Origin of the sequence: Acidovorax sp. 100 (genome assembly GCF_003688355.1) — a bacterium.
In the GTDB taxonomy this organism is placed as follows: domain Bacteria; phylum Pseudomonadota; class Gammaproteobacteria; order Burkholderiales; family Burkholderiaceae_C; genus Acidovorax; species Acidovorax delafieldii.
This window is the reverse complement of sequence record NZ_REFD01000001.1, coordinates 4,706,580-4,930,246: the sequence shown is the minus strand read 5'-3', so window position 1 is coordinate 4,930,246 and position 223,667 is coordinate 4,706,580. Positions and strand designations below refer to the sequence as shown.

General features: G+C 63.7%; 212 protein-coding genes, 7 tRNA genes and 3 pseudogenes (2 of these 222 cut by a window edge). 103 read left to right on the top strand and 119 right to left on the bottom strand.

The window, feature by feature from the left end; all coding sequences use genetic code 11:
* From C8C96_RS22595 to tatC, 5 genes are all read left to right on the top strand, one after another.
* A protein-coding gene (locus tag C8C96_RS22595; RefSeq protein WP_121943705.1) for a patatin-like phospholipase family protein crosses the window boundary here: on the top strand, positions 1–295 show its 3' end. The gene continues 743 nt to the left of window position 1, outside the view; the window shows 295 of its 1,038 coding nt (coding positions 744–1,038); its start codon lies off the left edge, out of view; its stop codon occupies positions 293–295.
* Positions 296–531: 236 nt separating this feature from the next.
* Complete coding sequence (locus C8C96_RS22590) at positions 532–888, top strand: histidine triad nucleotide-binding protein (protein ID WP_015012693.1); 357 nt, start codon at positions 532–534, stop codon at positions 886–888.
* A gap of 106 nt (positions 889–994) precedes the next feature.
* The gene (gene tatA, locus C8C96_RS22585; RefSeq protein ID WP_056060256.1) at positions 995–1,237 is read left to right on the top strand and encodes a Sec-independent protein translocase subunit TatA; all 243 of its coding nucleotides are present in this window, start codon (positions 995–997) and stop codon (positions 1,235–1,237) included.
* Between the two features lie 52 nt (positions 1,238–1,289).
* Entirely contained in the window at positions 1,290–1,754 is a 465-nt protein-coding gene (gene tatB / locus C8C96_RS22580; RefSeq protein ID WP_056060260.1) for a Sec-independent protein translocase protein TatB, read from the top strand.
* A 59-nt stretch (positions 1,755–1,813) separates the two neighbouring features.
* A complete protein-coding gene (gene tatC, locus C8C96_RS22575) occupies positions 1,814–2,608 on the top strand; it encodes a twin-arginine translocase subunit TatC (RefSeq protein ID WP_056060263.1) in 795 nt (264 codons plus the stop codon).
* A 355-nt stretch (positions 2,609–2,963) separates the two neighbouring features.
* Here the strand turns inward: tatC and C8C96_RS22570 are convergent, their stop codons facing one another.
* On the bottom strand, positions 2,964–4,112 hold the full coding sequence (locus tag C8C96_RS22570; protein ID WP_056060267.1) for a trypsin-like peptidase domain-containing protein: 1,149 nt from the start codon (positions 4,110–4,112) through the stop codon (positions 2,964–2,966).
* Positions 4,113–4,252: 140 nt separating this feature from the next.
* Here C8C96_RS22570 and C8C96_RS22565 point away from each other — a divergent pair, with 140 nt between their 5' ends.
* Positions 4,253–5,026 (top strand): Nif3-like dinuclear metal center hexameric protein, encoded by a 774-nt coding sequence (locus C8C96_RS22565; protein ID WP_121943704.1) that lies wholly within the window; start codon positions 4,253–4,255, stop codon positions 5,024–5,026.
* 124 nt (positions 5,027–5,150) lie between these two features.
* Entirely contained in the window at positions 5,151–6,179 is a 1,029-nt protein-coding gene (gene pdxA, locus C8C96_RS22560; RefSeq protein ID WP_121943703.1) for a 4-hydroxythreonine-4-phosphate dehydrogenase PdxA, read from the top strand.
* A gap of 183 nt (positions 6,180–6,362) precedes the next feature.
* Here pdxA and mscL read toward each other — a convergent pair whose 3' ends face one another.
* Positions 6,363–6,791: a large conductance mechanosensitive channel protein MscL gene (gene mscL, locus C8C96_RS22555; protein WP_121943702.1), complete on the bottom strand. Its 429-nt coding sequence runs from the start codon at positions 6,789–6,791 to the stop codon at positions 6,363–6,365.
* A gap of 145 nt (positions 6,792–6,936) precedes the next feature.
* Between mscL and petA the strand changes: the two genes are divergently transcribed.
* The 6 genes from petA to C8C96_RS22525 all read left to right on the top strand — a co-directional run bounded on the left by petA (position 6,937) and on the right by C8C96_RS22525 (position 11,172).
* Positions 6,937–7,536, top strand: coding sequence for a ubiquinol-cytochrome c reductase iron-sulfur subunit (gene petA / locus C8C96_RS22550; protein ID WP_056060279.1), 600 nt, complete (start codon positions 6,937–6,939; stop codon positions 7,534–7,536).
* A gap of 11 nt (positions 7,537–7,547) precedes the next feature.
* Positions 7,548–8,963, top strand: coding sequence for a cytochrome bc complex cytochrome b subunit (locus tag C8C96_RS22545; RefSeq protein ID WP_015012702.1), 1,416 nt, complete (start codon positions 7,548–7,550; stop codon positions 8,961–8,963).
* Positions 8,964–8,980: 17 nt separating this feature from the next.
* Positions 8,981–9,742, top strand: a complete 762-nt coding sequence (locus C8C96_RS22540; protein WP_099731102.1) for a cytochrome c1 — start codon at positions 8,981–8,983, stop codon at positions 9,740–9,742.
* Between the two features lie 101 nt (positions 9,743–9,843).
* Positions 9,844–10,455 (top strand): glutathione S-transferase N-terminal domain-containing protein, encoded by a 612-nt coding sequence (locus C8C96_RS22535; RefSeq protein ID WP_005794209.1) that lies wholly within the window; start codon positions 9,844–9,846, stop codon positions 10,453–10,455.
* A 52-nt stretch (positions 10,456–10,507) separates the two neighbouring features.
* A complete protein-coding gene (locus C8C96_RS22530) occupies positions 10,508–11,047 on the top strand; it encodes a ClpXP protease specificity-enhancing factor (protein WP_121943701.1) in 540 nt (179 codons plus the stop codon).
* A gap of 49 nt (positions 11,048–11,096) precedes the next feature.
* A tRNA-Thr gene (locus C8C96_RS22525) sits at positions 11,097–11,172 on the top strand.
* Between the two features lie 43 nt (positions 11,173–11,215).
* Here the strand turns inward: C8C96_RS22525 and C8C96_RS22520 are convergent.
* A complete protein-coding gene (locus C8C96_RS22520; protein WP_056060290.1) occupies positions 11,216–11,515 on the bottom strand; it encodes a hypothetical protein in 300 nt (99 codons plus the stop codon).
* Between the two features lie 32 nt (positions 11,516–11,547).
* Between C8C96_RS22520 and C8C96_RS22515 the strand changes: the two genes are divergently transcribed.
* The 5 genes from C8C96_RS22515 (at position 11,548) to C8C96_RS22495 (ending at position 18,134) form a co-directional block, all read left to right on the top strand.
* A complete protein-coding gene (locus C8C96_RS22515) occupies positions 11,548–12,531 on the top strand; it encodes a M23 family metallopeptidase (RefSeq protein WP_108498321.1) in 984 nt (327 codons plus the stop codon).
* 137 nt (positions 12,532–12,668) lie between these two features.
* On the top strand, positions 12,669–15,425 hold the full coding sequence (gene secA, locus C8C96_RS22510) for a preprotein translocase subunit SecA (RefSeq protein WP_121943700.1): 2,757 nt from the start codon (positions 12,669–12,671) through the stop codon (positions 15,423–15,425).
* Positions 15,426–15,521: 96 nt separating this feature from the next.
* Complete coding sequence (argJ, locus tag C8C96_RS22505) at positions 15,522–16,751, top strand: bifunctional glutamate N-acetyltransferase/amino-acid acetyltransferase ArgJ (RefSeq protein WP_121943699.1); 1,230 nt, start codon at positions 15,522–15,524, stop codon at positions 16,749–16,751.
* 62 nt (positions 16,752–16,813) lie between these two features.
* Positions 16,814–17,686, top strand: a complete 873-nt coding sequence (locus C8C96_RS22500; protein ID WP_121943698.1) for an ATP-binding protein — start codon at positions 16,814–16,816, stop codon at positions 17,684–17,686.
* On the top strand, positions 17,664–18,134 hold the full coding sequence (locus tag C8C96_RS22495; protein ID WP_199737563.1) for an NUDIX domain-containing protein: 471 nt from the start codon (positions 17,664–17,666) through the stop codon (positions 18,132–18,134). Before C8C96_RS22500 ends, C8C96_RS22495 begins: the two co-directional genes overlap by 23 nt.
* Positions 18,135–18,251: 117 nt before the next feature.
* On the opposite strand, the gene C8C96_RS22490 is transcribed toward C8C96_RS22495, so the two are convergent.
* The 8 genes from C8C96_RS22490 to C8C96_RS22455 form a co-directional block, all read right to left on the bottom strand.
* Entirely contained in the window at positions 18,252–18,470 is a 219-nt protein-coding gene (locus tag C8C96_RS22490) for a DNA gyrase inhibitor YacG (protein WP_121943697.1), read from the bottom strand.
* A gap of 89 nt (positions 18,471–18,559) precedes the next feature.
* Positions 18,560–19,315: a cell division protein ZapD gene (zapD, locus tag C8C96_RS22485; protein ID WP_056060302.1), complete on the bottom strand. Its 756-nt coding sequence runs from the start codon at positions 19,313–19,315 to the stop codon at positions 18,560–18,562.
* Between the two features lie 85 nt (positions 19,316–19,400).
* A complete protein-coding gene (coaE, locus tag C8C96_RS22480; protein WP_121943696.1) occupies positions 19,401–20,021 on the bottom strand; it encodes a dephospho-CoA kinase in 621 nt (206 codons plus the stop codon).
* 9 nt (positions 20,022–20,030) lie between these two features.
* Complete coding sequence (locus tag C8C96_RS22475) at positions 20,031–20,903, bottom strand: A24 family peptidase (protein WP_121943695.1); 873 nt, start codon at positions 20,901–20,903, stop codon at positions 20,031–20,033.
* Positions 20,903–22,123 carry a type II secretion system F family protein gene (locus tag C8C96_RS22470; protein WP_121943694.1) on the bottom strand — a complete coding sequence of 407 codons (1,221 nt, stop codon included), beginning with the start codon at positions 22,121–22,123 and terminating at the stop codon, positions 20,903–20,905. The genes C8C96_RS22475 and C8C96_RS22470 overlap by 1 nt, the downstream gene beginning before the upstream one ends.
* Before the next feature lie 20 nt (positions 22,124–22,143).
* Positions 22,144–23,883: a type IV-A pilus assembly ATPase PilB gene (gene pilB / locus C8C96_RS22465; RefSeq protein WP_121943693.1), complete on the bottom strand. Its 1,740-nt coding sequence runs from the start codon at positions 23,881–23,883 to the stop codon at positions 22,144–22,146.
* A gap of 135 nt (positions 23,884–24,018) precedes the next feature.
* A tRNA-Pro gene (locus C8C96_RS22460) sits at positions 24,019–24,095 on the bottom strand.
* A gap of 39 nt (positions 24,096–24,134) precedes the next feature.
* On the bottom strand, positions 24,135–25,064 hold the full coding sequence (locus C8C96_RS22455) for a polyprenyl synthetase family protein (protein WP_121943692.1): 930 nt from the start codon (positions 25,062–25,064) through the stop codon (positions 24,135–24,137).
* A gap of 235 nt (positions 25,065–25,299) precedes the next feature.
* On the opposite strand from C8C96_RS22455, the gene rplU reads away from it, so the two are divergent.
* The 4 genes from rplU to proB all read left to right on the top strand — a co-directional run bounded on the left by rplU (position 25,300) and on the right by proB (position 28,357).
* Positions 25,300–25,611, top strand: coding sequence for a 50S ribosomal protein L21 (gene rplU / locus C8C96_RS22450; protein WP_005794184.1), 312 nt, complete (start codon positions 25,300–25,302; stop codon positions 25,609–25,611).
* A 15-nt stretch (positions 25,612–25,626) separates the two neighbouring features.
* Entirely contained in the window at positions 25,627–25,884 is a 258-nt protein-coding gene (rpmA, locus tag C8C96_RS22445) for a 50S ribosomal protein L27 (protein WP_005794180.1), read from the top strand.
* A gap of 170 nt (positions 25,885–26,054) precedes the next feature.
* Positions 26,055–27,125: an Obg family GTPase CgtA gene (gene cgtA / locus C8C96_RS22440; RefSeq protein ID WP_121943691.1), complete on the top strand. Its 1,071-nt coding sequence runs from the start codon at positions 26,055–26,057 to the stop codon at positions 27,123–27,125.
* A gap of 89 nt (positions 27,126–27,214) precedes the next feature.
* A complete protein-coding gene (gene proB / locus C8C96_RS22435; protein WP_056060322.1) occupies positions 27,215–28,357 on the top strand; it encodes a glutamate 5-kinase in 1,143 nt (380 codons plus the stop codon).
* 106 nt (positions 28,358–28,463) lie between these two features.
* Here proB and C8C96_RS22430 read toward each other — a convergent pair whose 3' ends face one another.
* Positions 28,464–29,141, bottom strand: coding sequence for an RNA pyrophosphohydrolase (locus C8C96_RS22430; protein ID WP_056060325.1), 678 nt, complete (start codon positions 29,139–29,141; stop codon positions 28,464–28,466).
* A 93-nt stretch (positions 29,142–29,234) separates the two neighbouring features.
* On the opposite strand from C8C96_RS22430, the gene C8C96_RS22425 reads away from it, so the two are divergent.
* Together C8C96_RS22425 and C8C96_RS22420 are read left to right on the top strand one after the other, a co-directional pair.
* Positions 29,235–30,977 (top strand): proline--tRNA ligase, encoded by a 1,743-nt coding sequence (locus C8C96_RS22425; protein WP_121943690.1) that lies wholly within the window; start codon positions 29,235–29,237, stop codon positions 30,975–30,977.
* Positions 30,974–31,681: a lytic transglycosylase domain-containing protein gene (locus C8C96_RS22420; protein WP_121943689.1), complete on the top strand. Its 708-nt coding sequence runs from the start codon at positions 30,974–30,976 to the stop codon at positions 31,679–31,681. The genes C8C96_RS22425 and C8C96_RS22420 overlap by 4 nt, the downstream gene beginning before the upstream one ends.
* A gap of 37 nt (positions 31,682–31,718) precedes the next feature.
* On the opposite strand, the gene C8C96_RS22415 is transcribed toward C8C96_RS22420, so the two are convergent.
* The 6 genes from C8C96_RS22415 to hemA all read right to left on the bottom strand — a co-directional run bounded on the left by C8C96_RS22415 (position 31,719) and on the right by hemA (position 38,236).
* Positions 31,719–33,062 carry a hemolysin family protein gene (locus C8C96_RS22415; protein ID WP_056060334.1) on the bottom strand — a complete coding sequence of 448 codons (1,344 nt, stop codon included), beginning with the start codon at positions 33,060–33,062 and terminating at the stop codon, positions 31,719–31,721.
* Between the two features lie 174 nt (positions 33,063–33,236).
* Positions 33,237–34,244, bottom strand: coding sequence for an AAA family ATPase (locus tag C8C96_RS22410; RefSeq protein WP_099731088.1), 1,008 nt, complete (start codon positions 34,242–34,244; stop codon positions 33,237–33,239).
* A gap of 156 nt (positions 34,245–34,400) precedes the next feature.
* Positions 34,401–34,724: a Grx4 family monothiol glutaredoxin gene (grxD, locus tag C8C96_RS22405; RefSeq protein WP_056060339.1), complete on the bottom strand. Its 324-nt coding sequence runs from the start codon at positions 34,722–34,724 to the stop codon at positions 34,401–34,403.
* A gap of 60 nt (positions 34,725–34,784) precedes the next feature.
* Positions 34,785–35,630: a peptide chain release factor N(5)-glutamine methyltransferase gene (gene prmC / locus C8C96_RS22400; RefSeq protein WP_121943688.1), complete on the bottom strand. Its 846-nt coding sequence runs from the start codon at positions 35,628–35,630 to the stop codon at positions 34,785–34,787.
* Between the two features lie 72 nt (positions 35,631–35,702).
* Positions 35,703–36,791 (bottom strand): peptide chain release factor 1, encoded by a 1,089-nt coding sequence (gene prfA / locus C8C96_RS22395; protein ID WP_121943687.1) that lies wholly within the window; start codon positions 36,789–36,791, stop codon positions 35,703–35,705.
* A gap of 113 nt (positions 36,792–36,904) precedes the next feature.
* Entirely contained in the window at positions 36,905–38,236 is a 1,332-nt protein-coding gene (hemA, locus tag C8C96_RS22390) for a glutamyl-tRNA reductase (protein WP_108498337.1), read from the bottom strand.
* 72 nt (positions 38,237–38,308) lie between these two features.
* Between hemA and C8C96_RS22385 the strand changes: the two genes are divergently transcribed.
* Both C8C96_RS22385 and C8C96_RS22380 read left to right on the top strand, forming a co-directional pair.
* Positions 38,309–38,587: a hypothetical protein gene (locus tag C8C96_RS22385; RefSeq protein ID WP_121943686.1), complete on the top strand. Its 279-nt coding sequence runs from the start codon at positions 38,309–38,311 to the stop codon at positions 38,585–38,587.
* Between the two features lie 172 nt (positions 38,588–38,759).
* Complete coding sequence (locus tag C8C96_RS22380; RefSeq protein WP_121943685.1) at positions 38,760–39,728, top strand: tripartite tricarboxylate transporter substrate binding protein; 969 nt, start codon at positions 38,760–38,762, stop codon at positions 39,726–39,728.
* A 110-nt stretch (positions 39,729–39,838) separates the two neighbouring features.
* On the opposite strand, the gene ugpQ is transcribed toward C8C96_RS22380, so the two are convergent.
* The 6 genes from ugpQ to ugpB all read right to left on the bottom strand — a co-directional run bounded on the left by ugpQ (position 39,839) and on the right by ugpB (position 45,211).
* On the bottom strand, positions 39,839–40,600 hold the full coding sequence (gene ugpQ, locus C8C96_RS22375) for a glycerophosphodiester phosphodiesterase (protein ID WP_121943684.1): 762 nt from the start codon (positions 40,598–40,600) through the stop codon (positions 39,839–39,841).
* Entirely contained in the window at positions 40,597–41,001 is a 405-nt protein-coding gene (locus C8C96_RS22370) for a VOC family protein (protein ID WP_233584295.1), read from the bottom strand. Before C8C96_RS22370 ends, ugpQ begins: the two co-directional genes overlap by 4 nt.
* Complete coding sequence (locus C8C96_RS22365; RefSeq protein ID WP_056060362.1) at positions 40,970–41,980, bottom strand: sn-glycerol-3-phosphate import ATP-binding protein UgpC; 1,011 nt, start codon at positions 41,978–41,980, stop codon at positions 40,970–40,972. The genes C8C96_RS22370 and C8C96_RS22365 overlap by 32 nt, the downstream gene beginning before the upstream one ends.
* A 61-nt stretch (positions 41,981–42,041) precedes the next feature.
* Entirely contained in the window at positions 42,042–42,893 is an 852-nt protein-coding gene (gene ugpE / locus C8C96_RS22360; protein ID WP_056060366.1) for a sn-glycerol-3-phosphate ABC transporter permease UgpE, read from the bottom strand.
* 2 nt (positions 42,894–42,895) lie between these two features.
* Positions 42,896–43,777, bottom strand: coding sequence for a sn-glycerol-3-phosphate ABC transporter permease UgpA (gene ugpA / locus C8C96_RS22355; RefSeq protein WP_015012736.1), 882 nt, complete (start codon positions 43,775–43,777; stop codon positions 42,896–42,898).
* A 120-nt stretch (positions 43,778–43,897) separates the two neighbouring features.
* Entirely contained in the window at positions 43,898–45,211 is a 1,314-nt protein-coding gene (gene ugpB, locus C8C96_RS22350; RefSeq protein ID WP_056060369.1) for a sn-glycerol-3-phosphate ABC transporter substrate-binding protein UgpB, read from the bottom strand.
* Positions 45,212–45,511: 300 nt separating this feature from the next.
* On the opposite strand from ugpB, the gene serA reads away from it, so the two are divergent.
* The 15 genes from serA (at position 45,512) to nudB (ending at position 64,754) form a co-directional block, all read left to right on the top strand.
* The gene (gene serA / locus C8C96_RS22345) at positions 45,512–46,741 is read left to right on the top strand and encodes a phosphoglycerate dehydrogenase (RefSeq protein ID WP_121943683.1); all 1,230 of its coding nucleotides are present in this window, start codon (positions 45,512–45,514) and stop codon (positions 46,739–46,741) included.
* 99 nt (positions 46,742–46,840) lie between these two features.
* Positions 46,841–50,755 (top strand): FAD/FMN-binding oxidoreductase, encoded by a 3,915-nt coding sequence (locus tag C8C96_RS22340; protein WP_121943682.1) that lies wholly within the window; start codon positions 46,841–46,843, stop codon positions 50,753–50,755.
* Positions 50,755–51,186, top strand: coding sequence for an HIT family protein (locus tag C8C96_RS22335; RefSeq protein WP_121943681.1), 432 nt, complete (start codon positions 50,755–50,757; stop codon positions 51,184–51,186). Before C8C96_RS22340 ends, C8C96_RS22335 begins: the two co-directional genes overlap by 1 nt.
* A gap of 79 nt (positions 51,187–51,265) precedes the next feature.
* Complete coding sequence (locus tag C8C96_RS22330; RefSeq protein ID WP_099731079.1) at positions 51,266–51,688, top strand: gamma-butyrobetaine hydroxylase-like domain-containing protein; 423 nt, start codon at positions 51,266–51,268, stop codon at positions 51,686–51,688.
* A gap of 215 nt (positions 51,689–51,903) precedes the next feature.
* Entirely contained in the window at positions 51,904–52,635 is a 732-nt protein-coding gene (ubiE, locus tag C8C96_RS22325) for a bifunctional demethylmenaquinone methyltransferase/2-methoxy-6-polyprenyl-1,4-benzoquinol methylase UbiE (protein ID WP_056060384.1), read from the top strand.
* A gap of 36 nt (positions 52,636–52,671) precedes the next feature.
* On the top strand, positions 52,672–53,709 hold the full coding sequence (locus tag C8C96_RS22320) for a Tim44 domain-containing protein (protein ID WP_056060388.1): 1,038 nt from the start codon (positions 52,672–52,674) through the stop codon (positions 53,707–53,709).
* 61 nt (positions 53,710–53,770) lie between these two features.
* Complete coding sequence (locus tag C8C96_RS22315) at positions 53,771–54,400, top strand: hypothetical protein (RefSeq protein ID WP_121943680.1); 630 nt, start codon at positions 53,771–53,773, stop codon at positions 54,398–54,400.
* Positions 54,397–55,962 carry a ubiquinone biosynthesis regulatory protein kinase UbiB gene (ubiB, locus tag C8C96_RS22310; RefSeq protein ID WP_121943679.1) on the top strand — a complete coding sequence of 522 codons (1,566 nt, stop codon included), beginning with the start codon at positions 54,397–54,399 and terminating at the stop codon, positions 55,960–55,962. The genes C8C96_RS22315 and ubiB overlap by 4 nt, the downstream gene beginning before the upstream one ends.
* Positions 55,963–56,060: 98 nt before the next feature.
* The gene (locus C8C96_RS22305) at positions 56,061–57,506 is read left to right on the top strand and encodes a sodium:solute symporter family protein (RefSeq protein WP_056060397.1); all 1,446 of its coding nucleotides are present in this window, start codon (positions 56,061–56,063) and stop codon (positions 57,504–57,506) included.
* Between the two features lie 1,072 nt (positions 57,507–58,578).
* Entirely contained in the window at positions 58,579–60,309 is a 1,731-nt protein-coding gene (ltrA, locus tag C8C96_RS22300) for a group II intron reverse transcriptase/maturase (RefSeq protein WP_121944145.1), read from the top strand.
* Positions 60,310–60,450: 141 nt separating this feature from the next.
* Positions 60,451–60,801, top strand: a complete 351-nt coding sequence (locus tag C8C96_RS22295) for an FmdB family zinc ribbon protein (RefSeq protein ID WP_121943678.1) — start codon at positions 60,451–60,453, stop codon at positions 60,799–60,801.
* Between the two features lie 8 nt (positions 60,802–60,809).
* Positions 60,810–61,430 (top strand): DUF502 domain-containing protein, encoded by a 621-nt coding sequence (locus C8C96_RS22290; RefSeq protein WP_056641200.1) that lies wholly within the window; start codon positions 60,810–60,812, stop codon positions 61,428–61,430.
* A 53-nt stretch (positions 61,431–61,483) separates the two neighbouring features.
* Positions 61,484–63,301 (top strand): aspartate--tRNA ligase, encoded by a 1,818-nt coding sequence (gene aspS, locus C8C96_RS22285; protein WP_056060406.1) that lies wholly within the window; start codon positions 61,484–61,486, stop codon positions 63,299–63,301.
* A gap of 137 nt (positions 63,302–63,438) precedes the next feature.
* Positions 63,439–64,266 carry a CsgG/HfaB family protein gene (locus C8C96_RS22280; protein WP_056747298.1) on the top strand — a complete coding sequence of 276 codons (828 nt, stop codon included), beginning with the start codon at positions 63,439–63,441 and terminating at the stop codon, positions 64,264–64,266.
* An 11-nt stretch (positions 64,267–64,277) separates the two neighbouring features.
* Positions 64,278–64,754: a dihydroneopterin triphosphate diphosphatase gene (gene nudB / locus C8C96_RS22275; RefSeq protein WP_121943677.1), complete on the top strand. Its 477-nt coding sequence runs from the start codon at positions 64,278–64,280 to the stop codon at positions 64,752–64,754.
* 52 nt (positions 64,755–64,806) lie between these two features.
* Here nudB and C8C96_RS22270 read toward each other — a convergent pair whose 3' ends face one another.
* Positions 64,807–66,573, bottom strand: a complete 1,767-nt coding sequence (locus C8C96_RS22270; RefSeq protein WP_121943676.1) for a tetratricopeptide repeat protein — start codon at positions 66,571–66,573, stop codon at positions 64,807–64,809.
* Positions 66,574–66,929: 356 nt separating this feature from the next.
* Here C8C96_RS22270 and C8C96_RS22265 point away from each other — a divergent pair, with 356 nt between their 5' ends.
* The 8 genes from C8C96_RS22265 to C8C96_RS22230 all read left to right on the top strand — a co-directional run bounded on the left by C8C96_RS22265 (position 66,930) and on the right by C8C96_RS22230 (position 73,249).
* Positions 66,930–67,667, top strand: coding sequence for an endonuclease/exonuclease/phosphatase family protein (locus tag C8C96_RS22265; RefSeq protein WP_099731073.1), 738 nt, complete (start codon positions 66,930–66,932; stop codon positions 67,665–67,667).
* 37 nt (positions 67,668–67,704) lie between these two features.
* Positions 67,705–68,949 (top strand): cardiolipin synthase ClsB, encoded by a 1,245-nt coding sequence (gene clsB, locus C8C96_RS22260; RefSeq protein ID WP_121943675.1) that lies wholly within the window; start codon positions 67,705–67,707, stop codon positions 68,947–68,949.
* A gap of 117 nt (positions 68,950–69,066) precedes the next feature.
* Positions 69,067–69,792 carry a GTP cyclohydrolase I gene (gene folE, locus C8C96_RS22255; RefSeq protein ID WP_056060424.1) on the top strand — a complete coding sequence of 242 codons (726 nt, stop codon included), beginning with the start codon at positions 69,067–69,069 and terminating at the stop codon, positions 69,790–69,792.
* 2 nt (positions 69,793–69,794) lie between these two features.
* Complete coding sequence (locus tag C8C96_RS22250; RefSeq protein ID WP_056060427.1) at positions 69,795–70,217, top strand: BLUF domain-containing protein; 423 nt, start codon at positions 69,795–69,797, stop codon at positions 70,215–70,217.
* Positions 70,218–70,423: 206 nt separating this feature from the next.
* Positions 70,424–71,305: a DMT family transporter gene (locus tag C8C96_RS22245; protein ID WP_121943674.1), complete on the top strand. Its 882-nt coding sequence runs from the start codon at positions 70,424–70,426 to the stop codon at positions 71,303–71,305.
* Entirely contained in the window at positions 71,302–72,150 is an 849-nt protein-coding gene (locus C8C96_RS22240; protein ID WP_121943673.1) for a DUF429 domain-containing protein, read from the top strand. The genes C8C96_RS22245 and C8C96_RS22240 overlap by 4 nt, the downstream gene beginning before the upstream one ends.
* 84 nt (positions 72,151–72,234) lie before the next feature.
* On the top strand, positions 72,235–72,453 hold the full coding sequence (locus C8C96_RS22235) for a hypothetical protein (protein ID WP_121943672.1): 219 nt from the start codon (positions 72,235–72,237) through the stop codon (positions 72,451–72,453).
* Between the two features lie 124 nt (positions 72,454–72,577).
* Entirely contained in the window at positions 72,578–73,249 is a 672-nt protein-coding gene (locus C8C96_RS22230) for a histidine phosphatase family protein (RefSeq protein ID WP_121943671.1), read from the top strand.
* Positions 73,250–73,287: 38 nt separating this feature from the next.
* On the opposite strand, the gene C8C96_RS22225 is transcribed toward C8C96_RS22230, so the two are convergent.
* From C8C96_RS22225 to C8C96_RS22185, 9 genes are all read right to left on the bottom strand, one after another.
* Entirely contained in the window at positions 73,288–73,842 is a 555-nt protein-coding gene (locus C8C96_RS22225) for a hypothetical protein (protein WP_121943670.1), read from the bottom strand.
* Positions 73,843–73,873: 31 nt separating this feature from the next.
* Positions 73,874–75,220 carry a tetratricopeptide repeat protein gene (locus C8C96_RS22220; RefSeq protein ID WP_121943669.1) on the bottom strand — a complete coding sequence of 449 codons (1,347 nt, stop codon included), beginning with the start codon at positions 75,218–75,220 and terminating at the stop codon, positions 73,874–73,876.
* A 23-nt stretch (positions 75,221–75,243) separates the two neighbouring features.
* Positions 75,244–75,852, bottom strand: a complete 609-nt coding sequence (locus C8C96_RS22215; protein WP_015012762.1) for a hypothetical protein — start codon at positions 75,850–75,852, stop codon at positions 75,244–75,246.
* A gap of 104 nt (positions 75,853–75,956) precedes the next feature.
* Entirely contained in the window at positions 75,957–77,360 is a 1,404-nt protein-coding gene (locus C8C96_RS22210) for an amidase (RefSeq protein ID WP_121943668.1), read from the bottom strand.
* 130 nt (positions 77,361–77,490) lie between these two features.
* Positions 77,491–78,981 carry an ABC transporter substrate-binding protein gene (locus tag C8C96_RS22205; RefSeq protein ID WP_121943667.1) on the bottom strand — a complete coding sequence of 497 codons (1,491 nt, stop codon included), beginning with the start codon at positions 78,979–78,981 and terminating at the stop codon, positions 77,491–77,493.
* Positions 78,982–79,087: 106 nt separating this feature from the next.
* Positions 79,088–79,969, bottom strand: a complete 882-nt coding sequence (locus C8C96_RS22200; protein WP_121943666.1) for an ATP-binding cassette domain-containing protein — start codon at positions 79,967–79,969, stop codon at positions 79,088–79,090.
* Positions 79,966–81,003 (bottom strand): ABC transporter ATP-binding protein, encoded by a 1,038-nt coding sequence (locus tag C8C96_RS22195; RefSeq protein ID WP_108499513.1) that lies wholly within the window; start codon positions 81,001–81,003, stop codon positions 79,966–79,968. Before C8C96_RS22195 ends, C8C96_RS22200 begins: the two co-directional genes overlap by 4 nt.
* Positions 81,004–81,032: 29 nt before the next feature.
* Entirely contained in the window at positions 81,033–81,911 is an 879-nt protein-coding gene (locus tag C8C96_RS22190) for an ABC transporter permease (protein WP_121943665.1), read from the bottom strand.
* A 5-nt stretch (positions 81,912–81,916) separates the two neighbouring features.
* A complete protein-coding gene (locus C8C96_RS22185) occupies positions 81,917–82,879 on the bottom strand; it encodes an ABC transporter permease (RefSeq protein ID WP_121943664.1) in 963 nt (320 codons plus the stop codon).
* Between the two features lie 208 nt (positions 82,880–83,087).
* On the opposite strand from C8C96_RS22185, the gene C8C96_RS22180 reads away from it, so the two are divergent.
* Positions 83,088–83,345, top strand: coding sequence for a YfhL family 4Fe-4S dicluster ferredoxin (locus C8C96_RS22180; RefSeq protein ID WP_056060470.1), 258 nt, complete (start codon positions 83,088–83,090; stop codon positions 83,343–83,345).
* Positions 83,346–83,446: 101 nt separating this feature from the next.
* Here the strand turns inward: C8C96_RS22180 and pth are convergent, their stop codons facing one another.
* The 7 genes from pth to C8C96_RS22145 all read right to left on the bottom strand — a co-directional run bounded on the left by pth (position 83,447) and on the right by C8C96_RS22145 (position 89,415).
* Positions 83,447–84,055: an aminoacyl-tRNA hydrolase gene (gene pth / locus C8C96_RS22175; protein ID WP_121943663.1), complete on the bottom strand. Its 609-nt coding sequence runs from the start codon at positions 84,053–84,055 to the stop codon at positions 83,447–83,449.
* A gap of 202 nt (positions 84,056–84,257) precedes the next feature.
* A complete protein-coding gene (locus tag C8C96_RS22170; protein ID WP_056060476.1) occupies positions 84,258–84,893 on the bottom strand; it encodes a 50S ribosomal protein L25/general stress protein Ctc in 636 nt (211 codons plus the stop codon).
* A 160-nt stretch (positions 84,894–85,053) separates the two neighbouring features.
* Positions 85,054–86,028: a ribose-phosphate pyrophosphokinase gene (locus tag C8C96_RS22165; protein WP_056060480.1), complete on the bottom strand. Its 975-nt coding sequence runs from the start codon at positions 86,026–86,028 to the stop codon at positions 85,054–85,056.
* 46 nt (positions 86,029–86,074) lie between these two features.
* Positions 86,075–86,151, bottom strand: a tRNA-Gln gene (locus C8C96_RS22160).
* 30 nt (positions 86,152–86,181) lie between these two features.
* The gene (gene ispE / locus C8C96_RS22155) at positions 86,182–87,039 is read right to left on the bottom strand and encodes a 4-(cytidine 5'-diphospho)-2-C-methyl-D-erythritol kinase (RefSeq protein WP_121943662.1); all 858 of its coding nucleotides are present in this window, start codon (positions 87,037–87,039) and stop codon (positions 86,182–86,184) included.
* 70 nt (positions 87,040–87,109) lie between these two features.
* Positions 87,110–87,526 (bottom strand): lipoprotein insertase outer membrane protein LolB, encoded by a 417-nt coding sequence (locus tag C8C96_RS22150; RefSeq protein WP_233584294.1) that lies wholly within the window; start codon positions 87,524–87,526, stop codon positions 87,110–87,112.
* 110 nt (positions 87,527–87,636) lie between these two features.
* Positions 87,637–89,415 carry a tetratricopeptide repeat protein gene (locus C8C96_RS22145; RefSeq protein WP_121943660.1) on the bottom strand — a complete coding sequence of 593 codons (1,779 nt, stop codon included), beginning with the start codon at positions 89,413–89,415 and terminating at the stop codon, positions 87,637–87,639.
* A 29-nt stretch (positions 89,416–89,444) separates the two neighbouring features.
* Between C8C96_RS22145 and mutM the strand changes: the two genes are divergently transcribed.
* The 3 genes from mutM (at position 89,445) to mutY (ending at position 93,391) form a co-directional block, all read left to right on the top strand.
* A complete protein-coding gene (mutM, locus tag C8C96_RS22140) occupies positions 89,445–90,260 on the top strand; it encodes a bifunctional DNA-formamidopyrimidine glycosylase/DNA-(apurinic or apyrimidinic site) lyase (RefSeq protein WP_121943659.1) in 816 nt (271 codons plus the stop codon).
* A gap of 102 nt (positions 90,261–90,362) precedes the next feature.
* Positions 90,363–92,324: a dynamin family protein gene (locus tag C8C96_RS22135; protein ID WP_121943658.1), complete on the top strand. Its 1,962-nt coding sequence runs from the start codon at positions 90,363–90,365 to the stop codon at positions 92,322–92,324.
* The gene (gene mutY, locus C8C96_RS22130; protein WP_121943657.1) at positions 92,321–93,391 is read left to right on the top strand and encodes an A/G-specific adenine glycosylase; all 1,071 of its coding nucleotides are present in this window, start codon (positions 92,321–92,323) and stop codon (positions 93,389–93,391) included. Before C8C96_RS22135 ends, mutY begins: the two co-directional genes overlap by 4 nt.
* A 110-nt stretch (positions 93,392–93,501) precedes the next feature.
* On the opposite strand, the gene rapZ is transcribed toward mutY, so the two are convergent.
* From rapZ to C8C96_RS22100, 4 genes are all read right to left on the bottom strand, one after another.
* Positions 93,502–94,365: an RNase adapter RapZ gene (gene rapZ, locus C8C96_RS22125; RefSeq protein WP_056060499.1), complete on the bottom strand. Its 864-nt coding sequence runs from the start codon at positions 94,363–94,365 to the stop codon at positions 93,502–93,504.
* Positions 94,365–96,074, bottom strand: a complete 1,710-nt coding sequence (gene recN, locus C8C96_RS22120; protein WP_121944144.1) for a DNA repair protein RecN — start codon at positions 96,072–96,074, stop codon at positions 94,365–94,367. Before recN ends, rapZ begins: the two co-directional genes overlap by 1 nt.
* Positions 96,075–96,076: 2 nt before the next feature.
* A complete protein-coding gene (locus C8C96_RS22115) occupies positions 96,077–96,973 on the bottom strand; it encodes an NAD kinase (RefSeq protein WP_056060503.1) in 897 nt (298 codons plus the stop codon).
* Between the two features lie 1,187 nt (positions 96,974–98,160).
* The gene (locus tag C8C96_RS22100; RefSeq protein WP_121943656.1) at positions 98,161–98,793 is read right to left on the bottom strand and encodes a DUF2625 domain-containing protein; all 633 of its coding nucleotides are present in this window, start codon (positions 98,791–98,793) and stop codon (positions 98,161–98,163) included.
* A gap of 396 nt (positions 98,794–99,189) precedes the next feature.
* On the opposite strand from C8C96_RS22100, the gene C8C96_RS24900 reads away from it, so the two are divergent.
* The 3 genes from C8C96_RS24900 to C8C96_RS22085 all read left to right on the top strand — a co-directional run bounded on the left by C8C96_RS24900 (position 99,190) and on the right by C8C96_RS22085 (position 101,024).
* A complete protein-coding gene (locus tag C8C96_RS24900; RefSeq protein WP_158605783.1) occupies positions 99,190–99,729 on the top strand; it encodes a hypothetical protein in 540 nt (179 codons plus the stop codon).
* Between the two features lie 364 nt (positions 99,730–100,093).
* Positions 100,094–100,540 (top strand): hypothetical protein, encoded by a 447-nt coding sequence (locus tag C8C96_RS24705; RefSeq protein WP_147455704.1) that lies wholly within the window; start codon positions 100,094–100,096, stop codon positions 100,538–100,540.
* A gap of 148 nt (positions 100,541–100,688) precedes the next feature.
* The gene (locus tag C8C96_RS22085; RefSeq protein ID WP_199737509.1) at positions 100,689–101,024 is read left to right on the top strand and encodes a hypothetical protein; all 336 of its coding nucleotides are present in this window, start codon (positions 100,689–100,691) and stop codon (positions 101,022–101,024) included.
* A 123-nt stretch (positions 101,025–101,147) separates the two neighbouring features.
* On the opposite strand, the gene C8C96_RS24700 is transcribed toward C8C96_RS22085, so the two are convergent.
* Positions 101,148–101,492, bottom strand: a complete 345-nt coding sequence (locus tag C8C96_RS24700) for a hypothetical protein (RefSeq protein ID WP_147455703.1) — start codon at positions 101,490–101,492, stop codon at positions 101,148–101,150.
* A gap of 316 nt (positions 101,493–101,808) precedes the next feature.
* Here C8C96_RS24700 and hrcA point away from each other — a divergent pair, with 316 nt between their 5' ends.
* The 4 genes from hrcA (at position 101,809) to greB (ending at position 103,868) form a co-directional block, all read left to right on the top strand.
* A complete protein-coding gene (gene hrcA / locus C8C96_RS22080; RefSeq protein WP_056060538.1) occupies positions 101,809–102,813 on the top strand; it encodes a heat-inducible transcriptional repressor HrcA in 1,005 nt (334 codons plus the stop codon).
* A gap of 50 nt (positions 102,814–102,863) precedes the next feature.
* Positions 102,864–102,940 (top strand) — tRNA-Ile (locus C8C96_RS22075).
* A 205-nt stretch (positions 102,941–103,145) separates the two neighbouring features.
* Positions 103,146–103,222: transfer RNA gene (locus C8C96_RS22070), tRNA-Arg, on the top strand.
* A gap of 79 nt (positions 103,223–103,301) precedes the next feature.
* Positions 103,302–103,868: a transcription elongation factor GreB gene (gene greB / locus C8C96_RS22065; protein ID WP_121943654.1), complete on the top strand. Its 567-nt coding sequence runs from the start codon at positions 103,302–103,304 to the stop codon at positions 103,866–103,868.
* 71 nt (positions 103,869–103,939) lie between these two features.
* Here greB and C8C96_RS22060 read toward each other — a convergent pair whose 3' ends face one another.
* The 4 genes from C8C96_RS22060 to C8C96_RS22045 all read right to left on the bottom strand — a co-directional run bounded on the left by C8C96_RS22060 (position 103,940) and on the right by C8C96_RS22045 (position 108,096).
* Positions 103,940–106,219, bottom strand: coding sequence for a bifunctional (p)ppGpp synthetase/guanosine-3',5'-bis(diphosphate) 3'-pyrophosphohydrolase (locus tag C8C96_RS22060; RefSeq protein WP_056060542.1), 2,280 nt, complete (start codon positions 106,217–106,219; stop codon positions 103,940–103,942).
* A gap of 97 nt (positions 106,220–106,316) precedes the next feature.
* A complete protein-coding gene (gene rpoZ / locus C8C96_RS22055) occupies positions 106,317–106,520 on the bottom strand; it encodes a DNA-directed RNA polymerase subunit omega (RefSeq protein WP_005794722.1) in 204 nt (67 codons plus the stop codon).
* 16 nt (positions 106,521–106,536) lie between these two features.
* Complete coding sequence (gene gmk, locus C8C96_RS22050) at positions 106,537–107,157, bottom strand: guanylate kinase (RefSeq protein ID WP_121943653.1); 621 nt, start codon at positions 107,155–107,157, stop codon at positions 106,537–106,539.
* A 36-nt stretch (positions 107,158–107,193) separates the two neighbouring features.
* Positions 107,194–108,096: a YicC/YloC family endoribonuclease gene (locus C8C96_RS22045; RefSeq protein ID WP_056060548.1), complete on the bottom strand. Its 903-nt coding sequence runs from the start codon at positions 108,094–108,096 to the stop codon at positions 107,194–107,196.
* Between the two features lie 90 nt (positions 108,097–108,186).
* Here C8C96_RS22045 and C8C96_RS22040 point away from each other — a divergent pair, with 90 nt between their 5' ends.
* The 5 genes from C8C96_RS22040 to hemW all read left to right on the top strand — a co-directional run bounded on the left by C8C96_RS22040 (position 108,187) and on the right by hemW (position 112,958).
* On the top strand, positions 108,187–109,203 hold the full coding sequence (locus C8C96_RS22040; RefSeq protein ID WP_015012787.1) for a serine/threonine-protein kinase: 1,017 nt from the start codon (positions 108,187–108,189) through the stop codon (positions 109,201–109,203).
* An 82-nt stretch (positions 109,204–109,285) separates the two neighbouring features.
* Positions 109,286–110,188, top strand: coding sequence for a PP2C family serine/threonine-protein phosphatase (locus tag C8C96_RS22035; RefSeq protein WP_056747320.1), 903 nt, complete (start codon positions 109,286–109,288; stop codon positions 110,186–110,188).
* A 125-nt stretch (positions 110,189–110,313) separates the two neighbouring features.
* The gene (gene rph, locus C8C96_RS22030) at positions 110,314–111,048 is read left to right on the top strand and encodes a ribonuclease PH (protein ID WP_121944142.1); all 735 of its coding nucleotides are present in this window, start codon (positions 110,314–110,316) and stop codon (positions 111,046–111,048) included.
* 49 nt (positions 111,049–111,097) lie between these two features.
* Positions 111,098–111,697, top strand: a complete 600-nt coding sequence (rdgB, locus tag C8C96_RS22025; protein ID WP_056641312.1) for an RdgB/HAM1 family non-canonical purine NTP pyrophosphatase — start codon at positions 111,098–111,100, stop codon at positions 111,695–111,697.
* Between the two features lie 82 nt (positions 111,698–111,779).
* Entirely contained in the window at positions 111,780–112,958 is a 1,179-nt protein-coding gene (gene hemW / locus C8C96_RS22020; RefSeq protein WP_370107406.1) for a radical SAM family heme chaperone HemW, read from the top strand.
* 82 nt (positions 112,959–113,040) lie between these two features.
* Here the strand turns inward: hemW and C8C96_RS22015 are convergent, their stop codons facing one another.
* On the bottom strand, positions 113,041–113,373 hold the full coding sequence (locus C8C96_RS22015) for an I78 family peptidase inhibitor (RefSeq protein ID WP_370107373.1): 333 nt from the start codon (positions 113,371–113,373) through the stop codon (positions 113,041–113,043).
* A gap of 336 nt (positions 113,374–113,709) precedes the next feature.
* Between C8C96_RS22015 and C8C96_RS22010 the strand changes: the two genes are divergently transcribed.
* Complete coding sequence (locus tag C8C96_RS22010; RefSeq protein WP_121943650.1) at positions 113,710–115,461, top strand: GGDEF domain-containing protein; 1,752 nt, start codon at positions 113,710–113,712, stop codon at positions 115,459–115,461.
* A gap of 339 nt (positions 115,462–115,800) precedes the next feature.
* Positions 115,801–115,974, top strand: coding sequence for a hypothetical protein (locus C8C96_RS25060; protein WP_165836546.1), 174 nt, complete (start codon positions 115,801–115,803; stop codon positions 115,972–115,974).
* 52 nt (positions 115,975–116,026) lie between these two features.
* Here C8C96_RS25060 and C8C96_RS22005 read toward each other — a convergent pair whose 3' ends face one another.
* The 3 genes and pseudogenes from C8C96_RS22005 to C8C96_RS21995 all read right to left on the bottom strand — a co-directional run.
* Positions 116,027–116,461, bottom strand: a complete 435-nt coding sequence (locus C8C96_RS22005) for a hypothetical protein (RefSeq protein WP_056062046.1) — start codon at positions 116,459–116,461, stop codon at positions 116,027–116,029.
* A 218-nt stretch (positions 116,462–116,679) separates the two neighbouring features.
* A tRNA-Ser gene (locus tag C8C96_RS22000) sits at positions 116,680–116,767 on the bottom strand.
* Positions 116,768–116,786: 19 nt separating this feature from the next.
* Positions 116,787–116,981 (bottom strand): annotated as a pseudogene (locus C8C96_RS21995) (urease accessory protein UreG); the annotation flags it as partial.
* Between the two features lie 37 nt (positions 116,982–117,018).
* Between C8C96_RS21995 and C8C96_RS21990 the strand changes: the two are divergent.
* A complete protein-coding gene (locus C8C96_RS21990) occupies positions 117,019–117,984 on the top strand; it encodes a hypothetical protein (RefSeq protein ID WP_147455702.1) in 966 nt (321 codons plus the stop codon).
* A 965-nt stretch (positions 117,985–118,949) separates the two neighbouring features.
* Here C8C96_RS21990 and C8C96_RS21980 read toward each other — a convergent pair.
* The 5 genes and pseudogenes from C8C96_RS21980 to C8C96_RS21960 form a co-directional block, all read right to left on the bottom strand.
* Positions 118,950–119,120, bottom strand: a pseudogene (locus C8C96_RS21980) (urease accessory protein UreG); the annotation flags it as partial.
* Positions 119,121–119,299: 179 nt separating this feature from the next.
* Positions 119,300–120,922 (bottom strand): hypothetical protein, encoded by a 1,623-nt coding sequence (locus C8C96_RS21975; protein ID WP_147455701.1) that lies wholly within the window; start codon positions 120,920–120,922, stop codon positions 119,300–119,302.
* A gap of 371 nt (positions 120,923–121,293) precedes the next feature.
* On the bottom strand, positions 121,294–121,542 hold the full coding sequence (locus C8C96_RS21970; protein WP_121943646.1) for a DUF2188 domain-containing protein: 249 nt from the start codon (positions 121,540–121,542) through the stop codon (positions 121,294–121,296).
* Between the two features lie 32 nt (positions 121,543–121,574).
* Complete coding sequence (locus C8C96_RS21965) at positions 121,575–122,789, bottom strand: XRE family transcriptional regulator (protein ID WP_121943645.1); 1,215 nt, start codon at positions 122,787–122,789, stop codon at positions 121,575–121,577.
* Positions 122,770–123,441, bottom strand: coding sequence for a hypothetical protein (locus C8C96_RS21960; protein ID WP_147455700.1), 672 nt, complete (start codon positions 123,439–123,441; stop codon positions 122,770–122,772). The genes C8C96_RS21965 and C8C96_RS21960 overlap by 20 nt, the downstream gene beginning before the upstream one ends.
* 524 nt (positions 123,442–123,965) lie before the next feature.
* Between C8C96_RS21960 and C8C96_RS21955 the strand changes: the two genes are divergently transcribed.
* Both C8C96_RS21955 and C8C96_RS21950 read left to right on the top strand, forming a co-directional pair.
* A complete protein-coding gene (locus C8C96_RS21955) occupies positions 123,966–124,220 on the top strand; it encodes a hypothetical protein (protein WP_121943643.1) in 255 nt (84 codons plus the stop codon).
* A gap of 156 nt (positions 124,221–124,376) precedes the next feature.
* Positions 124,377–125,999 (top strand): AAA family ATPase, encoded by a 1,623-nt coding sequence (locus tag C8C96_RS21950; RefSeq protein ID WP_158605782.1) that lies wholly within the window; start codon positions 124,377–124,379, stop codon positions 125,997–125,999.
* Between the two features lie 294 nt (positions 126,000–126,293).
* On the opposite strand, the gene C8C96_RS21945 is transcribed toward C8C96_RS21950, so the two are convergent.
* A complete protein-coding gene (locus C8C96_RS21945) occupies positions 126,294–126,527 on the bottom strand; it encodes a helix-turn-helix domain-containing protein (RefSeq protein WP_121944141.1) in 234 nt (77 codons plus the stop codon).
* 119 nt (positions 126,528–126,646) lie between these two features.
* Here C8C96_RS21945 and C8C96_RS21940 point away from each other — a divergent pair, with 119 nt between their 5' ends.
* The 5 genes from C8C96_RS21940 (at position 126,647) to C8C96_RS21920 (ending at position 130,280) form a co-directional block, all read left to right on the top strand.
* The gene (locus C8C96_RS21940; protein WP_121943641.1) at positions 126,647–127,144 is read left to right on the top strand and encodes a DUF1643 domain-containing protein; all 498 of its coding nucleotides are present in this window, start codon (positions 126,647–126,649) and stop codon (positions 127,142–127,144) included.
* Between the two features lie 329 nt (positions 127,145–127,473).
* Positions 127,474–127,731, top strand: coding sequence for a hypothetical protein (locus C8C96_RS21935; protein ID WP_121943640.1), 258 nt, complete (start codon positions 127,474–127,476; stop codon positions 127,729–127,731).
* Positions 127,728–129,065 carry a site-specific integrase gene (locus tag C8C96_RS21930; protein ID WP_233584292.1) on the top strand — a complete coding sequence of 446 codons (1,338 nt, stop codon included), beginning with the start codon at positions 127,728–127,730 and terminating at the stop codon, positions 129,063–129,065. The genes C8C96_RS21935 and C8C96_RS21930 overlap by 4 nt, the downstream gene beginning before the upstream one ends.
* Entirely contained in the window at positions 129,062–129,982 is a 921-nt protein-coding gene (locus tag C8C96_RS21925) for a hypothetical protein (RefSeq protein WP_121943639.1), read from the top strand. The genes C8C96_RS21930 and C8C96_RS21925 overlap by 4 nt, the downstream gene beginning before the upstream one ends.
* A 7-nt stretch (positions 129,983–129,989) precedes the next feature.
* Positions 129,990–130,280, top strand: coding sequence for a hypothetical protein (locus tag C8C96_RS21920; RefSeq protein WP_121943638.1), 291 nt, complete (start codon positions 129,990–129,992; stop codon positions 130,278–130,280).
* Between the two features lie 12 nt (positions 130,281–130,292).
* On the opposite strand, the gene C8C96_RS21915 is transcribed toward C8C96_RS21920, so the two are convergent.
* From C8C96_RS21915 to C8C96_RS21865, 11 genes are all read right to left on the bottom strand, one after another.
* Positions 130,293–130,859 carry a nucleotidyltransferase family protein gene (locus C8C96_RS21915; protein ID WP_121944140.1) on the bottom strand — a complete coding sequence of 189 codons (567 nt, stop codon included), beginning with the start codon at positions 130,857–130,859 and terminating at the stop codon, positions 130,293–130,295.
* Positions 130,860–130,924: 65 nt separating this feature from the next.
* A complete protein-coding gene (locus C8C96_RS21910; protein ID WP_158605781.1) occupies positions 130,925–131,623 on the bottom strand; it encodes an Abi-alpha family protein in 699 nt (232 codons plus the stop codon).
* Between the two features lie 192 nt (positions 131,624–131,815).
* Positions 131,816–131,905 (bottom strand) — tRNA-Ser (locus C8C96_RS21905).
* 18 nt (positions 131,906–131,923) lie between these two features.
* Positions 131,924–132,604: an urease accessory protein UreG gene (gene ureG, locus C8C96_RS21900; RefSeq protein ID WP_056060569.1), complete on the bottom strand. Its 681-nt coding sequence runs from the start codon at positions 132,602–132,604 to the stop codon at positions 131,924–131,926.
* On the bottom strand, positions 132,601–133,311 hold the full coding sequence (locus C8C96_RS21895) for an urease accessory protein UreF (RefSeq protein ID WP_121943636.1): 711 nt from the start codon (positions 133,309–133,311) through the stop codon (positions 132,601–132,603). The genes ureG and C8C96_RS21895 overlap by 4 nt, the downstream gene beginning before the upstream one ends.
* A gap of 10 nt (positions 133,312–133,321) precedes the next feature.
* A complete protein-coding gene (gene ureE / locus C8C96_RS21890) occupies positions 133,322–134,011 on the bottom strand; it encodes an urease accessory protein UreE (protein ID WP_121943635.1) in 690 nt (229 codons plus the stop codon).
* Between the two features lie 75 nt (positions 134,012–134,086).
* Positions 134,087–134,566, bottom strand: a complete 480-nt coding sequence (locus C8C96_RS21885; protein ID WP_121943634.1) for a GNAT family N-acetyltransferase — start codon at positions 134,564–134,566, stop codon at positions 134,087–134,089.
* A gap of 11 nt (positions 134,567–134,577) precedes the next feature.
* Entirely contained in the window at positions 134,578–136,296 is a 1,719-nt protein-coding gene (gene ureC / locus C8C96_RS21880; protein ID WP_121943633.1) for an urease subunit alpha, read from the bottom strand.
* Positions 136,297–136,389: 93 nt separating this feature from the next.
* Entirely contained in the window at positions 136,390–136,695 is a 306-nt protein-coding gene (locus tag C8C96_RS21875) for an urease subunit beta (RefSeq protein WP_056747343.1), read from the bottom strand.
* 61 nt (positions 136,696–136,756) lie between these two features.
* Positions 136,757–137,371 (bottom strand): HupE/UreJ family protein, encoded by a 615-nt coding sequence (locus C8C96_RS21870; protein WP_121943632.1) that lies wholly within the window; start codon positions 137,369–137,371, stop codon positions 136,757–136,759.
* A 40-nt stretch (positions 137,372–137,411) separates the two neighbouring features.
* A complete protein-coding gene (locus C8C96_RS21865; RefSeq protein WP_015012806.1) occupies positions 137,412–137,714 on the bottom strand; it encodes an urease subunit gamma in 303 nt (100 codons plus the stop codon).
* Positions 137,715–137,983: 269 nt separating this feature from the next.
* Here C8C96_RS21865 and C8C96_RS21860 point away from each other — a divergent pair, with 269 nt between their 5' ends.
* From C8C96_RS21860 to mgtA, 4 genes are all read left to right on the top strand, one after another.
* Positions 137,984–141,622 (top strand): ATP-binding protein, encoded by a 3,639-nt coding sequence (locus tag C8C96_RS21860; protein WP_121943631.1) that lies wholly within the window; start codon positions 137,984–137,986, stop codon positions 141,620–141,622.
* Positions 141,622–142,692 (top strand): response regulator, encoded by a 1,071-nt coding sequence (locus C8C96_RS21855; RefSeq protein ID WP_056747346.1) that lies wholly within the window; start codon positions 141,622–141,624, stop codon positions 142,690–142,692. Before C8C96_RS21860 ends, C8C96_RS21855 begins: the two co-directional genes overlap by 1 nt.
* Positions 142,693–143,090: 398 nt before the next feature.
* Positions 143,091–143,336 (top strand): hypothetical protein, encoded by a 246-nt coding sequence (locus C8C96_RS21850; RefSeq protein WP_121943630.1) that lies wholly within the window; start codon positions 143,091–143,093, stop codon positions 143,334–143,336.
* A 284-nt stretch (positions 143,337–143,620) separates the two neighbouring features.
* On the top strand, positions 143,621–146,356 hold the full coding sequence (mgtA, locus tag C8C96_RS21845; protein WP_121943629.1) for a magnesium-translocating P-type ATPase: 2,736 nt from the start codon (positions 143,621–143,623) through the stop codon (positions 146,354–146,356).
* A 105-nt stretch (positions 146,357–146,461) separates the two neighbouring features.
* Here the strand turns inward: mgtA and C8C96_RS21840 are convergent, their stop codons facing one another.
* A complete protein-coding gene (locus tag C8C96_RS21840) occupies positions 146,462–147,148 on the bottom strand; it encodes a DUF3334 family protein (RefSeq protein ID WP_056062049.1) in 687 nt (228 codons plus the stop codon).
* 167 nt (positions 147,149–147,315) lie between these two features.
* Between C8C96_RS21840 and C8C96_RS21835 the strand changes: the two genes are divergently transcribed.
* Together C8C96_RS21835 and C8C96_RS21830 are read left to right on the top strand one after the other, a co-directional pair.
* Entirely contained in the window at positions 147,316–148,500 is a 1,185-nt protein-coding gene (locus C8C96_RS21835) for a DUF917 family protein (RefSeq protein WP_121943628.1), read from the top strand.
* Between the two features lie 57 nt (positions 148,501–148,557).
* A complete protein-coding gene (locus tag C8C96_RS21830; protein ID WP_225580894.1) occupies positions 148,558–149,613 on the top strand; it encodes a sensor domain-containing diguanylate cyclase in 1,056 nt (351 codons plus the stop codon).
* On the opposite strand, the gene C8C96_RS21825 is transcribed toward C8C96_RS21830, so the two are convergent.
* The 3 genes from C8C96_RS21825 to C8C96_RS21815 all read right to left on the bottom strand — a co-directional run bounded on the left by C8C96_RS21825 (position 149,604) and on the right by C8C96_RS21815 (position 153,076).
* The gene (locus C8C96_RS21825; protein ID WP_121943627.1) at positions 149,604–150,065 is read right to left on the bottom strand and encodes a (2Fe-2S)-binding protein; all 462 of its coding nucleotides are present in this window, start codon (positions 150,063–150,065) and stop codon (positions 149,604–149,606) included. The genes C8C96_RS21830 and C8C96_RS21825 overlap by 10 nt on opposite strands.
* A gap of 20 nt (positions 150,066–150,085) precedes the next feature.
* Entirely contained in the window at positions 150,086–152,356 is a 2,271-nt protein-coding gene (locus C8C96_RS21820; protein ID WP_121944139.1) for a xanthine dehydrogenase family protein molybdopterin-binding subunit, read from the bottom strand.
* Positions 152,357–152,476: 120 nt separating this feature from the next.
* A complete protein-coding gene (locus tag C8C96_RS21815) occupies positions 152,477–153,076 on the bottom strand; it encodes a Crp/Fnr family transcriptional regulator (protein WP_121943626.1) in 600 nt (199 codons plus the stop codon).
* A gap of 125 nt (positions 153,077–153,201) precedes the next feature.
* Between C8C96_RS21815 and C8C96_RS21810 the strand changes: the two genes are divergently transcribed.
* Positions 153,202–153,978, top strand: a complete 777-nt coding sequence (locus C8C96_RS21810; protein ID WP_158605780.1) for an SDR family NAD(P)-dependent oxidoreductase — start codon at positions 153,202–153,204, stop codon at positions 153,976–153,978.
* Positions 153,979–154,033: 55 nt separating this feature from the next.
* Positions 154,034–154,372, top strand: coding sequence for a darcynin family protein (locus tag C8C96_RS21805; protein ID WP_121943624.1), 339 nt, complete (start codon positions 154,034–154,036; stop codon positions 154,370–154,372).
* Here the strand turns inward: C8C96_RS21805 and C8C96_RS21800 are convergent.
* Positions 154,369–155,553, bottom strand: a complete 1,185-nt coding sequence (locus C8C96_RS21800; RefSeq protein ID WP_108497591.1) for an MFS transporter — start codon at positions 155,551–155,553, stop codon at positions 154,369–154,371. The two genes, C8C96_RS21805 and C8C96_RS21800, sit on opposite strands and share 4 nt — an antisense overlap.
* A gap of 415 nt (positions 155,554–155,968) precedes the next feature.
* Here C8C96_RS21800 and urtA point away from each other — a divergent pair, with 415 nt between their 5' ends.
* The 5 genes from urtA (at position 155,969) to urtE (ending at position 161,765) form a co-directional block, all read left to right on the top strand.
* Positions 155,969–157,231, top strand: a complete 1,263-nt coding sequence (gene urtA, locus C8C96_RS21795) for an urea ABC transporter substrate-binding protein (RefSeq protein WP_056641426.1) — start codon at positions 155,969–155,971, stop codon at positions 157,229–157,231.
* Between the two features lie 152 nt (positions 157,232–157,383).
* Positions 157,384–158,964 carry an urea ABC transporter permease subunit UrtB gene (urtB, locus tag C8C96_RS21790; protein WP_121943623.1) on the top strand — a complete coding sequence of 527 codons (1,581 nt, stop codon included), beginning with the start codon at positions 157,384–157,386 and terminating at the stop codon, positions 158,962–158,964.
* Between the two features lie 20 nt (positions 158,965–158,984).
* Complete coding sequence (gene urtC / locus C8C96_RS21785) at positions 158,985–160,124, top strand: urea ABC transporter permease subunit UrtC (RefSeq protein ID WP_056060630.1); 1,140 nt, start codon at positions 158,985–158,987, stop codon at positions 160,122–160,124.
* Positions 160,121–160,996 (top strand): urea ABC transporter ATP-binding protein UrtD, encoded by an 876-nt coding sequence (gene urtD / locus C8C96_RS21780; RefSeq protein WP_056060633.1) that lies wholly within the window; start codon positions 160,121–160,123, stop codon positions 160,994–160,996. Before urtC ends, urtD begins: the two co-directional genes overlap by 4 nt.
* Before the next feature lie 76 nt (positions 160,997–161,072).
* Positions 161,073–161,765, top strand: a complete 693-nt coding sequence (urtE, locus tag C8C96_RS21775; RefSeq protein ID WP_056060636.1) for an urea ABC transporter ATP-binding subunit UrtE — start codon at positions 161,073–161,075, stop codon at positions 161,763–161,765.
* A 120-nt stretch (positions 161,766–161,885) separates the two neighbouring features.
* Here the strand turns inward: urtE and C8C96_RS21770 are convergent, their stop codons facing one another.
* Positions 161,886–162,806: a LysR family transcriptional regulator gene (locus C8C96_RS21770; protein WP_099729411.1), complete on the bottom strand. Its 921-nt coding sequence runs from the start codon at positions 162,804–162,806 to the stop codon at positions 161,886–161,888.
* Between the two features lie 199 nt (positions 162,807–163,005).
* On the opposite strand from C8C96_RS21770, the gene C8C96_RS21765 reads away from it, so the two are divergent.
* The 3 genes from C8C96_RS21765 to C8C96_RS21755 are packed head-to-tail and all read left to right on the top strand — an operon-like array spanning position 163,006 to position 166,925.
* Positions 163,006–164,019 carry a porin gene (locus C8C96_RS21765; RefSeq protein WP_121943622.1) on the top strand — a complete coding sequence of 338 codons (1,014 nt, stop codon included), beginning with the start codon at positions 163,006–163,008 and terminating at the stop codon, positions 164,017–164,019.
* 25 nt (positions 164,020–164,044) lie between these two features.
* Complete coding sequence (locus tag C8C96_RS21760; protein WP_121944138.1) at positions 164,045–165,010, top strand: tripartite tricarboxylate transporter substrate binding protein; 966 nt, start codon at positions 164,045–164,047, stop codon at positions 165,008–165,010.
* Positions 165,011–165,023: 13 nt separating this feature from the next.
* Positions 165,024–166,925 (top strand): CocE/NonD family hydrolase, encoded by a 1,902-nt coding sequence (locus C8C96_RS21755; RefSeq protein ID WP_233584290.1) that lies wholly within the window; start codon positions 165,024–165,026, stop codon positions 166,923–166,925.
* Positions 166,926–166,947: 22 nt separating this feature from the next.
* On the opposite strand, the gene C8C96_RS21750 is transcribed toward C8C96_RS21755, so the two are convergent.
* Positions 166,948–167,799 carry a phosphatase PAP2 family protein gene (locus C8C96_RS21750; RefSeq protein ID WP_121943620.1) on the bottom strand — a complete coding sequence of 284 codons (852 nt, stop codon included), beginning with the start codon at positions 167,797–167,799 and terminating at the stop codon, positions 166,948–166,950.
* Between the two features lie 312 nt (positions 167,800–168,111).
* On the opposite strand from C8C96_RS21750, the pseudogene C8C96_RS25460 reads away from it, so the two are divergent.
* Positions 168,112–168,486: pseudogene (locus tag C8C96_RS25460) on the top strand (diacylglycerol kinase family protein); the annotation flags it as partial.
* Here the strand turns inward: C8C96_RS25460 and C8C96_RS25455 are convergent.
* Positions 168,432–169,049, bottom strand: coding sequence for a hypothetical protein (locus tag C8C96_RS25455; protein ID WP_370107404.1), 618 nt, complete (start codon positions 169,047–169,049; stop codon positions 168,432–168,434). The pseudogene C8C96_RS25460 and the gene C8C96_RS25455 sit on opposite strands and share 55 nt — an antisense overlap.
* 197 nt (positions 169,050–169,246) lie before the next feature.
* Between C8C96_RS25455 and C8C96_RS21740 the strand changes: the two genes are divergently transcribed.
* Both C8C96_RS21740 and C8C96_RS21735 read left to right on the top strand, forming a co-directional pair.
* Entirely contained in the window at positions 169,247–170,035 is a 789-nt protein-coding gene (locus C8C96_RS21740; RefSeq protein WP_233584289.1) for a metallophosphoesterase, read from the top strand.
* 314 nt (positions 170,036–170,349) lie between these two features.
* Positions 170,350–171,432: an adenylate/guanylate cyclase domain-containing protein gene (locus C8C96_RS21735; RefSeq protein ID WP_108498312.1), complete on the top strand. Its 1,083-nt coding sequence runs from the start codon at positions 170,350–170,352 to the stop codon at positions 171,430–171,432.
* A 28-nt stretch (positions 171,433–171,460) separates the two neighbouring features.
* Here the strand turns inward: C8C96_RS21735 and C8C96_RS21730 are convergent, their stop codons facing one another.
* Positions 171,461–172,207 (bottom strand): haloacid dehalogenase type II, encoded by a 747-nt coding sequence (locus tag C8C96_RS21730; RefSeq protein ID WP_121944137.1) that lies wholly within the window; start codon positions 172,205–172,207, stop codon positions 171,461–171,463.
* A 175-nt stretch (positions 172,208–172,382) separates the two neighbouring features.
* Here C8C96_RS21730 and alaC point away from each other — a divergent pair, with 175 nt between their 5' ends.
* Both alaC and C8C96_RS21720 read left to right on the top strand, forming a co-directional pair.
* A complete protein-coding gene (alaC, locus tag C8C96_RS21725) occupies positions 172,383–173,609 on the top strand; it encodes an alanine transaminase (RefSeq protein WP_121943617.1) in 1,227 nt (408 codons plus the stop codon).
* A gap of 83 nt (positions 173,610–173,692) precedes the next feature.
* Positions 173,693–174,034, top strand: coding sequence for a hypothetical protein (locus C8C96_RS21720; protein WP_233584288.1), 342 nt, complete (start codon positions 173,693–173,695; stop codon positions 174,032–174,034).
* A gap of 178 nt (positions 174,035–174,212) precedes the next feature.
* Here C8C96_RS21720 and C8C96_RS21715 read toward each other — a convergent pair whose 3' ends face one another.
* The 12 genes from C8C96_RS21715 to C8C96_RS21655 all read right to left on the bottom strand — a co-directional run bounded on the left by C8C96_RS21715 (position 174,213) and on the right by C8C96_RS21655 (position 184,707).
* Positions 174,213–175,049: an urease accessory protein UreD gene (locus tag C8C96_RS21715; protein WP_121943616.1), complete on the bottom strand. Its 837-nt coding sequence runs from the start codon at positions 175,047–175,049 to the stop codon at positions 174,213–174,215.
* Between the two features lie 92 nt (positions 175,050–175,141).
* On the bottom strand, positions 175,142–176,527 hold the full coding sequence (locus tag C8C96_RS21710; protein WP_121943615.1) for an FAD-binding oxidoreductase: 1,386 nt from the start codon (positions 176,525–176,527) through the stop codon (positions 175,142–175,144).
* Between the two features lie 101 nt (positions 176,528–176,628).
* Positions 176,629–177,549 (bottom strand): ABC transporter permease, encoded by a 921-nt coding sequence (locus C8C96_RS21705; RefSeq protein WP_370107371.1) that lies wholly within the window; start codon positions 177,547–177,549, stop codon positions 176,629–176,631.
* A complete protein-coding gene (locus tag C8C96_RS21700; protein WP_121943614.1) occupies positions 177,546–178,376 on the bottom strand; it encodes an ABC transporter ATP-binding protein in 831 nt (276 codons plus the stop codon). The genes C8C96_RS21705 and C8C96_RS21700 overlap by 4 nt, the downstream gene beginning before the upstream one ends.
* 197 nt (positions 178,377–178,573) lie before the next feature.
* Entirely contained in the window at positions 178,574–179,572 is a 999-nt protein-coding gene (locus C8C96_RS21690) for an ABC transporter substrate-binding protein (RefSeq protein WP_370107369.1), read from the bottom strand.
* Between the two features lie 86 nt (positions 179,573–179,658).
* A complete protein-coding gene (locus C8C96_RS21685) occupies positions 179,659–180,522 on the bottom strand; it encodes a creatininase family protein (RefSeq protein WP_121943612.1) in 864 nt (287 codons plus the stop codon).
* Positions 180,523–180,551: 29 nt separating this feature from the next.
* Entirely contained in the window at positions 180,552–181,016 is a 465-nt protein-coding gene (locus C8C96_RS21680) for a RidA family protein (RefSeq protein ID WP_121943611.1), read from the bottom strand.
* The gene (locus C8C96_RS21675; protein ID WP_121943610.1) at positions 181,013–182,332 is read right to left on the bottom strand and encodes an amidohydrolase family protein; all 1,320 of its coding nucleotides are present in this window, start codon (positions 182,330–182,332) and stop codon (positions 181,013–181,015) included. The genes C8C96_RS21680 and C8C96_RS21675 overlap by 4 nt, the downstream gene beginning before the upstream one ends.
* Before the next feature lie 23 nt (positions 182,333–182,355).
* Complete coding sequence (locus C8C96_RS21670) at positions 182,356–182,943, bottom strand: NAD(P)H-dependent oxidoreductase (RefSeq protein ID WP_044398955.1); 588 nt, start codon at positions 182,941–182,943, stop codon at positions 182,356–182,358.
* Between the two features lie 32 nt (positions 182,944–182,975).
* Entirely contained in the window at positions 182,976–183,278 is a 303-nt protein-coding gene (locus C8C96_RS21665; RefSeq protein WP_121943609.1) for a 2Fe-2S iron-sulfur cluster binding domain-containing protein, read from the bottom strand.
* A gap of 189 nt (positions 183,279–183,467) precedes the next feature.
* Positions 183,468–184,124 (bottom strand): TetR/AcrR family transcriptional regulator, encoded by a 657-nt coding sequence (locus tag C8C96_RS21660; RefSeq protein WP_056747723.1) that lies wholly within the window; start codon positions 184,122–184,124, stop codon positions 183,468–183,470.
* A gap of 67 nt (positions 184,125–184,191) precedes the next feature.
* Positions 184,192–184,707: a nucleoside deaminase gene (locus C8C96_RS21655; protein WP_369804331.1), complete on the bottom strand. Its 516-nt coding sequence runs from the start codon at positions 184,705–184,707 to the stop codon at positions 184,192–184,194.
* A gap of 449 nt (positions 184,708–185,156) precedes the next feature.
* Here C8C96_RS21655 and C8C96_RS21650 point away from each other — a divergent pair, with 449 nt between their 5' ends.
* Entirely contained in the window at positions 185,157–186,152 is a 996-nt protein-coding gene (locus C8C96_RS21650; protein ID WP_121943608.1) for an isopenicillin N synthase family oxygenase, read from the top strand.
* A 94-nt stretch (positions 186,153–186,246) separates the two neighbouring features.
* Here C8C96_RS21650 and C8C96_RS21645 read toward each other — a convergent pair whose 3' ends face one another.
* The 24 genes from C8C96_RS21645 to C8C96_RS21530 all read right to left on the bottom strand — a co-directional run bounded on the left by C8C96_RS21645 (position 186,247) and on the right by C8C96_RS21530 (position 214,320).
* A complete protein-coding gene (locus C8C96_RS21645; protein WP_121943607.1) occupies positions 186,247–186,663 on the bottom strand; it encodes a VOC family protein in 417 nt (138 codons plus the stop codon).
* Positions 186,660–187,658 (bottom strand): isopenicillin N synthase family oxygenase, encoded by a 999-nt coding sequence (locus C8C96_RS21640; RefSeq protein WP_121943606.1) that lies wholly within the window; start codon positions 187,656–187,658, stop codon positions 186,660–186,662. The genes C8C96_RS21645 and C8C96_RS21640 overlap by 4 nt, the downstream gene beginning before the upstream one ends.
* A 13-nt stretch (positions 187,659–187,671) precedes the next feature.
* On the bottom strand, positions 187,672–188,700 hold the full coding sequence (locus tag C8C96_RS21635) for an ABC transporter substrate-binding protein (RefSeq protein WP_121943605.1): 1,029 nt from the start codon (positions 188,698–188,700) through the stop codon (positions 187,672–187,674).
* A gap of 363 nt (positions 188,701–189,063) precedes the next feature.
* On the bottom strand, positions 189,064–189,861 hold the full coding sequence (gene otnI, locus C8C96_RS21630) for a 2-oxo-tetronate isomerase (protein WP_121943604.1): 798 nt from the start codon (positions 189,859–189,861) through the stop codon (positions 189,064–189,066).
* Between the two features lie 24 nt (positions 189,862–189,885).
* Positions 189,886–190,953, bottom strand: coding sequence for an alpha/beta fold hydrolase (locus C8C96_RS21625; protein ID WP_121943603.1), 1,068 nt, complete (start codon positions 190,951–190,953; stop codon positions 189,886–189,888).
* 63 nt (positions 190,954–191,016) lie between these two features.
* Positions 191,017–191,706, bottom strand: coding sequence for an aldolase (locus tag C8C96_RS21620; protein WP_121944134.1), 690 nt, complete (start codon positions 191,704–191,706; stop codon positions 191,017–191,019).
* A 17-nt stretch (positions 191,707–191,723) separates the two neighbouring features.
* A complete protein-coding gene (gene otnK / locus C8C96_RS21615; RefSeq protein WP_121943602.1) occupies positions 191,724–193,001 on the bottom strand; it encodes a 3-oxo-tetronate kinase in 1,278 nt (425 codons plus the stop codon).
* Positions 192,998–193,921, bottom strand: coding sequence for an L-threonate dehydrogenase (ltnD, locus tag C8C96_RS21610; RefSeq protein ID WP_121943601.1), 924 nt, complete (start codon positions 193,919–193,921; stop codon positions 192,998–193,000). The genes otnK and ltnD overlap by 4 nt, the downstream gene beginning before the upstream one ends.
* A 37-nt stretch (positions 193,922–193,958) precedes the next feature.
* On the bottom strand, positions 193,959–195,326 hold the full coding sequence (locus tag C8C96_RS21605; RefSeq protein ID WP_121943600.1) for a GntP family transporter: 1,368 nt from the start codon (positions 195,324–195,326) through the stop codon (positions 193,959–193,961).
* Between the two features lie 299 nt (positions 195,327–195,625).
* On the bottom strand, positions 195,626–196,405 hold the full coding sequence (locus tag C8C96_RS21600) for a FadR/GntR family transcriptional regulator (protein ID WP_121943599.1): 780 nt from the start codon (positions 196,403–196,405) through the stop codon (positions 195,626–195,628).
* A 109-nt stretch (positions 196,406–196,514) separates the two neighbouring features.
* Positions 196,515–197,558, bottom strand: a complete 1,044-nt coding sequence (locus C8C96_RS21595; RefSeq protein ID WP_121943598.1) for a patatin-like phospholipase family protein — start codon at positions 197,556–197,558, stop codon at positions 196,515–196,517.
* 130 nt (positions 197,559–197,688) lie between these two features.
* Complete coding sequence (locus tag C8C96_RS21590) at positions 197,689–198,177, bottom strand: nucleoside deaminase (protein ID WP_255424919.1); 489 nt, start codon at positions 198,175–198,177, stop codon at positions 197,689–197,691.
* Positions 198,170–198,937 carry an ABC transporter permease gene (locus C8C96_RS21585; RefSeq protein WP_056060732.1) on the bottom strand — a complete coding sequence of 256 codons (768 nt, stop codon included), beginning with the start codon at positions 198,935–198,937 and terminating at the stop codon, positions 198,170–198,172. Before C8C96_RS21585 ends, C8C96_RS21590 begins: the two co-directional genes overlap by 8 nt.
* 19 nt (positions 198,938–198,956) lie before the next feature.
* On the bottom strand, positions 198,957–199,781 hold the full coding sequence (locus C8C96_RS21580; protein WP_121943596.1) for an ABC transporter ATP-binding protein: 825 nt from the start codon (positions 199,779–199,781) through the stop codon (positions 198,957–198,959).
* 187 nt (positions 199,782–199,968) lie between these two features.
* Positions 199,969–201,000, bottom strand: a complete 1,032-nt coding sequence (locus C8C96_RS21575; protein ID WP_121943595.1) for an ABC transporter substrate-binding protein — start codon at positions 200,998–201,000, stop codon at positions 199,969–199,971.
* A 294-nt stretch (positions 201,001–201,294) separates the two neighbouring features.
* A complete protein-coding gene (locus C8C96_RS21570) occupies positions 201,295–203,601 on the bottom strand; it encodes an NADP-dependent malic enzyme (RefSeq protein WP_121944133.1) in 2,307 nt (768 codons plus the stop codon).
* A 178-nt stretch (positions 203,602–203,779) separates the two neighbouring features.
* Positions 203,780–205,267 (bottom strand): nucleobase:cation symporter-2 family protein, encoded by a 1,488-nt coding sequence (locus tag C8C96_RS21565; protein ID WP_121943594.1) that lies wholly within the window; start codon positions 205,265–205,267, stop codon positions 203,780–203,782.
* A gap of 197 nt (positions 205,268–205,464) precedes the next feature.
* Positions 205,465–206,169 carry a GntR family transcriptional regulator gene (locus tag C8C96_RS21560; protein WP_121943593.1) on the bottom strand — a complete coding sequence of 235 codons (705 nt, stop codon included), beginning with the start codon at positions 206,167–206,169 and terminating at the stop codon, positions 205,465–205,467.
* 41 nt (positions 206,170–206,210) lie between these two features.
* Positions 206,211–207,491: a C4-dicarboxylate transporter DctA gene (locus tag C8C96_RS21555; protein ID WP_121943592.1), complete on the bottom strand. Its 1,281-nt coding sequence runs from the start codon at positions 207,489–207,491 to the stop codon at positions 206,211–206,213.
* Positions 207,492–207,685: 194 nt separating this feature from the next.
* The gene (gene ggt / locus C8C96_RS21550; RefSeq protein WP_121943591.1) at positions 207,686–209,473 is read right to left on the bottom strand and encodes a gamma-glutamyltransferase; all 1,788 of its coding nucleotides are present in this window, start codon (positions 209,471–209,473) and stop codon (positions 207,686–207,688) included.
* A gap of 168 nt (positions 209,474–209,641) precedes the next feature.
* Positions 209,642–210,877 (bottom strand): ArgE/DapE family deacylase, encoded by a 1,236-nt coding sequence (locus C8C96_RS21545; RefSeq protein ID WP_121943590.1) that lies wholly within the window; start codon positions 210,875–210,877, stop codon positions 209,642–209,644.
* Entirely contained in the window at positions 210,874–212,652 is a 1,779-nt protein-coding gene (gene uraD / locus C8C96_RS21540; protein ID WP_121944132.1) for a 2-oxo-4-hydroxy-4-carboxy-5-ureidoimidazoline decarboxylase, read from the bottom strand. Before uraD ends, C8C96_RS21545 begins: the two co-directional genes overlap by 4 nt.
* 5 nt (positions 212,653–212,657) lie before the next feature.
* Positions 212,658–213,638 carry an allantoinase PuuE gene (gene puuE, locus C8C96_RS21535; protein WP_121943589.1) on the bottom strand — a complete coding sequence of 327 codons (981 nt, stop codon included), beginning with the start codon at positions 213,636–213,638 and terminating at the stop codon, positions 212,658–212,660.
* Positions 213,639–213,651: 13 nt separating this feature from the next.
* A complete protein-coding gene (locus C8C96_RS21530; protein WP_121943588.1) occupies positions 213,652–214,320 on the bottom strand; it encodes a GntR family transcriptional regulator in 669 nt (222 codons plus the stop codon).
* 108 nt (positions 214,321–214,428) lie between these two features.
* Here C8C96_RS21530 and uraH point away from each other — a divergent pair, with 108 nt between their 5' ends.
* The gene (gene uraH, locus C8C96_RS21525) at positions 214,429–214,779 is read left to right on the top strand and encodes a hydroxyisourate hydrolase (protein WP_015012870.1); all 351 of its coding nucleotides are present in this window, start codon (positions 214,429–214,431) and stop codon (positions 214,777–214,779) included.
* 49 nt (positions 214,780–214,828) lie between these two features.
* On the opposite strand, the gene C8C96_RS21520 is transcribed toward uraH, so the two are convergent.
* On the bottom strand, positions 214,829–215,314 hold the full coding sequence (locus tag C8C96_RS21520; RefSeq protein WP_121944131.1) for a hypothetical protein: 486 nt from the start codon (positions 215,312–215,314) through the stop codon (positions 214,829–214,831).
* A 221-nt stretch (positions 215,315–215,535) separates the two neighbouring features.
* Here C8C96_RS21520 and xdhC point away from each other — a divergent pair, with 221 nt between their 5' ends.
* The 3 genes from xdhC to C8C96_RS21505 all read left to right on the top strand — a co-directional run bounded on the left by xdhC (position 215,536) and on the right by C8C96_RS21505 (position 218,326).
* Positions 215,536–216,363, top strand: coding sequence for a xanthine dehydrogenase accessory protein XdhC (gene xdhC, locus C8C96_RS21515; RefSeq protein ID WP_121943587.1), 828 nt, complete (start codon positions 215,536–215,538; stop codon positions 216,361–216,363).
* 199 nt (positions 216,364–216,562) lie between these two features.
* Complete coding sequence (locus C8C96_RS21510; protein WP_121943586.1) at positions 216,563–217,807, top strand: urate hydroxylase PuuD; 1,245 nt, start codon at positions 216,563–216,565, stop codon at positions 217,805–217,807.
* A 186-nt stretch (positions 217,808–217,993) separates the two neighbouring features.
* The gene (locus C8C96_RS21505) at positions 217,994–218,326 is read left to right on the top strand and encodes a multidrug efflux SMR transporter (RefSeq protein ID WP_121943585.1); all 333 of its coding nucleotides are present in this window, start codon (positions 217,994–217,996) and stop codon (positions 218,324–218,326) included.
* 173 nt (positions 218,327–218,499) lie between these two features.
* Here C8C96_RS21505 and C8C96_RS21500 read toward each other — a convergent pair whose 3' ends face one another.
* Positions 218,500–220,377, bottom strand: a complete 1,878-nt coding sequence (locus C8C96_RS21500; RefSeq protein WP_233584287.1) for a phosphodiesterase — start codon at positions 220,375–220,377, stop codon at positions 218,500–218,502.
* Positions 220,378–220,478: 101 nt separating this feature from the next.
* Between C8C96_RS21500 and C8C96_RS21495 the strand changes: the two genes are divergently transcribed.
* On the top strand, positions 220,479–221,834 hold the full coding sequence (locus C8C96_RS21495; protein ID WP_121944130.1) for a glycerate kinase: 1,356 nt from the start codon (positions 220,479–220,481) through the stop codon (positions 221,832–221,834).
* A 73-nt stretch (positions 221,835–221,907) separates the two neighbouring features.
* Here C8C96_RS21495 and C8C96_RS21490 read toward each other — a convergent pair whose 3' ends face one another.
* Entirely contained in the window at positions 221,908–222,948 is a 1,041-nt protein-coding gene (locus tag C8C96_RS21490) for a porin (RefSeq protein ID WP_121943583.1), read from the bottom strand.
* A gap of 292 nt (positions 222,949–223,240) precedes the next feature.
* Here C8C96_RS21490 and C8C96_RS21485 point away from each other — a divergent pair, with 292 nt between their 5' ends.
* Positions 223,241–223,667: the 5' portion of a Crp/Fnr family transcriptional regulator gene (locus tag C8C96_RS21485; RefSeq protein ID WP_056060781.1), read on the top strand. 197 nt of this gene lie beyond the right edge of the window; only the first 427 of its 624 coding nucleotides appear in the window; its start codon is at positions 223,241–223,243; its stop codon lies beyond the right edge, outside the window.

Sequence of the window (223,667 nt, the reverse complement as noted above, 5' to 3'; positions counted from 1 at the left end):
GAACGAAGTCACCTTCAACGCCAGCCTGCTGGCCGAGCTGCGCGCCATCGAGTTTGTGCGCCGGCTGCTCGCCGAGGGCAAGCTCGACGCCCGCCGCTACAAGAGCGTGCGCATGCACCGCATCGATGGTGGCTCGGTGCTGGCGCCCTTCGGGGCCGACAGCAAGCTGCGTGCGGACCTGGCCTTTGTGCGCAAGCTGTTTGCGCTGGGCCGCACAGCGGGGCAGGAGTGGCTGCACGCGCACCGCAAGGACGTGGGCGTGCGCCCCAGCATCAAGATCGCTGACAATGCCTAGGGATGTCCTGCATAACTCCCTGCGGTCTGTGACGGCGCGGTCTCGGGCGGTCCGCTGCGTTGCTTTTTTGGCCAATAGCACAGCTGTTGGCTGCAAAAAGACGCCTTGTGGCCCATCCCGATCCGCACTACCACCGACTCGCGAGGGTTATGCAGGACATCCCTCGCTTGCGCGCGAGGCACCCTCAGGGTTGATCCGCGCCTGTACCCCTGATTCCCTTTGCTCCGATCCCTCCCATGCACGATCCGAACTGCCTTTTCTGCAAAATCATCGCGGGCCAGATCCCCTCCAAGAAGGTTTATGAGGACGAAGAAATCTTCGCTTTCCACGACATTCACCCGTGGGCGCCAGTGCATTTTTTGATGGTGCCCAAGCTGCATATCCCTTCCATGGCACAGGTCACCCCGGAGCATGCTGGGGTGTTGGGGCGCATGATGGCGCTAGCGCCAAAGCTGGCACTGGAGCAGGGCTGCAACCCGTACCCGGATGGTGGCTTTCGCGTCGTGGTAAACACGGGGCTTGAAGGTGGGCAGGAAATCCACCACCTGCATATCCATGTCATGGGCGGCCCCCGTCCGTGGCTCAAAGGCTGAACCAGGCTGACGATCGTGCCATGTTGAGAGGTGTCGGCTTGCCCCGGCACTGAACTCCTGTCACGCCCCCCGTCTAAAATGATTGCAATTCGTTAGGAGATATTTCATGGGCTCTTTTTCCATCTGGCACTGGCTGATCGTGCTGTTGATCGTTGTGATGGTGTTCGGTACCAAGAAGCTCAAGAACATGGGCTCGGACCTGGGCGGCGCCGTCAAGGGCTTCAAGGACGGCATGAAGGACGGCTCGTCTGATGCACCAGCTGCTGCCACGCCCCCCGCTGGCCAGGTGGCCAACAGCCAGGCCGCTGACAAGACCACCATCGATGTCGAAGCCAAGCAAAAGAGCTGAGCTGGTGCTGCTGACCCGCTGCCTTGGCCTGCATTGCGCTGGCGCCTGATCCATGATTGATATTGGCCTGTCCAAAATGGCGCTGATTGGCGCCGTGGCGTTGATCGTCATCGGCCCCGAGAAGCTGCCCCGTGTGGCCCGTACCGTTGGCACCTTGCTCGGCAAGGCGCAGCGTTACGTGTCCGATGTGAAAGCGGAGGTCAACCGGTCCATGGAGCTCGATGAGCTCAAGAAGATGAAGGACACGGTGGAGAACGCCGCGCGCGACGTGCACAACACCATCCAGACCAGCGCCAGCGAGTTCGAGAAAGACTGGACCGATGCCATCGATTCCAGCAACAACGCCGACCTGCGGGAGCAGGCGGCCGTGGTGCCTGCCTACAAGCACCCCGGCAAGAACTGGCGCCTCAAGCGTGGTGCGGTGCCCCAGTGGTACAAGGCCCGCAGTGGTGTGCGCACCAAGGCACAGTCTGGCGCAGCCCGCGTAGCACGTTACCGCCCCCAAAAATTCCACTGACGCAGCCTGCGGCGCCCCGTGCGCTGCATGGGCGGCCCTGACGCCCACGAAAACCCACCATGTCCGAAACCCCCACCAAAGAAGACGAACTGGCCGGCACTGAGCAGCCGTTCGTACAGCACCTCATGGAGCTGCGCGACCGGCTGGTCAAGGCCATGATCGCCATCGCCATTGCGGCAGCGATCCTGTTCTTCTTTCCGGGTCCCGGCGCGTTGTATGACTTTCTGGCCGCCCCTCTGGTAGCCCACCTGCCCAAGGGGGCCACGCTGATCGCCACTTCGGTGATTTCGCCGTTCATGGTGCCGCTCAAGATCTTGCTGATGTCGGCGTTCCTGCTCGCGCTGCCTTTTGTGCTGTGGCAGATCTGGGCTTTTGTGGCGCCCGGCCTGTATTCGCACGAGAAAAAGCTGGTGCTGCCGCTGGTGGTGTCCAGCACGCTGTTGTTCTTCATCGGGGTGGCGTTTTGCTACTACCTGGTGTTTGGCCAGGTGTTCGCGTTCATTCAGAGCTTTGCCCCCAAGAGCATCACGGCCGCGCCTGACATCGAGGCCTACCTGAGTTTTGTGCTGTCCATGTTCCTGGCGTTCGGCATGGCGTTTGAAGTGCCGATTGCCGTGGTGGTGCTGGCCCGCATGGGCATCGTGAGCGTGCAAAAGCTGCGCGAGTTTCGCGGCTATTTCATCGTGCTGGCCTTTGTGGTGGCCGCCGTCGTGACACCGCCCGATGTGGTGTCGCAGCTGTCGCTGGCCGTGCCCATGTGCCTGCTGTACGAGGTGGGCATCTGGGCCGCGCAGATCTTCATCAAGCACACCCAGGCGCCCGAAGAGCCCGGGGAATCCGCTTCCGCATCCTGACCTGCCAGCCCCGCAGGCTGGCGGGGTTGCCTGGGGGGTGATGCGCAGATCGCGTCCGTGAGACTCTGCCTGGGCGACGAGAGGGAAAAAACAATAAAAATAGCTGCAAGCGCTAGTGAGATATGCGCTGGCAGCTATGTTTTTTATAGTGCTGTGAGGGCTGCAGCCCTTCAGAGGAAGGGACACTCCTCACCCACATCTGGCCCCTTCCGGTTGGCCTGTTCTTCACCCCGGCTTGGCCCTGCAGAGGGGCCCCAAAGCCGACGACCTTCGCCTGCTTCGCCCCCAATCGGCAGTGGTGATGGCTTGTACCCGCCCGGCGATCACCGCGCAGAGCCGGGCTCGCTGAAGGGGCTCAGCGCCTCACATTGCGCTGTGGCCGGGGGCGCACGCCTGGGTTGATGCTCAGCTCCACACGCTTATCGGCCCGTTGCACGTCAAACGCCGCAGCCTGGCCCGGCTTGAGTGCCGCCACGGCGGTCAGCAGCTGCGACACATTGCCCACGCTCTTGCCGTCCACGCTCACGATCACATCCCCCGGGCGCATGCCAGCCTGGGCGGCGGGGCCGTCCTGCAGCACGCCGGTGATGATCACGCCCTCGGTGGCCTTTTTGACGCCAAAGGTTTCTGCCAGTTCGGGCGACAGCTCGTTGGGCTCCACGCCAATCCAGCCGCGTGTGACCTGGCCGTCCTTCACGATGCCATCGAGCACCATGCGGGCTGTGGACACCGGAATGGCAAACCCGATGCCCATGCTGCCGCCTGAGCGCGAGTAGATCGCGGTGTTGATGCCCATGAGGTTGCCGTTCACATCGACCAGCGCACCGCCCGAATTGCCGGGGTTGATGGCTGCGTCGGTCTGGATGAAGTTTTCAAACGTGTTGATGCCCAGCTGGCTGCGGCCCAGCGCGCTCACGATGCCGCTGGTCACGGTCTGCCCCACGCCGAAGGGGTTGCCGATGGCCAGCACCTGGTCGCCCACATCCAGGGCGTCGGAGTTGCCCAGCACGATCACGGGCAGCTTGTCCAGTTCGATCTTGAGGATGGCCAGGTCGGTGTCGGGGTCGGTGCCGATCACGCGCGCACGGGCGCGGCGGCTGTCGGTGAGGGTCACCTCGATCTCGTCAGCACCTTCCACCACATGGTTGTTGGTGAGGATGTAGCCCTCGGGGCTCACGATCACGCCGCTGCCCAGGCCGGCCTGCGCCTGGCTGCCTTGGTCACCAAAGAAAAACTGGAACCAGGGGTCGTTGCTGCGCGGGTGGCGCACTTCCTTGCTGGTGTTGATGCTGACCACGGCCGGCGCCGCCTTGCGCGCCGCACCGCTGAAGCTGCCCGCCGCGGGCTGCGAAGGCGGCGTTGCAGGGGCCTCCAGCAGCGCAATACCCGCCCCGGAGCGCGTGGTGCCCCGGCCCAGCCAGTCAGGCTGGAGCGTGGCGACAACAAAGTAGGCCGCAACGAGGACCGTCACGGACTGGGAAAACAACAGCCAGAGTCGCTTCATGAAAGGTGCTTGCCGGTGGTAGTACAGGGTGTGGGCGATGGAGGTGGACGCTGCAGGTTCGCCGTGGCGGCCTGGGCGCTCCCTCTCACACAGGATTGTCTCCGAATGTGGGGGCGCGAACGGCGCGCCACAATAGCGGCATGAGCATTCACCGCAGTCAACTTTTGCAGGCGTTTGACAGCCTGCTGCAACCCGAGCGCTTCAAGGACTACGGCCCCAACGGCCTGCAAGTCGAGGGCAAGGCCGAGATCCGGCGAGTGGTCAGTGGCGTCACTGCCAGCCGTGCACTGATCGAAGCCGCCATTGCGGCGCAGGCCGATGCTATTTTTGTGCACCACGGCCTGTTCTGGCGCGGGCAGGATGGCCGCATCACGGGCTGGATGAAGCAGCGGCTGCAGCTGCTGCTGGCGCACGACATCAACCTGTTTGCGTACCACCTGCCTCTCGATGCCCATGCCGAACTGGGCAACAACGCACAGCTGGGCCGGGTGCTGGGTTTTGCCGCCGATGCGCGGTTTGGCGAGCAGGACCTGGGCTTTGCGGCGCCAGCGGCGTTCGACAATGTCCAAGCCGTGGCCGACCATGTAGCCCAGGCGCTCGGCCGCCCCGTGACCCTGGTGTCGCCAGGTGGCGTGGGCGGTGGTGCCGCTGCACGGGGCCCCGTGCGCCGCGTGGCGTGGTGCACGGGCGGCGCGCAAGGGTATTTCGAGTCGGCCATCGCTGCAGGGGCGGATGTTTTCATCACTGGCGAAATCTCCGAGCCCCAGGCGCACCTGGCGCGCGAGACGGGGGTGGGCTTTATTGCCGCCGGGCACCATGCCACGGAGCGCTATGGTGCCCCCGCCGTGGCGGCGCATGTGGCAGACCAGTGCGGGCTGAGTCACCAGTTCATCGAGATCGACAACCCCGCCTAGCCCATGGCAAGACGCCGCACGGCAAGCAATCACATCGTGCGGATATCCGGTCCGTTTTGCTCATTTATTCATAGCTGATAGCGCATGAACAACTAGCGCTACAAGCACTTTTGGCTCCAAACCCATGCAACCCATCGCCATCACCCAGGGAGATCCCGCCGGCATCGGCCCCGAGATCGTGGCCAAGGCCTTTCGCGATGCGCCCGATGCGCTGCGCCACTGCTTTGTCGTCGGTGACCTGGCCACTGTGCGACGCGCTGCGGACGCCATCACGCGCCCCGGTGAGCCCGGTGTGCCCGTCGCGCAGATCGGGTCACCGGGCGAAGCAGCGGACGCTCCGCCCCGCTGCATCCCCGTGCTCCAACTGCCCGGGATCCCGGGGCCCCAGCCTTGGGGCGAGATCAGCGCCGCCGCCGGCCGTGCCGCGGCGGACAGCGTGGTCTGGGCGGCGCGTGCCGCATTGCGTGGGGAGGTGGCAGCGCTGGTGACAGCCCCTTTGCACAAGGAGGCCTTGTCGGCTGCAGGGGTGGACTTCCCGGGGCATACGGAGCTCTTGCAGGCAGAGGCTGCTGCGCACCAGGGGGTGCCGCTGGCGCGGATGCCCGTGCGCATGATGCTGGCCAATGACGAGCTGCGCACCGTGCTCGTCAGCATCCATGTGTCGCTGCGCGACGCGATTGCAGCGGTGACGCAGGACAACGTGCTGCAGACGCTGCAAATCACCCACGCCGCCTTGCAGCGCAGCCTGGGCCGTGTGCCCCGCGTGGGTGTGGCAGGGTTGAACCCCCATGCAGGCGAGGGCGGATTGTTTGGCCGCGAAGAGCTGGAGGTGATCGCCCCGACCATCGCGGCGGCGCGCGCGCAGGGGCTCGACGTGCACGGCCCGTTTGCGCCTGACACGGTGTTCATGCGCGCGCGCAGCACCCCGCAGCGCGCGGGCGAGTTCGATGTGGTCGTTGCCATGTACCACGACCAGGGCCTGATCCCGGTGAAATACCTGGGGGTGGAAAAGGGCGTGAACGTGACCCTGGGCCTGCCCCTGGTGCGAACCAGCCCCGACCATGGCACGGCGTTTGATATTGCGGGGCAGGGCGTTGCAGATGCCTCAAGCCTGATCGAGGCGGTGCGCATGGCGCGGTCGCTGTGTGGATGACGTCAGCCGCTGAAGCCTTGGGGCCCAGCGCTGATCGAGATCAAATGAACCACTGAAAATTGCGCCAGCCTGGACGCGGGTGTGCGGGCGGCGTGACCCCAAAAAGCCAACGCCACCGGCGGCTGGTGGAGGCAGCGCAGCGGTGGCGTTTTATGCAGCCACTAAGGCCGCTGGCCCAAGGGTTTACTTCTTCAGGCTGTCGCGAATTTCGCGCAGCAACACAATGTCTTCGGGAGGGGCCGCTGGCGCGGCGGGGGCGGCAGGGGCTTCGCGCTTGAGGCGGTTGATCTGCTTGATCATCATGAAGATGATGAAAGCCAGGATCACAAAGTTGACCGCCACGGTCAGGAAGTTGCCATAGGCAAACACTGGCACACCGGCTTTTTTGAGGGCGTCGAGCGTGGTGCCCGTGCCTGGAGGCACGTTGCCCAGCACGATGAACAGGTTGGAGAAATCGAGCTTGCCAAAGACCAGCCCCACCACCGGCATGATCAGGTCTGCTACCACCGAATCCACGATCTTGCCAAAGGCGCCGCCAATGATGACGCCCACCGCGAGGTCAATCACATTGCCCTTGACCGCGAACTCCCTGAACTCTTGCATCATCCCCATGTTGTTGCTCCTTGTAAAACGGTGATGGGGGAGTATTGCCCGGTTCGCACCCCTGTCAAGCCAGCAAACCACTTGGAAATAACCATTTTCACTCCGCTACAATTCGCGGTTGACCCCAATCTAGCGATGTTCATCGAGGATCCCCATGAGTGACACTCCAATCGACTCCAGCAAGCGGACGTGGATCATCACGTCAGCATGTGCTGGTGCGGTGGGCGGCGTGGCAACCGCCGTTCCTTTCGTGAGTACTTTCCAGCCCTCAGAGCGTGCCAAAGCCGCTGGTGCTGCTGTCGAGGTGGATATCTCCGCCCTCAAACCTGGAGAAAAGGTCACTGTGGAGTGGCGCGGCAAGCCCGTCTGGATCATCAAGCGCACCCCCGAGCAACTGGCAGAGCTGCCCAAGCTCGACGGCCAGCTCGCCGATCCCAAGTCGGAGCGCAAGCCCTCCGAACTCACGCCCGAGTACGCCCGCAACGAGGCGCGCTCCATCAAGCCGGAAATTTTTGTGGGTGTGGGCATTTGCTCGCACTTGGGTTGCTCGCCGTCGGACAAGTTCCAGACCGGTGCACAACCTTCGCTGCCCGATGACTGGAAGGGCGGCTTCCTGTGTCCTTGCCACGGCTCCACGTTCGACATGGCGGGCCGCGTCTTCAAGAACAAGCCAGCACCCGACAACCTTGAGGTGCCTCCGCACATGTACCTGTCCGATACGCGCCTGCTGATCGGTGAAGACAAGAAGGCTTGACGGAGAACGACATGGCCCACGAATTCAAAGAAATCTCGCCGAACGCCTCCGCAGGCGCCAAGGTCACCAACTGGTTCGAGAACCGGTTCCCGACGGCCTTTGACGCCTACAAGGTGCACATGTCGGAGTACTACGCTCCGAAGAACTTCAACTTCTGGTACATCTTCGGCTCGCTGGCGCTGGTCGTGCTGGTGATCCAGATCGTGACCGGCATCTTCCTGGTCATGCACTACAAGCCGGACGCCAACCTCGCGTTCGCGTCGGTCGAGTACATCATGCGCGATGTGCCCTGGGGCTGGCTGATCCGCTACATGCACTCCACGGGCGCTTCGGCGTTCTTTGTGGTGGTGTACCTGCATATGTTCCGTGGCCTCATCTACGGCAGCTACCGCAAGCCGCGCGAGCTGGTCTGGATCTTCGGTTGCGCGATCTTCCTGTGCCTGATGGCCGAAGCCTTCATGGGTTATCTGCTGCCCTGGGGACAGATGTCCTACTGGGGCGCCCAGGTGATCGTGAACCTGTTCGCAGCCATCCCCTTCATTGGTCCTGATCTGGCTCTGCTGATCCGTGGCGACTATGTGGTGGGCGATGCGACGCTGAATCGCTTCTTCAGCTTCCACGTGATTGCCGTGCCCCTGGTGCTGCTGGGCCTTGTGGTGGCGCACTTGCTGGCGCTGCACGACGTGGGCTCCAACAACCCCGACGGTGTGGAAATCAAGGGCCCCAAGGCTCCCAAGGATGCCAACGGCAAGCCGCTCGACGGCGTGCCCTTCCATCCCTACTACACGGTGCACGACATCTTCGCGCTGAGCATGTTCCTGATGGCATTCACGGCCGTGGTGTTCTTTGCTCCCGAGTTCGGTGGCTACTTCCTCGAATACAACAACTTCATCCCTGCCGATCCGCTCAAGACCCCTGCACACATTGCCCCGGTCTGGTACTTCACGCCGTTCTATTCGATGCTGCGTGCCATCACCACCGAGATGATGTATGTGCTCGTTCTGTGCGTGGTCGCTGGCGCCGGTTTTGGCGTGCTCAAGGCCAAGCTGCCCAGCTTTGTGAAGGCGGGTATCGCTGGTGCGGCCGTGGTGGTCATCGCCATGATGCTGTCCATCGATGCCAAGTTCTGGGGTGTGGTGGTCATGGGTGGTGCTGTGATCATCCTGTTCTTCCTGCCCTGGCTGGATCACAGCCCTGTCAAGTCGATCCGCTACCGTCCTGACTGGCACAAGTATTTGTACGGCGTGTTCGTGATCATCTTCCTGATCTTGGGCTACCTGGGTGTTCAGCCACCATCCCCGATCGGCGAGCGTGTGTCGCAAGTGGGAACGCTGTTTTATTTCGGCTTCTTCCTGCTGATGCCCTGGTGGAGCCGCATCGGTGAAACCAAGCCCGTGCCTGACCGCGTGACCTTTGTGGCGCACTGAGCCTGGAGATAACAACAATGAAGAAAATCATCCTCACGTTGATCGCCGCTGTGGGTCTGGTCGCTGGTGCTGCCCATGCGGCGGGTGGCGACACCATTGCCTGGGACAAGGCGCCCAACAAGACCAACGACCTGGCCTCGCTGCAAAACGGTGCCAAGGTGTTCGTGAACTACTGCCTGAGCTGCCACTCGGCAGCCTACATGCGGTTCAATCGCCTGCGCGACATCGGCCTGACCGAGCAGCAGATCAAGGACAACCTGCTGTTCACTACCGACAAGGTGGGTGAAACCATGAAGGCGTCGATCGACCCCAAGCAGGCCAAGGAATGGTTTGGTGCCAACCCGCCCGACCTCACCGTGATCGCACGTTCGCGTGCAGGCCACGGCGGCACGGGGGCTGACTATCTGTACACCTTCCTGCGCACCTTCTATCGCGACGACACCAAGGCCACTGGCTGGAACAACCTGGCTTTCCCCAGCGTCGGTATGCCCCATGTTCTGTGGCAGTTGCAGGGCGAACGTCGTCCCGTGTTTGAAGAACACGAGAGCCACGGCCACAAGACCCATGTGTTCAAGGGCTGGGAGCAGATCACGCCAGGCACGATGACGCCTTTGCAATTCGATCAGAATATTGGCGATCTGGTGAACTATCTGCAGTGGATGGGCGAGCCCGCGCAGAACACCCGTTGGCGCGTGGGCGTCTGGGTGCTGATGTTCCTGGGCGTGTTCACGATCATTGCTTGGCGCTTGAACGCTGCGTTCTGGAAGGACGTCAAGTAAACGCCAGATCCATCGCTAGCACCCTGCGGGGTGCCGTCGGATTTATTGCAGAGTGGGCGCTTTTGGCGTCCCACTCTTTTGATTTTTAGGAGCCTCCCACCATGATGGTGCTTTACTCGGGTACGACCTGTCCCTTCTCCCACCGCTGCCGTTTTGTTCTGTTTGAAAAAGGCATGGACTTTGAAATCCGCGATGTGGACCTGTACAACAAGCCCGAAGACATCAGCGTGATGAACCCGTACGGCCAGGTGCCGATCCTGGTCGAGCGCGACCTGATCCTGTACGAGTCGAACATCATCAATGAGTACATCGATGAGCGTTTTCCTCACCCGCAACTGATGCCTGGTGACCCGGTGGACCGCGCCCGCGTGCGCCTGTTCCTGCTCAACTTCGAGAAGGAATTGTTCGTGCATGTGAACACGCTCGAATCGCGTGCGACCAAGGGCAATGAGAAAGCGTTGGAAAAGGCGCGCGCCCACATCCGTGACCGCCTGACGCAGCTGGCCCCGGTGTTCCTCAAGAATAAGTACATGCTGGGCGACAACTTCTCGATGCTGGACGTGGCCATCGCGCCGCTGCTGTGGCGCCTCGATTACTACGGCATTGATCTGTCCAAGAATGCGGCCCCGCTGCTCAAGTACGCTGAGCGCATCTTCTCGCGCCCGGCTTACATTGAAGCGCTGACGCCGTCCGAAAAGGTCATGCGCAAGTAAGCCGCGGCCTGCAGACTTCCCTCTTTCCATCGCAGCTGTAGTACCGCCATCCATGACCGCACAGGAATCGACCTCCACGCGCCCCTATCTCATTCGCGCCCTGTACGAATGGTGTACCGACAACGGGCTCACGCCTTACGTGGCGGTGCGTGTGGACGACTCCGTGCAGGTGCCGCGCGAGTATGTGAAGGATGGCGAGATCGTTCTGAACATCAGTTTTGATGCGACCAGCGCGCTGCAACTGGGCAATGAATTCATTGAGTTCAAGGCGCGTTTTGGTGGCAAGCCTCGCGAAATTCTGGTGCCGGTCGGGCGTGTGATCGCTATCTATGCCCGTGAGAACGGTCAAGGTATGGCGTTCCCGCCACCGGTGGATCTGTTGACTTCTGCGGAGGGGGCTCCCTCTGCACTGTCTGCTGCTGCGTCCCCCGCGCCGGTGCAAACGGAAGAGGCGACGGCTGCCGTGCCTGCCGAAGACCGTGTCGTGCAGCTGGTGGGTGTGGAAGATGGCCACAAGGATGATGGGGGCGACACTCCTCGGCCGCCGCCTGCTCAAGGTGGAGCACGCCCCTCGCTGAAGCGCATCAAATAGCTGCAGTTTCAAATTTCGGGCGGTTTTTACAGGATAAAATACTGCCTTCGCCGGTTTAGCTCAGTTGGTAGAGCACCCGCCTTGTAAGCGGTAGGTCGTCAGTTCGATTCCGACAACCGGCACCATTTCTCTTGCTTTTTGCATTCCCTGGCACTGACGCCCTGGCCGTCAGGTTTGAACTTTCAGGCGAATCGCGTTAACCTCCCACCCCCGACTGCGCAGATGCGCCTGCAAAGCAGGCAGCAGTTGGCGTATTTTTGCCGCCGCAGCATTGCTCTTGACCAGCAGGCACCAGCTGTCCCCGTCAATGGGGCCTGCCTGAACCGCTGGGCGCAACGCGGCGGGAATCAGCAATTCAATGGCCTTGAGCCGATCACTGGAGTCGCGTGTCAGCGCTGTTAGCTTTGCCAGCGTGGGGGATTCCTCACTGGCTTGCTGCAGGGTGACGGCGTAGTGGCGGCGATTCATGGTGTGGCGTCTTCGGGCGTGGAGTATTGGCAGTGCATTTGATTATCACGGACGCCAGACTGGCGCGCAGCCGGGCCATTCATTTGTCTGGCACGCGCTTGGTCCTGGCGGGGCTTGCTGTGTCGCTGTGCCTGATGGTGGTGGCTGCAGGGCTCTACCACTGGGTTTTTCTGAAAGGGGCGCGTGAAGGGTGGCCTATCGTGGGCTCGCTGGTGCGCCTTGTGGTCAAGGATGAGTTTGCCGAGCGTGACCGATTCATGCGCGCCAATCTCGATGCCATGGCCCGGCGTGTGGGTGAAATGCAAGCGCGCATGGTGCAGCTGGAGTCCCTGGGGGACCGTGTGCTGGGCCTTGCGGGCATGGCACCTGCTGACATTCAGAAAGCGGATGCCCGCGGCGGCGCCCTCGTGAGCGCGCGCAACCTGTCCATGGAAGAGCTGCAAACCACCCTGGATGATCTGGAGCGCCTGACCAACCAGCGTGTGGATCTGATGACGGTGCTGGAGTCCCGTCTGTTTGACCAGCACATCCGCAAGAAGATGATTCCGACCCATGCGCCCGTCACGGGGCGTGTCGCAGGGTCGGGTTTTGGCTGGCGGGTCGATCCCATTACGGGGCAGTCGGCCTTGCACACCGGGCTGGATTTCCAGGCCGACACCGGCACACCCATCCTGGCAGCCGCCGGAGGCGTGGTTGTTACCCAGGAGTACCACCCCGCCTACGGCAACATGATCGAGGTAGACCATGGCAACCAGCTGGTGACGCGCTATGCCCATGCCTCGCGCGTCTTGATCAAGCAGGGCGACATCGTGCGCCGCGGGCAAAAGATTGCGGAGATCGGTACCACCGGCCGCTCGACGGGGCCGCATCTGCACTTTGAGGTGCTGGTGCAGGGGGTTTTCCAGGACCCACAGAAGTTCCTGAATGCGGGCGGTACGGCCACTGGCGCACAGGTAGCCGCCATTCAGCCCTCCACGTTGGCAGGGCAGCCGGCCGCGCCGGCACCGGGCAGGTAAAATCGCGGGTCCGGCGTTCTCTGCCCGCAGTTGCAATGCTTGCAATATCGGTCGCAGGACCCACCTGAACTCAATTCATCTTAGGGATTTCGGTCGCTTGGCGCGCTGATTGCAGCGGGGCAGGCGGTCCTGTTCGCATGGCCACCAACTTCCTCACCAAAATATTCGGCAGCCGCAATGACCGGCTCCTCAAGCAGTACCGCAAGACGGTGACCCGCATCAATGCGATGGAGCCCGATTACGAGAAGCTGTCGGACGAGCAGCTCCGGGCCAAGACGCAGGAGTTCAAGGACCGCGCGGCCAAGGGCGAGTCGCTGGACAGCATCCTCCCCGAAGCCTTTGCCGTGGTGCGCGAGGGCTCCAAGCGCATCATGAAGATGCGCCACTTTGATGTGCAGCTGCTCGGCGGCATGGCGCTGCATTTCGGCAAGATCGCCGAAATGCGCACTGGCGAGGGCAAGACCCTGACGGCCACGCTGCCGGTGTACCTCAATGCCCTTTCTGGCAAGGGCGTGCACGTGGTGACGGTGAACGACTACCTCGCCAACCGCGATGCGCAGTGGATGGGGCGCCTGTACAACTTCCTGGGCCTCACGGTGGGTATCAACCTGCCCAACATGCCCCGTGAAGAAAAGCAGGCTGCGTACCGTGCCGACATCACCTACGGCACCAACAACGAATACGGCTTTGACTACCTGCGCGACAACATGGTCTATGAAGCGCAGGACCGCGTGCAGCAGGGCCTGAACTTTGCCATCGTGGACGAGGTGGACTCGATCCTGATCGACGAAGCCCGCACGCCGCTCATCATCAGTGGCCAGGCCGAAGACCACACGGCGATGTACATCGCCATGAACAAGGTGGTGCCCTTGCTGGTGCGTCAGGAAGGCGAGGCGGACCCCCGCACAGGCGAGGGTGTGACCAAGCCCGGCGACTTCACGCTGGACGAAAAAACCCACCAGGTGTTTCTGACCGAGCAAGGCCACGAAACTGCCGAACGCATTCTGGCGTCCCACGGCCTGATCGCCGAAGGCGCCTCGGTGTACGACCCGGCCAACATCACGCTGATGCACCACCTGTATGCAGCGCTGCGGGCCAATCACTTGTACCACCGCGATCAGCACTACGTGGTGCAAAACGGCGAGATCGTGATCGTGGACGAGTTCACCGGCCGCCTGATGTCGGGCCGCCGCTGGAGTGAAGGTTTGCACCAGGCCGTGGAAGCCAAGGAAGGCGTGAACATCCAGGCCGAGAACCAGACACTGGCCTCCATCACGTTCCAGAACTATTTCCGCCTGTACAACAAGCTCGCCGGCATGACGGGTACGGCCGATACCGAAGCCTACGAGTTCCAGGAAATCTATGGCCTGGAAACCACGGTCATCCCACCCAACCGGCCCAGCAAGCGCGACGACCAGCTGGACCGCGTCTACAAGACCACGCGCGAGAAGTACGAAGCCGCTATCAAGGACATTCGCGAATGCCATGAGCGCGGCCAGCCCGTGTTGGTGGGCACGACGTCGATCGAGAACTCCGAAATCATCGACCAGCTGCTGAACAAGGAAGGCCTGCCCCACCAGGTGCTCAATGCCAAGCAGCACGCCCGCGAGGCCGACATCGTGGCCCAGGCCGGTCGCGAGGGCATGATCACCATCGCTACCAACATGGCCGGCCGTGGTACCGACATCGTGCTGGGCGGCAATATCGAGAAGGATGTGGCGGCCATCGAAGCCGACGAATCCCTGTCCGACTCCGACCGTGCCGCCAAGGTGGCCGCGCTGCGTGAGCAGTGGAAGGTGGACCACGAGAAGGTCAAGGCGCTGGGCGGCCTGCGCATCATCGCCACCGAGCGCCATGAGTCGCGCCGCATCGACAACCAGCTGCGTGGCCGCTCCGGCCGCCAGGGCGACCCAGGTTCGTCGCGGTTCTATCTGAGCCTGGACGATTCGCTCATGCGCATCTTCGCGGGCGACCGCGTGAAGGCGATCATGGACCGCCTGAAGATGCCCGATGGCGAAGCCATTGAAGCGGGCATCGTGACGCGCAGCATCGAATCGGCCCAGCGCAAGGTGGAGGCCCGCAACTTCGACATCCGCAAGCAGTTGCTGGAGTACGACGACGTGGCCAACGATCAGCGCAAGGTGATCTACCAGCAGCGCAACGACATCCTGGACGCGTCTGACCTGTCGGATGTGATTGCGGCCATGCGCGAAGACTGCATGACCGATCTGGTGCGCCAGTACGTGCCTGCCGAATCGGTGGAAGAGCAGTGGGATCTGGCCGCGCTGGAAAAGGCGCTCGCAGAAGAATGGCAGGTGCCAATCGCGCTGCAGCAGGAAGTGCAGGGCGCCAATGCGATCACCGACGACGAAATCCTGGACAAGGTCTTGCAGGCCGCGCACGCTGCCTTCAATGCCAAGGTCGAGCAGGTGGGCCGCGAAAACTTCACGCAGTTTGAGCGTGTGGTGCTGCTGCAGAACTTTGACTCCAACTGGCGCGATCACCTGAGTGCACTTGACTACCTGCGCCAGGGCATCCACCTGCGCGGCTATGCGCAAAAGCAGCCCAAGCAGGAGTACAAGCGCGAGGCTTTCGAACTGTTCCGCCAGCTCATCGACCAGGTCAAGAACGAGGTCACCAAGATCCTCATGACCGTGCAGGTGCAGTCGCAGGCGCAGCTCGATCAGGCCGCGCAAGACATGGAACAGCGCGCCGAGAGCATTGCCAACGTGACCTATACCGCACCCACCGAAACCGGCGAGGTGGAAACCACGGTGGATGCACAGACCGTGGCCCAGCAAGCGCTGCCCGAAGGTATGCGTGTGGGCCGCAACGACCCTTGCCCCTGTGGCAGCGGCAAGAAATACAAGCAGTGCCACGGCAAGCTGGCTTGATTTCCTGATCCAGACAACACGGGCTTCGGCCCGTGTTTTCATTGGCGCGCCACGGTTTTCCGGATAATCGGCCGCAGTTTTTTGAGAAAGACCTTCATGCCCGTCAATCTAGTCGCCCCCGTTGCTGCCGATCTGCACCCCATCGCCGGTGTGCGCATCGGTGTTGCCGAAGCTGGTGTCCGCAAGGCCCACCGCAAGGACCTCACCGTGTTCCTGCTGGACGAGGGCGCCAGCGTGGCTGGCGTGTTCACGCAGAACCGCTTTTGCGCAGCGCCGGTGCAGATCAGCCGCGAGCATTTGAGCAGCGGCCAGCCCGTTCGCGCCATGGTCATCAACACGGGCAACGCCAATGCGGGTACGGGGGCTGACGGCCTGGCGCGTGCGCGTGCCACCTGCATTGCCCTGGCGCGCCAGCTGAGCGTGGCGCCCGAGCAGATCCTGCCGTTCTCGACCGGCGTGATCATGGAGCCGCTGCCCAACGACCGCATCGAAGCGGGACTGCCCGCCGCCATCGCCGATGCGCAGCCCGGCCACTGGGCCCGTGCCGCCGAGGGCATCATGACCACCGACACACTGCCCAAGGCGTTCTCTGCGCAGGTGCAGATCGGTGGCGCCACGGTGTCCATCACGGGCATCAGCAAGGGCGCGGGCATGATCCGCCCCAACATGGCCACCATGCTGGGCTTCCTGGCCACGGACGCCTGCGTGGCGCCCGCCGTCATGCAGCAACTGGCGCGTGATCTGGCTGACGGCTCTTTCAATCGCGTCACCATTGACGGTGACACATCGACCAACGATTCCTTCGTGGTTGTTGCCACCAACAAGGCAGCGCATGCGCCCGTGACCTCGCTCGACAGCGCGGACGGCCAAGCCCTCAAGGCTGCGATGCTCTCGGTGTCACAAAAGCTGGCGCAGGCGATCGTGCGGGACGGCGAGGGGGCGACCAAGTTCATCACAGTGCGGGTCGAAGGCGGCAAGACTGGCGACGAGTGCCGCAAGGTGGCCTACGCCATTGCTCATTCGCCGTTGGTCAAGACGGCCTTTTTTGCCAGCGACCCCAACCTGGGCCGCATCCTGGCGGCCGTGGGCTACGCCGGCATTGACGACCTGGACCAGACCGGCATCGACCTGTACCTGGACGATGTGCATGTGGCGCTGCAAGGGGGGCGCAACCCCGCCTATCGCGAAGAAGACGGCCAGCGGGTGATGAAGCAGAGCGAGATCACCGTGAGGGTGCTACTCGGGCGCGGTACCGCAGCGGACACGGTGTGGACTTGCGACTTCAGCCACGAGTACGTGACCATCAACGCCGACTACCGCTCGTGAGTTGGGTGTTGCTATCTTTGTGATAGCTGTTGAGGCATATTCCACTAGCGCATTTCGCCATAATGAACGAAAAATTTGAACGCTTGGTCGAGCGTGCCGAGCAGCTCATCGCCCGCATCGAGTCGGTGCTGCCCCAGCCGCTGGGAGCACCCGACTGGTCCGCCTCCATTGCCTGGCGCTACCGCAAGCGCAGCAGTGGGCATGGCACGCTGGAACCCGTGCGCCACGTGGGGGCGATGCGGCTGGCAGACCTCAAGGAAATCGATCCGCAAAAAGAAAAGATTGAGCGCAATACGCAGCAGTTTGTGCAGGGCAAGCCCGCCAACAACGTGCTGCTGACGGGCGCGCGTGGTACCGGCAAGTCGTCGCTGATCAAGGCCTGCTTGAACGCTTACGCAGCCGAAGGCCTGCGCCTGATTGAAGTGGACAAGGCCGACCTGACCGACCTGCCGGACATCGTGGACGTAGTGTCTGACCGGCCCGAGAAATTCATCGTCTTCTGTGATGACCTGAGTTTTGAGGACGGCGAGCCAGGCTACAAGGCGCTCAAGTCGATCCTGGACGGCTCGGTGGCGGCCGCCACGCCGAACGTGCTGATCTATGCCACCAGCAACCGGCGCCACCTGCTGCCGGAATACATCGCCGACAACCTCACGTACACCCACACCGAAGACGGCGAGGTGCACCCGGGCGAGGTGGTGGAGGAGAAGATTTCGCTGTCGGAGCGTTTTGGCCTGTGGGTCAGCTTCTACCCGTTCAGCCAGCAGGAGTACCTGACCATCGTGGCGCAGTGGTTGTCATCGTTCGGTTTGCCCGCACAGGCCATTGAGGAGGCGCGGCCTGAGGCCCTGGTCTGGGCGCTGGAGCGTGGCTCGCGCAGTGGCCGTGTGGCGTACCAGTTTGCGCGTGACTATGCGGGGCGACATGGCGGCTGAACATCTCGCTCCAGACGGTGTCCCTGCCACTGCCGAACGCAAACACACCGAAGTGGCCGTGGGCATCCTGCTGCGCGCAGACGGCGCGATGCTGCTGTCCACCCGCCCGCCGGGCAAGCCCTATGCGGGGTACTGGGAGTTTCCGGGTGGCAAGCTGGAGGCGGGCGAGACCGTGGAGCAGGCACTGCGCCGCGAACTGATCGAGGAGCTGGGAGTGACCATCGGCCCGGCCAGCGTCTGGAAAGTGACCGAACACGATTACCCCCACGCACTGGTGCGGCTGCACTGGTGCAAGGTCTGGGAATGGACTGGCGAATTCGAGATGCGTGAAGGCCAGGCCATGGCCTGGCAGCAAATGCCGATCACGGTGTCCCCGGTGCTGCCCGGTGCCTATCCGGTGTTGCAATGGCTGGCTGAGGAGCGGGGTCTGCAGTCTGCGGTGGAGTGAGACTCCCGCCCGTGTGGGACTGATTTGCTATTGAATTAGTAGCTCCTCAGGCATGCAGCACTAGCGCTACCGCTGGTTTTTGGCGAAATCGCTCTTGGATGGCGCCTATGACCTTGGTCAATGCTGCTGGCGCGGGTCGCCATGGGGGGCGTCGTCTGGCGGCGCTTCGGTGGGCATGCGAAAGCTTTCGCTGGCCCATGCGCCAAGGTCCATCTGCTTGCAGCGCTCGCTGCAAAACGGACGGTACACATTCGCGGCGCTGTACACGCTATCTCCGCCACAGCTGGGGCAGGTGACGATGCGCGCCTGCGAGGAAGGGGCTGGTGAGTGGGGCATCCTGGGGTGATCCTCTTGCTCAAGTCGGCCCGCCCGATCTTTAGCGGGCTTTGGCGCGATTCAGTCTCTGGGCTAGGGCTGGCTAAGGCCTACGCGCACAGGGTCAGTTCAAACGCCGCATCTTCGTTGCAGGCGTGCAGGCGTCCATCGCCTTCCAGCCGCATGAGCCGCACCGAGACAATCAGACGGTTGCCACTGATTTCCGGGATCAGGTTCAGCGCTGGGTCGATGCGAAGCCGCAGCAGCTGGAAGGTGCGGCCCTGGGGCAGGTTCTGCTGAAACTGTCCGCGTTCTGCAGCGACCTTTTGGGGCACGCCTGAATCGCGCAGCAGCTTGAGCAGCACATAGATCGACTCAGCGAGGGGCGCCAGCGTGGAGGCCCATTCCTCCAGGGCCTGCTGACGCACCGCCGGGGGGTGGTGTTGCCACGCGTAATAGGCTGGCAGGTCAAAGCCACAGGTCCCACCCGGAATGCCGATGCGGCTACGAATGCTCATCAGCCAGTCGTTTTCCGTCAGTGCATGGCCCGACTTGCCGCTTTGGGTGTTGAGTGCCACGAAGCACCGGTCCAACTGGCTGATCACCGCGTCCAGTGCTGCTTCAGAAATGGAGGGGTTGCCTCGGTACGTGTCGAGCTGGTGCTTGTGCTTTTCGATGTCCTTGAGCACATCCGACTTCAGATCGGCCCGGGCGGCCACATCCATGATCTCGAAAATCGTCACCAAGGCGAAATGGTGGTCCAGCGCGTGAGGCCGGGGGATCAATTCCCCCAAGCGGCGGAACAGTTGCTCCAGCCGCAGATAGGTTCTGAGACGCTCGTTAAAGGGGTATTCGTAAAGGATCACGCTGGCGGGTTCCTGGAGGCTCAGGGAGTATTCTGACGCCGGTGGCGCACGGCATGGGGTGAAAGCACAAACGGTTTCGTACGCATCATAGCCCGAACAGTGTGGCCACTTGCCGCACCTCAGCCTGTAACTGCTCCAGTGAGCAACGTGCTTCGTTGGCAATCACCACATCGGCCACCGCCCTGCGCGCTGGGCGCGTAGCTTGTGAGGCAATGATGCCTTGCACGGCTTCGGCAGACAGACCGCTGCGCTGCATGACTCGCGCGATCTGGGTCTGCTCTGTGCAGTCCACCACGACCACGGCGTCGAGTTGGCGCGCCCACCGCCCGGACTCCGTCAGCAGCGGGATGTCGTGCACGATCCATCGGCAGCCAGACTGTATGGCCTGTTGAATCCGTTGCTGGCTTTGCAAGGCCACCAAGGGGTGCACGATGGCCTCCAGTTGGCTGCGCGCCTGCGGTTGGCTGAAGGCCAGTTGCCGCATGCGCGCACGATCCAGCGCGCCCGATGCATCAACATATGCTTCACCAAAGGTAGTTTGAATGGCAGGCATGGCCGCACCGCCCGGCCCAGTCACCTCCCTGGAGATCTGGTCGGCGTCGATGAGGCTTGCACCCAAGGACGCCATCATCTGTCCTACGGTGCTCTTGCCGCTACCGATGCCGCCGGTCAGACCCAGGCGCAAGGGCTGTCGGTGGGTTGCCATGAGAGTTCGTCAGAGCCCCAGAAGACCGAGCACTGTACTCAAAATGGCGTTGGGGCCGAACACCATCGCGGTGAGCCCTGCACCCACCAGGAAGGGGCCGAACGGAATGTAGCCACCCTCACGCAAGCTGCTGAAAATTTTCATTGCGATCCCGATGATGGCGCCAATCACTGAAGACATCAAAATGATCGGCACCAGCGCCTGCCAGCCAAACCATGCGCCCAATGCTGCAAACAGCTTGAAGTCGCCGTAGCCCATGCCTTCTTTGCCTGTCGCCAACTTGAAGCCCCAGTAGACCAGCCAGAGCGACAGATATCCTGCCGCAGCGCCCATGACGGAAGCAAACAACGGTACGTTCGTCCATTGCAGGGCCGATGCCAGCAACCCCGCCCAGAGCAAAGGCAAGGTGATGTCATCAGGCAAAAGCGTGGTGTCCCAGTCAATGAACGCCAGAGCAATCAGGGCCGCCGAAAAGCCGCACCATGCCAACCCCGCAGGCGTCGCGCCCCAGCGATGGATACAGAAAAAGAACAGCGCTCCCGTTGCCAGTTCGACCATCGGGTAGCGGGGGCTGATGCGTGTTTTGCAGGACGAGCACCGTCCGCGCAAAAACAGATAACTCAAGACAGGAATGTTTTCATGCCAGCGCACCACATGCCCGCAGGCTGGGCAGCGGGACCGAGGTGTCATGAGGTTAAAGGTGGGGCGAGTGTCCTCGGGCAGCTCTTTGCCTTGGTTGGATGCCTCGACTTGCGCGAGCTCTGCCGCCCATTGCCTCTCCATCATTTTGGGAAGGCGGTAAATAACTACATTCAGAAAACTGCCGAAAAGCAACCCGATCACGCCGCCGAAAACGGCGTCCCACCACGCGTCCAACACCATTACACGACCTGACCGAGCTTGAAGATGGGGAGATACATCGATACCACGATACCGCCGATGAGCGTGCCCAGAAAAACGATGATGATGGGCTCCATCAGGCTGGACAGGCCAGCCACCATGTCATCCACCTCGGCTTCATAGAAGTCGGCAGCCTTGCCAAGCATGTGGTCGATAGAGCCGGATTCTTCGCCAATCGCGCACATCTGCAGCACCATGGAGGGGAAAATATTGGCATTGCCCATGGCTGCCGTGAGGCTGGTGCCTGTAGAGACTTCCTGCTGGATCTTGTCCGTGGCTAAGGAATACACAGAGTTGCCAGCGGCTCCACCCACCGAATCAAGCGCCTCAACCAGTGGTACGCCGGCGGCGAACATGGTGGATAGCGTCCGAGTCCAGCGCGCGACGCAAGACTTATCGATCAATGGGCCAAACACCGGAATACGCAGCAGAAGCCGGTCCATGAACATCTGCATCTTTTCATTGCGGCGCCATGCCTGCATGAAAAAGAAAAAACCACCTCCCATAACGCCGAAAATTAGCCACCACCATTTGACGAATATTTCACTTATAGCCATCACAAACAGTGTGGGGGCGGGAAGGTCGGCGCCAAAAGAGGTGAAAACTTCCTTAAATGCAGGAATCACGAAAATCATGATAACTGTTACCACCACGAAGGCAACAATCACGACGGAAATTGGATACATAAGAGCTGATTTGATCTTCGACTTGATCGCCTCGGTTTTTTCCATGTAGGTGGCAAGCCGATCTAGGAGCGCTTCCAAAATACCCGCGGCCTCGCCTGCCTCTACTAGGTTACAATACAGACTGTCAAAGTACATCGGGTACTTTCTAAAAGCCCCATTGAGCGATGTTCCTGTTTCGATATCGGAGCGAATGTCGTTAAGTAGTTTGGTGACACTGGCATTGGTATTGCCGCGACCTACGATATCAAAAGCCTGCAACAGTGGTACGCCCGCTTTCATCATGGTCGCAAGTTGGCGGGTAAACAGTGCAATATCCTTGGGCTTAATCTTTTTGCCCGAGCGCATGCGACGTTTTTTAATTTTGGTAGGAAAAACCCCTTGGCGACGCAAGGTCGCTTGTACCTGATTTTCTCCGACCGCACGGATTTCTCCGCGAACAATCTTTCCGTTGCGGTCTTTGCCCTCCCACTCGAAGACAAAATCTTTAATATCTTTAGCTGATGCTGCGGTAACCATGGTGCCCTCGTCCTCGAATATTATTCGTTGGTCACAGCCAGCACTTCTTCTAGCGAAGTGAGGCCTAATTTGGCCTTGTAGAGCCCCGATTCGCGTAGCGACCGAACACCCTCGGCACGAGCCTGCTCGGCGATCTCCAATGCACTTCCGTCACGGAGGATGATTCGTTGGATATCTTCGGAAACAGGCATCACCTGATAGATACCGAGTCGGCCTTTGTAGCCGTTGTTGCAGGCCGAGCAACCTACAGGCCGGTATGTCACCCATGAGCCGTCGATCTCGTGTTCTTCGTACCCTGCGTCCACTAAAGCCTCATGTGGGATGTCTGCGGGAACCTTGCACACCGGACACAAACGACGGGCCAACCGTTGCGCAGTAATCAGAATCACGCTGGATGCGATATTGAATGGCGCTATACCCATATTACGCATGCGCGTAAGCGTGGTAGGGGCGTCATTTGTGTGCAGCGTAGAAAGCACTAGGTGGCCCGTCTGCGCTGCTTTGATGGAGATATCTGCAGTCTCTAGATCTCGAATTTCACCCACCATAATGATGTCAGGATCTTGGCGCAGAAATGACTTCAATGCCACTGCAAAGGTCAGTCCGGCCTTTTCGTTTACATTGACCTGATTAACACCAGGCAGGTTGATTTCAGAAGGGTCTTCGGCTGTGGCGATATTTACACCAGGCTTGTTTAGCAGGTTCAAACAGGTGTAAAGAGACACCGTTTTGCCTGAGCCTGTAGGACCCGTTACCAGAATCATTCCATAGGGGCGACCAATGGCTTGGAGCAATCGCTCTTTTTCTACGGGCTCATAGCCTAACGCGTCAATACCGAGTTTTGCACTGCTAGGATCCAAAATGCGGATCACGATTTTTTCCCCGAACAAGGTTGGCAAAGTGCTCACCCGAAAGTCAATCACTCTATCCGGCCCCACCTTGAGCTTCATGCGGCCATCTTGGGGAACGCGCTTCTCTGAAATATCCAGTCGCGAAATCACCTTGATACGGGACGCGAGCTTGTCCTTGATAGCGATCGGTGGGGATGCTATTTCGCGCAGCTCTCCGTCAATGCGGAAACGAACGCGGTATTGGTGTTCGTAAGGCTCAAAATGCAAATCGGAGGCGCGCATATTGAAGGCGTCGAGCAGCATTTTGTGCAGGAACTTGACGATCGGCGCATCTTCAACTTCCGTTGCTCCTGTATCCGCTTCTTCAGGCGCATCTTCAATAGCAACATCGTCAAAAGCGAAGTCTCCGCCTCCACTCACCAGCGTGTCCATGGATTCGCTGGTGGATTTGGTCGTAATTTCTACGAGCCGGCTGAGTTTGTCATATTCCGCAATAATCCAATCCACACCCATTTGGGTGGTGAATTTGATTTTCTCTGCAGCTTCTTGGTCAGTCGGATCGGCGGTTGCGACGATCAGCCGGTTGTTGCGCTTGCTCAGGACCACCACGCGATATGCTTGGCATATCTTGTTATCCAGGAGCTCCTTCGGCAGGCGCAAAGGATCAATGGCGTCCAGGTCGAGCAGGGGTGCACCGAAAACCGCAGATACCGTGTGCGCCAGATCCGCTGCAGAAACAGCTCCAGAGCCCGTCAGCTCGGCAATGAAACTAGTACGGCTTATTTGTGATTTTTTGTAAATGTCTTCTGCTGACTTTTGGGTCAGCTTGCCCGCAGACATCAGGGCGCGGCCGAGCCCGGGCAGGGCTACTGCAGAGGCTTCTTTGAGGGCAGTATCAACAGCGGCCATGTAACCGAGAATGTGTTAGGTGTGGAAAAGAAACCATCCTATCATCACCGATCAACCATGGGCTGTACAGCGGCGCATATTGGCAACGGCGCCACAAACGGGTGGGATTTTGGTAGGTGACCATACTGCGATATATGGTCGGGGTGAGAGGATTCGAACCTCCGGCCTCTACGTCCCGAACGTAGCGCTCTACCAGGCTAAGCTACACCCCGCAGCTTGTAAAAGCACTCGCGAGTGATCTAGTGCCTCTTTCAATTTCGCCGCCCCAGCAAATGGGCTGCCAATTCTAGCAAACCCTCCGAATAGGCATTTGCGGGTAATAGTCGGGCGGCAGCCATGGCGCGGTGCGCTTCAGCGAAGGCTGCGGCGCGGGTAACGTCCAGGGCGCCTGTCGAGCGGACGATGCTCACGATTTCTTCTAGTCGTTCGGTCGAACCTTGTTCGATGGCTTGGCGAACGATTTCCGCCTGGCTGGGGGTGCCTCGTTCCATGGCGGCGATCAGGGGGAGGGTGGATTTGCCCTCTCTCAAGTCGTCACCCAGATTTTTGCCCATCTCGGCAGTGTCGCCGTCGTAGTCCAGCACATCGTCAATGATCTGGAATGCTGTACCCAGTGCCTGTCCGTAAGTTGCGCATGCCTCTTCCACATCGGGGGGGCTGTTGGCCAGGATGGCGCCGAGGCGGGCGCTGGCTTCAAAAAGTTTGGCTGTTTTGGAGCGGATGACACGCAGATAGCCCGCTTCATCCAGTGAGGCGTCGTGCATGTTCATCAGCTGGAGCACTTCGCCTTCCGCAATCACGTTTGTGGCCTCGGAGAGGATTTCCATGATGCGCATGCTTCCAGCCTCGACCATCATCTGGAATGACCGGGTGTGCAGAAAGTCGCCCACGAGAACACTGGCAGGGTTGCCAAAGGTTTCGTTGGCTGTGGGGCGGCCACGGCGCAGGGTGGATGCATCCACCACATCGTCATGCAGCAGTGTTGCGGTGTGAATCAACTCGACCACTGCCGCCAGGCTGTGTCGATGTGTGCCACGGTAGCCCAAGGCTCCGCACACCATCAGCAGCAGAGCGGGGCGCAGACGCTTGCCGCCAGCTGCAATGATGTATTGCGAGATCTGCGCCACCAGGGGGACACTCGATGTCAGGCGCTGACCGATGACCTTGTCGACCTCGTGCATGTCTTGTGCAACGAGCGTGAGGGGGGAAGCTGCAGGGGCGGTATGGTCAGTCAAGATGGTGGTCACAGAAAGTGCCCGAATTATAGGAAGGCCCGCTACATGCCTGACGAGTGCGGTGGCGTGTTGGTCACGCCGAATTGACTGATGCGCGTGGGGCTGGCGAGGTGATGCCAGATGCGCTATACTCGCGGGCTCTGCGGAAATTCGTCTGCAGAACTCATATCAAGAGGTCAACATGTACGCGGTCATAAAAACCGGCGGCAAGCAGTATCGCGTTGCTTCCGGCGAAAAAATTAAAGTAGAACAGATTGCTGCGGACGTAGGCCAGGAAATTGTGATCGACCAGGTTCTGGCTGTCGGCAACGGCGCTGAACTGAAGGTTGGTACGCCCCTGGTGTCCGGCGCAACCGTGAAAGCCACCGTCGTGGCCCACGGCAAGCACGACAAAGTGCACATCTTCAAGATGCGCCGTCGCAAGCACTATCAAAAACGCCAAGGCCATCGCCAGCAGTTCACTGAGCTGCAAATTGGTGCGATTGCTGCTTAATCGAAGGAGCTAGTCATGGCACAGAAAAAAGGCGGCGGCTCTACGCGAAACGGGCGTGACTCCAAGCCAAAGATGCTGGGTGTCAAGGCCTTCGGTGGTGAACTGATCAGCGCTGGTTCGATCATCGTGCGCCAGCGTGGCACACGTTTCCACCCCGGCACCAACGTCGGCGTTGGCAAGGATCACACCTTGTTTGCCCTGGTGGACGGCCATGTGTCGTTCGGTACCAAGGGTGCATTGTCCAAGTCCACGGTCAATGTGACTCCCGCCTGAGGATTGCTCCTCCGGCAACCATCGAAGCCCCGCTTTGTCGGGGCTTTGTTGTTTGGTCTGCACGCGTCGCTGGTGCGCCTTTGGTCTGTGGCGCCTGGAATGGCCCCTGCTGTTCCGCCACAATTGGTCAGCAGCCGAGAGTACGGCCTCTTTTGTAAACTGGATACCCCATGAAGTTCGTCGACGAAGCCTTTATTGACATTGCCGCAGGTGATGGTGGCAATGGCTGCGTGTCGTTCCGGCACGAAAAATACAAGGAGTTCGGCGGTCCCAATGGTGGTGACGGTGGGCGCGGGGGGCATGTGTTTGCTGTGGCCGATCCCAACCTGAATACCCTGGTGGACTATCGCTACTCGCGCCGTCACGAGGCCAAACGGGGTGAGCATGGCATGGGCTCCGATATGTTCGGCGCAGCGGGTACGGACATCACACTCAAGATGCCGGTCGGGACCATCATCACCGACGCCGAGACGGGTGAAGTTCTGTATGAGCTGCTGACCCCGGGCGAGGTCATCACCATCGCCAAAGGCGGTGATGGCGGCTTTGGCAACATGCGTTTCAAGAGCGCGATCAACCGGGCCCCGCGTCAAAAAACCCCGGGCTGGCCGGGCGAGAAAAAGAATTTGAAGCTGGAGCTGAAGGTGCTGGCCGATGTGGGCCTGCTGGGCATGCCCAACGCCGGCAAGTCCACCTTCATCACGGCCGTGTCCAATGCGCGACCAAAGATTGCGGATTACCCGTTCACCACGCTGCACCCCAACCTGGGCGTCGTGCGGGTGGGGCCTGAGCAGAGCTTTGTTGTAGCCGACATCCCCGGTCTGATCGAGGGAGCTTCTGAGGGCGCTGGCTTGGGCCACCAGTTCCTGCGCCATCTGCAACGCACGCGTTTGCTGTTGCACATCGTGGACTTGGCGCCGTTTGACGAGGCTGTGGACCCGGTGGCGCAGGCCAAGGCCATCGTGAACGAGCTCAAGAAATACGACCAGCAGCTGTACAACAAGCCGCGTTGGCTGGTGCTGAACAAGCTGGACATGGTTCCCGCTGATGAGCGTGAGGCGCGCGTGAAGGATTTTGTGAAGCGTTTCAAATGGAAGGGGCCGGTGTTTGAGATCTCGGCCCTCACGCGTGAGGGCTGTGAGCCACTGATTCACGCCATCTTCCGCCATGTGCAGTCCGAGCAGCGCACGGAGAACGAGCCGGTGGAGGTGGATCCCCGTTTCGCCGGCGATGCTCCAGCCTGACGCGTCGGCGCTCAGAGGATAGGATTGCTGCATTTTTAATAGCTACTCAGGTATGAAGCAGTAGCGCTATCGGCATCAAAGACATCAAAATGGTTTCCAGCGTATTGAGAGATGCCCGCCGCATCGTGGTGAAGGTGGGCTCCAGCCTTGTGACCAACGAAGGGCGTGGACTGGATGAAACCGCCATCGGTGAGTGGAGTCGCCAACTGGCCGCGCTGGTGCGGGGCGTAGGGGGAGCCCCACGCGAGGTGGTGATGGTGTCCAGCGGTGCCATTGCCGAAGGCATGAAGCGCCTGGGCTGGACCACAAGACCCCAGGAGATCCATGAGTTGCAGGCTGCTGCAGCGGTGGGGCAGATGGGGCTGGCGCAGATGTACGAAACCAAGCTGCGCGAGCAGGGGATGGGCAGCGCGCAGGTACTGCTCACCCATGCCGATCTGGCGGACCGTGAGCGCTATCTCAATGCGCGCTCCACCTTGCTCACGCTGCTGCGTTTGGGTGTTGTGCCGGTGATCAACGAAAACGACACGGTGGTCAATGACGAGATCAAGTTTGGCGACAACGACACGCTGGGTGCGCTGGTGGCCAACCTCGTGGAAGCCGATGCCCTGATCATCCTCACAGACCAGAAGGGGCTCTACACCGCCGACCCACGCCGTGATCCGTCTGCGCAGTTTGTGCATGAGGCCAAAGCGGGTGATCTTGCTCTGGAAGCGATGGCGGGCGGCGCGGGCTCCAGCATTGGCAAGGGCGGCATGATCACCAAGATTCTGGCGGCCAAGCGCGCTGCAGGCTCCGGTGCATCGACCGTGATCGCCTGGGGGCGCGAATCCGACGTATTGGTCCGTTTGGTGAGTGGTGAGGCGTTGGGTACTTTGCTGGTTGCCCAGACACAGAAAAAGCAGGCCCGCAAGCAGTGGATGGCGGACCATTTGCAACTGCGTGGCTCTGTGGTGGTGGACGCTGGGGCTGCTGCCAAGGTGCGCGACGAAGGCAAAAGCCTGCTGCCAATCGGCATGACGGCAGTGGAGGGGGACTTTTCGCGCGGCGACGTGATTGCCGTGCGCGACGGGTCTGGGGCAGAGATTGCACGCGGCTTGGCCAACTATGCAGCGGCGGAAGCCCGCCTTCTGTGCCGCAAGCCGTCGACGGAGTTTGAGAAACTGCTGGGCTACATGGCTGAGCCGGAAATGGTGCACCGCGACAATCTCGTGTTGGCGCAAGGCGCATAGAGACTGGGTGCGCGCATCAATCCTTGTCGATTCAGGACTGAGCGGATTCGCCCATCAAAACAAAACGCCTGCAGATGCAGGCGTTTTTCATGGTGCGATGCCAGGGTCAGCGCGGTGTGTCTGATACCGATGGCATGCCGTCGAGTTCTCCCGGCATGCTGTTTTGAGGATCGGGATCAAAACTGGCGCCTGGGGGGAGTTCCATGCCGGGGTTGACCAGCATGGAGCCTGTGCGGAACATGTTGGCGACGCCCGCATGTTCACCCTCGCGGGTGCGTAAACCGCTGCGCAAATAGCGGTTGCGCTGCTCGTGTCGCGGCAGATAGCGGGCCAGTTCGGTCAGTGCCATCTCATAGACACCGCGCTTGAACTCGACCACCACATCCAGTGGAACCCAGTAGTCGTTCCACCGCCAAGCGTCAAACTCCGGGTGATTGGTCGCACGCAGGTTCAGATCCCAGTCGTGCCCCATCAATTGCAACAGGTACCAGATCTGCTTCTGGCCCTTGTAGTGGCCGCGCGCATCGCGGCGGATGTACCGGTCAGGCACCTCATAGCGCAACCAGTCCCGGGTGCGGGCCACCACGCGAACGTGGTTGGGCAATAATCCCACCTCCTCATGCAGCTCGCGGAACATGGCTTGCTCGGGGGTCTCACCCCGGTCAATGCCACCCTGCGGAAACTGCCAGCTGTGGGTGCGTATGCGCTTGCCCCAAAACACCTGGTTTTTCTGGTTGAGCAGGATGATGCCGACGTTCGGCCGAAAGCCGTCCCGGTCAAGCATAATCAAACCCCAAATTTTTAAACTGTGTCCATTATGCACGGCGCCTAGCGCGCAGCAAGTGGACGGCCCCGTTCTGCCTGCAATCGACTCCCGATGAAAGCCTCCCAATTCTTCATTTCCACCCTCAAGGAAGCTCCGGCGGACGCCGAAGTGGTCAGTCACAAACTCATGACGCGGGCCGGGCTGATCAAGAAGCTGGGCGCTGGCATCTATAACTACATGCCTCTGGGCCTGCGCGTGATCCGCAAGGTGGAGGCCATCGTGCGTGAAGAGATGAACCGCGCGGGTGCTGTCGAGCTGACCATGCCCGTGGTGCAGCCCGCTGAGCTCTGGCAGGAAACCGGCCGCTTTGAGAAAATGGGCCCCGAGCTGCTGCGCATCCAGGATCGCCATGGTCGCGACTTTGTGGTGCAGCCGACCAGCGAAGAAGTGATCACTGACATCGCCCGTCAAGAGCTCAAGAGTTACAAGCAGCTGCCGAAGAACTTCTACCAGATCCAGACCAAGTTCCGCGACGAGCGCCGCCCCCGTTTTGGCCTCATGCGCGGACGTGAGTTCATCATGAAGGATGCCTATAGCTTTGACCGCGACCAAGTGGCCGCCAAGGCCAGCTACCAGGTGATGGCCGCAGCCTACCGGCGGATTTTCGATCGCTTCGGCCTCACCTACCGTGCCGTGGCCGCTGACAGCGGTGCCATCGGGGGGGACCTGTCGGAAGAATTCCAGGTGATTGCCGCCACGGGCGAAGACGCCATCGTGTACTGCCCGCAGAGCGACTATGCCGCCAATATGGAAAAGGCGGAGGCGCTGGCCCCCGCCGGACCACGCGGTGCTGCCACACAGGCGCTGACCAAAACAGCCACCCCAGGCAAGAGCACCTGTGCCGATGTAGCAGAACTGCTGGGTGTTCCGCTGAACATCACGGTCAAGTCACTGGTGCTGGCCACGGACGAAACCAACGAAGCGGGTGAGATCGTCAAGACCCAGGTGTGGCTGCTGCTACTGCGCGGCGACCACGACATGAACGAGATCAAGGTTGGCAAGGTGCCCGGACTGGCGGGCTTCCGCTTTGCGACGCTGGGCGAAATTGAGGACCACTTTGGCTGCAAGCCGGGTTACCTGGGTCCCATCGGCCTGAAGAAGCCTTTGAAGATCGTGGCAGACCGCGAAGTCGCTGTGATGGCCGACTGGATCTGCGGCGCCAACGAAGTGGACTTTCACATCACCGGCGTCAACTGGAGCCGCGACCTGCCGGAGCCCGACATGGTGGCCGACCTGCGCAACGTGGTGGCGGGCGACCGCTCCCCCGACGGCAAGGGCGAGCTGGCGATCGAGCGCGGTATCGAAGTGGGCCATGTGTTCTACCTGGGCACCAAGTACAGCAAGGGCATGAACGCGACCTTCCTGGGCGACGACGGCAAGCCGGCATTCTTCGAGATGGGCTGCTACGGCATTGGCGTGACGCGCCTGCCCGCTGCCGCCATTGAACAAAACCACGACGAGCGCGGCATCATCTGGCCGGACGCGATTGCGCCGTTCACCGTGGTGGTCTGCCCCGTGGGCATGGACCGCAGCGAGGCCGTCAAAGCCACGGCCGAGCAACTGTATGCCGACCTGCTGGCCGCGGGCGTGGACGTGATCTTGGACGACCGTGGCGAGCGCCCCGGCGCGATGTTTGCCGACTGGGAATTGATCGGCGTGCCACACCGCGTGACCATTGGCGACAAGAGCCTGAAAGAGGGTGTTGTCGAGTACCAGCACCGCCGGGACGCCGCCGCCACCAAGGTGGCCGTGGCCGACATCCTGGCCCATGTGAAGGGTCGTATGGCTGTATGAGCAAGAGCGGCGTCACTCTGAGCGCTCCGTGGGCTGCGACTTCTGGCGGCCCCGTGGGGATGTCGCGCCGCGGCTGTCTGGTGTCGCTGGCTTCGCTGGCAGCGCCCGCTGCCTGGCTGGGTGCTCCGCAGGTGGCGCACGCAGGCGGGCAGCTGGAGGAGCCCCTGATGGACTCGGTGCGCACCGCACTCAGCTCTGCCATTGCCAACCAGGCGCCGCCCGAGCCGGAGTTTTTTACCACCGAAGCGCGCCTGCACTACCTGCGGTGGCTGGGTACGCAGAGTGATCGCCTGCGGCCGCGCAAACCGGACCTGGAAGTACGCCGCGACTTTTTGCAGACGGTCTGGTACGAATCCAAGCGCGCCGGGCTCGATGTGTCCTTGGTCTTGGGGCTGATCCAGGTAGAAAGTGGGTTCCGCAAATTTGCCGTGTCCAGCGTTGGAGCGCGGGGCTATATGCAGGTCATGCCCTTCTGGACGCGCGTGATTGGCGATGGCGACCCGGGCAAGCTGTTTCACATGCAGACCAATCTGCGTTTTGGCTGCGTCATTCTGCGCCACTACATTGACCGGGAGCAGGGCGATTTGTTCATGGCGCTTGGCCGCTACAACGGCAGCCGAGGCCGGTCGCCTTACCCCGATGCCGTCTTTGGAGCGCAGCGCAAGTGGCTGTTTGCCGATCGGCCGCAGTCGCCGGCCGCATAGAGCGATCAGCGCGGCGGTGACATGGACCGCGCCTTGGTCACTCCACAGCGGTTCCCGTCGGTGCTGACGGGCTCGGGGCCGATGCACCAGGGGCCCCGCCCAGCCTGGAGACCATGACCTGGTCGATGCGATAGCTGTCCACGTCCAGCACCTCAAACTTGTAGCCGCCCCAGCTCACGCTGTCAGTACGGCGTGGCACGCGGCGTAGCATCACCATCAGGAAGCCCGCCAGGGTTTCGTACTCGCCGGTGTGGGGCAGCTCGTCCAGCGACAGGGCGTGCAGCACATCCTCAATGGGGGTGACCCCATCGATGAGCCAGGAGTTCTCATCCCGTCGCACGATCTGCTCTTCGTCCGCCGGGCCCACCAGGTCACCCATCACGGTGCTCATGACATCGTTGAGCGTGACCACACCGACCACCAAGCTGTACTCGTTCACGATGACGGCAAAGTCCTCGTGGACTTGGCGGAACTGCTCCAGCACCTCCGACAGGGTCAGCCGGTCGGGCACGATCAGCACCTTGCGCACCAGGCTGTCGTCGGCCAGCGAAATCGGCTGGTTGTTCAGCACGCGCTGGAACAGATCCTTGGCATCCACATAGCCCACCACATGGTCGATGTCGCCTTCGCACACCGGGTAGGTCGAAAACGGCTCGGCAGCGATGCGCAGGCGGATGACCGAGTCGGGCTCGTCGCGCAGAAAAAATGCAATGCGGTCGCGCGGCGACATGGCGCTGGACACTGTGCGCGTGTCCAACTCAAACACGTTGGTGATGACCTGCTGCTCGCGCGCCGCCAGCACCCCGGCACGCGCGCCTGCCTCCATCATGGCCAGGATATCGTCTGACGTGATGCGGTCATCGCGCAGCGATGACAACCCCAACAGGCGGAACAGCGCGTCGGCCCCCCGACTGTAGAACCACACCAGCGGCCGCAACAGCGTCATGCACCAGGCCATGGGCTGTGCCAGCCGCACCACCAGCCGCTCGGGCTCTGCCATGCCCAGGCGTTTGGGGAACAGATCGGCAAACAGGATGAACAGCGAGGTAATGATGAGGAAAGACGCCAGGAACCCCGCCCGCTCTGCCGTGGGCCCCGACATCCACAGCGCAAACAGCTCACTGAAATGCGGGCTTAGCGCACCTTCGCCCACGATACCGCCCAGGATGGCCACGGCGTTCTGCCCTACCTGCACCACCGTGAAGTAGTCGCCCGGCTGCTCCTGCATGCGCAGCACCCGGTCCGCACGCGCGTCGCCTTCATCGGCCATCTGGCGCAGGCGCAGGCGGCGGGCGGCCGCGAGCGAAATCTCGGCCATGGAGAAAAAGGCGCTGGCTGCAATCAGCAGCCCGATCACGAAGAGGCTTTGGGACAGGGTCATGGGACGAAGGCGGAACCGGAGTACAGCGGTACACCGGGCCACCAAGTGTATCTGGGCACCTTGCACACGGGCCCGCTGGCGCGCCTTGTGAAGCATGCCACCTGCCGCCCCATGCCACTGCATGGTGTGGCAGGGGGCGGGTGGCGCTACAGTGCGGCCGACTGCATCGCGCTACTACTGCACAAAGCCAATCCGGCTGCGCCCCGTGGCGGCCTTCGGCAGGTCGGTGATCTCCACCGTGGACCGGCGGTCCAGCCGCGCATTGCCGAAACCCGTCATCAGCGCCCGCCGCATTTCGCGCGGGGGCATCTGTGCTAGGTGGTCCAGCACGTCGTCCGTCGGCTCCGGGTCCAGCAGGCGGCCCCAGTCGTGCCCCGCGCGGATGCCCTGGTACAGGTTGCGCGCAATGGTGCGGGCCTGCTCCAGCGTGGGCGCCTCCACCTCGAACACGTTCATGCGGTTCAGGATGGGATCGGGAATGCCGCGTGTGTCGTTGGCGGTGGTAATCCAGATGACCTGGCTCGCGTCGATGGCCACCTCCGCAAACTCATCGGTAAAGCTCTGGGCGGTGTCGTACTCCAGCAAGCTGTACAGCGCACCCAGCGGGTCGTACTGCGCATCGCTGCTGGCCTTGTCGATCTCGTCCACCACGATGACGGGATTGGCATATTCGCCCTCCACCAGCGCCTCGAACACCTTGCCAGGGCGCGCGCCCTTCCACTGCGCCGACGAGCCCGACAGCAGCCAGCCTGCGGTCATGGAACTCATGGGCAGCAGGTTCATGCCCGTGCCCAGCAGCTCGGCCAGGTGGCGCGCGAAGTGGGTCTTGCCGATTCCGGGCGGGCCCAGCAGCAGCATGGGTGTGACCTCCAGGCCATCGCTGCTGTCCTGCGCCAGCGCCACGTGGCGCTTCACGTCGTCCAGCACCTCGGTGAAGTTGGGCAACTGCTCGTACAGGCTGGCCATGTCGGGGATGCCCGAGGGCTTGACCTGAAAACGCTCCGGGCCGCGCTCCAGCATGCGTTCGTACACGGTGCGCAGGGTTTCGTATTCCCTCTGGTTGCCGGACTCCTGCAGGCGAGCGAGCTTGCGCTCGACATCGCCCGGGTGGAACACATTGCGCATCTGGGCCACCGGCAGGCGCAGGGCAGGTGGCTGGGGAACAAGGCTATGGCTGGTCATTGCATGCTCCTGTGAGGGTTACGTCACGCAATCATTCAAGCACACAACATGCCCGCTGCTCCATCGGAAAAGCCCCTGATTGGTGCCTCTGTTGCGGGCAAACAAAAAGGCCGCCCGAAGGCGGCCTGATGGCGGGTGAGGCAAGGGTCGCTTCGATCAGCCCTCGGTGCCCAGCACTTGCTTGAGTTCGCCCGACTCATACATCTCCATCATGATGTCCGAGCCGCCGATGAACTCGCCCTTCACATACAGCTGCGGGATCGTGGGCCAGTTGCTGTATTCCTTGATGCCCTGGCGAATTTCGTCGTCCTCAAGCACGTTGACGGTGACCACGCTCTTCGGGTCCACGCCACAGGCCTTGAGGATCTGGATGGCGCGGCCGGAGAAGCCACACATGGGGAAGCTGGCGCTGCCCTTCATGAACAGCAGAATGTCGCTGGATTTGACGAGGCCGTCGATGCGTTGTTGGGTGTCGCTCATGGGAAAACTCCTTGAAAGAGGCTGCGGGCGAATGGATGCTGAGGGCCCGCGATGGAGGGATTATTTCACTGTCGGCCATTGCCCGCCTGTGCAGCGTGCGATGTCGGCAAGGTCATTGCGGCTTTGTACTCGCACAAAGCCCTGGGCGGCAAGCAGCTCCTGCACGGCGTCTGCCTGGTCGTAGCCATGCTCCAGCAGCAGCCAGCCGCCCGGCCGCAGGTGGGCGGGCGCCTGGGCGACGATGGCGCGGATGTCTTCGAGGCCGTCCGCTCCGCTGGCCAGGGCTTGCAGGGGCTCGTGCGTCAGCGCGGCCAGGTGCGGGTCTGCGCTGGCGATGTAGGGCGGGTTGGAGACGATGGCGTCGAATGGCCCCTCCACTCCCACCAGCCAGTTGGCCTGCTGAAACCGCACGGGCAGGCCCAGCCGCTCAGCGTTGGCCTGCGCCACAGCCAGGGCATCGGCACTGGCATCCACCGCCAGCATCTGGACGTCGGCACGCTGGCTTTGCAGTGCCAACGCAATCGCGCCGCTGCCGGTGCCCAGGTCTACCACGCGCGGTGATGTCAGCGGGGCGATCACCTCCAGCGCCCAGTCCACCAGCGTTTCGGTGTCAGGGCGCGGGTCCAGCACGCGCGCGTCCACCTGCAGCGGCAGGCCGTAGAACTCCTTGCGGCCGGTGAGGTAGGCCACGGGCTCGCCCGCCACGCGGCGCTGGCACAGGGCAATGAACTGGGTGTGTGTGGTCTCGTCCAGCGCGTCGGTATCGTGCGCCAGCAGCCAGGCGCGGCCGACATCAGGCCGACCGACGGCGTGCAGCAGCAGCAGTTGCGCGTCGATACGCGCCAGGCCCAGGGTGTGTGCCTGCGCCAAAGCCTGGGCGAGGGTGGGAGAGGTGGTGTGGTTCACTATTGTTTTGATAGCTGGTCAGGCATATGAATCTAGCGCTACCAGGCAATTTGTCTCAAATTCTGGCCTGGCTCACCCGGTGGCGCCCATCTCCAGCTCTTCCAGCTGCTCGGCCTCGCGGGCATGCTGCAGGGCCTGCAGCACATCGCCCAGGTCGCCTTCCATCACGTACAGCAGCTTGTACAGCGTGAGGTTGATGCGGTGGTCCGTGAGCCGCCCCTGCGGAAAGTTGTAGGTGCGGATGCGGTCGCTGCGGTCGCCGCTGCCGATCAGGCCCTTGCGCAGCGCGGCCTCCTTGGCGGCGCGTTCGCTGCGTTCTTTCTCTTGAATGCGGGCCTGCAGCACCTGCAGCGCCTTGGCCTTGTTGCTGTGCTGGCTGCGGCCGTCCTGGCATTCGGCAACGATGCCGGTGGGCAAGTGCACCACGCGCACGGCCGAGTCGGTCTTGTTGATGTGCTGGCCACCGGCGCCGCTGGCGCGAAAGGTGTCGATGCGCAGGTCGGCCGGGTTGAGCTTGATGGCCTCGTGCTCGTCGGGCTCGGGCATCACGGCCACGGTGCAGGCGCTGGTATGGATGCGGCCTTGGGTCTCGGTGGCGGGCACGCGCTGCACGCGGTGGCCGCCGGATTCGAATTTGAGAGCCCCGTAAACATGGTCACCCTCTATGCGCAGCACGATTTCCTTGTAGCCGCCGAGCTCGGCCGCGTTCTCGCTCACCACCTCCACCTTCCAGCCCACGTTGGCGGCGTAGCGGGTGTACATGCGCGTGAGGTCGCCTGCGAACAGCGCCGATTCGTCACCACCCGTGCCCGCACGGATTTCCACAAACGCGTTGCGCGCGTCGTCGGGGTCCTTCGGTAAAAGCAGGCGCTGCAGTTCGTCTTCCAGTTGCAGCAGTTCGGCCTCGGCACTGGTGATTTCTTCCTGTGCCATCTCGGCCATGTCGGGGTCGGCCAGCATCTCGCGCGCACCCGCCAGGTCGGCCTCGCGCTGCTGGTAGCGGGCGTAGCGGCCGGCGACCTGCGTGACCTCGGCGTGCTCGACGGAGATGCGGCGGTACTGCGCCATGTCGCTCATGATGTCTTCGCGCGAGAGCAGGAAGTCGAGTTCGCCCAGGCGCTGTGCGTAGCGCTCCAGCTGGCTTCTGAGAAAGGGTTTCATGGAATTCTGGAAAAAGGATTTGCTACAGATTTGGTAGCTGGTGGCGCATGTAAATCATGCGCCTGGGGCCGATTTGGCTCAAATCGGAACGGCTGTGGAGCGGGCGAGCGCCGCTACAGGCCGTTGTTGTTGGGCGTCTTGCTTTGCGAGCGCAGGAATAGGCGCGAGACGGTCTGGGCCGTCTGGGCGCGCATCTCGGCGTCGCCCGCGCGCAGCTCGGCCAGGGTGCCGTGCAGCATCTTCTGCGTGAGGCCGCGCGACAGGGCTTCGAGCACGGCGTCCACGTCCTCGCCCTTGGCCAGCAGCTTCTTGGCACGGGCGATTTCCAGAGCACGCCATTCGTCCGTCTGGGCGTTGAGCTGCTGGATCAGCGGCACCACGCCACCCTCGGCGGCTGCGGGGCTGCGCAGCTCCATCCAGTGCATGAAGCTTTGCACGCCCGCGTCGATGATGGCCTCGGCCTGCGCCACGGCGGCCTGGCGGTTGGCCTGCGCGGTTTGCACCACGGTGGCCAGGTCGTCCACGGTGTAGAGGTACACGTCGCCCAGGGCCTTGACCTCGGGCTCGATGTCGCGCGGCACGGCCAGATCGACCATGAACATGGGGCGGTGGCGGCGCTTCTTGAGTGCGCGCTCCACGGCACCCAGGCCGATGATGGGCAGGCTGCTCGCGGTGCAGCTGATGACGGCGTCGAACTCGTGCAGGCGCTCGGGCAGGTCGGCCAGGCGCATTACCTCACCGCCAAAGCGGGTGGCGAGCTTTTCGCCGCGTTCCAGCGTGCGGTTGGCAATGGCGATCTGCTTGGGGTTCTTGGCGGCGAAGTGCGTGGCGCACAGCTCGATCATCTCGCCCGCGCCGACGAACAGCACGCGGATCTTGGAGAGGTCTTCAAACAGCTGGCTGGCCAGGCGCACGGCGGCGGCGGCCATACTGATGCTGTGTGCGCCAATCTCGGTGCTGGTACGCACCTCCTTGGCCACGGCAAAGCTGCGCTGGAACAGCTGGTTGAGCGTGGTGCCCAGGGCGCCAGCTGTCTCCGCAGCGCGCACCGCGTCTTTCATCTGGCCCAGGATCTGGGCCTCGCCCAGCACCATGGAATCGAGCCCGCTGGCCACGCGGAAGGCGTGGCGTGCGACGAGGCTGTCTTCCAGCGTGTAGGAGTGCGAGCGCAGCAGCGCGGGGCTCACGCCGCCGCTGTGGGCCAGCCAGCCCAGCGTGTGGTCCACAGCGGGCTGGTCGCCGGCACAGTAAATTTCGGTGCGATTGCAGGTGGAGATGATGGCGGTTTCCACCCCGGGGTGGCGGCTGGCAGCGCCGCCAGAGTTGCCCAGCGACTGGCGCAAACCGTGCAGCGTGGGGGCGATCTGATCGAGCGCAAACGCAAACCGGCCGCGCAGATCGAGCGGCGCGGTGGTGTGGTTGATGCCGAGGGCCCAGACTGCCATAAGCTGCAATTATAAAATTGTTGGCCCGAACAGGCGGCCTTGCTTGTTCAAGCCTTGATTTGGGTCAATTCCATGGGTCCGCTGGACATCGTCAACCACCTCCTCAACTTTGTCGCACCCGCTGCTGCCATGGCGCTGGTGTTGGTGCTTTCGGGCCGTCTGGTGGGCTCCCGCAGTGCCTCTGCGATGTCTGTGTGGCTGCGGTGGGCGATTCTGTTTGCCGTGGGGGTGACGGTGCTCGCGGCAGGGCTGGTGCTGTGGGGACGTGACGGCAAGATGCTCACCTATGCCGCGCTGGTGGTGGCCTGCGCCACCTGCCAGTGGGTGCTGGTGCGGGGCTGGAAGGCTTGAAGCTTTCAGCAAGCCGTCACGTGTTTTGAGGGTTTGCGAGAGGTGATCTTGAGGGCTGTCGCGCCCTGGGGTCTGATAGCCTCTTTGCATCTTCCCGTGCGGCCGCCATGGCCCGCGCCGACGGAAGCGGCAAGCATCCCTCACACCCACAACCAAAGCTGGAGACAACCCCATGAAACTGCTGCGTACCTGCATCACCCTGGCCGCAGGCCTGGCCTTTGCTGCCGCCGTGCATGCGCAGGCGTTTCCGTCCAAGCCCATCCGTATCGTGGTGGGCTTCCCTGCCGGCGGGCCGCTGGACCAGCATGCGCGCCTGTTGTCCGACAAACTGCAAACCGTGCTGGGACAGCCGGTGGTGATGGACTACAAGGCCGGAGCCGGTGGCACCGTGGGCGCGCAGGAGGTGATGAAAGCGCCCCCTGACGGCCACACCATCATGCTGGCCAATACGGGGGTGATGGTCATCAACCCCGCGCTGTACAGCCGCCTGCCCTATGCCACCCTCAAGGACTTTGTGCCCGTGGCGCGCACGGCCATGCAGCCGCTGGCCTTGCTGGTCAACACCAGCGTGCCCGCCAAGAATCTGCAGGAGTTCATGGCCTATGCCAAGTCGCGGCCCGGTCAGGTCAACTTTGGCTCGGCGGGCAATGGCGGCATCAGCCACCTGGTGCCCGAGATGTTCAAGACCGCCACGGGCCTGTTCATGGTGCACATCCCCTACCGGGGCAGCGCGCCGGCATTCACCGACCTCATGGGCGGGCAGGTGCAGTTCATGGCCGAGAGCATTCCGCAGGCCGCGTCGTACCACAAGCAGGGCAAGGTGCGTGCCCTGGCCGTGACCAGCAAGGAGCGCAACCCCGCGCTGCCCGAAGTGCCCACGGTGATCGAGAGCGGCATCAAGGGCTTTGAGGTGGTGGGCTTCTATGGCTTTCTGGCCCCTGCAGGCACGCCTAAGGACGTGGTCAACAAGCTCAGTGACGCCTTTGACCAGGTGTTGCAGATGCCCGATGTGCGCAATCGCATGGTGAGCCAGGGAGCCGATCCGGCGTTTCTGGGCGCGGACGACTTTGCCAAGTTCCTGGCCTCGGAGATGCCCCGCTGGGCCGACGCCGTCAAGAAGTCTGGCGCAAAACTCGATTGACCCCCTGAGGCGCTGTGCGCCTTCGCCCTGCAGGGGGACTCCACCGGTGGCCCGGCAAACCCGGTCCCCGGTGGCGCTGGCTTGGGGCGGGGTTGGTTGGAGGGTGCACCCTACGGCGTGGCGGGCGAGAAGAAATCCACGCGGTCGGTGATGATGCCGTCCGTGCCCAGCGCGATGAGGCGCTGCGCCGCCCAGTCGTCGTTCACCGTGTAGCTCAGCGTGCGCATGCCCATGCCGTGGACTTGCGCCACCAGGGCCGGGTCCCACAGCGCGTGGTTGCACACGATGGCCACACAGCCGAGCGCCTGCGCCTTGTCAAAGCATCCGTCCCACAGCGCGTCGATGAGCAGCGCGCGGGGCAGGTGGGGCGCGGTGGCCATGGCGCCCGCCAGCGCCTCGGGCTTGAACGACGAGAACAAGGGCGGCACGGCCTGCCCTTGCCACAGCCGTGCGGCGTATTCGCCCACCACGCGGCCGGTAACTTCTTCCTGGCCTGGTGTGGGCTTGATCTCGATGTTCAGGAAAAACCCGTTGGCAATGCAGTAGCGCGCCAGGTTCTTCAGTGTGGGAAGGGGCTCGCCCGCGTGACTGCGAGAGTGCCAGCCGCCAGCGTCCAGCTGGGCGAGCTGGGCCCAGGGCTGGTCGCCGCCGGTGCCGTGGCCGTTGGTCGTGCGCTCCAGCGTGGCGTCGTGCATCAGAAAAGGCACGCCGTCGCTGCTGAGCTTGGCGTCGCACTCGAACATGCGGTAGCCGTATTGGGCACCCAGCCGGAAGGCGGCCAAGGTGTTCTCAGGGGCCAGCTTGCCCGCGCCGCGGTGGGCGATCCAGCGGGGGTAGGGCCAGGGGGCTAGGGTAGACGAGGGTGCGCTCATGCGGGTTCACCAAATTTCAGCAGATTGCCATGGGGGTCGATGACATACATCTCCTTCATGCCCCAGGGCTGGACAGTGGGAGGTGCCAGTTGCAGGCCGCGTGCCGTGAAATCCGCATGCAGCAACCCGGTGTCTGCACGCACGTAGCACGAAGTGTTTTCTGCTATGTGGCGCTCGGTGCAGGGCCAAAAGTGCAGCTCGCAGCCATCGCGCTGCAGGATCAGGTAGTTATCCATCTCCAGCAGTGCGGTGAAACCCAGCCGCTCGACGTAGAACTGCCGGGTCTCCGCCAGGTGTAGCGAGGCCAGCACCGGCACGGTGGCCAGAACCCCACGCCCGGCGCGGGCGGCTTCAGGCGGCTGCCCGGGCTCAGTCGGGGATGCGCTTACCGGTGGTGGCATCGAAAGCGTGCAGGCGGTCGGGACGGGGCACGACGTGGATCACCGCATCCGGCTGCGGCGCGTGGGTGCCTTCTTCCACCCGGACGATGATCTGTTCGCCGTTGATGCGACCGTAGATCAGGCGCTCGGCACCCAGCAACTCCACAGTTTCGACGGTAACGGCCCAACCCTCGCTGCGCACATCCAGATGCTCCGGGCGGATGCCCAGAATGGTGCCCGGTTTGGCGCCTGGTGCGTTTTTGAGCAGGTTCATCGGCGGCGAGCCGATGAAACTGGCCACGAAGGTGGAGGCGGGCGTGTGGTAGACCTCTTCGGGCGTGCCGAACTGCTCCATGTTGCCTGCGTTCATCACGATCATGCGCTGGGCCAGCGTCATGGCCTCGACCTGGTCGTGTGTCACGAACAGGCTGGTGATGCCCAGTTCGCGGTGCAGCTTCTGGATTTCGAGGCGGGTCTGGGCGCGCAGCTTGGCGTCCAGGTTGGACAGCGGCTCGTCAAACAGGAACACCTGGGGCTGGCGCACGATGGCGCGGCCCATGGCCACGCGCTGGCGCTGGCCGCCCGACAGCTCGCGCGGCTTGCGCTCCAGCAGGTGGCCCAGTTCGAGGATCTTGGCGGCCTTGTCGACGCGCGCCTTGATCTCTTCCTTCGGTACCTTGGCGATCTTCAGGCCGTAGGCCATGTTCTCGAAGTTCGTCATGTGCGGGTACAGCGCGTAGTTCTGGAACACCATCGCGATGTCGCGCTGGGCGGGTTCCAGGTCGTTGACCACACGGTCGCCAATACGCAGTTCGCCGCCGGAGATTTCTTCCAGGCCCGCGACCATGCGCAGCAGGGTGGACTTGCCGCAGCCCGAGGGGCCGACGATGACGACGAACTCGCCGTCCTTGACCTCGGCGTTCACGCCGTGGATGACCTGGTTGGCCTTGGGGCCCACGCCGTAGCGCTTGACGATGTTGCGAAGAGAGAGGGATGCCATATGTGCAATGAATTTGATAGCTACAGGGGCTTATTGAACAAGCGCTTGCAGGAGTTTTGTCTTATTTTTCGGTGTCCACCAGGCCCTTGACGAACCAGCGTTGCATGACCACCACCACAAAGGCAGGCGGCAGCATGGCCAGGAGGGCCGTGGCCATCACGATGTTCCATTCGTTGCCTGCGTCGCCACCGGCCAGCATGCGCTTGATGCCGATGACCACCGGGTACATGTCTTCGGACGTGGTCACCAAGAGCGGCCACAGGTACTGGTTCCAGCCGTAGATGAACTGGATCACGAACAGTGCGGCAACCGAAGTGCGCGACAGCGGCACCAGGATGTCCTTGAAAAAGCGCATCGGACCGGCGCCGTCCACGCGTGCGGCCTCCACCAGCTCATCGGGCACCGTCAGGAAGAACTGGCGGAACAGGAAGGTGGCGGTGGCCGAGGCGATCAGTGGCACCGTGAGGCCCGCGTAGGTGTTGAGCATGCCCAGGTTGGATACGACCTGGTAGGTAGGCCCGATACGCACTTCCACGGGCAGCATCAGCGTGATGAAGATCAGCCAGAAGCAGATGCCCTTGAAGGGGAAGCGGAAGTACACGATGGCAAACGCCGACAGCAGCGAGATGGCGATCTTGCCCACCGTGATGACCATGGCGGTGACAAAACTCACCCACATCATGCGGGCCACAGGCGCGGTGGAGCCCGCACCCGCGCCGCCGCCAAACAGCGCGTCGTGGTAGGTCTGCCAGAAGTTGCTGCCGGGCACCATGGGCATGGGCACCTGAACGATGTCCTGTGCGGTATGGGTGGAGGCCACGAAGGCCAGGTACAGCGGGAAGCCGACGATGATCACGCCCAGCACCATGATGAGGTGCGAGAACGCTGTGAGATAGGGGCTGCGTTCGACCATTTTTAGTATTGAACCTTTTTCTCAACGTAGCGGAACTGAATGACGGTGAGCACCACCACGATGGCCATCAGCACCACCGATTGCGCGGCCGAGCCGCCCATGTCCATGGCCTTGAAACCATCGTGGTAGACCTTGTAGACCAGGATGGAGGTATCGCGCCCGGGACCGCCCTGGGTGGTCGAGTCCACGATGGCAAAGGTGTCGAAGAACGCGTACACGACATTGATCACCAGCAGGAAGAACGTGGTGGGCGACAGCAGCGGGAACTGAATGCTCCAGAACCGGCGCCAGGGGCCCGCACCGTCGATGGCGGCGGCTTCGATCAGCGACTTGGGGATGGACTGCAAACCTGCGAGGAAAAACAGGAAGTTGTAGGAGATCTGCTTCCACACCGCTGCAATCACGATCAGCGTCATCGCGTGGTCGGAGTTGAGCATGTGGTTCCAGTCAAAGCCCGACTGGCGCAGCATGTAGGCCACCACACCCAGGGAGGGCGAGAACATGAACATCCACAGCACACCTGCCACCGCAGGGGCGACGGCGTAGGGCAGCAGCAGGGCGGTCTTGTAGACGATGGCGCCCTTGATGATGCGGTCGGCGAAGATCGCGAGGATTAGCGACAGGCCGATGCCCACCACCGCCACCAGGATCGAGAAGAAGGCCGTGGTCTTGAACGAGGCGAGATAGCCCGGGTCTTCAAACAGGGCCTTGAAGTTGTCCAGTCCCACCCATTCGGTGGACATGCCAAAGCTGTCCTGCATCTGGAACGACTGCACCAGGGCCTGGCCTGCGGGCCAGAAGAAGAACACGCTGATGATGACCAGCTGGGGAGCCAGAAGCACCCAGGGTAGCCACGCAGAGCGGAAAAGTACGCGTTTTTCCATGACGAAACTCTCAAAAAGAAAACCCCGCCGCCCCGTGAACCAAGTTGGTTGACGGGGCGGCGGGCTTTCGATGCCGCCCAGCCGGGTGGCCAGGTGACATCGACAGATGGTGGACCGTGCTTACTTGTTGGCGCGTGCGAAGCGGGCCAGCTGCTCGTTGCCACGTGTCACGGCTGTGTCCAGGGCTTCCTTGGGCGACTTCTTGCCCGACCAGATCTGTTCGGTTTCCTCGTCGATGATCGAGCGGATCTGCACGAAGTTACCCAGGCGGATGCCACGCGACTTGTCAGTGGCCTTGCGGATCATCTGCGTCACAGCCACGTCGGTGCCGGGGTTCTTGTCATAGAAGCCAGACGCCTCGGTGAGCTTGTAGGCGCCCATGGTCACAGGCAGGTAGCCCGTGCGCTGGTGGCTGGCAGCCTGCACCTTGGTGTCGTTCAGGAAGTTCAGGAAGCTGGCCACGCCCTTGTATTCCTCGGGCTTCTTGCCGGCCATCACCCACAGGCTGGCGCCGCCGATGGCGGTGTTCTGTGGGGCACCCTTCACATCGGGGTAGTAAGGCAGGGTGGAGATGCCGTAGGCGAACTTGGCTTCCTTGGCCACGCGGGCGTACAGGCCCGAAGAGCCGGTGATCATGGCGCATTCACCAGAGGGGAAGGACGCATCGGCGGTGTTGTTGCGGCCCTTGTAGACAAAGCTGCCTTCCTTGGAGGCCTTGGCCAGGTTCTCGAAGTGGCGAACGTGCAGCGGGGTGTTGATCTGCAGTTGCGCGTCGTTGCCGTCAAAGCCGTTGTTCTTGGAGGCGAACAGGGTGTTGTGCCACAGCGAGAAGCTTTCCAGCTGCGTCCAGCTCACCCAGCTGGTGGTGAACGGGCAGCTGTGGCCGCTGGCCTTGAGCTTGGAGGCGGCGGCAAACACTTCGGGCCAGGTCTTGGGCGGCTTGTCGGCGTCCAGACCAGCCTTCTTGAAGGCGTCCTTGTTGTAATAGAAGATCGTGGTCGAGCTGTTGAGCGGGTAGCTCAGCATCTGGCCGTTAGGGGCGGTGTAGTAGCCGGCCACTGCGGACACATACTCGGTGGGTTCAAACTTGAAGCCCGCGTCGTTCAGCACCTTGGCCGCAGGCACGATGGCGCCCTTGCTGGCCATCATGGTGGCGGTGCCCACTTCGAACACTTGCAGGATGTGGGGGGCATTGCCAGCGCGGAAGGCGGCAATGGCGCCGGTCATCGATTCGTCATACTGGCCCTTGTACGTGGGCACGACCTTGTACTGGGATTGGCTGGCGTTGTATTGCTTGGCCAGGTCATTGACCCAGTCGCCCAGCGCTGCACTCATCGAGTGCCACCATTGGATCTCAATGGGTGCCTGTGCTTGCGCGGGTGCGCAGACCGACATGGCAACAGCAGCGCAGACCGCCAGAAGCTTCGTTTTCATGAATATTTCCTCCGAGGATGACGAAAAGCACAAGGGCCGGATGCTATGCAGCCTCTGTGACATTGATATGTCGTTGTCGCATGAGCCCGCGCCCTGCAACAACCGGGGAAACCCCTTGGGGTACCCGTGAGGGGTGCGATTGTGACCTTTTTGTGACAAGGTGTGGCGCATTTGCCGAGGCTTGCAAGGTTTTGTGCAATGCACCATGCTGGTGACTGTTCACATGCGTGTGCAACCCCGGTTCGTTCGCGCCGTCGCGCGCCGGACTTCCCCTTTCTTCACTCCTTCTCCTTCATCGCCATGGCCACCAATTCGCTCGACAAGAACAAGATCAAGTTTCTGCTGCTCGAAGGCATTCATTCCTCCGCGGTGGATGTGATCCGGGCGGCGGGCTATACGCAGATCGAGACGGTGTCCGGCGCACTGCCCGACGAAGAACTCCAACGCAAGATCGCCGATGTGCACTTTGTGGGCATCCGCTCGCGCACGCAGCTGACCGAAGAGGTGTTTGCCCAGGCCCATAAGCTGGTGGCCGTGGGCTGCTTTTGTATTGGCACCAACCAGGTGGACCTGAACGCGGCGCGCGAGCGCGGCATTGCCGTGTTCAACGCGCCGTACTCCAACACCCGCTCGGTGGCCGAACTGGTCCTGGCCGAAGCCATCTTGCTGCTGCGCGGCGTGCCCGAGAAAAACGCGGTGGCCCACCGGGGCGGCTGGCTCAAGAGTGCCGACAACGCGTATGAGATCCGTGGCAAGACCCTGGGTATCGTGGGCTACGGCTCCATCGGCACCCAGCTGTCGGTACTGGCCGAGGCCATGGGCATGCACGTGGCCTTCTTTGATGTGGTCAACAAGCTGCCCCTGGGCAATGCCCGCCAGGTGCAGCACCTGCACGATCTCCTGGGCCAGAGCGACATCGTGAGCCTGCACGTGCCCGAGCTGCCGTCCACCGAGGGCATGATCGGCGCCGCCGAAATTGCGGCCATGAAGCCGGGCGGCATCCTCATCAACGCCGCGCGGGGCACGGTGGTGGATATTGAAGCGTTGGCTGCAGCGCTCCAGGCCAAGAAGCTGCTGGGCGCCGCCATCGACGTGTTCCCGGTCGAGCCGCGCACCAACAAGGATGAGTTTGTGTCGCCCCTGCGCGGGCTGGACAACGTGATCCTGACTCCCCACATCGGCGGCTCCACCATGGAGGCGCAGGCCAACATTGGCCTGGAGGTGGCCGAGAAGCTGGTGAAATACAGCGACAACGGCACCAGCACCTCGTCGGTCAACTTTCCCGAGGTGGCGCTGCCCGCCCACCCCGGCAAGCACCGTCTGCTGCACATCCACCGCAACGTGCCGGGCGTGCTGTCGGAGATCAACCGCATCTTCTCGGACAACCAGATCAACATCTCGGCCCAATACCTGCAGACCAACGAGAAGATCGGCTACGTGGTCATCGACATCGACGCCGCCTCGTCCGACCTGGCGCTGGACAAGCTGGCCCAGGTCAGCGGCACCCTGCGCAGCCGCGTGCTGTTCTGACACTGTTGCGGGGCCGGTGCCCGCTCTGTCAGACAGCCCCGGCCCGGCAAGCCGCAGGCCGGTGGCTTAAAATCGCGCCCCCACCCCAGGTAGACCCCCATGAATGTACCGATCGCGTTGGCGGCCTTGCAGACGCAGGCCGCCGAGCCTGCCCGACTGCGTGAAATTCCCTATAACTACACCTCGTTTTCCGACCGGGAGATCGTGATCCGGCTGCTGGGGTCCTCATCCTGGGAGGTGCTGGACCAGCTGCGCAAAGAGCGCCGCACGGGCCGTTCGGCCCGCATGCTGTATGAGGTGCTGGGCGATATCTGGGTCGTGCAGCGCAACCCCTACCTGCAGGACGACCTGCTGGACAACCCCTCGCGTCGCAAGCTGCTGGTGGATGCCTTGCAGCACCGCCTGGGCGAGATCGAAAAACGCCGCACCCCCGCAGACGATGCCGAGCGCGACCGTCTCGTCGGTGAGCTGGTCGTCGCCGCGCGACGCGCTGTGGCCGAATTCAACGCCACCTTCGAGCAGGCCGCGCAACTGCGCCGCCAGATCCAGAAAACCCTGGGCCGCCTCACGGCCAAGGACAACATCAAGTTCGACGGCCTCTCCCGCGTGAGCCATGTGACCGACGCGACCGACTGGCGCGTCGAATACCCGTTCGTCGTGCTCACCCCCGACACCGAGGTCGAGATGGCGGGCCTGGTGAAGGGCTGCATCGAACTGGGCCTGACCATCATCCCGCGCGGGGGCGGCACCGGCTACACCGGCGGCGCCATTCCGCTGACGTGGAAGAGCGTGGTCATCAACACCGAAAAGCTCGAAGCCATGACCGAGGTGGAGATGCGCCGCCTGCCGGGCCTGGACCGCGAGGTGGGCACGGTGTGGACCGAAGCCGGCGTGGTCACCCAGCGCGTGGCCGATGCGGCCGAGCGTGCAGGTTTTGTGTTTGCGGTGGACCCGACGAGCGCCGAGGCATCGTGCATTGGCGGCAATATCGCCATGAACGCGGGCGGCAAGAAGGCCGTGCTCTGGGGCACGGCGCTGGACAACCTGGCCAGCTGGCGCATGGTCACGCCCGACGCCCAGTGGCTCGAAGTGACCCGCCTGGACCACAACATGGGCAAGATCCATGATGTGGAAACCGCCACCTTCGAGCTGCAGTACTTCGAGGCCGACGGCAAGACGCCCGTGCGCACCGAGCGCCTGGCCATCCCCGGTCGCACCTTCCGCAAGGAAGGCCTGGGCAAGGACGTGACGGACAAGTTCCTGGCAGGCCTGCCCGGCATCCAGAAAGAGGGCTGCGACGGCCTCATCACCAGCGCGCGCTGGGTTGTGCACCGCATGCCCGAGCACACGCGCACCGTGTGCCTGGAGTTCTTCGGCAACGCCAAGGACGCCGTGCCCAGCATCGTCGAGATCAAGGACTTCATGTTCGCCGAGCAAAAGCGCAGTGGCGTGCTGCTGGCGGGCCTGGAGCACCTGGACGACCGCTACCTGAAGGCCGTGGGCTACGCCACAAAGAGCAAGAAGGGCAACGGCGGCCTGCCCAAGATGGTGCTGATCGGCGACATCGCGGGCGACAACGCCGACGACGTGGCCCGCGTGACCAGCGAAGTGGTGCGTCTGGCCAACACCCGCAGCGGCGAAGGCTTTGTGGCCATCACGGCCGATGCGCGCAAGAAGTTCTGGGCCGACCGCAAGAAGACGGCGGCCATCAGCCGCCACACCAACGCATTCAAGATCAACGAAGACGTGGTGATCCCGCTGCCGCGCATGGCCGAGTACACCGACGGCATCGAGCGCATCAACATCGAGCTCTCCCTGCGCAACAAACTCAAGCTGTGCGACGCGCTGACCGAGTTCTTCGAGCGTGGCAACCTGCCCCTGGGCAAGCACGACGCCGACGACGAAGTGCCCTCGCCCGAACTGCTGCAAGACCGCGTGGCCCAGGCCATCGCACTGGTGGAAGAGGTGCGCGCCCTGTGGCAGGGCTGGCTGCACGATGTGGAAACGCTGTTCCCCCAACTGCAGGACCACACCCTGCGCGCCAGCTGGAAGACCCAGCTGCGGGCGCCGCTGCAAGGCATCTTCACTGGCGCGGCGTTCAAGCCCATCCTGGACGAGGCCGTGGCCATCCACAAGCGCGTGCTCAAGGGCCGCGTGTGGGTGGCGCTGCACATGCACGCAGGCGACGGCAATGTGCACACCAACATCCCGGTCAACAGCGACGACTACGAGATGCTGCAAACGGCCCACGAGGCCGTGGCGCGCATTATGGTGCTGGCGCGCAGCTTGAACGGCGTGATCTCGGGCGAACACGGCATTGGCATCACCAAGCTGGAGTTTTTGACCGACGAAGAGCTGCGCCCCTTTGCCGAGTACAAGCGCAAGGTGGACCCGGAAGGCCGCTTCAACAAAGGCAAGTTGCTCCGAAATCAGGAGCATTTAGGGCATACTCAACCAGCGCTTGGTGCCGATTTGGCTTCAAAACCGGCTCTGCATGCCGATTTGACCAACGCCTACACACCCAGCTTCGGCCTGATGGGGCATGAGTCGCTGATCATGCAGCAGAGCGACATCGGCGCCATTGCAGATTCGGTCAAGGACTGCCTGCGCTGCGGCAAGTGCAAGCCCGTGTGCTCCACGCACGTGCCACGCGCCAACCTGCTGTACAGCCCACGCAACAAGATCCTGGCCACCTCGCTGCTGGTCGAGGCGTTCCTGTACGAAGAGCAGACCCGCCGGGGCGTGAGCATCAAGCACTGGCAGGAGTTTGAGGACGTCGCCGACCACTGCACGGTGTGCCACAAATGCGAGAGCCCTTGCCCGGTGAAGATCGACTTCGGCGACGTCACCATGAACATGCGCAACCTGCTGCGCAAGATGGGCAAGAAGACCTTCCGCCCCGGCAATGCATTGGCCATGACCATGCTCAACGCCACCAACCCGGACACCATCAAGCTGATGCGCTCGGCCATGGTGGACGTGGGTTTCAAGGCCCAGCGCATGGCCGTGGACCTGCTGCGCAAGGTAGGCCGCAAGCAGACGGCCAAGCCGCCCGCGACGGTGGGCACGGCTCCGATCAAGGAGCAGGTGATCCACTTCATCAACAAGAAGCTGCCGGGCGGCCTGCCCAAGAAGACGGCGCGCGCGCTGCTCGACATCGAGGACAAGGACTACGTGCCGATCATCCGCAACCCGCAGGCCACCACGGCCGAGACGGAGGCGGTGTTCTACTTCCCTGGCTGCGGGTCGGAGCGTTTGTTCTCCCAGGTTGGTTTGGCGACCCAGGCCATGCTGTGGCACGCGGGCGTGCAGACGGTGCTGCCGCCTGGGTACCTGTGCTGCGGTTACCCCCAGCGCGGCTCGGGCCAGTTCGACAAGGCCGAGAAGATGATCACGGACAACCGCGTGCTCTTCCACCGCGTGGCCAACACGCTCAACTACCTCGACATCAAGACCGTGGTGGTGAGTTGCGGCACCTGCTACGACCAGCTGCAGGGCTACGAGTTTGACAAGATCTTCCCGGGCAGCCGCATCATCGACATCCACGAGTACCTGCTGGAAAAGGGCATTCAGCTGCAAGGCAAGGGCGCCTACCTGTACCACGAGCCCTGCCACAACCCCATGAAGCTGCAGGACTCGATGAAGACCGTGAAGGCGCTGGTGGGCGAGCAGGTCTTGAAGAGCGAGCGTTGCTGCGGCGAGTCGGGCACGCTGGGTGTGACCCGGCCCGACGTGTCCACGCAGGTGCGCTTCCGCAAGGAAGAAGAGATCAAGAAGGGCGAAGCCCAACTGCGTGCCAGCGGTGCTGTCGGCGCGCAGGACAACGTGAAGATCCTTACCAGCTGCCCCAGCTGCCTGCAGGGCCTGAACCGCTACGAAGGCGACCTGAACAACGGCTTGCTCGAAGCCGACTACATCGTGGTCGAGATGGCGCGCGAGATCCTGGGCGAGAACTGGATGCCTGAGTACGTACACCGTGCCAACAACGGCGGCATTGAGCGGGTGCTGGTCTGATGACCTGCCCCTTGTGCGCTGAAGAGGGCGGCGCATTGGTCTGGCGTGGCGAGCGCCTGCGTGTCATCCGTGCGCATGAGGCGGGGTTCCCCGCCTTTTACCGCGTGGTCTGGAACGCGCATGTGGCCGAGTTCTCGGACCTGGCCGCCGCTGACCGTGCGCATTGCATGGAAGCCGTGACCCTGGTGGAGCAGGCGCTGCGCCAGCACCTGTCGCCCACCAAAGTCAACATCGCAGCGCTGGGCAACATGGTGCCGCACCTGCACTGGCATGTGATTGCGCGGTTTGACTGGGACAGTCACTTTCCATCGCCCGTATGGGCCGCGGCACAGCGGCCGAGCCCCGCAGCGCAAGAGGCAGCCGTGCGGGCCTTGTTGCCCGCGCTGGAAGCGCAGCTGCAGTCCCAGCTGGCGCAGTGGGCTGCCCGGTAACCTTGCTGGTAGCGTGTGCCTGGGCGGGTGGGACAATGGCAGCCGTCGTTCCTGACAACAGTTTTCTCAAGGTGATTCCATGGCAGGTTTGAAAGCGGGCGCTCCCACGCCGCAGGCCCTGACGGTGCATGAACAGTCGCGCGTGCTGGAGGTGGGTTTTTCGGATGGCGCCACGTTCCGCATTCCGTTCGAGCTGATGCGCGTGTACTCGCCCTCGGCCGAGGTGCAAGGCCACGGCCCGGGGCAGGAGGTGCTGCAGACGGGCAAGCGCAATGTGGCGCTCATCAACCTGGAGCCTGTGGGCAACTACGCCGTCAAGCCCACGTTCTCCGACGGCCACGACAGCGGCATCTTCACCTGGGACTATCTCTACGAGCTGGGCCAGAAGCAGGACGCACTGTGGGCCCAGTACACCGAGCGGCTGGCTGCGGCGGGGGCCGACCGTGATGCACCCATGGCGCCCAAGGGTGGTGCAGGGGGCCACGCCTGCGGCAGTCACTGACGCCCTTGGCAGGCCTGTTCAGGGGGCCCGCCGCCAAAAGCCGCACAAGTCCCTGTGCGTCAAGGTGCTATTGAAAATATAGCTATCAGCGCAATATTTGCTTGCGCTAGCGGCTGGTTTTGTTTCAATAGCGTTCTCCAAATTGCGACAGATGCCCCAATTCAGTGCGGGGTTGTCGCTGTACCTCTGGCGTTCACGCGCCTAGCATGATTCTTATGAGCACCACGCATTTCGGTTTTCAGTCGGTGGACGAGCAGGAAAAGGCACGCCGCGTGCGCGGTGTGTTTGACTCCGTGGCATCCAAGTACGACGTGATGAACGACCTCATGTCGGCGGGCCTGCACCGTGCCTGGAAGGCCTACACCGTGATGGTGGCCAACCTGCGCGAAGGCAGCCAGGTGCTGGACATTGCGGGGGGCACCGGTGACCTGGCACTGGCGTTTTCCAAGAAGGTGGGGGCGTCGGGCCGTGTGGTGCACACCGACATCAACGAAGCCATGCTGCGTGTGGGCCGTGACCGTCTCATCAACGAGGGAGTGGTGCTGCCTACGCTGGTCTGCGACGCTGAAAAGCTGCCGTTCCCCGACGCGCATTTCGACGTGGTGAGCGTGGCTTTTGGCTTGCGCAACATGACCCACAAGGACCAGGCCATTGCCGAAATGTGCCGTGTGCTCAAGCCCGGCGGCAAGCTGCTGGTGCTGGAGTTTTCCAAAGTGGCGCAGCCGCTGACCAAGGTGTACGACTGGTACTCGTTCAAGGTGCTGCCCCAGCTGGGCAAGCTGGTGGCGGGCGACGACGCGAGCTACCGGTATCTGGCGGAGTCCATCCGCATGCACCCGGGGCAGGAAGAACTCAAAAGCCTCATGCAGAAAAATGGTTTTGGGCATGTGGACTATCACAACATGACGGGGGGCATTGTGGCCCTCCATGTTGGAATCAAGTGCTGAGCGGTTTGCTCGGTCGATAACGGAGACGGAGAAGTCATGATGAAACTGTGGTCTGTGGTGTTGGTCGCGATGCTGGCGTTTGCGCACGCCGATGCCGACGCCGCGCGGCGACTGGGTGGTGGCAAATCGGTGGGCAAGCAGTCCAGCAATGTGACGCAGCGCGAGTCGGCCACGCCGCCCGCCACGCCGGGCGCACCGGCACAGAGCGCGACCAACACGGCTGCGGCAGCCAAGCCTGCTACCGCCACGCCGGCAGCGGCTCCGGCCGCGCCGGCCAAGAAGCCCTGGGGTGCCATGTTGGGCGGCCTGGCGGCGGGTCTGGGCCTGGCCTGGCTGGCGCACTCGCTGGGCCTGGGCGCGGGCTTTGGCAACATCCTGATGATTGCGCTGCTGGCGCTGGCGGCGTTTGCCATCTTCAAGATGGTCATGCGGTCGCGCAACGGCGGTAGCAATGGCTCGGGCAATGCTGCAGGTGGTGCTCCGTTCGCCTTTCAGGGCGCAGGGGCTGCAACGCCCGCCGCTGCCCAGGTGCCGCCGCAGTACAGCCCCAACAACGTGGGCAACGACGCATCGGCCCGCCCCTGGGAGCGCAGCAGCATGGCATTTGATGCCTCGCGTGCCGGGCAGGGTGGCGTGGGTTCGGGTGTGGTGATCGGTTCGGGCCTGTCGGGTTCGCAGAACTGGGGTGTGCCCGCCGATTTCGACACCGAGGGTTTCCTGGCAGCCGCCAAGCGCAACTTCGTGACCTTGCAGGGCGCGTGGGACCGCTCGGACATCGCCACCCTGCGGTCCATGATGACGGACAACATGCTCGATGAGATCCGCACCCAATTGACCGAGCGCGAAGCCCACCGGGGCACGCAGCCCAATCACACCGATGTGGTCATGATCGAAGCGCAGCTGCTGGGCATCGAAGACCTGGGCGACGGCTACATGGCCAGCGTCGAGTTCTCGGGCATGATCCGCGAAGAACCCTCGGCCGGGCCCAGCCCCTTCCGTGAGGTCTGGAACATGACCAAGCCCAAGGCGGGCAACACCGGCTGGCTGGTGGCAGGCGTGCAAGCCCTGCAGTAAACACCGCCCACGGGGCCCCTGCGTGCCAGGGGCATTCCAGTTCAGGGAATAATCGGGGACTATGGCAACACCACAGTCCCCTTTTCCTTTTCTGGACGGCCTCTTCGAGCGCCTGGCAGCCGGCCCGCAGCCCCCGCAATGGCTGGTCCACGAGGTGCAGCAGCGCCTGGTGCTGTTTCTCAACCATGTGCTGATGCAGGAGAAAGAGGCCACGGACCGGTTGGTGCGCCAAAAGGGCCGCATCGCCAGGGTGCAGTGGCGGGCCTATTCCCTGTCGCTGGTGATCACCCCTGCGGGCCTGTTCAACCTGGCGCCCGAATCCGCGGTGCCAGACCTGCGGCTGGAAGTGACCGATACCTCCCCCATCACCCTGGCCCAGGCTGCGTTGCGGGGCGACAAGCCCTCCATCCGCATTGAAGGGGATGTGCAACTGGCGGCCGAGATCAACTGGCTGGTGGACCATGTGCGCTGGGATGTGGAGGAAGACCTGGCCCGCGTGATTGGCGATGCCCCTGCGCATACGCTGGCGCAGTTCGCCAGCCGGGCTGCGCAGGCGCTGCGCCAGTTTGTGGGTTCGCGCATGGCTGCCGCCAGCGCGGCGTCTTCTGCAGTGGTCGTGTCGGCGGCGCCCGGTGCTCCGGCGGCGGCGCCGCTGTCACCTTCGGCTGGTTCGGACCGGGCCGACGCATGAAGCGCTTCTTGCGGGGGGCGGCCATCCTGTGGGTGGTGTTCCGGTTCGGCCTGGATGGCTTGCTGCTCGACAGCTTTCAAAAGCCCTGGCTGCGCATAATCTCGCGCATCGTGTCCATCGGGCGCAATCTGGATGCGCCGCGTGGGCAACGCCTGCGCGAGGCGCTGGAAAGCCTGGGGCCCATCTTCGTCAAGTTCGGCCAGGTGCTGTCCACCCGCCGCGACCTGCTTCCGCCCGACATCGCGGACGAACTGGCCCGCCTGCAGGACCGCGTGCCGCCGTTCGACCCCGACATCGCCATCGCCACCATCGAGCGTGCCTTCCGTCGTCCGGTGGACGAGGTGTTCACCTCCTTCGACCGCACACCGGTGGCCAGCGCGTCCATTGCCCAGGTGCATTTCGCCACGCTGCGCGACCGCCAGGGCATTGAGCGCGAGGTAGCCGTCAAGGTACTGCGGCCTGGCATGCTGCCGGTGATCGAGAAGGACCTGAGCCTCATGCGCATGATGGCGGGATGGGTGGAGAGCCTGTCTGCCGATGGCAAGCGCCTGAAGCCCCGTGAGGTGGTGGCAGAGTTTGACAACTACCTGCACGACGAACTGGACCTGGTGCGCGAGGCTGCCAACGCGGCGCAGCTGCGCCGCAACATGACCGGGCTGGACCTGGTGCTGATCCCTGAGATCTTCTGGGACTTCTGCCACCCCGAGGTCATGGTGATGCAGCGCATGAACGGTGTGCCCATCAGCCAGATCGACCGCCTGCGGGAGGCCGGCGTGGACATCCCCAAGCTGGCGCGCGACGGCGTCACCATCTTCTTCACCCAGGTGTTTCGCGACGGTTTTTTTCACGCCGATATGCACCCGGGCAACATCCAGGTGAGTCTGGAGCCTGCCACGTTCGGCCGCTACATCTCGCTGGACTTCGGCATCGTGGGCACGCTGACCGAAGTAGACAAGGAATACCTGGCGCAGAACTTTGTGGCGTTCTTCCGGCGCGACTACAAGCGGGTGGCAGAGCTGCACATCGAAAGCGGCTGGGTGCCGCCCGAAACGCGGGTCAATGACCTCGAGTCGGCCATCCGCGCCGTGTGCGAGCCATATTTTGACCGCCCACTCAAGGAAATCTCGCTGGGCCTGGTGCTGATGCGGCTGTTTCAGACCTCGCGCCGCTTCCATGTCGAGATTCAGCCCCAGCTGGTGCTGCTGCAAAAGACCCTGCTCAACATCGAGGGCCTGGGCCGCGAGCTGGACCCGGACCTGGACCTGTGGAGCACGGCCAAGCCCTTCCTTGAAAAGTGGATGCTGGAGCAGATGGGCCCCCAGCGCCTGTGGCGCGAGCTGCGGGCCGAGGCGCCGCACTATGCCAAGCTGCTGCCCGAGCTGCCACGACTCATCTACGACGCGCTGCGCCAGCGCCCGGCAGACCACGAGCCTGCACTGCGTGAACTGCTGGAAGCGCAAAAACGCACCAACCGGCTGCTGCAAGGCATCATTTTTGCTGGGGTCGGGTTTGTGCTGGGCTTGCTGCTCATCCAACTGCTGATCAGAATCCGGCTTTTCTGACGATCTGCATGCCCGGTGCCCCGGTGTGGGGAGCGCCGGGTGCAGGTCGGATTTCTTCACCCTGGACCGACCGAGACAAAAAGAGAGAGGAGCGCGCTGTGCTGCTGACCCTGGTTATCGTTTACCTGCTGATCACCATCGGCATCGGCTTGCTGGCAGCCCGGCGTGTGAAGAACGCTGCGGACTTTGCCATTGCCGGGCGCCACCTGCCGCTGTACATGATCATCACCACCACGTTTGCCACCTGGTTTGGGTCGGAGACCGTGCTGGGCATTCCCGCCAAGTTCATCGAGGGCGGTCTGGGCAATGTGGTGGAAGACCCATTCGGCGCGGGCTTCTGCCTGATCCTGGTCGGCCTGTTCTTTGCCGGCAAGCTGTACCGCATGACGCTGCTCACCATCAGCGACTATTACCGCGAACGCTATGGCCGCACGGTGGAAATCGTCTGCTCGCTGATCATCATGTTGAGCTACCTGGGCTGGGTTTCTGCCCAGGTCACAGCGCTGGGCCTGGTGTTCAACCTGCTGTCTGGCGGTGCCATCAGCATTCCGGTGGGCATGACGATTGGTGTGGTCTCCATCCTGGCGTACACGCTGTTCGGCGGCATGTGGTCGGTGGCGGTCACCGACTTCATCCAGATGATCATCCTGGTGGTGGGCCTGGCCGTCATTGCCGTGTTTGCGGGCAACATGGCCGGGGGGGCGGACAAGGTGATCGAGTTCGCGTCCAGCCGTGAGCTGTTCCGGTTCCTGCCTGAGCCCAAGTTCCATGACGTGGTGTTCTTCATCGCTGCGGGCGTGACCATGATGTTCGGCTCCATCCCGCAGCAGGACGTCTTTCAGCGTGTGATGTCGGCCAACAACATCCAGGCAGCCACGCGCGGCCCCGTGATCGGTGGCATCTGCTACATCCTGTTCGCCTTTGTGCCCATGTTCCTGGTGGCCAGCGCGCTCATCATCATGCCCACGGAAACGGCTGCGCTGCTCAAGGACGACCCGCAAAAGGTGCTGCCCACGCTGGTGCTGGAGAAGATGCCATTTGTGATGCAGGTGCTGTTCTTTGGGGCCCTGCTGTCGGCGCTCAAGTCCACGGCCTCCGCCACGCTGCTGGCGCCCAGCGTCACTTTCACCGAAAACATCTGGCGCCAGTTCCGCCCGCACAGCTCGGACAAGCAGCACCTGCGCACCATGCGCATCACCACGCTCGTTTTCAGCGCCTGCGTGTTGGCCTATGCCATCTACATGCAGGGTACTTCCATCTATGAGCTGGTGTCGGGTGCCTACCAGGTGCCGCTGGTGGGAGCGTTTGTGCCGCTGGTGTTCGGCCTGTACTGGAAGCGTGCCACCACGCAGGGCGCCATCTTTGCCATCGTGCTGGGCCTGGTGACCTGGCTGCTGTTCCTGTCCACTCCGGCGGGGGCAATCTTTCCTGCACAGCTGGCGGGTTTGCTGGCTGCGCTGGCGGGCATGCTGATCGGCTCTCTCGGGCCACAGGCCATCCGCAACAGCCATGCCTCCCACCACAAGATGGTTGGGGTCGAGTAACGCGGGGGGTGAAGGGGCATGCCGCCTATAATTGAGGGTTTTGGTGCGACACGTAACGTGTTGCTCTGAGAGAGGTAGCTAGCCTCACTAAATAATTAGCAATTAAATCAAGCACTTACGGTGCTTTTATTTAGAGATTGAGAGCCGGTAAAACGGTCCTCTACAGACCGCAACCTAGTTGCGGTTTTGATAATTGCAGCGGGTAAAACCGACTGCAATGCAGGGTTAAACCTGCTTTCATCGCGGCAGTGATGCCGTCTGTAGCGCTCGCGCAACTTGCCGACGAGTCCGCCACAAGCGGAACTCGCCAATGGGATGACCAAATCCGTCCACGGATTGGTCACCTTGTAAATTGCGCTGCGCATCTCTGACTCTCAGAGTGTTCTGCTCTGTTTTGCCTTGTCACACCTTCGTCCGAAGTGCTGTGACCTCTTGTACGACCATGAGTAGCCTAGAGTGGCATGCGGGGACGGTAACGTCTCCGTGTGAAGCCCGCTCGACAATGCGTCCCCGTAACACGGCTGGGGTCCCCTGCGAGGGGGGCGTCAGGACCATCGCCAGCAGAGGTGATATAGGACGCTAGGCTAGTTCCGCATGGGCAACATAAGTGAATCATCGTTTGAACCAGGGTAACAATTGAGCGGCCAAATCTGCTGATAGGCCGTAACCAAACGGTCCGCTGCTGGCATCACCTGTCAAAACTAGGTGTTCGTCGTCACACATGCAGCCCCTGGAGAGATGAGCCCTAAACGGATAGACGTAAACAACGCAAGTTGTCATTCGTCGGCAAGGCAGGGAACGTGGTAAGCCCCACTGTCCGCCCAAGCGCTCTGCGCAAGGGCAGGGAAGTCGCGAGACGACCTGTTGGATGAGGGGGTATGGGATAGCGGAGAAAGCGAATGGTTACCTGTAATGGGTGGCATAGGGGCCCGTGCCCTGACGCGAAAGCGTGCTGACTTCCGCGTGGTGCAATCGTCGTTACACGACTGACTAAGTTCAAACTGACCCCGAAGGGATGCAATTCCCCTTCGGGGGAGGTGTGCGTCTCCAGGGGTTCAACCTGGAGGAAAGCATGAGAAAACACGTCGCTTCGCGCGACGAGTCTGCGTCCTCACGCGAACCGCAAGACTGGCACTCCATCGATTGGGGTCTAGTGGCGCGGAACGTGCGGACGACGCAGACCCGTCTAGCGAAGGCTACGCAAGAAAAAGACTGGCGCCGCGTGAAAGCGCTGCAAAGGTCTCTAACTCACTCGTTCTCGGCCAGAGCGCTGGCCGTGAGACGAGTGACCGAAAACCAAGGCAAACGAACGAGTGGCGTCGATCGCGAACTTTGGGATTCGCCTGCCTCCAAATGGGCGGCGATCGGTCGGTTGAAGAATCTTCGAGGGTACAAACCGCAGCCCTTGCGGCGGGTCTACATTCCCAAAGCAAACGGGAAGGAAAGGCCGCTTGGCATTCCGACCATGTTTGACAGGGCCATGCAGGCGTTGTTCCTACTGGCATTGGAACCAGTGTCAGAGAGCACCAGCGACCCGAACAGCTACGGCTTTCGGACTGGGCGCTCAACGCACGATGCCATGAGCCAGTTGTTCGTTTCCTTGTCCCAGAAGGCCTCGGCCGAATGGGTACTGGAAGCCGACATTCAGGGGTTCTTCGACCATATCAACCATGACTGGATGCTCGACCGTGTTCTCATGAACAGGGAAGTGCTACGGAAATGGTTGAAAGCCGGAGTGGTCCATCAGGGTCGCTTCTCGCCGACAGATGAGGGAACACCGCAAGGTGGTGTCATTTCGCCAACCCTGGCGAATTGCGTTCTGAATGGGTTGGAAACGGGACTCGCCGCGCACTTAAACGCGCGGCTGGGTGTTGTGAAAGCCCGTAGAGCCAAAGTAAATGTGGTCCGCTACGCGGACGACTTCGTCATCACTGGGAGCTCACGAGAGCTGTTAGAGATTGAAGTCCGACCATGGGTAGAAGCATTCCTTGCAAAACGAGGACTGCGGCTATCGCTGGAAAAGACCTGCGTCACGCACATTGACCGAGGCTTCGATTTCCTTGGGTGGAATTTCCGCAAATACCGTGGAAAGCTGCTAATCAAGCCGAGCAAGAAAAACGTGAAAGCGTTCTATCGCAAGGTATCGGAAATCGTAAGGACGCATCTATCGACAAAACAGGAGGATCTCATCGCGCAACTTAACCCAATCCTTCGGGGATGGGCTAGGTATCACCAACCGGTGGTCGCGAAAGAGACGTTCAGTCGGATGGACTACCTCATCTACTGGCGGCTTGTCCGCTGGGCGAGGAGGCGACATCCGAAGAAGTCCCCAAGCTGGTGCACCCAACGTTACTGGAAGGTCATTGGTGAAAGGACAGAGTTCGCAGCCAAAGTAGGTACAGAAGACGAACCGATCATGAAACGGTTGGCGCGATTAAGCGACACAGTGATTGAAAGGCATGAAAAGATCAAAGGAGACTACAACCCCTTTGATCCTGTCTGGGAGGAGTATGGAGAGATGTTGCGGACGAAACGCACGGCAAAGAGCCTGCGCCATCGTTACGAAGCGTCAATGCTGTATATCTCCCAGGACGGGCGCTGTGCACTCTGCACGGAACTGCTCGATCATGAGGGCGGCTGGCACGATCATCACATTGTTTACAAGGTGAATGGCGGGTCGGACGCTATGTCTAACCGGGTGCTCCTGCACCCGGTGTGCCATCAGAGGCTGCATGCCCTTGGGTTGCCGGTCGCGAAGCCGGCCTCAACAAGGCTTAGGGTCCAGGATAAGAAAGGCGCGTAGAGTAAAATCGCGTGTTTTGCTTATTGCTGGACTAAGTTGTGCTTGAGCCGTGTGCGGTGAAAGTCGCATGCACGGTTCTTAGGGGGGGATGGTCCAGTAATGGGCTGTCCCTACCCTCCCACTTTCCCTCAACACACTGACATGCCTATTTACGCCTACAAATGCGGCTCCTGTGGCCATGCCAAGGATGTGCTGCAAAAAATCTCCGACGCACCCCTGACGGTGTGCCCGGCCTGCGGCGCCGAAGCCTTCTCCAAGCAGGTCACTGCTGCAGGTTTTCAGCTCAAGGGCTCGGGCTGGTACGTGACCGATTTCCGTGGCGGAAACGGTGGCAACTCCGCCCCGGCCACCGAGGCCAAGTCGGAGTCCAAGACTGAATCAGCGGCACCTGCCAGTGGCGGTGATGCTCCTAAAAAGGAAGTGGCCAGCACAAGCACTGCCAGCGCTACCGGCACCACCGGTACCAGTGGCACTTCTTCCTCTTCGAGCTGAGGACCTGCATGGCTGCCCTGCGCAAATGGCTGTTGACAGGCCTTCTGGTCATCGTGCCCGGTGTCATCACGGCCTGGGTGCTCAACTGGATTGTGAGCACGCTCGACCAGACCCTGCAGATCCTGCCCGGCGCGTGGCAGCCCGACAAGCTGCTCGGAGTGCATGTCCCGGGCTTTGGTGTGGTCCTCACGCTGGCCATCTTGCTCGTGGTGGGCGCCATTGCCAGCAACTTTGCGGGCCGCAAGCTTGTGCAGTGGGGCGACGCGCTGGTACACCGCATTCCGGTGGTGCGCTCTATCTACTCCAGCGTCAAGCAGGTGTCGGACACGCTGTTTTCCGAGAGCGGCAATGCCTTTCGCAAGGCTGTGCTCGTGCAGTGGCCCCGCGAAGGGGTATGGACCGTGGCGTTCGTCACGGGTGCCCCCAATGGTGAAGTGGCTGCGTACCTGCGCGACGAGTTCGTCAGCGTGTACGTGCCCACCACCCCCAACCCCACGGGGGGGTATTTTGTGATGGTGCGCAAGAGCGACTGTGTTGAGCTCGACATGAGTGTGGACAGTGCCCTCAAGTACATCGTCTCCATGGGTGTGGTGGCTCCAGCGGACCCTACGCTGCCCCCACCCAAGTAAGAAAAGCAATCTCTTTCAACGTCAACGCGCCCTGCGGCGCCGGAAGTTTTGTCATGGCCATGCGTTCCCACTATTGCGGTCTTGTGACCGAAGCCCTGTTGGGCCAAACCGTTACCCTGTCGGGCTGGGTGAACCGCCGCCGTGACCATGGTGGCGTGATCTTCATCGACCTGCGCGACCGCGAAGGCTACGTGCAGGTGGTGTGCGATCCCGACCGCGCCGAGATGTTCAAGGTCGCCGAAGGCGTGCGCAACGAGTTCTGCGTGCAGGTCAAGGGTGTGGTGCGCGCACGCCCCGCAGGCACCACCAACGACAAGCTCAAGACCGGCCAGATCGAAGTGCTGTGCCATGAGCTGAACGTGCTCAACCCCTCCGTCACGCCTCCGTTCCAGATCGACGAGGAAAACCTGTCGGAAACCACGCGCCTCACGCACCGCGTGCTGGACCTGCGCCGCCCGTACATGCAGAACAACCTGATGCTGCGCTACAAGGTGGCCATGGAGGTGCGCAAGTTCCTCGATGCGAATGGCTTCATCGACATCGAAACCCCCATGCTCACCAAGAGCACGCCCGAAGGCGCGCGCGACTACCTCGTGCCCAGCCGCGTGCACGATGGCCATTTCTTCGCATTGCCCCAGTCGCCCCAGCTGTTCAAGCAGCTGCTGATGGTGGCGGGCTTCGACCGCTACTACCAGATCACCAAGTGCTTCCGCGACGAAGACTTGCGTGCTGACCGCCAGCCTGAATTCACCCAGATCGATATCGAGACATCGTTCATGGAAGAGCAGGACATCCGCGACATGTTCCAGGGCATGATCAAGACGGTGTTCCAGAACACGCTGGGCGTGGACCTGGGCGAGTTCCCCGTCATGACCTACCAGGACGCTGCGCGCCTGTATGGCTCCGACAAGCCCGACCTGCGCGTGAAGCTCGAATTCACCGAGCTGACCGACGTGATGAAGGACGTGGACTTCAAGGTGTTCTCGGGCGCCGCCAACATGAAGAATGGCCGCGTGGTCGGCCTGCGCGTGCCCGGTGGCTCGGTCGAAGGCGGCGGCATCAGCCGTGGCGAAATCGACGCTTACACCGAGTTCGTCAAGATCTACGGCGCCAAGGGCCTGGCCTACATCCGCGTCAATGAACTGGCCAAGGGCCGTGACGGTCTGCAGTCGCCCATCGTGAAGAACATCCACGACGCAGCGCTGCAAGCCGTGCTGGAGCGCACGGGCGCACAAGATGGCGACCTGATCTTCTTCGGTGCCGACAAGGAAAAGATCGTCAACGACGCGATTGGCGCGCTGCGTATCAAGATCGGTCACAGCGAGTTCGGCAAGAAGAACGGCCTGTTCGAGAACCGCTGGGCCCCGCTGTGGGTGGTCGATTTCCCGATGTTCGAGTACGACGAGGAAAACCAGCGCTGGAACTCGGTGCACCACCCCTTCACCAGCCCCAAGGATGGTCACGAAGACTGGATGGTCACTGCGCCCGAGAAGTGCATCTCCAAGGGCTACGACATGGTGCTCAACGGCTGGGAAATGGGTGGCGGCTCCGTCCGTATCCACCGCGCCGACGTGCAGCAGAAGGTGTTTGACGCCCTCAACATCACGCCCGAAGAAGCCCAGCTCAAGTTCGGCTTCCTGCTGGATGCGCTGCAGTACGGCGCGCCTCCGCACGGCGGCCTGGCCTTTGGCCTGGACCGCATCGTGACGCTGATGACTGGTGCCGAGTCGATCCGCGACGTGATCGCCTTCCCCAAGACCCAGCGCGCCCAGTGTCTGCTCACGCAGGCGCCCAGCCCTGTGGACGAAAAGCAGTTGCGCGAGCTGCACATCCGCCTGCGCAACCCCGACGCGGTCAAGACTGCGGCCTGATTCCGGACGCACACGTCCTTTGCGCATGCAGCCATGCATCGCACACCAAGCGGCTCGGGCCTTGCGCCCTGGCCGCTTTTTTCATGCGCGGCGCATCGGGCACTGGCTGCCGTGCACGGACTGAAAGAGGTACTTCCATGCGTTTGTTGACACGCTCCCATTGGCTGCTTGCGGCCACATGCATCGCCCTGGCTGGATGCGGCGAGAAGAAGACCGAACTGGGCCAGGGCGGCTCGGTGGTCACGGGCTCGGCCGGGCCCCAGGGCGCGCAGAACGCGGCCCGTGAGCTGGTGCGTTGCGATGCGCCGGTGGCCACGCTGGCGCTGGCCGAGAACCCCAATGGCTACATCATGGGCTCGGGCTACCAGCTGCCCGCGTCGCCGGTGCCGCTGGTCAAGCTGCTGGCCCAGCAGAGCGGGTGTTTCCGCGTGGTGGACCGGGCAGCGGGCCTGAAGGGCACTGTGCAGGAGCAGGAATTGAAGGACGCCGGCATCCTGCGCAAGAACAACTCCACCGTGGCCAAGGGCAAGGGGTACGAGGCGCAGTACACGCTCACGCCCAGCCTCACGTTCAGCGAGCAGGATGCGGGCCGGGGCCTGGCCGGGGTGATCGCCATGATCCCGGTACTGCGCGACATCGCAGGCCTGGCCGGGCTGGTGGAGCAGGTCAAGTTCAAGGAAGCACAGACGGCCTTGCTGCTGTCCGACAACGAAACCACCGAACAGGTAGCGGCGGCCACGGGCTCAGCGCGCACCACCGACCTGGGGGTGGGCGGCCTGGTGTTCGGCAAGCTGGGCGGTGCGGCGGGCGCTGGCTGGAGCAATACCAATGAAGGCAAGGTCATTGCTGCGGCGTTTCTGGACGCGCACAACCAGCTGGTGGTGCAGGCGCGTGCGTTGCAGGCCAAGGAGCTGCCCCCGCCCGTGCCCACCACCACGGCAGCCCAGCGCCCCAAGGGGGGCTGAAGGCACAGGCCATGGCAGCCGCCGGGCCACCGCGGCCTTACAAGCTTCCAGAGTCGGTGCTGGTGGTGATCCACACCCCCGCGCTGGAGGTGCTGCTGATCCGCCGCACCGGGGGCGAGGGGCATTGGCAGTCGGTCACCGGTAGCAAGGATGCGCTGGATGAGCCTTTTGCCGAGACCGCACGCCGTGAAGTGGCCGAAGAAACCGGGATAGACACCCAGGCACCGGGTTGCCTGTTGGCCGACTGGGCGCTGGAGAACGTGTACGACATCTGGCCCCAATGGCTGCACCGTTATGCCCCTGGCGTGGTGCGCAACCGCGAGCGCGTGTTTGGCCTGCGTGTGCCCGCAGGCACGCCCGTGGTGCTGAGCCCACGTGAGCACGACGCCTATGAGTGGCTGCCCTGGCAGCAGGCCGCTGACCGGTGTTTTTCAGCGTCCAATGCCGAGGCGTGCCTGTTACTCCCCCGGTTTTTGCATCTCGGGTGAGTCGACTCCGAATGGCCCGGCGGCAACTGGGGCACGGCCGGGCGGCGTCGACTCAAGAGGCGTCTGGAGGCCGCAAGCGCAGGGCAGCAGCAGGATCGTCGGCATCGTCTGCGGGCGACGGGCCGAGGGCCAGGCTGTCTGGTGATGGCTGCGGAGTGCGCGTGGGTGTGTTGTCGCTGCTGCCCCGCACCCTCAGTGCCACTCCGCCGGGGTGGCGTTCACTGTCTTGCCCCAGGATGGCCCTCGCCGGGGTGCTGCCCATGCGTGCGCGCAGTGCGTCGATGCTCTCTTGCAGCGGTTGGGGGGCGGCCATGCGCGCGCCATGGCGTAGCAGCACTTGCTGTGCCATATCGAGCAGTTTGGAGTTGAGGGTGCGTTCGGCTTCGGCCAGCAGGTTTTGCACGGCACCGCCAGGGTCGCCGCCCAGGCTTTGCGCCATGGCGACTTCGGCCGTCTTGTTGACGCGTTGCAGGCAGTCTCGCACCAGTTGGCTATAAGGCTCATGCAGGTTGCAGGCGTTGGCCATCAGCTCGGTCAAGCCGCGTGTGTTGGCATAGCGCATGCCCAGTGCCAGCACCCAGCTGTCGCCCTCGGGCAGCTCGATCGACGTGACGGCCAATACGGCCAGCAGGCTGCCCAGGTTGCAGGCAGCCTCAAAGTCGAAGGTGCTGGACGTGATCTCGCGGGCCATGCCACGCACCGATTCAACCGCTTGCGAAAACTGCCGCTGCTGGATGAGCTGCAGCGCCCGCGCCACCTCGGCAAAACGCCGGATGCGTGCGCTGCCGTAATGGCGCTCCAGGATGCGCGCAAAGTCGGCCATGCAGCGCTCGATGCCCTTGCGGTCGTTCTCGGCGTAATACGCAAACGTCAGCAGCACCAGCGACTGGTAGTCGAACAGTTTGGAGTCAATGCCCAGCACTGTGGCGCGTGCCAGCACCTTGGTGGCGGTGGCGCGGTCGCCCATGTAGTAGGACATCATCCCCAGCTTCTGCAACCGCACCACCGAGTCGGGCGTGAGGGTGCTGGCCGTGCGGTAGGTCTCGATGGCCTGCGAAAAATTGCCCATCTCCACCTGCGCGCGGCCCAGCACGTCGTAGGCGTCGGCGAACGACGCGTCTTCGCCAATCAACTCCTGCAAGGTGGTGATGGCGCGCGCGGCCTGGCCTGATTCGATCTGTGCGCGGGCCACGCCCAGCTTGGCCCAGGGCAGGGCCCGTGCCGCGATGACGGCCTCGAACAGGGTGCGCGCCTCGTCGTGGCGGCCCAGGCGCAGCAGCAGCTCCGACCCGATGCGGGCGGCGTACAGCCAGTAAGGCTTGCGGGCCTCGAAACGCTCCACGCACAGCGCGGCGGCCTGCTCAAAGTCCTCGGCCTCGATGGCATCGAAAATGGGCTTGAGGTGGATCTTGCGCAGGCGCGCCAGGCTCAGGCGCTCGAACAGCGCGCTGGGCGTGAAGGGCTTGAGCAGGTAGCCGTCCAGGGCCGACTCGGCGGCCTCGGCCACTGCGGCGTACGACGCCTCGGCCGTGACCATGAAGAACACCGTGGAAAACGGCAGCAGCTGTGCGCGCCGCAGGTCGTCCAGCAGGGTCTGGCCCGAGTAGTTGGATTCGCCAAAAAACTGGTCGCACAACACGTAGTCGAACACCGTGTGCTCCAGCCGGGCGCGCGCGTCCTGCACACGGGAGCATTGCACGATGCGGGTCACGCCGTACTCGCGCAGCTGCCCCACCAGAATGCTGCGCGATGTGGCATTGCTGTCCACGATCAGCGCCTGGGTCTGTGGGGCGGGATTGGGGCCGCTCTCGGTAGCCATGGGGGTCGGGGCCGTCCCTGCGTGCTCAAAATGTTGGAGTCTCCAGTGTAAAGCGCTGCCGCCCCCTGCCTGCGTCGGGCAAACCCCTTGCTACCACGGCTTGCGACACAATCTCCAGTCCTAGGAGCGGCAATTGACCGCTTGCCGTTTTCAAGGGCGCCTCATGGATACTGACTCTCGCTGCTTCGTTGACGTTCGCTTGTCGAGTGGGCACGCTACGCATTCGCCAGCACCGCGCTCGGCGCGCCATGCGGCGTTGCTCCTTCTTGCGGGCATGAGCCCGCCGCGTCCTCGCGCCTTGCCTGGCGCACCCATCGCGGCGCTGGCGAGCGCGTTCAATTACCCCTCCTAGGACCATGCAACACGACGACATCCTGCGCGTAGCCACCTACAACATCCACAAGGGTGTGCAAGGCATCGGGCCCGCGCGGCGGCTGGAGATTCACAACCTGGGCCTGGCGGTGGAGCAGCTCGACGCCGACATCGTTTGCCTGCAGGAGGTGCGCAAACTGCACCGGCGCGAGGCGGCCTACTTTCAGCGCTGGCCTGATCTGCCGCAGGCCGAGTTCCTGGCCCCCGAAGGCTACGAGGCGGTGTATCGCACCAATGCGGTCACCAAACACGGCGAACATGGCAACGCGTTGCTCACCCGTTGGCCGGTGATCGGGCACCAGCATGAAGACATCTCGGACCACCGTTTCGAGCAGCGCGGGCTGCTGCATGTGGAGGTGGATGTGCAGGGCCGCAACGTGCACGTGATCGTGGTGCACCTGGGCCTGATCCCTGGCAGCCGCATCCGCCAGGTCGAGCGCCTGCAGGGCTTCATCGAGCGCGAGGTGCCCCCCGGTACGCCGCTGGTGGTGGCCGGTGACTTCAACGACTGGGGGCAGCAGCTCAAGCGCATGCTGGCAGGCTTTGGCCTGTATGAATGGGATGCGCCCCGCACCTTCACCTACCCCGCACGCCTGCCGCTGGCGCAGCTGGACCATGTGTACGCGCGTGGGCTCACGCCGCTGTCGCTGCAGGTGCCCCGTGGCCGCATTTGGTGGCGCATGTCGGACCATCTGCCCCTGATCGCGGAGTTCCGGCTGTGAGGCGCTGCCGGGGTGTGCGCGGTAGCGGGGTGACGGGATGAGGCGCAAGCCCTTTGCGCAGACCCCGGGCACCGGGCCCGCCGACGACCACCAGGTCCGACTGCTGCAAGGCGCCGAGGAGTTCTTTCCGGCGCTCACCGAGGCCATGGATGCTGCGATGGCGGACATCCAGTTCGAGACCTACATCTTTGACTTCACCGGCGCCGGAGCCACCGTGGCCCAGGCGCTGATGCGCGCTGCAGCGCGCGGCGTGCGCACCCATCTGGTGGTCGATGGCGTGGGCACGGGTGCGTTGCCCAAGGCCTGGGCCGATCAGTTTCAGGCCGCCGGGGTACTGTGCAGCGTGTATTCGCCGCTGGGGCCGCTGGGGCTGCTGCTGCCACACCGCTGGCGGCGCCTGCACCGCAAGCTGTGTGTGGTGGATGGGCGGGTGCTGTTTTGCGGCGGCATCAATGTGCTGGACGACTTTCACGACCCCAACCACGGCGCGCTGGAGGCCCCCCGTTTTGACTTTGCCGTGCGGGCCACGGGCAGCCTGGTGGCATCGGCCAGCGACACCATGGACCAGCTCTGGTGGCGCATGCAGGCCGTGCGCGATGCACGCCAGCGCCGCTTGCCGGAGGCCCTGCAGGCCTTGCGCGCGGCCAGCGCGGCACGGCACGCGGAGCAGGGCGGCGACCCCGGCGCAGGCCCGCCTGTGCGCGCCACCCTGGTGCTGCGCGACAACGTGCGCAACCGCAGCCGCATCGAGAAGGCCTACCGCCGCGCCATCGGCGCAGCCCGGCACGAGGTCATCATTGCCAATGCCTATTTCATGCCCGGCGGCAAGCTGCGCCGCGCGCTGGTGATGGCCGCGCGCCGGGGCGTGCGCGTGCGCCTGCTGCTGCAGGGGCGGTACGAATACTTCATGCAGTACCACGCAGCCCGCCCCGTGTATGGCGCGCTGCTGGAGGCGGGGGTCGAGATCTACGAGTACGCCCCCAGCTTTCTACACGCCAAGGTGGCCGTCATCGATGCGCAGGGCGACCGGCCCTGGGCCACGGTGGGTTCGTCCAACCTTGACCCGCTCTCGCTGCTGCTGGCGCGCGAGGCCAATGTGGTGGTGGAAGACGCCGCCTTTGCCATCGACCTGCGCCAGCGCCTGGTGCACGCCATGCAGCACGCGGGCCGCCGCATGGACCCGGCGCGCTATGCCGGCCGCCCGCTGCGCCAGCGGGTGCTGGACCGCGTGGCGTTTGGTCTCATGCGCCTGGCGCTGTGGGTGACGGGCAAGCGGTATTGAGAGAGTTTCAATCGAGCTTGCTACTTTATTGATAGCTGCTCAGGCATATTCCACTAGCGCTTGCTGCCTAAAACCCTTGTAATTGATCAAACTGGGTTCGCTGGTACGATGCCAGCCATGTCCAGCCAACCTGCCGCCGATATGACGCCCACCTCACCGGACGAAGGCACGCCCGTTTCCGTCAAGATCCGAGAACGCCTTGCCGCCGCGCGCAAGCGCTTTCACGCCAACGACAACATTGCCGAATTCATCGAGCCCGGCGAGCTGGAAAAGCTGCTCGACGAGGTCGAGGTCAAGATGCAAGGCGTGCTCGACAGCCTGGTGATCAACACCCAGGGCGACCACAACACCAACAACACCGCGCGCCGCGTGGCCAAGATGTACCTCAACGAGGTGTTCCGCGGCCGCTACGTGGCACAGCCGCCCATCACCGAGTTCCCCAACGCCGAGCACTTGAACGAGCTGATGATCGTGGGCCCGCTCACCGTGCGCAGTGCCTGCAGCCACCACTTCTGCCCTGTCATCGGCAAGATCTGGATCGGCGTGATGCCCAACGAGCACACCAACGTGATCGGCCTGTCCAAATACGCGCGCCTGGTGGACTGGATCATGGGCCGCCCCCAGATCCAGGAAGAAGCCGTGGTCCAGCTGGCCGACCTGATCATGGAAAAGACCCAGCCCGACGGCCTGGCCATCGTCATGGAAGCCAGCCACTTCTGCATGTCCTGGCGCGGCGTGCGCGACAACGACAGCCGCATGATCAACTCGGTCATGCGTGGCGTGTTCCTCAAGGACAGCGCTTTGCGCCGTGAATTTTTGTCCCTCATCCCTGGAAAGAACTGACCATGCTGGTACGCCTGCTTTACGCCAGTCGCGCGGTCGATACCTCGCCCGCCGCCATTGAAGCCATCCTGACGCAGTCGCGCCAGCACAACCCCGGCAGCGGCATCACCGGCGTGCTGTGCTACGGCGGCGGCGTGTTTTTGCAAGCCATCGAGGGTGGGCGCTCCGCCGTGAGCGAGTTGTATGGCCACATCCAGAAGGACACGCGCCACAAGAACGTGGAGCTGCTGCACTACGAAGAAATCGCCGAGCGCCGCTTTGGCGGCTGGACCATGGGGCAAGTCAACCTGTCCAAGATCAACCACTCCATCCTGCTCAAATACTCCGAAAAGCCCGAACTGGACCCGTATGCGGTATCGGGCAAGGTGTCGTTTGCGCTGCTTGAAGAGTTGATGGCCACCGCCTCCATCATCGGCCGAGCTTGAAAAGCGGGGCGTTTGGCTACTGCGCGGCCTGATCCCGGGCATGCGGTACTCGCCGCACGGGAGTGCGGCTGCGTTCCTCCACCCAGGCTGAGGCCGCTCGCTACGCCAATCACCCCACTTTTCGTTGTTGTCCTGAACCCGTCATTGCAGCCGCAGCCCACAGGGGCTGCGGCTTTTTGCATTCAAGCCCTCTCTCTTTCTGACCCGTGACCTTCACCGCCTTCGCCCTCATCATCCTCGCCGGCCTCATCCACGCGTGCTGGAACATCGTGGCCAAGAAGGCCGGGGGGGACTCGCGGTTTGCGTTCTTCACCTCGGTGATCATGATGGTCGTCTGGGCGCCGCTGGGCTGGTACCTGGGGCGCGACGCGGTGCCGCAGTGGGGTGCGGTGGAGTGGGGCTTCGTGGCCGCCAGCGGGCTGTTGCATGTGGCGTACTTCGTCATCCTGCTGCGCGGCTACCGTGTGGCGGACCTCACGGTGGTCTACCCGCTGGCGCGCGGCTCGGGGCCGCTGTTGTCGTCGCTGGTGGCCATCACGCTGCTGGGCGAGCAGATCTCGGCGCTGGGTGCCTTGGGCATCGTGGGCGTGGTGGGGGGCGTGTTTCTGATCGCGGGTGGCCCGGGCCTGCTGCGCGCCGCGCACGACCCTGCCGCGCGGGCGCGGGTGCACAAGGGCATGTTGTACGGCCTGCTCACGGGCGCCTTCATAGCCAGCTACACGGTGGTCGATGGCTATGCGGTCAAGTTTCTGCTGATGTCGCCCATCCTGGTGGACTACATGGGCAACTTTGTGCGTGTGGGCCTGCTGGCGCCCGTGGTGCTGCGCGACCTGCCCACCGCCCGCGCCCTGTGGCTGGCGCAGTGGCGTTTTGCCCTGGCCGTGGCGGTGGTGAGCCCGGTGGCCTATGTGCTGGTGCTGTATGCCATGCAGCAGGCGCCCCTGTCGCACGTGGCCCCGGCGCGCGAGGTGTCCATGCTGTTTGCAGCGCTGATTGGTGGGCACCTGCTGGGCGAGGGTGACCGCGTGGCGCGCATTTTTGGCGCGCTGTGTATTGCGGCAGGCGTCACGGCGCTGGCCTTGGGATGACCGCCGCCGCACCACAATCCCTGCTGCTGGGCTGCGACTTCTCCAGCAGCCCCACGCGGCGCAAACCCATCGTGCTGGCGCTGGGCCAGCGCCAGGGCGCGCGCGTGTCGCTCACCACGCTGCAGCCGTTCGACACCCTGGCCGCGTTCGGCCAGTGGCTGGCGCAGCCCGGCGACTGGGTGGGCGGGTTCGACCTGCCTTTTGGCCTGCCGCGCGAGCTGGTGCAGGCGCTGGGCTGGCCCACTGACTGGCCGGCGTGTATGCAGCACTACCGCGGCCTCAGCCGCGACCAGATCCGCGCGCAGTTTGCGGCGTTTTGCGACGCGCGCCCCGTGGGCGGCAAGTTTGCCCACCGCGCCACCGACGGGCCCGCAGGCTCCAGCCCCTCGATGAAATGGGTGAACCCGCCAGTGGCCTACATGCTGCACGCGGGCCTGCCGCGGCTGCTGGACGCGGGCGTGCACCTGCCCGGCTTGCACACAGGCGACCCCCGCCGCGTGGCGCTGGAGGCCTACCCCGGCCTGCTCGCGCGCGAAGTGCTGCAGCGGCGCAGCTACAAAAGCGACGACCGCGCCAAGCAGACCCCCGACCGCCTCATCGCCCGCAAAGACCTGGTCAACGCGCTGGAGCTGGGCCAGACCCACCTCGGCCTGCGCCTCAAGCTCAGCCATGCCCAGCGCGATGCGCTGGTGCAGGACGCCAGCGGCGACAGCCTGGACGCCGTGCTGTGCCTGCTGCAGGCCGCCTGGGCCCAGCAGCGCCATGCCGAGGGCGACGCGCTTTACGGCCTGCCGCCGGGGCTCGATCCACTCGAAGGCTGGATCGTCACCGCGGACAAGCCCTGACCAACGATTCCGCCGCTTTTCCAGGCATCGGCCCGCCGCAGGCTGCGTAGCATGGGCGGGACACGTTGGATGCTTTGTTTGCCCATGCCTTTCGCCCCCCGCCATTGGTTCGCGCTGGTTTTGCTGGCCCCGCTGCTGCTGCAGGCCGCCCCCGCCCCCTGGTACTACTGGCGCAGCCTGGTCGATGGCCAGCGCGTGTGTGCACAAACCTCGCCCGGCCCGGGCTGGGAGCGCGACAGCGCACCCCACGAAGGCCCCGGCTGCCAGCCGCGCCGCAAGGTACTGGTCGTGCCCATGCGGTGACGGGCCGCACGGCGGGTGGTGGACAGTCGGCTGTTATAAAAAACATAGCTATCAGCGCTTATTGCATAAGCGCTTGCGGGCAAAAGAGCTTGCAATGCTGTGTGTACATTCGATAATGGCACGTATGACTGAATTGATTCTGATCCGCCACGGAGAGACCGACTGGAATCGCGAACTGCGCTTCCAGGGCCACGTGGATGTGCCCCTCAACGCCACTGGCCACGAACAGGCCCGCCGCCTGGCCGAGCGCCTGGCTGCAGAGCGCCCCGTGGTGCACCACCTCATCTGCAGCGACCTCATCCGCACCCAGCAGACCGCCACGCCCAGCCTGCAGGTGCTGTTCCCCCAGGCCCGCATCGACACGCTGACCGACAGCGCCCTGCGCGAGCAAAACTTTGGCGTGGTGGACGGCAAGCGCGTGGACGACGTCAAGCAGGAACACGCCGATGCCTGGAACCAATGGCTGCGCTTTGAAGCCGACTACGGCATGCCCGGCGGCGAGACCACCCGCCAGTTCCACACCCGCGTGATGGACGCCGTCTATCGCATCGCCCAGCAGCACAGCGGCCAGACCGTGATGGTGGTCACCCACGGCGGCGTGCTCGACATGATCTGGCGCACGGCACGTGGCACGGGGCTGGACGGCCCGCGCCAGAGCGACATCCCCAATGCAGGGCTCAACCGCGTGCGGGTGAGCGGCGATGCCGTGGAAGTGCTGGACTGGGCCGACGTTCGGCACCTGGCGGATTTACCGGAGCAGCCGGTGTATGACCAGACGAAGTTGGTGGTGCGGTGAGGGTTGCGTGAGACGTCAGTGCGCTTACGTCTGACTCGCTAGAGGTTGCCGCTGAATTGTGGGAACTTTGCCAAGTAGTCGCGTAGACCATGGTTTCCCGTCAGAACATCTGACTCCTGATAAAGCGACTCGAAATCAATGGTTTCGATCGGGTCTTGTCTATCGCTTCGCCACGCAGCAAAGCCGTGAATAACGATTGCCGAACGAGGTTCGATGGGACCGCTCTCGTAGTAGGAGATGTGATAAATCCTATCCTTGGCAACCCTCAAGTAGAACTCCTGGCGCCAGTGTTCTTCATGCTCAGCGCACAACCTGCGATACAGATCCGTCTTAAGCAGAGACTTCAGTGACTTGTAAGACTGGATATGTCTTGCAGAGGTGAGCCAGTTGAGTCGATCGGGTGCGGGCCGACCATCCGGCTGTGCTCCGAGCATGAGGGATCGGTACGCCCGTTCGAGGGCAAGTACGGCCTCCTTGAAAAGCTCAACGTCGTGCGTATTTTTCCAAGGGATATAGATGGCCAACACGGAGACCGCTGCGGATCCCAGTGCAATAGCTGCGGCAAAGGTCGCGATTTGATCAGATGGTGTCATTGTTTTGACTATTGAGTCGGTACCTTTGAAGTCACTCCCCCGTCAACCCCAACACCCCATTCACCACCCTCACCTGTCGCGCTAACCGCACCGACTCCGGCTGCGTATTCACCAACGGCTGCAACACGTTCTGCACCGCCGCCCACTGCCCGTTGCGTTGCAGCGCATCCAGCCAGATCTGGTGAAACAGATCCCGCTGCGCATGGCTGCCGCCAATCTCCACCAGCCGGGGCAGGGCCACGCCCAGCTTCTCCACGGCCGTCGCCCAGTCGCCCTGCGCATGCGCCAGCAGGCCGTGGGCGGCGGGCACGCACACCTGTTGCCACACGGTGCGCTCGTGTGCCTCGGTGCGGGTGGCGGCGTGGGCCTCGATGCCTTGTTGCAGCGTGCGTGCTGCCTCCATCCGCCCGGCGCGGGCCAGGCCGTAGAGGTATTGCAGGTCCAGGAAGGGCAGCACATGGTCGGCAAGGCGTTGCGCGAGGTGGTTGGCTACGTCGGTCCAGCGGTCACCGACATCCACGCCTGCCAACTCCAGCCGGGCGAGCAGTGACACGGCGTTGATCTGGTCCTGGGTGTATTCCTTGACCACGCCCCAGACCTGGCTGTCGTAGAGCGCCAGCACCTCGGCGTGCCGGTCCTGCTCCAGCAAAAACAGCGCCTGGTGCCACCAGTTGTGCGTGACCATGAAGGAGTTCAGGCCCGTCCAGGTGTCGCCCACGCTGGCCATGAAGTCGGTACCTTCGCGGATGCGGCCCTGGGTCAGCATGACGTGGGCCAGCGCGTGGTGGGCCCAGGGTTCTTTGCGGCACAGGGTGATGGCGTGGCGTGCGGCGCTTTCGGCCTCTTGCAGGCGGTGGCATTGCTCCCAGCCAAAGGCGAGCATGCCGTGCAGGTAGGGCACCTCGGCCGCTGCGGGCAGGGCCTGCAGCGCCAGGCGCAGCATGCCGGGCGAGTCGCCCCGGTTGAACAAATGGTATTGGCCGAGCTTGAGGGAGGCGAGGTCGCGCGGGTGCAGGCGGGCTTGCTCCTCGTGCAGTGCGATGGCGCGGGGCAGGTCGCCATCCACCCAGGCGGCGACGGCGGCCACAAAGCGTTGCTCACGCTCGGTAGCCTCTGTGGCGCGGGCCAGGGCCTGGTCGATGAAGGGGCGGGCGTTGCGCGGGGCGTCGGCCGACTCGGCAAACATGTGCAGCGCGGCGCAGCTGGCCTGAACGATGGGGCTGGTGTCGGCCGCCGCGTTCAGCACGTTCACTGCGCGGGCTTCGCAGGCGATGAAGCCTTCTACAAAGTCATTCAGCGCTGTCGCGCTGGTTTCGTCCTGCAGCGTGATGGCGTTGCCCAGGCTGTCGGTCATGCGGGTGTGCGTGGAGGATGGCATGGGGCATTGTTGGGTCGCTGGGCTCAGCCGCCGTTGATCAAGGTCAGGTAGGCGTTGCGGGTTTCGGCTGAAACGGAAGCGACGAGCTGTTCGTGCGGTGTCTGGTGCCGCGCCAGCATGCGGGCGCTGGCCACCGTTTTGGACTTGCAGTACCAGTGGCAGGTGTGCTGCATCAGAAACAGCTCGGCCGTCATCATGTAGGCGCGGTCTTTGGGCGACAGGTGGCTGGTGTTCTGCACCACATGGGCAATGCCGCGCGCGTGGATGGCAAGCGCACGACGCACGTCAAAGGTCATGGCGGGCAGCAGCTTGTCGGCAAACGGGATCGGCACGGAGAGCCGGCTGACGCGGGCGTGGGCTTCGTCCACCTTGGCAAAGTCGGCGGCAAAGCGGCTGAACTGCTCGCTCAGTTGCGACTCGGTGGTGCTCAGCAGGCTCCAGATCTGGCTGCGGCGCTCGTCGGTGCTTTCACCCAGGGCGCGCAGGTAGCCGTCGGTCAGCGCCTCCATCAGCTTTTCGATCTGGTAGTTGGCCAGGTGTTTGCCCAGCAGCGCAATGCGCTTGCGCTGCTCTTTGGCGTTGAGCATGAAGGTGCCGGTGGCGATGAGGATCGCCAGGATGATGATGTCCATGCGGTGGTGGGATGGTGGTTTGTGAGGTGGGGGCTCCAGCGGTGGTGCCAGCGTCAGAGCGTATCCCCCAAGGTTACCAACAACAACGCACGACAGATGCAGGGTTATGCCGCAGGCGGCTGGGGCCACGCCCGCTGGGGTTCGCGGATCAGCTCGAACGCGTGCGCCACCTGCAGCACGCCCAGGTCGTCAAAACGTGCGCCCGCAATCTGCAGGCCGATGGGCAAACCAGCGCGGGTGTAGCCGCAGTTGACCGAGGCCGCAGGTTGCTCGGACATGTTGAACGGCACGGTAAAGCCGATGTGTTCCAGCGGGCGCAGCGGGTCGTTGGTGGGCGAGGGCAGCTCGGCCTGGAAGGCGACGTTGGGCGCCACGGGCGAGATCACATAGTCGAACGCGCTGCAGGCCTTGACGGCGGCCACGCGCGTCAGGTGGAACTGGTGGCTGGCAGTGAAGACCTCGGTGCCGCTCATGCCGGCGGCACTGTCGGCCCAGGTGCGGATGTAGGGCAGCACCTTGTCGCGCCGCGCCGCAGGCAGGGCCTGCAGGTCGATGTGCGAGCGCATGCGCCAGAAGTGGTCCATGCCGTCGAGCATGGCCTGGGTCATGAAGGGCACCATGGGCACGATGGTGGCGCCGGCGGCTTCCAGGAGTTTTGCTGCGCGCTCCACGGCGGCCTTCACCTCGGGGTCTACCGGCAGGCCGCAGCCTGCATCCAGCAGCAGGCCGATGCGCAGGCCGCGCAGGCGTTCTGCGCCCTTGTTGAACTGGCTCCAGGCGATGTCCTGGTAGGGCAGGCTCATGCTGTCGCGTGCGTCGGGCTGGCTCAGCACCTGCATCATCAGCGCGGCGTCGGCCACGGTGCGGGTCATGGGGCCGGCGGCGCGGCCGGTGTAGGGCGGGTCAATCGGGATGCGGCCCAGGCTAGGCTTGAGGCTGAAGATGCCGCACCAGCTGGCAGGCAGGCGCAGCGAGCCACCAATGTCGGTGCCGATGTGCAGCGGGCCATAGCCCGCAGCGGCCGCCGCGCCACCGCCGGCGCTGGAGCCGCCCGGGCCCTTGCTCACGTCCCAGGGGTTGCGCGACAGCGGGTGAAAGGTGGACAGGCCGGATGACAACATGCCGTAGTCGGGCATGGTGGTCTTGGCGACGATGACGGCACCGGCCTCGCGCATGCGGGCGGCGGGGGGGGCGTCAGCTGCGGCGGGCACCAGCTCGACGGCGGCCGTGCCCAGCGGGGTGGGGTCGCCTTCGGTGGCAATGTTTTCCTTGATGGTGCTGGGCACGCCGTCGAGCAGCCCCTTGGGCTCGCCGCGCAGCCAGCGGGCCTCGGAGGCACGGGCCTGGGCCAGGGCGGCCTCGGGGCGCAGCAGGTAGGTGGCTTTGATGTGGGGCTCCCACCGTTCAATGTGGGCCAGCACGGACTGCGTGACCTCGACCGGTGACAGCTTGCGCTGGCGGTAGGCGGCAATCAGGTCGTGGGCGGGCAGGTCGTGCAGTTCGGTCATGGCGGGGTGGGTGGTCGCCGTAGCGATGTTTATCAATAAAAAAGGCCGCAAGCGCTAGTGGATAAAGCGCTGGCAGCTATTGTTTTAGGAGTCTTGACTCCTGCACGCGCCGCGTTGCGGCGCGTGGCTGTCAGGACCAGGACAGCGCGGAGATGTCGTTCACGAACACGGGCATGTCTTTCCACAGGCCCTTGAGGTTCTTGTTGGCCACCGTGATCCACTGGTTGGAGTACAGGAAGGCGTGCACCGCATCGTTGGCCAGCAGGCGCTGCGCATCGCCCAGCAGCTTGGCGCGGTCGGCGGGGCGGGCGGCGTTCTTGATCTGGTTGAACAGGTCGTTGAACTTGGGCGAGTTGTAGGCCCAGTAGTAGTCGGGCTTGGCAAAGTTGCCCAGGTCAAAGGGCTCCACGTGGCTGATGATGGTCAGGTCGTAGTTTTTGCTGCCGTAGGTGCCGCTGAGCCACTGCGCCCATTCCACGTTCTGGATCTTGGCGATGATGCCGACCTTGGCCAGCTGGGCAGCCACCACCTCACCGCCCTGGCGGGCGTAAGGCGTGGGAGGCAGCGTCATGGTCAGCTCCAGCGGCGTCTTGATGCCGGCCTCGGCCAGCAGCTTCTTGGCCTTCTCGGGGTCGTAGGGGTTCACGCCCGTGGTGTCCACGTAGCCAAACGCGCCGGGCACGTAGTGGCTGCCGATGGGTGCGCCGTAGCCGTCGCCCGCGCCTTCGATCACGGCCTTGCGGTCAATGGCTGCGGCAATGGCGCGGCGCACGCGCACGTCGTCCAGCGGCTTCTTGCCGTTGTTGATGGCCACGATGGTTTTGGCGCGCGAGCCGCTAACCACCACCTGGAACTTGGGGTTGGCCTTGAATTGCGCCACGCTGCGTGGCGTGACGCGGGGAAAGGCGTCCACGTCACCGGCCAGCAAGGCGGCCACCTGGGCTGCGGGGTCGGAGATGAAGCGGAAGGTCGCGCGCTTGATCTTGATGGCCTTGGCGTCGCGGTAGCCGTCCCAGGCAGTGAGCACGACTGAAGAGCCCTTGTTCCAGGCCTGCAGTTGGTAGGGGCCGGTGCCCACGGGCTTGTTGGCGTTGGTGTCGGCGCTCTTGGGCTCCACGATGATGGAGGTGGCCTGGCCCAGCACGAACAGCAGGTCGGGGTCGATCTCCTTGTTGAGCAGCACCACGGTGTAGTCGTCCACCACCTGGGTGGTGATGCCGGCAAAAGTGCGCTTGTCCTTGTTGGTGCTCTTCTCGCCGCCTGCGCGGTCGTACGAGAACTTGACGGCCGCAGCGGTGAAGGGCTCGCCATTCTGGAACTTCACGCCACGGCGCAGCTTGAAGGTGTAGGTCTTGAGGTCGGGCGAGACCTCCCAGCTTTCGGCCAGCAGGGGCGACACGCTGCCGTCGGGGTTGATCTTGGTGAGCGTCTCAAAGATGTTGTACTGAACGATTTCGGCGATGGCAGAGGCCGCACCGGCGGTGGGGTCCAGGCCTGGGGGCTCCAGCGTCATCGCCAGCGTCACCGCATCTTTGCGGCCTTGCGCCAGGGCGCCAAGCGAGGTGGTCAAGGGCACAGCGGCGATGGCGCCAGTGGCAAGGACGGTACGGCGGTTCAGCATGTTCGGACTCTCCAGACAAAAAACCAGACAACAACCATAAAGACCCCCGGTGCAATTTGTTACCGGGGAGGAAAGAAGCTTTTTACACCATCACACCTGCATGTGGTTATGCGGTTTTTGCCGTTGCCGCAACGGCTGCCGCACGGCGCGCCCGCGCGCGGCCGGGCAACACCTGCGGCACGGCGCCCACCAGCGACTGTGTGTACGGGTGCTGCGCGTTGCGGAACAGCTCGCCCGGCGAGCCGCGCTCCACGATGCGGCCCTGGTACAGCACCACCACCTCGTCGCACAGGTGGTTGACCACCGCGAGGTCATGGCTGATGAGCATGTAGGTGATGCCGAACTGCTGCTGCAGGTCTTGCATCAGGTTCAGCACCTGGGCCTGCACCGACACGTCGAGCGCGCTCACAGGCTCGTCGGCCACGATGAGGCGGGGCCGGGTGATGAGGGCGCGTGCAATGGCGATGCGCTGGCGCTGGCCGCCAGAGAATTCGTGCGGGTACTTGCCCAGGTCGTTGGTGCGCAGGCCCACTTGCGACAGCACCTGGGCGGCCTGCTCGCGCTGCTCGGCGCGCGTGGTCTGGCCTTGCGCCTGCAGTGGTTCGGTCACGATGCGCTCCACGGTCTGGCGCGGGTCCAGCGACCCATACGGGTCCTGGAACACCATCTGAAAATCGCGGCGCGCCTGGCGCAGCTGCTCGGCGGGCAACTGGTGCAGGTTGAGGCCCAGCAGCTCCACCGTGCCGGAGGTGGGCGCATCCAGCGCCATCACCAGCCGTGCCAGGGTGGACTTGCCCGAGCCCGATTCGCCGACGATGCCGAGGCTGCGGCCAGAGGCAATCGAGAAGTTCACGCCGTTGAGCGCATGCACCTTGCCCTGCGGGCGAAACAGGTGCTCGCGGGGCAGTGTGTATTCGCGCACCAGGTCGGTCACCTGGAGCAGCGGCGCGGTGGCTGGCGCGACGGTGGTGTGGGGTGCCTGGGTCATGCAGCCACCTCGATGATGTTGACCACGTCCGCACTCTGCGCCTCGGCAATGGCTTCGCGCCGCAGGCAGCGCACCAGGTGGTCGCCGTCGGCATCGGTGGCCACCAGCGTGGCCTCGGGCTGCTTGTGGTGGCAGTCATCCACCGTGTAGCTGCAGCGCCCTGCAAACGGGCAGCCTGCGGGCAGGTCCACCAGCTCGGGCACCGTGCCCGGAATGGTGGACAGGCGAGGGCGTTGCCCGGGCGCGTGCACGGCACCCAGGTGGGGCCGGGCGGCGAACAGACCGCGTGTGTAAGGGTGGGCCATGGCCGAGAAGACCGAGGCGGTGGAGCCGCTTTCGACCACGCTGCCGCCGTACATCACCATCATGCGGTCAACGTTCTGCGAGATCACCCCCAGGTCGTGCGAGATGAGGATCAGCGCCATGTTGCGCTCGGCCACCAGGTCGCTGATGAGGTCCAGGATCTGCTGCTGGATGGTCACGTCGAGCGCCGTGGTGGGCTCGTCGGCAATCAGCAGGTCGGGCCCGCAGGCCAGCGCCATCGCAATGGTGATGCGCTGGCGCTGCCCACCCGAGAACTGGTGCGGGTAGGCGTCAAAGCGCTGTGCGGCGTTGGGGATGCCCACGCGGTCCAGCAAGGCAATCGCTTCGGTGCGTGCGGCTGCTGCATTCATGCCCCGGTGCAGGCGCAGCGGCTCCGCCACCTGGCGGCCAATGGTGTGTACGGGGTTCAGGGCCGTCATGGGCTCCTGGAACACCATGCCAATGCGATTGCCGCGCATCTTGCACATCTGTGCATCGGTGCGGCCCACCAGCTCTTGCCCATCAAAGCGGATGCTGCCGGTGACCTGCGCACTCTCGGGCAGCAGGCCCATGAGCGACATGGCGGTGATGGACTTGCCGCAGCCCGATTCGCCGATCAGGCCCAGGGTTTCACCGCGCGCCAGCGAAAAGCTCACGCCGCGCACGGCATCGGCGGGGCCCCGGTGCGTCTGCAGGCGGATGCGGAGGTTGGAGACTTCTAACAGAGACATCGTGGGGTCGGGGAGGCTTCTTGGCGGGGTCAACGCTTACGCGAGAGGCGGGGGTCTAGGAGGTCGCGCAGGCCATCGCCCAGCAGGTTCAGCCCCAGCACCGCCAGCGCAATCGCCATGCCGGGCCACACCGCCAGCAGCGGGGCCTGGAACATCAACGTCTGTGCCTCGCTCAGCATGCGGCCCCAGGAGGGCTGGGGCGGCTGGGTGCCCAGGCCCAGGTACGACAGGGCGGCCTCGGCCAGGATGGCGATGGCGAACTGGATGGTGGCCTGCACGATGAGCACCGACAGGATGTTGGGCAGCACGTGTTCCAGCGTGATGCGCCAGCTGCCTTTGCCGCAGGCACGTGAGGCCAGGATGTATTCGCGCGACCACACGGCGTTGGCCGATGCGCGCGTGACGCGTGCAAACGTCGGGATGTTGAAGATGCCGATGGCGATGATGGAATTCACAATGCCTGCACCAAACACCGCCGTCATCATGATGGCTGAGAGGATGGCGGGGAAGGCAAACGTGAAGTCCGCCAGCCGCATGATCAGCTCTTCCACCCAGCCGCGCTTGGCGGCGGCCAGCAGTCCCAGCGCCGTGCCCAGGGTCAGGCCGATGCCCACCGCGATCACGCCCACCAGGATGGAGTTGCGGGCGCCCACCAGCAGCAGCGAGGCCACATCACGGCCAAAGGCATCGGTGCCCAGCCAGTGGGTGCCGGAGGGACTCGCCAGCTTGTTGGCCAGGTCCATCTCGTAGGGCGACCAAGGCGTCCAGACAAAGGAGAGCAGCGCAGCAAGGATCAGCAGCGCCGACAACACCGCACCGATGACAAAACTGCGGTGGCGCAGCGCGCGGTGCAGCCAGCCGGGGGCGGAGGGTGTGGAAGAGGAGAGGGTGGACACGGCGGCGCTCATGGGGATCAGATGTCGGAAGCCTTCACGCGGGGGTCGATCACGGCGTAGAGGATGTCCACGACGAAGTTCACGATCACCACCATGGCGGCGAGCAGCATCACGCAGTTGCGCACCACGATCAGGTCGCGGTTGGAGATGGACTGGAAGATCAGGCGCCCGAGGCCGGGCAGATAGAACACGTTCTCGACCACGATGGTGCCCGCCAGCAGGTTGGCAAACTGCAGCCCCATCACGGTGACCACCGGGATCATGGCGTTGCGCAGCACATGGCCCCACAGCGCTGCGCGCTGCGTGAGACCTTTGGCGCGGGCCGTGCGTACAAAGTCTTCACGCAGCACCTCCAGCACGGCCGAGCGGGTGATGCGCGCGAGGATGGCAGCCTGCACCACAGCCAGCGCAATGGCGGGCAGCAGCAGGGCTTTGAGGGCTTCTAGCGGGCTGCCGCCAGCGTCTTCCGTCCAGCCCGGAAAGCCGCCGGCCGAGAACCACTGCAGCTTCACCGAGAACAGCAGAATCAGCAGGATGGCGAACCAGAAGTTGGGGATGGCAATGCCGATCTGCGCCAGGCCCATCACGCCCACGTCACCCAGCTTGTTGTGGCGCGCCGCGGCGTACACACCGGCGGCCAATGCCAGCACCGTGGTGATCACCATGGCCATCAGGGCCAACGGTACGGTAAGCGCCAGGCGCTCCAGCACCAGGTCGAGCACGGGCGAGCTGTAGGCGTAGCTGTCGCCCATGTTGCCCACCACCAGGCCGCTCACCCATTGCCAGTAGCGCAGGCTGGCGGGCTGGTCCAGACCCAGCTTGGTGGCCAGAGCTGTCACCGCATCGGGAGAGGCATCGGGACCCATCAGAATCTGCGCGGCATTGCCCGGCAGGATTTCCAGCACCAGGAACACGACGATGGAGGCGCCAATCAACGTGGCCAGGAGGGTGACAAACCGCTTGAGAAAAAACAGGCCCATGGGTGGGGTGCGTTGGCAGGTGGGTCAGACGCAGGGGCGTCAAAATTAATGTGTATACACAGCATAACGGTAAAAACGTCCCCGTCAGCGGTGGTGGGTTGCAGTGTGGCACGCAAGGCACATGCCACCGGCGCGGGATAATACGGAGCATGAACTGCGCCGCTCGCTCCGTTGCCCCTGTTTTTGGCCCCGTGCACTGGGAGGCTGTATGGCGCTGATGATCACGGACGAGTGCATCAACTGCGATGTGTGCGAGCCCGAGTGCCCCAACCAGGCGATCTACCTGGGGCAGGAGATCTACGAAATCGACCCGAACAAGTGCACAGAATGTGTAGGGCATTTCGACGAGCCCCAGTGTGTGCAGGTCTGCCCTGTGGCCTGCATTCCCGTGAACCCGCAGCACGTGGAAAGCCGCGAAACCCTGTGGCAGAAGTTCCAGCGGCTGCAGGCGTCCACGCCGACGTAATTTGAGCCAAATCGACCGCTTGCGCTAGTGGTTCATGTCTTGCGTGCTATTGAATATATAGCGATATCCACAGCACAACGGCTGGATGGACTGGTGGCCCCTCAGTCCTCCACAGGCCGAGGGGGCTTGGGGCGGGGCGGTTTGGTGGTGTGGATGAGCAGCGTGGCCTTTTCCATGTCCCCCGCCAACAGAGCGGGGTAGGCCTTGAGCGAGTGGGCGATGCTGTCCTCGATCAGCGTGCGCTGGTCTGGCGACGGTTTCTTGAGCACCCAGTTGGCGACTTCGCTTTTGACGCCCGGATGGCCGATGCCGATGCGCAGGCGCCAGTAGTCGGGCGAGCCCAGCTGTCCGTGGATGTCACGCAGGCCGTTGTGCCCGGCATGGCTGCCGCCGCGCTTGAGCTTGACCTGGCCTGGTGCAATGTCCAGTTCGTCGTGCACCACCAGGATTTCCTCGGGCAGGATTTTGAAAAAGCGCGCCAGCGAGGCCACCGATTTGCCCGAGAGGTTCATGAAGGTCTGCGGCTCCAGCAGCCACACGTTCTGGCCGTGCACCGTGGTGCGTGCCACCAGGCCGTGGTAACTGCGCTCTGGCACCAGCGTGGTCTTGAGTTCGTGCGCCAGGGCATCAATCCACCAGAAGCCGGCGTTGTGCCGCGTGTCCTCGTAGTCTGGCCCGGGGTTTCCCAGGCCTACAAACAGCTTGATCATGTGCGGGATTATCGGTGGCTGGGGGTGGAGAAAGGCCGTCAGCATTGCTGCCGCTGCCTGAGGATGCAGTCGGCGAGAGAGAGGTGCGGTGTGCAAAGTGCGCCACACCAATGAAAACGGCCCACGCAAGGTGGGCCGTTTCGTGGTCAACACCGCAAAGCGGGTTGACCGGGTGAAGTGATCGAGGTCGTTGACCGGCGAATTACTTCTTGCCCTTGCCCTTGCCCTTGGCATCGGCAGCAGGAGCGGCTTCAGCAGGGGTCTCGACGACCACGACTGGAGGCACCACGGACACCAGCACGGGGTTGTTGTTCTGGCCACCACGGACCTTGGCCACCACGCCCTTGGGCAGCTTGATGTCCTTCAGGTGCAGGGAAGCACCCTTTTCCAGCTTGGACAGGTCCACAGCGATGAATTCGGGCAGGTCCGAAGGCATGCAGGTCACGTCCAGTTCGTTCACGATCGGGTTGACCATGCACTTGTCCACCTTGACGGCGTTGGACTCTTCTGCACCGCTGTAGTGCAGTGGCACCTTCAGGTGCAGCTTGGTCTTGTCGTCCACGCGCTGGAAGTCGATGTGCAGCACCAGTTGCTTGTAGGGGTGGTATTGCACGTCACGCAGCACAACCTTGGACGTGGCGCCAGCCACTTCCATGTCCAGCACGCTGGAGTGGAACGCTTCCTTCTTGAGGGCGTGCCACAGAGCGTTGTGGTCCACCTCGATCAGTTGTGGCTCGGTAGCACCACCGTACACGATGCCAGGCGTCTTGCCCGAATTACGCAGACGGCGGCTCGCACCCGTACCCTGCTTGGCGCGCTCAAAAGCGACGAAGTTCATAGTTAGCTCCTGAAAAGGGTGGACCGCGACCAGTCGTACCCCGATTAAAAAAGACCTGTGACGCCTTCATGGCGGCAGGCCTGCGCATTGCTCTCGAACAGACAAGCCTCCCGAAGGAGGCCTGCGTGCAATCCGACTGCAACGCTCCCGGGGGAGCGTGTCAGAACAGGTTGTCCTGGTCCGAGAACAGACTCATGACCGACTCACCCTTGGCAATGCGCTGGATCGTTTCGGCGATCAGCGGGGCCACGGAGAGTTGGCGAATCTTGGAACATCCCTTGGCGTTGTCGCTCAGCGGGATGGTGTTGGTCACCACGACTTCATCGAGGGCTGTGCCCTTGGCGATGCGTTCGATGGCAGGACCCGAGAAAATGGGGTGTGTGCAGTAGGCGTACACCTTCTTGGCACCGCGCTCCTTGAGCACTTCGGCAGCCTTCACCAGCGTGCCGGCGGTGTCGATCATGTCGTCCATGATCACGCAGTTGCGGCCTTCGATCTCGCCGATCACGTGCATGACTTCCGACACGTTGGCCTTAGGACGGCGCTTGTCGATGATGGCCAGATCACAGTTCAGTTGCTTGGCCAGGGCGCGTGCGCGCACCACGCCGCCCACGTCGGGGGAGACGACGATCAGATCTTCGTAGTTCTTCTGGCGCAGGTCGCCCAGCAGCACCGGCGACGCATAGATGTTGTCCACGGGAATATCGAAGAAGCCCTGGATCTGGTCAGCGTGCAGGTCCATGGTCAGCACGCGGGCCACGCCCACGGCTTGCAGCATGTTGGCCACCACCTTGGCCGTGATGGGCACACGGGTAGAGCGGGGGCGGCGGTCTTGGCGGGCGTAACCGAAATAAGGAATCACGGCGCTGATCCGCTCAGCCGACGCGCGCTTGAGCGCATCGACCATGATCAGCAGTTCCATGAGGTTTTCGTTGGTGGGTGCGCAGGTGGACTGCACCACGAAAACATCACGTGCGCGCACGTTTTGTTTGATTTCGACGGTGACTTCACCGTCAGAGAAGCGACCCACGTCAGCCGCACCGAGGGTGGTGCCGAGGTGTTGGGCAATTTCAGCTGCCATGCCAGGATTGGCATTGCCGGTGAAAACCATGAAGTCGGGGTGGTTGGCTTGCATGAGCGTCCCAGCAGTCTGAAATAAAAGCCCGTACGCGGAAAGCGTTTGGCAGGGGAAGAAGGATTCGAACCTTCGCATGCCGGAATCAAAATCCGGTGCCTTAACCAGCTTGGCGACTCCCCTACACAGGTCAATTGCCGAGGGCAACCAACCTTAAATTTCTCCTGATGCCCAACCTGCCAGAGGATGAATCATCAGATTTTCACATGCCTTCACTTGCCAGCCCTCGGGGGCTCCACTCAAGTCAACTGCGTGTGACATTTGCGCAAACACCGCACTGCCTGAGCCTGTCATTCTGCCTTTGAGGCCGCGATCTTTGAGCCATTCAATGGCTTGCAAAACATCGGGGCAAAGAGCCTGAGCAACTGGCTGCAAGTCGTTTCGACCGAAGTCAAAGTGTGCTGCAGCAAAGCCTAAGATTGTAGCACTATCTGAATCGCGTTTCAAACTTGGTGACGAAAAAATTTCTTTTGTCTCCAAACCTGCTGCGGGCTTCACGATCACAAAGCTCGCTTGCGGTAGCTGGTGCACTTTCTCAAGCGGCGTGATTGTCTCACCAATTCCCTCCACCCAAGCGTTGTGGCCGCATAAAAAAAACGGGACATCAGCGCCCAGCTGCAAACCGATCTTTGCCAATGCGTGTCTTGGCAGGTTCAGCCCCCACAGCCGGTTCAATGCCAGCAGCGTGGCGGCGGCATCTGAAGAGCCGCCTCCCATGCCTGCCTGTGCCGGCACGCGTTTCAGAACGCCAATGTGAGCGCCCTCGCTGCAGCCCGTTGCAGCCTGCAGTGCATGTGCAGCGCGGACCGAGAGGTCCACTTCGGGCAGCGCTGTGGACAGGTCTTCCCGCGAAATCAATCCATCCGTGCGGCGTTGGAAGTGCAGGGTGTCGCACCAGTCCACAAGCATGAACACGGACTGCAGCAGGTGATAGCCGTCAGCACGCCGTCCGGTGATGTGCAAAAAAAGATTGAGCTTGGCCGGGGCTGGCACGTCATACAAGGCTTGCATGGGGCGAAAGAGTGGGGAGCGAGGTTTTGCTGTGCGAACGGCTCTGCTGGCCGCAGCAGTTTGCAGGCCGTCAGGGAGTCAGCGCAATGCGCAGCGTGGCGGTAGGCTGCGGGTCGCTACGGCGTGCCGTCAGCCGCCCGTCTGCAATGCCGGTGAGGTCTGCTTGCCACCCCGTCGCGCTGGCCTGGGTGCCCTTGAGCCAGCTGAACAAAGCGGTCACGGGAATGCGAGTGCCGGTCACGTCCTGGAGCAGCGCGTCCAGGGAATCAGAGGTACGGGTGTCCTGACCGCTAAGCAGCTGCGCGTGACCATCTTTCCAGTCGAGTTGCGCAATGCGATTGCCGAAGGGGCTGAGCAAAACGAGTCCACCCGCCTGGGCGGTGCCGCGCAGCTCGAACATGGCAGAAAAAGACTGCGAGGCCTGCCCGTCGATCTGCAGGGCAATGCGCCCACTCCAGCTGTCTTCATCCATGGGGGCTGTGGCCATTGGCTGCGCACAACCTGCGAGCCACAGCGCCCACAACACCAGCCACCATGCCCACCGAGGGGGAGGAGTCCGTAGCCGACTGTTTGAAGTGGCGCTGAAAAGGCCTCGCATCAGAGGGAGGCCCCGAGGCGTTTCAGGGTCTCTTTGAGGGTGTCATTGTCAGGACTGGCACGCTGACCTTCTTTCCAGACGCGTGTTGCACCGTCCCTGTCGCCCATGCTCCAGAGCACCTCACCCAGATGTGCAGCAATCTCCACATCGGGCCGTGCCTTGAAGGCTACTTCGAGGTGTTTGCGGGCGTCTGCCTTGTTGCCCAGGCGAAACTCCACCCAGCCAAGGCTGTCCATGATGAAGGGATCGTTGGGGGCGAATTCCAATGCCTTCAGTATGAGCTGTTTGGCCTCGGCCAGCCGCACTCCACGGTCTGCGAGCGAATAGCCAAGGGCGTTGTAGGCGTGGTGGTACTCTGGCTGGCGTGCGATCACCTGACGCAACAGCTTCTCCATCGTGTCTGGCTGGCCCGCCTTTTCGGCCAGCATGGCCTGGTCGTAGACCAGTTCGGCGTCGTCCGGGGCCAGGGCCACCAGTTCGACTTGTACCTTGTAGGCTTCCTGGTACAGGCGCTGGTCGCGTAATAGCTGCACTTCGGCCATCAGCTTCATGCGTTGGCTGTCTGCTGAATTGCCTGGCAGGTTGCGCAACAAGGCCCGCGCCTGGGCGAGCTTGCCCTGGCGTGCCAGCAATGATGCGCGGCGCGTCTGCGCACCAAAGACTTCCTCTGCATTGTCGATCCGTGCGAGCCAGGCTTCTGCGCCTGCAAAGTCTTTCTTTTTCTCGGCAATCTGCGCGTGCAGTAGGTACGCTTGCGTGAGGCTCTTTCGCCGCAGGTCGGTGTCATCAGATGCAGATGCCAGTTCCATGAACCGTTGCAGCGATGCCTCTGCGGCAGGCAGGCGGTTGTCCTGGTACTGCAAGGTGGCGGCCACCAACCACGCCTCTGCCAGGTCAGGCTTTTCCTTGGTGACCGTCTCCAGCTGGCGACTAGCCTCGGGGTAGCGCTGAAGGCCCAGCAATACCCTAGCGTACGCCATGCGCAGGTCCGGGATGGGTTGTCTGGACAGCGTTTGCATCACGATGGGCTCTGCGTCCAGCAGGCCTTCGTCCATCAGCTCCAGCGCCAGCCGGGCCGCGCTTTCGCTGGCATTGTCCAGGCCCTGGGCCCTGCGTGCTGCGTCCAGCGCACCGGCCTTGTCGCCCGCTGCAAGTCTTAAGCGGCCCAGCGACACCCAGGCCTCGGGTCCGGTGGCAGGGTTGGTGAGTTCATTGACCAGGGCCTGTTCCACCACCTTGGCGGCCAGCGCTTTGTCACTTGCGCGTCCATACAGTTGTGGCAAAGATGCCAGCGTTGACGCCTTGGTCCTAGGAGAGGCTTGTGCAAGTTCCTGGCGCAGCAATTCTGGTGTTTCTGCGATGCGGTTCAATGCGATCAGGATCTGCAGCACATACTGATTGGCCTCGCGCGACTGGGGCAGGGCTTCCTTCCAGGCTCGGGCTGCAGCCAGGGCGTATTCGCCTGATCGTGATTGCAAGGCAATGTCAGCAGCCCTTTGGTAGAGCTGCCCGTCAGCGCTTCGGCGCGCAGCCTCCAGCATGAACGCGTAGCCTGCACCTGGGTCCCCAGTTCGTGCACTGATCTCGCCCAGAAAGATTTCGTAGAACAGCTCTGCGTCCAACGCGGGGTTGGATTCTACCGGTGGGGGCTCGCTCGGGGGGCGGCTTTCACCGGCGGGCTTTTGGGCCCAAGCTGAGTGGGCGGACGCCGCAATCACGGTGACCAAGGCGACGGTACGAAAGCTGTGGGATAACACCATCGGGCCATAATAATCCATGCCTGTTAAGCCGTTGCCCGGTTGTTTGTATGCCTGAGTTGCCTGAAGTGGAAGTGACGCGGCGCAGTTTTGCTACCGCGATCGCTGGAGCCCGGATCGAGGCTGTGATGATGGGCAAGCCCCTGCGGTGGCCTCTGGGTTGTGACCCGCAGTTGCTGGGAGGCCAACAAGTGGTCGGATTGCGCCGGCGGGGCAAGTATCTGTTGCTCGATATGAACCAAGGCGTTCTGCTTCTGCATTTGGGGATGTCGGGTAGCCTGCGTTTTGCTTCAGACATGCCAGAAGCGGGGGGGCATGACCACTTTGACCTTGTCACCGACCGGGGCACGCTGCGCCTGCATGACCCGCGACGATTTGGCGCGGTGGTCTATGCGCCATCAGAGAACTCGCCGGTAGCCGCCAAATTGCTGGGCGGCTTAGGTATGGAGCCCTTGTCTGAGGAGTTTCTACTTCCGACTTTTCAGGCAGGACTCAAGAAAAGCCGGATGCCTATCAAACAGTTGCTTCTGGCGGGGCGCGTGGTCGTGGGGGTCGGGAATATCTACGCCTCTGAGGTGCTTTTTTTGTCTGGCATCCGTCCTACTACCGTTGCATCACGCATTGGTCCGGCACGAGTACATAAGCTGCATCAGGCCATTCGCTCGGTGCTGGCCCGCGCTGTGGAGATGGGCGGTAGCACGCTGCGCGATTTTTCGAATGCCGAAGGAATGGCTGGCCACTTTCAGACGGCCGCGAACGTGTATGGCCGCGATGGTCAGCCTTGCCATGTATGCGGTACAGCCATCGAGCTGATTCGCCAGGGACAGAGAAGCACTTACTTCTGCCGCCAGTGCCAGCGCCCATAGATGCTGCCTTCCGATGGACGGTTTGTGACAGCTGGCGGACGGTCGATGCTATATTTTGTATATACCTGCCTCGCGGGCCATCCATAGATCTCTGGGAGCAAAGTGGGACCTTCATTCAACGAACAGTTTGACCAGCATGGCGTCTGGCGACGGGAGTTCGCCCAGCAGCTCAAGCGGCTGGCCGATTGGATGGCCACGCACGACCTGATGGATGCAGCAGTGCAAGAGCGCCTGCAGCGGCTGGAAGAGCAGGTACGCAGCGACAAGGTCATGGTGGCGTTTGTGGCGGAGTTTTCGCGTGGAAAATCCGAACTGATCAACGCGATCTTTTTTGCTGACTATGGTCGCCGCATCATGCCTGCCAGTGCGGGCCGCACGACCATGTGTCCCACCGAACTGGGGTATGACGCCAATGTTGCACCCAGCTTGCGGCTATTGCCCATTGAGACTCGACTTCAGATGCAGAGCCTGGCGGAGTGGCGGGTCAAGACCGACCGTTGGCAGGAAATCCCGCTGGATGTTGGCAACGCCGACCAGATTGCCAAAGCACTGGAAAAAGTGGCCGAGGTTCGCAAGGTCAGTTTGGACAATGCGCGTGCGCTGGGTTTCTGGCATGACGATCTGACAGATGAAAACCCTGTGCCTGATGCGCAGGGCTTGGTAGAGGTGCCCATGTGGCGCCACGCCATCATCAATATCCCCCATCCGCTCCTGAAGCAGGGTTTGGTGATTCTGGATACGCCTGGCCTGAACGCAGTGGGTGCAGAGCCCGAGCTGACGGTCAACCTCATCCCCCAGGCGCATGCAGTGGTGTTCATCCTGAGTGCCGACACCGGGGTGACGCGCTCTGACCTGTCGATCTGGCGCGAGCACCTGGCCATCTCGCCCGAGAGCATGGAAGCGCGTTTGGTGGTGCTGAACAAGATCGACACCCTCTGGGATACGCTCAACACCGCCGAGCAGGTCCAGGCGCAGATGGAGCGCCAGTGCGCGACTTCCGCCGAGATGCTCGGCGTGTCTCTGGACCGTGTGGTGCCTGTGTCTGCGCAAAAAGGCTTGGTGGCCAAGATCACTGCGGACGACGTTTTACTGGAAACCAGTGGACTGCCAGCGTTGGAAGAGGCCCTTGCCAAAGGCATCATGGGCAGACGTCAGTCCATACTGCGCGCCGCGGTAGCGGCAGGGGTGGCGAGCCTGCGTACGGAAACGTCGCGGGTCATCAATATTCGACGCCGCGACCTCGATGACCAAATGGCCGAGTTGCGCAGTCTGCGGGGTAAGAACGCATCGGTGATCGAATCCATGCGCCATCGCATTGAGCAGGAGCAGCGTGAGTTTGATCTCAGCACTGCCAAGATCCAGGCGGTGCGTGCGGTTCACCTCAAGTTGCTGCGAGACGTTTTTCAGCAGTTGGGCGCCAAGGCGCTCAAAGCAGAGCTGGCCGAGCTGGCCCAGACATTGCAGCAAAAGGGGCTCAAGCTGGGCGTGAAGAAAATATACGTCCAGACCTTTGACAAACTGCGCGGCACCTTGGACAAGGCGCAAGCCTCTGGTACCGAGATTCAGGCCATGCTCAGCGGGACCTTCAGGCAGCTCAATGCAGAGTTCGGTTTTTCTTTGCAGGTGCCCACGCCGCCGCAGCTTGAACACTTTGCGCAAGACCTGCACCAGATCGAGCAGAGTCATTTGCAGTACCTGGGTATGGGCAATGCTCTCAAGTTGGCGCAACCCGAGTTTGCGGAGCGCCTGGTGCGCGCGCTGGCCATGCGTTTGCGCACGGTGTACGAGTCAGCGGCCAATGATCTGGAACTGTGGAGCAAATCAGCCACTGCGCAATTGGACGCACAGCTGCGAGAACGGCGTCGCAGCTTTGCTCGCCGCATGGAGGCCGTAGACCGCATCCAACAGGCTGCCAGCGGCTTGGTGGAGCGCATCTCGGAGATCGAGGCTGGCGAGGAGGAACTCGACCAGTTAGAGAACAAGTTGCATGAGCTGACTTCCAGGTTGGTGGCTCTGCCAGGGGCTGCACCGGCATTGACTGACGCGCATCCGGTTTCCGCATGAGTGCTGAATCCCGGGAGGGTGTGGCCGCGCGGGTAGTCGCTTGGCAAGCTGTACATGGGCGCAACCATCTGCCCTGGCAACAGACCCGCGATCCATACCGGGTTTGGTTGTCGGAGATCATGTTGCAGCAGACTCAGGTCACCACTGTGCTGGACTACTACGCCCGCTTTCTGGGCCGATTTCCTGATGTGAGCGCCCTGGCGGCAGCCCCTCAAGATGAGGTCCTGGGCTTGTGGAGTGGTTTGGGCTACTACAGTCGTGCACGCAATCTCCATCGCTGCGCTCAGCAGATCATGACCGACCATGGTGGCGCCTTCCCGCGAAAGGCGTCGCTATTGGCGTCTTTGCCGGGCATTGGGCGTTCAACCGCAGGCGCTATTGCCGCGTTTTGTTTTTCAGAGCGCGTGCCCATTCTGGATGCCAACGTGCGGCGGGTGCTGACGCGTCTGCTGGGCTTTGGCCAAGATCTGGCTTCTGCCAAAAACGAACGCCTTCTGTGGGAGCATGCCGATGCGCTGTTGCCAGTGCGCGATCTTGATGTGGCGATGCCCCGTTACACCCAGGGCCTGATGGACTTGGGGGCGTCCCTGTGCACACCCCGCTCTCCAAAATGCTCCGATTGCCCTTTGATGGGCGATTGCGCAGCTTTCAAGGAGGGGGGGCCTGAACGCTATCCCGTCAGAACCCGCAAACTGTCACGCCGGGCTGAATCCTGGCAATTGGTGATCCTGCGCGATGGCGAGGGGCGCATCTGGCTGCAACGCCGCCCACCCACTGGGATCTGGGCGGGAATGCACTGCGTGCCCGTGTTCGCTGACCTGGAGTCGCGGGATATTTTTGTGAGTGCTTTGGGTAGCGATGGGCAGTATGCGCAGCAAGAGTTGCAGCCATTTGTGCATGTCCTCACGCACCGGGACTTGCATCTTCACCCCTTGGTGATACAGACCGACGGAATGGTGCCTACCGTGGAGGGCGGAGAGTGGCTGGGGCCAGATCAGTGGTCCTTGGTGGGGTTGCCGGCGCCCATTCGTAAGTTGCTGGACACTACGCAATCTTCGCTATGGTGAATTCAAACGGGAGCGCTCTCTCAGTCGCGGAGGTCTCGCTTCGTTGGCGCCAAGCTCCACAACTTGTTCCCCAGAGGTTGGCTCCAAGAGCTCGCTTGTGAAGGCAATGGTCAGCGCCCATCCAGTTCACGATGCCGCTTCAATGCAGTCCATCGGTCGCTGAAGGCTTGCGCCAGTTTCTCCACCAGATAGACAGAGCGGTGTTGTCCACCGGTGCAGCCGATGGCTACGGTGACGTAGCTTCGGTGATTGCGATCCAGCATGTCCAGCCAGTGTGCTAGAAATTTTTCAATGTGGGCTCGCATCAGGTCTACCTCGGGTTGCAGGTCCAGAAAGTCAGCCACCGGCTGATCCAGTCCTGTGAGGTCCCGGAGCGCGATCTCATAGTGTGGGTTGGGCAGCATGCGCACGTCGAAGACGTAGTCGGCATCCATGGGAATACCGCGTTTGAAAGCAAATGACTGGAAAACCAAGGTCAATTGCCCTTGCGCCGTGGACATCAGGCCTTTGACATAACTTTGCAACTGGGAGGCGCGGATGGTGCTGGTGTCGATCACGTGTGACTGTTCGCGCAGTTCAGCCAGCAGCTCACGCTCCAGCTCAATGATCTGAACTAAGGCCCTGCGTCCTTGCTGGAGGTCGTCGTGCGACAGGGGATGGCGGCGGCGCGTCTCGGAGAAACGCCGCACCAGAGTATCAATCGTGGCATCCAGAAAAAGGGATTTGACGGCCACGCCCTGACTGCGCAAACGGCTCAACTCTTGAGGCACTTGATGCAAGGACGTTGCGCTGCGGACATCCACTGCAATGGCTACGCGGTTGCCATGGTGTTTGTGTTCGAGCGCTACGAAGGCTGGCAGTAGCTCCGGCGGCAGGTTGTCTACGCAGTAGTAGCCAGCATCTTCCAGTGCGTGCAAGGCGACGGATTTTCCAGATCCCGACATGCCCGTGATGACAACAATTTCAAGGGCCATCAGCGTTTCCTAGCGGCGTTAGAGGAGGGAGCGGGTGGGGTAGGCGCCGCGACCAACTCCGGTGTCGCAGTGCCCAGCATTTCGCGCGCGTGCGCCAGCGTGGTCTCGGTAGCGCGCTCCCCACCCAACATGCGGGCGATTTCTGCCACACGCTCGTCTTGCTGCACAACCAGCACGGAGCTGGTTGTGCCTTGAGCGCTTTTGTTTTTTGCCACCTTGAGGTGGTGATGCGCACATGCTGCTACTTGGGGCAGGTGAGTTACTGCCAGCACTTGGCGGTCGCGTCCCAGCTGCTGCATCAAACGTCCCACGGTTTCGGCGACTGCGCCACCCACGCCGGAGTCCACCTCGTCAAAAATGAGTGTGGGGGCGGAGCCTAGTTCACTGGTTGTGACTGCGATCGCCAGCGAAATGCGGGACAACTCCCCGCCGGAGGCGACTTTGCCGACGGCCTTGGGGGTCATGCCAGGGTGTCCCGCCACCAAAAAAACGACATCATCGATCCCGTCGGGAGAGGGCTCCGACGCCTTCGTCACTGACACCTCGAATTTGCCGCCCTCCATCCCAAGACCTTGCATGGCCTGAGAGATGGACACGGAGAGCTTTGGTGCTGCTTTGGCGCGAGCCAGAGACAGTGCGCGCGCCGCCGCATGGTACGCCTTGGCGCTGGCGGATTCGTTGGCTTGCAGCTTTTCCAGATCGGTGGCGGCATCAAGCTGGCGCATGGATGCTTTCCAGTCCTTGAGCAGAGCGGGTAGTTCTGCAGGAGGGCGTTTGTACCTGCGAGCCAGTCCCATCCACAAGGACATGCGTTCGTCCAGTTCTGCCAAACGTTGGGGGTCAATGTCCGCATGGCGTAAATAGGTGTGCAGAGAATGCACCACGTCGGTCGTCTGCGCCAGACTCGACGCCAGGATATCGGCCAGATTGGCGAACTCTGGCTCAATGTGTTCTTGCGCCTGAAGCAGCGAATGTGCGTGGGTCAGTGCGGAAACGGCTCCCGCGTCGTCTTCTTGCAAAGCTTGAAGCGCTCCATGGGCCCCATCCAGCAACGCCTGCGCGTGCGATAGGCGCTTGTGTTGCGCGTCAAGATCCTCCCACTCCAGGTCGCCTGGCGCGAGCTTGTCCACTTCGCTGATTTGCCACTGCAGGCGCTCGCGCTCTTGCTGAAGCGTTGCCTGTGCTGCGCGTGCCTGCTGCAATGCCTTGAGGTCAGCGCGCCATTGCGTCCAACGTGATGCTGTATCGCCGGTATTCACACCGGCAAAAGCGTCCAGCAAGCCGCGCACCGACTCTGGGCGGGTCAGGCTTTGCCATGCGTGCTGACCATGTATGTCGAGAAGCATCTCGCCCAAGGCACGTAACTGTGAAGCTGTCGCTGGTGTCCCATTGATCCAACCGCGGCTCTTGCCCTGTGTGTCGACGGTACGGCGCAGTAGCAGCCAGTCATCGGTTTCAAACCCGGCTTCTTCCAGCCATGGGCGGGCATGGGCAGGGCATTCGAATTCCGCGCAAATGTCGGTCTTGCTGCATCCTTCCCGTACTACCCCGGCATCCGCGCGTGCTCCCAGTGCCAGTTGCAATGCGTCAATCAAGATGGACTTGCCCGCCCCGGTTTCACCAGTCAACACGGTAAAGCCGCTGCGCAAGTCAAGTTCCAGCGTTTGAACGATCACAAAATCCCGCAGGGTTATCCGCCGCAGTGCCATGGTCATGAGCCCCCTTCGTTCCAGCGCAGCTTCTTGCGCAAAGTCGCGAAGTAGTTCCAGCCTTGAGGGTGTAGAAATCGCACGCGGTGCTCAGAGCGTTTTACGAGGATGCGGTCGCCATGCAGCAAGGACGCAAGGGATTGCATGTCAAAGTTCGCGCTGACATCGCGCCCGCTCACCACTTCGACAGCCACTTCAGTCGCATCGGAGAGCACGATAGGGCGGTTGGACAGCGTATGTGGCGCTATAGGAACCAACACCCAGCCCGGGATGGATGGGTGAAGCATGGGGCCGCCCGCAGACAACGAATATGCGGTCGATCCGGTGGGGGAGGCAATGATGAGGCCGTCGGCCCTTTGATTGGCCACAAACTGCCCACCAACTTCGACACGCAATTCCACCATGCCCGATGTCGCGCCACGGTTGACCACCACATCGTTCATGGCCAAGGCTTCGAACACCACACGTTCATCGCGAACGACTGTTGCGTGCATTAAAGGCCGCTGGTCTTCTTCGTAGGCACCTCGCAGCATCGGTGGCAATGTGGTCTGATAGGTGTCGAAGGGAATGTCGGTGATGAAGCCGAGCCGGCCCTGATTGATGCCGATCAGCGGCGTTCCAAAACGCGCCAAGCGTCGGCCAATGCCGAGCATCGTTCCATCTCCCCCCACCACCAGCCCCAAATCGCACCGTGCACCGATCTGGTCTACATTCAAGGAAGGGTAGTGTGTCAATCCGGTATTGCTGGCGGTCTCCGCTTCCAGCACCACCTCACATCCCTGGCGCTCCAAGAAATGCGCAATATCCTCCAAAGCCCGGCGAGAGCCATCACCGGGGGCGCCTGCAGCTGAAGTCTGGTACTTGCCTATAAGTGCGACATGGCGGAAATTGGACGTCATCGCGAAATTACATCATTAAAAGATGGCCGCCGAGTGCATGGGGCAGAATTCGGCCAGAAGCGGGCATCGGTAAATGGAGGTGGCAACAATGGCGAGCCAGGATCTAAGGTCTTCTTGGGCAACCACGTCTCGACACCTGATTGCAAGTAAGGGTCACCTTCCGTCTCCACTACCCAATGAGGCGTTAGACGCTCTTCAGCAGATGGATGAGTTCCTAAATCACAACAAACTCGAGTTGGCGCTGGAAGAAGCTGAGTTCCTTGGCAACCTTTGCCATTCCCCTCCAGCTTTTTGGGCGGAACTCCGGCGGGCGGCAGAAAACATGGGATTGAGCGAAGCATCATCACGTTTTGCAGCTCGCCTGTAATCAGACCTCGCATCCACAAACTAGGCAAGGACAGCACAGGGCCCAGAGCAGTTGGTCAGTGCACAGCCACAAAGCCGTCGTTCGACGATGAACGACTCCATGGCGTGGCCCAGCCCCATGCGCAAAGCTATAGTGTTTGGAACAAATTCGCTCTCGGACCAAATCCAGCAACCGTGTGGCGCGCAACACAGGAGGGGCGGCGGGTTTCATGGCTGAATTTAGTAGTGCTTTTTCATGCAGCTCACGTGCCACAAAGCTAGGTTACAAGCCCCTTGCGGCGTTTTCTGCGTGCCAGTTTAGACCGCAAGCGCCAGATATGGCCTGCGGCTTGGTGCGGTCTACATTACGTTAGGTGGCACATGGCCAGATTCGCTGTCTTCGCAGGATCAGTTCTGGTTGGCCATTCGGCGCTGGAGTTGGGCGACGCGCCAATCGGTGTCGCATTCGGAGTCTTCGAGCCGTTGGAGGCCTACTCCTCCATTCAACCGGAGTGCGCATCCAATCATGTAGATCAGTCCGAACTGAGTCTGGGGTTTCAATACCTTGCCAGGGTGTGAGCATCCTCGACTACTCTGGCGAAGTTGAGGAGCCGTATGCTGAGGTCAGTGTGTTGGGAATTCCGTACCCTCTGTACGGTCAGTTGTTCCCCGAGCATGTGGCCGCCTACGACCGTCAATTCAGGTGAGCGTTGTCAATGCCACCTAACCTGTCATTCCAGCCGACCGCCTTCGGCGGCGGCTGAATTCAAACGTTGAATGTCTGCTTCTTTAACCCACCACCGACTGCTACTGGCCGCATCCTGCCACACCGAACTACTTTCTCACTGCCCCGGTGCGGTGTTGAAGGCGTATTGCTCGTCCACAGGGACCGGCCGTCTAAAACTGGTCTGCGCCGACCCCTGCTCACTCCATAAGAATGGGTAGAAGTTCAAGCACTGGTCCCCAGGTAGATTACCGACGTCTTCCTCCCAGCCAGGCCATCGCATTTCAGCATAAAAGGTGTGGAGCTGTTTGGTGAATGCCCACTGTGTGAATGCAGCATGGCCGACCCCCAAGTTTTCCCATTCCAGCGTGTCAGGCGCAAGGTAGTACACCGAACCGAGGTCGTCACCGAATGCTCCGCCGTTGAGCGCGAAAAAACCACCAACAGCATCGTCAGCCACAAGACAAAACCCGTTAGACCTCCCGGTGTTCCACATCGCTATGTTGCGGGTTAGCTTTGGATGCCCAGAGCCAAGCATTCTGAGCCATCCGCCGTCCACTAGGATGCCACCCGTCCCATAGGCGATAGCCCCCAGGACCGACCGAGTGGTCACTTGCAACTCAACGAGGACATCACCGCAGTTCGAGGAAGGAGGCAGTATCTCGACCGAGAGTTCGGCATTTGCAGCCCACTCCGTAATCAAGGGCAAAGCTGGCTCGACGACTTCCACAAGTTCATCTACTAAACGCAATTTTCACCCCTCGATGTCAGGTCCTGGCGCGAACTTCCGCCCTACAGGCGAACGTCCGGTTCTGGCCGAATTCTGCCCCACGGCGAGCGTCGTTGGCGGGCCCCTAGCAGACTGTGGGTGTAACCTCTCTGTCAACGGGTGGCCAAAATGTGCCGCTGGAGGTGTGCCTTGTCTGGCGAAGATGCGGCCCACACCGTCGCGCGTTGGCGCTCCTGCTGGTACGACCAGCCCAATCTGGCGGCTATGCTAGGCGTGCCGCTTAGCAGCTTTCGTGACCATCCCCGCCGCCTCGGAGGCCGGGGCCTAGGCCGCAGTGCCAAAACACGATTACAAAAGTAAAAGATGGCTGCCGAGTGCGTGGGGCAGAATTCGGCCAGAACCGGACATAGACGTCATATGGAATTTTTGAGTGCTCCCAGAATTCTCCCTGGACTACCTGGAGTGGGCAATTTCCCGCGCCAATTCAGTGCGACTGGACAAGGTAAGCATCGCGAGGGTCTGGTCGTAGAGTTTTGCGCGGACGAAAACCGCTGCTGGGTTGGAAATTTCCAGCCAGGACTCACGAAGTTTTCAGCCGTCTTCGCGGATGGAAGGGGACTTGAAGCAAATGTGCTTGCTGGCGGCCAAGGTTACAGGGTGAACACGGTGACCGGGGAGCTACTTGAAGAGTTCGGGGGTGACATTGAGTCTGCGCTGGAAGTGCCGAGCACTGGATGTCTGCTGCTTTGTAGTCCCACAGACTTCGAACTTCGACAAAGGGGAGGGGGCGTCGTTTGGCGCTCGCGCCGCATCTCTTGGGATGGCTTCCGCGATCTATCCCTTCATGACGATGAGTTGAGAGGCGAAGCGTGGATGTTCGACGACACATGGCACCCGTTTACCATTTTTCTTGCAACTGGTGCAGTTGAAGGTGGCTCGTACTACGAAGCGCAGTAGGTGGAAGAAAGATGAGCGTTTGGGACTGGCGCAGGCGTCTGCTTAGGGCCCAGAGCAGTCCGTCAGTCCACAGCCACAGAGCCGTCGCTCGACGATGAACGACTCCATGGAGTGGCCCAGCCGCATGCGCAAAGCTATAGTATTTGGAACGAATTCGCTCACGGACCAAATCCAGCAACCGTGTGGCGCGCAACACAGGAGGGGCGGCGGGTTTCATGGCTGAATTTAGTAATGCTTTTTCATGCAGCTCACGCGCCACAAAGCTAGGCTACAAGCCCCTTACGGCGTTCTCTGCGTGCCAGTTTAGACCGCAAGCGCCAGATATGGCCTGCGGCTTGGTGCGGTCTACATTACGTTAGAGCTCATGGACAGCAACACTCTCGTGGGACTGCGACTGGACGCTGTGTGGTTGTCCCGAACACAGCCGCACCCTGCGTGGGTTGATGCAAGCACGCCTGAGATTCAGGGCCTGTTCGTTAACCTGGTCTGCGCTGAAAAACAGGTAATCCATGTCGTCGCGTGTGAGGTTGAAGATCCGGGCAAGTACCCGGCTCTTGGCCTTGAAATTCACGAAGTCGGCGACCCAGCAGATCGTGGTCGCTGGTATGAAGATACGCTTGTACGAGCGGAAATCCTTGCTGAACTTGCTCCGTATCTGCCGGCCACAATTGCGCAAGTGCGGCTCTGGGACGCCTTGGGTGAAGGTCCTGATTCAGCACTGTGCATCTTCTTGGACAACGGAGTAACGTTGACGGTCAGAAACATCTTGCCGCCGATGATTGTTGGTGTTGAGATTTCCGAGACTTCGTAATCAAGTGTGATAAGAGCTCTAACCCGTTGGTCAACCGGACACGCTGCGGCTGGCCGCGCCGGGCTGCCACTTCATTCTTCGCCCGGCCCGGCCAGCCACAGCGCGCCGGTTACCGCCATCGTTAGACGCCTTAACGTTGAGGTACTTTGTGTCGTCGTCAAAGGAAGTCACGCTGCCGTTCACGCGAGAGGCAGCTCTGCAAGTTCTGGAGTGGGGCGCAGAGCCGGACTCATCGCCTCATTCGCACAAGCAAATCGCCGAGTGGTGCGATCGCTTTTGGTGTCAGTACATCGACGCGGACGCACCGCCTGAAATCGAAAAGCTCTTGCCTGTCCTCACCGACGTTGAAACACAGTGGGATCTCTACCTTGCAAACACATACTCGCTTGAGGAGTTGCGCAGCCGCTCCTTCGAAGGAGTCGTTCTTCCGCCCGAGTGGTTCAAGCAATGGTTGCGTACAGCGCAGGCCGGAGAAGGCCGTTGAGCAGAGCGTCTAACCCCTCCATCGAGCGGACAACCTCTGGCGTGCTTCGCACACTTGCGTTCGCCGCTCATGTCGAACGTTGAGCGCCCGCTTTCACCTGCCACCACCGACTGCTCTTGGCCGCTATCGAACCTGGGCGGCGTGCCTCTTGACGAACAATTTCGCATCGGCCAAGGTTGCGGGGTACCGCACGAGTAGTCCGCTGGGCTGCTCTCGGATGGATTGAAAGCGGAACCCCTGGCTGACCAGATACTCGACCTTGCGCCACTGGTCAACGTCGGTCATCTTGGGTGCTGAGAACTTGCGATTGAGCATCACCATGGGTCCTTGACACTGCGGGCAGAGTCGAGGGAGCACTCGCATTGGCTTTTTGAAGGACTTACGACACGAGAAGCAGACGTGCGGGAACAGGTACTGCTGTTCTTGGCGCGGCTTGGCAAAGTACGAATGGTGTCTGAACTTCTTCATGGTTCTGGTCCGGGTCCGGAGGGCCGCTTTTGGCCGAATTCTGCCCCACGGCGAGCGTCGTTGGCGGGCCCCTAGCAGACTGTGGGTGTAACCTCTCTGTCAACGGGAGGCCAAAATGTGCCGCTGGAGGTGTGCCTTGTCTGGCGAAGATGCGGTCCAGACCGTCGCGCGTTGGCGCTCCTGCTGGTACGACCAGCCCAATCTGGCGGCTATGCTAGGCGTGCCGCTTAGCAGCTTTCGTGACCAACCCCACCGCCTCGGAGGCTGGGGCCTAGGCCGCAGGGCCAGAACACGATTACAAAAGTAAAATCATTCCATGCTCGATGACCGTGCCAAGTTGTTGCTCAAAGCCCTGGTCGAGCGTTACATCGCTGATGGGCAGCCCGTAGGGTCGCGTACCCTTTCCCGCGCGTCCGGGTTGGATTTGTCGCCTGCCACGATACGAAACGTGATGGCGGACCTGGAAGAGCTGGGGCTGATTGCGAGTCCCCATACCTCCGCTGGCCGTATTCCCACAGCGCGTGGATACCGATTGTTTGTGGACACGATGCTCACGGTGCAGCGGGAGTCTGTCATGCCGCCCCAGCTGGCACCTGAACAGCCACAAAAAGTCATCGCCAACGCTGCGCAGCTGTTGTCCAACCTCTCCCAGTTCGTTGGAGTGGTGATGGCACCTCGGCGTACCTCGGTATTTCGCCACATAGAGTTTCTTCGACTCTCCGAAAAGCGCTTTCTCGTGATCATCGTGTCGCCGGAAGGTGACGTACAGAATCGCGTGATCTTCACCGAGGTGGATCACTCTCAGTCGCAACTGGTAGAAGCCTCCAACTTTCTGAATGCCCACTACGCCGGACTCGCAATGGAGCAGGTGCGAGAACGTTTGAAGTCCGAGGTCGATGTGCTGCGCGGAGAGATCGCATCGCTTATGCAGGCGGCAGTCAACGTAGGCTCAGAGGCACTGTCCGAGGCGCAGGACGAGGTGGTGATTTCTGGAGAGCGCAACCTGCTGTCCGTCAGTGATTTCTCCAGCGACATGGGCAACCTGCGCAGGGCATTTGACTTGTTTGAGCAGAAGACACAAATCCTTCGCCTTCTGGACATCTCAAGCCAAGCGGAAGGGGTGCGCATCTACATCGGTGGCGAGAGCCAGGTTGTGCCCTTTGAAGAGCTTTCGATCGTCAGCTCCCCCTATGAGGTTGATGGCAAGGTGGTGGGGACTTTGGGCGTGATTGGTCCTACGCGCATGCCATACGACCGCATGATCCAGATTGTGGACATCACCTCCAAGCTGGTGTCCAACGCGCTCAGCCACCGCAAGTAAGCCCCTACAATACGGCGCTTGCCCCGTTGTATAGCGCTGGAGCATGGCTGGGGGCGTTAGCTCAGTTGGTTAGAGCAGAGGACTCATAATCCTTTGGTCGTTGGTTCAAGTCCAACACGCCCTACCACCCGCGCTCGTAAGGTGGATGTATCAGCAAACGATGTGTTTTGTGATCCAAATCGCTCAGTTTGTTTTTGGAACCTTCATCGTGCATTACAATCTTGGCTTGTGTTGAATTGACTGTCTGCTTGCGTAGCCTGATTCAGGAAAGCAATCAGAAAAAAAGCAAATTTCAAGGGTCGCCAAGAAATCATGCTATAATTCAAAGCTTAGCGGCTGTAGCTCAGCTGGATAGAGTACTTGGCTACGAACCAAGGGGTCGTGGGTTCGATTCCTGCCAGCCGCACCAATGTTTAAAGCCTGCAATCGTGAGATTGCAGGCTTTTTCATTTGTCCAGGCGCTTTGCGCTGATTGGAGAGTTCTGGCAATGAGCAAGGCTTTTACCAAGGAAACCGACAGTGCTGACGATGACGAAGGATTGGCACTACCTCCTTTGCCACCGGGCGGCAAAAACTACATCACCCCGTCTGGGTATGCGCGTCTAAGGGCGGAGCTGTTGGATCTCATCGACAACGAGCGGCCCAAGATCGTGGATGTGGTGCACTGGGCTGCCAGCAATGGAGACCGGTCTGAAAACGGCGACTACCTCTACGGCAAGAAGCGTCTGCGCGAAATTGATCGGCGCATCCGTTTTTTGACCAAGCGGCTGGAGATTGCCGAAGTGGTGGATCCCAGTTTGCATGCTGGCAGTGAGCAGGTCTTCTTTGGGGCTACCGTCACCTACTCGGACGACGAGGATGGTGAGCGCACGATCACCATCATGGGCATCGACGAGGCCGACAGCCGTATGGGTCAGGTCAGTTGGATTTCACCTGTGGCCCGGGCGCTGCTGAAGGCGCGCGTTGGGGACGAGGTGCAGTTACCCACGCCGGGCGGAGTGCGCCATTTGGAGGTGGTGGAGGTGCAGTACCCGCCTCGTAGTGTTGCTACGTAACCCGTTCGCATACAGACGCCGAGCTGCGCGTCTGTTGTATCGACCTCAGGGCTTGGTGCCGTGCTGAGGTGTCAGGGTTGTGGAGTAATCCTGGCTGCACGCAGCACGGCCTGTGTGCGGCGCAGGTTGCGCAATGCCAGCTCGAGATGGGCCTGATCGCGAACCGCCACGATGAATCGCAGATCCGTGGTGTCCAAGGCTGCCTCATCGTCCATGTCCACGTGGGTGATGTCGGCCTCTGAATTGGCAAGCTCCGCTGCCACGCGTGCCAACACCCCCTTGCCGTTGTTCACGGTAACGACCACGCCCGTTTCGAACATTCGGGTGGGCTCGTCCGACCAGTCCACGGCAATGAAGCGTTCGCTGTCTTTATGCTGCAGACGTTTGGCGACACTGCAATGTGCGTTGTGCACGACCAGTCCCTCACCGCGGCCCAGATAACCGACGATGCTGTCGCCCGGCACGGGACGGCAGCAGGTGGCATATTGCACAGAGGCATTCTCGCTGCCATCCAGCGTGACGGCCCCTTGCGACAGGGTTTCGTGAGATGTGTAGCGCTCACGAGTCATAAGCAGAGCATCCGGACGGTGGCCATGCTCCGACATCAGCACCATCAACCGTTTGGCGACGATGCTGGCAATGCGTTTGCCCAGGCCCAGATCGGTCATCAGCTCGCTGCGCGTGCGATTGCCGGTGAAGCGCAGCAGCTTGTCCCACAGCGGTTGGGTCTCAGCGCTGACGGGGGGCAGTTGTTCGAGGCCTTCCGCTCGGATGGCTTGGGTCAACAGTTTTTCACCCAGCCCTTCGGACTCGGTTTGGGCCAAGGTTTTGAGGTAATGGCGGATCTTGGACCGTGCCCGGCCCGTGCGCACAAAACCAAGCCACGCTGGGTTGGGTGTGGAAACGGGGTCGGTGATGATCTCCACCACATCCCCGTTCTTGAGTTCGGTGCGCAGCGGAACCTGCTCGTTATTGATCTTGGCGGCGGTCGTCCGGTCACCCACATTGCTGTGAATGGCATAGGCAAAGTCCACCACCGTGGCGCCGCGCGGCAACGCCATGATCTGGCTTTTGGGTGTGAAGACGTAGACCGCATCGGGAAACAGGTCCACCTTGACGTGATCCCAGAACTCCGCCGCATCCCGCGTTTCGTTCTGTATGTCCAGCAAGGACTGCAGCCACTTGGTGCCAAGGCGCTCGGCTGCCGTACCTTCCCCGTCCTGGGCCTTGTACAGCCAGTGTGCTGCCACGCCGGCTTCGGCAATCACGTGCATCTCATCGGTGCGCATCTGGAACTCGATGTTCACGCCCGAGGGGCCCACCAGGGTGGTGTGCAGAGACTGATAGCCGTTGAGTTTGGCAATGGCAATATGGTCCTTGAACTTTCCAGGTACCGGCTTGTACATCTGGTGCAGTACACCCAAGGCGGTGTAGCAATCGGTCACAGTCGGCACGATGACTCGAAAGCCGTAGATGTCCGTCACCTGGGCAAAGCTCAGGTGCTTGAGGTCCATCTTTTGATAGATGGCATAGAGCGTTTTCTCGCGACCAGCCAAGCGCACCTTCATGCCGATCTTGGAAAAGGCAGCATCCACTTCGGCCTGCACTTTCTGAACCAGATCGCGCCGGCGGTTGCGGGATTTGTTGACGGCCTTGGCCAAGGTCGCATAGCGCCAGGGGTGCAGGTGTCGGAAGGCCAGGTCCTGCAGTTCACGATAGGTCTGATTCAGGCCCAGGCGGTGGGCAATGGGGGCGTAAATTTCCAGCGTCTCGGACGAGATGCGACCCCATTTGCTGCGCGGCATGTCCGACAGCGTGCGCATGTTGTGCGTGCGGTCGGCCAGCTTGATGAGGATGACGCGCACATCACGCGCCATGGCCAGCAGCATTTTGCGAAACGACTCGGCCTGATTTTCTTCGCGAGTGTTGAACTGCAGTTTGTCCAGTTTGGTAAGGCCATCCACCAGTTCGGCCACCGGGGCGCCAAACCGGTCGATCAGGTCGGCCTTGGTCACGCCGCAGTCTTCCATGGCGTCGTGCAGCAGCGCGGCCATCAGCGCCTGGGCATCGAGCTTCCACGCCGCGCACTGCGCAGCCACTGCAATAGGGTGGGTGATGTAGGGCTCACCGCTGTTGCGCAGCTGCCCCAGGTGGGCTTCGTCGGCAAAACGGTACGCCTGGCGCACCTGCTCGATGCTGACGGCGTCCAGGTAGTCCAGGCTATCGGTCAGTGCTGCGAAGCTGGCCGCAGCCGCATTGGCGGCCGCAGCGGCTGCCGATAGATTGCCTGCCGGAGATGGGTCACCCGGGCGGGGCTGCGTTGCAGAAGGTGAATTGAGCACCGCGTTCATGCCTTAAATGTAGCGCGGGACTGCGCCAGAGGACTTTCGGGCAAAAAAAAGCACCGCTGGCGCGGTGCTTTTGGGTGGGCATTGCCCAGCAGAACGTTCAACCGGGAACCTTCTTGAGCATCTCCAGACCCACTTTGCCTTCGGCGATTTCACGCAGGGCAGTCACGGCGGGCTTATTGCGGCTTTCGATGCGTGGAGCATGGCCTTGGCTGAGCATGCGGGCGCGGTACGTGGCGGCCAGTACGAGCTGGAAGCGGTTGGGGATCTTTTCCAGACAGTCTTCTACGGTGATGCGTGCCATCGTTTACTCCGGGGATTCAGGTGATATTGAGCGACTGGAAGGTGTCAGCACGGGCGCGGCGCTGAGCGGCGTACTTGAGTCGCTGGGCGTGAACTACGGCTTTCAGGTCGAAAAGCGCGCGCTCAAACAACTCGTTAATTATAACGAAGTCGAATTTGCTGACCTGGGCCATCTCGATGGCAGCATTTTTGAGGCGTACCTCGATGACATCCGCAGAGTCTTCGCCCCGCCGCTCCAGCCGCGATCGCAGTTCTTCCCAGCTGGGCGGGAGGATGAAAACCAGCACCGCATTGGTAAATGCCTGCTTGATCTGCAGTGCGCCCTGGAAATCGATTTCCAGAATCACATCTGAGCCCTGGGCAATGCGCTCTTCGATGGCTTTCTTGGAGGTGCCATAGCGATTGCCGTGCACATGGGCCCATTCGACAAACGCGTTGCCTTGCACCATGGCATCGAACTCGGACTCCGACGCGAAGAAGTATTCGCGGCCATGCTTTTCCTGGCCGCGGGGCGCACGGGTGGTGTGCGAGATGGAGGGGTGGACATGCGAGTCCAGCTCCAGCAAGGCCTTGACCAAGCTGGACTTGCCGGCACCACTGGGTGCTGCCACGACGATGAGATTTCCTGGATAGTCCATGGTTGATGTGCGCCAGGCGCTATCAAAAAATGAGTGTTATTCGATATTTTGCACTTGCTCGCGCATCTGCTCGATCAGCACCTTCATGTCCACGCTGATGCGGGTGAGGTCGAGCGCGGCAGATTTGGAGCCCAGCGTGTTGGCTTCGCGGTGGAGTTCCTGGATCAGGAAGTCCAGGCGTTTGCCCACTTCGCCGCCTTTTTTCAGCAGGCGCTCGATTTCATCCAGGTGCGAATCCAGCCGCGTGATCTCTTCTGCCACGTCGATGCGGATGGCAAACGCCGTGGCCTCGGTCAATGCGCGGTCACGGGCAGCCTCGGGGAGGGTAGAGCCGTCGGTGAGGGCCATCGCCTCTTTCCAGCGCTCCATGAAGCGCAGGCGTTGCTGCTCCACCAGCAGCGGAACCATGGGGACGGCCTGTTCGGCCAAGGCCCGCAGCTGCTTGACGCGATCCAGCAGCATAGTCGCGAGGCGCTTGCCCTCACGTTCGCGGGCGGCCAGCAAGGCGGTCAGGGCTTCTTCGGCGAGGGCCGGAACGGCTTCGCTCCAGTCCTCGGTGCCCGAATGTGCATTGGCACACAGGCGCAAGGCGTCGGCCACGGTGAGGGGGGCAGCGCTGGGCAGCCAGGCCCTGACGGAGTCCTGCAAAGAGTTGAGCCGCTGCAGCAGTCGCGCTGGCGGGTCTTGCAGGCTGTTGCTGTCGTCGGTGTCGAGGGCGGCTCGCACTTCGACCTTGCCGCGTTTCAGGCGCGCTGTGAGCAGGCTGCGCAGCGTGGGCTCCATAGCGCGCAGCTCGTCAGGCAGGCGAAACGACAGGTCCAGAAAGCGGCTGTTGACGGATCGGATTTCCAGTCCCAGCCGGCGCGTCTGGGGGGCGCGGGCGTCGGTTTCAGCGCCAGTGGCAGATGCGCCATGCTGTGCGCTGGCGTATCCGGTCATGCTGTAAACTGGCATTGGACTTTTTGATGGTTGCTTGCGATCCGGCGATTATCCGGGTTCCGCCTTACCCCCGAATCATCTTCGCAAAATATGTCAAAAATCAAACCGGCCCCCTTGCCGCCCGATACCGCAATTGGCGGTTACCGTGTGGTGCGCCGGTTGTCCTCCGGTGGTTTTGGTGTGGTCTATCTGGCCCTCGACGCCGAAGGCCAGCAGGTGGCCATCAAGGAGTACCTTCCTTCGTCCCTGGCGACCCGCGCTCCTGGTGAGTTGCTTCCGAAGGTGCCGCCCGAAAAGCTCTCGCTGTACCGCCTGGGGCTCAAGAGCTTCTTTGAAGAGGGCCGCTCGCTGGCCCAGATCTCGCACGCCTCCGTGGTGAGCGTGCTCAATTTCTTCCGCGAGAACGAAACCGTTTACATGGTGATGAACTACCTGGAGGGCGCGACCCTGCAGGACTTCATCATCACCGCCCGCGACCTCAAGACACAGAAGGTGTTCCGCGAGTCCACCATCCGCTCGTTGTTCGACGAAGTGCTGCGCGGCCTGCGCATCGTGCACCAGCACAAGATGCTGCACCTGGACATCAAGCCCGCCAACATCTTCATCACCGACGACAACAAGGCCGTGATGATCGACTTCGGCGCGGCGCGCGAGGTGCTGAGCAAGGAAGGCAATTTCATCCGCCCCATGTACACCCCCGGCTTTGCTGCGCCCGAGATGTACCGGCGCGATTCGCAGATGGGGCCGTGGACCGACATCTACGCCATCGGCGCCTGCATTTACGCCTGCATGCAGGGCTTTCCGCCCAACGAGGCGCCGCAGCGCGTGGACAAGGACCGCCTGTCGCTCGCCCTGACCAAGTTGCGTGGCGTGTATTCCGACAACCTGATCGAGGTGGTGGAGTGGTGCATGGCGCTTGACCCGCTGTCCCGCCCCCAGTCGGTGTTTGCCTTGCAAAAAGAGCTCAGCCGCGAGGGTGAGCGCCGCTACACCAAGCTCACGGTGGCCGAGAAGATGCGGCTGCAATTGGACACTCTGGTGTCTGACACCAAGAAAAATGTGCAGAAGGTGGGTGAAGCCACCGGTATCGGAGCCAAGCCCAAATGAACCAGACGCACGCAATGCGGGTTCGGGTGAGGTACATGTCCACGGATGGCGCCCGGGTGCATCCTTGTTTGCGTGAGTCCTTATGAAGTTCTCGGTATTCCAGATCAGCCGCCGTGGCGGCCGCGAGAAGAACGAAGACCGCATGGGCTATTGCTACACGCGCGAATCGGGCCTGTTTGTATTGGCCGACGGCATGGGTGGCCACCCTGAAGGTGAAGTGGCCGCACAGATCGCGCTGCAGACCATCTCGGCGCTGTTCCAGCGCCAGGCCAAACCCCAGCTCAAGGATGTGCAGGAGTTCCTGTCCGGCGCGTTGCTCGCGGCACACCACCAGATCCTGCGCTACGCCACAGAGAAAGGCATGCTCGACACACCGCGCACCACCTTGGTCGCGGCGGTGTTGCAGGCCGGTACCGCCACCTGGATCCATTGCGGAGACTCGCGCCTGTACATGGTGCGCGATGGCGATCTGCTGACCCGTACGCGGGACCACTCGTACATGGAGTTGCGCAACACGCCGCCCCCTGGTCTGGACAAGATCAACCGCAACGTGCTGTTCACCTGCCTGGGTTCGCCCACCAAGCCCATTTACGACATCACCGGCCCTGTGTACCTAGAGCAGGGCGACCGCATTCTTTTGTGCTCAGACGGCCTGTGGGGCACGCTCAGCGACGAAGACATCGCCAAGCAACTGGGCCGCAACACCGTGTCGCATGCTGTGCCCGAGCTGGTGGAAGATGCCCTTCGCAAAGCGGGGGACAGCAGTGACAACGTGACCGTGGTGGCTCTGGAGTGGGAGACACCCGATGCGTTCGAGTCCACCCAGGGGGTGTCCACGGACAGCATCAGCGACGACGTGTTTGCGTCCACCATCCAGGCGGGCCCGCTCGATGGGCTGGTGGATGACCTGGACGATGCGGCCATCGAGCGGTCGATCGCCGAAATCAACGAAGCCATCCGTCGCTCTGCTGCCCGCAAGGCCTGAACTGCCATCGGCGCTTTGGGTTGCATCCAGGCTCCCTCCATGCAAATGCATGGAATCAGGTTTTTTCGCCTTTCGTCGCCCGCCTCATGAAGCAGGTGGGCGACTTGCTTGATATAGAGAATCACATGACCACCTTCATCCGCACCGGCAACCGCGCCGCCAACCAACTGCGCCCTGTGCGCATCACGCGCCACTACACCATGCATGCCGAGGGCTCGGTGCTGATTGAGTTTGGCAACACCAAGGTGCTCTGCACCGCCTCGGTGGAAGAGCGTGTGCCCCCGCACAAGCGCGGTAGCGGCGAGGGCTGGGTCACGGCGGAGTACGGCATGCTGCCGCGCGCCACCCACACCCGCAGCGACCGCGAGGCTGCACGGGGCAAGCAGACCGGCCGCACGCAGGAGATCCAGCGCCTCATCGGCCGCAGCCTGCGCGCCGTGTTTGACCTGAAGCTGCTGGGCGAGCGCACCATCCAGCTCGACTGCGACGTGATCCAGGCCGATGGTGGCACGCGCACGGCTGCCATCACCGGCGCCTGGGTCGCGGCCCAGGATGCGGTCAACCAGCTGCTGGCCAGCGGCAAGATCGCCCAGTCGCCGCTGCTGCAGCCCGTAGCAGCCATTTCGGTGGGCATCGTGCAGTGCACGCCGCTGCTGGACCTGGAATATGTGGAAGACGTGGATTGCGACACCGACATGAACGTCGTGATGACGGGCGCAGGCCACTATGTGGAGGTGCAGGGCACAGCCGAAGGCGTGGCCTTTACCCGCGCCGAGATGGACCAACTGCTGGGGCTGGCCGAACAGGGCATCGCCCAGCTGGTGCAGCTGCAGCAGCAAGCCCTGCAAAATACTCCTTAATTGATAGCTGCTTGCGCATATTTCACTAGCGCTTGCGGCCATTTTGACCATGAAAATTGTTCTGGCATCCAATAACCGCGGCAAACTGGCCGAGTTGCAGGCCATGTTTGCGCCCCTGGGCGTGGAGCTGGTGCGGCAGGCCGACCTGGGTGTGGGTGAGGCCGAGGAGCCTTTCCGCACCTTTGTCGAAAACGCCCTGGCCAAGGCACGGTTTGCATCCGAACACACGGGCCTGCCCGCATTGGCCGACGATGCCGGCATGTGTGTGGACGCTTTTGGCGGCCTGCCGGGCGTGGACACCGCGTATTACTGCACCCAGTTCGGCTACGAGAAAAGCGACGACAACAACGTGCGCGCGCTGCTGGAGCAACTGCAAGGCGTGACCAACCGCCGCGCCGCCATGGTCAGCACCCTGGTCGCCGTGCGCAGCCCGCAAGACCCGGAGCCGCTGATCGCCGTGGGCCGCGTGGTGGGCGAGATCACCACCGAACCTCGGGGCAGCAACGGCTTTGGCTTCGACCCCGTGATGTTCATCCCCGAGTTCGGCAAGACCTTTGCCGAGCTGCCCGTGGAGGTGAAAAACGCCCACAGCCACCGGGGCCGATCGGCCGCACAGATGCTGGCGCTGATGCGCGAACGCTGGTTGTAGAAGGGCGCTGACCGTGGTTCATATTCCGATCACGCCACAGGCCGAGGCCGAACCTGCCGTGGTGCGCGACATCCAGCACTACATGCGCCCGGGCCTGCTGCAGCTGCCCAGCCTGCCGCCCCTGTCGCTGTACGTGCACCTGCCTTGGTGCCTCAAGAAATGTCCGTACTGCGACTTCAACTCGCACGAATTTCGCCCGGATGCCACCGGCGGCGAGGTGCCCGAGCAGCGCTACATCGATGCCCTGATGGCCGACCTGGAGGCCGCGCTGCCCCTGGTCTGGGGGCGGTCCGTGCACAGCATCTTCATCGGCGGCGGCACGCCCAGCCTGTTTTCGCCGGCAGCCATCGACCGGCTGATCGGCGACATTCGCGCCCGCCTGCGGCTGGAGCCAGATTGCGAGATCACGATGGAGGCCAACCCCGGTACGTTCGAGAAAGACCGTTTTCGCGCCTTCCGCGCGGCGGGCGTCACGCGCCTGTCGGTGGGGGTGCAGAGCTTTAACGACCAGCACCTGAAGGCCCTGGGCCGCGTGCACGACCGTTCCCAGGCGATGGCGGCGGTGGAGGAGGCCGCTGCGTCCTTCGACACCTTCAACCTCGACATCATGTACGCCCTGCCGGGCCAGACGCTGCCAGAGCTGGAGCAGGACCTGCGAACGGCGCTGGCCTTCAAGCCGCCGCACATCTCCATCTACCACCTCACCATCGAGCCCAATACCTACTTCGCCAAGTTCCCCCCGGCCATCCCCGAGGACGACCAGGCCTACGCCATGCTTGACCGCATCACGGAGATGACGGGGCAGGCGGGCATGGCGCGGTACGAGATTTCTGCCTACGCGCAGCCCGGCCACCAGTGTTTTCACAACACCAACTACTGGCAGTTTGGCGACTACCTGGGCATCGGCGCGGGTGCGCACAGCAAGCTGAGCTTTGCGCACCGCGTGGTGCGGCAGGTGCGCTTTCGGGACCCCGCGCGCTACATGGACAACGCCCTGGCAGGCCATGCCGTGGCGCAGGACGACGAGGTGCGCCGCGCCGATCTGCCGTTTGAGTACATGCTCAACGCCCTGCGCCTGCGCGAAGGCTTTGCGCTGCAGGACTTCATGGCCCGCACAGGCCTGCCGTTGACCGCCATCGCCAAGGGCCTGGAGGCCGCCGAGCGCAAGGGCCTGATCGAGCGCGACATGGCGCGTGTACGGCCTACCGAGCGGGGCTTTGACTTTCTGAGCGATCTGCAGGAGCTGTTCCTGGCGGACTGACGGAGGCTCCGTCAAAGCCGGTTTGTGATCTCCCGGGAGATTGTTGGCAGGCCCTCAGGCCATTCAGCAGCTGGGGGCAAGCTCAGCCACACTTTGCCGCAAGGATGCGGCCATTGCCGTCTACCTCCAGGTTCAGCCGCTGGGTGTCGTATTCCTTGGTGATGATTTGCCCTGGGCGCAGGATGCGCGCCGTCTGCGCGCCCGAGCGCTGCCGTGCAGACTCCACGGTCGATGCCGTGCTGTTTTGTCCCACTGCAAACTGCGCGGGCTGGGCATTGCACATGCCTCCGGGCGCCGCGCCTGTCGGTGCCGTGCTGGCGGGTGGTGCGGGTGTTTGTCCGTAACCCGCACACCCAGTCACAGCTGCTCCCAGGGCCAGGCAACAGGCGACGGCAAAAGGGGTGGTTTTTTTCATCATGCAGCTCACTCCGGGTTACAAAACACCCACCATAGCGGAACGCAGGCGCGACAGGGTTCCGGTCACGCTATGGATCAGTTTCCAGCCGTAACGACGGGGCTTGGCATCCGCGCTGGTCTCGGTTGATTCTTGACTTGCATCAAGGTATTGTGGTGTTGGCGCAACACAAACCGCTGCCTTCAGCTTGTCCGTGGCCCTCAGACGGTTTGCTGTAAGTCGGTTCCGCACAATGGAATGATCGGCGCTGTGCGTCGGCGTTGGCAGACCCCTTGCCACCTGGGCCAGTGTGTTGCACGGGCTTGTGCTGACAGTGCCGCATCCAACCTCCTGACCATGCCTGACGCTTCTCGCCTCCGCCTCATCCGTGCCCTGGGTGACACCCTGGATGGTTTGGACGTGGCGCTGTGCGCGTTTGACGACAGCGACCGCACGGTGGCCTGGAACAGGACCTTCTTCAAGTTCTTCCCGGAGCACGAGGGGCATGTGTACGAGGGCGAGCCCTACGAAGCCAACCTGCGCCGCTTCTATAACCAGCGGCTCGATGCCCAGGAACTGCCCAACATCGAGCGCTACATCACCGCCGGGCTCGAGCGCCACCGGGCGCAGACCCGCCCCTACAGCTTCGATCACCGGGGGCTGCGCGTGCATGTGTCGTCGTTGCCCATTGAAGGCGTGGGGCGGGTGCGCCTGTGGCGTGCCGAGGCGCTGCCGGTGCAGAGCGCGCAAGCCACGCTCGCCACGCCGGCCGAGGCCGAAATCCATGAGCCCGGCTACCTGCGCAGTCCGCTGTTTGAAAGCTCCGAACTGTTTGACCGCATTCCCGATGGGCTGATGATCTGCGCCGAAGATCAGCGCATCCAGTGGGTCAATCAGCCCTTCATGCAGATGTACCACCTGCCAGACCGCGCTGCCGCAATGGGTCTGGCGTTTGACGAGGTGTACCGCCACGCATGGTCCGTCGGGGGTGAGGGCGACATGGCACCGTTTTACGACGGTCTTTCGACCTTGCAGGAGCACATGCGTTTTGCGGGGGCGCCGTTTGAAGTGCCTTTGCCGCGCAGCCGCTGGAGCCGCGTCATCGCCAAGCAGGGCAGCGACGGCACGGTGTTCTACGCCCATGTGGACATCACCGAGCTCAAGCGCCAGCAGCGCTTGCTGGCGCAGGCCGAACGCAGCGCCCGCGACAGCGAGGCGCAATTGCGGGAGAAATCCATCCTGCTCGAAGCCACGCTGGAGCACATGGACCAGGGCGTGGCCAAGATCAGCGCCACGGGGGTGGTCGAGCTGTGCAACCGCCGGGCCATGGAACTGCTGGACCTGCCGGCCGAGCTGATGGCATCCAAGCCCACGCTGGTGAATGTGCTGGCCTACCTGCGGGCTCGTGGCGAATTCCAGGGCGCATCGCAGGAAGTGCAGGACCTGCTGCGACACAGCAATGGCGGGGTCGATCAGCCCCAGGTGTATGACCGTCCCCGGCCCGACGGGCGCATCCTGGAGGTCCAGACCGTGCCCATCAAAGGCGGCGGCGCGCTGCGCACCTTCACCGATGTCACCCAGCGCAAGCAGGCCGAGCAGCAGATCCGCCATGTGGCAGAGCACGACGGCCTGACGGGCTTGCTCAACCGCACCGCCTTTTTGCAAGCATTGCAGGCCGCAGCCACCGACGTGCACCGGTCGGGCCGTGGCTTCGCTGTCTTGTACGTGGATCTGGATGGGTTCAAACTCGTCAATGACCGCCACGGGCACGCCGTAGGTGACCAGTTGCTGGTGTGGGTGGCCCGGCAACTGACGCAGGCCGCGCGCGAGGACGATGTGGTGGCGCGCCTGGGCGGCGATGAGTTCGCGTTGCTGCAGCGGGGCGTATCGGACGGTGACAGTGCGTACCGCCTGGCCGACCGTCTGGTTCAAGCCCTGGGCCGGCCCACCGAGATCGAAGCGCATGCGCTGCAAATCGGCGCGTCCATCGGTATTGTCCTGTCGCCCGGTGACGGCACCGAGGCCGAAGAACTCCTGCGCAAGGCCGATTCCGCGATGTACCTGGCCAAGGCCACGGGGCGGGGCAGCGCAAGGATTTACGGAACGTGAACGTTGGGCTGCCCGGGCGCTTAACCCACGATCCCTTTCTGCTGCTGATCGACGGAGCTTGGAGGAATCGGTCCTGTCCTACATGCCCACATTGGTCACCGTCCTAACATTGGTCTGTCGATCCCCTCGACATCCCTCCCGCTTGCATCGCGCAAGTGTTAAGCCCGCAGCCTGCGGGCTTTTTTTTGCCCGCCCTAAGGCATCAACACGGGGGTGAAAAAGCGACTGCGTCGTAGGTCTTTTGCCGAGCGGCAAAGCCACGGCGCCCGTCTGTTGGCACCATTGCGGAATGGGTGATGTTGTCATCATCCGGCCATCCCAGCGCGCTACATCACAAGAATGATTCTGTACAAACCCGGCACGCAATTTCTCTACAAAGGCAGAACGGTGAGCGTGGACTACGTCATCATCAAACGCACCGGTCTGTGGATTCGTTTGGCGCACAGCGAAGAGGTATGCCGCCCTGAAGATTTGACCCCCATCGCACCGCAGGGAGCGGGACTGGCGAGGTGAAAGAAAGGCCACACGCAGGGCACAGGCCCGGCGTGGCACCCCACCGAGAGGTCTACTTGAGCTGCTGTGACAACCACAACAGCCCCCAAACGATCGCCACCAGCTGAACCAGGTTGACGAAGAGCGCCGCCGAATGCACGCGGCGAAAGTGGTGAATCGCTCCGTCGCTACTCGCCTCGATCTGTGCACCGAGCTGCTGCATGGCTTGCAACAAGTGCTTGCGCAGCAGCGAGACGATGCAGGCATTGACCGCCACGCCGATGGCAAAGGGGTACCTGCCCCAAAGCGCATAGCTTACAAACGCCCCCAGTGACGCCCAGAACGCAGCACGGTAGTACACGTTGAAAAACCCCCGAACGAACCGCGCGTCCAGTGGGGTGTCATGTTTTAGCGTAAGAAGCGGCAGACCACCCATCAAGAAGTAGGCGGTGGTGACCAGCAGGGCCACCGTGAAAAAGAACGATGCGTAGAGGGCCGACGACAACATCCTTCTCTCCTCGACATGGCTAGTCACTTCAGGCCGCAGGCCCACACCCAATTTCTCAGTCCTGCCCATGGATGCAGCAAGGCTCAGTAAAAACGCAGTCTAGGGGGCAGATGCGTTCTTGTGAATCGGGTTGAGTGAGGGGGGGGGGCAGCCACAGACATGTTGCTGCACTGGCCTTTGCGCACATTTCGCTGTTGTAGCTGCGCCGGGCCGAGAACTGGCGGAGACTGTGAGATTCGAACTCACGGACGGTTGCCCGTCGGCAGTTTTCAAGACTGCTGGTTTAAACCACTCACCCAAGTCTCCGGGAGGGAAGGCGCGAATTCTAGCCGACTGCGGGTGCTGATTTTTTCAGCATGCCCCGAGTCTCGATGAACTTGACCACATCGGCCACGCCCGCCAGGGTTTTGAGGTTGGTCATCACAAACGGCTTGAGGCCCTGGGCGTTGGTGCGCATCCGGGTGGTGTCCGCATGCATCACGTCCAGGTTGGCGCCCACGTGGGGGGCCAACGAGCTGCGGCGAGGATGGGTAAGCTGATGGGTAGGAGGGGCGGATATGACATACACACTGCGTGTCTCGGCAAGGACTCTAGAAACATTGGGCATCGCCGGTATCGAGACTCCTGTGCAGATACAGCTAGCCGGGAAGCCCGCAACATTCGTGATGCAGCACCGAAGTTTGATCGTAAAGATCTCAGAGTTTGCGACGGAAGCTGAAGCAGAGGCATTCTTGCCACGTCTTCATGCCGGACTGTGGAACATCGCGTTAGTCCGGAACTTACCGTTCGTCTTGGAGCAGGGCAGGGGAGACATCACCTATGCCGATGACCCAGTCCAAGCCGGAAAAAATTTGGCCAGAGGTTTCGACTTGGAAGATGACGCCCCGGTTCATGGACTCGGCAATGCGGGGGGATACACAATTTTCAAGACGGACGAGAACATCAAGTTTGTTGCCTTTGGCGAAGCGTCTTTGCACACCGCATCAGCCTTTGCCACATTGGCGCCCCTGCTAGAAGAGGCGGTGACGGAGTGTGATGAGCGCGTGCTCACGGATACCAAAATTGCAACTGCTATTTCGCTGTACTTGGGGCAATTTCTGGAGACCTCCATGAGGGCTCGATTGCTGACGTTGATGATGGTGTTGGAAGTTCTAGCTCCAGACTTGCCCAAGCACGAAGCCGCTGTCGCGATGCTGCAGAAGATGATGCTGGACATCAACAAGCGCCTTCTTGAGGATATCGATGAAGAGGAACGTGTCGCTCTTGAGTCGCTACAGAGAGAGTTCGATTTCCGTAAAGAGACTTCAATACGCAGGCGCGTACGCGAACTGGTCAGGACTGGCGCAGGATTGGCACACGTAGATCGCAGTCAGCTAGCTCGTGAAGTTGTGCGAGCCTATGACCTCAGAGGGACAATTGTGCACACCGGTGTTGCTAGCGACGACGATGTTTATACAGCCCACGACACCATTTTCCGTACGGTGAAGGCCCTTCTCCGGGGCAGACTGGGGCTTCAACAATGACTATCTTGTAGTCTTGAGATTGGTCCTTTTACGCTGCCTATGGACATAAAGTATTCCACGCTTCTACGCACCGCATTCGATGCCTACCTTGTCCGCTGGGATAGTGGCGACATGGGACCGTCGGAGCACTACCTTCCTTACGATTTTGAGCAGATCGACCAGCATCGCTGGTCTCTGTTCGGGGCCGAGATGGTTAGAGATGAGCTCCGAGAGCTCACGAATCTACTCAACGGATGGCTTGATGCGCTACGACGTTGGAAGGCGTGGAATTCAGTCATCGCAGGCTACGAAGAAGAGGATGCGTGGGAGCTACGCCGGGAATTTCTTGAGGCACTTGCGCATCAGTGCCTACTTCTTCCGAGCGCTATGCGCGACACGTTCACTTTCGTTGCCACGAACTCGATGCATCAAGTGCGTCTTGCACAGGATGCAAGCTATCGAGATCACATCGACGGCGACCCTACGACGCATGACGAGAAACCTCGGCATCTGACCAGGAGGCAGAAGGAGCAGCGCTTACTAAAGCTCTTGGCGCCGTGGCCGGACACTGCAACACACTTTGTCAGTTTGATCTGCTCGCTGGATACACATGAGTACAGATCAGCCACTTCTGACTACCGTAATCGTACGAGCCATGCAATCGGTCCGCGACTCGGAATTGGGATGACTAGGGCCGTAGTCAGATCCGTGAAGCCTGCGACCGAACTCATTCAGCAGCCGAATGGCAGCTATGAAATGGTGCGCATCCCGGGGCGAATGTCGGTGGGCTATGGGTGGGGCGGCACCTTGCCTCTCGATATGGAGCAATCATGCATCGCGAACTTGGATCAGTATCGCCGTGCACGCGCCTGCTACGTGTGTTACCGAAGTTTGCTATCGGATGGCATGAAAGGAGTACCGCTGGCGTCACAAGTTGCGATTGCACCACCGCCCCCACAGGACAAGTCAATCTCCCGCGCTAGCATCTAACGAGACCTTGCATTGAGCATCCCGCGTGTCTCGATGAACTTCACTACATCGGCCACGCCCGCCAGGGTCTTGAAGTTGGTCATCACAAACGGCTTGAGTCCTTGGGCGCTGGCGCGCATGCGGGTGGTGTCGGCGTGCATCACGTCGAGGTTGACGCCCAAGTGAGGGCGTGGGCGGGGCGTCGAGGAATGGGTAAATTGGTTGGGAGAACGCAGTAGCTGTTGCGCAATTTAGATGAACCAACGCAAACAATCCATTCGCTACGTCCGGAACGTCGGCGCCGGAGGAGTGAAGCGGCCTATGGGAATGCGTCAGTTTTGCTTGCGCTCAGAATGCAACTCGGTTCTCAGCCCCTAGCTCGCAGGGCAGCGTTGAGCACCTCATTGAAGCGCCCCAGGTGAGCCCGAAGCGTGTAGTTCTGGTTGTCGAAGCACTGCTTCAATACATCGAGATAGTTGTTCCGCTCCGGGAAACCGTAGGGTTCGATGAGGTGCTTTCGCATCACTGTTGCCAACACAGCCAATTGACCATGCTGCTCCAGGTACTGCAGGGTGGCGAGCACTACGCCGAGCACTTCGTCCTTTAGTCTATGCGTTATGCGTGGCGACATCAGGATGGCGTTGATAACGCTGCCTATGGCTTCGGCAGCTTCAAAGGAAATATGAATGTGATGACCTTCGCGCTGGTCAGGCTGCAACACATCGTCATGCTGTGTCAGAGCCGCAGCATCCCTTATCCACACAGTAGTAGCGCTGACTACTTCGTACAGCAGGTACGCCAGAGGTGTTGAGAACTCGTGGTTTTCGTCTTCCGGCAGAACTTCGCGTGCGCGGTCGCTTAGGCGGATGGCAAAGTGAGACATGTAGTGGAGCCACAAGTGGTCAGCAACACGCTGATGCAGTCCCTCAAGAACCATGATCCTGAAGAACCAGATGCCTGCATAAATAGGGTCATGGTACTTTCCAACCTCTTGGAAGGTCAGTAACCTTCCATTCAGTTTCTTTTCCAGAGTCTCATCTGCGTCGATCCGAGTAAGGACCGCTTCCCCAACAGAACGGTAAATCCTGAGGCGGGCTGCGACATCAATATCTGCGCAGTAGAACCGCAATAGACGGTTTTCATCGGGTAGTGCCAGCCGGTACCCGCCCCCGCCGAAGTTATGGTTGTTCTGAAGCTCGCTGTACAAGATGCTGGCCTCATCGGCTAGGAGCGTGGCAAAGAAATTGTCTTGGAAACCATCCACAAAATGCGTTACGCGCTCCATGACATCCATGCAAAGATAGGGCCTCGCGACAGCGAGGTGCGCGGTCAGTAGCCGGGATGAAAACAATCGTTTTACGACGATGACAGCGCGGCGCTGAACCCGCTGAGAAGGACCAACAGAGTCGGCAACCCATTCGCGGAAGCTGAACCAGTTGCGGAGCATCCTGCTCGTCGGCGCGCCTGCTCCTAATGTGATAGATCCGTCATCTTGGAGTACGACTTGAAAGTCGGGGCGAGAAGGGCGTATAGCATTGGCGAATCGGCTGCGCACGGTCTTTGACGCAGCCAAGTCCAGAGCGGATTCAAGGTGACGTTGCAGTAATTCGGCAAGTTCTTCGTGCTTCCCAGCATGCAGTAGCGACGTGGTCAAATCGTCGAAGAGTCCAAGGTTCCATCGCGTCAGCGTTGTCCTGCGTGACCGCCAGTAGATGAATGCCGAGAGTAGTAAGAACAGTGAGTACTGGGTGGCGCTCTTGTCGAAGCCCCACAACCAGGGGCCAAGCAGAGGAAATCCAAGTGCGGTCAGTACGGGTTCGAAGAAGAGTCCGTGGATGACGAGCAACATGGTCCAGATGACTAGCCAGTCGAACCAGTTTAGGCTCAACCGAAAGCTGAGCTTGGAAGAGCTTGGTACGACGGCCCACACCGCAGCAATCAAGCCCAGCATGGTGAGCAGTGCGCTAGTGTCAATGCCTGCAGGGTTCATGGATTGATCAATTCTGGAAAGGGCTGGAGCGATAGCACACAACCCCGACGATAGACCACTTTCCACCGAGGTTTACCTGTGTTCGTTCTTGCTCCTACAGGCGATCCTCTCGCATAAAGTCTAGATTGACAGCCATCGTCTCCGCCCCCATTGATGCCAAGCATCGCACCATATTGAGTCTGGAGCTTCTAACCGCCCTCATCCAATCGAAATTGTTTCGGGCACAAAGCAGTTTGACCATTGGTGGCTCGATGCTGCTTCTCCGGAGCATGATTGGCGGGCTGGCTTTACCCCAAATTTCCCTGAGCCTTGGAGCGGGACTGTCCATGCTTATCTCGCGGAGACAATCATTGCGCCGGAGCGCTGACTACTCAGTGCTCGCTGTCCCGCGGAGGGACCGGGTCATTTCCGGGGGCGATGGTGTCCTTGCTCCGGATCAGGCCATTGACGCCCTTGGTGGTGAGTTCTCCGCCTCCCTGTTTACTGAGCATTTCACGCGCAGCTTGCTCAGCTTCACGTTGCGTGGCATGCAAACTTGAGGCACGTTCCGCATCATTGCGCTTGTTCACCCACGAGCCGTCCTCGCGGCGGAATACCATCCGATCTTGACCTTTGCTCATTTGCATCTCCTGTTCACTTGCCGTTGACCGAGTCACTTTCTGCGATTTAGAAGTGACACCACGGTGCCTAGCTGGAGGTCATTGACCTGGGGGCTTTGCTGCATTGGCGCTCTAGCGGACCGAAGCGTTGCTAAATCAACGACACCCGACGGATTGGCAAAATAGTTCTCTCGCAATCTGCACAAGTGCTCAATGTCTCTAGCAGATAGACCTAGATAGCGCGGGATGGCCTCAGTAGAAAGGATGCCTGCAGTGACTAGAAGCTCAAGTGTTCTGCGTAATAGTCGAGGTTCTTCCGGTTTCCACTGGTCATCATCGGGCTCTGACTTGGCCCCCCAGCGAGCAGATCGGCGCTTGAAGAGGACTAGCTTTTCCTCGTCGGTGAGCAGGCCCAGCGCATGTAAGCGCATCATCATCGCTGCCACAGATGCCCCCCACCTCTTCTTTAGGGTGAGTAAATTATCCAAGTTGGTCGGAACACGCACTTCATTGGAGAAGGTCTCGGCGGGAAGTAGCAACGCACCGGCAAACCGGTGCGCTTGTTTCTCCATCTGATTGTGCCGATCTCGGTCATCAGCCCTTGGTATGTGCCGATGCAGTATGAGGTGTCCGATTTCATGCGCTAAGTCAAATCGGCTACGAAACCCATTGGCCTTATCGGCAGAGAGAAAAATGATCGGACGTCCAAGTATTGCACTCCAACTAGATAGTCCTTCGATTGCTGATATCTCGGTTTCTTCGCGCGCGATAATGATTCCAGCACCCTCCGCTGCTAGGGCTAAGTCCTGAATAGGGCCGGTCCCGAGCTGCCAAAGCGCACGACATTCTTCGGCTGCAGCCTCAATATCTGCATTGCCAATCTGCTCAGGCTCGCGGAAATCGCGCGCAGGCAAATTTACATCTGGGTAGTCCACATGGTCGCTCAGCAAGACTGCTGTTTCTTGCACCCATTCCGTGCGTGCTTCTAGTTTTGCCCGGGCCGCCTTGAGAGCGGCTGCGTTACTGCGAAACAGTGGCTTGGATACCGGCTGAAGCATTGGGCGTGTCAGCCATTCAGTTTGCACATTGAGTACAGATGCAATGCGCTCGAATGCACCTGCCTCCGGCGCCTGAGTGCCTTGGCACCATTTCGTGACAGTGGATGCAGCTACACCCACGAGACTCGCCAATTGCCCCTTTGTCAATTGGCGAGCGGCAAGAGCCTGCTCAAGGCGAGCAGGCTGAAGATCACGGATTCCCTTGGTCATTGTCGTTTTGCTTCTTGCGCTGCACTTTGAGTTTCGGCACAGCGTTGTCAGGTTGAACGTTGGCGCTAGTTTGATCGTAGAGTTTGAGGAAGTCAGCCATGGAACTGATATAGAGCCAAGACTTCATGTCAGTAGCTGGCAGCGCGACCATTACTTGAGTCAACTGAGCAAGGCCCTTGGCATCAATGCCATCCATCACACCAAGGATGAAAATTGTGCCTACAGCGACTTCACGGGGCTGTTGGGCAAACATGTCACCCTGGACATACTTCCTCTCGATGGTGCTGTTGAGCTCGGCAAGGCGGCTCCGAGTAGCACTACGGCGCAGGTTGACCCATTTGTGCCCCGGCACATTTAGGCGGGCAATATTAAAAATCCCTACCCGACCAACTACGAGGCGCGTGCCACACAACGGGGAGGGAGTTGCTCCATGAGCCTGCAAAGCCTCATGGAACGTCTCGTTGATGAAGAAATGCTTGCTCTGCCCTGCTGCCGACGCCCTATGACCAGATTGGTACGCGGCGGAGTGCTGACGCCCTTGCTGGTCACCTGTTCGGTAGGCATCCTCGCATGCCATGAGCATGTCCTTGGGGACATTCTTCACGATAAGCTGTTCTAGCTCTTTCTTGCTTCCGGCAAAAGGGGCGCTCATCTGCGAACTCCTTGAGTATTTCGTGTGGAAGGAATTTACCATGAATAAGTTTCGCGTTGCGAGAATTTCATGGTTTTATTGAGTTCATCCCCACCTCCGTAGTCTGATCTCCCGCATCGCATAGCGGTCAGTCCCGCACCTCTCCCCCTCGCGCTACCCACAGTAGCTCTCCCTGGCTGAGTCTGTCCCGTCGCCGAGACACCTGCACCACCCTGGAGGCGCAAACACGAGGCAATCAACCATCAATAGATGCAAGCGCACACTCACTTAATTACATAACTCAAAGTTATGGAATAACTCACGATCTAAGCGAATTGGTCGCATATGCAAAAGCAACATTTCCCAATGCAAAATTGGCATAGAGCAAGCAAGCCATTGATTTACTTAGATATTTTTCGATGCGCGGAAAATTTGAGCGCGATTTTTGGCAGTTTTCGGGGGTTGAGAGGTCTGCTATCAATTTTGATTTCGCACCTATGTAGGGTCAGGGGCCCTTTGTCTCCTGGCACTACAAGGAGCAAATCATGATCTACGAAGATCAAATCACCCTCTCTGTGCTGACCGCCTGTGTCATGCAGCAAAACCAGCTGCTCAAGCGGCAGAACGCCATGCTGCTCGAACTCCTCGATGGCATGGAGTCGGTAGGCGACCGGCTGTGGCGCGTGGAACGCCGTCTCGCTACCCCGCCGGTCGATCAGGCCGGGACGCGCAAGCGGGCAGCCAAGAAGCGCCATCCGGCCCGCAAGCAGTCTGTAGCTCGCACGCGCTCAGATAAGTAGTCACGCCCTAAAGCGGTGGGGTCTCCGATCCCCACCTATCTGCATGTCGCAGGACGCTCACACGCCAATCCACTGATGGCCGGAGGAGGCAAGGCAACTGCCTGCCCCTCTCACCGCGTCCTGCGCATGCCCACCCAACATTCAACGAGAACGCATATGTCGAACCAACACATCGACCCCTCTGACAACTCTGGGGCCACTCGCAACCTCAACAACCACGTGGCGAAGCAGGTCGTGAAGCAAGCACTAATGCTCTATCCGAAGACCAGCCCGAACGCCGATGAGCCGATCGAAGCCCCGGTCACCCAGCAGGCCGAATCGCTGCTCATCTCCTCGACGAAGGCATCAGCCCCCGAATCGGACGAGGTACCTCTGCCTCAGCGCAAATACTCCGGAGAAGCTCAACTCATGGCTGCCATCCTCGATTGGCAGCGCAATCTGCGCAAGAAACTGGAGGCCGACAATCAGGCAACCGAGTGCCCGCCTGCTGGCAGTGATAGCAACCACATGGCGAAGCTGGTCGTCGCCCAGGCAGTGGGGCTCCAGCCCGAGCCGAGCCCGAAGGAAGACGAGCAGGCGGAAACCGCCCCCAGCCTGGAAGCAGATCCTCTGCTCGCGTCCTCAATGGCGGCACCGGCCCCCGAACTGGAAGAAGCGGCTCTGCCCTCCGCATCTCCGCCTCCGCACCAATTGCCTGCGCCTACCCTGCCGCTCCCACCAGGGGTAAAGCGCGGGTTGCCCACCCATACCTCGCAGGACTTCCGCCATCTGCCCCGGCATGTCTGGCTGGTGCGGGATGTGTTTCATGGGGGCGAGATCATCATCCTGTGGGGCGAGTCCCAGGCGGGCAAGACCGCGCTGCTGCTCGATATGGTGGCTGCTATTGCGAGTGGATCTGACTGGGCAGGGCATCCCGTGACCCGTACGAATGTGATCTATGTAGCACTGGAAGGGCAGATCGGGGTGCGCACACGTGTTCAGGCGCTGGAGCATGACCAGGGCGTCGGCCACCTGGATTGCATCCACTACGTTTTCAATCCCTGCAATGTCGCCAGCGAGAAGGACGTCAACGAATTGGCGCTAACGGCGCTAAAGCACGATGCCAAGTTCATCGTGATCGATACGCTGTCGGCGTCCATCGCCGGGATGGCGGAAGAGAACAGCAACACCGCCATGGCCGGGGTAATCGCTAACATGCAGCGCCTGACCCAGATGACCGGGGCGGCGGTGCTGCTCGTGCACCATTGCGGCAATGACCCTCGGCGGGGAGCGCGCGGCGCGTATGCGCTGCACGCGAATCCGGACGTGTCCATCGAAGTGGGCCGCTCGGGCGAAGATCGCTACTGGCGCTTGGATAAGGGCCGTGATGGTGAACCGGCAGGCGGGCGGTTCAAGATCGAGGGGATCAGTTTCCAGCCTGCGCATGAAGCGGAGCCCCTGAAATCCATCGTGGTGCGGCATGTGGAGGATGCAGAGGCTCCGGCGGCTCTGCCATCTCCCAAGACCAAGGCACAGGAGCGTGCCGATGAGGCGCTGAAGGCAATCACCTTGCATCTGCGCGTGGCAGGCATCGGCGTCGATGGCGAACAGTCTCCCGGAGAGGCGACCCATGAGGCCATCAGCAAGATCGTCGCGCAAGCATTCAAGGACAAGTGCGACAGTGGAGAAGAAGGCTATGGCAGCAATCACCGCGCCAAGAATGTGCGCGAAGCGATCCAGTCACTGATCGATACCGGACTGCTGATCCGCGACGGGGATAAGGTGAGTCTGCCGCATTAATCCTAGCCTCCCACTCCCCACGCCCCCTCCCCTAAAGGGGGAGAGGGGGCGGGGGATCGGGGGACTGGCTGGGAGGTCGGAGGTGGGAAGCCTAGAAGGTGGACCTGGCCCAAACCGGGAAAGCCATCCAGTGCGAAGCTGGCGACTGCACCCTGACGATCAGCAATGGGCGATCCAGATATCTACTGGGCCCAGAAGGGTCCGCTGAGCGATACGCAAATACCTGGGCCAGGGTAAGTATCTCCAGCTGCGCTGTCAGCTCCCTAGCTAGCGCCCCCCGGAAATGCACGGCAACTACCGCCGAACAAGCGCCCCAGCAATAAGCTCCGGAAGCGGCACCTCCAGCGCCTCAGCCACACGCAGCAACACAGTCAATGTAGGCTGATTGCGCGCCAGTTCCAACTTGGCGATGTACGTCCGGTTGATACCCGCGCGATGGGCCAATTCCTCCTGAGACAAGCGCAACGCAGCACGCCGCGAGCGAAGCTCGTCGGCGAACGCTGCGATCAATGCCTCGTCCCTGGTCATGGGCAGGGACTGTCCGTTGTCTGACGACTCTATGCACCCGCATATGTGGTACAAAATAATCTGATGCCTGCGCCGGAGAGAGCTGGGCAGACGCTACGAATGCATGCCTGAAAGTTCCCATGTACGACATCTACCACTCCGACCAAAACGACCAATGGCGCTACACGCTGGGCCGCTCCGGTGCCCGTCCGCTGCTGATCATCGGCCTCAATCCAAGCACCGCCACCCAAGAGAAGCTCGACCCCACCGTGACCCGCGTGGAGAAGGTCGCCCAGCAATGCGGATTCGATGGATTCGTAATGCTCAATCTCTACCCAGAACGGGCCACCGATCCCAAAGACCTGCCACCCAAGGCTGATTCCGTGGCCTACGAGCGCAATCTGGAAGCCATCGAGAAGACCGTCGCGCAATACCCCACGCCAACCATATGGGCGGCCTGGGGTACGTCTGTAGTGAACCGGCCCTATCTCCTCCGGGCGCGTGATGCATTGCATGAACGGCTGGCGCAGTACCAGCCCCAATGGCGCAGATTCGGTGAGCTGACGGTCAATGGCCATCCTAGGCATCCTCTGTACCTGGACTACAGCTGGACGCTCGAACCCTACGAATTGGCCTGAACAGATGGCGGGTAGGTCTACCCGCTGCTCTCCCCTCCATGCTCCCCATCGACGGGGAGTCTCCGTGTCTCGCGCGGCAAGAAAACGCGTCCTCTGTCTCGTCCCTGAAGACAGCGTGCGCGCTCCAGACACCCCCTCTCCGCCGCTGAAAAAAGCTATTGAAAATCAATGACATAGGAGTCATTGATATGAAATTGATAGCAACAAGCCCAATAAAATTGGGGAGAGGAGAGCATCGCCTTGCCCCATGCGGGTTCCGGGACGATGAAATCGAAATTTCCTGCAAGCCCTCCAAATTCTCCAGAGTGGCGGTCAAGGAGGAAACTCGATTGACTGCACCGAACCCGCCTGCGTCCCTGCAGGTCGTCTATCTCCACCAGCGCGACGCAGGGATGATCGCCCGCTACCGCGCCTGGGCCGACTGGCTCACCGAGGGCCGCACTCGCGCCGTCGAGAGCGAACTGATCGCCATGGATGGGGGTGGCCCTGCCCAGGCCCTCTCTCATGCCTCGGTGTACGACTGGCAGGTACTGATCTATGAGCCCCCTGGCTATCCCCGTCCTGCATCTGCGGAGGTGCGGCCATGATGCCCCGCGAACCCCGCAAGGAACTGGGCGCGGCCCAGGTCGCCGCCCTCTGGCGCCGTGGCACCAACCATGTCGGCGGTGTGCGTGGCCTGATCCTCAACGTCACGATGTACGGATCACGCAGTTGGGTGCTGCGCTATCAGGTGGCAGGAAAACGGCGCGATCTGGGTCTGGGCTCGTATCCGTCCGTCACGCTGGCCGATGCACGGGAGGCGGCTCGGGCTGCCCGTGCCAAATTGGCGCAGGGCATCGACCCCATCGAGGATGCGCGCAGAGCGCGTGCCCGTCTGGTCGCGGAAATCCACACCAGCATGACATTCGGTGAAGCGGCCAAGCGCTACATCGCATCGCATGAGAAGGGCTGGAAGAACGCCAAACACGCGCAGCAGTGGCAGCGGTCACTGGACATGTACGCCACCCCTGTGCTGGGCAAGATGCCTGTGCGGGACATATCGCTGGCGATGGTGCTCAAGGTGCTGGAGCCGATCTGGTCCAGCAAGACGGAGACGGCCACCCGCCTGCGCGGTCGCATCGAGTCCATCATCGACTGGGCCATTGCGCGGGGCTACCGCACCGACTCCAATCCTGCGCGCTGGAAGGGGCTGCTGGACAAGCTGTTGCCTGCTCCAGGCAAGGTGACCAAGACGATGCATTTTCAGGCGCTGCCCTATGCGCAGTTGCCAGTGTTCATGGAGCAGCTGGTGGGCCAGGAGGGGATGGGTGCCAAGGCCCTGCTATTCCTGATCCTGACGGCAGCCCGCTCCGGAGAAGTTCGCGGTGCCACCTGGGAGGAAATCGATCTGGCTGGGCGGGTGTGGACGATCCCCGCTGAACGCATGAAGGCCAGCAAGGCACATCGGGTGCCGCTGTCGGATGCGGCTATCGCACTCCTGCAAGAAATGAAAGCGCTCGCCACAGCAGCAGAACGTACCTCGGGCAAGGCGTATGTATTCCCGAGTCCTAACAGCCGTGATCCTGAACTGGGTAGTCCGCTCTCGGACATGACGCTCACAGCGGTACTCCGTCGGCTGAAGCTGGAGGCTGTGCCGCATGGGTTCCGATCCACATTCCGTGACTGGTGCGCAGAGCAGACCGACTACCCGAACGAGGTCGCGGAAATGGCACTGGCCCATGCGGTGGGCAACAAGGTGGAGGCTGCGTATCGGCGTGGTGACCTCCTCGCCAAGCGGCAGCAGCTCATGCAGGACTGGACGGACTACGCCCTCGGTCGCCGCGCAGGAAACATGACCGACGGTCATAGCCCTGACCCATACGCATCAACACGGGTCAACACACCCCGTCAGCACAACAACACAGAGGGAGCAACGCAATGAAGAACTATCTCGCCAACAAATGGAAATCTCTCACTGCGTGGTCATCGACCACATGGGCACAGGGGCGCATCGGCAAGGCGAAGGTGATCTTGGCATGGTACGGGCTGGCTGTCGTAGTCATGACCCCGGTCGCACTACTCATGCCGGATGTAGAACTGGAACTGCGCCCTGCCATGAAAGAGCCTGCCCTGCTATGCCATCAACAGCAGTCATTCGATGAAATCATCGGGGCCACGGACGTAACCAACCAAGCTCTGCTGGAGAAATTTCGGCACCAACCGGAGGTGCTGGTGCGCATAGTCACCGACGACGGCTACCTACAGCGTAGTAGCTGGGTTTTCTATCAAGAAAGAATGCGCAAGATCGCGCGTGGACAATGCCGTGAGGTGACACATGGGGACCCTGTGAAAGCGGACTGGATGGAATGGCAATCATCAAAGGATGCCGATCACCTCAAACCCAAGCGCATGCTGGTTACCTACCAAGGGAAGACATACTGGGCATATGCCGGGCAATGGCAGAAGGTCACGGGTAACACCGTGGCGGCAGAGGATCGCGCGCCACTCATGATCTCTCGCAAGTCACCAGACGGGAATGATCGCTCGCCGCCGCCAGTGGTGGATGAAACCCAGGCCCAGACCAGCATCAAACGGCGTCCTGTCCCGCCATTCGCTCGCAACGAATCCTATGCACAGGTGCGGGTGGTATTGATGCGTGATGGCTGGCAGCCAGTGATCTCCAAAGATGCCGATCAATGCATGGAGGGTGACACCCGATGTGAGGGCCGTCCGGAAATGCAGACTTGTAGCGGATCAGGGCTGGCTATGTGTAGATTCCGCTGGCAACGTGATGGGCAACAACTGACCATATGCACCGCTGGCGAGGAGCAGGCCATGTTCCACAGCATCTGCGAATGAGGACACCATGACCATCAACAACATAGCGAGAAGCTACCTCCTCGTGCCGCTCTGCATGATCGCAATGGCCTGGATGGGGGAGGCCATGGCGGGCACCTCGGAGTGCTACGCGATCAAGGATGCGGACAAGCGGGCGTACTGTCTAGCGCAGGTCAAGGGGGACCATGGGTACTGCTACCGCGTCAAGGAGGGCGATAAACGCAACCAGTGTCTGGCGGAAATCAAAGGATCGCGAGATCGCTGCTACGCAATCAAAGACCAGGACAGCCGCAAGGCGTGTCTGGCACGTGTGCCCTAGGGCTCTGCAAAATCAGGCGATGCGCAGCCAAGGCCATCGATCTTGATAGCTCCGTGCCTTGGCCTCAAATTGTCTGGAATCTGGGTACATGGGGTTTAGTCGTAGCACTCCTGCTGCTAAATCTTCCAGTCCATCAGGAGCATATAGCTCCCCTGAAGCTGCATCTATTCCCACTCGGGTGCAGGCAACCAAATAACGATCAATACCATCACGTGCATGACTCAGTTGCGGATACGGAGCATTGAATCGTCTCTCATACCAAAGATGCACCCGGGCTTGATTTCTTACCTCAACCTTGGCGCCCAGGTCAGCAGCGGCTTTCGATACAAGCTTGATAACGCGATCCTCAGCCTCCTCTGTGAGGTCAGAGTCATCAAAATAAAACACGTCGTAATCATTGACGCCCCAGTCGATGGGCGCTCCTGTGCGGTGGTTCCACACGGCCTGAAACAGGCACCCCGCTGTCAGATGGCACTGGGGAATGCGCAGGTCACGTAGGAGGTCGAGCAGTTCCGCGTTGATCGGATTTTGGTGGGCAATTGCAAGGAATTCGGCAGTAGACAAGGATGCTTTGTGCATCTTGAATTTATAGCAGCCCGGTGCCATCGGCTAAGCAATGTACCGAGCCCGAACCCGGAGGTGAATCAAATGGATCGGCGCTTGATAGCTTTCATCAACTCTCTTCCGGCGGTCGTCTTGTTCGCGAATTTGAAGACCTCCGCACCAGACCAAGTTGAGCCAAAAGCAACAGCGCCTATGCGTTCTAGATTGGACAGTGAGAGGACAATTTCCTCACTTGGTTCGGGCACCTCGGCAGCCTCCAATCCGTCTGCCCGATACGCTTTTCCGGGCAATTCATAGGTAACGATGGCCTTACCACTCGGCACATCAGGTACGCCGTAAATGGCCTCAAAGATGAGCGCATCCATGCGTGACATATCTCTGATCATTGAGATGTGTGCTCTTCTGGGAGCGACGCCTGAGCTGGCATCCACCGTATTCGCAAGCAGCCGCGCCCAGAGGTCCTGAAGCTCATCATCATCTTCCAGGCTTCCTTCCTCCAAGGCGGATATCGCAAAGTTAACAGGGAGTGGCTGAATTGGCACCTGCGTGCCCAACGCCTGCACCTCTTGCCGGAATCTATGTTGTAGCCTGACAAGCCGAATGCTACGGGCGTATTTGAGGCGGTCCTCAAGTAGGGCCGACATTTGGGTCAGTGGACCATCCAAGTACTTCGCAAGAAAGCCGCCCGCTTCCCTTGAGGCATCAATTGCTGACTGGGTTGCTTTCGCAACTTCTTGCACGGCCTTCGCGGCTTCTTGTGCACTTTCGGAATCGATCATCCAACCCTCCTGTGTCGTTGCCAACATGCGCGGGAACTGGGGCACTACGCTCGTGGAGCGCATTGCCCCTACGCACTCTACCGTCCAAAGGGATGGTAGTGGGGGTTTCTGCCTATGCGCATCCCAGGAAGATAGGTAAAGCGGAAGGTAGAAATGCAAAACGGGCCACTCGGGCCCGTCTGTCATGAATCCTGGAAAGGGACTGTGAGATTCGAACTCACGGACGGTTGCCCGTCGGCAGTTTTCAAGACTGCTGGTTTAAACCACTCACCCAAGTCTCCGGGAGGGAAGGCGCGAATTCTAGCCGACTGCGGGTGCTGATTTTTTCAGCATGCCCCGGGTCTCGATGAACTTGACCACATCGGCTACGCCAGCCAGGGTTTTGAGATTGGTCATCACAAAGGGCTTGAGGCCCTGGGCGTTGGTGCGCATGCGGGTGGTGTCGGCGTGCATCACATCCAGGTTGGCGCCCACGTGGGGGGCCAGGTCGGTCTTGTTGATGATGAACAGGTCGCTTTTGGTGATGCCAGGGCCGCCCTTGCGGGGGATTTTTTCGCCAGCGGCCACGTCGATGACGTAGATGGTGAGGTCGCTCAGCTCGGGGCTGAAGGTGGCGGCCAAGTTGTCGCCGCCGCTTTCCACAAACACGATGTCGGCGTTGGGGAACTCGCCCAGCATGCGGTCGATGGCTTCGAGGTTGATGGAGCAGTCCTCGCGGATGGCGGTGTGGGGGCAGCCGCCGGTTTCCACACCCAGGATGCGTTCGGCGGGCAGGGCGCCGCTGACGGTGAGCAGGCGCTGGTCTTCCTTGGTGTAGATGTCGTTGGTGATGGCGATGAGGTCGTAGTCATCGCGCATGGTCTTGCACAGCATTTCCAGCAGCGTGGTCTTGCCGGAGCCAACGGGGCCACCGATACCCACGCGCAGGGGCGGCAGGTTCTTGGTGCGGTTCGGGACGTGGTGCAGGTTGCTGGTGGTCATGATCGGAAGAGGCGGGAGTATTGGGTTTCGTGCTGGGCTGACAGGATGGCGAGCATGGGCGAAAAGGCCTGGCGCTCGCTGTCCATCAGCCCGCTGGCATGGTCGGCTGCGGCTGGGATGGCATCGGCCAGCCGGGCCAGGATGCGCTGGCCGGCGCTTTGGCCCAGCTGCATGGATTTGAGGGCGGCCTGCACCATGTTCTCCGCCCAGCCGAAAGCGTAGGCCAGCAGGACATCGCGCACGGGCGCCTGGGTGGTGGAGGCGGCCAGTGCGAATGCCACAGGGTAGGTGGGGGGCAATGCGGCCAGGTGGCGCACGGCGGGCATCAGGGTCTCGTCGCCCTGGTTCTGATTGCGCAGCCAGTCGGCCATCGATCGGCCCATTTGCTCGGTCTGCAGGCGCAGTTCGCTCGTTTCTCGGGTGTGCAGCACCCAGTCGTTGAGTTCGCGCACATGCGCCCAGTCGGCGCGCCGCCACGCACCCACAGCCTTGGCGATGAGGGCCATGTCGCCCCGGGCCTGGGTGATGTGGAGCTGGTCCTGCAGCCAGTCACCCACGGCGGTTTCGCTGGCGAGGCCCACATTTTCAATGGCGCTTTCCAGCCCCTCGGAATACGAAAACCCGCCCACCGGCAGTGCAGGGGAGGCCAGCCACATCAGCTGCAAAAAGCTGGCGGCTGGCAGCGGCGTGGGGCGGTCCAGGCGCATGGGCGGTGGCTCAGTGGTCGTGGTTGCAGTTCGGGCCGTGCACGTGCCCTTGGGCCACCACGGGGATGGACACCGTGCGGCCTCGGGCCGGGGGCGTGGCCGCAGCCGGTACCTCTGTGTGCGTGTGCCCGTGGTCATGGCCATGATCGTGCGCGTGAGCATGCTCGTGGTCGTGGTCGTGGTCGTGGTCGTGATCGTGATCGTGGCTATGGCCGTGACCCCCATGGTGGTGCCCGCCGCCATGCCCCGCAGCATAGGCACCGCCTTCGGGTTCAAACGGCAGGTTTTGCTCGTCCACGATGAGGTGCATGGCGCGCAGCATGTCGGCCAGCACGTGGTCAGGCTCGATCTTGAGGTGGTCGGGCTGCAGCTCGATGGGCACGTGGCGGTTGCCCAGGTGGTAGGCGGCGCGGGTCAGGTCAAACGGTGTGCCGTGGTGTTCGCAGTGGGTGATGACCAGCACCGGCTGCGGCGCTGCGATCACGCGCACCATGGAACCGTCTTCGGCCACCAGCACATCGCCGCCGCGCACCAGGGTGCCACGGGGCAGGAAGATGCCCAGTTCGCGTCCGGCCGAGTCGGTGGCTGCAAATCGGCTTTTCTGGCGCACGTCCCAGTCCAGCTCGATGGTGGTGGCGCGCTTGAGCAGTACGGGAGCGAGGCCTTGGCCTTGGGGGAGAAGTTTGGAGACCTGGATCATGGCAAGAGGGAAGGGCGGAGCCGGATAGGCGAGGTCAACATTGTGGCCCTGGCCGAAAGGCGATGCGCGGATGCGCTACAGGGTGCGGCTCATGTAGCGGCTGTGGGGATCGGGCCGGTAGCTGCCGAATGGTGCACAGTCGGTAAAGCCATAGCGCAGGTACAGCTGGTGCGCGGGTTCAAAGAAGGGCTGGGTGCCCGTTTCCAGGCTGATGCGCTGGTAGCCCAGGTCCACCGCCTGGCCCAGGATGTGTTCCAGCACGGCCCGGCCCACCCCCTGGCCACGCACGCTGGCTGCTGTGCGCATGGACTTGAGTTCGGCATGGTCGGCATCCAGGTGCTTGAGTGCACCGGTACCCACCAACTCGCCCTCGCCGCGCCAGGCCGTCCAGAAGCGGATCTCGGGCTGGCGCAGTTGCACCATGTCGAGCGCGTGCACGCTCTCAGGTGGCGAGGTGGCACGCATGTCCTTCAAATGCTCCTGCATGAAGGCTTCGATGCGGGGATCGGTCAGGTCGTCCAGGCGGATCCGCAGGTCTTGCAGCAAGGCGTTCATGGGAAGCGACCTCAGAACAGGAAGTAGCGCTGTGCCATGGGCAGCACAGTGGCTGCTTCACAGGTGAGCAGCTGGCCGTCGGCGCGCACGGTGTAGGTCTGCGCGTCCACCTCCATCTTGGGCGTGTAGCTGTTGTGCACCATGTCGCGCTTGCGGATGCCGCGGATGTTGCGCACGGCGGACAGCGTTTTGCGCAGGCCAAAGCGCTCGCCAATGCCTGCAGCCAATCCTGCCTGCGAGACAAAGGTGAGCGACGTTTTGGCGATGGCCCCGCCAAACGAGCCAAACATGGGCCGATAGTGCACGGGCTGCGGCGTGGGGATGGACGCGTTGGGGTCGCCCATCGCAGCCATGGCAATCAGTCCGCCCTTCAGGATCAGCGCGGGCTTCACGCCAAAGAACGCGGGCTTCCAGATCACGATGTCGGCCCATTTGCCCACTTCGAGCGAGCCCACCTCGTGGCTGATGCCGTGGGCAATGGCGGGGTTGATGGTGTACTTGGCCACGTAGCGCTTGATGCGCGTGTTGTCGTTGCGGGCCGTGTCGCCCTGCAGGCTGCCACGCTGCACCTTCATCTTGTGCGCGGTCTGCCAGGTGCGCAGGATGACTTCGCCCACGCGGCCCATGGCTTGGCTGTCGCTGGACATCATGCTGATGGCGCCCAGGTCGTGCAGGATGTCTTCGGCAGCGATGGTCTCCTTGCGGATGCGGCTTTCGGCAAAGGCCAGGTCTTCGGCGATGCTGGCATCGAGGTGGTGGCACACCATGAGCATGTCCACATGCTCGTCCAGCGTGTTGTGCGTATAAGGCATGGTGGGGTTGGTGGACGATGGCAGGAAGTTGTCCTCGCCCACCACGCGCAGGATGTCGGGGGCATGGCCGCCGCCCGCGCCTTCGGTGTGAAAGGCGCAGATGCCGCGCCCGCCCACCGCCGCGATGGTGTTCTCCACAAAACCCGATTCGTTGAGCGTGTCGCTGTGGATGGCGACCTGCGTGTCGGTGGCCTCGGCCACGTCGAGGCAGTTGCTGATGGCCGCAGGCGTGGTGCCCCAGTCTTCATGCAGCTTGAGGCCGATGGCGCCTGCGCTGATCTGCTCGTGCAGCGCGTCGGGCAGGCTGGCGTTGCCCTTGCCGAGGAAACCCAGGTTCATGGGGAAGGCGTCGGCCGCCTGCAGCATGCGTTCCATGTTGAAGGGGCCGGAGGTGCAGGTGGTGGCCAGCGTGCCCGTGGCGGGGCCGGTGCCGCCGCCCAGCATGGTGGTCACGCCGCTGGCCAGGGCTTCTTCGATCTGCTGCGGGCAGATGAAGTGGATGTGGCTGTCGATGCCGCCCGCGGTGACGATGTTGCCCTCGCAGCTGATGACCTCCGTGCCGGGGCCGATGACGATGTCCACGCCGGGCTGGGTGTCGGGGTTGCCGGCTTTGCCGATGGCGGCGATGCGGCCTGCGCGCAGGCCGATGTCGGCCTTGAAGATGCCGGTGTGGTCTACCACCAGGGCGTTGGTCAGCACTGTGTCCACCGCGCCTTGTGCATTGCTGCGCTGGCTCTGTGCCATACCGTCGCGAATCGTCTTGCCGCCGCCAAACTTCACCTCTTCGCCGTAGCTGCCGGCGCGCAGGGTGTGGTCGGCCTCGACTTCGAGAATGAGTTCGGTGTCGGCCAGGCGCACGCGGTCGCCCACCGTGGGGCCGAACATCTCGGCGTAGGCGCGTCGTCCAATGGTTGCCATGTGAGGGGTGCTCCGCAAGAACGGTTTACTATGTTTTTGATAGCTGCTGGGGCAATTGATACCGGCGCTATCGGCCAATTGGGCTTGAATTTGCTACAGCGGGCCCTGGGTCAGGCCCTGAAAGCCGAACACGCGGCGCTCGCCTGCGTAGTCCACCAGCTCCACGGTGCGCTCCTGGCCGGGTTCAAAGCGCACGGCGGTGCCGGATGCGATGTTGAGCCGCATGCCGCGTGCAGCCACACGGTCAAAGCCCAGGGCGTTGTTGGTCTCGGCAAAGTGGTAGTGCGAGCCCACCTGGATGGGCCGGTCGCCGGTGTTGCGCACCACCACGGTCAGCGTACGGCGGCCGGTGTTGAGCGCGTGCTCGCCGGGTTCGGTAAAAAGTTCGCCTGGGATCATGGTCGAGTCCTTGAGGGGGGAGCTGCTGCTGTGTCGGTATGCATGACGCCAGTCAGATCTGTCAGGCCATCTGGGCCAGCAGGGCGCCACCCATCAGCGCCACGGCAGCGCCTGCAGCGCGGCTGAGCCACACGGTGCGATGGCGCAGTGCCCAGCCTGCCGCCAGCCCCGCGCCATGCAGCAGCACGGTGGCCGTCAGCATGCCCGCCAGGGTTTGCCAGGCGCTGTGGCTGCCCGCCAGCTCGACGCCGTGGGCCACGCCGTGAAAGACGGCAAACACCCCCACGCCCAGCGCGGCCACGAGGCCAGGCACGCGCAGGCGCGACACGACGAGCAGGCCCGTGGCCAGCAGCGACGCAGCAATCATCGGCTCCACCGCAGGCAGTGTCACGCCCTGCAGGCCCAGCACGGCGCCTGCCAGCAACATGGCCGCAAAGCCCATGGGGCCCCACAGCAGTTCGCGTCCAGCATGGCGCGCGGCCAGGGCGCTCCACAGGCCCACGGCCACCATGGCAGCCAGGTGATCCAGGCCGAACAGGGGGTGGGCCAAGCCGCTCAGAAAACTGTTGTGGATGTGGGAGTCAGCGCCGGTATGGGCGATGGCGCTAGAACTGATTGCACTGGTTGCTATAAAAAGAAGAGCGGCTTTGTGACGGTGTGAGAGTGTGATGCGCATGGGGGGCTCCACAGAGAGAAGGGGACGTGTTGGGGAGGGGTCAGACGATCGGCTGATGGACGGTGACGAGCTTGGTGCCGTCGGGGAAGGTGGCCTCCACCTGGATGTCCGGAATCATCTCGGGGATGCCTTCCATCACGTCCGCGCGGGTCAGCACGGTGCGGCCTTCGCTCATGAGCTGCGCCACGGTCTTGCCGTCGCGCGCGCCTTCCATTACGGCGGCACTGATCAGGGCGACGGCCTCGGGGTAGTTGAGCTTCAGCCCCCGGGCCTTGCGGCGCTCGGCCAGCAGGGCGGCAGTGAAGATCAGCAGCTTGTCTTTTTCGCGAGGAGTCAGTTCCATATCGTTGCACTCAATGCTTGGGTAAATGGCTCGCGCGACCGCCGAGGCGGTCGAACGCGAGGGGTCAGTTCCATGTCGTTCTACTCAATTCAAGGCTGGATGGGCTCGTGTGGCAGGTTGTCCTGACCGGGCGGTCCTGAGGGCAACGGATTCATCATAGGCAGCAAGCCCCGTGCCCGCCATACTCCAGAGGGCGAAGGTGCGCTGGACGTGAAGGCGAATCGTGGCATGGAAACTGCACTTGCAAAGGCTGCCGCCGCCCTTTGCCCATGCCCCTGTCCACCGCCCCCCTTGCACCGCCCGACGCGGCCTCGGCAGCAGCCTTGGGGCGGGATGCCGACGCGCAGGCGCCGCAGCAGGTCGTGAAGGTCCGGCGCGACTACAACAGCTGGGTGGCCACCGAGACCATGGAGGACTACGCGCTGCGCTACACGCCCCAGCGCTTTCGCAAATGGTCCGAATGGCGGGTGGCCAACACGGCGTTTGGCGCGGCCTCGTTCCTGATCCTCGAAGCCGTGGGCGCCACGCTGCTGGTGCAGTACGGCTTCATCAATGCCTTCTGGGCCATCGTGGCCACGGGGCTCATCATCTTCCTGGCGGGGCTGCCCATCAGCGTGTATGCGGCGCGCTATGGGGTGGACATGGACCTGCTCACGCGCGGCGCGGGCTTTGGCTACATCGGCTCCACGCTCACCTCGCTGATCTACGCCAGCTTCACCTTCATCTTCTTCGCGCTGGAGGCGGCCGTGATGGCCTATGCGCTGGAGCTGGCACTCGACATCCCGCCCACCTGGGGCTACCTCATCTGCGCCATTGTGGTGATTCCGCTGGTCACCCACGGTGTGTCGGCCATCAGCCGCCTGCAGGTGTGGACGCAGCCGCTGTGGCTGGTGATGCTGGTGGTGCCGTTTGCCTATGTGCTGGTGCGCGATCCTGGTGCGGTTTCCGGGGTTGTGCACTACGGTGGTGAATCGATGCGCGGCGCCACGTTCCAGCTGCCCTTGTTTGGTGCAGCGCTCACCGTGGGCATTGCACTCATCACCCAGATGGGGGAGCAGGCTGACTACCTGCGCTTCATGCCCGCCCGCACGCCTGCCACGCGCGGGCGCTGGTGGCTGGGCGTGCTGGTGGGCGGGCCGGGCTGGGTGGTGCTGGGGGTGCTCAAGATGCTGGGCGGCGCGCTGCTCGCCTATCTGGCGCTCACCCACATGGTCCCCGCCGACCGGGCGGTGGACCCGAACCAGATGTACCTGGCCGCCTATGAATATGTGTTCCCCAACTACGGCTGGGCGGTGGCGGCCACGGCCTTGTTTGTGGTGGTCTCGCAGCTCAAGATCAACGTGACCAACGCCTACGCGGGCTCGCTGGCGTGGTCCAACTTCTTCTCGCGCCTCACGCACAGCCACCCGGGGCGCGTGGTGTGGGTGGTGTTCAACACACTGATTGCCTTCATGCTGATGGAGATGAACGTGTTCCGCGCCATGGGCGAGGTGCTGGGGCTGTACTCCAACATCGCCATCGCCTGGATCATGTCCGTGGTGGCCGACCTCGTCATCAACAAGCCGCTGGGCCTGTCGCCCAAGGGCATCGAGTTCAAGCGCGCGCATCTGTACGACATCAACCCGGTGGGCGTGGGGGCGATGGCGCTGGCGTCCATCCTGTCCATCAGCGCGCACCTGGGGCTGTTCGGCCCGCTGCCGCAGGCGTTCTCGGCCGTGATCGCGATGGCGGTGGCCTTTGTCACTGCGCCGCTTATTGCCTGGGCCACCGGGGGGCGCTATTACATTGCGCGCCAGTCGGAGCCCGCTGCGCTGGCCGACGTGGTGGCGGTGCCCCTGCATGGCCCGCTGCGCCGCAATGCAGAGGGGGGGCTGGGCACAGAGGTGGGCAGCTACCGGCGCACCACCGTGCAGCGCTGCGTGATCTGCGAGCGCGAGTACGAAGCGCCCGACATGGCGCAGTGCCCCGCGTACCGGGGCGCCATCTGCTCGCTGTGCTGCACGCTGGATGCGCGCTGCGGCGACCTGTGCAAGCCACACGCGAGCATGGCGGTGCAGTGGTCGGCCGCCCTGCGCTGGGTGCTGCCGCGCGCCATGTGGCGCTACCTGGACACGGGCCTGGGGCACTTTTTGCTGCTGATGCTGGTGATTGCGCCGCTGCTGGCCTCGGTGATGGGCCTGCTGTACCACCAGGAGCTCAACACCATCGCCCAGGCGGCCACGGACACCGAGGTGATGGCGGCACCCGAAGTGGCGCTGCGCTCGGGCCTGCTCAAGGCTTACTTGGCGCTTCTCGTCATCTCGGGCATCGTGGCCTGGTGGCTGGTGCTGGCGCACAAGAGCCGCCAGGTGGCGCAGGAGGAATCCAATCGCCAAACCGGCCTCTTGGTGCGCGAGATCGAGCTGCACCGCCAGACCGACGAGGCGCTGCAGACCGCGCGCAGCGTGGCCGAGCAGGCGCGCCAGGTGGCCGAAGCGGCTCAGCGCGCGGCCGACCAGGCCAACCAGGCCAAGAGCCGCTACATCAGCGCCATCAGCCACGAGATCCGAACGCCGCTCAACTCCATCCTGGGCTACGCGCAGCTCATGGGCGAAGACGCGGGCGTGCCCCCGCACCGCAAGCAGGCGGTGCATGTGATCCGGCGCGGCGGCGAGCATTTGTTGTCGCTCATCGAAGGCACGCTCGACATCGCGCGCATCGAGTCGGGCAAGCTCACGCTCGACGTGGCGCCCATGCGCTTTGCGGACGGGCTGCACGAGATGGCCAGCCTGTTCGAACTGCAAGCTGCCGCCAAGGGCCTGGCGTTCACTTTCGATGTGCAAGGCGTGATTCCGGAAGTGGTGCGTGCCGATGACAAGCGGCTGCGCCAGATCCTCATCAACCTGCTGGGCAACGCCGTCAAGTTCACGGCGCACGGCACTGTCACGCTGCGCGTGCGCCATGCGCGCGAGATGGCACGCATCGAGGTGCAGGACACGGGGCCGGGCCTCACGGCCGAGGAGATCGAGCGCATCTTCGAGCCCTTTGCACGCGGCGGCTCGGGCGGCGGCAGCACCACGGCCGCGCCGGGCGCAGGCCTGGGCCTGACCATTGCCAAGATGCTCACCGCACTCATGGGCGGCGAGCTGACGGTGAGCAGCACGCCGGGCGTAGGCTCGGTGTTCCACGTCAAGCTGTTCCTGCCCGAGGTGCATGGGGATGTGCTGGGCAAGGCGGCGGCGCCCGTGGCGGTGCAAGCCCAGCGCGCCCGCAGGGGGTATGCAGGCGAGCGCCGCCGCATCCTGGTGGTGGACAACGAGGAGCCCGACCGCGAACTGCTGCTGCAACTGCTGGAACCCCTGGGCTTTGAGCTGCGCCAGGCAGCCAGCGGCCACGATGCGCTGGACCTGCTGGCCACCGGCTACCGGCCGCACGCCATCTTCATGGACCTGGCCATGCCGGGCATCGACGGCTGGGAGACTTTGCGACGTGTGCGGCAGATGCGGTTGCCGGACGTGCAATGTGCCATCGTTTCCGCCAATGCCTTCGACAAGGCGCTCGACAACGACGTGGACATCCGGCCCGAAGACTTCATCGTCAAACCTGTGCGCCACAGCGAGCTGCTGGACTGGCTGGAGCGCCGCCTGGGCCTGCAATGGCAATACGACGAGGCTGCCGAGGCCCCCACGGGGCCAGCGCCCACGGCGGCCTCCGCGGCGCCCGCACCCCTCACGTACCCCGATACCACTGCGCTGGCGGCTTTGGCGCAGGCAGTGTCTTTGGGCTATTACCGGGGCATTCTCAACACCCTGGACGACATTGAACGCAGCCAGCCCGCGCACAGCGCTTTTGTGGGCACCATGCGGCAGCTGGCCAAGCAGTTCCAGTTCGACGCCATGGGCCAGATCCTGGAACAGGCACCCTCGTGATGACCACCGCCAACCCACCTCCCTTCCAGGCTCCTGCCGCGCCGGGTGCCGCGCTGGACCGCACCGACAGCGATGTGGTGCTGATCGTGGACGACGTGCCGGACAACCTGGCCGTCTTGCACGACGCGCTGGATGAGTCGGGCTACACCGTGCTGGTGGCCACGCATGGCGAGGCCGCCTTGCAGCGCGCCGCGCAGGCCCTGCCCGACATCGTGTTGCTGGACGCGATGATGCCCGGCATGGACGGCTTTGAAGTGGCCCGGCGCTTGAAAGCATCGCCCGCCACGGCACACATTCCCATCATCTTCATGACCGGCCTGACCGAGACCGAACACCTGGTGGCCGCGCTGGAGGCGGGCGGCGTGGACTATGTGACCAAGCCCATCAAGCCGCGCGAGGTGATGGCGCGCATGGGGGTGCACCTGGGCTCTGCCCGCAAGGCCCGGCAGGACGCGCGTCAGGCCCGCGAGGCGCGCAACGCGCTCGATGCGTTTGGCTACGCCAGCATCACCGTGCGTGCGGTGGACGGCCGCATCGTGTGGCAGACCCCGCTGGCGCGCGAGCTGCTGCAAAGCTACTTTGGCGAAGTGGGCCCGGACGGCGCGCCCACCGCCTTCGGCCAATGGGCGCCTGAGCCGGTGCAGGCCTGGCTGCGTCGCCATGTGCTGGCCGACAACGCGGCCGAGCTGCTGGCCGCTTCGCTGGCCGAGCCCCCGCGCCTTGCGGTGGAGCAGGGCGCCCGCAGGCTGACCTTCCGCCTGCACCAGCAGGCGGGCGACAGCGCCGGCGGCGGCGACTGGCTCATCGTGATGCGCGAGGTGTCGGATGCCAAGATCATCGAGTCCATGAGCCTGTCCTTCAAGCTCACCGCGCGCGAGGCCGAGGTGCTGTACTGGGTGGTCAAGGGAAAGATCAACCGCGACATCGGCGACATCCTGGGCGCCAGCCCTGCCACCGTCAAGAAGCACCTGGAGCGTGTGTTTGCCAAGCTGGGGGTGGAAACACGCACTGCAGCAGCGGCCATGGCCATGAACCGCATCCGGCAGTTGCATCCCCAGTTTGAAGGGTGACCGTCGGGACCAAAAAAACGCATTGACCTCGTCATGTTGCAGCGCAATAATCGCGCACCTTCATTTCCGGAGCCCCAGCGTGGAAAATGCCAGTTGTTGCAGTGAACCCCAGCAAGCCGTGACGGCTGCTGCCTGCCAGGCCTCCTGACGCCCGCTCCCGGGCCGTGGATTGCCTTGTGCAAGCTCCGGCTCCGTCTCTCCCAGCCCCTGTTGTACCCCGTGCGCCCCCGTCGGCCATGGCGGTGCGGGTGGCTTTACCGTCTTGCCGCTTTGCTGCATCTGCGCCGTCTGCACGGGCCGCGCCCCTTTGGCTGGGGCATGGCCCGCCTGCTGTGACGGTGCCCCCTGGCACCCATCTGCGTCTGCGTGCTACGCCCTGCCTGCCAAGGACAACGGCCATGCGTTTTTTTGTTGTGGATCTGCCCAGCCTTTTCCAGCGTGCGGTGGCGCCTGGCGCTGAACGCGCCGAGCATGCTGCATCGCTGCCTTCAGGCGCGCAGGGCCCTGCCCATGGGGCCGCTGACAGCCTGCAAGCCGTGGCCGAACTTGACGGCACCACGTTGTGGCCCACGCACCGCATTCGCTGCTACCTGCATGGCCAGCCGCCTGCGCGGGCATTGCGCCGCCGGGCGCGGCCGCTTTAAGCCGGCCCACGCCGGTATTGCAACCACTACCCAGGAGGCCCCATGGACCCAGACCCGCGCAGGCGCTCCGAAGCGCCGCCCCACACCACATCCCCATTGAACTTTGCATACCAGGCCCAGGGCCCGGGGCGATGGCTCGCGTGACGGCGTGAGCCTCACGCCTCTGGCCGGTGCTGGCCAGAAGGAGTGACTCACCATGTTCCGTTTCATCCACATTTCTGCGCACACGGCACCACTGCCCGTGACGCGCAACGCCGTCAGCGATTGCTGCTAGGGAGACCGCCATGAGCTTCCTGCACCACCTGTTCGACCGCTTTCTGCACACCCGCCATGTGACGCGCCACTTTGCGCGGCGGCTGATCCTGGACACGCTGACCCTGGGCCGTGCGCCCACCCCCGCCACCTCGCCCGACCTGCTCAGCCGCGAGCTGCAGCGCGCCGCCAGCGATGACCTGCTCCCACTGATCGAGCGCCTGCAGTCCGACCCTGCGGGTCTGAGTGACGCCCAGGCCGCCGCCGCCTTGGCCCAGCACGGGCCCAACGAGGTGGAGCACGAAAAGCCGCTGCCCGCCTGGCTGCACCTGTGGCACTGCTACAAGAACCCGTTCAACGTGCTGCTCACAGTGCTGGCACTGATCTCGTACCTCACCGAAGACCACGAGGCCACCGTCGTGATTCTGGCCATGGTGGTGCTCTCCACGCTGCTGCGGTTTGTGCAGGAGGGCCGCTCCAACCGCGCGGCCGAGCGCCTCAAGTCGCTGGTCAGCAACACCGCCACGGTGCTGCGCCGCACCGGCGCGGAGGGCTCCGCAAGTGCAGCCACGCCGCGCGAGCTGCCCATCCACCAGCTGGTGCCGGGCGACCACATCGTGCTGTCGGCGGGCGACATGATCCCGTCGGACTGCCGCGTGCTCACGGCCAAGGACCTGTTCGTGAGCCAGTCGGCCATGACGGGCGAATCGCTGCCGGTCGAAAAATTTGCCGAGCGCAGCCAGCCCGGCACCAGTGCGCTGGACGCCACCAACCTGCTGTTCATGGGCACCAACGTGGTCTCCGGCTCGGCCACGGCGCTGGTGGTGGCCACGGGCAACCACACCTACTTTGGCACGCTGGCCACGCGCGTCACGGCCACCGACCGCACGCCCACCGCGTTCCAGGCAGGCGTCAACAGCGTGAGCTGGCTGCTGATCCGCTTTGCGCTGGTCATGGTGCCCATCGTGCTGGTGGTCAACGGCTTTACCAAGGGCGACTGGCTGGAGGCGTTTCTGTTTGCGCTGTCGGTGGCCGTGGGCCTCACGCCCGAGATGCTGCCCATGATCGTGACCAGCACCCTGGCCAAGGGCGCCGTGCTGCTGTCGCGCAAGAAGGTGGTGGTCAAGCGGCTGGACGCGATCCAGAACTTTGGCGCCATGGACGTGCTGTGCACCGACAAGACCGGCACGCTCACACAGGACAAGATCTTTCTGGAGCGCCACACCGACGTGTTTGGCCACAACAGCGACGAGGTGCTGGCCTTTGCCTACCTCAACAGCCATTACCAGAGCGGCCTGAAGAACCTGCTGGACCACGCCGTGCTGGAGCATGTAGAGCTGCAGACCGACCTGCGCCTGGCGCAGGACTACCGCAAGGTCGATGAGGTGCCTTTCGACTTTGTGCGCCGGCGCATGTCGGTCATCGTCAGCGAGCGCAACGACCACCACGAGCTGATCTGCAAGGGCGCAGTGGAGGAGATGCTGGACGTGTGCACCCAGGTGCGCGTGGTGGAGGACACCGGCGCGCAAGACCTGCCGCTGGACGCCACCCTGCGCGCACGGGTGCTGGAGGTGACGCGCGGCCTGAACAACGAAGGCCTGCGCGTGGTCGCCGTGGCCATGAAGGAGACGCCGCCCCACCAGACGGTGTACAGCGTGGCCGATGAATCGGGCCTCACGCTGATCGGCTACGTGGCGTTTCTGGACCCACCGAAGGAATCCACTGCCCCCGCGCTGAAGGCGCTGGCTGCGCACGGTGTGGCCGTGAAGGTGCTGACCGGCGACAACGAGCTGGTGACGCTCAAGGTCTGCCGCGAGGTGGGCCTGGCGGTGCAGGGCGTGTTGCTGGGCAAGGACGTGGACGCTATGGACGACGCCACCCTGGCGCGCGCAGCCGACACCCACAACGTGTTTGCCAAGCTCTCGCCACTGCACAAGGAGCGGCTGGTGCGCGCGCTGCGCGCGGGCGGCCATGTGGTGGGCTTCATGGGCGACGGCATCAACGACGCCCCCGCGCTGCGTGCGGCCGACATCGGCATCAGCGTGGACAGCGCGGTGGACATTGCCAAGGAGGCGGCCGACATCATCTTGCTGGAGAAAAGCCTGATGGTGCTGGAAGAGGGCGTGATGGAGGGCCGCAAGACCTTCAGCAACATGCTCAAGTACATCCGCATGACGGCCAGCTCCAACTTCGGCAACGTGTTCTCGGTGCTGGTGGCCAGTGCGTTCCTGCCTTTTTTGCCCATGCTGCCGCTGCACCTCTTGGTGCAGAACCTGCTGTACGACCTGTCGCAGATCGCCATCCCGTTCGACAACGTGGACGAGGAGCTCATCCGCAACCCGCTGAAGTGGAACCCGGGCGACATCGGCCGCTTCATGGTGTTCTTCGGGCCCATCAGCTCGGTGTTCGACATCACCACCTTCGCCGTCATGTGGCACGTGTTTGGTGCCAACAACGTCGGGGCGCAGACGCTGTTCCAGTCGGGCTGGTTCGTGGTGGGGCTGCTCACGCAGACGCTGATCGTGCACATGATCCGCACGCCCAAACTGCCCTTTGTGCAAAGCGTGGCCTCGGTGCCGCTGCTTGCGGCCACGGTGCTCATCATGGCGGTGGGCATCTTTATCCCCATGGGGCCGCTGGCCGGGCACTTCAAGCTGCAGGCGCTGCCGCTGGCTTACTTTCCGTGGCTGGTGGGGATTCTGGCGGGCTACGTGCTGCTGACGACCGTGATGAAGCGCTGGTACGTGCGGCGCTACGGCTGGCAGTGAATGCCGGGGCAGGTGCTGGTGGAGCGTCTGCCCCGTGTTTTGAAGAGAAAATGGCTGCAAGCGCTAGTAAATCATGCGCTGGCAGCTATCTTTTTTGTAGTGTTTCTACATCCCCAGCGACTTGAGCAGCGCATCCGTGTCGTCCTGGCCGGCTGGCGGTGGGGCGGGCACGGGCGGTGCTTCTTGCGACTGGGCCATCAGCGCGTCCGGGTCGGGAGCTTCCTGGGCTTCAAAGTCGTAGAGCTTGATGAACTCGGTGCGGTCGATGGCGAGTTCCAGGTAGAAGATGTTGTTGTTGCTGGTGTAGAAGGTCACGCGCCGGGCCTCGGGCTTGTCGAGGTTGGCGTCCACCGACAGCTGCACCTGCTTGTTCAGCACCAGCATCTTGGGCTGGTTTTGCGTGATGTGGGTCTGCAGCTCGCGGCGCACCTTGCCGGTGAAGTCGCCCACCACCTGGTTCATCAGCTCGCCCATCACGTTGCTGACCTCGTCGGAGGTGTACGAACTGACCAGGTCGTCCTTGGACATGCCCATGTTCAGCAGGTAGTTGGCGTACAGCTCCATCGCCGCCTGGCCTGAGAAATTGATGATCACCAGCCCCGAGAAGCCGCCGTCAAACAGCACAAAGCAGCCAATGTCGGGTTTCAGGCAGGTCTTGCTGATGCGCTGCACCATGCCGGAGTAGTGGATCTGGCTGTGTGTAGCCACGCCTAGCACGCGGGTGACGGAGTTGCACAGGCTGATCAAAAGGTCTTCGGTGCCGTAAACGGGGGATTTTTCGGGGGTGCTCATGGTGGGGGTAGCGGAAAACAACTTGGTGCACAGCATAGGCGATGATGCCGCCGTAAACCAGAGTGCAGGCCCTGCCGTGGTGCCGATCCCCCCGTGGTATCCCGGTCATTGACTTTCGACGGGGCTCGGATATCGTGCTTTTCATCCAAATAAGAGAGGGGGGCCCGATGGGCAATGTCTATTTCTATGGCCTGACCGATTTCCAGGCGATCGCCACCGGGGCGGCCGTGCTGGCCAGCGGCGGTGGTGGCAGTTACCAAGACGCCTGCGCCATCGTGCAGCAGCTGGCAGACCAAGGCTACACGGGCACGGTGCAGGTGCAGGACTACGACGGCGCCACCAATGCCTGTGTGCTGGCCATCATGGGTTCGCCCGACGCGGCCGACAACCTCACCCTCACGGCGGTGCAGAACTCCATCAGCAACACCGTGGCCGTGATGCAGGCGTACACCGGCATGCAGCCAGGCGCCTTCATCCCGGTGGAGATCGGGCCCATCAATTCGCTGGTGCCGCTGATTGGCGCGGCCATGTCGGGCGGCAGCATCTGGGTGGTGAACGGCGATGGCGCAGGCCGTGCCGTGCCTGAGCTGCCCCAGACCACCTTCACTGCCCCTTCCGGGCCAGCGCCCAGTCCCGCCGTGCTGGCCAGCGATGCGTCCACGCTCGTGGCGGCGGAGTACGCGGTGCTGGGCTCTGGCACAGCGTCGGGCATCGAGTCGCTGGCGGGCGGTGTGGTGGGAGGTTTTGGCGGGTACTCGGGCATTGCGATGTGGCCCTCCAACGCGGGCAACCAGTTCGCGTTGGAGGGCAGCTACATTCCGGGCACGCTGGAGCAGGCACGCCAGCTGGGCCTGCAGCTCTTGCAGGCGGTCACGCCGCTGAGCACCCAGGCCGTGGCGGCGGGCATCCAGAACCTCACCGGCCGTGCCGCGCGCGCCGTGGTCACCAACTTTTTCATCACCTCGGTCAGCCAGTCCACGTCCAGCGCGTCGCTGGACTCGGGCATCATCCGGCTGGACAATGCACCCGACCCGGCCCAGAGCACCGAGACACATTACCTCTACAACCTCAACGAGAACCTGATCATGTATTCGGCGGCCAGCACCACCCCCGACATCATTGCGCCCGACTCGATCTGCTACTACTCCGAGAGCACGGGGCGCGGTTTCTCGAACGCGAGCGACGACCTGGCCCAGTATTTCGATGCCACAACGGGCCGCAGCACCGGCAACCAGGTGAGCGTGATTGCGGTGCAGACTGCACCCCAGCTCTACAACACCCCCGGCGTCGTGGCATCGTTTGCCGCGCTGCTGCGCAATATCGGTTATGCGGGTGGCATGCCGCCCGGCTGAACCTTGAAGCCCGCACCGACGCACGAGAGAAACGGAACGCTGTGAAAAAAGGTGGTCATGGCCATGGGTGAGGCGGACCTGAACAAGGAGCGGCTGGAGCTGGCCTTGGAGGCCGCCGGGCTCGACCTGTGGGAGAACGACCTCATCACCGGCAACGTCACGCGCAAGGCGACCAAGACGTTTGAAGAGCTGGGGTTCTCCGAGGATGAAATCGTCTCGGGCGTGCAGGATATCTACGGCCTGTTCCACCCCGACGACATCGACACCGTGCGCAAGGCCGTGGCCGACCACCTGACGGGCGTCACGCCGCAGTACCGGTGTGAGTTCCGGCTGCGCTCCAAGAGTGGCGAGTGGATCTGGTTTGCCAACTATGGCCGCATCATGGACGGCCACAGCGAGACGCCCGGCAAGCGCTTGATCGGCGTCACGTTCAACATCCACGACCGCAAGTGCCGCGAGACCGAGATCGCCCAGATCAACCAGCAGCTCACCGAGCAGAACCGCCTGCTGCAGCAGCTCAACGCCACGCTGGAGCGGCTGGCCGCCAACGACTCGCTCACGGGCCTGTCCAACCGCCGCACGCTGATGGAGCTGGGCGCCAAGGAATACAAGCGCACGGAGCGTTTTGGGCACCCGATGTCCGTGCTGGTGGCAGACATCGATTTGTTCAAGACCGTCAACGACCTGTACGGCCACCTGGCGGGCGACCGCGTGATCTGCGCAGTGGCCCAGGTGTGTGCCGGGCACAAGCGCAGCGGTGTGGACATCGTCGCGCGGTTTGGGGGCGAGGAGTTTGTCATCGTGCTGCCCGAGACCGACAGCGCGAGCGCGTTGCAAGTGGCAGAGTCGCTGCGCCGCGAGGTCGAGTCCTTGCTGGTGTGCGTGGGCGACGAAGGGCAGGAGGTGGCCGTCACCGTGAGCATTGGCGTAGCCACCCTGTACAAGGGCTCGGGGATGAATTTTGAAGAGCTGGTGAACCGTGCCGACCAGGCCCTCTACCAAGCCAAGGGCACAGGGCGCAATGCCGTGTACTGCGCCGACATGCCGCCCGAAAAAGGGGGCGTGGTCGAGCAGGTTTCGCTCGACCTGGGAGGGGGGATCTCTCAGCCCTGAGGCCCGCGCGCGGCCTGGTGGATCGCCGCCCGGATGCGCGGGTAGGTGCCGCAGCGGCAGGCATTGCCCGACATGGCGGCGTCGATGTCGGCATCGGTAGGCTGCGGCGTTTTCTTCAGCAGGGCACAGGCCGACATCAGCTGCCCGCTCTGGCAGTAGCCGCACTGCGCCACATCCACCGCGGTCCATGCGGTGCGCAGTGCAGAGGCTTCGGGGCCCTGCAGGCCCTCGATGGTGGTGACCTGGGCGCTGCCCACGGCCGACAGGGGCGTGATGCAGGCGCGCACCGGCTCGCCGTTCAGGTGCACCGTGCAGGCGCCGCACAGCGCCATGCCGCAGCCAAACTTGGTGCCGTTCATCTGCAGCTCGCCGCGCAGCACCCACAGCAGGGGCGTGTCGGGTTCGGCGTTGACAGCGACGGGTTGGCCGTTGAGGTTCAGGGTCGTGGTCATGGGGGCTCCGGTGCGGCGGGTCAGCTGAGCTTGAGCGGCAGCGCGCGCAGGCGCTGGCCGGTGAGGGCAAACAAGGCATTGGCCACGGCGGGTGCAATGGGCGGCACGCCGGGCTCGCCCACGCCCTCGGGGGGCTCGGCGCTGGCGATGATGTGGGTCTCCACGCGGGGGCAGTCGGCCATGCGCAGCAGGGGGTAGTCGTGCAGGTTGCTCTGCTGCACCTGGCCGTCTTTGATCGTCACTTCGCCCCACAGCGCCGCCGTGAGGCCATAGACCACGGCGCTTTCCATCTGCTGGGCAATGAGGTTGGGGTTGATGGCCGCGCCGCAGTCGAGCACGCACACCACGCGGTGCACCCGGATGGCCTTGTCGGCACCCACCGACACCTCGGCCACCTGCGCGACGATGGAGCCGAACGACTGGTGCAGCGCCACGCCGCGCGCCCGTTGCACGCCCGACGCATCGGGCGGCAAGGGCTGGCCCCAGCCCGCCAGCTCGGCCGCCTTTTGCAGCACCTTCAGGTGGCGCGGGTGTTTTTGCAGCAGCGCGGCGCGGAAGGCCACCGGGTCCTTCTTGGCGGCATGGGCCGCTTCGTCCACAAAACTCTCTTTGAAGAACGCCTGGTGCGAATGCCCCACCGAGCGCCAGAAGCCCACGGGCAGCGGCAGGTCGATGATCTCGTGGGCAATGCGTGCGTGGGGCCACTCGTAGGGCTGGTCGAACGCGCCTTCGGACGCAGTCTTGTCCGGCCCGGCGCCCGGCAGGCCAAAGGTGCGGGCCAGCACCTGCGGCACGATGGCCTGACCGGCCGACACGTTGTGCCAGGCCGCCAGCTGGCCCTGTGCGTCCAGCCCGGCCTTGAACCGAGCCACGCAGGCGGGGCGGTAGAAGTCGTGCTGCAGGTCCTGCTCGCGGGACCACAGTGTCTGCACCGGCGCGCCGCCTGCGGCCTTGGCAATGGCGGCGGCCTGGGCCACATAGTCCACCTCCAGCCGCCGGCCAAAGCCACCGCCCAGCAGCAGCTGGTGCACGGTCACCTTGGTGTCGTCGATGCCCAGGGCCTTGGCGGTGGCCATGCGCGCCAGGCCCGGTACCTGGGTGGATGTCCACACGCTGGCCGCGCCATCCTTGAACTGCACGGTGCAGTTGATGGGCTCCAGGGTGGCGTGGGCCAGGTAAGGCGCGCGGTAGTCGGCAGTGAGGGTGGTTGCAGCGCCTTGCAGGGCCTGGTCCACATCGCCCACGCTGTGGTAGCCAAAGCCCTGGGCCTGGTCCAGCGCCTGGGTCAGCTGCGTCATGACAGCGGCGCTCGACAGCGTGGCGGCGGGGCCGTGGTCCCACTGCACGGTGACTGCGGCGGCGGCCTTTTTGGCGTGCCAGGGCGTGTCGGCAATCACGGCCACGCCGCCAGTGCCGCCGTGGTAAGGCGCTACGGCCAGCACCTGCTTCACCCCGGGCATTTTTTGCGCGGCTGCGCCATCGAACTGGGCCACCTTGCCGCCCCGCGTGGGGCACATCACCACGCTGGCGTGCAGCAGGCCGGGCGGGTGGGCATCGATGCCAAACACCGCACTGCCGTCGAGCTTGGAGGGCGCCTCGATGCGGGTGAGCGGCTTGCCGATCAGCTTGAATTCAGCAGGCGCCTTGAGGGGCACCTTGCCCGGTGGCGGCTGCTGCGCCGCCAGTGCTGCCAGCTCGCCAAACGTGGCGCGCTGGCCTGCCGCATGTTCCACCACGCCGGCGTTGGCCTTGCATTCGGCGGCCTGCACCTTCCATTGCACCGCCGCTGCGTTGATGAGCATGGCGCGGGCGTGGGCACCGGCCTCGCGCATGGGGCGCCACAGGTCCTTGATGCTGCTGGAGCCGCCCGTCATCATCACGCCCACTTCGCGCATGGTCTTGGCGGTCAGCCAGCCCGCCACGGCCTTGATGGAGCCGTCGTTGTCGGGGTGGAACGGCAGGCCGTCCACCACCGTGGCCAGGTTGTTGTAGATGTCGTCGATGGGCGCCATCTCCAGCCGCACCTGGGCCCAGTCGGCGTCCAGCTCTTCCGCCAGGATGGCGGCCAGTCCGGTGTGCGCGCCCTGGCCCATTTCGGACTTGGCCATCATCACCGTCACCGTGTTGTCGGCTGCTACCTTGAGCCAGCCATTCAGCGCCACCTGGCCCGTGCCCTGGGGCAGGGGCTGCGCGGTGTGCAGCCGCTGGCGCGGGGGCACCACGCCCCAGCCGATGACCAGCGCGCCGGCTGTTGCGGCGCCACCGAGAAGCACTGTGCGTCGTTTCACCATGGGTTGTCCTGAGCGGTTGAGAAAGTGCACGCCGGCGCCTTCGGTGGCAATCACCGGGTGGCAAGTGCAGGGGGCCATCCTAGCGCCACTGCGCAGCGCTGCGCTGCCGGCGAATGTCGGCTATGTGACGCTGCGCCGCACGCGCATGGCAATGCGGTTGAGCCCGACGGGCGTCAATCCCAGGTGGCGGGCCAGGTCTTTTTGCGGGATGCGCAGCGCCAGGTTGGGGTGTGATGCCAGGAAGGCACGGTAGCGGCCCTCGGGGGTGAGGGTGAGCAATTCGCGCTCACGCGCCTCCTTGCGCGCGGCGTACACCAGGGTCAGCTGGTACAGCGCCTTTGCCCAGGGCAGGTGGCGTTCGGCCAGCGCGAGCAGCACGCCGTGGTCGATGCGCTCCAGGGTGGCGGGCTCGATGGCCGTCACCATGAAGGCCGTGCGGCCGCCCGGCTGCAGGGCGGACACGCTGGCAAAAAAGCGTCCTTCTTCGGCAAACGACTTGATCCATTCCGTGCCGTCATCCTGCAGGTAGCTCAGCTTGAACAAGCCTGCTTGAACAGCGTAAACATACGGGTGCTGCACCCCCTGCAGAAAGACCGTGCCGCCTGCCTGTACTGCGTGCTTGGTGATGGCGCGCTCTGCCGTGGCCCAGTCGGGCAGGGCCTGCGTGCCCGCCGCCTGTGTGAGGAGCGACCAGAAGGCGGGGTGCGGGATGGGGGCCATGGCGCGCAGTATGCCGCGTGGCAGTGTGGCGAAGTTTCCGCCGCGCCTGGGGGTGAGAGCCTCCTTCGTTCGCCAATTAACCTGGGTTGATGACGACGGACGGTGCCATGCCTAGAGTGCGGCCCATGTCACACGCTCGCACCCCCACCACCGCACGCCAGGCCGCGCCCGCAGGCCCGTTGCCACGCACCATCGTCACCGGCGCGAGCTCGGGCATTGGCCGGGCGCTGGCCCTGGAGCTGGCACGGTGCGGCGTGCCCGTACTGGCCGTGGCACGGCAGGCCGAGCCGCTGCAGGCGCTGACAGATGCCCATGGACTGATCGAGCCCTGGGTGGCCGACCTGTCCCGCATCGAAGAGATCGACGGCCTGGCGGCGCAGTGGCTGCTGCGCTATCCCGATATTGGCGCGCTGGTGAACAACGCAGGCATCCAGCACGACCTGCGGGTGGACGATGCCGGCTACAGGGCTCAGGACATGCGCGCGGAGGTCGAGATCAACCTGCTGGCGCCGATGGCGCTGACGCGTGCGTTGCTGCCCCATTTGCAGGCCCAGCAGCGCGCATGGGTGGTCAATGTCGGGTCGGTGCTGGGCTCTTGCCCCAAGCGCACGGCAGCGGTTTACAGCGCCACCAAGGCCGGGCTGGACCTGTTCACCCAGGCGCTGCGGGTGCAGATGCAAGGCAGCCCAGTGCGGGTGGTTCACGCCGTGATCCCCCTGGTGGACACGCCCATGACCCGGGGCCGAGGGCGCGGCAAGATCCCTCCCGATGTCGCTGCACAGGCACTGGTCCGCGGCCTGATGGCGGGGCACACCGACATCCGCATCGGCAAGGCGCGCGCGGCCTGGCACTTGCAGCGCTGGGCACCCGGGCTGCTGGCCCGCCTGCTGCGCACTGCTTGATCCAAGCCTGCTGGCTCAACACCTGTTTTCTCATCGACCCCTGGAGATCACCCCCATGGCCACCCGTTATGCCTTCTTCATCCACCTGCGTGCACTGCCCGAGTGGCTGCGTTCGCCCCGTGAGCAAAGGCGTGAGTTGGGTGAGGCGCACCTGCATGACCTGCTGCCCCGCTACCAGGGAGCCCTGCGCCTGCGCCACTTCGATGCCGAGGCCTTCGCAGCGCCCTGCAGCGACCTGATGCTGGTGGAAACCGATGACCCGCTCAAGCACTACGACTTCATGGAGCGGCTGCGCGATTCCCCCCTGCTCACCGTGCCGTATTTCGAGGTGCTGCAGATCCTGCCTGCCATCGAAGACGGCTATGTGGCGTTCGAGCGCGCCGAAACGGCTTAGGCTGCCTTGCAGTCGGCCAGCGCCGGAGCCTTGTGCGTGGGCTGCCGGTCCAGCCAGGCAATGTAGGCCGTGAGCGCCAGCGCACTCAGCGTGACGGCGGCCGCCACCAGCGGAATGGTCTGCAGCGACCACCCGGCCGTGATGACCGCGCCCCCCAGCCAGGCACCAATGGCATTGCCGAGGTTGAATGCGCCGATGTTGAGCGTGGACGCCAGGCTGGGCGCGTCGCCCGCCTGCGACACCACCCGCGCCTGCAGCGGCGTGCCCGCCGCGAACGACACCATGCCCCACACCACCACGGTGATGACGGCAGGCCACAGCCACACGCTGGTGAACGAAAACGCTGCCAGCACCCCCGCCAGCACGGCAAAGATGCCCATCAGCGAGGGCAGCAGCTTCCAGTCCGCCAGGCGGCCGCCCAGCAGGTTGCCAATGGTCAGGCCCACGCCGCACAGCAGCAGCACGCCGCTCACGTTCTGGGGCGAGACACCGGTCACGTCGCGCAGGATGGGCGTGATGTAGGTGAACAGCGTGAACATGCTGGTGGATGCGAGCACGCTCACCGCCAGCGCCAGCCACACCTGGCGAATGCGCAGCACGCGGAACTCGCCCAGCGCGCTGCCGCTGATCTGGTGGCGCAGGTGTGGCACCCAGCGCACCACAGCGGCCACGGCCAGCACCCCAATCACCACCACCGCCCAGAAGGTGGAGCGCCAGCCCAGGTGCTGGCCCAGCAGCGTGCCCAGCGGCACGCCCAGCACGTTGGCGAGCGTGAGCCCGGTGAACATCAGCGCCATGGCCTGGGCGCGCTTGTGGGGCTCCACCACGCTGGCGGCCACTACGGCGCCAATGCCAAAAAACGCGGCGTGGCAGAACGAGGTGACCACGCGCGCCACCATCAGCCACGCATAGCTGGGGGCCAGCGCGCAACCCACATTGCCCACGATGAACAGCACCATCAGCCAGGTCAGCGTGGTCTTGCGCGGCCAGCGCGCGGTGGCCACCGCCAGCAGCGGTCCACCCACAGCCACGCCCAGTGCGTAGGCCGACACCAGCATGCCGGCGGCGGGGATGGAGACGGACAGGTCACCTGCCACTTCGGGCAGCAGCCCCAGGATCACGAATTCGGTGGTGCCAATGCCAAAAGCGGCAATGGCCAGGGCCAGCAGGGGGAGGTTCATGGAGCGCAGAGGGACAAAAGGGCAGCACCAGGGCCGATGGGGTCAGGCGCGCAAGACTAGGGAAAACCCTTGGATTCTACGGAGGCCCCACAACCTTTGCAGGCCAAGGTTTTTGCATGAAATGGGCTGGTAGCGCTAGTGATATATGCCGTAGCAGCTATTGTTTTCATAGTGAATGCCATCCTTGCCCTTGTGCGCCTGTGGCGTGCATCGGGGGTGGTGAGTCGCCTCGCAACGGCCCCCTTGTGATGCGGGCTCGCAGCGGGGCGTGTACGCCACCCGGCGTATTTCGCCAACCGGCCCCGCTCTCCAGAATCCATTCCATCGCCCGATCCACAGGGGCTCCACACCGGGGCCCACCGGGCGAAGCGGTTTGATTGATTTCCTGATTGAAACCACCACCGGAGAAGCACACATGCAACGTCGTTATTCCCTCAAGGCCCTCGCGGCCGTCGCTACGCTCGCTGGCCTGTCTGCGCTGCCAGCCCACGCCCAGGACACGATCAAGGTCGGCATCCTGCACAGCCTGTCGGGCACCATGGCCATCTCTGAGACCGTGCTGAAAGACACCGTGCTCATGGCGATCGACGAGATCAATGCCAAGGGCGGCGTGCTGGGCAAGAAGCTCGAACCCGTGGTGGTAGACCCGGCCTCCAACTGGCCCCTGTTCGCCGAAAAGACCAAGCAGCTGCTGGGCCAGGACAAGGTCTCGGTCATCTTCGGCTGCTGGACCTCGGTGTCGCGCAAGTCGGTGTTGCCGGTCGTGGAAGAAATGAACGGCCTGCTGTTCTACCCCGTGCAGTACGAAGGTGAAGAGCTGTCCAAGAACGTGTTCTACACCGGCGCCGCGCCCAACCAGCAGGCCATCCCCGCAGTGGACTACCTGATGAGCAAGGACGGCGGCAGCGCCAAGCGCTGGGTGCTGCTGGGCACCGACTATGTGTACCCCCGCACCACCAACAAGATCCTGCGCGCCTACCTCAAGTCCAAGGGCGTGAAGGACAGCGACATCGACGAGAAGTACACCCCCTTCGGCCACTCCGACTACCAGACCATCGTGGCCGACATCAAGAAGTTCAGCCAGGGCGGCAAGACGGCCGTGGTCTCCACCATCAACGGTGACTCCAACGTGCCCTTCTACAAGGAACTGGGCAACGCGGGCCTGAAGGCCAAGGACGTGCCCGTGGTCGCCTTCTCGGTGGGCGAGGAAGAGCTGCGCGGTGTGGACACCAAGCCGCTGGTGGGGCACCTGGCCGCCTGGAACTACTTCCAGTCCATCAAGAGCCCGGCCAACACCGAGTTCATCAAGAAGTGGAGCGACTACGCCAAGGCCAAGGGCATTGCCGGCCACAAGGACAAGCCGCTCACCAACGACCCGATGGAAGCCACCTACATCGGCATCAACATGTGGAAGCAAGCGGTTGAAAAGGCCAAGAGCACCGATGTGGACAAAGTGATTGCCGCCATGGCCGGCCAGACCTTCAAGGCACCGTCGGGCATCGTTTCCAAGATGGACGAGAAGAACCACCACCTGCACAAGAGCGTGTTCATCGGCGAGATCAAGGCCGACGGCCAGTTCAACGTGGTGTGGAAGACCCCCGGCCCCGTGAAGGCCAAGCCATGGTCTCCTTACATCGAAGGCAACGACAAGAAAAAAGACGAACCCGAGAAGAAGTGATCTCCCCCTGAGCGGCTACGCCGCTTCCCCCTCTCTCACGCTGCGCGTGGGAGGGGGACGCCCCCAGCGCGGCGGGGCGGCCCTTGCGCGGGGGCCCTGGTCTAGGCCCTGCCCTCTGCATGGGCCTTTGCATATTGACCGACTGGCCCCCCATGAATTTCTCTTTCGTATCTCGCCTCATTGTCTGCCTCTTGCTCTACGCAACTGCGCAGGCACAAGCACTCACCGCCGAGCAGGCCCTGGCCATGGCCGCTGGTGACACCGACGACCGTGTGGCCGCCGTGCAGCAGGCCGTGGTGGAGCCCAGCGAACGCACCGCTGCCTTCTTGCAGGCGCTGGCCGACGACGCGGTGAAGGTGGCCGACGGCAAGGCGCTGATCGTGCGCGATGACAAGGGCATCGACCCTGTCACTGGCGCCGAGGTCCCTGTGCCCGCCGATGCCGAAGACATCATCAACAACAACCGCATGCGCGGCGAGATCGACACGGCCCTGGCGGGCCTGGCGCTGTTTGGCAAGGACGAAACCCAGCGCATGGCCGCCGCCAAGGCACTGACCAAGGAACCGGATGCAGGCCGTCTGCCCCTGCTCGACAAGGCACTGGCGCAGGAGACCAACGACAAGATCAAGACCCAGCTGGAGCTGGCACGTGCCGCCACGCTGCTGGGCAGCGACGACCCCGCACAACGCATCGCGGCCGCCCAGGCACTGTCGCTCAGCGCCACACCTGATACGCGGCTGCTGCTCAACGAACGCGTCACCATCGAAGAAGACGCCAAGGTCAAGGCCGCATTGCAGGCCGCACTGCGCGCCATGGAAGGCCAGCTCGCCTGGGGCGAGCGCCTGGGCGCCGCGTTCTCGGGCATCAGCCTGGGCTCCATCCTGCTGCTCGTCGCCTTGGGCCTGGCCATCACCTACGGCCTGATGGGCGTGATCAACATGGCCCACGGCGAGCTGATGATGATCGGCGCCTACGCCACCTATGTGGTGCAGGGCATCTTCCAGAAGTATTTTCCGGGTGCGTTCGACTGGTACCTGGTCGCTGCGCTGCCCCTGGCCTTTGGCGCCTCGGCCGCCGTGGGCGCGGTGCTGGAGCGCGGCGTGCTGCGCTTTCTGTACGGCCGCCCCCTGGAGACGCTGCTGGCCACCTGGGGCATCAGCCTGGTGCTGATGCAACTGGTGCGCACGATTTTTGGCGCGCAGAACGTGGGTGTGGAAAACCCCGCGTGGATGAGCGGTGGCGTGCAGGTGCTCTCCAACCTCACGCTGCCCTACAACCGCCTCGTCATCATCGGCTTTGCCATCGCCGTGCTGCTGGGCATGGGCTACCTGATCGGCCGCACGCGCCTGGGCCTGTTCGTGCGTGGTGTGACGCAGAACCGCCCCATTGCCTCGTGCATGGGCGTGAACACGGCCCGCATTGACACCATGGCGTTTGCGCTGGGCTCGGGCATCGCCGGCCTGGCCGGTTGCGCGCTGAGCCAGGTGGGCAACGTGGGGCCGGACCTGGGGCAGAGCTACATCGTCGATGCCTTCATGGTGGTGGTGCTGGGCGGCGTGGGCCAGCTGGCGGGCACGGTGTATGCCGCGCTGGGCCTGGGCATCCTGAACAAGTTCCTCGAAGGCTGGGCGGGCGCGGTGCTGGCCAAGATTGCGGTGCTGGTGTTCATCATCATCTTCATCCAGAAGCGGCCCCAGGGCATCTTCGCGGTCAAAGGGCGTACGGCCGACTGAAGCACCAGAGACGACTGATCATGACTACGCCAACCTCTCCCAACATCCAACTGCCCGCACCGGCGCCGCTGCTCACGCGCGGCGGCTGGTCGGCCTTTATCGTGGCGCTCATCGTGGTGTGCGCCGTGGCCCCCGTGCTCAACCTGTGGGTGCCCGCAGGCAGCATGTTCCACCTGTCGGACTACGCCGTGGCGCTGCTCGGCAAGATCATGTGCTACGCCATCTGTGCGCTGGCCATGGACCTGATCTGGGGCTACACCGGCATCCTGAGCCTGGGCCACGGCCTGTTCTTTGCGCTGGGCGGCTACGTGATGGGCATGTACCTCATGCGCCAGATCGGCCGCGACGGCAACTACAAGAGCGACCTGCCGGACTTCATGGTGTTCCTGGACTGGAAGGAGCTGCCCTGGCACTGGGCGCTGTCCGACAGCTTCATCGCCACGCTGATCCTCATCGTGGCCGTGCCGGGCGTGATCGCGTTTGTGTTCGGCTACTTCGCCTTCCGCTCGCGCATCAAGGGTGTGTACTTCTCCATCATCACCCAGGCCATGACGTATGCGGCCATGCTGCTGTTCTTCCGCAACGAAACCGGCTTTGGCGGCAACAACGGCTTTACCGACTTCAAGCGCATCCTGGGCACGCCCATTGCCACGCAGAACATGCGCATGACGCTGTTCGTGCTGACGGGGTTGTCGCTGCTGGGCTTCTTCCTGCTGGCCCGCTGGCTGGTGCGCAGCAAGTTTGGCCGCGTGCTGCAGGCGGTGCGCGATGCCGAGAGCCGCGTCATGTTCTCGGGCTATTCGCCTCTGCCCTACAAGCTCACCATCTGGACCATCAGCGCCATGATGTGCGGCGTGGCGGGGGCGTTGTATGTGCCCCAGGTCGGCATCATCAACCCCGGCGAGATGAGCGCCGCCAACTCCATCGAGATCGCCGTATGGGCGGCCGTGGGTGGGCGCGCCACACTCATCGGACCCATCGTGGGCGCGTTCATCGTCAACGGTGCCAAGAGCTGGCTCACGGTGACGGCGCCGGAGTTCTGGCTGTACTTTCTGGGCGCGCTGTTCATTGCGGTCACGCTGTTCCTGCCCGACGGTGTGGTGGGGCTGGTCAAGAAGCTCAAGGCAAAAATGACAACAACGAAGGGAGCCGCGCAATGACGCCCGATCTGATGGAAGAAGGCGCGCGGCGGCTGCAGAAGACGCTGGCGCCCGTCGCACTGGGCCAGACCGAGTCGGGTGGCCGCGCTGCAGGCTTCTCGCGCATTGCCACGCCGGGCGAAGTGGACGTGACCCACGGCCGCATCCTGTACCTGGAAGACGTACATGTGAGCTTTGACGGCTTCAAGGCCATCAACGGCCTGAGCCTGGACATCGCCCCGGGCGAGCTGCGCTGCATCATCGGCCCCAATGGTGCGGGCAAGACGACGATGATGGACATCATCACCGGCAAAACCCGGCCCGACAAAGGCACGGTGTTCTTTGGTTCCACCATCGACCTGCTGCGTCACAACGAGCCCGAGATTGCGAGCCTGGGTATCGGCCGCAAGTTCCAGAAGCCCACGGTGTTCGAGCAGCTCAGCGTGTTCGAGAACCTGGAGCTGGCGCTCAAGACCCACAAGGGCGTGAAGTCCAGCATGTTCTTCAAGCTCGACTCCGCACAGTCGGACCGCCTGGCCGAGATCCTGCACACCATTCACCTGGCCGACAGCGTAACGCGCCAGTCGGGCAACCTCAGCCACGGGCAAAAGCAGTGGCTGGAGATTGGCATGCTGCTGATGCAGGACCCCAAGCTGCTGCTGCTGGACGAACCCGTGGCCGGCATGACCGATGAAGAGACTGCCCGCACTGCGGAGCTGTTCCTCACGCTCAAGGGCAAACATTCGCTCATGGTGGTGGAGCACGACATGGGCTTCATCCGCACCATCTCAGAGAAGGTGACGGTGCTGTGCGATGGCTCGGTGCTGGCCGAAGGCACGCTCGACCAGGTGCAGGCCGACGAGCGCGTGATCGAGGTGTACCTCGGCCGGTGAAAGTATTCACTATCAAAAATATAGCTGCCGGCGCATATTGAACTACCGCTAGCGGCCCAAAACACCCCAAGTCACCATGCTCACCGTCCAGAACATCAACCAGTACTACGGCGGCTCCCACATCCTGCGTGACGTGAGCCTCACCGCCACCCCGGGCAAGGTCACCGTGCTGCTCGGCCGCAACGGCGTGGGCAAGACGACGCTGCTCAAAAGCCTCATGGGGCTGGTGCCCATCAAGAGCGGCAGCATCAGCTTCGACGGCAAACCCATCGACAAAGCCACGCCCTACGACCGGGCGCGCGCAGGCATCGGCTTTGTGCCGCAAGGCCGCGAAATCTTCGGCCGCCTGACCGTGGAAGAAAACCTGCGCATGGGCCTGGCCTACAAAAGCGGATCGACGCCGGTGCCTGCACACCTGTACGAGCTGTTCCCCGTGCTCAAGCAGATGCTCAAACGCCGGGGCGGTGACCTGTCGGGCGGGCAACAACAGCAGCTGGCCATTGCCCGCGCGCTGGCCCCCGGCCCGCGTTTGCTCATCCTGGACGAGCCCACCGAGGGCATCCAGCCCAGCATCATCAAGGACATCGGCCGCGTGATCCGCATGCTGGCCGACCAGGGAGAAATGGCCATCCTGCTGTGCGAGCAGTACTACGACTTTGCGCAGGAACTGGCCGATGAGTACCTGGTGATGGAGCGCGGCGAGGTCATCGCCCGCGGGCCAGGTAGCGAGATGGAAGCCAAGGGCATTCGCAACCTCGTGGCGATTTAAGACCGCACCCCCTGAGTCGCCTGCGGCGCCTTCCCCCTCTCTTGCTGCGTGGGAGGGGGATGCACCCGGTGGCCTGGCGAAGCCAGTTCCAGGGGTGCACTGGCGAGTGGCGCGCCAGTTTCAGGGAGCTGAAGGCAATGCCACGGCGGGGGAAGGTGCTTCCATCGCCTCCACCAGCAGTCGCGTGAAGGTGTCATGCAGCGGCGAAGCCGGTGCGTTGTTCACCGTGGCGATGCCCAGCTGGTAGGCGATGCGGGGCCTGAACGGGCGCGACGTGATCGCCTCGTACGGGCAGTGCTGCGCCAGCAAGGCGTTCACGATCGAGACCCCGAGCCCTTGGGCCACGTGGGCGCAGGCCTCGCTGATAGAGTGCACCTCCAGCGCTACGCGCGGCTGCACGCGCCGCTGGCGAAAGGCCATGTCGATGTCGTGGCGGATCTGCCGCTGGCGCCCCAGCAGGATCAGGCTGACGTCAATCAGGTCGGTGGGGCTGACCTCTGCCAGGCCTTCGAGCGCATGGCCCCGGGGCATGATGCACACGGCTTCGGAGTCCAGGCTGGCGCGGGTGCTCAGTCCCTGCATTTCCATGGGCAGGCGCACGAGACCGATGTCCGCATCGCGGCTCAGCAGCGCGCGCTCCGTGTCGTTGTACGAGCCTGACAGCACCTCCAGCACCACGTCCGGATGGGCCTGCATGAAGCGCTTGGCCAGCACCGGCATGAGCGTGGTGGCCAGCGTGCTGGGCACCGCCACCTTCAGCAGGCGCCGCTTGAAGCCGCCCAGGCGCAACTGTTCGGCATGGCGGCGAAAGCACTGCGCCGAGTCCATCAGCACCTGGGCATCGTGCAGCAGCGCATGGGCTTCGGCCGTGGGACTCAGGCGGCCTTTTTCGCGCACGAACAGACGCAGGGCCAGGTCTTCCTCCAGCTGCGCCAGCAAGCGGCTGATGGCGGGCTGCGACAGCCCCATGCGCTCGGCCGCGCCGGTGGTGGAGCCGCTGAGCATGATGGCCTGGAAGGCCTCGAGTTGCTTGAAGTTCATGGGATGGAGAAGGGGCAGACGTTCGGGTATGCAGGCAGCCGGCCTGCATCTTTGCACTGCTGCCACGCCAGCGCAAACCCGCCGTCTATTGCATAGGGTCATCAGCGTTCGTCATAGCGTTGTGGCCGAGCACCTCGCTCCACAGAATCGGCGGCGTCATCAGCCAACCTGGCACCACCCCTTCAAGGAGCAAGATTTCATGAGGCGCTCATTTCCCTTCGCGCTGGCCGCCTGCGGCCTTTCCGTTTCGGCTGCTGGGCCCGCTGCCGCACAGGACCTGCAGGTCTATGGCCAGGTGCGGCTCACCGTCAACAATGTCAAGACCGGCAACACCGGTTCCGTCACGGAAGAGCGCGACAACGCATCCCGCCTGGGCTTTCGCGGCAAAGAAGACCTGGGCGATGGCCTGGCCGCGTTGTTCGGCCTGGAGATGGGGCTCGAAGCCGACTCCGGCGCCGCCACCACGCCAGCGTTTCGCAACAGCTATGCCGCCTTGCGCGGCAGCCTGGGCACGGTGGCGCTGGGGCGGCTCGACTCCGCCAACCCGACCGGTTCGCCGCTGTACTCGCAAGTCACGCGCATCACCTCGTTCGCCGCCAACGATGCCGGGGCCACGGCCATCGGCACCTCCATCCTGAACGCGCGCAACCGCACGTCCAACGCCATCGGCTACCAAAGCCCCACCTGGGGCGGCGTCAACCTGCGGGCACGCTACTACCTGCGCGGCGATGCCAAGACGCCCGAGCAGGAAAACGGCGCCAAGTCGCTGGACCTGGGCCTCAACTATGCCGACGGGCCCTGGTCGGCAGGCATCGGCTACGGCAAGGACACGCGCCCGGGTGGACTGCTGGCCAACGAGTTCTCGAGCAAATGGCAGGCCGGCGTGCGCTACGACTTCGGCGCGATCGAGCCCTATGTGCTGCTGGGCCGCGATACCTACGCCAGGACGTCGCCCACCACCCGCGCCGATGTGGACTACTGGCTGGTGGGCACCCGCTTTTCAGCTGGCCAGCACGCCATCGTGGTCAACGTGATGCAGCGCGATGTGCAGGCGTCGCTGCGCGGCCTGCGCAAGCGCCAGCAGGTAGCCTATACCTATGCCCTGTCCAAACGCACCGAGCTGCAGGCCTTCGTCGACCGCGACGGCGTCGATTCGAGCCGCAGCAATGTGTCCGTGCGCGCCATTGGCGCGGGAGTTCGCCATGATTTCTGATAACAAGCACCGCATGATTCCCTGGATGTCCCGCATTCCGCAAACGCTCGCGCTGTTGTGTTCATTCATGCTGTGCCACCCGCTGATCGCGGGCGCGGCCGAGTTCCCCGAGAAGCCCGTGCGCATCGTGATTCCGTTTCCGGCAGGGGCAGCTGCGGACACGGCCATGCGTGTGGTGGCACGCAAGATGTCGGACCAGTGGCGGCAGCCTGTCGTCATCGACAACCGGCCCGGTGCGCACGGCTTCCAGGCGGTCTCCTCGGCGCCAGCCGACGGGTATACGCTGCTGATGGGCGCAGGTTCCGGCATGGTGACGGCGCCGCTGCTGTCCAGCAAGCTCACATACAACCCGTCGCGCGACTTCGTGCCGGTGGGGCGGGTGGTGGTCAACGTGCCCATCCTCACCACACACCCAAGCCTGCAGGTTCGCACGGTGCAGGAGCTTATCGAGCTGGCGCGCAAGAACCCCGGCGGCCTGAACTACAGCACCAGCGGCAACGGCAGCCCGGGGCATTTGTCGATGGAGATGTTCCAGGCGGCCACCGGCACGCGCATGGTGCAGATCCCGTACAAGGGCGGCGGCCCGGCGGTGAACGAGCTGGCGGGCGGGCATGTGCAGCTGGGCATCAATGCGGTGCCCAGCGTGGCTGCGCATATCAAGGCGGGCAAGCTGGTGCCGCTGGCGGTGGCCAGCGCCAAGCGCTCGCGCGCCTTCCCGCAGGTGCCGACCATGGCCGAGGCGGGGCTCAAGGACTTCGAGTACGACATCTGGTACGCCCTGTTCGCGCCCACCGGCACTCCGGCGGATGCGGTGCAAAAAATCAGCAAGGTGCTGCGCGCATCGCTGGCCGACCCGGAAGTGACCGCCTCGCTGGTGGCGCAGGGTGCGGAGCCCGCACCCACCACGCCGCAGGAGCTCGGCCGCTTCATCCAGGAAGACACGGCGCGCTGGGCCAAGCTGGTCAAGGACCGCAACCTCAAGCTCGACTGAGGCAGGACCTTCCATGACCACGATGATGAATCCAATGGCGCCGTCCGCCGCCCCGGCCGGTGTGGGCGGGGTGATGCGGCACACCTGCCGGGTGCCCATGCGCGACGGCGTGCACTTGGCCACCGATGTGTATCTGCCGGCCGGCCACACCGGCCCCCTGCCGGTGCTGCTGGAGCGCACACCCTACGGCAAAGACGAACCCACCCGGCGCGAGCGCACCGCCGCCAATCCCGCACCCCTGCGGCGCGGCGAGGTGGCCGAGCGGTTTGCCCGCGAGGGCTACGCGGTGGCGGTGCAGGACTGCCGGGGCCGCTTCGACTCCGAGGGGCAGTTCACCAAGTACCTGGGCGAGGCCCACGACGGCGCCGACACCATGGCCTGGATCGTGGCGCAGCCCTGGTGCAACGGCTCCGTGGGCACCTACGGCCTGTCGTACGCGGCACACACTCAGACGGCGCTGGCCAGCCAGCGGCCCGCCGGGCTCAAGGCCATGTTTCTCGAATGCGGCGGCTTTGCCAATGCCTACCGGGGCGGCATCCGCCATGGGGGTGCTTTCGAGCTCAAGCAGGCCGTGTGGGCCCTGCGCAATGCGCGCAGCGGCAGCAACAGCCTGAGCGACGCCGCACGCCAGGCGCTCGACCAGGCAGACATCGGCGAATGGTTCTTGCGCCTGCCTTGGACGCGCGGCGATTCGCCGCTGCAGTGGGCTCCCGAGTACGAGGACTATCTCTTCGGCCAATGGGAGCGCGGCAGCTTCGACGACCACTGGCGCCAGCCCGAGCTGTATGCGGCAGGCCACTACGGCGCCTTCGAAGGCGTGGCCGTGATGCTGATGTGCGGCTGGTGGGACCCGTATGCGCAGACCACCACCGACAACTACCTCGGGCTCTCGCAGCGCGGGCAGGGCGACGTGCGCATGGTGCTGGGCCCCTGGACGCATGGCGAGCGCAGCGTGCCGTACGCGGGCGATGTGGACTTCGGCCGCGATGCGGTGCTGGATGGCACGCTTGCACCCGACTACGTGCACATGCGGCTCGCGTGGTTCAACCACTGGCTGCGCGGGCAGCCGCTGCCCGAGGGCCAGGACGATGCCGTGCGCTATTTCCGCATGGGTGGGGGCTCCGGGCGGCGCACGCCGCAAGGCCGGCTCGACCACGGCGGGGCCTGGCGCAGCGCGGCCCGCTGGCCCGTGCCGGCGACCACTCTGGTGCCCTGGTACCTCGCACCGGGCGGGCTGCTGTCGCAGTCCGTACCGCAGGCCGAGGCCCAGGCCGGTTTTTGCTTCGACCCCGCAAGGCCGGTGCCCACCGTCGGGGGCTCCGTCACCTCGGGCGAACCGCTGATGGTGGCCGGTGCCTACGACCAGCGCACGCACGACGGGTTGTTCGGTGCGCAGGCGCCGTTCGGGCCGCTGGCCGGCCGGGACGACGTGCTGGTGTTCCAGACGCCGCCGCTCGACAGCGATGTGGAGATCACCGGGCCGGTGACCATCGCGCTGTGGGTGTCGTCCACCGCACCCGACACCGACTTCACGGCCAAGCTGATCGACCAGTACCCGCCCAGCGAGGACTACCCCGAGGGGTATGCGATGAACCTGACCGACGGCATCCTGCGCTGCCGCTACCGCGACTCGTGGGAGCAGCCGGGGCTGATGGCGCCTGGCGAGGTGGTGGAGATCACCATCGAGCCCATGCCCACGTCCAACCTCTTCCGCCGAGGCCATCGGATACGGCTCGACATCTCGAGCAGCAACTTCCCGCGGTTCGACGTCAACCCCAACACCGGCGCTCCGGAGGGCAGTGCGGGGCCACGGGTGGTGGCGTTCAACACCGTGCACATGGGGCCGGGGCGTGCGTCCTGTGTGGTCTTGCCGATGCAGCCCATGGCGTCTGCCGAGGAGTCCCCCGCGCGGTGAACCGGGGCGCCCGGGCGGCGGCTCAGCGGCACGTCGCCGGGGGCGCAGCGCCGCGCCAGCGCGACACACTCTCCATGATCAGCACCGTGCACACCATCCACGTGCTGCCCAGCAGCCAGCCTGCCAGCACATCACTGGCGTAATGCACGTGTAGCACCACGCGGCTCCAGCCGGTGGTGAAGATCAGCGCGCCGGCCAGCACCACCGCAGGCAGGTGCCAGGCGCGGGGCAATAGCCGCGTGGCCAGGTAGGCCAGCATGGCGTAGGCCACCATCGATGCGCTGCTGTGCCCACTGGGAAAGCTGTAGCCGCTGGCCTCGGCGATGCCGTGCGTGTGGTCGGGCCGCACGCGCTCGAACAGACGCTTCAGCACCTTGGTCAACGCGCCGTTGCCCGCCATGGCCACCAGCCAGCCGGTGGCCAGCAGGCGGTGCCGGCGCAGCCACAGCAGGGCGGCCACGCCCAGCGCCAGCGCGGTCAGCACCCAGGTGTCGCCCAGGTGGGTGAGGGTGGCAAACCATTGCAGCACGGCGGCGGATGCCTGTGCTTGCAGGCCTGCGGCCAGTGCGTCGTCCAGTGCGCCCCAGGTGCCCGGGGCGCGCCCGCTTTCGGCCAGCTCTGCCAGCGCGGCACCTGCCAGAGCCAGCGTGCAGGCCGAGGCGGCCATGGCGGCCACCAACACCCAGCGCGCTTGCGCCGGAAACATGCGGCCCAGCGGGGCGCCTGCGTGTTGTCGCAGGCGGCGCAAGCCGGTCAAGGCGACGCTACCCAGCAGGGCAAACGACAGCACGCCAGCCATCCACCAGCCCAGGGGGTGTTGCGCCAGCAGGGCGCCGATGTCGGTGGCGGCCAAAGCACTGGAGGTTGTGGTCATGGAGATAGTGGGTCCTTTCTTTGGATGCACCCGCAGTTCGGGCGGCCCCTGGAGAGAAGCCGTGGGTTGTACCGAAGTTCCCAGCATCCCGTTGCGTGGTGGGTGTATTGCATCGTCACTGCCGCTGTCGGAGCCGGCTGACAAAGGGTAGGCGTGGCTACCGGCTGCGCGGGGCACAACCGTTTGTCACCATGGAGTGCCCTGCAATCCGTGTTGGCGCTCATGGTGTGGTGTGGGCCTGCGGGCTCGCCCGGTCGCTGCGATTGGCTCAGCGCGGTGTGGGGTTGCTCTTGTTTGTTGCAGAGTTTTTGAATGACACCTTCGGAACACACCCTCCCTCCTCAGCCCCGTGGCCCCATCCATCTGGTGGTGCCACGGCGGCCAGGTGCCGACCTCGACCTGCTGCGCGCCAAGCTCGAAGGTGTGCCTGCCCTACAGGCGCACGACGTGGTGTGGCACGTGCCTGACCGGCGTGCCGACATCGTGCAGCTGGCCGAGCAAGCCGCCCAGGCCGCGCAGGACGATGGCGGACTGGTGGTGGCCGCCGGGGGGGACGGCACCATCAACGCGGTGGCGTCGGCCGCGCTGCGCGCCGGGGTGCCGCTGGGGGTCGTGCCCATGGGCACCTTCAACTATTTCAGCCGCGAGCACGGTCTGGCGCTGGACCCCGAGACCGCCGTGCAGGACCTGCTGCAGGCGCTGCATGCTGGGGACCTGCGGCCGGTGCAGGTGGGTTTTGTGAACCGCCGCATGTTTGTGGTCAACGCCAGCGTGGGCCTGTACCCCAAGATGCTGGCCGACCGCGAGATGGCATCGCGCCGCTTTGGACGCAAGCGCTGGGTGGCCATAGCGGCGGCGGTGTGGAGCCTGTTTCGTCCCGCATCGGGCCGCCGCTGGCGCGTGGTGATGAAGACGCACCAGGGCGCCGAGGCGCAGCAGGAGGAGCATCTGGTCACCACCCTGTTTGTGGGCAATAACCCCTTGCAGCTGGACCGCATGGGCCTGCCGCAGGCGCAGAAGGTGGCAGACGGCGGGCACTTGGCCGTGGTGATGCTCAAGCCCCAGGGGCGCTGGGCCATCGCCCGCACCGTGTGGAACGCGGCCACCGGCCAGCTCGACAAGGACAACGCGGTGGTCAGCATGGCGTGTGCCGAGCTGACCGTGGCGCCCGCCAGCTGGCGGCCCCCGCAGGTCAAGGTGGCGTTTGACGGCGAGCGGGAGTGGATGGCGCCGCCCCTGCATTTCCGCATCAGTGCGCGGCCGCTGTGGCTGGTGACACCGAGCCCGCTGGTGCGCGATGGCGCAGCGCAGACCCCGCCACCAGAAGAGACCGCTTTCGCAGCCTCCGCAACCGACACGCCTGCGCCCGGCATTACCCCCGCCCCCGGCTTGCTGCCCGCATGATGGGGCCCCCCGTGCGCCAGCCCACTGCCTGCGACCACCTGCCATGACTGTTCTGATGCACCTGTCGGACTTGCACTTCGGTGCGCACGACCCGTTGGTGTGTGCTGCTGTGCAGCGGCTGGCGCAACGCCTGGGGGTGGCAATGGTGGTGGTGTCGGGAGACCTCACGCAGCGCGCCACGGCCGAGCAGTTTGAGCAGGCCGCGCGGTTTGTGCAGGGCCTGCATGCGCGCAGCACCCTGGTGCTGGCGGGCAACCACGACCTGCCCCTGTTTGCGTGGTGGATGCGCTGGGGCCGTTCGTACGAAAGGTTCTCCGAACAGTTCGGCATGGACCAGGAGCCCGTGCGGCAGATGGGAGCGTTCTACGTGGTGGGCGTGAACACCACGCGTGCCTGGCGGCACGAACGCGGCAGCCTGTCGTCTGCCCAGATCGAGCATGTGGCGCTGCTGCTGGCGCGTGCACCCCCGGGTGTATGGCGCATTGTGGCCAGCCACCACCCCCTGGTGGCGCGCGACGCCGAGGACCGCGACCACCGACCCCACCGCGCAGACGAAGCCGTGGAGCGCTGGCGCATTGCCGGTGCGCAAATGCTGCTGTCCGGCCACGTGCACCAGCCGCGCCTGTTGCAGCCGGTACCGGGGCTGTGGGCCAGCAGCGCGGGCACGGCGGTGTCGCACCGCCTGCGGCACGGTAGCCCCAACAGCCTGGTGGTGCTCAGCACCGAGGCATCGGGCGCTGCGCCAGACGGCCAGGCGAGGGTGGCAGCACGGTGGGACTATGACGGCGCGGTGGGCGAGTTTGTGTGTGTGGACCGGGTAGCTGCCAGGTGACGGCGGAAGACGCATCAATTGCTATGTTGTTGATAGCATTTGATGCATATGGATGTAGCGCTGCAAGCCAGAAAGACCCAATTTTTCTACCGGGAAGCGCCGCGGCGCTGCTGGCACGCCCCACACCGGTTTTCTGATAGCGTGCAGGTGCCGCCGACCTCGCTGTTGCTGCTTTGCCCGAGGTGTTTTCACCGGTTGACCAGCCGTGGGGCGGCGCCTATTCTGGGTGGTGAATGGCAGGCATTGCCTTTAGAACCTGAACAGGTTCTTACCCCCACCCACAAAAACCCGGCCGCTCCACGCCCCAGACCTCCATGCACAAAGAATTCCACCACGACGCCGTGCGCCGCCTGCAGGCGCTGATCGAACGCGAAACCGGCAAGCCCCTGGGCGAGGCGGCGCAGGCCGAGATGGCGGGCATCCTGCACGGCATGGAAAACCCCGAAGGTGCTGCCGCCACCGGCCTGGAGGTGGCGCCACGCGAGGTCACCATCCTGCTGGCCGACCTGCGCGGGTTCACTGCGCTGTCGGGCTCACAGCCCGCGTCGGTGGTCATTGCGGCGCTCAACCGCTGCCTGGCACGGCTGTCGGAGGTGGTGTTCAAGTACCAGGGCACCATCGACAAATTCATGGGCGACTCGATCATGGTGCTGTTCGGCGCCCCGGTAGCCCGCGACGACGATGTGGACCGCGCGCTGCTGTGTGCGGTGGAGATGCAGATCGCCATGCGCGAGCTGAACCTGGCCCACCTGACCGAGCGCCTGCCGGAGGTGTTTCTGGGCATTGGCGTGAACACGGGCACGGTGATGGCCGGGCGCTTTGGCTCGGATGTGTATTCCGAATACACGGTGATCGGCGAGGCCGTGAACCTGGCGTCGCGCATCGAGGCGCTGAGCCTGCGGGGCCAGGTGCTCATCAGCGACTCCACCTACCAGCGCTGCTGGGGGCTGGTGTCGGCGTCTGCGCCCATGCAGGTGTTCGTCAAGGGGCGCACGCAGCCCGTCAGCCTGCGTGAGCTGATCGCCATCCCGTCGCACAAGCTCAAGGTGCCCCGCCAGGAGTTCCGCCGCAGCCACCGTGTGGACGCGCGCCTGCCCTGCCTGTGCCAGCGCATGCAGGACAAGATCGTGGTGCCCCACATCGTGCACGGCGCCATCCGCGACATTGGCTACCACGGCCTGCTGGTCGAGCTGATCGAGCCACTGGAACCCCACAGCGAGATCAAGCTGGAGTTCGAGCTGCCGCTGGTGGACTACCGCGTGGCCGATGTGTATGCGCGGGTCATCACCCTCAAGCAAGAGGGCGACGAATGGGTGGCCGGGCTGGAGTTCACCTCCATCAGTGCCGAGTGCCGCGCCAAGGTGCAGATGTTTGTGCAGCTGCTGGTGGCGCACTGACGCGCGCGCACACCGCACCGCTGGCCGTTCAGCATCCCAGCATGCTGGCGAGATCGGCCAGGTCCTTGGCGTGCAAGTCATTGCCGGGCTGCGGCGACACGTCTTTGGGCTGTGCCACGCCAAACTCGTGTGGCCGTTCGATGTACGCCGTGCGCAGGCCACAGCCCCGCGCAGCGGCCAGGTCGTCGTGGTGCGCCGCCACCAGCGCCACCTGCTGTGGTGGCAGGTCAAACACCCGCGCCACGCCCAGGTAGGTGTCGGGATGCGGCTTGTAGGCCTTGAACACCTCGGCGCTCAACACACAGTCCCAGGGCAACCCGGCGCGCTTGGCCATGTTGGTCAGCAGGCCGATGTTGCCGTTCGATAGCGTGGTGATGGTGTAGCGCTGTTTGAGCCGCGTCAGCCCCTGCACGCTGTCGGGCCAGGCATGGAGCCGGTGCCACGCGCGGTTGAGGTGGTGGCGCTCGGCATCGCCCAGGTGTGCCAGCCCAAAGCGCGGAAGGATCTCGTCCAGGATCTGCCGGTGCAGGGCATCGATCAGCGTCCAGCCCTGTTCGCCGCGCATCACCCGCGCCATGGCGGGCTGGTAGCCCGCGCGCCACGCCAGTGCAAACGCATCGGCATCCACCTGGGGATAGAGTGCCCGCACCTCGCGCGCAATGCTGCCGTGCCAGTCCACCACGGTGCCAAAGATGTCGAAGGCCAGCACCTGCACCTGGGCAAAGGGATGGTCGGCAGGCAGGGCAGCGGGGTTTGTGGATGGGAGGGTGTTCATGCGCCCATCGTAGATGGCGGCGGCCAGCCCTCGTCCCCACTGCGGCATTGCCGCCACACTGCGCACAAAGGGCTGGAGTGTTGCCCGCAGCTTGCGCTACATTGGCTGCGGGCTGGCCTTTCTGTCAGCCACGTCGCTCGGACGGTTCCGGGCGCTTACGTGAAAGTCACACCGCATGTCTGCATCGCAGGGCAAGCGCCGTTTTGCGCGCATCGATCGCCTCCCTCCCTACGTCTTCAACATCACGGCCGAGCTCAAGCTCGCCGCCCGCCGCCGGGGCGAAGACATCATCGACATGAGCATGGGCAACCCCGACGGGGCCACGCCACCGCACATCGTCGCCAAGCTCACCGAAGTGGCCCAGCGGCCCGATACCCACGGCTACAGCGCCAGCAAAGGCATCCCGCGCCTGCGCCGCGCCATCAGCCACTGGTACAAGGACCGCTACGCGGTGGACATCAACCCCGACACCGAGGCCATCGTCACCATCGGCTCCAAGGAGGGCCTGGCCCACCTGATGCTGGCCACGCTGGACCGGGGCGACACCGTGCTGGTGCCCGACCCCAGCTACCCCATCCACATCTACGGTGCGGTGATTGCCGGTGCCGACATCCGCAGCGTGCCCGTGGCGCCCGATGTGGACTTTTTTGCCGAGCTGGAAAAGGCCATCCGCGGCAGCTACCCCAAGCCCAAGATGATGATCTTCGGCTTCCCCAGCAACCCCACCGCGCAGTGCGTGGACCTGGGCTTCTTCGAGCGCGTGATTGCCCTGGCCAAGAAGCACGACATCCTGGTGGTGCACGACCTGGCCTATGCCGACATCGTGTACGACGGCTACCGCGCCCCCAGCATCATGGAAGTGCCCGGCGCCAAGGACGTGGCGGTGGAGTTCTTCACCCTCAGCAAAAGCTACAACATGGCCGGCTGGCGCGTGGGCTTCATGGTGGGCAACCCCGACCTGGTGGCCGCGCTCGCCCGCATCAAGAGCTACCACGACTACGGCACCTTCACGCCCCTGCAGGTGGCTGCGATTGCCGCGCTGGAGGGCGACCAGCAGTGCGTGAAAGACATCGCCGCCCAGTACCAGCGCCGCCGCGACGTGCTCTACAAGGGCCTCACCGAAGCCGGCTGGGCCGTGGACTGCCCCAAGGCCAGCATGTACATCTGGGCCCGCATCCCCGAGCCGTATCGCGCGCTGGGCTCGCTGGAGTTTGCGCGGCAGCTGCTGGACAAGGCCAAGGTGTGTGTGTCGCCAGGCATCGGGTTTGGCGACCAGGGGGATGAGTACGTGCGGTTTGCGCTGATCGAGAACGAGGCGCGGATTCGGCAGGCGGTGCGGGGGATTCGCGCCATGTTCAAGGCGGATGGGTTGTTGAAGCTGCCCCCGGTGATACCCGCCTGAGAAAGGCGCCGCAAGGCGGCGCTGAAACCCGTTGCAACGACTGCTTACGGCATTGGCATGCGCCGCCGCGTAGACTGCGGCGCATGTTTCTGGACTACAACCCCGACGACCTCGACGTCACCATTTCCGAACTGCTGGTGGCCACCAGCGACGCTGCCGACCCCGACCTGCCAGCGGCTGTGCCGCAGGTGCTGAAGCTGCTGCGCACCCGCCTCAACATGGACGTGGCCTTCGTGTCCCAGATCACCGAGGGGCGCAGAACCATTAAGGCGGTGGACAGCGCCGCAGACTTTTCCGCAGTGCAGCCGGGCAGATCGGATCCCGTGGAGGAAAGCTGGTGTCAGTGGGTGATCGAGGGGCGCTTGCCCGAAGCGATCAAGGACGCCGGGCACCCAACCCCGGCTTTCCCATCGGCACGCATCTGAGCACGCCGGTGCGGCTTTCGGGCGGTGAGATATATGGCACGTTGTGCTGCTTCAGCCGTGGCGTGCAGGCCGACGTGGACATCGGCCGTCTGCGGTACACAGCTGACCTGCTGGCCTCCCGGCTCACACTGGATCCCGGGCAGCGCTGACCTCCTGCAGGGCAGTGTTGATCGGCCCCTTACATCGCCCAGATCCGGGGTACTTCCCCTTCCAGCGACCACATCGCCTGGCGCCACGCCACCCGCACGGCCTTGAGCAGTTTCATCGCGGGCTCCACCTGCGGCGCCAGCACGCGCACCACCACCATGCGGTCGTTGGGGCTGGTGGCGCCTGCGGTGGCCTTGACCAGGGGGTGCTGATCCATCACCGCACGGGCCGCGTCCAGTGCGGTGTCGCGGCGCGTCCGGTCAAGTGGGGTGCCTGCGGCAAAGAACATGCTGGCCATGCAGCGGTGGCCCGCCAAGCCCAAGGGGCTGCTCAGCAGCCGGTCGTCGGCGGCGTCGATGACGCCGCGCTCCAGCCACAGGCCGGGCACTTCCAGGTGCTGGGTGAAGCGGCCTTGTTCAAACGGCTGGCCCGCGTGCGGCAGGCCCAGTGCGGTCACGTCCCAGGCGATGCATTCGGCGCCGGGGGCGAGGTTCAGCGTGAGGTGGTTTTCAGCGTGGCAGGCGCTGTAGCACAGGGCTTCCAGCGGCAGCCACTCCAGGCGCGCGCCTTCGGTAAGGGTGAGGTGGCTGCGCTGCAGCGCCAGCGGGCCAGTGGAGCGGTAGAAGCGCGTGGCACCGGGCGTGGTGACCAGGCCATGGGCGCCAGGGCCCACGGTGGCGGTGATGTCCAGCGTGTCGCCGCCCACCAGGCCGCCGGGCGGGTGCACCAGCACGTTGTGGCAGATGGCGTCGCCCTCGGGGTACAGGCTTTGCAGGATGCGCAGCGGCCCGTTGTGCTCGTAGCGGGCTACCGTGCGGGCGCTATGTTCTGCCGTGTAGTCGAGCTGAAGGCGGGCGTGCCAGGGCATGTTTCGATGGTTTGCTACTAAATGAGTAGCTGATTATGCCCTGCAGGTAAGCGGTAGAGGCCCGTGGGTGCGACACGCGCCACCCGTTTTCTCTACGCTGTTTGGCGTACAGGTGTCTGCACGGGGGCTGTGGGTTCGGCCGTGTACCAGCTGCGCAGCTTGCCCGGGTTGAGCAGGCCCTGGGGGTCGAAGCGGCGCTTCATGCCCACCACGGCCGGGTCCAGGTTGTTCTGCTTGCCGTCTTCCACGATGTACACATGTGGGTTGTTGATCTGCACGCCGTGGTCGCGGTAGATCTGCATGATCTGGTTCAGACGCTCTTCGGTGGTGTAGCGGATGATCTGCAGGCCGCTGCAGTTGAAGGCGCCCTCCTTGGTGCGCAAGAACTCCAGGTGCATCATCACCTCGCCCTTCAGCGCGGCCTCCAGCGCCTTCACCTGCTTGAGGCGGTGCATGGGGTTGAAGCCGCTCTGGATGTAGGTCAGGCCCTTGTCCACCTTGAGGGCGTGCAGGGTGGTGTGGTTCCAGGTGTATTCGAGCAGCGTCTTGTGGCTGCTGGCCACTTCGTCGGCCGTCTTGCGGTAGGTGACCTGGCCGCCGTGCTGGGCCACCATGTCGCGCATGCCGGCCTCGGAGTGCGGGGCCACCAGCAGCAGCACCGCATGCTGGTCGGCAGGCAGGTGCTCTGTCAGACTGGTGAAGTACTGCGGGATGGGTGCCGCCAGAAAACACACCTCTTTTTTCTCCAGCCCGGGGGCGCTGCCAAAGCGGTCGGCAAAATCCAGCGCGGCGTCGAACTGTTCGAAGGTGGCGATGCATTCGGTCCAGTCCACGGCAGGGGTCAGGGCCACTTCCAGCTCCAGAACGATGCCGTTGGTGCCGTAGGTGTGGTGCAGCAGCATGGCCTCGGGGCCGCGCAACTCGATGACCTGTGGCTCGGGCTCCACCGTCATCGCTCGCACGGCCAGCACGTTGCCAGGCGCGGCCAGCGGGCCGTGGTTGATGGAGCCAGCGCCCCCAAAGCCGCCGCCAAACAGCCCGCCCAGCGTGGCGCTGCGGTAGGTGCTGGGCAGCCAGCGCAGCTCTTGCCCGTGGGGCTTGGCCTGTGTGTCAAAGTCTGCCAGCCGGATGCCCGACTGCGCGCGGCCCACACCGCCGCGCACCCAGCCAAAGGCGTTGTAGCCCGACAGGTCCAGGATCACGCCGCCGTGCAGTGGCGTGCTCTGGCCGTAGTTGCCGGTGCCGCTGCCGCGCACGGTGAGGGGAATGCCCGCACTGGCGCAGGCGGCCACCACCTGGCGGATTTCTGCTTCGGTGCGCGGGCGCACGGCAATGTCGCCGCGCTTGCCCGCCAGGTCGCGTTTAAGCACGGGGCTGAACCAGGCAAAGTCCTGTGAGAGGCGGCCCACGCGCAGCGGGTCGGCGATCCAGTCGAGGTCGGGCAGCAGGTCGGGCAGTTGATGGGCGGTGGTGGTCATGTCGGTATCTCCTTGGCCGCTGGTGGCCGTTTTGGGCAAAAGGAAGCCCGTGCCGCGCGCCAGTGGCTGCGCGCGGTGTGTTGGCGATGGGGTTGAAAGGGCTAGTCGTGCGACGTTTCGCTGGCGTGCCAGCCGCCCAGGGCGACACGCGTCAGCCACGCCATCAGTACGAACAATGCGACCCCGGTGAGGGAGATCAGCAGCAGCGCAGCAAACATGCGCGGGATGTTGAGCTGGAAGCCCGCCTGCAAAATCTGGTACGCAAGCCCCGCACCCTGGCCCCCGGTGCCCGCCACAAACTCCGCCACCACGGCGCCGATGAGCGCCAGGCCGCTGGAAATGCGCAGCCCGCCAAAGAAGTAGGGCAGCGCGCTCGGGATGCGCAGGCGCAGCAGGGTCTGCAGCCGCGTGGCGCGGTTGAGCTGGAAGTAGCTTTGCAGGTCAGGCTCCACACTGCGCAAACCCAGCGTGGTGTTGCTGATGATGGGGAACAGGGCCACCAGTGCGGCGCAGATCACCATCGAGGCCATCGGGTCCTTCACCCAGATGATGATGAGCGGTGCCACGGCCACGATGGGCGTGACCTGCAGCAGCACGGCGTAGGGGAAGAGCGCGGTCTCGATGCGTTTGCTCTGGACAAACAGGAACGAGATCAGCACGCCCGCCACCGTGGCCACCACAAAGGCCAGCACCGTGATCTTGACGGTGACCCACAGCGAGCCGCCCAGGGCGGCCCAGTCGGTGAACAGCGTCTTCATCATCAGGATCGGTGAGGGCACCAGGTAGGGCGGTAGCTCCATGGCCGTGACCAGCCCCTGCCACAGCGCGATCAGCACCAGGCCGACCAGCACGGGGTACACCACGCGCTGCACGCGGGGTTGGGCCATGAGCGGCGGGCGTTTGGGTGTGGCCTTGGCGGCAGGTTTGGCAGAGACTGGTGCAGGCGCTGATCGCGGTGCGGCTGCGGGGTGGGCGGTGACCACGGGCGACGCCATCGGTGCGGAAGGGAAGGGGGTGCTCATGCCACGGTCTCCTCGGTGTCCACGCTGGCGCGAAGCAGGCTGTCCTGCAGCAGCTTGGCGTAGCGGCTGAATTCGGGCGACACCATGAAGTCGGCCGTGCGGGGGTAGGGCGCGTCGATGCAGAACTCTTCGACCACGCGGCCGGGGCGCGCGGCCATCATGACCACGCGGCTGGAGAGGAACACCGCCTCGTGGATCGAGTGCGTCACAAAGATCACAGTGAGCTTCTTCTTGCGCCACAGATCCAGCAGGTCGGCGTCGAGCTTGTGGCGCGTGATTTCGTCGAGTGCGCCAAAGGGCTCATCCATTAGCAGCAGGTCGGGCTGGGTGACCAGGCCGCGCGCAATCGACACGCGCATCTGCATGCCGCCGGACAGCGCGCGGGGCAGCGCATGGGCAAATTTCGACAACCCCACCAGAGCCAGCGCCTCGGTCACGCGGGCATCGGCCTCTGCACGCGGCACGCCCGCCAGGTCCAGTGGCAGGCGCACATTGGTCTGCACACTGGCCCAGGGCATGAGCGTGGGCGACTGGAAGACAAACGCCATCTTCTTGCCGCTTTCGTCCAGCTGTGCCACGGGTTTGCGCCACAGGTGCAGGCGGCCGTCGGTGGGCTCCAGCAGGCCCGCCACCATTTTCAGCAGCGTGCTCTTGCCGCAGCCCGAGGGGCCGAGCAGGGTGACGAATTCGCCTTCCTCAATGGTCAGGTCTACTGGCAGCAGGGCCTGGGTGCCATTGGGGTAGGTTTTTTCGGCCGAGAGCACCTCCACGGCGGGTGTGGGGCGCGGCGCGGGTGCCAGAGGTGGCGAGGCAGCGGGAATGGACATGGTGGTGCCTTTCGATGGATGTGGCCGGGGAGGCTGGCCGCTGTGTCAGGGCGATGGGGCTTATCTGTCGTAGCGCTTGGCTTGGCGCCAGCCGCTGGAAACTGGCGCGGCCCGAGCCAGCGAACGCCGAGCAAGAGCCGCCCCGCAGCGAGGGCGTTGTCCCCCTTGGGGGAAGGCGCGAAGCGACTCAGGGGGGATCAAGGAAGAACCTTGAGGTCTTTGACGAACGACGTGGTGTAGGTCTCGGCCAGCTTCACCTTGGCAGGGTCGATGAGCTTGGCGTCCACCAGGAAGTCGTAGCTGGCCTTGGCGCGTGCGTCGGTCATGATGCCGATGCCCATGGTGGTGGCATCGCCGCCCGTGGCCATGCCCATTTCCTTGAGCTTGGCCACGCTGTAGGCGAGCTGCTCGTCGGTCATGTTGGGGTTGTCCTTCTTGATGAGCGCGTTGGCCGGGGCTGGGTCGGCCAGGTAACTCTTCCAGCCTTCCATCGATGCCTTCACGAACGAGGCCACAGCGGCGCTGCGGTCCTTCACCGTCTTTTCCATGCACGAGATGGTGGTGGCATACGCTGGGTAGCCTTGGTCGCTGAACATCAGCGTGTTGGCCTTGACGCCCGCCTTGGCAATCGCAAACGGCTCGGATGTCAGGTAGCCCTGCTGGGCGGCGTTTTTGTCGGCCACGAAGGGCTGGATGTTGAAGGTGTAGGGGCGCGTCTGTGAGTCGGTGAAGCCGTACTTGGCCTTGAGCCAGGGCCAGTAGCCGCGCTGGGCCGACGAGGCGATCAGGATGGTCTTGCCCTTGAGGTCTTCGAATTTCTTCACGTCCTCGTGTGCGATGAGTACCTGCGGGTCCTTCTGGAATACGGCCGCCACATTGACCACGGGCACGCCGCCTTCACGCATCTGGATCATCTGCAGGTCGCTCGACCCCATCACGCATTCGGCCTGGCCGGCAGCCATCATCTGCACGATGTTGACCTGCGGGCCGCCCATCTTGATGGTCACATCCAGCCCGTACTTTTTGTACAGGCCCGTAGCCACCGCCTGGTAGAAGCCGCCATGCTCGGCCTGCGCGTACCAGTTGGTCATGTAGGTGAACTTTTCCTGCGCGTGGGCCTGCATGGTGCCGACGGCAACAACAGCGAGCAGCGCGGCTGCACCAAGTTTGGAAAGGTGGGAGGCGGTCTTCATCATGGTGGTACTCCGGTAGGGTGGTGGAGGTGGAACGAAGGGACAACGAAGGGGAAGGCAGAAAGGTTTTGCGGTGGCGTTTGCAGGTTTCAGGCCAGTGCGCTGGAGTGCTCCACGTGCCCGGTGTGATTGGCGCGGCCCCAGGTAGGCTCTGGGCGTGGCGCCCACTGCAGCTTGTGCAGCTCGGTAATGGCGGCGGCCCAGCTCACGGCCAGCGAGTCGAGGATGGCGTGCCCTTGTTCGGCCGTGGCGGGCAGCGGGTCGCCAATGATTCCGCTGGGGCCGAAGTCGCGTGCACTCCAGGCGCAGGCCGGGCGGCCGTCGGGTGAGAGCAGGGGCGAGTCAAAAACGGGCGGGTAGTTGACTACCGCACGCTCCATGTGCACGGTGTCGGGGGCCAGCGCCAGCATCAGCGCCGTCTCGGCGTGGCCTGCGTGCATCGCCAGTTTCTTTTCGGTGTCGGACAGGTACTTGCCCGCCACATGCGGCACACGCCAGGTGAAGCTGGGCACCACAATGAAGTCGCCATGGCGCAGGCGCAGCTCGCGTGCGCACATTTCCATCACCTGCGGCTGGCCGCCGTGGCCGTTGACGAACAGCAGCTTGCGAAAGCCCGCGCGGTACACCGACTCGCCCACCTCGTTCATGGTGGCCAGCAGGGTCTCGCCGCTGAGCGTGACGGTGCCGGGAAAGTGCAGGTGCTCTTCGGACTTGCCGTAGGTGATCGGCGCCATCGCAAACGCAGGCACATCGGCCGGCAGGCGCGCCAGCGCATGGCCCACCACCCCCGCGCTGATCACCGTGTCCACCGCACAGGGCAGGTGCGGGCCGTGCTGCTCGGTGGCGCCCGTGGGCAGCACGATGACGGTGTTCTCCTTGTCCGGCAGGTCGGCGATCTCGGTCCAGCTCAGGTAGGGCAGGTAGCGGTGGGGCGGGTTGTAGCCGTGCAGCATCGGTGGTTCTTTCGTGAAGGAAGGCGTTGTCAGCGCAAGGGGAGGTAGGCCGTAGCCTCCACCTCGATGAGGATGTCGGGGGTGGGCAACATGCCGCTCACTTCCACTACGGTGGATGCGGGGGGCTCGCCGGGGAAGAACAGCTTGCGCACGCGGCTGTACTGCGGGAAGTGGTCCAGGTTCTTGAAGTACTGCACCAGCTTGAACACGTCGGACATCTGGCCGCCGGCGGCCTCGATGGTCTGGCGGATGCGGTCGAGCACATACCAGCTCTGCGCGAGGATGGGGCCTTCCTTGATGTCGCTGCTGAACTCGCCCGTGCGGCCAATCAGCGTGGCGGCCTCATGCGGGATGTCGTCGTAGCCACGCACGATGCGGCTGGCGGCAGGGTCCACGGCAATGATCCCGCTCAGGTAGATGAAGTCGCCTGCGCGGCGCCACGCGGCGTAGCGGGCCAGGGGCTGGGCGATGCCTGGCGCAGATGTGGGGCTCATGCGAGGCTCCTTGCGGATTGGGTGGTTGGCACATGCCAGGCAGCCGGTGCATGGCCGCTGGCGACGCGGCCCTGGCGCAGCACCACACGGCTTTGTGCGCGCGATGGAAAGCCCCAGTGGTCGGCCTGCGTGAAGACCAGCAGGTCAGCCACCGTGCCAGGCTGCAGCGGCAGCGCCGTGGTGCCAGTGCGGCCGGTGCGCAGCCAGTCGGTGCGGCACAGCGATTCGCTCCATTGGTCGAAAGGTGCATCCAGCTGCGCAGCCAGAACGCCCGTGGCCAGGGCTTCCAGCGGGTCGAAGCTGCCCACGGGGCAGAACGGGTCTTGCACGTTGTCACTGGCGACCAGCACCGGGATGCCACGTGCACGGGCTTCCTTCACCAGCGTCAGGCCACGCTGGCGTGGCGTGCGGCCGGTGGTGGCGTCCTGCAGCAGCAGGTTGGTGATGGGCAGCGTGACCAGCGTGATCGGGCTTTGTGCCACCGCGTCGAGCGTGGCGAGGGCCGTGGCCTCGTCCTGTGCGGCCAGGGCGCAGGTGTGGCCGCAGACCACATGGCCTTCGAAACCCAGCTCCTTGAGCAGTGCGGCCGTGGTCGCCAAGCCCTGTGCGCCGGGGTGCAGTTCTTCGTCCACATGCAGGTCCACGTTCAGCCCGTGGTGTTGTGCGGCTTCCAACAGGTGGCGCAGCGCCTGCGGGTCCCAGTTGGTGGAATGCACAAAGCCGCCCAGCAATGCGCCGGGGCCGCTGGTGGCCACAGTGGCGGCCAGCCGCAGGGCGGCGCTGCGGTCTGCGTACAGGTGCAAGGGGATCAGGCTCACGCGCTCCAGCGTGATGCGGTCGGCCCAGTCGTGGGCCAGCGCGCGCAACACGTTCCAGGCCAGTGGCTGCGCGTCGGGCTCCCACCAGTCGCAGTGGGTGCGCAGGTGCACGGTGCCTGCGTCGTAGGCCCATTGCAGCGCGCGGCTGGCGCGGGCGTGGATGTCTGCTTCGGTCCAGCTTTGGCGATCCACCATCATGGCCTCGATGGCGCCCAGCAGGCCGGGTTTGACTTCTCCCATGCGCGGCAGGGTGAAGGCCTTGTCCAGGTGGGTGTGCGCATCGACCAGGCCGGGCAGCACCAGCGCGCCGGCCACGTCCCACACAGCGCCGTGTAGCGCAGGCTGGGTGCCGTGGGGCCGCACTTGCACGATGCGGCCCTGGGCCAGGCGCAGATCGGCCAGTGCGGGCTGGTGGCCCTGCTGCGGCCACGCGGAGGGCAGCAGCCAGCGCGGCAGCCGGGCGCGCAGGATGTGGTCCGGGGTGTTGAATGCGTGCATGCCGTGGCCCTTAGAACGTTGTCTTATGCAAAGCGCGCCATCGCCTGGCCCACGCGGGCCTTGAAGGCCGCCAGCCGGGGCGGTGTGGCCACGTTCATGTGGTAGTAGGCGTGGTAGTCCACCCGCGCCTTGCCGCCCGTGAGCAGGCGCATGTAGCGGGTGATGGACTTGCGCGGCGGGTCGCCCATGAACAGGGCCGTCCAGCGGGGGCGCCCGTAAGTGACCACGGCCGAGATGCGCTTGATGTGCGTGAGCGAGGGCTTGACGTTGTGCGGATCGCTGATGTCAAAGGCCACGCCGGGCATGAGCACGCGGTCGAAAAATCCCTTGAGCATCGCCGGCATGCCAAAGCACCAGGTAGGAAAGCAGAACACCACGGCTTCGGCCCAGAGCAGGCGGTCCACATAGCCCTGCACGGGCAACTGGTTGCTGGGCACCTCGTGGTAGCCCAGGCGCTCTTCGCGTGTCATCACGGGGTTGAAGCCCTCGGCGTACAGGTCGCAGTCGTCCACCTCATGGCCCGCGCCGCGCAGCTGCTGCACCACCTCGGTGTGCAGGGCTGCGTTGTAGCTGGTCTCTACCGGGTGGCAATAGATCACGAGGATGCGCATGGCGGGGGTCCTTCGGGTTGTGGGGGATGGGCCTACAGGTCCAGCGTGAGCGTGGCGCTGTGGCTGCGCGCGCAGCACACGGCGACGTGGGTGGCTTGCTCTGCAGCGCTCAGGCAGCTGTCGCGGTGGTCGGGCTTGCCGTCCAGCCAGCGGGTCACGCAGGTGCCGCACATACCCTGCTCGCACAGGGTTTCCAGCGGTACGCCTGCGAGCTGCAGCACATCAGCCATGCTCTCGCCGGAGGCGACGGGCAAGCGCATCTGGCTGCGCTGCAGGATCAGCTCGAATGCGTGTTCTGTGCGGGCGGCGTCGGCGGTGTCAGGGACTGTCTGCATTGTTTGACCATGTGATTTGATCGATTGGTCAAACTATTGCAAAGGCTGTGCCAGCCACAAAAAGCGGTCAAACGTCTTTGTGGTGGATCAACGCGGCCTGAAAGGGGCTTTTGACGCCGTGTGCTGGTGCAAATTGCCCGGGATTCGCCCCTCAGGCAACCGAGGCATGCCCAGAATGGGGCGGGGGCCTTAGTCTGGTGCGAGGCCGCAGCCCAGCAGCACAAAGCTGGTGAGTTCGCGCACGATGGGCTCGCGGTCGATGGGCTCGTCGGGCGCCAGGCCCAGCATGATGTGCACCTGCACGCCGTAGTCGGCGTAGTGCTGCGTCATGCCCCAGATCTGCATCAGCAAAACCTTGGCGTCCACCTTGCGCATGCGGCCTTCGGCAATCCAGCGGTTGATGAGGTCCACCTTCTGCTGGGTGGACTTGACGGCCACCGGCCAGTACTTGCCCAGGTTGCGCCCACCGCCCAGCACCTCGGTGGTGAAGATGCGCGACAGGCCCGGGTTGTCCAGCGCGTAGTCGAGTTTTTTGCGCACATAGCTGCTCAACACCTTCTTGGGATCGTCGCTGTTGCTGTCAAAAATGAAGGCGCCCGACCAGCCGTTGAGCACCGAGTACAGCAGCTCTTCATACAGCTCTTCCTTGCTGCTGATGTAGTAGTGCAGCTGGGGCTTGGTCAGCCCGGCGCGCTCGGCAATGGCTTTGGTGGATGCCCCCTTGAAACCATGGCGGCTGAACTCGGCAATGGCCGCTTCGCGGATGGCACCCAGGATGCGTTCACGGCCCTGTTTGGCGCGGCTGAGCAGCGCGCCGGAGGCGGCTTCGGCTTCGGATTCGGTCATGGCTTTGGTGCGAGGCATGGGGGAATTGCAGAGTGTGCGCCGCAGATTCTGCCCGCGCAGGAGTGGGTCAGACTTTCCAGAACCCGATATGCGGTGCGCTGGCTTCTTCGACCAGCGCCGGGCCGATGCATTCGATGGCGTGGGGCGAGGCGGCAAACACGTCGCGGCACGACAGCTCGGCGTCGCGCTGTTCGGCACGTTCGCCCCGGAACACGCGCAGGCGTTCGGCATCAATGCCAAACACCACGCGTCCAATGCCCGACCAGAAGATGGCGCCCGCACACATCACGCAGGGCTCGGCCGACGAATACAGCGTGGCCTTGGCCAGGGCATCGCGGCCTACGCGGGGGCTGAGCTGGCGCACGGCATTGGTCTCGGCGTGGCCGGTGCAGTCGCCGGTCTCGGTGGTGTTGCAGTAGGCCTCGGCCAGCAGGTGCCCTTCGGCGCTGATGACCACCGCACCAAACGGGCGGTTGCCGCGCGCGCGGGCGGTGCACGACCACGCGATGGCCTGGCGCAGGTAGGTGCCGTCGGTGTCGTTGATGGGGGTAGGGTCGTCAAAGCTGGCCGGGGGTGCAGACATGAGCGCGTGCATGGTGTAGGTGTCTCCGTCGATGGTGGGTGGGTTACTGTCGTTGTGCAACGCCGGACTGTCTGCACGCCCGCCGTTGTGGTGCAGGGCGCTATGCATTTGGCATGCCAATCACAATCAGTGACATGTATGCATGGCTTTGGACGCGCTGTGCACAAGTGCTCTGACTTTGCGCTGGCACACATGCAAGGCGCGTGGGCATTCTTCTTGCATCGCAATTGACAAGAGTAGAAGCGTTCACTGCGTTGTCCCCGTGCCATCCTGCACGAGGCGATGCCAGTCGGAAATTGCTCTTGAAGCCCGCTGTGCGCACAGCGGTGTGCGTTGGCACACCGTGGCTTCAAGGGTTGAACGGCCGGCCGCAGCAGGCGGTGCCAAACGCTCTTGAAGCACCCAGCGGGAGGGCCTTTCTTCCTTCCACTTGTCTTCAGGAGAACTGCATGACCACCACTGCCACCTACGACCTCGCCGAGCTGCAAAAAGAAACGCGCATGGGCGCGATGGGCTCGGAAACCGCGAGCCGCGAGATCCGCCGCATCGACCTCAGCCACTTTGCTCAGCGCAAGACCGAGATTGCCGATCAGCTATGGGACGCCGCCGTCGATGTCGGCTTTTTCCAGATCGTGAACCACGGCATTGACCTGGCCGAGGTGCACAAAGCCTTTGCGATGACCGAGCGTTTCTTTGCGCTGCCGGATGCCGTGAAGGCGCAGTACCCGCTCAAGAAGGCGCTCAACGTGGGCTGGGAGAGCCGCGCGCAGGTGCGCCCCTCCACCGGCACACCGGACCAGAAGGAGTCGTACCAGATCACCCGCCCGCACATGGCAGGCCTGTGGCCCACCGACGAGGAGCTGGCAGGCTTCCAGGCCACCATGCTCGCGTTTGAGGGCCAGTGCTGGCAGGTGGCCATGCAGGTGCTGTCATGCTTTGCGTGGAAGCTGGGGTTTGACGAGGCCTTCTTTGCCCGAGCGCACGACCCTGCGCAGGCCAGCTACCAAAGCACCTTGCGCCTGCTGCACTACTTTGCGACCCCGCCCGAGCAACAAGCCAGCCTGGGCCTGTGGCGCGCCGGGGCGCATACCGACTTTGATTGCCTGACCCTGCTCTTTCAGCGCCAGGGCCAGGGCGGCCTGCAGGTGTGCCCGGGCAAGGAGATGGACACCCAGGCCTGGACCTCGGTGGAGCCCGACGAGCAGGCCATCACCTGCAACATCGGGGACATGCTGATGCGCTGGAGCGACGACCAGCTGCCCAGCAACTTCCACCGTGTGAAGAACCCGTTGCCGGGCGAGTACATGGGGCCGCGCTACAGCATCGCCTTCTTCGCCCAGGCCAACCGCGACGCCATCATCGAAGGGCCGGGCAAGAAGTACCCGGCGATTGCCGCGGGCGACTACCTGAACCAGCGGGTGGCGGCCAACTTCAAGGCTTATTGACGCGTGACTTGGGAGGCAGGGGTGGGCGCTTGTCCGCCCCGCCGATGCCTGGGTGGTCGGCTGCCGTCGATGGTGCGGCCGGGCAGGGGCAGGCTCAAGCGACGTGGCGCGGTACACCCACAGCGCTTATCCGGAACACGTTGTCTTCCGGGTCCGCCAGCACCGCCTGCCATTGGCCGTAGTACGTGGCGTAAGTTGGCTTGATGACCTGTCCGCCCAGAGCTTTGGCCTTTTCGGTGGCAGCCTCCACGGCGTCCGGTGTGTCCAGCATGAAGGTGGCATAGCCTGTCACGCCGCGTGGTGACGGCAAGGCTGCGCCAGGCTGCCGGTCGGCCAGGCCTAGCAGGGCATAGGCCTCGGGGGCATTGAAGCCGAGCTGGAAGTGCTCGGTCTCCACCGCCCGGTAGATGGCCGAGCGCGTCCCCGACGCCTCGGGCAACTGCAGCAGGGCTTGATAGAACTGAAGCTGCGCTTCGATGTCCTGGCACAGCAGGTTGAACCAGAGCCTCATGCCATCACCGCGGCGCTGGCTGGGTTGGTGGTCTGACCCAGGCCGTACGTCTTGCGGTACATGGCCTGCAGGTGCTCGCCCACGGTGCAGGGTGCAAAGCGCGGCGACTCACCCGCAGGCACGCAGGTGGGGACGGGGACCACCTGGGCCTCGTAGTCGGGCGTGTAGAAGAAGGGAATGGAGTGGCGCGGTGCGTCCCCGCTGTGCACGTTGCGCACGCGGTGGGGGTTGGATCGGTACAGCCCATTCGTCCAGCGCGGAATCATGTCGCCCAGGTTCACCACCAGCGCTCCCTCGATGGGTGTGGCAGCCACCCATTCGCCGGTGGGCAGTTTCACCTCCAGCCCGCCATGGTGGTCCTGGGCCAGCAGGGTGATGGCACCCCAGTCGGTGTGCTCGCCCGCGCCAAAGGTGAGCGCATCGGCGCTCTCAGGATGGGGTGGGTAGCGCAGCAGCCGCAGCGTGAGCATGGGGCTCTGGTGTGTGTGGTCGAAGTAATCCTCGGGCAGGTCGAGCGAGAGCGCCAGCAGCTGCATCAGCCGCAGGGCCAGTTGCCGCATGGCGGCGATGTAGGTGCGGCTCTGGGTGGCCAGCTCGGGCAACGCCTCCGGCCACTGGTTGCTGCCGTAGGAGTGGTAGCCGCGCTGCACATACGGATGGTCTGCCGCGTAGTCCAGCCCGCAGTAAAAGCTTTCTTTGAGGTCTGGCCGGGCGCTGGCGTCCAGTGTCTGCCCGCCCAGGCTTTCGTAGCCCCGCATCGCGGGTGAGTGGTGCAGCGAAATCGCTTCCTTGGATGCCAGCGGCAGGTCGAAGAACTGCTGCGCCAAGGCAAACTGGCGCGCAATGATGTCCTGCGGCACACCGTGGTGGCGCACGTAGAAGAACCCCGGGCCCGTGCAGGCCTGGCGCAGTTGGGCGGCCACGGCCATCACGGCGGGGCTGCGCGGCGCGCCCGGCTGCAGGGCGCCACTGAGGTCGATGAGGGGGATGCCCATGGCTTTACCCTGGTCAGGCCTTGAGCTTGCGGTCGGCGGCCGGGGGCAGAAAGCGGTCGGTCCAGATGTCGGCCACCGCCAGGCTGCTCTTGAGGCCAAAGGCTGCCACGGTCTCATCGATGGTGGCCTGCAGGCGCGCAGGCGTGGCAGCCCCCCAGCCGTTGGCGCGTGTCTCGGCGGTCTTCATGGTGCCGTCCACGATGAGCTGCAGGCGCTCAAACTCGATCTCTTCATGGGCCAGTGGCTCTCGGGCCTTGATGGCGGCACCGCCGGCGCGCGGGTCGGCAATCGCGTCGACCCAGCCGCGTGTGGTGGCTTTGACGAAGGCCTTCATGGCATCCGGGTTGTCCTGCATGCTCTTGGCGTTGGCAATGAGTCCGTTGCCATACGACTTGAGGCCATAGTCCGAGAAGCGGAACACCGTGATCTGATCCGGCGTCAGGCCCCGCGCCTTCAGGTTGAGCAAACCGGTGAAGAAGAAGTACGCCGCCGCGTCGAAATCGCCTTTGACGAAGCGTGTGTCGCCGATGTCGGGGGCCACGTTTTCCCATTTCACGCCGCTGCCATCAAAGCCCTGTGCCTTGGCAAAGGCGGGAAAGAGCTTGCGCGATGCGTTGAAGGGCTGGCCCAGGATGGTCTTGCCCGCCAGGTCAGCGGGCTTCTTGATGGCGCCGTCCTTGCGCACCATGACCGAGTTGGGGTTCAGGTCGTACTGGATGGCGACCGCTGCCAGCCTGGACTGCGGATTGGCGGTGTTGAACTCGATCATGGTCGAGAGGTCGGCCGATGCCACGTCATAGGCACCACCCGCCACCAGGCTGATGGCCGAGGCAGACCCGTTGCCGGTGTCGATGGTGACATCGAGGCCCGCATCCTTGTAGTAGCCGCGCTGCTGCGCCAGCAAAAAGCCTGCGCCCGAGGCCTCGATCTTCCAGCCCAGGTTGAACTTGAACTTTTGCAGATTGCCCTGGGCGCGCACAAACGGTGTGGCAGACAGAAGGGCGGCGGCGCCGGTGGCGCGGATGAGGGAACGGCGTTGCATGGTGGAGCACTCCTGGTCGTTGGCGGGTAACCACGGGGGAGTGAAAAGCCAGGCTTCACACCCCTCCGAACGGGGTGCATGCAATCAACCGACAGGGCGCTGGGGCTGCGAGGTGGGGGCACCGGCCTCCTGAAGACGCACAGTCCTGCGCGCCCGTGGTGGCGTCAGTCCATTGCATGCTTCAAGAGCAATTTCCGGGCGGTGGCCGCTGAACGCTTCTACTCTTGGCGTCTGCGTATTTGCAGGATCTGTGCCATGCCAACCCAAGGAGAAACCATGCCCGAACGCCCCCGCGTGCCGCGCCATGGTGCGCGCTGCACCAGCGTCAGGCGTGCAACGGCAACTGTGGTGCGAGGTAGGTCTTTACAGCCAGGGCTTGAGCCAGCCCATCCCGTCGCTGGTAGCGTGGGCGGCGGCCCCGCGCGCGGGGCGGTATTCGCAGCCAATCCAGCCGTCGTAGCCCAGGCTGTCCAGCAGTTGGAACAGATAGGTGTAGTTGATCTCGCCCACATCGGGTTCGTGGCGCTCGGGCACACCGGCAATCTGGAAGTGGCCGACATTGCCTGTGGGCAGGTACTGGCGCACCTTCATGGCCAGGTCGCCTTCCACGATCTGGCAGTGGTACAGGTCCATCTGCACCTTGACGTTGGTGGCACCGATCTCGGCGATCAGCGCATGGGCCTGGTCCTGGCGGCTGAGGAAGAAGCCGGGCATGTCGCGGCCATTGATGGGCTCCAGCAGGATCTGGATGCCGTGCGGCGCAGCCTGCTCGGCGGCGTAGCGCACGTTGGCGATGTAGGTGGCGCGCACGGTGGCTGCGTCCGCGCCCTGGGGCACAAGACCGGCCATCACGTGGATGCGAGGGCACTGCAGCGCCTGGGCATATTCAACCGCCTTGGCAATGCCTTCGCGGAACTCGGCCTCGCGCCCGGGCAGGCAGGCCAGCCCACGCTCGCCCGCGTCCCAGTTGCCGGGCGGGGTGTTGAACAGCACTTGCTGCAGGCCGTTGGTTTGCAGCCGTGTGGCCAGTTCTTGCGCCGGGTAGGCGTAGGGAAAAAGGTACTCCACCGCCTGGAAGCCATCGCGGGCAGCGGCGGCAAAACGGTCGAGAAAGTCCACGTCGTTGTAGAGCATGGACAGATTGGCGGCGAAGCGGGGCATGAAAGATTCCTGAGAAAAAAGCGGTCAGCGGCGCGGTGCGCTGGTGAGCACCTGTGCCAGCCGGTCTTGGTAAAAGCGCGCCAGGCCCACCGTGCTGTGGCCGAGGGTGTCGGCGCTGGCAGGGATCACGTAGGCCTGGGCGTGCGGGATGCGGGCGATGGCTTTGTCCAGCACGCCCAGCTCGGGTGGGTTGCGCTCATCGTCTGCCGAGTTGATGGCCAGCACGCGCGCGGTGATGCGTTCCAGCCCGGGCTCGGGGTCGTAGTCGCGCGATGCCTCCCACTGGTAGATGTGGTCGTTGGCATCGCCACGGAAAGGGGCCTTGAGGCGTTGCTCCACCAGCGCATCGGCCGCAGCGCGATTGGGGGCCAGCTTTTGCAGGCCCTGGTGACCCCCGTTGGTGCCCGTGCCAAAGAACACCGACGCGAACTGAAGGCTGCGGGGCTGGCGGGTGTAGTTGCCGCCCTGCCATTCGGGGTCGTTGCGGATGGCATCCACCAGCAGGCGGCGCATCATCCAGTTGCGGCCCGACATGGCGGCGGGCAGCGAGGCCATGGGCACGGCAATGTCCACAAAATCGGGGTAGCGCTGGGCCCACACCCAGGTGTGCATGCCGCCCATGGAGTTGCCGATGATGGCGCGCACATGGCGTACGCCCAGGTGCTCGGTCAGCAGGCGGTACTGGGCCTGCACCATGTCGTCATAGTTGTAGGCTGGAAAGGCGGCGCGAAGGCCGTCTGAGGGCTTGCTGGAGCGGCCGGTGCCGATGGCATCCGGCAGGATGATGAAGTACTTGCGCGCATCCAGCGGCTGGCCGGGGCCAAACAGCGTGCCTGCAAAGCCGGGCGTGAGCATGCTCTCTGCCGAGCCATTGGTGCCATGCAGCACCAGTACCGGCTCGCCTGTGGGATCGCCCACGGTGGAGTAGGCCAGCTTGAGTTCGGGCAGGGTCTGGCCGGTGTGAAAGCGGAAATCCTTGACGACCCACTCGCCGTGCTTGGGGGCGGGGTAGTCCGCAGCCGATGCACCGCCCGTGGCCAGCACGCCCAGCAGCATGGGGGCGAAGGCTTTGCGCCAGAAAGAAAGGGTCATGGTTTGTCTCCTTGTGTGTGTTCTTTCATCCCCGCGCCTTGTGCGCAGCCAGCCCGTTACCCGTTACCAGTGGGCACCAAAGCTCTGGCGCAGCTCCTCGATCTGGGGCTCGGTCAGCGACGTGGGGCGAGGCTGGCACAGCATCCACAGGCGTGCGGTTTCTTCCAGCTCTTCCAGCACGGCCATGGCGGCGGCGGGCGTGTCGTGCCACACGTTGGGCCCCAGGCGCGCCAGCATCACGGCGCGCACAGGGCTGCCCTGGACTGCATAGCGGGTGATGGTCTGCGCCACCAGCGCGGCCGCTGCGGCGTCACCAGGGCGGTGGTACGGGATGTGCGGAACGCGGCCCACCTTCATGACGAAGTAGGGCGTAATGGGCGGCAACAGTTGCGCATCGGGCGCCAGCTTGCCACCTGCAGCGGTGTCGGCTTGCAGCGAGCACGCCACCAGATGCGTGCTGTGCGTGTGGATCACACAGCGCGCGGGGGCTGCTGTCGATGCCGAGGCCTCATAAATCTGCCGGTGCAGCGCAATGGTCTTGCTGGCCCGGTCGCCTGCCACCTGCTGGCCCTGGGCGTCCAGGCGCGCCAGCCGCTCGGGCTGCAGGGTGCCCAGGCAGGCGTCGGTGGGGGTGATGAGGTAGCCATCGGCCAGCCGCACGCTGATATTGCCCGCGGTGGCATGCACATAGCCGCGCTCAAACAGGCTGCGGCCCACGCGGCAGATTTCGTCGCGGGCTTGGGCTTCATCCATGAAGGCGGGGGTAGAGGTCATGCCTGCAATTGTGCAAAAGCCTTGCTGAAAAAGTCGGTGCTGCCGAAATTGCCCGACTTCAGCGTGAGGTGCAGCCCGTCCTTGGCGTCGGGCGCCACGGCATGGCACCACGGCACGCCGGGGTCGATCTGGGCGCCAATGCGTATTTGCGTGATGCCCAGGGCCTGCACACAGGCACCCGAGGTTTCGCCACCCGCCACGATGAGCTGGCGCACACCGCGCTGCACCAGGCCGCGTGCAATGGCGGCAATGGTGTCTTCCACCATGGCACCGGCTTTCTCGGAACCCAGCTTGCCCTGAATGGCGCGCACGGCCGAGGGCTCGGCGGTGGAATACACCAGCACCGGGCCCTGGCCCATGTGGCCTTCGGCCCAGGCCAGCGCTTCGGCGGCCACGTCCACGCCTGCGGCGATGCGCAGCGGGTCGATGGCGAGGGCGGGCTTGCCTGCCTTGATGAAATCCATCACCTGCTGGTTGGTGGCTACCGAGCAGCTGCCCGACACAATGGCCTGCAGCCCTTGCGCGGCAGGCAGGCGGGCTGCCTCGTTGCTGGAGGCCACGCCAAAGTTGCCCGGCAGGCCAATCGCCACGCCGGAGCCCGCTGTGACCAGCGGCATGCCCTTGAGCGCAGGGCCCAGGCGCAGCAGGTCGGCGTTCGACACCGCATCGACCACGGCCATGCGCACGCCCTCGGCCTTCAGTTGGTCGATGCGCGCGCGGATGGCGGCTTCGCCCTGTGCAACCACGCTGTGGTCGATCAGGCCCACGCGGCTGGGTGTTTGCGCCTGCAGCACGCGCACCAGGTTGGGGTCGGTCATGGGCGTGAGCGGGTGGTTCTGCATGCCGCTCTCGTTCAGCAGCACATCGCCCACAAACAGGTAGCCCTTGAACACGGTGCGCTTGTTGTCGGGGAAGGCGGGCGTGGCGATGGTGAAGTCGGTGCCCAGCGCCTGCATCAGCGCATCGGTCACGGGGCCGATGTTGCCTTCGGCCGTGCTGTCGAACGTGGAGCAGTATTTGAAGTAGATCTGCTCGGCACCTTGCGCCTTGAGCCATTGCAGCGCAGCCAGCGACTGGGCAATCGCTTCGTCTTTGGGGATGGTGCGCGACTTGAGTGCGACCACGATCGCATCGGCCTCGGTATCCAAAGGTGCCGTGGGTACGCCCATGGCTTGCACCACGCGCATGCCTGCGCGCACCAGGTTGTTGGCCAGGTCGGTCGCGCCGGTGAAGTCGTCGGCAATGCAGCCCAGCAGTGCACGTGCGCGTGTCATGCCTTGTCCTTCCCTGGACCTTCGCTATTTGGCAACGTGATGCCAGGGAAGATCTTGATCACGGCACTGTCATCTTCCTTGGCAAAGCCTGCGGTCGATGCCTGCATGAACATCTGGTGCGCCGTTGCGGCCAGCGGCAGGGGGAATTTGCTGGCGCGTGCGGTGTCCAGCACCAGGCCCAGGTCCTTCACGAAGATGTCTACAGCCGACAGCGGCGTGTAGTCGCCCGCCAGCACATGGGCCATGCGGTTTTCAAACATCCAGCTGTTGCCTGCGCTGTGGGTGATGACCTCGTACAGCGCTGCAGCGTCCACGCCTTCGCGCAGGCCCAGGGCCATGGCTTCGGCGGCCACGGCAATGTGCACACCGGCCAGCAGCTGGTTGATGATCTTGACCTTGCTGCCTGCGCCCGCCTTGTCGCCCAGGCGGTACACCTTGCCGGCCATGCCGTCGAGCACGGCGTTGGCAGCGGCATAGGCCTCGGGCTTGGCCGAAGTCATCATGGTCATCTGGCCCGATGCGGCCTTGGCTGCGCCGCCGGAGATGGGGGCGTCCACATAGTGCAGGCCCAGGGCGTTCAGGCGCGCTTCCAGCGCCACGGACCAGTTGGGGTCTACCGTGGAGCACATCACAAAGGTGCTGCCGGAGCGCATGGCCGCTGCTGCGCCGCCTTTGCCATCGTCGCCGAACAGCACGCTCTCGGTCTGTGCCGCGTTGACCACCACCGACACCACCACATCACTCGCCGCCGCCAGCGACGCGGTGGTGGCGTGGGCGGTGCCGCCGTCCGCCACAAAGGCATCGGCCACGCCGGGGCGCACGTCACACACGTGGATGGTGAAACCGTTATTGCGCAGGGTCTTGGCAATGCCAGCGCCCATGGCGCCCAGGCCGATGATGCCGACGGTGGGTTTTGTCATGTTGTCAGTCCTTCAAAGAAATTCAAAAAGGGGGCGTTCAGGCCACCAGCACCCAAAGCAAAGCCGTGAGTGCAAAACCCGCCAGGCCCAGCACCGTGGTCAGTACGGTCCAGGTGCGCAGGCCATCGCCCACGCTCAGGCCCAGGTAGCGGGTCACGATCCAGAAGCCCGAATCGTTGACGTGCGACAGCCCGAGGCTGCCAAAGCCGATGGCAACCGTGAGCAGCGCCACTTGCAAGGGGGAATACCCGCCACCTGCAATCGCGTCGGCCAGCAGGCCGCAGGTGGTGATGATGGCCACGGTGGCCGAGCCCTGCGCGGCACGCAGCGCCAGCGAGATGATGAAAGCCAGCAGGATGAGCGGCAGGTGCGTGGCCGTGAGGCTTTGCGACAGCGCCGTGCCAATGCCGCTGGCGGTGAGCACCTTGGCAAACACGCCGCCTGCGCCCGTCACCAAGATCACCGTGGCAGCAGGGGGCAGGGCGGATTCCATGATGGCGTTGGTGCGCTCGCGGTTCCAGCCCTGGTTGCGGCCCAGCAGGAACATCGCCAGGCCCACGGCCACCATCAGCGCAAAGATGGGCGAGCCGATGAAGCCCAGCACGTTACGCAGGTTGTCGCCCTTGGGCAGCAGCGTGGCGCCGGTGGTGCCCGCCATGATGAGGGCTAGGGGGATCACGATCAGCGCCATGATGGTGCCCACGCCAGGGGCTTTGCCCGCCTGGGTGGTTTGGCTGTCTTCGCTGTTGCCAAAGGCTGCAAACTGCTCGGCCGTGGTGGGCAACAAGGGGTAGCCCTTGCGGTTGAGCCAGCCCGACACATACTGCGACAGCGCCGCGAGCGGGATGCAGATGGCCAGGCCAATGATGGTGATCCAGCCAATATCGCCCTTGACGATGGCTGCCCCACCCACGATGCCGGGGTGCGGTGGCACCACCACATGTGCGGCCAGCATGATGCCCGCTACGGGCAGGCCGAACTTGATGGGGTTGACGCCCGCTGCCTTGCAAAAGCCGTAGACGATGGGCACCAGGATGATGAAGCCCACGTCAAAAAACACCGGGATGGCCAGGACCAGCGCTGCGGCCGTGAGGGCCATGGGCACCCGTGTGGGGCCCAGCAGCTGCGTGAAGCGGTTGGCCAGGCTGGCCGCACCGCCCGAGACCTCGATCATGCGCCCCAGCATGGAGCCCAGCGCCACCAGGATGGCGACCGAACCCAGCGTGCCGCCCATGCCCGCAATCAGCGTGCTGATGATGTCGCCAATGGGCATCTGCGTGGCAAACGCCACCAGAAAGCTCACCAGCATCATCGCCACGAAGGCGTGGACCTGCCAGCGGATGATGAGCAACAGGAGCAGTGCAATGCTGCCGGCGCCGATGCCGAGAAGTGCGAGGGTGGACATGAACGGGGTATCTCCGGGATGGAAGGGGCTGACCCAGGCTGGAGCCGCTCAAAGCGACCTTGCAGGGGTTTTCATTTGCACCTTGGTTGGTGTGTTTATATGGTTATCATACAAATTATCGAGCGCGGCACTGCTACGGGTTAACCCGCGTCTGCCAGTGCGTGGGAATGGTCGGTGAAGCAGTTTTGAGGCGTTTTGGTGCTCAAGCGCTAGTGCAATATGCCTGAGCAGCTACCAAATATGTAGCAAATCACCGATGTGTTGGGACGCAAGCCCGGCGCACAGGTTTCGGACGTGGCTCAGAACACCAGCGGTGTGGATGCCGCCACCAGCGGCTGGGCCAGCCGAGCGCCGTCCTGGGCCCAGAACGTGAGGTCGGCCTGCTCGATGCGGGCCAGTGCGTTCTTCATGTGCTGCGCGGCAGCCGCCCGCGCTGCCACCGGGTCGCCCGCCTCGATGGCGCGCACGATGTGGGTGTGCTCGTGGGTCACCGCATCGGCAAAGTCGGTGCGGCGCGCTTCGTTGGCACGGGTCACGCGGGTGGCGCCCTTGAGAAACTGCGCCAGATAGTCCAGCGTGCTGATCATGAATGGGTTGCCTGCCGCCTGGGCGATGGCGCGGTGGAACAGCACGTCTTCTTCCACCCCGTCGCGGCCTGCACGCACGGCATCGGCAATGTGCTGCATGGCGGCGCGTATGGCGGCCATGTCTGCATCGGTGCGCCGCAGGGCCGCCAGCTCGGCTACCTCGGCCTCCAACGCGCGGCGCACTTCCACGATCTGCATCACCGCCTCGCGCGATGCGGCCAGGGGTACATCGAACTGCAGCGGCTCGATGCCCGGCGCCAGCACATACACGCCGCTGCCCTGGCGGGAGTCCACCAGCCCCAGCGACTTGAGGCGCGAGATGGCCTCGCGCACCACCGTGCGGCTGACCTGGAACTGCTGCGCCAGCACCGCCTCGGTGGGCAGCTTGTCGGACGCCTGGATGCGGCCCGCGCGGATCTCGGCCTCCAGCGCGCTGGCCACCTGGTCGGAGAGCTTGGCGCTGGGTTTGACGGCGGAGAACGGCGAAGACATGGGTGGGGCGGGCAGTGGGGCGTGAAGTCGGTGCCGGGTGGTGCTGGCAGGCCGGGGCGCAGTTGACTTTACCCGAAGGGCACTGCGCTGGAATCGTTTGTTTGCCGCGCTACTTGGGCGCCGGGCAGGAGTCGTCCAGTTTGGCGAGGCCCGCCAGCTTCTGCAGCCGGCTGCGGTTGTCCAGGCAGGCCTGGTATTGCGCCTCGGCCGCCTTCTGCTGGGCCTGCGCCGCCGCCTTGCTGCGCTCGGCCTGGAGCTGGGCCACACGTTCGCGGATTTGCGGCATCACGGCCAGCGCGGCCTTCTCGCCTTCCACGATGGCATTGGCGCGCTGGCTGAAGTCGGCGGCGCCAATGTCGAGCACCTGTGGGCGGATGATCACGTCGGCCCGCGCCAGCTCGGCCTGGCCCAGCTTCTGGCCCATGATGGCAATCGACTGGTTCAGCGCACCCAGCATGTTGCCCGGCGTCTGGCCCCGGGCCTTGTTGGAGATATCTACCGCGATCACGATGTCGGCGCCCAGCTGGCGTGCTGCATCCACCGGTACGGGGCTCACGATGCCGCCATCCACAAAATGGTATTTGCCGATGGTGACGGGCTGGAACACACCGGGCACGCTGCTCGATGCGCGCACGGCCTGGCCGGTGTTGCCGCGTGCAAACACCGTGCGCTCGCCGTCTTCCAGCCGCGTGGCCACCACGACGAAGGGCTTGGCCATCTGTTCCAGCGGCTTGCGGTGCACCTGCTCGTTCACATAGTCTTCGAGTTTCTGTCCCAGTACCAGCCCGCCGGACGACAGCTGCAGGTCGCGAATCTTGGCTTCGTCCAGTGCCACGGCCTTTTCCTGCATCTCGAAGGCGTTCATGCCGCTGGCATACAGCGCGCCGACCACGCTGCCTGCGCTGGTGCCCGAGACCACGGCGGGCGCCAGGCCATTGGCCTCCAGCATCTTGATCACGCCGATGTGCGCAAAGCCTTTGGCCGCGCCACCGCCCAGGGCGATGCCGATGCGGATGGGGGGAGTGGTGGATGTGGTCGCAGCGGCAGGTGGCGCGTCGCCCGCCGCTGGCTGGGTCGGGGCCGTGCCGCCGCATGCGGCCAGACCTGCTGCGGCCCCAAGGGCCAGAAGGCGCAAAAGAATGGTCAAGCGCATGCCGGGTGATCCTGCTGTCGTCCAAACGGGGCCGGCAGTATAGCGGCAGGGTGCCGAGTCACCAGTTGGTGGTGTCTTTTGCTCCTGAAAGAGGAGCTGCTTGCGCTTCAAATACAAGCGCCAGCTTCCATTACTGCCAGAAGTCGCGGTGCAGGGCAGTGATCTCGTCTTGCAGCGCAGGCACCGGGCCCAGCACCTCGGTGGGGCGCTGGCCGCTCGCAAACACCGTGCGGCAAGGCAGGGCCAGCGTGGGGTTCTCGGGGTGGTCGCCCGTCAGGGCGAGCAGGGCGGTTTCTTCGGCGCCATACAGCACGCGCCCGATGCCCGCCCAGTAGATGGTGCCCGCACACATGGCGCAGGGCTCGAAGGTGGTGACCAGCGTGCACTGGGCGAGATAAGCGCTGGGATAGTTGGCCGCCGCCGTGCGGGCCAGCGTACTCTCGGCATGGTTCACGGTGTCGATGTTGCCCTGCTCGGCCAGCACCGTCTCGCCATCGGGCGCAACCAGCAGCGCACCGAAGGGATGGCGGCCCATGTCCTTGGCGCGTTGGGCCACGGCGTTGGCGCGGCGCAGCAGCGTGGCTGCCTGGGCTTCGCTCAACGTCGTCGGGTTATTCACCTTGAGAACCCCGGTGCGCCCAACCCGTGGTGCGTTTTTCGATCCAGCTGAACAGCTCGTACATCACCATGGCCATGGCGCCCACCACCATCAGGCCCGCAAAGGCCAAGCCCATCTGCATGGACGAGCCCGCGCTGATGAGCAGGTAGCCAATGCCTTCGTTGGCAGCGGTCATCTCCGACACCGTGGTGCCCACAAAGGCCAGGGTGATGGCGACCTTGAGCGAGCCGTAGAAGTACGGCATGGAGCGCGGCAGGCCCACCTTGGTCAGCACGTCCCAGCGCTTGGCGCCCAGCACGCGCAGCACGTCTTCCAGCTCGGGCTCCAGCGTGGCGAGGCCGGTGGCGATGTTGACCATGATGGGGAAGAAGCTGATGAGGAACGCCGTGAGGATGGCCGGGCCCACGCCAATGCCGAACCACACCACCAGGATGGGCACGAACGCTGCCTTGGGCAGTGCGTTGAAGGCCGTCATCAGCGGGTACACGGCGGCGTAGGCCAGGCGCGAAGAGCCGATCACAAAGCCCAGCAGCACCCCCACGACGATGGCGATGCCAAAGCCGGCCATGGTGACCCAGAAGGTGCGCCAGGCGTGGCCTGCGATGACGCCGCCAAACTCCACCAGCTGGGTGGCAATGGCCCAGGGGCTGGGGAAGATGAACTCGGAGACATTGAAGGCCGAACAGATGATCTGCCACAGCAGGATGGTGGCAGTCAGCAGCAGCCAGGGAGACCAGCGCTCGACGGTTTTCTTGTGCATGGGATGAGGCGCTTTCTTGTTATTGCTGGATGGGCGCGCCGGCTTTGCGCAGTGCGCCGATGTGGCCGCGCAGTTCGTGAACGATGTCGGTGAACTCCTTGGTGTAAGTCACCTCCAGGTCGCGCGGGCGGGGCAGTTCGATCTCCTTGCGCACCACAAACCGGCCGGGGCTCTTGCTCATCACATACACCGTGTCGGCCAGGAAGACCGATTCGCGCAGGTCGTGCGTGACCAGGATCACGTTGAACTGCTGCTCGGTCCACAGGTCGCGCAGGATGCACCACAGCTCCTCGCGCGTGAAGGCATCCAGCGCGCCGAAGGGCTCGTCCAGCAGCAGCATCTTGGGTTCGTGGATCAGCGCGCGGCAGATGCTGGCGCGCTGCTGCATGCCGCCCGACAGCTGCCAGGGGAACTTGTCCTCATAGCCCGCCAGCCCCACCTTTTGCAGCAGCTTGCGGGCGCGCTCTTCGTATTCCTTGCGTTTTTGCTTGAAGTTGCTGCGGTAGGGCTCGACGATTTCGAGCGGCAGCAGCACGTTATCCACCGTGGTGCGCCAGGGCAGCAGCGAAGGCGCCTGGAAGGCCATGCCCGAAACCTTGAGCGGCCCCGTCACCGGCTGCCCGTCGATGAGGATCTTGCCCATGGAGGGCATCTTCAGCCCCGTGGCCAGCTTCATGAAGGTGGACTTGCCGCAGCCCGAGGGGCCCACGATGGCGATGAATTCGCCCTGGCGTACCTGCAGGTCGATGGCTTCGACCGCAAACTGGTTCTTGGCGCGCAGCTCGTCGTTGTACGCGAGCCAGACATCGCGGAAGTCCACAAAGTAGGAATCAGCAGCCTGCATCAGAGGTCCGTAGTGAGTAGTGTTTGTGCACCGAGGTTGATGCTGGGCGCGGCCCAGGCCAGCGCCCCCGTGCAAGGGCCGCCCTGCCGCGTAGGCGGCGCTTCGCTGGCGTGCACCGGGGGCGTCCCCCTCCCGACTCGCGCAGCGAGTCGAGAGAGGGGGAAGGCGCGAAGCGACTCAGGGGGTGTCACTTCTTCGGCAGGATGTTCAGCTCGGCAGCGCTGGGCAAGAAGCTGGCGTTCCACACATCGTCGGCGTTCACGCGGGTCTTAGTGTTGAACGCATCGGACACCTGCGACGCCATCAGCGAGAGGCGGCCGGGCTTGAGCTGGCCAAAGCCTTCGGCGCGGGCGTCGGGGCTGTTGATCACGGTGTCGATGGCCAGCTGCAGGCGGCGGGTTTCGAGAGGCACGTTCACGATGCCGTCGCGCGCCTTCACGTATTCGATGGAGGCTGCGGGGTTGGCAATGACTTCCTTGGCGCCCTTGGTGAAGGCCGACAGGAACGCCTTGATGGCGGCCGGGTTCTCCTTGATGAGCTTGGGCGATGCGATGATCACATTGCCGTACAGCTTCACGCCGAAGTCGGCATAGGGCAGCACCACCACATCGGCGGCTTTGGCGCCCCGGGCTTCCAGGTTGAGCAGCGAGGTGAAGGTGAAGCCGGTGATGGCGTCCACGTCACCGCGCACCAGCATGGTTTCGCGCAGCGGGGGGTCCATGGCGGTCCAGGTCACGGCGCCGATGCCGTTGGCCTTCTGGAAGATGGGAAACGCGCGGCGGCCTGCGTCGAACACGGGGGCGCCCAGCTTCTTGCCAGCCAGGTCGGCGGGCTTGGCGATGCCGCTCTTTTTCAGCGCCATGACCGAGGCGGGCGTGTTGTTGTAGACCACCATCACCGCCACGGGCTTGTTCTGCGCGTCGGGGTTGTTGGCGTGGAACTCCATCACGGCGGCCAGGTCGGCAAAACCCATGTCGTAGGTGCCCGAGGCCACCCGCTGCACCGCACCGCCGGAGCCGTTGCCCGCATCCACCGTCACATCCAGGCCTGCGGTCTTGAAGTAGCCCTTGGCCACAGGCTGCAGGAATAGCGCGGCTGGGCCTTCAAAACGCCAGTCGAGCTGGAACTTGATGGGCGTGGTGGCCTGCGCCTGGGCCAGCGAGGTGCTGCCGATCAGGGCCAGGGCGGCGGCGGTTTGCATGAACAGTCTTTTTTTCATTCGGGGCTCCTGTCGGGCGAGGGGAAATTCGGTGAGGGAAGGCACTGGCCCTATTGATGGGCCATGGTCCTGCAGTCAGCAAAAACGATGCCCGGTTTGTGTACGCGGGTGCTTTGCTGCGCCCCATTGTTCACCGAAGTGGTGCGCGTCAGCATGCTGGGTTTCCCGAAATGGTGCATGCGCAGGGCGAGGGGTCGGCTTGCCCATGAAAAACGGGGCCCGAGGGCCCCGTTGCAACGGTGTGTGGGCAGGCCTGCTCACGGCCTGCGCTCAGGTCAGCACGGCACAGCGCGCTCAGCGTGGCCGGGCGGCAGCGCTGGCCACGGCCAGGGCCGTCATGTTGAGCACGCGGCGCACGGTGGCGGCCGGGGTCAGGATGTAGGCCGTGGCAGCGGCGCCCATCAGGATGGGGCCCACCGTGACGCCACCGCTGGTGGTCGTCTTGAGCACGTTGTAGAGGATGTTGGCAGCATCCAGGTTGGGGCAGATCAGCAGGTTGGCCGAGTCCGTCAGGGTCGAATCCGCCATGTAGGCGTTGCGGATGTTCGGCTCCAGCGCGGCATCGCCGTGCAGCTCGCCATCACACTCGATCTCGGGGTGGGCGGCCACGAAAAGGTCGCGCGCCTCGCGCATCTTGCGGGCCGATGCGCGCTTGGACGAGCCATAGCTGGAGTGCGACAGGAAGGCGACCTTGGGTGGAATGCCAAAGCGTTGCACCTCCTGCACCGACATCCAGGCGATGTCCGCCAGCTGCTGGGCCGTGGGGTCTTCGTTCACATAGGTGTCGGCAATGAACAGCGTGCCCCGGTTGGTCATCAGCGCGTTCAGCGCCGCGTAGTTGTTGGCGCCGTCCTGGCGGCCGATGATGCTGTGGATGCGCTCCAGGTGCGTTTCATAAGTGCCCACCAGGCCGCAGATCATGGCGTCGGCATCGCCCAGCGTGACCATCAGCGAGGCGATGATGGTGTTGGAGCGGCGCACTGCGGCCTTGGCCACTTCGGGCGAGGCGCCGTTGCGCTTCATGAGCTGGTGGTAGTGCTCCCAGTACTGGCGAAAGCGCGGGTCGTCCTCGGGGTTGCACACCTCCACGTCCTTGCCCAGCTGCACGCGCAGGCCGGCCTTGGCGATGCGCGCGGCAATCACGGCGGGGCGGCCGATGAGGATGGGCGTGGCGATCTTGTCGTCGATGGCCATCTGCGCGGCGCGCAGGGCGCGTTCGTCTTCACCGTCGGCGTAGGCCACGCGCTTTTGTGCATCGGGCAGGGCCTTGGCCGCGTTGATCACGGGGCGCATCAGCATGCCGGTCTGGTAGACAAAGCGCGACAGCGTTTCCTTGTAGGCCTCCATGTCTTCGATGGGGCGCGTGGCCACGCCGGATTCGGCTGCGGCCTTGGCCACGGCGGGCGCGATCTTGAGGATCAGGCGCGAGTCGAACGGCGTGGGGATCAGGTAGTCAGGGCCAAAGGTCAGCTCTTTGCCTGCATAGGCGCTGGCCACTTCTTCGCTGATGTCGGCCTTGGCCAGGTCGGCGATCTGGCGCACGCAGGCCAGCTTCATGGCCTCGGTGATCTTGGTGGCGCCGCAGTCCAGCGCGCCGCGGAAGATGTACGGGAAGCACAGGACGTTGTTAACCTGGTTCGGGTAGTCCGAGCGGCCCGTGGCGATGATGCAGTCGGGGCGAATGGCCTTGGCGAGTTCGGGGCGGATTTCAGGCTCGGGGTTGGCCAGCGCCAGGATGATGGGCTTGGGGCCCATGGTCTTGACCATCTCGGCCGTGAGCACGCCGGGGGCTGAGCAGCCCAGGAACACGTCGGCGCCGTTGACCGCATCGGCCAGCGTGCGGGCGTCGGTCTTTTGCGCGTAGGCCGCCTTGGATTCGTCGTAGCCACCGGGGCGGCCTTCGTAGATCACGCCCTTGGAGTCGCACACGAAGACGTTCTCGATCTTTACTCCCAGGCCCACCATCACGTTCAGGCAGGCAATGGCGGCCGCTCCCGCGCCCGACACGGCGATCTTGACCTGGTCGATCTGCTTGCCCACCAGCTCCAGGCCATTGAGCAGCGCCGCGCTGCTGATGATGGCCGTGCCGTGCTGGTCGTCATGGAACACCGGGATGTTCATGCGCTTGCTGAGTTCGCGTTCGATGTAGAAGCACTCGGGCGCCTTGATGTCTTCGAGGTTGATGCCGCCCAGCGTGGGCTCCAGCGCCGCGATGATCTCGATGAGCTTGTCGGGGTCGCGTTCGGCCAGTTCGATGTCGAACACGTCGACGCCCGCGAACTTCTTGAACAGGCAGCCCTTGCCTTCCATCACCGGCTTGCTGGCCAGCGGGCCGATGTCACCCAGGCCCAGCACCGCCGTGCCGTTGGTGATCACCGCGACCAGGTTGCCGCGCGAGGTGAAGTCAAACGCCTTGGAAGGGTCGGCAGCGATGTCGAGGCATGGGTAAGCCACGCCCGGCGAGTAGGCCAGCGACAGGTCGCGCTGGTTGGACAAAGGCTTGGTGGGGGTGACCGAAATCTTGCCCCGGGTGGGGTTGCGGTGGTATTCGCGCGCAGCGTCGCGCAGGGCCTGTTCGGCGGCGGAAATGTTCTGTGTCATGCGGAAATCCTGGAAGTCCTGGGCGGAAAGCAAAAACAAGGGTACCCGATGGCGTGGGCGGCGGACATGCAGGTTTATGCGTATGCAGCATGAAGCCAAAACCCCCTGGCAGCCGTGGCGGACAGGGGGCGGGGCCACGCGGGCAGTGGCAGGTTTTCGGCAGCGGGCAGGCGGGATGCTAGTGGGCGTCGGCCTGGCGTGCGGCGTTGACAGCGGCGGAGGTGTCGCGGCTGGCGCCATTGAAGAAAACGTTCAGGGCCACCGCCGTGATCGAGGCCAGGAGGATACCGGATTCGATCAGCGGGTGGATGGCATGCGGCATCCACTGGCGGAAGTTGGGCGCGATCAGCGGCACCATGCCCACGCCGATGGAAACGGCCACGATCATGGCGTTGAAGCGGTTGGTCTTGAAGTCCACCCCGCCCAGGATGCGGATGCCCGTGGCCGCCACCATGCCGAACATCACCAGCCCCGCGCCGCCCAGCACCATGGTGGGCAGCGACTCGACCAGTGCGGCCATCTTGGGCAGCACGCCCAGCACGATCAGGATCACACCACCCGCCACGCACACAAAGCGGCTCTTGACGCCGGTGACGGCGACCAGACCCACGTTCTGCGAGAAGCTGGTGTACGGAAAGGTGTTGAAGATGCCGCCCAGCAGCGTGCCCAGGCCATCGGTGCGCAGGCCGCGCGTGAGGGCTGCCTGGTCTACCTTGCGGTCGGTCATCTCGCCCAGGGCCAGGAACATGCCGGTGGATTCGATCATGACCACGATCATCACCAGGGTCATGGTCAGGATCAGGATGGGGTCGAACACGGGGCCGGCAATCTCGAACGGCAGCACCAGGTCAAACCACTGCGCCTTGGCCACCTTGTCGAAGTTCATCATGCCCAGCGCCGCGGCAACCACCGCACCAATGACGATGCCCAGCAGCACCGAGATGTTGGCGACGAAGCCCTTGGCAAACTTGGCAATCAGCAGGATGGACAGCAGCACCAGGCCCGAGATGCCCACACCGGTCAGGTCGGCGTACTTGGGGTTGGGCACCGTGGGCACCACCGCAAACCCCTTGGGCACCGGTGGCAGTGACGAGCCGGGGGCTCCGGCAGCAGCCTGCGCCTCTGCCAGCCACTTGAGGTGCTCGGGGTTGGGCACGCTGGGCGCCGTGGGGCCGACGGGGTTGCCAAAGATCCAGTTGATGCCCACGCGCATCAGGCTGATGCCGATGACCGCAATGATGGTGCCGGTGACCACCGGCGGGAAGAAACGGAGCATGCGGCTCACCAGCGGAGCGATCAGGATGGAGATCACCCCCGCGCCAATCACCGAGCCAAAGATCAGCCCGGCACCGGCGGTGCCGCCCGTGGTCTGCGCCATCGAGATCATGGGCGCTACAGAGGCAAAGGTCACCCCCATCATCACCGGCAGCTGAATGCCAAACCAGCGCGAGGCGCCCAGCGCCTGGATCAGCGTGACCAGCCCGCACACAAACAGGTCGGCCGAGATCAGCTTGGCCACCTGGTCGGGCGTGAGGTTGAGCGCACGGCCCACGATGAGCGGCACCGCCACGGCACCCGCATACATCACCAGCACATGCTGCAGGCCCAGCGCCGTGAGTCGCCCCAGGGGCAGGTGTTCGTCCACGGGGTGTACGGGCGGGTTCATGGGTGTCCTTCGGGGGTTGGGTTTTGAATACGGAATGGAAACCTGTGCCGAATGGTGCACAGATGTCCATACAAAAATCGTATACAAAATGACCGGGCGCGCTTATCCCGGTTAACCCTTAGAGGGGCGCAGCAAAGTACCCGCCGGCCGTGGACGGAGGCGATGGGAAGGTGGGGGCCGGGCGCGCCCGGCGTGGGCTAACCCAGGTCCGTGGATGCAGCCTTGGTGCGTTGGCTGGTCAGCGGTGCCAGCGACTCGCGCAGGCGGTCGCGCACCAGCGGCTGGCCGGGGTTGAGGGCGCCTTCCACATGGCCAATGTGGGCGAGCATGCGTTCGCGGGCCAGGGTGGTGTTGCCGGCCTCCAGCGCCTCCACAATGGCGGCATGCTCCGCACAAGACTGGCTGGCCGCGTGCTGCGACTGGTACAGCGACGCAGCCAAGGTGGTGCGGGCCGTGAGGTCGCGCAGGATGTCGCTCAGGCTGCGGTGGCCCATCGCTTCGGCCAGGCAGACGTGGAAATCTGCGAGCAAAAAGGCGCGTGTGGCAGCGTCAGCGCCTTCGATGGCCTGCTGTTCGTCGGCGATGTGCGCACGCAGGCGGCGGGTCACGCTCTGCAGCGGGCGGCCCGCATCGGCCAGGATGCCCGATTCGATGACGCGCCGGGCGGAGAACGCGTCGCGTGCATCCTCCACCGAGGGCTCCACCACGTACCAGCCCCGGCGCGAGCGCACTTCCACAAAGCCCCGTGCCTGCAGCTGCATCAGGGCCTCGCGCACCAGCGTGCGGCTCACGCCGAACAGATCGGCCAGCTCCTGCTCGCCCAGACGCTCGCCGGGCGAGAGTTTTTGCGCCAGGATGGATTCCACCACCTGCTGGGCGATCTGGGTCTGGTTGATGCTCATGGCCGGATTGTCGCGTGCTGTGCAGAGGGAGGCTTGCCCGATCAGGCACGCGGCGAGGGTGGCTCGCGGCCGTCCAGCACGGCGTGGGCGCGTTCGCGGTCGATGTCGCCTTCCCAGGCTGCCACGGCCACGGTGGCGACGCAGTTGCCAATGAGGTTGCCCAGCGCGCGGGCAATGCCCATGAACCAGTCCACCGACAACACCAGCACCAGGCCAATCGCCGGGATGGCAGGGATGGCCTGCAAGGTGGCTGCCAGCACGACGATGGCCGAGCCGGGCACGCCGTGTGCGCCCTTGGAGGTGACCAGCGAGATCGCCAGGATCGTCAGCAGGTCGGCCATGGAAATCGGCGTGTTGGTGGCCTGGGCGATGAACACGGCGGCCAGTGTGATGTAGATCGAGAACGCGTCCAGGTTGAACGAGTAGCCCGTGGGGATCACCAGGCCCACGGTCGAATCGCGGATGCCCATGTGCTTGAGCTTGGCCATGATCTGGGGCAGCACGCTGTCGGACGACGTGGTGGCAAACACCACGGCCAGCTCCTCGCGCAGATAGCGCAGCAGCTTAAACAGGCTGAAGCCCGACACCCGCATGATGAGGCCCAGCACCACCACGACGAAGATGACCACCGCGGCGTAGAACAGCGCCACCAGCATGCCCAGCTGCTTGAGGGACCCCAGGCCGTACTTGCCCACGGTGAACGCGATGGCGCCCAGCACACCCAACGGTGCGAGCTTGATGATCAGGCCCATGGTCTTGAACAGCACATGCGACAGGTCATCGATCAGGCCGGTGACCCGCGCCCCGCGCTCACCGATCAATGCCAGGGCGCAGCCAAAAACGATGGAAAACAGCAGAACCTGCAGCACATCGCCGTTGGCAAATGCGCTCACGGCGGTGGTGGGAATGAGCTTGAGCAAGAAGTCGGTGAAGCCGCCGCCGGTGAGCTTGCTGGCGTTTTCGGCGTAGGCGCCCATGGCTTTGGGGTCCAGCGCCTTGGGGTCCACGTTCATGCCCACGCCCGGCTCGAACCAGAACGCCAGCGCCAGGCCCAGCACCAGGGCGATGGAGGTGACCACCTCGAAGTAGATCAGCGATTTGACGCCCACCCGGCCTACCCGCTGCAGGTCGCCAGTGCCAGCAATGCCATGCACCACCACGCAGAAGACGATGAGCGGGATGAGCATCTTGATGAGCTTGATGAAGCCGTCTCCCAGGGGCTTGAGCGCAATGGCGGTATCGGGCCACACCAGGCCCACCACCACACCGGCTATCAAGGCCAGCACCACCTGACCAAAAAGGGATTTGAAAAACCGGGGCATGCCAACTCCTTCAGTAGCTTTTTGAACGCAAATCTTGCATACAAGAACTGTAGGCAAGTCTGAAGAATGGCGGTATGAGGGTATGCCCGCATGGGGTTGCCAGAGCCGGCAATAAAAAAGGCCACGCCCTTGTGGGGCGTGGCCTCGCAAATGTTGACAAGCACAGACCGCCCGCATCAAGCGGGCGCTGGCAATCAGTAGCCGAGGGTCTTGCCGTCGGGGTTGCGGGGGTCCGAGTAGCCGTACAGCGCGCCGCCACGGATCTGGATGGTCTGCGTGCGGCCCATCGAAGGCTTGACCGCGATGTTGTGGCCGCGTTGCTTGAGCAGGGCAATGGTGTCGGGCGAGAGGCCCTTTTCCACGCGCAGCTCGTCCGGCGTCCACTGGTGGTGCACGCGGGGTGCGGCAGCGGCCTCGGCGGGGTTCATGCCGAAGTCGATGGTGTTGACCACCGTCTGCAGCACCGTGGTGATGATGCGTGCGCCGCCGGGGCTGCCTGTCACCAGCGTGGGCTTGCCGTCTTTCAGCACCAGGGTGGGCGTCATGGACGACAGGGGGCGCTTCTTGGCGGCCACTGCGTTCGCGTCACCGCCGACCAGACCATAGGCATTGGCCACGCCGGGCTTGGCCGAGAAGTCGTCCATCTCGTTGTTGAGCAGGATGCCCGTGCCCTTGGCGACGATGCCGCTGCCGAAGTTGGTGTTCAGCGTGTAGGTCACGGCCACGGCGTTGCCCGCCTTGTCCACCACCGAGTAGTGGGTGGTCTGGTCGCTCTCATACGGCTGGGGCTGGCCGGGCTTGATCTCCTTGGCCGGGCGTGCGCGGTTGGGGTCGATGCCCTTGGCCAGCGATTCGGCATAGCGCTTGGAGGTCAGGCCCTTCAGCGGAATTTTCACGAAGTCCGGGTCGCCCAGGTATTCGGAGCGGTCGGCGTATGCCAGCTTGCTGCTCTCGGCCATGTGGTGGATGGTCTGCGCGCTGTTGGGGCCCCACTGGGCCAGGGGCAGGGGCTCCAGCATGTTCAGGATCTGCACCAGGTGCGGGCCGCCCGAGGAGGGTGGGGGCATGGTCACGATCTCGTAGCCACGGTAGGTGCCACGCGTGGGGACGCGTTCGGCCACCTTGTATTCGCGCAGGTCTTGCAGGGTGATGGCGCCTGCGTGGGGTGCCATTTCGGCGGCGATCTTCTGGGCGATCTCGCCTTCGTAGAACGCCTTGGCGCCCTGCTGGGCGATGAGGCGCATGGATTGCGCCAGGTCTTTTTGCACCAGCGGGTCACCCACCTTCAGGGGTTCGCCGTTCTTCCAGAAGATGGCCTGGGTGGCAGGCCACTTGCCCATGTTTTTCTTCTCTTGCTGCAGGATCTTGGCGAGCGTTTCGCTCACCGGGAAGCCCTTGTCCGCCAGTTCGATGGCCGGGGCGATCACACGCGACAGGGGCAGGGTGCCCCAGCTCTTGAGTGCGTGTTCCATGCCCGCGACGGTGCCGGGCACGCCCACGGCATAGTGGGTGTACAGCGACTTGCCGTCCACCACATTGCCCTTGGCGTCCAGGTACATGTCGCGCGTGGCCTTCGATGGCGCCACTTCGCGGAAGTCGAGGGCCACGCTCTTGCCGGTCTTGGCGTCGTGCACCATCATGAAGCCGCCACCACCCAGGTTGCCCGCATTGGGCAGGGCCACGGCCAGCGCAAAGCCAATGCCCACGGCCGCATCCACGGCGTTGCCACCGGCCTTGAGGATGTCCAAGCCGATCTGCGAGGCCAGTTCCTGCTCGGAGGCGACCATGCCATTGCGTGCCACCACGGGGTGGAACACATCCATGTCGAAGTCGTAGGCTGCACTGGCGGCCTGGGCCGAGGCGGTCTGCTGCACTGCGGGCGCGGGTGCAGCCGTGGCTACCGGCGGCGTGCTGCCGCAGGCCGTGAGGCTGGCCAGGGCCAGCACAACGCTGCCAGCCAGCAGCGTATGACGAATGTTCATGGGATATCTCCTGGTGTGTGGAATCTGGAAATGACAACGGGCGCACCCAGCCGATGGATGCGCCCGCGCCAGTGTAGGTCGGTCGAAGGGCTGCCAGAGGCAATCTCGCCATGACATTGAAGCGCAGCACTGATGTGCTGCGTGCATTACTCACTGCCCTGTGGGCCCTCAGGCGAGCAAGTCGCTCAATGTCCGTGCAATCACCTTGGTGGCGCGGCGCAGGTCTTCGAGCTGCAGGCGCTCGTCGGCGCGCTTGGCGTGCGATTCGAGGACCGTGCGGGGGCCTGCGCCGTAAATCACGCCGGGAATGCCGCGCTCCACATACAGGCGCACATCGGTGTAGAGCGGCGTGCCCACGGCGGGGACCGGTTCACCGATCACGGCCTGGGCATGTTGCTGGATCGCATCGACCAGGGGCTTGTTGCCCGCCAGCGGCGTCATCGCGTTGGCCAGCAGCAGGCGCTTGATCTCCACGCTGATACCGGCGCGCTCACCTGCAGCCTGTTCGATCACGCGGCGGATGTTGGCTTCGACCTCCACCGGGTTTTCCTCGGGGATCATGCGGCGGTCGAGCTTGAACATCACCTTGCCGGGTACGACGTTGGTGTTGGTGCCGCCTTCGATGCGGCCCACGTTCAGGTAGGGGTGCTTGATCCCCTCGACCTTGGACGTGACCTTCTTGTACTCGTCGTTCTGTGCGTACAGCGCGTTCAGGATGTGCACGGCGCCCTGCAGGGCATCCACTCCGGTGTGGGGCACGGCGGCATGGGCCATCTTGCCGTGCACCGTCACTTCCATCTGCAGGCAGCCGTTGTGGGCGGTGACCACTTCGTAGCTGAAGCCGGCGGCAATCATCAGGTCGGGCTTCGTCAACCCCTTTTGCAGCAGCCAGCCGGGGCCGAGTTCGCCGCCAAACTCTTCGTCGTAGGTGAAGTGCAGCTCCACCGCGCCCTGGGCGGGCTTAGCCACGGCTTCGAGGGCGCGCACCGCAAAGGTGAAGCTTGCAAAGTCGCTCTTGCTCACGGCGGTGGCGCGGCCATACATGGCGCCATCGACGATCTCGGCGCCATAGGGGTCGTGTGTCCAGCCTTCGCCGGGCGGAACCACGTCGCCGTGGGCGTTCAGGGCGATGGTCTTGCCACCGCTGCCGTAAGGTCTGCGCACAATGAGGTTGGTGATGGATTCCATGCCGTAGGCCAACACATCGGCGGCGGGCACGGCGTGCTTTTCGGCCTCGTAGCCAAAGTCCTTCAGCAGCTCGGCGGTGCGTTCGGCGTGGGGGGCGTTGTTGCCGGGGGGCGTGTCGGTGGGTACGCGCACCAGGGCCTGCAAAAAGCGCACTTCTTCGTCAAAGTGCTGGTCAATCCAGGCGTCCAGCGCGGCGTGGTGGTTCGGGGTGGTCATGGTTGTGGTTCCTCGGCAAGCTGGTGCAGCACCTGGGTGAAGGCGTCCACGGCCAGTTGCATGTCGTTGTTGGTGGTGGATTCGAGCGGGTTGTGGCTGATGCCGGAGTTTTCTCCGCGCACAAACAGCATGGCCTGCGGCATGATTTCGTGCAGCTTCATCGCGTCGTGGCCTGCCCCACTGGGCATGCGGAACACGGGCACGCCCAGGTGGTCCACTGCACGTTCCCAGTGGTGCTGCAGCGCCGGTGCGCTGGGGGCTGCAGCAGCGCGCATGGATTCTTCCAGCGTGTAGCGTAGGCCGCGCCGAGCTGCGATCTGTCCCAGGTGGTCCAGCACATCGCGCACCAGTGCGTCTCGTTGCGGATCGGTGGGCGCACGCAGGTCCAGGCTGAACTGGCAGCGGCCCGGCACCACATTGATGGAGCCGCCGGGCACGTTGAGCAGGCCTATCGTGCCCACCGAGTCCCCGTCCTGGGCGGCGCGCTGCTCGATGTACAACGCCAGCTCTGCCACAGCCACGGCCGCATCGCGGCGGCGGTCCATGGGGGTGGTGCCTGCGTGGCTCGCGGTGCCGATCATCTCGCCCACAAACCGCACACCCCCATTGATGGAGGTGACCACGCCCAGCGGCAGATCCAGCTCGTTGAGCACCGGGCCCTGTTCGATGTGAACTTCAATGAAGCCCAGGTACTGCGCCGGGTCGCGCTGCAGCTTGGCAATGTCGTCGATGCACAACCCAGCGTGCTGCATGGCCGCGCGCATGGTCACGCCATCGGCATCCTTCTGGTCCAGCCAGGCGGGGTTGAAGTGACCGATGAGCGCGCCCGAACCCAGGAAGGTGGCCTTGTAGCGCTGGCCTTCCTCTTCGGCAAAGGCAATCACCTCGATGCCGAACGGCAGGCGCCGGCCCTCGCGGTGCAGTTCGCGCACGCAAGCCATGGGCACAAAGATGCCCAGGCGCCCGTCGTACTTGCCGCCATTGCGCACGGTGTCGTAGTGCGAGCCCGTCATGAGGTACTTCGCCCCGGGTGTTGCGGCGCGATACCGCCCCACCACGTTGCCCACGGCGTCCACCTCGACCTCATCAAAGCCGCAGTCGCGCATCCAGTGGCTGATGCGCTGGGCGCAGGCCCGGTGGGCGTCGGTGAGGTAGGTGACGGTGAGCTGGCCCTTTTCGGCAAAGCTGGGGTCGGAGTGTTCGGCCAGCTTTTCATGCCAGTCCCACACGTCATTGCCCAGCACAGGTTCGGCGGCGAACTTGTCGTTCAGCCGGATCTCGGCGATGCGGTGGATGTTGCGCAAGGCCTCTGCCACCTCGAATTCAGGGTGGTTATCGAGCCGCCGCGCAAAGGTGTCGATGATCTGCTGCTTGTTCAACCCCGCGCCACGCGGTCCGCGCACGGCCAGAATGAAGGGGAAGCCAAAGCGTGCGTTGTAGTCCGCATTGAGCTGCTGGATGCGCGCAAATTCCTCGGGCGTGCACTGCGTCAGTCCCGCCTTGGACTGCTCGTTGGTCGATTCAGCCGTGAGGCTCTTCGCCACCATGGCCTTGCCCGCCAGCTCGGGGTGGGCGCGGATCAGGCCCAGTTGCGCCTCGGTGCTGGCGGTGCGTACTGCGTGGGCCAGGGCGTGCTTGAGGTGTGCCAGCGAGCGGAATGGCCGCTGCGTGAGCGCCTGCTCGGCAATCCAGGGGGAATGCTCGTACACGCCGTCCAGCGCCTCCAGGGCCTGCGCGGGCGTGGCGGCATTCAGTTGGTCAAGGGTCCATGCCATGGTCATCAGGCCTTTGTGGTGGGGTAGGGGTGCACGGCCTTCCAGTGGCGCGCGATGTCGATGCGGCGGGCCACCCACACCTTGTCGTGCTGTGCGATGTGGTCCAGAAAACGCTGCAGCGCCGTGATGCGGCCCGGGCGGCCCAGCAGGCGGCAGTGCATGCCAATGCTCATCATCTTGGGTGCGTTGTCGCCGGCCGGGTCGCCCTCGGCATACAGCGCATCGAAGGTGTCCTTCATGTACTGGAAGAACGGGTCGGCGTGCGAATAGCCCTGGGGCAGCGCAAAGCGCATGTCGTTGCAATCGAGCGTGTAGGGCACGATGAGCTGGGGCACCACGCTGCCGTCGGTCTTTTGCACCTTCATCCAGAAGGGAAGGTCGTCGCCGTAGTAGTCGCTGTCGTATTCAAAGCCGCCGTAGTCGGCTACCAGGCGGTGGGTGTTGGGGCTGTCGCGGCCGGTGTACCAGCCCAGGCCGTGCACCTGGCCTTCCGAGCCTCCTCGTGGGCCCGTCAGGCGCTCGATGATGGCCATGGCCTCGGCCATGTGCGCGCGCTCGACGTCTTCTGGGATGTGCTGGTAGTGGATCCACTTGAGGCCATGGCAGGCAATCTCGTGGCCCAGCTCCACAAACGCCGCAGTGAGGTCGGGGTGGCGCTGCAGGGCCGTGGACACGCCAAACACCGTGAGGGGCAGCTGGCGCTTTTCAAACTCGCGCAGGATGCGCCACGCGCCAGCGCGCGATCCGTATTCATAAATGCCCTCCATGCTCATGTGCCGCTCGGGGTAGCTGGCCGGGTTGAACATTTCGGACAAGAACTGCTCGCTGCCCGCATCGCCATGCAGCACCGCGTTTTCGCCGCCCTCTTCGTAGTTCAGGACGAATTGCACGGCAATGCGCGCGCCACCGGGCCACTGCGCATGGGGCGGGGTCTTGCCGTAGCCAATAAGGTCGCGGGGGTAGGCCTGGGTGGTGTCGTAGATCATGGTGGGGTGGTTTTCAAGAGGCCAGGGCGGCGGCCAGATCGCTGGCAGGGCGCTTGCGGTCAAAGGTCAGGCTGGCTTCGACATGTTCGAGGTGGCTTTGCATCAAGGCGACGGCACGTTCTTCGTCGCGCGCGGCCAGAGCCGCCACGATGTCGGCGTGCTCCTCGTGCGAGTGTTCGGCGGCGCTGGCCGACTGGTACATCAGCGTGATGAGGGCACAGCGCGAGATCAGGTCGCCCAGCATCTGCGCCAGCACCTCGTTGCCCATCAGTTCGGCCATGCGCACATGAAAGTCGCCCAGCAACTCGGTGCGGGTGCTGGCGTCCTGTGTGCCCATGGCAGCTTTCTCGCTGGCCACGTGGGCGCGCAGGGCCTTGAGCTTGGCGGGCGTCACGCTGCGCACAAAGGCGCGGGTCATTTCGGTTTCCAGCATGCGGCGCACGGCAAACACCTGGCGTGCCTCCTCGACCGAGGGCGTGGCCACAAATGCGCCCCGTGCGGGCTCCAGCGTGACCAGCCGGTTCTGTGCCAGCTGGAACAGCGCCTGGCGCACCAGCGTGCGCGACACGCCAAAGTGGTCGGCCAGCTTTTGCTCGGCCAGCTTGGTGCCGGGTTGCAGGCGGTGCTCTACGATGGCGCGGGTCAGCGCTTCGACAATGGCGCTGGTGGAGGAAGATTCCATGGCTGCATGATACGGTGGATGGTGAAAAGTGTATACACTTTTGGTTTACACACTGCGATCTGGCAATCGTCGCCGATTGGACAGACTCTTACTTCAGGAGATTCCCCCATGGGATTGAGCACCCACGTTCTGGACACCATGAACGGCTGCCCTGCGGCCGGCATGGAAGTGGCCCTGTATTCCACCGACGGCGACAACGCTACCCTCATCAAGCGCCTGGTGCTGAACCACGACGGCCGCACCGATGCGCCGCTGTTCGACAACGCCAGCCTGCGCACCGGTACCTACCGGCTGCGCTTTGATGTGGCGGGTTACTTCAAGGCCCGGGGCGTGCAGCTGCCCGAGCCGAATTTTCTGAACCAGGTGAGCCTGGACTTCGGCATTGCGCATGCCGACCAGCACTACCACGTGCCGCTGCTGGTCAGCCCCTGGAGCTATTCGACCTACAGAGGCTCGTAGCAAGCGCTGCCAGAAGGCGGAAGCGGCCTAGCCGCTCAGGGGGATGTCGCTACAGCTGCCCTTCGGTCAGCGTATCGAGCTGAAAGTGCCCGCTCTTGTCCCACAGCCAGGTTTCGGTATAGGTGACCTTGCCCATGCGGGTCGGGACAGGGAAGGGGGCCGCAGCGCGCACCGTGCGCTCGATCTCGGTGACCACCTCGGGGGCATGGCGCGGGGCGCGCATCCAGTGCAGGCGGGTGATCTTGCCCGCGCGATCAATGTCGAGCTGCAGCACACCGATGGCATACAGCTGCGGCGGCAGTTTGCCTTTGAAGATGCGTTCGCGGTTCAGGCCATACAGGTGTGTGGCGGCATCCTGGCGGTAGGCCAGCGGTGTGGCAGCGGCCGAGGGGCGCGCAGATCCGGCCGTGGCGGGCACGGGGCCCTTGACGCCGCTGGCATCGGGGCCGGTGGAGGGGACGCTGTCAGGCGCGGGGGCTGGCGTGGGCTCTGGCGGGGACTTGCAGGCCGAGACCAGCGCCGCACCCACGGCCATGATGCCTGCCAGTAACCAGTGGCTGCGCTTTCCGGTGGAGCGGGGAGAGGGCGTGTCGGGCATGGTGTGAAAGGTTCCTGAGGCTGCGGGCACGATAACCCAGCGGCGAAGGTGGTACGTTACAAAATGACGACGGCTGCAAAGGGGATGCAGCAGCAGACTCACCGGAGGGTGAGCCGCTTGCCTGGCCCCGTTTTGCGTCCGTCACGAAAAGGATCGCGGTGACAAATTTGCAAATGCTGCTGGACGGCCTGGGGGCCGCGCCAGCCTGTCTGGTGACCGTGGAGTCTACCCAAGGGTCCGTGCCCCGGGAGTGCGGCGCCTGGATGGCGGTATTTGCCGACCAGCTGGTGGGCACCATCGGCGGCGGGCATCTGGAGCTGCAGGCGATTGCCGAGGCGCGCCGCCGCCTAGCGGGTGGTCCGGTGACGGCGCTTGGGCCGATGCGGTTTGCGCTGGGCCCGGCGCTGGGCCAGTGCTGCGGCGGGGTCGTGCACCTGGGGTTTGAGCTGCTCACGGCGCAAGACGCCCCGGGGCTGGCCCAGCGCCTCACACCCAACCTGCACCCGGTGGCCCTGTTTGGCGGCGGGCACGTGGGCCACGCGCTGGCCCGCGTGCTGGCGCCACTGCCCTTTGCCCTGACCTGGATCGACAGCCGGGACGGCATCTTCCCGCCCGACCCGCCGGAGGGCGTGGTCTGCGAACACTCCGAGCCGGTTCAACTCGCCGTGCCCCGCCTGGCACCCGGCAGCCGCGTGCTGATCATGAGCTTCAGCCACGCCGAGGACCTGGACGTGGTGGCCGCCTGCCTGCGCCGCCAGCGCGAGCAGGGCGACCTGCCCTTCATCGGGCTGATTGGCAGCCAAACCAAATGGGCCACCTTCAGCAACCGCCTGCATGAGCGCGGGTTCGCGCCCGAGGAGCTGGCGCAGGTGACCTGCCCCATCGGCATCCCCGGCATCGGGGGCAAGGAACCCGAGGTGATTGCCGTGGCCGTGGCAGCGCAGTTGCTGCAGACGCTACCGCCCATGCCAAAGGCCGGGAAATGAGGGTAACTCCGGCCCCGAATGCCCCAGGTTGGGGCTGGAATCGGGAACAATTCCTGCATACACTTTGACGTACCGGTCGCAGCGGTGCCCCGGCCAGCAACCCACTGGCCAAGGTGCGCGACCTCAATGTCTGCTCAGAGCGCCCGCAGTGGTGAGCAGGTTTGCTGTTGTGGCGCGCACGCGCTACCAAGGTTGAGATATGGAAAGCTACTTTCTCGACTGGGCCAACCTGCTTTTGCGCTGGGTCCATGTCATTACGGCCATCGCCTGGATCGGCTCGTCGTTCTATTTCGTTTTTCTGGACAGCAGCCTCACGCCGCCTGAGGACGAAGACCTCAAGAAACAAGGCGTGAGCGGCGAGCTCTGGGCCGTGCATGGCGGCGGGTTCTACCACCCCGTCAAGTTCGCGGTATCACCGCCGCAGTTGCCCAAACACCTGCACTGGTTCTTCTGGGAGAGCTACAGCACCTGGATCAGCGGGTTTGCGCTGTTCACCGTGTCCTACCTCTACAGCGCCAGCACCTACCTCATCGACAAGTCGCGCATGGACTGGGCGCCCGCCACGGCCATCATGGTGGCGCTGGGCTTCTTTGTGGTGTTCTGGCTGCTATACGACGCCATCTGCCGCATCTTCGGCCAGCGCAAGAACGGCGATGCCATCGTGGGTGCGCTGGTGCTGGTGCTGGTGTGCGTAGCCTCGTGGCTGGCCTGCCACTGGTTTGCGGGCCGTGCGGCCTTCCTGCTGGTGGGGGCGATGATTGCGACATCCATGAGCGCCAACGTGTTCTTCTGGATCATCCCTGGCCAGCGCACAGTCATCAGCCAGATCAAGGCCGGCCAGCCCGTGGACCCGATCCACGGCAAACGCGGCAAGCAGCGCAGCGTGCACAACACCTATTTCACGCTGCCCGTGCTGTTTGCCATGCTGAGCAACCACTACAGCTTCACCTGGAGCCACCCGCAAAACTGGCTGGTGCTGATCCTGATGATGTTCGCGGGCGCCGCCATCCGCCAGTTCTTCGTGATGCGCCACGGCTACAAGCTGGGCCGCAACGGCAACCCGCTGCCGTATGCGCTGGTGGGCGTGGCCGTGATCGTGGGCGCCATTGTGTGGATGCGCCCCGCACCGGTGGCCACCCCCGTGGTGAATGCTCCTGTTTCAGGAGCTGCCAGCGCAGATAAAACCGGCGCTAGCGGCCAAAATGACTTCAAGGCCGTGCAGGCGGTGCTGGAACAGCGCTGCTACATGTGCCACGGCGAGCAGGTGCAGATGAAGAACCTGCGGCTTGATTCGCCCGACAGCGTGAAGCAACACGCCCAGGCCATCTACCAGCAGGCCGTGGTGCAAAAGCTCATGCCCATGAACAACGCCACGGGCATCACCGATGCGGAGCGTGCGCTGATTGGGAAGTGGTTTGAGGCAGGGGCCGCAACGAGGCCTTGAATGTGTTGAGTGCCGCAACAATCGGCCAGAAGCAGTCGCTCACAGAATCGCTAAGAAGCGGGCGTGGATCGACTGAGCCTTAGGCTGTTTCGGCGCGCCTCTGATACTCTCCAATACTGATCCGGGGTACCGCTCTTAGAACCTCTGGCCGCGCTCGGTATAGGCGCCTGGCTTGAGAGGTGCTCTATGCGTGACTCAACCTTTGCTTGGCTTGTACTGGCGGCAAGCGTGCTCGCGGAAGTCGTTGGAACCATTGCACTCCGCTATGCGGATGGCTTCACACGTATTTTCCCTTCCGTCCTTTCAGGGCTTTGTTATTCCGCCGCTATCTGGCTTATGGCAATCGCCGTCCGGCATATGGAAGTCGGACTTACCTATGCGGTATGGGCGGGAAGCGGAACAGCTTTGACGGCGGTGCTCGGAATGCTCTGGTTTGGTGAGTCGGCGAGCTTCCTTCGACTGGCCGGTCTAAGCTTCATTGTTTTGGGCGTCATTGCTTTGAACTTGAGTGCCCGATAAGTCGCCGGACACGCATTTTCAAAGACTGATTCACGCTTCAGCGAACGGCTGCAAAGGGACCGAAGCGGACTTTTTTTGCCTTAAGCCGAGCAGCTTCGAGGACCCAACGCCGGCAAGCCAGAACCCCGTTTTTGCTTTGGTGTTGCGTCCTTGGGGCGCGATCCAAACAGGCCCTACGCAGCCAAAACATCCTGCAGCGCCCGCGTGGCAGCCACCGCCCCCAGGCTGGATTCGGTGAAGCCGCCATGCAGCACCACTCCCGTGGATGCCTGCTTGGCCTCATGTTTGGCCACGGCGGCCAGGTTGGCCACTTCTTCGGCGTGCCGAAAGCGCCCGGGCGTGATGCGCACGGCGCCGATGGCCAGCGTGGTGCACGGAAAGAACCGCTGCACGCCATGCCGGTCCTCGGCATGGATGCCGCCTGCCAGCCGAGCGCTGTCGTCAAACAGCGTGACGGCCTCGCGTGCGAACTCGTCCACGATGTTCTTGCAGCGCTGCAGCCAGTTGCTGCTTTGGAAGATCAGCATGAAGTCGTCCCCGCCCACATGGCCCACAAAGTCGCTGCGCGCGTCGCAGTGGGCCGTGGCCAGGCGCGCCACCAGGCGGATCATCTGGTCGCCGCGCCAGTAGCCGTAGTGGTCGTTGAAGGGCTTGAAGTTGTTCAGGTCCGCATAGCAGGCCACGAACTCGGTGCCGCTTTCCAGCAAGCGCTGGATGTGCAGGCTGATGGGGATGTTGCCGGGCAAAAAGGTCAGCGGATTGGCGTGGCGCGCGGCCTCGATGCGGGTCTCTGTCACGGCGCGCACCAGCTGGTCGCCGGTGCCCAGGCCCAGGTAGCGGCCGTTGTCGGTGACGATGTAGCCGTCGCTCAGGTAGCGCTGGTCCTGCGAGGTGAGGATGCCCACGAGCTGGTCCACATCGCAGTCCAGCTCCACCACACGCGGCGCCAGGTTGGCAAACGCCAGGCAGGACTTGCGGCCATGCACCTCGCGGAAGTACGGCGTGGCGTAGTGGTTCATGAACTGCTGGCGGTTGATGAGGGCCACGGGGCGCGACCCGTCCACCACCGCTAGCGCATGCAGGTCCGTGTGCTGGCGGAACAGGGCGGCCACGGCATCGTTGTTGGTCGCGGGCGCTGCGGTGGGCGCCTGCACCACCAGCAGGCTGCGCAGGATGCCCGGGCGGGCAGTCTGGCCCAGGTGCGGCAGCACGGCGACGCGGCGGTCGTGCATGACCTCCAGCGCTGCGTCGTCCACGGCCTCGCGCGGCGCCATGGCCGGGCGGCCCAGCAGCCAGCCCTGGCCCAGGGGGATGTCCAGGTCGCGCAGCGCGCGCAGGTCGTCGCGGGTTTCGATGCCTTCGGCAATGAGCTGGGTGCCGAACACGTCGGCAATGCCCTTGATGGCCTGCAGCATCTGGAGGTTCTCGGGGTGGTCGCTGATGTCGCGGATGAAGTATTTGTCGATCTTCACGAAGTCGGGCTTCACCTCGGACCACAGCCTGAGGCTGGAGCGGCCATCGCCAAAGTCGTCCAGCGCCAGCCGCGCGCCGCAGGCATGCACAGCCTTGATGGCCTGGCGCAGCTGGGGCATGTCGGTCACGCGTTCGTGCTCGGTGATCTCCAGTACCAGCATGCGGGCGCTCAGGCCCAGGCTGCGCACGGTGTTGCCCAGTTCGGTGGCGCCGATCAGCTGGACGCCATGCACCAGCGCATCGGCGCTGATGTTCACAAACAGCCGGCCCGGCGCGTCGTGGCGGCCCCATTGCTCCATGGCGGTGTAAACGCACAGCAGCTCAAAGTCCTGCAGGATGCCCTCGCGGCGGGCCAGCTCCAGCAGTTTGTCGGGGGTGTGCAGCGGGGTGTTCTGGGGGCCTCGGATCAGTGCCTCGTGCGCGTACACCTGGCCCTCGCGCAGGTCGGCCAGGGGCTGGAACACGCAGTACAGCCCGCCCTCGCGCATCAGCCGCGCCAGGGGGCCGGTGCCCTGGCGGGCGGCGGGCGATAGCAGCGCCATCATCGCCTCCAGTCGGCTCCATGGGGTGTTGTGCATGGCTGTTGTGGGTCCCTGAGCAAGGGTGCCGACGATACCGGTGGCGTGTGACAGGCTGGTTACAGCAACGTGACTGGTACGGCCGCTGCACAATGCGCGGCATGCACCCAGAAACCCAGCCAGCCAGCCCCTCCCTGCCGGACTACCGCACCCACCCCCGCGCCTTTCTGAAGGCGCTGTTTGATGCCGCCGTGCACAGCGCACAACCCCTGCACGGCATGCGCCAGTGGCTGCCCCAGCCGCCCAGCCGCGAGAGCGGGGGCCGCACCCTGGTGCTGGGCGCGGGCAAGGCGGGGGGCGCCATGGCCCAGGCACTGGAGGCCCTGTGGCCGCAGGACGCGCCCCTGTCGGGCCTGGTGGTCACCCGCTACGGGCATGTTCCGCCCCGGCCTGCGGGCGTGCCGCAGCGCATCGAGGTGGTGGAGGCCGCGCACCCCGTGCCCGATGCGGCGGGGCTGGCCGCGGCGCAGCGCATTCTGGATCTGACCCAGGGGCTGACGGAGCACGACCTGGTGCTGTGCCTGATCTCGGGCGGGGGCTCGTCCCTGCTGACCTTGCCCTGCGACGGGGTGACGCTGGAAGACAAGCAGCGCATCAACCGCGCCCTACTCGACAGCGGCGCGCACATTGGTGAGATGAACTGCGTGCGCAAGCACCTCTCGCGCATCAAGGGCGGGCGCCTGGCGGCGGCCTGTGCGCCAGCGCGCGTGGTCACGCTCACCATCAGCGACGTGCCAGGCGACGACCCGTCGGTGATCGCCAGCGGCCCCACTGTGCCGGATGCGACCACCTGCGCCGATGCGCTGGCCATTCTGGCGCGCTATGGCATCGAGGTGCCCCCGGCCATCCGAACCGCGCTGGAGGCAGGCCGCCTGGAGACGCCCAAACCCGGCGACGCGCTCTTTGCCGGGCATGCCGTGCACCTGATCGCCACGCCGCAGCAGGCGCTGGAAGCCGCGGCCGCGCTGGCCCGTTCGGCGGGGCTGCCTGCGCATGTGCTGTCGGATGAGATCGAGGGCGAGTCGCGCGAAGTGGGCAAGGTGCATGCGGCGCTGGCCCGTGCAGTGGCGCAGCGCGGCCAGCCGTTTGCGGCGCCGTGTGTGATCCTGTCGGGGGGGGAGACCACCGTCACCGTGCGTCCGCGTGCACCCGGTGTGCCCCGGGGGCGGGGCGGGCGTGCGGGCGAGTTTTGCCTGGGCCTGGCGCAGGCGCTGCAGGGCGAGCCCGCCGTGTGGGCGCTGGCGGCCGACACCGACGGCATTGACGGCAGCGAAGACAACGCGGGGGCCTTTGTGTGCCCCGACACGCTGGCGCGCGCAGGCGCTGCAGGCCTGCGCATCGACGACCACTTGGCGCGCAACGACGCCTGGGGATTTTTTGCGGGGCTGGACGACCTGCTGGTCACCGGCCCCACACACACCAACGTGAATGATTTCCGAGCGCTACTGGTTTTGTAGCACCTCAGGCATATTGCACTAGCGCCTGGGGCCGCTGGGGCTTGAAGAAGGCCCCAGGTGCTGCGTGCAGGCCTCAGAACCGGTGGCGGATGCCCACGCCGAAGCTGTTGCCCTTGGTCTGGTTGGTAATGCGGTCGTTCATGGCCATCACGTACACATCGGTGCGCTTGGACAGGAAGTAGTCATACCCCACGGTGAAGGTCTTGCGCGAGATGTCGGTGGCCGTCATCTTGGTCTGCGCCCACGATGCCAGCACCTTGCCAGTGGCGCCTGCGGGCACCGACACGCCCAGCTGCGTCGTCTTGGCCTTGTTGGTGGTGTTGTCGGCCTTGGCCTGGCCGTAGCTCGCAAAGGCCTTCACGATCGCAAAGTCATACGCGCCGCCCAGCATCCAGTCGGTCTTGGTGGTGCCCAGGTAGGTGCTGGGCACGGCAGGGTTGCTCATCTGGTCGCGCTCGTAGAAGCCGGTAAGGGTGACGGGGCCGTTGAAGTACAGCGCGTTGATGCCCACGTTCTTCTTGCTGCTGTCGCCTGCGACCTCGCCAAACTGGTAATGCAGGTTGGCGGTCAGGCCGCCCAGGTTGGGCGTGCTGTAGATGATTTCGTTGGACCAGCCGGTGTCGGACGGCGTGGTCGAACCCCAGCCCGTGCCGTTGAACAGAGGCACGTTCATGTGCAGGATCAGCGGTGCAAAGGTGAACGAGTCGCCCAGCGGGTTCGACAGGATGGACGGCAGGAAGTTGGGGGCCAGGCCGCGCCCCACGGTCACGGTGCCCCAGCTGTCGCTCAGGCCCACGTTGGCATCGCGCGAGAAGAACGTGTCGTTGGCAAATCGGCCCTGGATGCCGCTGTCCACCTTGATGAAGGAGGTGAGCGCAAAGTTGGCCTTGAGCCCGCCGCCCAGGTCTTCGGTGCCCTTGAATCCGAACCACGACGTGGTCATGCCGCCGCTGTTGACCACCTTGCTGCTGCCGGCGTCACCGGCGTTTTTCATGGAGCCCACGAACACATCGGTCAAGCCCATCAGCTGGACGGAGCTCTGGGCCTGGGCGCCGGTGGAGTACAGCAGGGCGCCACCGAGCGATAGAGACAGTGCAATCAGGTTTTTTTTCATGGAGTGATTCCTGGGGATGAAAGCGCCGGAGGTCCGGCGGGTGCAAGGGGAGACGCGGCCCCTGTTGCACCGTGGTGCAGGGCGGGGCCCGCCGTTGGGGCATCGCAAGTTCCATGCCCTAGTGCAACACCTGTTTACATACTTTTTGGCCGGGTCAGGGCGCACCCATGCACGTTGCTGGCGCAGTTTTCGTGTGTTTTGGCGCAAACCTGGGGCGCGCGGGGCGGGCGACATGGTGCGGCTTTGATGTGGCTCAATGCCACGGGCGCAGCCGCACGGCACAGTGGCTTCCATGCTGCCATCTACCCTTTTTTCTCTGCCCGCTGACACCGAGGTGATCGCCCCCGGCGAAGTGCTGCGCAGGCGCAATGAGGTGCTGACGACGGTGCTGCACCTCGAAAACGGCCGTGTGCTGCGCGGTGTGCTGGACGACGGTTTCCTGCGCCACCAGCTCGGTGCCGTCGAGGGGCCGTTCTGGCTCGACGCCGCGTCGGCCCTGATGGGCCTGCCGCTACCGGTGGACATGGTGGCCGACACGCGCGTGCATGTGCGGCGCATCCCCATCGAAGAGTTTCGCCGCAGCCTGGCCGCCATGCCTGCGGGCGCGCGCGGGCTGCTGCTGGACATGGCGCAGGGCTACCGGCAGCAGTCCGAGCTGGCCGTGAGCCGCCTGGCACAGGACGCCGAATCGCGCTGCGCGCAGTGGCTGCTGAACCACG

Excerpts from the sequence above, each read along its gene's own strand:
- C8C96_RS21760 (WP_121944138.1), top strand. The coding sequence starts at position 164,045 with ATGTCCCGCATTCCGCAAACGCTCGCGCTGTTGTGTTCATTCATGCTG.
- C8C96_RS21965 (WP_121943645.1), bottom strand. The coding sequence starts at position 122,789 with ATGACCAAGGGAATCCGTGATCTTCAGCCTGCTCGCCTTGAGCAGGCT.
- proB (WP_056060322.1), top strand. The coding sequence starts at position 27,215 with ATGGTTTCCAGCGTATTGAGAGATGCCCGCCGCATCGTGGTGAAGGTG.
- rpoZ (WP_005794722.1), bottom strand. The coding sequence starts at position 106,520 with ATGGCACGCATCACCGTAGAAGACTGTCTGGAAAAGATCCCCAACCGC.
- hrcA (WP_056060538.1), top strand. The coding sequence starts at position 101,809 with ATGCTCGATGACCGTGCCAAGTTGTTGCTCAAAGCCCTGGTCGAGCGT.
- puuE (WP_121943589.1), bottom strand. The coding sequence starts at position 213,638 with ATGATCTACGACACCACCCAGGCCTACCCCCGCGACCTTATTGGCTAC.
- C8C96_RS22215 (WP_015012762.1), bottom strand. The coding sequence starts at position 75,852 with ATGGACATCATCATCCTGGCGATCCTCATCGCCACCGGCACCTTCATG.
- C8C96_RS22380 (WP_121943685.1), top strand. The coding sequence starts at position 38,760 with ATGAAACTGCTGCGTACCTGCATCACCCTGGCCGCAGGCCTGGCCTTT.
- otnK (WP_121943602.1), bottom strand. The coding sequence starts at position 193,001 with ATGACACGCGCACGTGCACTGCTGGGCTGCATTGCCGACGACTTCACC.
- C8C96_RS21940 (WP_121943641.1), top strand. The coding sequence starts at position 126,647 with ATGTACGACATCTACCACTCCGACCAAAACGACCAATGGCGCTACACG.
- petA (WP_056060279.1), top strand. The coding sequence starts at position 6,937 with ATGAGTGACACTCCAATCGACTCCAGCAAGCGGACGTGGATCATCACG.
- C8C96_RS21650 (WP_121943608.1), top strand. The coding sequence starts at position 185,157 with ATGACCACCACTGCCACCTACGACCTCGCCGAGCTGCAAAAAGAAACG.
- C8C96_RS22240 (WP_121943673.1), top strand. The coding sequence starts at position 71,302 with ATGACCGCCGCCGCACCACAATCCCTGCTGCTGGGCTGCGACTTCTCC.
- C8C96_RS25060 (WP_165836546.1), top strand. The coding sequence starts at position 115,801 with ATGATTCTGTACAAACCCGGCACGCAATTTCTCTACAAAGGCAGAACG.
- ispE (WP_121943662.1), bottom strand. The coding sequence starts at position 87,039 with ATGCAAGCCTTGTATGACGTGCCAGCCCCGGCCAAGCTCAATCTTTTT.
- C8C96_RS22150 (WP_233584294.1), bottom strand. The coding sequence starts at position 87,526 with ATGGCCACAGCCCCCATGGATGAAGACAGCTGGAGTGGGCGCATTGCC.
- uraD (WP_121944132.1), bottom strand. The coding sequence starts at position 212,652 with ATGGCATGGACCCTTGACCAACTGAATGCCGCCACGCCCGCGCAGGCC.
- grxD (WP_056060339.1), bottom strand. The coding sequence starts at position 34,724 with ATGAGCGACACCCAACAACGCATCGACGGCCTCGTCAAATCCAGCGAC.
- ltrA (WP_121944145.1), top strand. The coding sequence starts at position 58,579 with ATGAGAAAACACGTCGCTTCGCGCGACGAGTCTGCGTCCTCACGCGAA.
- C8C96_RS22565 (WP_121943704.1), top strand. The coding sequence starts at position 4,253 with ATGAGCATTCACCGCAGTCAACTTTTGCAGGCGTTTGACAGCCTGCTG.
- rph (WP_121944142.1), top strand. The coding sequence starts at position 110,314 with ATGACCACCTTCATCCGCACCGGCAACCGCGCCGCCAACCAACTGCGC.
- C8C96_RS22265 (WP_099731073.1), top strand. The coding sequence starts at position 66,930 with ATGCAACACGACGACATCCTGCGCGTAGCCACCTACAACATCCACAAG.
- C8C96_RS21755 (WP_233584290.1), top strand. The coding sequence starts at position 165,024 with ATGACCACGATGATGAATCCAATGGCGCCGTCCGCCGCCCCGGCCGGT.
- C8C96_RS22035 (WP_056747320.1), top strand. The coding sequence starts at position 109,286 with ATGAAGTTCTCGGTATTCCAGATCAGCCGCCGTGGCGGCCGCGAGAAG.
- C8C96_RS22210 (WP_121943668.1), bottom strand. The coding sequence starts at position 77,360 with ATGACCGAACTGCACGACCTGCCCGCCCACGACCTGATTGCCGCCTAC.
- C8C96_RS22190 (WP_121943665.1), bottom strand. The coding sequence starts at position 81,911 with ATGAGCGCCGCCGTGTCCACCCTCTCCTCTTCCACACCCTCCGCCCCC.
- ltnD (WP_121943601.1), bottom strand. The coding sequence starts at position 193,921 with ATGACAAAACCCACCGTCGGCATCATCGGCCTGGGCGCCATGGGCGCT.
- C8C96_RS22200 (WP_121943666.1), bottom strand. The coding sequence starts at position 79,969 with ATGACCCAGGCACCCCACACCACCGTCGCGCCAGCCACCGCGCCGCTG.
- C8C96_RS21510 (WP_121943586.1), top strand. The coding sequence starts at position 216,563 with ATGGAAAGCTACTTTCTCGACTGGGCCAACCTGCTTTTGCGCTGGGTC.
- C8C96_RS21835 (WP_121943628.1), top strand. The coding sequence starts at position 147,316 with ATGGGCAATGTCTATTTCTATGGCCTGACCGATTTCCAGGCGATCGCC.
- urtC (WP_056060630.1), top strand. The coding sequence starts at position 158,985 with ATGACTACGCCAACCTCTCCCAACATCCAACTGCCCGCACCGGCGCCG.
- C8C96_RS21575 (WP_121943595.1), bottom strand. The coding sequence starts at position 201,000 with ATGAAAAAAAGACTGTTCATGCAAACCGCCGCCGCCCTGGCCCTGATC.
- ubiB (WP_121943679.1), top strand. The coding sequence starts at position 54,397 with ATGAAGCGCTTCTTGCGGGGGGCGGCCATCCTGTGGGTGGTGTTCCGG.
- mscL (WP_121943702.1), bottom strand. The coding sequence starts at position 6,791 with ATGGGGATGATGCAAGAGTTCAGGGAGTTCGCGGTCAAGGGCAATGTG.
- C8C96_RS21865 (WP_015012806.1), bottom strand. The coding sequence starts at position 137,714 with ATGGAACTGACTCCTCGCGAAAAAGACAAGCTGCTGATCTTCACTGCC.
- tatA (WP_056060256.1), top strand. The coding sequence starts at position 995 with ATGGGCTCTTTTTCCATCTGGCACTGGCTGATCGTGCTGTTGATCGTT.
- C8C96_RS21675 (WP_121943610.1), bottom strand. The coding sequence starts at position 182,332 with ATGCACGCATTCAACACCCCGGACCACATCCTGCGCGCCCGGCTGCCG.
- C8C96_RS22455 (WP_121943692.1), bottom strand. The coding sequence starts at position 25,064 with ATGCACGAGGTCGACAAGGTCATCGGTCAGCGCCTGACATCGAGTGTC.
- C8C96_RS22045 (WP_056060548.1), bottom strand. The coding sequence starts at position 108,096 with ATGACCGGATACGCCAGCGCACAGCATGGCGCATCTGCCACTGGCGCT.
- C8C96_RS21530 (WP_121943588.1), bottom strand. The coding sequence starts at position 214,320 with ATGGAATCTTCCTCCACCAGCGCCATTGTCGAAGCGCTGACCCGCGCC.
- ureC (WP_121943633.1), bottom strand. The coding sequence starts at position 136,296 with ATGGCAACCATTGGACGACGCGCCTACGCCGAGATGTTCGGCCCCACG.
- C8C96_RS22495 (WP_199737563.1), top strand. The coding sequence starts at position 17,664 with ATGCGGGGCGACATGGCGGCTGAACATCTCGCTCCAGACGGTGTCCCT.
- C8C96_RS25455 (WP_370107404.1), bottom strand. The coding sequence starts at position 169,049 with ATGCGGAAATGCAGGGGCGGCGCCATCCACTCCCGCTCGCCGTCAAAC.
- C8C96_RS21970 (WP_121943646.1), bottom strand. The coding sequence starts at position 121,542 with ATGAGCAAAGGTCAAGATCGGATGGTATTCCGCCGCGAGGACGGCTCG.
- C8C96_RS21920 (WP_121943638.1), top strand. The coding sequence starts at position 129,990 with ATGACCATCAACAACATAGCGAGAAGCTACCTCCTCGTGCCGCTCTGC.
- C8C96_RS21870 (WP_121943632.1), bottom strand. The coding sequence starts at position 137,371 with ATGCGCATCACACTCTCACACCGTCACAAAGCCGCTCTTCTTTTTATA.
- pth (WP_121943663.1), bottom strand. The coding sequence starts at position 84,055 with ATGATCAAGCTGTTTGTAGGCCTGGGAAACCCCGGGCCAGACTACGAG.
- ugpE (WP_056060366.1), bottom strand. The coding sequence starts at position 42,893 with ATGGTCGAACGCAGCCCCTATCTCACAGCGTTCTCGCACCTCATCATG.
- C8C96_RS21565 (WP_121943594.1), bottom strand. The coding sequence starts at position 205,267 with ATGAACCCGCCCGTACACCCCGTGGACGAACACCTGCCCCTGGGGCGA.
- C8C96_RS21740 (WP_233584289.1), top strand. The coding sequence starts at position 169,247 with ATGACTGTTCTGATGCACCTGTCGGACTTGCACTTCGGTGCGCACGAC.
- ureG (WP_056060569.1), bottom strand. The coding sequence starts at position 132,604 with ATGACCACCAGCAACCTGCACCACGTCCCGAACCGCACCAAGAACCTG.
- C8C96_RS22195 (WP_108499513.1), bottom strand. The coding sequence starts at position 81,003 with ATGTCTCTGTTAGAAGTCTCCAACCTCCGCATCCGCCTGCAGACGCAC.
- C8C96_RS22410 (WP_099731088.1), bottom strand. The coding sequence starts at position 34,244 with ATGACCAGCCATAGCCTTGTTCCCCAGCCACCTGCCCTGCGCCTGCCG.
- C8C96_RS21640 (WP_121943606.1), bottom strand. The coding sequence starts at position 187,658 with ATGGGCATCCCCCTCATCGACCTCAGTGGCGCCCTGCAGCCGGGCGCG.
- rdgB (WP_056641312.1), top strand. The coding sequence starts at position 111,098 with ATGAAAATTGTTCTGGCATCCAATAACCGCGGCAAACTGGCCGAGTTG.
- C8C96_RS21600 (WP_121943599.1), bottom strand. The coding sequence starts at position 196,405 with ATGTCTTCGCCGTTCTCCGCCGTCAAACCCAGCGCCAAGCTCTCCGAC.
- C8C96_RS21570 (WP_121944133.1), bottom strand. The coding sequence starts at position 203,601 with ATGACACAGAACATTTCCGCCGCCGAACAGGCCCTGCGCGACGCTGCG.
- ugpQ (WP_121943684.1), bottom strand. The coding sequence starts at position 40,600 with ATGAGCGCACCCTCGTCTACCCTAGCCCCCTGGCCCTACCCCCGCTGG.
- C8C96_RS22430 (WP_056060325.1), bottom strand. The coding sequence starts at position 29,141 with ATGCTTGACCGGGACGGCTTTCGGCCGAACGTCGGCATCATCCTGCTC.
- C8C96_RS22185 (WP_121943664.1), bottom strand. The coding sequence starts at position 82,879 with ATGGGCCTGTTTTTTCTCAAGCGGTTTGTCACCCTCCTGGCCACGTTG.
- C8C96_RS22180 (WP_056060470.1), top strand. The coding sequence starts at position 83,088 with ATGGCGCTGATGATCACGGACGAGTGCATCAACTGCGATGTGTGCGAG.
- tatC (WP_056060263.1), top strand. The coding sequence starts at position 1,814 with ATGTCCGAAACCCCCACCAAAGAAGACGAACTGGCCGGCACTGAGCAG.
- C8C96_RS21875 (WP_056747343.1), bottom strand. The coding sequence starts at position 136,695 with ATGATCCCAGGCGAACTTTTTACCGAACCCGGCGAGCACGCGCTCAAC.
- C8C96_RS22425 (WP_121943690.1), top strand. The coding sequence starts at position 29,235 with ATGAAAGCCTCCCAATTCTTCATTTCCACCCTCAAGGAAGCTCCGGCG.
- C8C96_RS22545 (WP_015012702.1), top strand. The coding sequence starts at position 7,548 with ATGGCCCACGAATTCAAAGAAATCTCGCCGAACGCCTCCGCAGGCGCC.
- C8C96_RS21545 (WP_121943590.1), bottom strand. The coding sequence starts at position 210,877 with ATGACCACCCCGAACCACCACGCCGCGCTGGACGCCTGGATTGACCAG.
- C8C96_RS22005 (WP_056062046.1), bottom strand. The coding sequence starts at position 116,461 with ATGTTGTCGTCGGCCCTCTACGCATCGTTCTTTTTCACGGTGGCCCTG.
- urtE (WP_056060636.1), top strand. The coding sequence starts at position 161,073 with ATGCTCACCGTCCAGAACATCAACCAGTACTACGGCGGCTCCCACATC.
- C8C96_RS22145 (WP_121943660.1), bottom strand. The coding sequence starts at position 89,415 with ATGGATTATTATGGCCCGATGGTGTTATCCCACAGCTTTCGTACCGTC.
- mutM (WP_121943659.1), top strand. The coding sequence starts at position 89,445 with ATGCCTGAGTTGCCTGAAGTGGAAGTGACGCGGCGCAGTTTTGCTACC.
- recN (WP_121944144.1), bottom strand. The coding sequence starts at position 96,074 with ATGGCACTGCGGCGGATAACCCTGCGGGATTTTGTGATCGTTCAAACG.
- mgtA (WP_121943629.1), top strand. The coding sequence starts at position 143,621 with ATGAGCTTCCTGCACCACCTGTTCGACCGCTTTCTGCACACCCGCCAT.
- C8C96_RS21715 (WP_121943616.1), bottom strand. The coding sequence starts at position 175,049 with ATGCCCTGGCACGCCCGCCTTCAGCTCGACTACACGGCAGAACATAGC.
- C8C96_RS21580 (WP_121943596.1), bottom strand. The coding sequence starts at position 199,781 with ATGCAGGCTGCTGATTCCTACTTTGTGGACTTCCGCGATGTCTGGCTC.
- coaE (WP_121943696.1), bottom strand. The coding sequence starts at position 20,021 with ATGGCAACCCACCGACAGCCCTTGCGCCTGGGTCTGACCGGCGGCATC.
- C8C96_RS22225 (WP_121943670.1), bottom strand. The coding sequence starts at position 73,842 with ATGACACCATCTGATCAAATCGCGACCTTTGCCGCAGCTATTGCACTG.
- C8C96_RS21625 (WP_121943603.1), bottom strand. The coding sequence starts at position 190,953 with ATGACCCTTTCTTTCTGGCGCAAAGCCTTCGCCCCCATGCTGCTGGGC.
- rpmA (WP_005794180.1), top strand. The coding sequence starts at position 25,627 with ATGGCACAGAAAAAAGGCGGCGGCTCTACGCGAAACGGGCGTGACTCC.
- C8C96_RS21955 (WP_121943643.1), top strand. The coding sequence starts at position 123,966 with ATGATCTACGAAGATCAAATCACCCTCTCTGTGCTGACCGCCTGTGTC.
- nudB (WP_121943677.1), top strand. The coding sequence starts at position 64,278 with ATGGCAGCCGCCGGGCCACCGCGGCCTTACAAGCTTCCAGAGTCGGTG.
- C8C96_RS21490 (WP_121943583.1), bottom strand. The coding sequence starts at position 222,948 with ATGAAAAAAAACCTGATTGCACTGTCTCTATCGCTCGGTGGCGCCCTG.
- alaC (WP_121943617.1), top strand. The coding sequence starts at position 172,383 with ATGTCTGCATCGCAGGGCAAGCGCCGTTTTGCGCGCATCGATCGCCTC.
- rapZ (WP_056060499.1), bottom strand. The coding sequence starts at position 94,365 with ATGGCCCTTGAAATTGTTGTCATCACGGGCATGTCGGGATCTGGAAAA.
- C8C96_RS21860 (WP_121943631.1), top strand. The coding sequence starts at position 137,984 with ATGCCCCTGTCCACCGCCCCCCTTGCACCGCCCGACGCGGCCTCGGCA.
- C8C96_RS21635 (WP_121943605.1), bottom strand. The coding sequence starts at position 188,700 with ATGCAACGCCGTTCCCTCATCCGCGCCACCGGCGCCGCCGCCCTTCTG.
- C8C96_RS21680 (WP_121943611.1), bottom strand. The coding sequence starts at position 181,016 with ATGAGCCCCACATCTGCGCCAGGCATCGCCCAGCCCCTGGCCCGCTAC.
- C8C96_RS21885 (WP_121943634.1), bottom strand. The coding sequence starts at position 134,566 with ATGAACGCCTTGCTGCAAGACCTGCGGATCCGCCTGGACGACCTGACC.
- C8C96_RS21685 (WP_121943612.1), bottom strand. The coding sequence starts at position 180,522 with ATGCTGCACGGCTACAACCCGCCCCACCGCTACCTGCCCTACCTGAGC.
- C8C96_RS22010 (WP_121943650.1), top strand. The coding sequence starts at position 113,710 with ATGCCTGACGCTTCTCGCCTCCGCCTCATCCGTGCCCTGGGTGACACC.
- tatB (WP_056060260.1), top strand. The coding sequence starts at position 1,290 with ATGATTGATATTGGCCTGTCCAAAATGGCGCTGATTGGCGCCGTGGCG.
- C8C96_RS22535 (WP_005794209.1), top strand. The coding sequence starts at position 9,844 with ATGATGGTGCTTTACTCGGGTACGACCTGTCCCTTCTCCCACCGCTGC.
- C8C96_RS24900 (WP_158605783.1), top strand. The coding sequence starts at position 99,190 with ATGGAATTTTTGAGTGCTCCCAGAATTCTCCCTGGACTACCTGGAGTG.
- C8C96_RS22475 (WP_121943695.1), bottom strand. The coding sequence starts at position 20,903 with ATGGTGTTGGACGCGTGGTGGGACGCCGTTTTCGGCGGCGTGATCGGG.
- C8C96_RS21720 (WP_233584288.1), top strand. The coding sequence starts at position 173,693 with ATGTTTCTGGACTACAACCCCGACGACCTCGACGTCACCATTTCCGAA.
- C8C96_RS22040 (WP_015012787.1), top strand. The coding sequence starts at position 108,187 with ATGTCAAAAATCAAACCGGCCCCCTTGCCGCCCGATACCGCAATTGGC.
- C8C96_RS21895 (WP_121943636.1), bottom strand. The coding sequence starts at position 133,311 with ATGCGCCTGGACCGCCCCACGCCGCTGCCAGCCGCCAGCTTTTTGCAG.
- C8C96_RS22340 (WP_121943682.1), top strand. The coding sequence starts at position 46,841 with ATGAATGTACCGATCGCGTTGGCGGCCTTGCAGACGCAGGCCGCCGAG.
- C8C96_RS22290 (WP_056641200.1), top strand. The coding sequence starts at position 60,810 with ATGGCTGCCCTGCGCAAATGGCTGTTGACAGGCCTTCTGGTCATCGTG.
- C8C96_RS21825 (WP_121943627.1), bottom strand. The coding sequence starts at position 150,065 with ATGACCACGACCCTGAACCTCAACGGCCAACCCGTCGCTGTCAACGCC.
- C8C96_RS21700 (WP_121943614.1), bottom strand. The coding sequence starts at position 178,376 with ATGTCCATTCCCGCTGCCTCGCCACCTCTGGCACCCGCGCCGCGCCCC.
- C8C96_RS21655 (WP_369804331.1), bottom strand. The coding sequence starts at position 184,707 with ATGTCTGCACCCCCGGCCAGCTTTGACGACCCTACCCCCATCAACGAC.
- C8C96_RS21735 (WP_108498312.1), top strand. The coding sequence starts at position 170,350 with ATGCACAAAGAATTCCACCACGACGCCGTGCGCCGCCTGCAGGCGCTG.
- argJ (WP_121943699.1), top strand. The coding sequence starts at position 15,522 with ATGCCCGTCAATCTAGTCGCCCCCGTTGCTGCCGATCTGCACCCCATC.
- C8C96_RS21500 (WP_233584287.1), bottom strand. The coding sequence starts at position 220,377 with ATGCACAACACCCCATGGAGCCGACTGGAGGCGATGATGGCGCTGCTA.
- ugpB (WP_056060369.1), bottom strand. The coding sequence starts at position 45,211 with ATGAAAACGAAGCTTCTGGCGGTCTGCGCTGCTGTTGCCATGTCGGTC.
- C8C96_RS21705 (WP_370107371.1), bottom strand. The coding sequence starts at position 177,549 with ATGAGCACCCCCTTCCCTTCCGCACCGATGGCGTCGCCCGTGGTCACC.
- cgtA (WP_121943691.1), top strand. The coding sequence starts at position 26,055 with ATGAAGTTCGTCGACGAAGCCTTTATTGACATTGCCGCAGGTGATGGT.
- hemA (WP_108498337.1), bottom strand. The coding sequence starts at position 38,236 with ATGGCAGTCTGGGCCCTCGGCATCAACCACACCACCGCGCCGCTCGAT.
- C8C96_RS21930 (WP_233584292.1), top strand. The coding sequence starts at position 127,728 with ATGATGCCCCGCGAACCCCGCAAGGAACTGGGCGCGGCCCAGGTCGCC.
- C8C96_RS22470 (WP_121943694.1), bottom strand. The coding sequence starts at position 22,123 with ATGGTTACCGCAGCATCAGCTAAAGATATTAAAGATTTTGTCTTCGAG.
- aspS (WP_056060406.1), top strand. The coding sequence starts at position 61,484 with ATGGCCATGCGTTCCCACTATTGCGGTCTTGTGACCGAAGCCCTGTTG.
- C8C96_RS21815 (WP_121943626.1), bottom strand. The coding sequence starts at position 153,076 with ATGGCCCCCATCCCGCACCCCGCCTTCTGGTCGCTCCTCACACAGGCG.
- C8C96_RS24705 (WP_147455704.1), top strand. The coding sequence starts at position 100,094 with ATGGACAGCAACACTCTCGTGGGACTGCGACTGGACGCTGTGTGGTTG.
- serA (WP_121943683.1), top strand. The coding sequence starts at position 45,512 with ATGGCCACCAATTCGCTCGACAAGAACAAGATCAAGTTTCTGCTGCTC.
- gmk (WP_121943653.1), bottom strand. The coding sequence starts at position 107,157 with ATGGACTATCCAGGAAATCTCATCGTCGTGGCAGCACCCAGTGGTGCC.
- C8C96_RS21765 (WP_121943622.1), top strand. The coding sequence starts at position 163,006 with ATGAGGCGCTCATTTCCCTTCGCGCTGGCCGCCTGCGGCCTTTCCGTT.
- prfA (WP_121943687.1), bottom strand. The coding sequence starts at position 36,791 with ATGAAACCCTTTCTCAGAAGCCAGCTGGAGCGCTACGCACAGCGCCTG.
- pilB (WP_121943693.1), bottom strand. The coding sequence starts at position 23,883 with ATGGCCGCTGTTGATACTGCCCTCAAAGAAGCCTCTGCAGTAGCCCTG.
- pdxA (WP_121943703.1), top strand. The coding sequence starts at position 5,151 with ATGCAACCCATCGCCATCACCCAGGGAGATCCCGCCGGCATCGGCCCC.
- C8C96_RS21730 (WP_121944137.1), bottom strand. The coding sequence starts at position 172,207 with ATGAACACCCTCCCATCCACAAACCCCGCTGCCCTGCCTGCCGACCAT.
- C8C96_RS21820 (WP_121944139.1), bottom strand. The coding sequence starts at position 152,356 with ATGGTGAAACGACGCACAGTGCTTCTCGGTGGCGCCGCAACAGCCGGC.
- C8C96_RS22385 (WP_121943686.1), top strand. The coding sequence starts at position 38,309 with ATGGGTCCGCTGGACATCGTCAACCACCTCCTCAACTTTGTCGCACCC.
- C8C96_RS22590 (WP_015012693.1), top strand. The coding sequence starts at position 532 with ATGCACGATCCGAACTGCCTTTTCTGCAAAATCATCGCGGGCCAGATC.
- C8C96_RS21595 (WP_121943598.1), bottom strand. The coding sequence starts at position 197,558 with ATGCGCTTGACCATTCTTTTGCGCCTTCTGGCCCTTGGGGCCGCAGCA.
- C8C96_RS21915 (WP_121944140.1), bottom strand. The coding sequence starts at position 130,859 with ATGCACAAAGCATCCTTGTCTACTGCCGAATTCCTTGCAATTGCCCAC.
- C8C96_RS24700 (WP_147455703.1), bottom strand. The coding sequence starts at position 101,492 with ATGAAGAAGTTCAGACACCATTCGTACTTTGCCAAGCCGCGCCAAGAA.
- C8C96_RS21660 (WP_056747723.1), bottom strand. The coding sequence starts at position 184,124 with ATGACCGAATCCGAAGCCGAAGCCGCCTCCGGCGCGCTGCTCAGCCGC.
- hemW (WP_370107406.1), top strand. The coding sequence starts at position 111,780 with ATGCGCCCGGGCCTGCTGCAGCTGCCCAGCCTGCCGCCCCTGTCGCTG.
- C8C96_RS21585 (WP_056060732.1), bottom strand. The coding sequence starts at position 198,937 with ATGCACAAGAAAACCGTCGAGCGCTGGTCTCCCTGGCTGCTGCTGACT.
- C8C96_RS22370 (WP_233584295.1), bottom strand. The coding sequence starts at position 41,001 with ATGCCACCACCGGTAAGCGCATCCCCGACTGAGCCCGGGCAGCCGCCT.
- C8C96_RS22015 (WP_370107373.1), bottom strand. The coding sequence starts at position 113,373 with ATGAAAAAAACCACCCCTTTTGCCGTCGCCTGTTGCCTGGCCCTGGGA.
- C8C96_RS21710 (WP_121943615.1), bottom strand. The coding sequence starts at position 176,527 with ATGACCACCACCGCCCATCAACTGCCCGACCTGCTGCCCGACCTCGAC.
- C8C96_RS21605 (WP_121943600.1), bottom strand. The coding sequence starts at position 195,326 with ATGTCCACCCTCGCACTTCTCGGCATCGGCGCCGGCAGCATTGCACTG.
- folE (WP_056060424.1), top strand. The coding sequence starts at position 69,067 with ATGTCCAGCCAACCTGCCGCCGATATGACGCCCACCTCACCGGACGAA.
- otnI (WP_121943604.1), bottom strand. The coding sequence starts at position 189,861 with ATGCCCCGCTTCGCCGCCAATCTGTCCATGCTCTACAACGACGTGGAC.
- C8C96_RS21850 (WP_121943630.1), top strand. The coding sequence starts at position 143,091 with ATGCGTTTTTTTGTTGTGGATCTGCCCAGCCTTTTCCAGCGTGCGGTG.
- C8C96_RS21665 (WP_121943609.1), bottom strand. The coding sequence starts at position 183,278 with ATGCAGACAGTCCCTGACACCGCCGACGCCGCCCGCACAGAACACGCA.
- C8C96_RS22250 (WP_056060427.1), top strand. The coding sequence starts at position 69,795 with ATGCTGGTACGCCTGCTTTACGCCAGTCGCGCGGTCGATACCTCGCCC.
- C8C96_RS22060 (WP_056060542.1), bottom strand. The coding sequence starts at position 106,219 with ATGAACGCGGTGCTCAATTCACCTTCTGCAACGCAGCCCCGCCCGGGT.
- C8C96_RS21800 (WP_108497591.1), bottom strand. The coding sequence starts at position 155,553 with ATGAACCTCCCCCTGCTGGCCCTGGCCATTGCCGCTTTTGGCATTGGC.
- C8C96_RS21840 (WP_056062049.1), bottom strand. The coding sequence starts at position 147,148 with ATGAGCACCCCCGAAAAATCCCCCGTTTACGGCACCGAAGACCTTTTG.
- ugpA (WP_015012736.1), bottom strand. The coding sequence starts at position 43,777 with ATGGAAAAACGCGTACTTTTCCGCTCTGCGTGGCTACCCTGGGTGCTT.
- C8C96_RS22500 (WP_121943698.1), top strand. The coding sequence starts at position 16,814 with ATGAACGAAAAATTTGAACGCTTGGTCGAGCGTGCCGAGCAGCTCATC.
- C8C96_RS22115 (WP_056060503.1), bottom strand. The coding sequence starts at position 96,973 with ATGACGTCCAATTTCCGCCATGTCGCACTTATAGGCAAGTACCAGACT.
- C8C96_RS21945 (WP_121944141.1), bottom strand. The coding sequence starts at position 126,527 with ATGACCAGGGACGAGGCATTGATCGCAGCGTTCGCCGACGAGCTTCGC.
- C8C96_RS22490 (WP_121943697.1), bottom strand. The coding sequence starts at position 18,470 with ATGCCCCACTCACCAGCCCCTTCCTCGCAGGCGCGCATCGTCACCTGC.
- C8C96_RS21805 (WP_121943624.1), top strand. The coding sequence starts at position 154,034 with ATGGCCACCCGTTATGCCTTCTTCATCCACCTGCGTGCACTGCCCGAG.
- ubiE (WP_056060384.1), top strand. The coding sequence starts at position 51,904 with ATGAGCACCACGCATTTCGGTTTTCAGTCGGTGGACGAGCAGGAAAAG.
- ureE (WP_121943635.1), bottom strand. The coding sequence starts at position 134,011 with ATGATCCAGGTCTCCAAACTTCTCCCCCAAGGCCAAGGCCTCGCTCCC.
- rplU (WP_005794184.1), top strand. The coding sequence starts at position 25,300 with ATGTACGCGGTCATAAAAACCGGCGGCAAGCAGTATCGCGTTGCTTCC.
- clsB (WP_121943675.1), top strand. The coding sequence starts at position 67,705 with ATGAGGCGCAAGCCCTTTGCGCAGACCCCGGGCACCGGGCCCGCCGAC.
- C8C96_RS21495 (WP_121944130.1), top strand. The coding sequence starts at position 220,479 with ATGCACCCAGAAACCCAGCCAGCCAGCCCCTCCCTGCCGGACTACCGC.
- urtD (WP_056060633.1), top strand. The coding sequence starts at position 160,121 with ATGACGCCCGATCTGATGGAAGAAGGCGCGCGGCGGCTGCAGAAGACG.
- C8C96_RS21620 (WP_121944134.1), bottom strand. The coding sequence starts at position 191,706 with ATGGATGAAGCCCAAGCCCGCGACGAAATCTGCCGCGTGGGCCGCAGC.
- mutY (WP_121943657.1), top strand. The coding sequence starts at position 92,321 with ATGAGTGCTGAATCCCGGGAGGGTGTGGCCGCGCGGGTAGTCGCTTGG.
- C8C96_RS22165 (WP_056060480.1), bottom strand. The coding sequence starts at position 86,028 with ATGCAAGCCAACCACCCCGACTTCATGGTTTTCACCGGCAATGCCAAT.
- C8C96_RS21810 (WP_158605780.1), top strand. The coding sequence starts at position 153,202 with ATGTCACACGCTCGCACCCCCACCACCGCACGCCAGGCCGCGCCCGCA.
- C8C96_RS21975 (WP_147455701.1), bottom strand. The coding sequence starts at position 120,922 with ATGAACCCTGCAGGCATTGACACTAGCGCACTGCTCACCATGCTGGGC.
- C8C96_RS21670 (WP_044398955.1), bottom strand. The coding sequence starts at position 182,943 with ATGCGCATCCTCGTGATCTATTGCCACCCGGTAGAGACCAGCTACAAC.
- urtA (WP_056641426.1), top strand. The coding sequence starts at position 155,969 with ATGCAACGTCGTTATTCCCTCAAGGCCCTCGCGGCCGTCGCTACGCTC.
- ggt (WP_121943591.1), bottom strand. The coding sequence starts at position 209,473 with ATGAACATTCGTCATACGCTGCTGGCTGGCAGCGTTGTGCTGGCCCTG.
- C8C96_RS22230 (WP_121943671.1), top strand. The coding sequence starts at position 72,578 with ATGACTGAATTGATTCTGATCCGCCACGGAGAGACCGACTGGAATCGC.
- C8C96_RS22205 (WP_121943667.1), bottom strand. The coding sequence starts at position 78,981 with ATGCTGAACCGCCGTACCGTCCTTGCCACTGGCGCCATCGCCGCTGTG.
- C8C96_RS21555 (WP_121943592.1), bottom strand. The coding sequence starts at position 207,491 with ATGCCCCGGTTTTTCAAATCCCTTTTTGGTCAGGTGGTGCTGGCCTTG.
- C8C96_RS21950 (WP_158605782.1), top strand. The coding sequence starts at position 124,377 with ATGTCGAACCAACACATCGACCCCTCTGACAACTCTGGGGCCACTCGC.
- C8C96_RS22330 (WP_099731079.1), top strand. The coding sequence starts at position 51,266 with ATGGCAGGTTTGAAAGCGGGCGCTCCCACGCCGCAGGCCCTGACGGTG.
- C8C96_RS21830 (WP_225580894.1), top strand. The coding sequence starts at position 148,558 with ATGGCCATGGGTGAGGCGGACCTGAACAAGGAGCGGCTGGAGCTGGCC.
- C8C96_RS22540 (WP_099731102.1), top strand. The coding sequence starts at position 8,981 with ATGAAGAAAATCATCCTCACGTTGATCGCCGCTGTGGGTCTGGTCGCT.
- C8C96_RS22220 (WP_121943669.1), bottom strand. The coding sequence starts at position 75,220 with ATGCCATCCTCCACGCACACCCGCATGACCGACAGCCTGGGCAACGCC.
- C8C96_RS22570 (WP_056060267.1), bottom strand. The coding sequence starts at position 4,112 with ATGAAGCGACTCTGGCTGTTGTTTTCCCAGTCCGTGACGGTCCTCGTT.
- C8C96_RS22315 (WP_121943680.1), top strand. The coding sequence starts at position 53,771 with ATGGCAACACCACAGTCCCCTTTTCCTTTTCTGGACGGCCTCTTCGAG.
- C8C96_RS22320 (WP_056060388.1), top strand. The coding sequence starts at position 52,672 with ATGATGAAACTGTGGTCTGTGGTGTTGGTCGCGATGCTGGCGTTTGCG.
- C8C96_RS21690 (WP_370107369.1), bottom strand. The coding sequence starts at position 179,572 with ATGATGAAGACCGCCTCCCACCTTTCCAAACTTGGTGCAGCCGCGCTG.
- C8C96_RS21505 (WP_121943585.1), top strand. The coding sequence starts at position 217,994 with ATGCGTGACTCAACCTTTGCTTGGCTTGTACTGGCGGCAAGCGTGCTC.
- C8C96_RS22170 (WP_056060476.1), bottom strand. The coding sequence starts at position 84,893 with ATGAACTTCGTCGCTTTTGAGCGCGCCAAGCAGGGTACGGGTGCGAGC.
- C8C96_RS22295 (WP_121943678.1), top strand. The coding sequence starts at position 60,451 with ATGCCTATTTACGCCTACAAATGCGGCTCCTGTGGCCATGCCAAGGAT.
- C8C96_RS21560 (WP_121943593.1), bottom strand. The coding sequence starts at position 206,169 with ATGAGCATCAACCAGACCCAGATCGCCCAGCAGGTGGTGGAATCCATC.
- C8C96_RS21750 (WP_121943620.1), bottom strand. The coding sequence starts at position 167,799 with ATGACCACAACCTCCAGTGCTTTGGCCGCCACCGACATCGGCGCCCTG.
- C8C96_RS21960 (WP_147455700.1), bottom strand. The coding sequence starts at position 123,441 with ATGAGCGCCCCTTTTGCCGGAAGCAAGAAAGAGCTAGAACAGCTTATC.
- C8C96_RS22365 (WP_056060362.1), bottom strand. The coding sequence starts at position 41,980 with ATGGCATCCCTCTCTCTTCGCAACATCGTCAAGCGCTACGGCGTGGGC.
- C8C96_RS22420 (WP_121943689.1), top strand. The coding sequence starts at position 30,974 with ATGAGCAAGAGCGGCGTCACTCTGAGCGCTCCGTGGGCTGCGACTTCT.
- secA (WP_121943700.1), top strand. The coding sequence starts at position 12,669 with ATGGCCACCAACTTCCTCACCAAAATATTCGGCAGCCGCAATGACCGG.
- C8C96_RS21520 (WP_121944131.1), bottom strand. The coding sequence starts at position 215,314 with ATGGCCGTGGGTGCGGCGCTGGTCTCGGCCTGCAAGTCCCCGCCAGAG.
- C8C96_RS21855 (WP_056747346.1), top strand. The coding sequence starts at position 141,622 with ATGACCACCGCCAACCCACCTCCCTTCCAGGCTCCTGCCGCGCCGGGT.
- C8C96_RS21645 (WP_121943607.1), bottom strand. The coding sequence starts at position 186,663 with ATGAGGCTCTGGTTCAACCTGCTGTGCCAGGACATCGAAGCGCAGCTT.
- C8C96_RS22270 (WP_121943676.1), bottom strand. The coding sequence starts at position 66,573 with ATGGCTACCGAGAGCGGCCCCAATCCCGCCCCACAGACCCAGGCGCTG.
- C8C96_RS22335 (WP_121943681.1), top strand. The coding sequence starts at position 50,755 with ATGACCTGCCCCTTGTGCGCTGAAGAGGGCGGCGCATTGGTCTGGCGT.
- urtB (WP_121943623.1), top strand. The coding sequence starts at position 157,384 with ATGAATTTCTCTTTCGTATCTCGCCTCATTGTCTGCCTCTTGCTCTAC.
- C8C96_RS22280 (WP_056747298.1), top strand. The coding sequence starts at position 63,439 with ATGCGTTTGTTGACACGCTCCCATTGGCTGCTTGCGGCCACATGCATC.
- C8C96_RS21925 (WP_121943639.1), top strand. The coding sequence starts at position 129,062 with ATGAAGAACTATCTCGCCAACAAATGGAAATCTCTCACTGCGTGGTCA.
- C8C96_RS22520 (WP_056060290.1), bottom strand. The coding sequence starts at position 11,515 with ATGAATCGCCGCCACTACGCCGTCACCCTGCAGCAAGCCAGTGAGGAA.
- C8C96_RS21910 (WP_158605781.1), bottom strand. The coding sequence starts at position 131,623 with ATGATCGATTCCGAAAGTGCACAAGAAGCCGCGAAGGCCGTGCAAGAA.
- C8C96_RS22235 (WP_121943672.1), top strand. The coding sequence starts at position 72,235 with ATGCCTTTCGCCCCCCGCCATTGGTTCGCGCTGGTTTTGCTGGCCCCG.
- C8C96_RS21990 (WP_147455702.1), top strand. The coding sequence starts at position 117,019 with ATGACATACACACTGCGTGTCTCGGCAAGGACTCTAGAAACATTGGGC.
- C8C96_RS22530 (WP_121943701.1), top strand. The coding sequence starts at position 10,508 with ATGACCGCACAGGAATCGACCTCCACGCGCCCCTATCTCATTCGCGCC.
- C8C96_RS22415 (WP_056060334.1), bottom strand. The coding sequence starts at position 33,062 with ATGACCCTGTCCCAAAGCCTCTTCGTGATCGGGCTGCTGATTGCAGCC.
- greB (WP_121943654.1), top strand. The coding sequence starts at position 103,302 with ATGAGCAAGGCTTTTACCAAGGAAACCGACAGTGCTGACGATGACGAA.
- uraH (WP_015012870.1), top strand. The coding sequence starts at position 214,429 with ATGGGATTGAGCACCCACGTTCTGGACACCATGAACGGCTGCCCTGCG.
- C8C96_RS21770 (WP_099729411.1), bottom strand. The coding sequence starts at position 162,806 with ATGAACTTCAAGCAACTCGAGGCCTTCCAGGCCATCATGCTCAGCGGC.